Annotated in this window: 179 protein-coding genes, 2 tRNA genes and 1 pseudogene; 106 read left to right on the top strand and 76 right to left on the bottom strand. The window is 69.9% G+C overall.

Going from position 1 to position 171,920, the window contains the following annotated elements; all coding sequences use genetic code 11:
* Positions 1-158: 158 nt before the first annotated feature.
* Positions 159-812: an acyltransferase gene (locus Acor_RS08480; RefSeq protein ID WP_155335996.1), complete on the bottom strand. Its 654-nt coding sequence runs from the start codon at positions 810-812 to the stop codon at positions 159-161.
* Positions 813-970: 158 nt separating this feature from the next.
* Here Acor_RS08480 and Acor_RS08475 point away from each other — a divergent pair, with 158 nt between their 5' ends.
* The 13 genes from Acor_RS08475 (at position 971) to Acor_RS08415 (ending at position 14,785) form a co-directional block, all read left to right on the top strand.
* Positions 971-2,638, top strand: coding sequence for a CTP synthase (locus Acor_RS08475; RefSeq protein ID WP_155335995.1), 1,668 nt, complete (start codon positions 971-973; stop codon positions 2,636-2,638).
* A complete protein-coding gene (locus Acor_RS08470; protein WP_246238497.1) occupies positions 2,635-3,243 on the top strand; it encodes an NUDIX domain-containing protein in 609 nt (202 codons plus the stop codon). The genes Acor_RS08475 and Acor_RS08470 overlap by 4 nt, the downstream gene beginning before the upstream one ends.
* Before the next feature lie 32 nt (positions 3,244-3,275).
* Positions 3,276-4,220 (top strand): site-specific tyrosine recombinase XerD, encoded by a 945-nt coding sequence (locus Acor_RS08465; protein ID WP_155335994.1) that lies wholly within the window; start codon positions 3,276-3,278, stop codon positions 4,218-4,220.
* Positions 4,221-4,381: 161 nt separating this feature from the next.
* Complete coding sequence (locus Acor_RS08460) at positions 4,382-5,224, top strand: ParA family protein (protein ID WP_246238503.1); 843 nt, start codon at positions 4,382-4,384, stop codon at positions 5,222-5,224.
* Positions 5,225-5,258: 34 nt separating this feature from the next.
* Positions 5,259-6,134 carry a segregation and condensation protein A gene (locus Acor_RS08455; protein WP_155335992.1) on the top strand — a complete coding sequence of 292 codons (876 nt, stop codon included), beginning with the start codon at positions 5,259-5,261 and terminating at the stop codon, positions 6,132-6,134.
* Positions 6,127-6,705: an SMC-Scp complex subunit ScpB gene (gene scpB, locus Acor_RS08450; RefSeq protein ID WP_218034186.1), complete on the top strand. Its 579-nt coding sequence runs from the start codon at positions 6,127-6,129 to the stop codon at positions 6,703-6,705. Before Acor_RS08455 ends, scpB begins: the two co-directional genes overlap by 8 nt.
* Complete coding sequence (locus Acor_RS08445; protein ID WP_155335990.1) at positions 6,702-9,014, top strand: pseudouridine synthase; 2,313 nt, start codon at positions 6,702-6,704, stop codon at positions 9,012-9,014. The genes scpB and Acor_RS08445 overlap by 4 nt, the downstream gene beginning before the upstream one ends.
* 34 nt (positions 9,015-9,048) lie before the next feature.
* The gene (aroH, locus tag Acor_RS08440; RefSeq protein WP_155335989.1) at positions 9,049-9,408 is read left to right on the top strand and encodes a chorismate mutase; all 360 of its coding nucleotides are present in this window, start codon (positions 9,049-9,051) and stop codon (positions 9,406-9,408) included.
* A gap of 109 nt (positions 9,409-9,517) precedes the next feature.
* A complete protein-coding gene (locus tag Acor_RS43100; protein WP_155335988.1) occupies positions 9,518-10,624 on the top strand; it encodes a prephenate dehydrogenase in 1,107 nt (368 codons plus the stop codon).
* Positions 10,625-10,704: 80 nt separating this feature from the next.
* Positions 10,705-11,376: a (d)CMP kinase gene (cmk, locus tag Acor_RS43095; RefSeq protein WP_155335987.1), complete on the top strand. Its 672-nt coding sequence runs from the start codon at positions 10,705-10,707 to the stop codon at positions 11,374-11,376.
* A gap of 33 nt (positions 11,377-11,409) precedes the next feature.
* Positions 11,410-12,825, top strand: coding sequence for a ribosome biogenesis GTPase Der (der, locus tag Acor_RS08425; protein WP_155335986.1), 1,416 nt, complete (start codon positions 11,410-11,412; stop codon positions 12,823-12,825).
* Between the two features lie 74 nt (positions 12,826-12,899).
* A complete protein-coding gene (locus tag Acor_RS08420) occupies positions 12,900-14,147 on the top strand; it encodes a sensor histidine kinase (protein ID WP_155335985.1) in 1,248 nt (415 codons plus the stop codon).
* Positions 14,138-14,785 carry a response regulator gene (locus tag Acor_RS08415; RefSeq protein ID WP_155335984.1) on the top strand — a complete coding sequence of 216 codons (648 nt, stop codon included), beginning with the start codon at positions 14,138-14,140 and terminating at the stop codon, positions 14,783-14,785. The genes Acor_RS08420 and Acor_RS08415 overlap by 10 nt, the downstream gene beginning before the upstream one ends.
* Here the strand turns inward: Acor_RS08415 and Acor_RS08410 are convergent.
* From Acor_RS08410 to Acor_RS08390, 5 genes are all read right to left on the bottom strand, one after another.
* The gene (locus Acor_RS08410; protein WP_155335983.1) at positions 14,782-16,644 is read right to left on the bottom strand and encodes a multicopper oxidase family protein; all 1,863 of its coding nucleotides are present in this window, start codon (positions 16,642-16,644) and stop codon (positions 14,782-14,784) included. The two genes, Acor_RS08415 and Acor_RS08410, sit on opposite strands and share 4 nt — an antisense overlap.
* On the bottom strand, positions 16,641-17,093 hold the full coding sequence (locus Acor_RS08405) for a DUF6220 domain-containing protein (protein ID WP_155335982.1): 453 nt from the start codon (positions 17,091-17,093) through the stop codon (positions 16,641-16,643). The genes Acor_RS08410 and Acor_RS08405 overlap by 4 nt, the downstream gene beginning before the upstream one ends.
* A 184-nt stretch (positions 17,094-17,277) precedes the next feature.
* On the bottom strand, positions 17,278-18,759 hold the full coding sequence (locus tag Acor_RS08400; RefSeq protein ID WP_246238495.1) for an MFS transporter: 1,482 nt from the start codon (positions 18,757-18,759) through the stop codon (positions 17,278-17,280).
* Positions 18,756-19,400, bottom strand: a complete 645-nt coding sequence (locus Acor_RS08395) for an LppX_LprAFG lipoprotein (protein ID WP_155335981.1) — start codon at positions 19,398-19,400, stop codon at positions 18,756-18,758. The genes Acor_RS08400 and Acor_RS08395 overlap by 4 nt, the downstream gene beginning before the upstream one ends.
* 56 nt (positions 19,401-19,456) lie before the next feature.
* Positions 19,457-19,912, bottom strand: a complete 456-nt coding sequence (locus tag Acor_RS08390; RefSeq protein WP_155335980.1) for a MarR family winged helix-turn-helix transcriptional regulator — start codon at positions 19,910-19,912, stop codon at positions 19,457-19,459.
* Between the two features lie 76 nt (positions 19,913-19,988).
* Here Acor_RS08390 and Acor_RS08385 point away from each other — a divergent pair, with 76 nt between their 5' ends.
* Positions 19,989-20,909: a cation diffusion facilitator family transporter gene (locus tag Acor_RS08385; RefSeq protein ID WP_155335979.1), complete on the top strand. Its 921-nt coding sequence runs from the start codon at positions 19,989-19,991 to the stop codon at positions 20,907-20,909.
* 64 nt (positions 20,910-20,973) lie between these two features.
* Here the strand turns inward: Acor_RS08385 and Acor_RS08380 are convergent, their stop codons facing one another.
* The 11 genes from Acor_RS08380 to Acor_RS08330 all read right to left on the bottom strand — a co-directional run bounded on the left by Acor_RS08380 (position 20,974) and on the right by Acor_RS08330 (position 31,930).
* Complete coding sequence (locus Acor_RS08380; RefSeq protein WP_155335978.1) at positions 20,974-21,612, bottom strand: 4'-phosphopantetheinyl transferase family protein; 639 nt, start codon at positions 21,610-21,612, stop codon at positions 20,974-20,976.
* 57 nt (positions 21,613-21,669) lie between these two features.
* Positions 21,670-22,515, bottom strand: coding sequence for a hypothetical protein (locus Acor_RS08375; RefSeq protein ID WP_155335977.1), 846 nt, complete (start codon positions 22,513-22,515; stop codon positions 21,670-21,672).
* A complete protein-coding gene (locus tag Acor_RS08370) occupies positions 22,512-23,828 on the bottom strand; it encodes an MlaD family protein (RefSeq protein ID WP_155335976.1) in 1,317 nt (438 codons plus the stop codon). Before Acor_RS08370 ends, Acor_RS08375 begins: the two co-directional genes overlap by 4 nt.
* Positions 23,825-24,832, bottom strand: a complete 1,008-nt coding sequence (locus Acor_RS08365; RefSeq protein WP_155335975.1) for an MCE family protein — start codon at positions 24,830-24,832, stop codon at positions 23,825-23,827. The genes Acor_RS08370 and Acor_RS08365 overlap by 4 nt, the downstream gene beginning before the upstream one ends.
* Positions 24,833-24,899: 67 nt before the next feature.
* Positions 24,900-25,904, bottom strand: a complete 1,005-nt coding sequence (locus tag Acor_RS08360; protein ID WP_155335974.1) for an MCE family protein — start codon at positions 25,902-25,904, stop codon at positions 24,900-24,902.
* Positions 25,901-26,911, bottom strand: coding sequence for an MlaD family protein (locus Acor_RS08355; RefSeq protein ID WP_155335973.1), 1,011 nt, complete (start codon positions 26,909-26,911; stop codon positions 25,901-25,903). The genes Acor_RS08360 and Acor_RS08355 overlap by 4 nt, the downstream gene beginning before the upstream one ends.
* Entirely contained in the window at positions 26,908-27,942 is a 1,035-nt protein-coding gene (locus Acor_RS08350; RefSeq protein WP_155335972.1) for an MCE family protein, read from the bottom strand. The genes Acor_RS08355 and Acor_RS08350 overlap by 4 nt, the downstream gene beginning before the upstream one ends.
* 5 nt (positions 27,943-27,947) lie before the next feature.
* Complete coding sequence (locus tag Acor_RS08345; protein WP_155335971.1) at positions 27,948-28,916, bottom strand: MlaD family protein; 969 nt, start codon at positions 28,914-28,916, stop codon at positions 27,948-27,950.
* A complete protein-coding gene (locus tag Acor_RS08340; RefSeq protein ID WP_155335970.1) occupies positions 28,913-29,701 on the bottom strand; it encodes an ABC transporter permease in 789 nt (262 codons plus the stop codon). Before Acor_RS08340 ends, Acor_RS08345 begins: the two co-directional genes overlap by 4 nt.
* Complete coding sequence (locus Acor_RS08335; protein ID WP_155335969.1) at positions 29,701-30,471, bottom strand: MlaE family ABC transporter permease; 771 nt, start codon at positions 30,469-30,471, stop codon at positions 29,701-29,703. The genes Acor_RS08340 and Acor_RS08335 overlap by 1 nt, the downstream gene beginning before the upstream one ends.
* A gap of 67 nt (positions 30,472-30,538) precedes the next feature.
* A complete protein-coding gene (locus Acor_RS08330) occupies positions 30,539-31,930 on the bottom strand; it encodes an aminopeptidase P family protein (protein ID WP_246238494.1) in 1,392 nt (463 codons plus the stop codon).
* A gap of 210 nt (positions 31,931-32,140) precedes the next feature.
* Here Acor_RS08330 and Acor_RS08325 point away from each other — a divergent pair, with 210 nt between their 5' ends.
* Complete coding sequence (locus Acor_RS08325) at positions 32,141-32,569, top strand: CBS domain-containing protein (protein WP_155335968.1); 429 nt, start codon at positions 32,141-32,143, stop codon at positions 32,567-32,569.
* Positions 32,570-32,632: 63 nt separating this feature from the next.
* Here the strand turns inward: Acor_RS08325 and Acor_RS08320 are convergent, their stop codons facing one another.
* Positions 32,633-35,911 carry a S8 family serine peptidase gene (locus tag Acor_RS08320; RefSeq protein WP_246238493.1) on the bottom strand — a complete coding sequence of 1,093 codons (3,279 nt, stop codon included), beginning with the start codon at positions 35,909-35,911 and terminating at the stop codon, positions 32,633-32,635.
* 288 nt (positions 35,912-36,199) lie between these two features.
* On the opposite strand from Acor_RS08320, the gene Acor_RS08315 reads away from it, so the two are divergent.
* The 6 genes from Acor_RS08315 to Acor_RS08290 all read left to right on the top strand — a co-directional run bounded on the left by Acor_RS08315 (position 36,200) and on the right by Acor_RS08290 (position 41,751).
* Complete coding sequence (locus Acor_RS08315; protein WP_155335967.1) at positions 36,200-36,454, top strand: Smr/MutS family protein; 255 nt, start codon at positions 36,200-36,202, stop codon at positions 36,452-36,454.
* 138 nt (positions 36,455-36,592) lie between these two features.
* Positions 36,593-39,238 (top strand): glycoside hydrolase family 3 protein, encoded by a 2,646-nt coding sequence (locus Acor_RS08310; RefSeq protein WP_155335966.1) that lies wholly within the window; start codon positions 36,593-36,595, stop codon positions 39,236-39,238.
* A 145-nt stretch (positions 39,239-39,383) separates the two neighbouring features.
* Positions 39,384-40,193 (top strand): neutral zinc metallopeptidase, encoded by an 810-nt coding sequence (locus Acor_RS08305; protein ID WP_155335965.1) that lies wholly within the window; start codon positions 39,384-39,386, stop codon positions 40,191-40,193.
* 49 nt (positions 40,194-40,242) lie between these two features.
* Positions 40,243-40,515 (top strand): type II toxin-antitoxin system ParD family antitoxin, encoded by a 273-nt coding sequence (locus Acor_RS08300; protein ID WP_155335964.1) that lies wholly within the window; start codon positions 40,243-40,245, stop codon positions 40,513-40,515.
* Entirely contained in the window at positions 40,508-40,927 is a 420-nt protein-coding gene (locus Acor_RS08295) for a hypothetical protein (protein ID WP_155335963.1), read from the top strand. The genes Acor_RS08300 and Acor_RS08295 overlap by 8 nt, the downstream gene beginning before the upstream one ends.
* 62 nt (positions 40,928-40,989) lie before the next feature.
* Positions 40,990-41,751 (top strand): IclR family transcriptional regulator, encoded by a 762-nt coding sequence (locus tag Acor_RS08290; RefSeq protein WP_155335962.1) that lies wholly within the window; start codon positions 40,990-40,992, stop codon positions 41,749-41,751.
* A gap of 32 nt (positions 41,752-41,783) precedes the next feature.
* On the opposite strand, the gene dhaM is transcribed toward Acor_RS08290, so the two are convergent.
* The 9 genes from dhaM to Acor_RS08245 all read right to left on the bottom strand — a co-directional run bounded on the left by dhaM (position 41,784) and on the right by Acor_RS08245 (position 48,368).
* On the bottom strand, positions 41,784-42,167 hold the full coding sequence (gene dhaM / locus Acor_RS08285; RefSeq protein WP_174876115.1) for a dihydroxyacetone kinase phosphoryl donor subunit DhaM: 384 nt from the start codon (positions 42,165-42,167) through the stop codon (positions 41,784-41,786).
* Positions 42,161-42,793, bottom strand: a complete 633-nt coding sequence (gene dhaL, locus Acor_RS08280; protein ID WP_246238492.1) for a dihydroxyacetone kinase subunit DhaL — start codon at positions 42,791-42,793, stop codon at positions 42,161-42,163. The genes dhaM and dhaL overlap by 7 nt, the downstream gene beginning before the upstream one ends.
* A gap of 90 nt (positions 42,794-42,883) precedes the next feature.
* Entirely contained in the window at positions 42,884-43,876 is a 993-nt protein-coding gene (gene dhaK, locus Acor_RS08275; protein WP_155335960.1) for a dihydroxyacetone kinase subunit DhaK, read from the bottom strand.
* Positions 43,873-44,637: an MIP/aquaporin family protein gene (locus Acor_RS08270; protein WP_155335959.1), complete on the bottom strand. Its 765-nt coding sequence runs from the start codon at positions 44,635-44,637 to the stop codon at positions 43,873-43,875. Before Acor_RS08270 ends, dhaK begins: the two co-directional genes overlap by 4 nt.
* Positions 44,638-44,846: 209 nt before the next feature.
* Positions 44,847-45,443, bottom strand: coding sequence for a class F sortase (locus tag Acor_RS08265; RefSeq protein WP_155335958.1), 597 nt, complete (start codon positions 45,441-45,443; stop codon positions 44,847-44,849).
* 2 nt (positions 45,444-45,445) lie between these two features.
* Entirely contained in the window at positions 45,446-45,964 is a 519-nt protein-coding gene (locus Acor_RS08260) for a hypothetical protein (RefSeq protein ID WP_155335957.1), read from the bottom strand.
* Between the two features lie 113 nt (positions 45,965-46,077).
* Positions 46,078-46,740 carry a response regulator transcription factor gene (locus tag Acor_RS08255; RefSeq protein WP_155335956.1) on the bottom strand — a complete coding sequence of 221 codons (663 nt, stop codon included), beginning with the start codon at positions 46,738-46,740 and terminating at the stop codon, positions 46,078-46,080.
* A complete protein-coding gene (locus Acor_RS08250) occupies positions 46,737-48,104 on the bottom strand; it encodes a sensor histidine kinase (RefSeq protein ID WP_246238491.1) in 1,368 nt (455 codons plus the stop codon). Before Acor_RS08250 ends, Acor_RS08255 begins: the two co-directional genes overlap by 4 nt.
* Positions 48,105-48,116: 12 nt before the next feature.
* Positions 48,117-48,368 carry a hypothetical protein gene (locus tag Acor_RS08245; protein WP_155335955.1) on the bottom strand — a complete coding sequence of 84 codons (252 nt, stop codon included), beginning with the start codon at positions 48,366-48,368 and terminating at the stop codon, positions 48,117-48,119.
* 245 nt (positions 48,369-48,613) lie between these two features.
* On the opposite strand from Acor_RS08245, the gene Acor_RS08240 reads away from it, so the two are divergent.
* The 7 genes from Acor_RS08240 to Acor_RS08210 all read left to right on the top strand — a co-directional run bounded on the left by Acor_RS08240 (position 48,614) and on the right by Acor_RS08210 (position 55,634).
* On the top strand, positions 48,614-49,387 hold the full coding sequence (locus Acor_RS08240; RefSeq protein WP_155335954.1) for a cyclase family protein: 774 nt from the start codon (positions 48,614-48,616) through the stop codon (positions 49,385-49,387).
* Positions 49,384-51,174, top strand: a complete 1,791-nt coding sequence (locus tag Acor_RS08235) for a thiamine pyrophosphate-binding protein (protein ID WP_155335953.1) — start codon at positions 49,384-49,386, stop codon at positions 51,172-51,174. The genes Acor_RS08240 and Acor_RS08235 overlap by 4 nt, the downstream gene beginning before the upstream one ends.
* A 17-nt stretch (positions 51,175-51,191) precedes the next feature.
* A complete protein-coding gene (locus Acor_RS08230; protein ID WP_155335952.1) occupies positions 51,192-51,941 on the top strand; it encodes a lysophospholipid acyltransferase family protein in 750 nt (249 codons plus the stop codon).
* A gap of 410 nt (positions 51,942-52,351) precedes the next feature.
* Positions 52,352-53,644 (top strand): DUF1996 domain-containing protein, encoded by a 1,293-nt coding sequence (locus Acor_RS08225; protein WP_218034185.1) that lies wholly within the window; start codon positions 52,352-52,354, stop codon positions 53,642-53,644.
* 74 nt (positions 53,645-53,718) lie between these two features.
* Entirely contained in the window at positions 53,719-54,387 is a 669-nt protein-coding gene (locus Acor_RS08220) for a DUF305 domain-containing protein (protein ID WP_155335951.1), read from the top strand.
* Between the two features lie 88 nt (positions 54,388-54,475).
* Complete coding sequence (locus Acor_RS08215) at positions 54,476-54,925, top strand: helix-turn-helix transcriptional regulator (protein ID WP_155335950.1); 450 nt, start codon at positions 54,476-54,478, stop codon at positions 54,923-54,925.
* Positions 54,926-54,944: 19 nt separating this feature from the next.
* The gene (locus Acor_RS08210; protein ID WP_308805634.1) at positions 54,945-55,634 is read left to right on the top strand and encodes a PIN domain-containing protein; all 690 of its coding nucleotides are present in this window, start codon (positions 54,945-54,947) and stop codon (positions 55,632-55,634) included.
* Here the strand turns inward: Acor_RS08210 and pruA are convergent.
* Both pruA and Acor_RS08200 read right to left on the bottom strand, forming a co-directional pair.
* The gene (gene pruA, locus Acor_RS08205; protein WP_155336010.1) at positions 55,561-57,219 is read right to left on the bottom strand and encodes an L-glutamate gamma-semialdehyde dehydrogenase; all 1,659 of its coding nucleotides are present in this window, start codon (positions 57,217-57,219) and stop codon (positions 55,561-55,563) included. The two genes, Acor_RS08210 and pruA, sit on opposite strands and share 74 nt — an antisense overlap.
* Positions 57,219-58,118: a proline dehydrogenase family protein gene (locus tag Acor_RS08200; RefSeq protein ID WP_155335949.1), complete on the bottom strand. Its 900-nt coding sequence runs from the start codon at positions 58,116-58,118 to the stop codon at positions 57,219-57,221. Before Acor_RS08200 ends, pruA begins: the two co-directional genes overlap by 1 nt.
* A 75-nt stretch (positions 58,119-58,193) precedes the next feature.
* On the opposite strand from Acor_RS08200, the gene Acor_RS08195 reads away from it, so the two are divergent.
* Positions 58,194-59,213, top strand: coding sequence for a PucR family transcriptional regulator (locus Acor_RS08195; RefSeq protein WP_155335948.1), 1,020 nt, complete (start codon positions 58,194-58,196; stop codon positions 59,211-59,213).
* Here the strand turns inward: Acor_RS08195 and Acor_RS08190 are convergent.
* A complete protein-coding gene (locus tag Acor_RS08190; RefSeq protein WP_155335947.1) occupies positions 59,210-60,253 on the bottom strand; it encodes a glycosyltransferase in 1,044 nt (347 codons plus the stop codon). The genes Acor_RS08195 and Acor_RS08190 overlap by 4 nt on opposite strands.
* Before the next feature lie 117 nt (positions 60,254-60,370).
* A complete protein-coding gene (locus tag Acor_RS45375) occupies positions 60,371-62,152 on the bottom strand; it encodes a SpoIIE family protein phosphatase (RefSeq protein ID WP_155335946.1) in 1,782 nt (593 codons plus the stop codon).
* A gap of 47 nt (positions 62,153-62,199) precedes the next feature.
* On the opposite strand from Acor_RS45375, the gene Acor_RS08180 reads away from it, so the two are divergent.
* On the top strand, positions 62,200-62,916 hold the full coding sequence (locus Acor_RS08180; protein WP_155335945.1) for a GAF and ANTAR domain-containing protein: 717 nt from the start codon (positions 62,200-62,202) through the stop codon (positions 62,914-62,916).
* Positions 62,917-62,919: 3 nt separating this feature from the next.
* Here the strand turns inward: Acor_RS08180 and Acor_RS08175 are convergent, their stop codons facing one another.
* A complete protein-coding gene (locus tag Acor_RS08175) occupies positions 62,920-63,267 on the bottom strand; it encodes an STAS domain-containing protein (protein WP_246238490.1) in 348 nt (115 codons plus the stop codon).
* Positions 63,268-63,437: 170 nt separating this feature from the next.
* Here Acor_RS08175 and Acor_RS08170 point away from each other — a divergent pair, with 170 nt between their 5' ends.
* Both Acor_RS08170 and Acor_RS08165 read left to right on the top strand, forming a co-directional pair.
* Positions 63,438-64,205: a SigB/SigF/SigG family RNA polymerase sigma factor gene (locus Acor_RS08170; protein ID WP_155335944.1), complete on the top strand. Its 768-nt coding sequence runs from the start codon at positions 63,438-63,440 to the stop codon at positions 64,203-64,205.
* Positions 64,206-64,303: 98 nt separating this feature from the next.
* Positions 64,304-64,714, top strand: a complete 411-nt coding sequence (locus tag Acor_RS08165; protein WP_155335943.1) for an ATP-binding protein — start codon at positions 64,304-64,306, stop codon at positions 64,712-64,714.
* A 76-nt stretch (positions 64,715-64,790) separates the two neighbouring features.
* On the opposite strand, the gene Acor_RS08160 is transcribed toward Acor_RS08165, so the two are convergent.
* The 4 genes from Acor_RS08160 to Acor_RS08145 are packed head-to-tail and all read right to left on the bottom strand — an operon-like array spanning position 64,791 to position 66,689.
* Complete coding sequence (locus Acor_RS08160; protein ID WP_246238489.1) at positions 64,791-65,186, bottom strand: CBS domain-containing protein; 396 nt, start codon at positions 65,184-65,186, stop codon at positions 64,791-64,793.
* A 30-nt stretch (positions 65,187-65,216) separates the two neighbouring features.
* Positions 65,217-65,405, bottom strand: a complete 189-nt coding sequence (locus tag Acor_RS08155; RefSeq protein ID WP_155335941.1) for a hypothetical protein — start codon at positions 65,403-65,405, stop codon at positions 65,217-65,219.
* A 4-nt stretch (positions 65,406-65,409) separates the two neighbouring features.
* Positions 65,410-66,150, bottom strand: coding sequence for a hypothetical protein (locus tag Acor_RS08150; RefSeq protein ID WP_155335940.1), 741 nt, complete (start codon positions 66,148-66,150; stop codon positions 65,410-65,412).
* A complete protein-coding gene (locus Acor_RS08145; RefSeq protein ID WP_246238488.1) occupies positions 66,150-66,689 on the bottom strand; it encodes a hypothetical protein in 540 nt (179 codons plus the stop codon). The genes Acor_RS08150 and Acor_RS08145 overlap by 1 nt, the downstream gene beginning before the upstream one ends.
* A 680-nt stretch (positions 66,690-67,369) precedes the next feature.
* On the opposite strand from Acor_RS08145, the gene Acor_RS08140 reads away from it, so the two are divergent.
* Both Acor_RS08140 and Acor_RS08135 read left to right on the top strand, forming a co-directional pair.
* Positions 67,370-67,657: a hypothetical protein gene (locus tag Acor_RS08140; protein ID WP_155335938.1), complete on the top strand. Its 288-nt coding sequence runs from the start codon at positions 67,370-67,372 to the stop codon at positions 67,655-67,657.
* A gap of 145 nt (positions 67,658-67,802) precedes the next feature.
* The gene (locus Acor_RS08135; protein WP_155335937.1) at positions 67,803-69,968 is read left to right on the top strand and encodes a hypothetical protein; all 2,166 of its coding nucleotides are present in this window, start codon (positions 67,803-67,805) and stop codon (positions 69,966-69,968) included.
* Positions 69,969-70,193: 225 nt separating this feature from the next.
* On the opposite strand, the gene Acor_RS08130 is transcribed toward Acor_RS08135, so the two are convergent.
* Positions 70,194-70,880, bottom strand: a complete 687-nt coding sequence (locus tag Acor_RS08130) for an FMN-binding negative transcriptional regulator (RefSeq protein ID WP_246238487.1) — start codon at positions 70,878-70,880, stop codon at positions 70,194-70,196.
* Complete coding sequence (locus Acor_RS08125) at positions 70,877-71,302, bottom strand: hypothetical protein (protein ID WP_155335936.1); 426 nt, start codon at positions 71,300-71,302, stop codon at positions 70,877-70,879. Before Acor_RS08125 ends, Acor_RS08130 begins: the two co-directional genes overlap by 4 nt.
* 89 nt (positions 71,303-71,391) lie before the next feature.
* Between Acor_RS08125 and Acor_RS08120 the strand changes: the two genes are divergently transcribed.
* The 3 genes from Acor_RS08120 to Acor_RS08115 all read left to right on the top strand — a co-directional run bounded on the left by Acor_RS08120 (position 71,392) and on the right by Acor_RS08115 (position 74,302).
* A tRNA-Pro gene (locus Acor_RS08120) sits at positions 71,392-71,468 on the top strand.
* A 675-nt stretch (positions 71,469-72,143) separates the two neighbouring features.
* The gene (locus Acor_RS42090; RefSeq protein WP_170316846.1) at positions 72,144-72,404 is read left to right on the top strand and encodes a hypothetical protein; all 261 of its coding nucleotides are present in this window, start codon (positions 72,144-72,146) and stop codon (positions 72,402-72,404) included.
* Positions 72,405-72,463: 59 nt separating this feature from the next.
* The gene (locus Acor_RS08115) at positions 72,464-74,302 is read left to right on the top strand and encodes a tetratricopeptide repeat protein (RefSeq protein WP_170316845.1); all 1,839 of its coding nucleotides are present in this window, start codon (positions 72,464-72,466) and stop codon (positions 74,300-74,302) included.
* A 155-nt stretch (positions 74,303-74,457) separates the two neighbouring features.
* Here the strand turns inward: Acor_RS08115 and Acor_RS08110 are convergent, their stop codons facing one another.
* Together Acor_RS08110 and Acor_RS08105 are read right to left on the bottom strand one after the other, a co-directional pair.
* Complete coding sequence (locus Acor_RS08110; RefSeq protein ID WP_155335934.1) at positions 74,458-74,931, bottom strand: carboxymuconolactone decarboxylase family protein; 474 nt, start codon at positions 74,929-74,931, stop codon at positions 74,458-74,460.
* Between the two features lie 193 nt (positions 74,932-75,124).
* Positions 75,125-75,796, bottom strand: coding sequence for a TetR/AcrR family transcriptional regulator (locus Acor_RS08105; protein WP_155335933.1), 672 nt, complete (start codon positions 75,794-75,796; stop codon positions 75,125-75,127).
* Positions 75,797-75,985: 189 nt separating this feature from the next.
* Between Acor_RS08105 and Acor_RS08100 the strand changes: the two genes are divergently transcribed.
* The 10 genes from Acor_RS08100 (at position 75,986) to msrA (ending at position 85,709) form a co-directional block, all read left to right on the top strand.
* Positions 75,986-77,530: an ABC transporter substrate-binding protein gene (locus tag Acor_RS08100; RefSeq protein WP_155335932.1), complete on the top strand. Its 1,545-nt coding sequence runs from the start codon at positions 75,986-75,988 to the stop codon at positions 77,528-77,530.
* A gap of 4 nt (positions 77,531-77,534) precedes the next feature.
* Positions 77,535-78,482, top strand: coding sequence for an ABC transporter permease (locus Acor_RS08095; RefSeq protein ID WP_155335931.1), 948 nt, complete (start codon positions 77,535-77,537; stop codon positions 78,480-78,482).
* On the top strand, positions 78,482-79,336 hold the full coding sequence (locus Acor_RS08090; protein ID WP_155335930.1) for an ABC transporter permease: 855 nt from the start codon (positions 78,482-78,484) through the stop codon (positions 79,334-79,336). The genes Acor_RS08095 and Acor_RS08090 overlap by 1 nt, the downstream gene beginning before the upstream one ends.
* On the top strand, positions 79,333-80,358 hold the full coding sequence (locus Acor_RS08085) for an ABC transporter ATP-binding protein (RefSeq protein ID WP_155335929.1): 1,026 nt from the start codon (positions 79,333-79,335) through the stop codon (positions 80,356-80,358). The genes Acor_RS08090 and Acor_RS08085 overlap by 4 nt, the downstream gene beginning before the upstream one ends.
* Positions 80,355-81,173 carry an ABC transporter ATP-binding protein gene (locus tag Acor_RS08080; RefSeq protein ID WP_155335928.1) on the top strand — a complete coding sequence of 273 codons (819 nt, stop codon included), beginning with the start codon at positions 80,355-80,357 and terminating at the stop codon, positions 81,171-81,173. Before Acor_RS08085 ends, Acor_RS08080 begins: the two co-directional genes overlap by 4 nt.
* Positions 81,170-81,535, top strand: coding sequence for a cupin domain-containing protein (locus Acor_RS08075; RefSeq protein ID WP_155335927.1), 366 nt, complete (start codon positions 81,170-81,172; stop codon positions 81,533-81,535). Before Acor_RS08080 ends, Acor_RS08075 begins: the two co-directional genes overlap by 4 nt.
* Positions 81,532-83,136 carry a N,N-dimethylformamidase beta subunit family domain-containing protein gene (locus Acor_RS08070; protein ID WP_155335926.1) on the top strand — a complete coding sequence of 535 codons (1,605 nt, stop codon included), beginning with the start codon at positions 81,532-81,534 and terminating at the stop codon, positions 83,134-83,136. Before Acor_RS08075 ends, Acor_RS08070 begins: the two co-directional genes overlap by 4 nt.
* The gene (speB, locus tag Acor_RS08065; protein WP_246238486.1) at positions 83,133-84,122 is read left to right on the top strand and encodes an agmatinase; all 990 of its coding nucleotides are present in this window, start codon (positions 83,133-83,135) and stop codon (positions 84,120-84,122) included. Before Acor_RS08070 ends, speB begins: the two co-directional genes overlap by 4 nt.
* A gap of 560 nt (positions 84,123-84,682) precedes the next feature.
* Complete coding sequence (locus Acor_RS08060; RefSeq protein ID WP_155335925.1) at positions 84,683-84,997, top strand: hypothetical protein; 315 nt, start codon at positions 84,683-84,685, stop codon at positions 84,995-84,997.
* 190 nt (positions 84,998-85,187) lie between these two features.
* Entirely contained in the window at positions 85,188-85,709 is a 522-nt protein-coding gene (gene msrA, locus Acor_RS08055; RefSeq protein WP_155335924.1) for a peptide-methionine (S)-S-oxide reductase MsrA, read from the top strand.
* 52 nt (positions 85,710-85,761) lie between these two features.
* On the opposite strand, the gene Acor_RS08050 is transcribed toward msrA, so the two are convergent.
* On the bottom strand, positions 85,762-86,286 hold the full coding sequence (locus tag Acor_RS08050; protein WP_155335923.1) for an RICIN domain-containing protein: 525 nt from the start codon (positions 86,284-86,286) through the stop codon (positions 85,762-85,764).
* Between the two features lie 119 nt (positions 86,287-86,405).
* Positions 86,406-87,095 carry a TetR/AcrR family transcriptional regulator gene (locus Acor_RS08045; RefSeq protein ID WP_155335922.1) on the bottom strand — a complete coding sequence of 230 codons (690 nt, stop codon included), beginning with the start codon at positions 87,093-87,095 and terminating at the stop codon, positions 86,406-86,408.
* A gap of 135 nt (positions 87,096-87,230) precedes the next feature.
* On the opposite strand from Acor_RS08045, the gene Acor_RS08040 reads away from it, so the two are divergent.
* Complete coding sequence (locus Acor_RS08040) at positions 87,231-87,965, top strand: SDR family oxidoreductase (protein WP_155335921.1); 735 nt, start codon at positions 87,231-87,233, stop codon at positions 87,963-87,965.
* 162 nt (positions 87,966-88,127) lie between these two features.
* Here the strand turns inward: Acor_RS08040 and Acor_RS08035 are convergent, their stop codons facing one another.
* On the bottom strand, positions 88,128-88,937 hold the full coding sequence (locus Acor_RS08035) for a hypothetical protein (protein ID WP_155335920.1): 810 nt from the start codon (positions 88,935-88,937) through the stop codon (positions 88,128-88,130).
* Positions 88,934-89,389 (bottom strand): hypothetical protein, encoded by a 456-nt coding sequence (locus Acor_RS08030; protein ID WP_155335919.1) that lies wholly within the window; start codon positions 89,387-89,389, stop codon positions 88,934-88,936. The genes Acor_RS08035 and Acor_RS08030 overlap by 4 nt, the downstream gene beginning before the upstream one ends.
* A 238-nt stretch (positions 89,390-89,627) precedes the next feature.
* On the opposite strand from Acor_RS08030, the gene Acor_RS08025 reads away from it, so the two are divergent.
* Complete coding sequence (locus Acor_RS08025) at positions 89,628-90,053, top strand: VOC family protein (protein WP_218034191.1); 426 nt, start codon at positions 89,628-89,630, stop codon at positions 90,051-90,053.
* A 215-nt stretch (positions 90,054-90,268) separates the two neighbouring features.
* On the top strand, positions 90,269-90,565 hold the full coding sequence (locus Acor_RS08020) for a type II toxin-antitoxin system Phd/YefM family antitoxin (RefSeq protein WP_155335917.1): 297 nt from the start codon (positions 90,269-90,271) through the stop codon (positions 90,563-90,565).
* A gap of 1,025 nt (positions 90,566-91,590) precedes the next feature.
* Here Acor_RS08020 and Acor_RS08010 read toward each other — a convergent pair.
* On the bottom strand, positions 91,591-93,228 hold the full coding sequence (locus Acor_RS08010) for an ABC-F family ATP-binding cassette domain-containing protein (protein ID WP_155335915.1): 1,638 nt from the start codon (positions 93,226-93,228) through the stop codon (positions 91,591-91,593).
* A gap of 46 nt (positions 93,229-93,274) precedes the next feature.
* A complete protein-coding gene (gene selD, locus Acor_RS08005; RefSeq protein ID WP_155335914.1) occupies positions 93,275-94,273 on the bottom strand; it encodes a selenide, water dikinase SelD in 999 nt (332 codons plus the stop codon).
* Between the two features lie 36 nt (positions 94,274-94,309).
* Between selD and selA the strand changes: the two genes are divergently transcribed.
* The 11 genes from selA (at position 94,310) to Acor_RS07950 (ending at position 101,956) form a co-directional block, all read left to right on the top strand.
* Positions 94,310-95,596: an L-seryl-tRNA(Sec) selenium transferase gene (selA, locus tag Acor_RS08000; protein WP_155335913.1), complete on the top strand. Its 1,287-nt coding sequence runs from the start codon at positions 94,310-94,312 to the stop codon at positions 95,594-95,596.
* A complete protein-coding gene (locus Acor_RS07995) occupies positions 95,587-97,284 on the top strand; it encodes a SelB domain-containing protein (protein WP_155335912.1) in 1,698 nt (565 codons plus the stop codon). The genes selA and Acor_RS07995 overlap by 10 nt, the downstream gene beginning before the upstream one ends.
* A 62-nt stretch (positions 97,285-97,346) precedes the next feature.
* A tRNA-Sec gene (locus Acor_RS07990) sits at positions 97,347-97,441 on the top strand.
* A 123-nt stretch (positions 97,442-97,564) separates the two neighbouring features.
* Entirely contained in the window at positions 97,565-98,314 is a 750-nt protein-coding gene (locus Acor_RS07985; protein ID WP_155335911.1) for an AfsR/SARP family transcriptional regulator, read from the top strand.
* A gap of 95 nt (positions 98,315-98,409) precedes the next feature.
* Positions 98,410-99,081: a hypothetical protein gene (locus Acor_RS07980; RefSeq protein WP_155335910.1), complete on the top strand. Its 672-nt coding sequence runs from the start codon at positions 98,410-98,412 to the stop codon at positions 99,079-99,081.
* The gene (locus tag Acor_RS07975) at positions 99,066-99,593 is read left to right on the top strand and encodes a hypothetical protein (protein ID WP_155335909.1); all 528 of its coding nucleotides are present in this window, start codon (positions 99,066-99,068) and stop codon (positions 99,591-99,593) included. The genes Acor_RS07980 and Acor_RS07975 overlap by 16 nt, the downstream gene beginning before the upstream one ends.
* Before the next feature lie 5 nt (positions 99,594-99,598).
* Positions 99,599-100,117, top strand: a complete 519-nt coding sequence (locus Acor_RS07970; RefSeq protein WP_155335908.1) for a hypothetical protein — start codon at positions 99,599-99,601, stop codon at positions 100,115-100,117.
* Positions 100,118-100,119: 2 nt separating this feature from the next.
* Complete coding sequence (locus tag Acor_RS07965) at positions 100,120-100,281, top strand: hypothetical protein (RefSeq protein ID WP_155335907.1); 162 nt, start codon at positions 100,120-100,122, stop codon at positions 100,279-100,281.
* 102 nt (positions 100,282-100,383) lie between these two features.
* Positions 100,384-100,845 carry a hypothetical protein gene (locus tag Acor_RS07960; RefSeq protein WP_155335906.1) on the top strand — a complete coding sequence of 154 codons (462 nt, stop codon included), beginning with the start codon at positions 100,384-100,386 and terminating at the stop codon, positions 100,843-100,845.
* Between the two features lie 37 nt (positions 100,846-100,882).
* Positions 100,883-101,398, top strand: coding sequence for a MauE/DoxX family redox-associated membrane protein (locus Acor_RS07955; RefSeq protein ID WP_155335905.1), 516 nt, complete (start codon positions 100,883-100,885; stop codon positions 101,396-101,398).
* Positions 101,399-101,431: 33 nt separating this feature from the next.
* Positions 101,432-101,956 (top strand): hypothetical protein, encoded by a 525-nt coding sequence (locus Acor_RS07950; protein ID WP_155335904.1) that lies wholly within the window; start codon positions 101,432-101,434, stop codon positions 101,954-101,956.
* 99 nt (positions 101,957-102,055) lie between these two features.
* Here Acor_RS07950 and Acor_RS07945 read toward each other — a convergent pair whose 3' ends face one another.
* Positions 102,056-102,898: an LLM class flavin-dependent oxidoreductase gene (locus Acor_RS07945; RefSeq protein WP_155335903.1), complete on the bottom strand. Its 843-nt coding sequence runs from the start codon at positions 102,896-102,898 to the stop codon at positions 102,056-102,058.
* A gap of 320 nt (positions 102,899-103,218) precedes the next feature.
* Here Acor_RS07945 and Acor_RS07940 point away from each other — a divergent pair, with 320 nt between their 5' ends.
* The 3 genes from Acor_RS07940 (at position 103,219) to Acor_RS42080 (ending at position 105,428) form a co-directional block, all read left to right on the top strand.
* Entirely contained in the window at positions 103,219-103,494 is a 276-nt protein-coding gene (locus Acor_RS07940; RefSeq protein WP_218034184.1) for a three-helix bundle dimerization domain-containing protein, read from the top strand.
* 301 nt (positions 103,495-103,795) lie between these two features.
* Entirely contained in the window at positions 103,796-105,235 is a 1,440-nt protein-coding gene (locus Acor_RS42085) for a hypothetical protein (protein WP_170316844.1), read from the top strand.
* Positions 105,171-105,428 (top strand): tetratricopeptide repeat protein, encoded by a 258-nt coding sequence (locus Acor_RS42080; RefSeq protein WP_170316843.1) that lies wholly within the window; start codon positions 105,171-105,173, stop codon positions 105,426-105,428. The genes Acor_RS42085 and Acor_RS42080 overlap by 65 nt, the downstream gene beginning before the upstream one ends.
* Before the next feature lie 274 nt (positions 105,429-105,702).
* On the opposite strand, the gene Acor_RS07925 is transcribed toward Acor_RS42080, so the two are convergent.
* Positions 105,703-106,131, bottom strand: a complete 429-nt coding sequence (locus Acor_RS07925) for a hypothetical protein (RefSeq protein ID WP_155335901.1) — start codon at positions 106,129-106,131, stop codon at positions 105,703-105,705.
* Positions 106,132-106,192: 61 nt separating this feature from the next.
* Complete coding sequence (locus Acor_RS07920; RefSeq protein WP_155335900.1) at positions 106,193-106,705, bottom strand: FGGY-family carbohydrate kinase; 513 nt, start codon at positions 106,703-106,705, stop codon at positions 106,193-106,195.
* Between the two features lie 299 nt (positions 106,706-107,004).
* Between Acor_RS07920 and Acor_RS07915 the strand changes: the two genes are divergently transcribed.
* Positions 107,005-107,514, top strand: a complete 510-nt coding sequence (locus tag Acor_RS07915) for a benzoate/H(+) symporter BenE family transporter (RefSeq protein WP_218034183.1) — start codon at positions 107,005-107,007, stop codon at positions 107,512-107,514.
* On the opposite strand, the gene Acor_RS07910 is transcribed toward Acor_RS07915, so the two are convergent.
* On the bottom strand, positions 107,507-107,728 hold the full coding sequence (locus Acor_RS07910) for a Rieske 2Fe-2S domain-containing protein (protein ID WP_246238484.1): 222 nt from the start codon (positions 107,726-107,728) through the stop codon (positions 107,507-107,509). The genes Acor_RS07915 and Acor_RS07910 overlap by 8 nt on opposite strands.
* A gap of 103 nt (positions 107,729-107,831) precedes the next feature.
* Positions 107,832-108,221 carry a hypothetical protein gene (locus tag Acor_RS07905; RefSeq protein WP_155335897.1) on the bottom strand — a complete coding sequence of 130 codons (390 nt, stop codon included), beginning with the start codon at positions 108,219-108,221 and terminating at the stop codon, positions 107,832-107,834.
* A gap of 344 nt (positions 108,222-108,565) precedes the next feature.
* Between Acor_RS07905 and Acor_RS07900 the strand changes: the two genes are divergently transcribed.
* Positions 108,566-109,234 (top strand): DUF5753 domain-containing protein, encoded by a 669-nt coding sequence (locus Acor_RS07900; RefSeq protein WP_155335896.1) that lies wholly within the window; start codon positions 108,566-108,568, stop codon positions 109,232-109,234.
* 28 nt (positions 109,235-109,262) lie between these two features.
* Here the strand turns inward: Acor_RS07900 and Acor_RS07895 are convergent, their stop codons facing one another.
* From Acor_RS07895 to Acor_RS07880, 4 genes are all read right to left on the bottom strand, one after another.
* A complete protein-coding gene (locus Acor_RS07895; RefSeq protein WP_155335895.1) occupies positions 109,263-109,967 on the bottom strand; it encodes a substrate-binding domain-containing protein in 705 nt (234 codons plus the stop codon).
* A 91-nt stretch (positions 109,968-110,058) separates the two neighbouring features.
* Complete coding sequence (locus Acor_RS07890) at positions 110,059-110,379, bottom strand: hypothetical protein (RefSeq protein WP_155335894.1); 321 nt, start codon at positions 110,377-110,379, stop codon at positions 110,059-110,061.
* Positions 110,380-110,412: 33 nt separating this feature from the next.
* The gene (locus tag Acor_RS07885) at positions 110,413-113,019 is read right to left on the bottom strand and encodes an outer membrane protein assembly factor BamB family protein (RefSeq protein WP_155335893.1); all 2,607 of its coding nucleotides are present in this window, start codon (positions 113,017-113,019) and stop codon (positions 110,413-110,415) included.
* A gap of 36 nt (positions 113,020-113,055) precedes the next feature.
* A complete protein-coding gene (locus Acor_RS07880) occupies positions 113,056-113,802 on the bottom strand; it encodes a FadR/GntR family transcriptional regulator (protein ID WP_155335892.1) in 747 nt (248 codons plus the stop codon).
* Between the two features lie 165 nt (positions 113,803-113,967).
* On the opposite strand from Acor_RS07880, the gene Acor_RS07875 reads away from it, so the two are divergent.
* Positions 113,968-115,143, top strand: a complete 1,176-nt coding sequence (locus Acor_RS07875) for a mandelate racemase/muconate lactonizing enzyme family protein (protein WP_155335891.1) — start codon at positions 113,968-113,970, stop codon at positions 115,141-115,143.
* On the top strand, positions 115,140-116,753 hold the full coding sequence (locus tag Acor_RS07870; RefSeq protein ID WP_155335890.1) for an N-acyl-D-amino-acid deacylase family protein: 1,614 nt from the start codon (positions 115,140-115,142) through the stop codon (positions 116,751-116,753). Before Acor_RS07875 ends, Acor_RS07870 begins: the two co-directional genes overlap by 4 nt.
* Before the next feature lie 39 nt (positions 116,754-116,792).
* Here the strand turns inward: Acor_RS07870 and Acor_RS07865 are convergent, their stop codons facing one another.
* Entirely contained in the window at positions 116,793-117,692 is a 900-nt protein-coding gene (locus Acor_RS07865; protein ID WP_155335889.1) for a dihydrodipicolinate synthase family protein, read from the bottom strand.
* Positions 117,693-117,813: 121 nt separating this feature from the next.
* On the opposite strand from Acor_RS07865, the gene Acor_RS07860 reads away from it, so the two are divergent.
* The 11 genes from Acor_RS07860 to Acor_RS07810 all read left to right on the top strand — a co-directional run bounded on the left by Acor_RS07860 (position 117,814) and on the right by Acor_RS07810 (position 128,343).
* Entirely contained in the window at positions 117,814-119,418 is a 1,605-nt protein-coding gene (locus Acor_RS07860) for an ABC transporter substrate-binding protein (RefSeq protein WP_155335888.1), read from the top strand.
* A gap of 74 nt (positions 119,419-119,492) precedes the next feature.
* Positions 119,493-120,437, top strand: a complete 945-nt coding sequence (locus tag Acor_RS07855) for an ABC transporter permease (RefSeq protein WP_155335887.1) — start codon at positions 119,493-119,495, stop codon at positions 120,435-120,437.
* Complete coding sequence (locus tag Acor_RS07850) at positions 120,434-121,294, top strand: ABC transporter permease (RefSeq protein ID WP_170316842.1); 861 nt, start codon at positions 120,434-120,436, stop codon at positions 121,292-121,294. The genes Acor_RS07855 and Acor_RS07850 overlap by 4 nt, the downstream gene beginning before the upstream one ends.
* The gene (locus Acor_RS07845; protein WP_155335885.1) at positions 121,294-122,319 is read left to right on the top strand and encodes an ABC transporter ATP-binding protein; all 1,026 of its coding nucleotides are present in this window, start codon (positions 121,294-121,296) and stop codon (positions 122,317-122,319) included. The genes Acor_RS07850 and Acor_RS07845 overlap by 1 nt, the downstream gene beginning before the upstream one ends.
* Positions 122,316-123,347, top strand: a complete 1,032-nt coding sequence (locus Acor_RS07840) for an ABC transporter ATP-binding protein (protein WP_155335884.1) — start codon at positions 122,316-122,318, stop codon at positions 123,345-123,347. The genes Acor_RS07845 and Acor_RS07840 overlap by 4 nt, the downstream gene beginning before the upstream one ends.
* Positions 123,344-124,213 carry an NAD(P)-dependent oxidoreductase gene (locus Acor_RS07835; protein ID WP_170316841.1) on the top strand — a complete coding sequence of 290 codons (870 nt, stop codon included), beginning with the start codon at positions 123,344-123,346 and terminating at the stop codon, positions 124,211-124,213. Before Acor_RS07840 ends, Acor_RS07835 begins: the two co-directional genes overlap by 4 nt.
* Positions 124,210-124,941 carry a cysteine hydrolase family protein gene (locus Acor_RS07830; RefSeq protein WP_155335882.1) on the top strand — a complete coding sequence of 244 codons (732 nt, stop codon included), beginning with the start codon at positions 124,210-124,212 and terminating at the stop codon, positions 124,939-124,941. Before Acor_RS07835 ends, Acor_RS07830 begins: the two co-directional genes overlap by 4 nt.
* Positions 124,938-125,699 carry an amidohydrolase family protein gene (locus Acor_RS07825; RefSeq protein ID WP_155335881.1) on the top strand — a complete coding sequence of 254 codons (762 nt, stop codon included), beginning with the start codon at positions 124,938-124,940 and terminating at the stop codon, positions 125,697-125,699. The genes Acor_RS07830 and Acor_RS07825 overlap by 4 nt, the downstream gene beginning before the upstream one ends.
* Complete coding sequence (locus Acor_RS07820; protein ID WP_155335880.1) at positions 125,696-126,640, top strand: Gfo/Idh/MocA family protein; 945 nt, start codon at positions 125,696-125,698, stop codon at positions 126,638-126,640. Before Acor_RS07825 ends, Acor_RS07820 begins: the two co-directional genes overlap by 4 nt.
* Positions 126,641-126,810: 170 nt before the next feature.
* The gene (locus Acor_RS07815) at positions 126,811-127,209 is read left to right on the top strand and encodes a hypothetical protein (protein ID WP_155335879.1); all 399 of its coding nucleotides are present in this window, start codon (positions 126,811-126,813) and stop codon (positions 127,207-127,209) included.
* 294 nt (positions 127,210-127,503) lie between these two features.
* Positions 127,504-128,343 (top strand): hypothetical protein, encoded by an 840-nt coding sequence (locus tag Acor_RS07810; RefSeq protein WP_155335878.1) that lies wholly within the window; start codon positions 127,504-127,506, stop codon positions 128,341-128,343.
* Between the two features lie 306 nt (positions 128,344-128,649).
* Here the strand turns inward: Acor_RS07810 and Acor_RS07805 are convergent, their stop codons facing one another.
* Positions 128,650-129,141, bottom strand: a complete 492-nt coding sequence (locus Acor_RS07805; RefSeq protein WP_155335877.1) for a hypothetical protein — start codon at positions 129,139-129,141, stop codon at positions 128,650-128,652.
* Positions 129,142-129,444: 303 nt separating this feature from the next.
* Here Acor_RS07805 and Acor_RS07800 point away from each other — a divergent pair, with 303 nt between their 5' ends.
* Entirely contained in the window at positions 129,445-132,234 is a 2,790-nt protein-coding gene (locus Acor_RS07800; RefSeq protein ID WP_218034182.1) for a M14 family zinc carboxypeptidase, read from the top strand.
* Positions 132,235-132,258: 24 nt separating this feature from the next.
* Here Acor_RS07800 and Acor_RS46165 read toward each other — a convergent pair whose 3' ends face one another.
* The 3 genes and pseudogenes from Acor_RS46165 to Acor_RS46635 form a co-directional block, all read right to left on the bottom strand.
* Complete coding sequence (locus Acor_RS46165; protein ID WP_422664792.1) at positions 132,259-132,432, bottom strand: hypothetical protein; 174 nt, start codon at positions 132,430-132,432, stop codon at positions 132,259-132,261.
* 4 nt (positions 132,433-132,436) lie between these two features.
* Positions 132,437-132,877: pseudogene (locus tag Acor_RS07790) on the bottom strand (aminotransferase class I/II-fold pyridoxal phosphate-dependent enzyme); the annotation flags it as partial.
* Between the two features lie 70 nt (positions 132,878-132,947).
* Positions 132,948-133,082, bottom strand: coding sequence for an aminotransferase class I/II-fold pyridoxal phosphate-dependent enzyme (locus tag Acor_RS46635; RefSeq protein WP_425542246.1), 135 nt, complete (start codon positions 133,080-133,082; stop codon positions 132,948-132,950).
* On the opposite strand from Acor_RS46635, the gene Acor_RS44110 reads away from it, so the two are divergent.
* The 4 genes from Acor_RS44110 (at position 133,081) to Acor_RS44105 (ending at position 138,123) form a co-directional block, all read left to right on the top strand.
* A complete protein-coding gene (locus Acor_RS44110) occupies positions 133,081-133,611 on the top strand; it encodes a hypothetical protein (RefSeq protein WP_170316826.1) in 531 nt (176 codons plus the stop codon). The genes Acor_RS46635 and Acor_RS44110 overlap by 2 nt on opposite strands.
* 157 nt (positions 133,612-133,768) lie before the next feature.
* Positions 133,769-135,586 (top strand): ABC transporter ATP-binding protein, encoded by a 1,818-nt coding sequence (locus Acor_RS07780; RefSeq protein ID WP_155335875.1) that lies wholly within the window; start codon positions 133,769-133,771, stop codon positions 135,584-135,586.
* Positions 135,586-137,427 (top strand): ABC transporter ATP-binding protein, encoded by a 1,842-nt coding sequence (locus tag Acor_RS07775; protein WP_155335874.1) that lies wholly within the window; start codon positions 135,586-135,588, stop codon positions 137,425-137,427. The genes Acor_RS07780 and Acor_RS07775 overlap by 1 nt, the downstream gene beginning before the upstream one ends.
* A gap of 177 nt (positions 137,428-137,604) precedes the next feature.
* Positions 137,605-138,123: an HAD domain-containing protein gene (locus Acor_RS44105; RefSeq protein WP_155335873.1), complete on the top strand. Its 519-nt coding sequence runs from the start codon at positions 137,605-137,607 to the stop codon at positions 138,121-138,123.
* Positions 138,124-138,153: 30 nt separating this feature from the next.
* Here the strand turns inward: Acor_RS44105 and Acor_RS07765 are convergent, their stop codons facing one another.
* The 4 genes from Acor_RS07765 to Acor_RS07750 all read right to left on the bottom strand — a co-directional run bounded on the left by Acor_RS07765 (position 138,154) and on the right by Acor_RS07750 (position 141,157).
* Complete coding sequence (locus tag Acor_RS07765; RefSeq protein WP_155335872.1) at positions 138,154-138,618, bottom strand: GNAT family N-acetyltransferase; 465 nt, start codon at positions 138,616-138,618, stop codon at positions 138,154-138,156.
* A 136-nt stretch (positions 138,619-138,754) separates the two neighbouring features.
* The gene (locus Acor_RS07760; protein WP_218034180.1) at positions 138,755-139,945 is read right to left on the bottom strand and encodes a cytochrome P450 family protein; all 1,191 of its coding nucleotides are present in this window, start codon (positions 139,943-139,945) and stop codon (positions 138,755-138,757) included.
* Positions 139,946-139,954: 9 nt separating this feature from the next.
* The gene (locus Acor_RS07755; protein ID WP_155335870.1) at positions 139,955-140,125 is read right to left on the bottom strand and encodes a sigma factor-like helix-turn-helix DNA-binding protein; all 171 of its coding nucleotides are present in this window, start codon (positions 140,123-140,125) and stop codon (positions 139,955-139,957) included.
* Positions 140,126-140,275: 150 nt separating this feature from the next.
* A complete protein-coding gene (locus tag Acor_RS07750) occupies positions 140,276-141,157 on the bottom strand; it encodes a DNA-3-methyladenine glycosylase family protein (protein ID WP_155335869.1) in 882 nt (293 codons plus the stop codon).
* A gap of 442 nt (positions 141,158-141,599) precedes the next feature.
* Between Acor_RS07750 and Acor_RS07745 the strand changes: the two genes are divergently transcribed.
* Entirely contained in the window at positions 141,600-141,824 is a 225-nt protein-coding gene (locus Acor_RS07745) for a hypothetical protein (protein WP_155335868.1), read from the top strand.
* 50 nt (positions 141,825-141,874) lie between these two features.
* On the opposite strand, the gene Acor_RS07740 is transcribed toward Acor_RS07745, so the two are convergent.
* The gene (locus Acor_RS07740; protein ID WP_155335867.1) at positions 141,875-142,207 is read right to left on the bottom strand and encodes a helix-turn-helix domain-containing protein; all 333 of its coding nucleotides are present in this window, start codon (positions 142,205-142,207) and stop codon (positions 141,875-141,877) included.
* On the bottom strand, positions 142,204-142,377 hold the full coding sequence (locus Acor_RS45860; protein ID WP_308805633.1) for a type II toxin-antitoxin system RelE/ParE family toxin: 174 nt from the start codon (positions 142,375-142,377) through the stop codon (positions 142,204-142,206). The genes Acor_RS07740 and Acor_RS45860 overlap by 4 nt, the downstream gene beginning before the upstream one ends.
* 49 nt (positions 142,378-142,426) lie before the next feature.
* Between Acor_RS45860 and Acor_RS44100 the strand changes: the two genes are divergently transcribed.
* The 10 genes from Acor_RS44100 (at position 142,427) to Acor_RS46160 (ending at position 148,813) form a co-directional block, all read left to right on the top strand.
* Positions 142,427-142,711: a hypothetical protein gene (locus Acor_RS44100; RefSeq protein WP_246238504.1), complete on the top strand. Its 285-nt coding sequence runs from the start codon at positions 142,427-142,429 to the stop codon at positions 142,709-142,711.
* A gap of 97 nt (positions 142,712-142,808) precedes the next feature.
* Positions 142,809-144,050: a cytochrome P450 family protein gene (locus tag Acor_RS07730; RefSeq protein WP_155335866.1), complete on the top strand. Its 1,242-nt coding sequence runs from the start codon at positions 142,809-142,811 to the stop codon at positions 144,048-144,050.
* A complete protein-coding gene (locus Acor_RS07725; protein ID WP_155335865.1) occupies positions 144,044-144,412 on the top strand; it encodes a hotdog family protein in 369 nt (122 codons plus the stop codon). The genes Acor_RS07730 and Acor_RS07725 overlap by 7 nt, the downstream gene beginning before the upstream one ends.
* 343 nt (positions 144,413-144,755) lie before the next feature.
* A complete protein-coding gene (locus Acor_RS07720) occupies positions 144,756-145,373 on the top strand; it encodes a TetR/AcrR family transcriptional regulator C-terminal domain-containing protein (RefSeq protein WP_218034179.1) in 618 nt (205 codons plus the stop codon).
* Positions 145,374-145,529: 156 nt separating this feature from the next.
* Complete coding sequence (locus tag Acor_RS07715; protein WP_155335863.1) at positions 145,530-146,399, top strand: LLM class F420-dependent oxidoreductase; 870 nt, start codon at positions 145,530-145,532, stop codon at positions 146,397-146,399.
* Between the two features lie 137 nt (positions 146,400-146,536).
* The gene (locus Acor_RS07710) at positions 146,537-147,559 is read left to right on the top strand and encodes an MDR family NADP-dependent oxidoreductase (protein WP_155335862.1); all 1,023 of its coding nucleotides are present in this window, start codon (positions 146,537-146,539) and stop codon (positions 147,557-147,559) included.
* A gap of 14 nt (positions 147,560-147,573) precedes the next feature.
* Positions 147,574-148,014, top strand: coding sequence for a MerR family transcriptional regulator (locus Acor_RS07705; RefSeq protein ID WP_155335861.1), 441 nt, complete (start codon positions 147,574-147,576; stop codon positions 148,012-148,014).
* 140 nt (positions 148,015-148,154) lie between these two features.
* A complete protein-coding gene (locus Acor_RS45370; RefSeq protein WP_281353175.1) occupies positions 148,155-148,286 on the top strand; it encodes a hypothetical protein in 132 nt (43 codons plus the stop codon).
* A 117-nt stretch (positions 148,287-148,403) separates the two neighbouring features.
* The gene (locus Acor_RS44095) at positions 148,404-148,667 is read left to right on the top strand and encodes a nicotinamide mononucleotide transporter family protein (protein ID WP_246238483.1); all 264 of its coding nucleotides are present in this window, start codon (positions 148,404-148,406) and stop codon (positions 148,665-148,667) included.
* A complete protein-coding gene (locus Acor_RS46160; protein ID WP_422664793.1) occupies positions 148,559-148,813 on the top strand; it encodes a nicotinamide mononucleotide transporter in 255 nt (84 codons plus the stop codon). The genes Acor_RS44095 and Acor_RS46160 overlap by 109 nt, the downstream gene beginning before the upstream one ends.
* Here the strand turns inward: Acor_RS46160 and Acor_RS43080 are convergent.
* Positions 148,717-148,950, bottom strand: a complete 234-nt coding sequence (locus Acor_RS43080; protein WP_218034192.1) for a hypothetical protein — start codon at positions 148,948-148,950, stop codon at positions 148,717-148,719. The two genes, Acor_RS46160 and Acor_RS43080, sit on opposite strands and share 97 nt — an antisense overlap.
* Between Acor_RS43080 and Acor_RS07695 the strand changes: the two genes are divergently transcribed.
* Positions 148,940-150,013 (top strand): AAA family ATPase, encoded by a 1,074-nt coding sequence (locus Acor_RS07695; protein WP_246238482.1) that lies wholly within the window; start codon positions 148,940-148,942, stop codon positions 150,011-150,013. The genes Acor_RS43080 and Acor_RS07695 overlap by 11 nt on opposite strands.
* A 57-nt stretch (positions 150,014-150,070) precedes the next feature.
* Positions 150,071-150,652 carry a mismatch-specific DNA-glycosylase gene (locus Acor_RS07690; RefSeq protein WP_155335860.1) on the top strand — a complete coding sequence of 194 codons (582 nt, stop codon included), beginning with the start codon at positions 150,071-150,073 and terminating at the stop codon, positions 150,650-150,652.
* 3 nt (positions 150,653-150,655) lie between these two features.
* Here the strand turns inward: Acor_RS07690 and Acor_RS07685 are convergent, their stop codons facing one another.
* Positions 150,656-151,297, bottom strand: coding sequence for a DUF998 domain-containing protein (locus Acor_RS07685; protein ID WP_155335859.1), 642 nt, complete (start codon positions 151,295-151,297; stop codon positions 150,656-150,658).
* 99 nt (positions 151,298-151,396) lie between these two features.
* On the bottom strand, positions 151,397-151,837 hold the full coding sequence (locus tag Acor_RS07680; protein WP_155335858.1) for a MarR family winged helix-turn-helix transcriptional regulator: 441 nt from the start codon (positions 151,835-151,837) through the stop codon (positions 151,397-151,399).
* Positions 151,838-151,856: 19 nt separating this feature from the next.
* Between Acor_RS07680 and Acor_RS07675 the strand changes: the two genes are divergently transcribed.
* The 4 genes from Acor_RS07675 (at position 151,857) to Acor_RS07660 (ending at position 155,404) form a co-directional block, all read left to right on the top strand.
* Complete coding sequence (locus Acor_RS07675) at positions 151,857-153,002, top strand: glycosyltransferase (protein ID WP_155335857.1); 1,146 nt, start codon at positions 151,857-151,859, stop codon at positions 153,000-153,002.
* Positions 153,003-153,136: 134 nt separating this feature from the next.
* Positions 153,137-153,946, top strand: coding sequence for an ErmE/ErmH/ErmO/ErmR family 23S rRNA (adenine(2058)-N(6))-methyltransferase (erm, locus tag Acor_RS07670; RefSeq protein WP_155335856.1), 810 nt, complete (start codon positions 153,137-153,139; stop codon positions 153,944-153,946).
* 105 nt (positions 153,947-154,051) lie between these two features.
* A complete protein-coding gene (gene ppk2 / locus Acor_RS07665) occupies positions 154,052-154,858 on the top strand; it encodes a polyphosphate kinase 2 (protein ID WP_155335855.1) in 807 nt (268 codons plus the stop codon).
* A gap of 96 nt (positions 154,859-154,954) precedes the next feature.
* Positions 154,955-155,404, top strand: a complete 450-nt coding sequence (locus tag Acor_RS07660; RefSeq protein ID WP_174876113.1) for a hypothetical protein — start codon at positions 154,955-154,957, stop codon at positions 155,402-155,404.
* Between the two features lie 9 nt (positions 155,405-155,413).
* Here the strand turns inward: Acor_RS07660 and Acor_RS07655 are convergent, their stop codons facing one another.
* Entirely contained in the window at positions 155,414-156,364 is a 951-nt protein-coding gene (locus Acor_RS07655) for an alpha/beta hydrolase (protein WP_155335854.1), read from the bottom strand.
* A 73-nt stretch (positions 156,365-156,437) separates the two neighbouring features.
* Positions 156,438-157,271, bottom strand: coding sequence for a helix-turn-helix transcriptional regulator (locus Acor_RS07650; protein ID WP_155335853.1), 834 nt, complete (start codon positions 157,269-157,271; stop codon positions 156,438-156,440).
* A gap of 128 nt (positions 157,272-157,399) precedes the next feature.
* Here Acor_RS07650 and Acor_RS07645 point away from each other — a divergent pair, with 128 nt between their 5' ends.
* Entirely contained in the window at positions 157,400-158,824 is a 1,425-nt protein-coding gene (locus Acor_RS07645) for an aldehyde dehydrogenase family protein (protein WP_155335852.1), read from the top strand.
* 3 nt (positions 158,825-158,827) lie between these two features.
* On the opposite strand, the gene Acor_RS45365 is transcribed toward Acor_RS07645, so the two are convergent.
* On the bottom strand, positions 158,828-158,959 hold the full coding sequence (locus Acor_RS45365; protein WP_281353173.1) for a hypothetical protein: 132 nt from the start codon (positions 158,957-158,959) through the stop codon (positions 158,828-158,830).
* A gap of 186 nt (positions 158,960-159,145) precedes the next feature.
* Here Acor_RS45365 and Acor_RS07635 point away from each other — a divergent pair, with 186 nt between their 5' ends.
* Positions 159,146-159,844 (top strand): exonuclease domain-containing protein, encoded by a 699-nt coding sequence (locus Acor_RS07635; protein ID WP_155335851.1) that lies wholly within the window; start codon positions 159,146-159,148, stop codon positions 159,842-159,844.
* Between the two features lie 51 nt (positions 159,845-159,895).
* On the opposite strand, the gene Acor_RS07630 is transcribed toward Acor_RS07635, so the two are convergent.
* Positions 159,896-160,537 (bottom strand): M15 family metallopeptidase, encoded by a 642-nt coding sequence (locus Acor_RS07630; protein WP_155335850.1) that lies wholly within the window; start codon positions 160,535-160,537, stop codon positions 159,896-159,898.
* Between the two features lie 135 nt (positions 160,538-160,672).
* On the bottom strand, positions 160,673-163,663 hold the full coding sequence (locus tag Acor_RS45360) for an ATP-binding protein (RefSeq protein ID WP_281353172.1): 2,991 nt from the start codon (positions 163,661-163,663) through the stop codon (positions 160,673-160,675).
* Between the two features lie 229 nt (positions 163,664-163,892).
* On the opposite strand from Acor_RS45360, the gene Acor_RS07620 reads away from it, so the two are divergent.
* Positions 163,893-168,086, top strand: coding sequence for an nSTAND1 domain-containing NTPase (locus Acor_RS07620; protein ID WP_170316840.1), 4,194 nt, complete (start codon positions 163,893-163,895; stop codon positions 168,084-168,086).
* A 3-nt stretch (positions 168,087-168,089) separates the two neighbouring features.
* On the opposite strand, the gene Acor_RS07615 is transcribed toward Acor_RS07620, so the two are convergent.
* Positions 168,090-169,961, bottom strand: coding sequence for a hypothetical protein (locus Acor_RS07615; protein ID WP_155335848.1), 1,872 nt, complete (start codon positions 169,959-169,961; stop codon positions 168,090-168,092).
* On the opposite strand from Acor_RS07615, the gene Acor_RS07610 reads away from it, so the two are divergent.
* Both Acor_RS07610 and Acor_RS07605 read left to right on the top strand, forming a co-directional pair.
* Positions 169,960-170,418 (top strand): hypothetical protein, encoded by a 459-nt coding sequence (locus tag Acor_RS07610; RefSeq protein WP_155335847.1) that lies wholly within the window; start codon positions 169,960-169,962, stop codon positions 170,416-170,418. The two genes, Acor_RS07615 and Acor_RS07610, sit on opposite strands and share 2 nt — an antisense overlap.
* 225 nt (positions 170,419-170,643) lie before the next feature.
* Positions 170,644-171,219, top strand: a complete 576-nt coding sequence (locus Acor_RS07605) for an O-methyltransferase (RefSeq protein WP_218034176.1) — start codon at positions 170,644-170,646, stop codon at positions 171,217-171,219.
* A gap of 15 nt (positions 171,220-171,234) precedes the next feature.
* Here Acor_RS07605 and Acor_RS07600 read toward each other — a convergent pair whose 3' ends face one another.
* Positions 171,235-171,720, bottom strand: a complete 486-nt coding sequence (locus Acor_RS07600) for a hypothetical protein (protein ID WP_155335845.1) — start codon at positions 171,718-171,720, stop codon at positions 171,235-171,237.
* Between the last annotated feature and the right edge of the window lie 200 nt (positions 171,721-171,920).

Raw genomic sequence — 171,920 nt, 5'->3', positions numbered from 1 at the left:
ACCCCGAACCCGCCCCCCCCCCGTCACCGCCGCGACCACGTCCCGGCAGTGGCTGAACGCGAACAACGGAAACTCGACGCCCAGCAACTCGGTCACCCGCGTGCGCATGCCGCGAACCTACGCCCAGAACGATGTTCGGTCCAGCGTCCCGGACCCGGTCAGGACGCCGTTTTCGAGATCTGAATCACTCCCGGCGTATGCCAGCCCTCCTCCTCGCTGAACGTCCGGACGATCTTCGCAGGCACCCCCGCGATCACGCAGTGGTCGGGGAACTCCCCCCGGACGACCGCACCCCCCGCCACCACCGACTGCCGCCCGATCCGGGTCCCCGGCAGGATGATCGCCCCGGCGCCCAGCCAGCACCCGTCCCCGATCTCCACCGGATTGTTCCGCGGCCACTGCCGCCCGATCGGCACCTCCGGATCGTCGTACACATGGTTCTGATCGGTGATGTACACGTACGGCCCGGTGAACACATGCGACCCGATCACGATCGACTGATGCCCGACGATGTGCGACCCGCGCCCGATCGAGCAGCTGCCGCCGATCCGCACGATCGGATCCGGCCCCAGATCCACCCCCGGCCCCATCCCGGCCGAAATCGAAACCCGTTCCCCCACCAGCGTGTGGTCGCCGATCTCGATCCACTCCTCGCCGAAGATCGCGCCGACCGGGAACGCCAGCAGGGCCCCTTCGCCCAGGCGCCGGAACCGGTATCCGGCCGGGCTGCGCGGGCTCACCGCGCCCAGCGTCTTGAGCACGCCCCAGCCGCGGTGCACCAGCCGCCCGGCGGCCCGTCTCAGAATCGACATAACCGCACAAGTTACCCTCACGTTAGAACCCGGGCCACAGCGGGTTCGCGCACGTAGTGGCCCGTTCGGGGCCAGGATTTGATATTCTGAGAGCCCGTGGGCATGGCTGCCGTCTGGTTCCAGTCGCGACGCCTCTACTTCAGACCACGGGAGACCCCTTGCGCAACGCCGTACACACCAAGCATCTGTTCGTCACCGGCGGCGTCGCCTCAAGTCTCGGCAAGGGGCTCACGGCCTCTAGCCTGGGGCGGCTCCTCAAACTTCGGGGCCTGAGCGTCACGATGCAGAAGCTCGACCCGTACCTCAACGTCGACCCCGGCACGATGAACCCGTTCCAGCACGGCGAGGTGTTCGTCACCGACGACGGCGCGGAGACGGATCTCGACGTCGGCCACTACGAACGTTTCCTCGACACCGAGCTGCACGGCTCGGCCAACGTCACCACCGGCCAGGTCTACTCCAACGTCATCGCCAAGGAGCGCCGCGGCGAATACCTGGGCGACACCGTGCAGGTCATCCCGCACATCACCAACGAGATCAAGGACCGGATCCGGAGCATGGCCGGGCCCGGCGTGGACGTGGTGATCACCGAGGTGGGCGGCACCGTGGGCGACATCGAGTCGCTGCCGTTCCTGGAGGCCGTCCGCCAGGTCCGGCACGAGGTGGGCCGCGACAACGTGTTCTTCCTGCACGTCTCGCTGCTGCCCTACATCGGGCCGAGCGGGGAGCTGAAGACCAAGCCGACCCAGCACTCGGTGGCCGCGCTGCGCAGCATCGGCATCCAGCCCGACGCGATCGTCTGCCGCTCCGACCGGCCGATCACCAACTCGCTCAAGCGTAAGATCAGCTTGATGTGCGACGTGGACGAGGACGCGGTGGTCTCCGCCATCGACGCACCCTCGATCTACGACATCCCGAAGGTCCTGCACACCGAGGGCCTGGACGCCTATGTGGTACGGCGGCTCGGCCTGCCCTTCCGGGACGTGGACTGGAAGGAGTGGGACCAGCTCCTGCGCCGGGTACACAAACCGGCCAAGGAAGTCACGATCGCCCTGGTCGGCAAGTACATCGACCTGCCCGACGCCTACCTGTCGGTCACCGAGGCGCTGCGCGCCGGCGGCTTCGCCAACGACGCGCGGGTCAACATCCGCTGGGTGACCAGCGACGAGTGCGCCACCCCGGAGGACGCCGCCCGCGAGCTCGACGGCGTGGACGGCGTGCTGGTGCCCGGCGGGTTCGGCGTGCGCGGCATCGAAGGCAAGATCGGCGCCATCCGGCACGCCAGGGAGGCGAAGATCCCGCTGCTCGGCCTCTGCCTCGGCATGCAGGGCATGGTGATCGAGGCCGCCCGCAACCTGGCCGGCCTGGACGGCGCCAACAGCGCCGAGTTCGACCCCGACGCCAAGCACCCGGTCATCTCCACCATGTCAGACCAGGAGGACGTGGTCGCCGGCGACCGCGACATGGGCGGCACCATGCGCCTCGGCCTCTACACCGCCAAACTCACCGAAGGAACCCTCGCCCGCCAGTTGTACGGCAAAGCCAAGGCCGACGAACGCCACCGCCACCGGTACGAGGTGAACAACGCCTACCGCGAGCGGCTGGAGAAGGTCGGCGTCGTCTTCTCCGGCCTGTCGCCCGACGGGCGGCTGGTCGAATACACCGAACTCGCCGTCGAGACCCACCCGTTCTTCATCGGCACCCAGGCCCACCCCGAATTCCGCTCCCGTCCCACCCGCGCGCATCCGCTGTTCAAGGGCCTCGTCAGCGCGGCCCTCGGCTACGCGGAGAGCCGGTCGACCGCCAAGATTGCGAAGGCTAAGTGATCATCGAAGACCGTCACGAGGAATGGCCCGTCACCGCGTCCGACCAGCGGTTCGAGGCCCGGGTCATCTCCGTCGTGACCGACACCGTCCGGATGCCGGACGGTGACCTGGCCGACCGCGACTACGTGGTGCACCCCGGCTCGGTGGCCGTGGTGGCCATCCAGGACGAACGGGTGCTGCTGCTGCGGCAGTACCGGCATCCGGCCCGCAGGCTGCTCTGGGAGCTGCCCGCGGGCCTGCGGGACAAGCCGGACGAGCCGCTGGCCGAGTGCGCGGCCAGGGAACTCGCCGAGGAGGCCGGCTACCGCGCCGACACCTGGCACACGCTGATCGACATGTTCCCCTCGCCGGGCATGAGCGACGAGCGGATCAGGATCTTCCTGGCCAGAGGCCTCACCCCGATCCCGGCGTCGGAGAATTCTTTCGTGCACCGGCACGAGGAGATCGACATGCCGGTGGAGTGGGTACGCCTGGACGAAGCGGTCGGGAAGGCGCTGGGGGGAATGATCCACAATTCCCCGGCCATCGCCGGTATTCTCGCCGCGTACGCCGCATCCGACGGCGGCTACCAGGGCCTGCGGGCCGCCGACGCACCGGAGGCGTGAACACCACCGGGGTCTGACCGTGGGGAGGGACGCTGAACGAGCCCGAGGCCGTGCTGTCCAGCTACCTCGCCCATCTCGCCGTGGAGCGCGGGCTGGCCGCCAACACGCTGGCCTGCTACCGGCGCGACCTCCGCCGCTACGTGGACCATCTGAGCGCGCGCGGGCTCGCCTCCATGGGCCAGGTGGCCGAGTCCGACGTGGTCGCCTTCCTGGCCTCGCTCCGGGAGGGCGACGAGGAGCATCCCGCGCTGGTCGCCAGCTCGGCCGCGCGGGCGGTCTCCGCCGTCCGCGGCCTGCACCGCTTCGCCCTCCGCGAGGGCGCGGCCGGCCACGACCCCGCCCACGAGGTACGGCCCCCGCGCCAGCTCCGCCGCCTCCCCAAAGCGATCACGGTCGAGGAGGTGGAGCGCCTGATCGCCGCCTCCGGCCCCGACGACGCTCCGCTCACTCTCCGTAACCGCGCCCTCCTCGAAGTCCTGTACGGCACCGGCGCCCGCATCTCCGAGGCCGTCGGCCTCTCCGTCGACGACGTCACCCGCGCCGGCCCGTCCGACGACTCCTTCAGCGGCGGCGAGGTCCGCCTGCGCGGCAAGGGCGGCCGGGCCAGGATCGTCCCTCTAGGCCGATTCGCCCGGAGCGCCCTGGATGCCTACCTGGTCCGGGCCCGCCCCTTCATCGCCGCCCACGGCCGCGGCACGCACGCCCTGTTCCTGAACGCCCGCGGCGGCAGGCTGACCCGCCAGGGCGCCTGGGAAGTACTGCAATCCGCCGCGGAACGGGCAGGACTCTCCGGCGTGTCCCCACACATGTTGCGCCATTCGTTCGCAACCCATCTCCTGGATGGCGGTGCGGACGTTAGGGTTGTTCAAGAACTGCTCGGCCATGCCTCGGTGACCACCACCCAGGTGTACACACTGGTCACGGTCGATCGGCTTCGCGAGGTTTACGCCGCCGCACATCCTCGAGCTCAGCGGTGAGATCGAACTGCTTGTCCGTAATCTCCGTCTCCGTGGCGCGTCGCCTTGCCGCATACGTGCCCACCCTCTAGATTCAGTCCGGTTCGGGACCGTCAGGGAGGTTTCATCAATTGACTGCGACCACTGATGCGACGTGGACCGCGGGGACCCCCAGCGTCTCGTTGGGGCCAACCGGCCGGCCGCGCCCCGTCTTCCCCGACCCTGTCGTCCCCGACAGCCACGGGCCGGCCCGGATCGTCGCGATGGTCAACCAGAAGGGTGGCGTCGGCAAGACGACGACCACCATCAACCTGGGCGCCGCGCTCGCCGAGTGCGGCCAGAAGGTCCTGCTGGTCGACTTCGACCCGCAGGGCGCGCTCTCCGTCGGCCTGGGCATCGACCCGCGCCCGCTGGAGTCCACCGTCTACGACCTGCTGATGGAGGAGCCCGACGTCGTCGCCGAGGACGTGCTGCTCGGCACCAGCGTCGAGGGCATGGACCTGCTGCCCAGCAACATCTTCCTGTCCGGCGCGGAGATCCGGCTGGTCAACGAGGTGGCCAGAGAGTTCGCGCTGCAGCGCTCGCTGGAGCCGCTGCTGGCCGACTACGACATCTGCCTGATCGACTGCCAGCCCTCCCTCGGCCTGCTCACCGTCAACGCGCTCACCTGCGCGCACAGCGTCATGATCCCGCTGGAGTGCGAGTTCTTCGCGTTACGCGGCGTCGCGCTGCTGATGGAGTCGATCGGCAAGGTCCAGGAACGGCTCAACAAGAACCTCGAGATCGACGGCCTGCTGGCCACCATGTACGACCCCCGCACCCTGCACGCCCGCGAGGTGCTGCAGACGATCATGCAGGGCTTCGGCGACAAGGTCTTCCACACGGTCATCAACCGGACCGTCCGCTTCCCCGACGCCACCCTCGCCGGCGAGCCCATCACCCAGTTCGACCCCAGCTCGATGGGGGCCGCCGCCTACCGGGAACTGGCCAGGGAGCTCCTCGCCCGCTGGCCCGCACGGATCTGAGCACGCCGTCCGTGGCGTGCGCCACAATGGGGAAGTGAGTGAGCAGGAGACCTCCCCGCCGGTAGAAGTGGGCTTCCACGTGCACCTGGAGGTCTTCCAGGGGCCGTTCGACCTGCTGCTGGGGCTGATCGCCAAGCACAAGCTGGACATCACCGAGGTCTCCCTGCACCAGGTCACCGACGAGTTCATCGCCTACATCCGGTCCAGGGGCCCGGAGTGGGACCTCGACCAGACCAGCCACTTCCTGCTCGTCGCGGCGACCCTGCTGGACCTGAAGGCGGCCAGGCTGCTGCCGACCGGCGAGGTCGAGGACGAGGAGGACCTGGCCCTGCTGGAGGCGCGGGACCTGCTGTTCGCCCGGCTGCTGCAGTACCGGGCGTACAAGGAGGTGGCGAAGGTCTTCTCGGGGCGGATGGCGGAGGAGGCGCTGCGCTACCCGCGGCTGGTGCCGATGGAGGTGGCGTTCGCCAACCTGCTGCCCGAGCTGATCCTCGGAATCGGGCCGGAACAGCTGGCCAGGATCGCGATGCGGGTGTTCACCCCGAAGGCGCCGCCGTCGGTTTCCGTCACGCATATGTATCAACCACTCGCCAGCGTGCGGGAACAGGCCGCTATCCTGGTGGAGCGGCTCCGGCGGGCCGGACGGGCAACCTTCCGGTCGCTGACCGCCGACTGCGCGGGCACCTTCGAGGTGGTGGCGCGATTCCTGGCCGTTCTGGAGCTGTTCCGGGAGGCCGCGGTCTCCTTCGAGCAGCTGGAGCCGCTGGGAGATCTGTACGTGACCTGGACCGGCGCCACCGACGGCGACGTGTCCGTGGGCGACGACTACGACGAGTCGGCCGAACGGCCGGGCACGGCCGGAGCCGACTCGGGAGATGACGCGGGGGATGGAGAACCGTCTGATGGCTGAACTGGGCGAACCGACGTCCGAATCAGGCGACCCTTCGCTGCGGGCCGCCCTGGAGGCGGTCCTGCTCGTCGTCGACGAACCCGTCGCCGAGATCACGCTGGCGCAGGTGCTGGAACGGCCGACCAACGAGATCGCGGTCACGCTGCGTGACCTGGCGAGGGAATACACGGCAGACGGGCGCGGTTTTGACCTGAGAGAGGTGGCCGGGGGCTGGCGTTTCTACACGCGAGCCGAGTGCGCGGCGCTGGTCGAGCGGTTCGTCCGCGACGGTCAGCAGGCGCGGCTCACCCAGGCGGCGCTCGAAACCCTCTCGGTGGTCGCGTACCGGCAGCCGGTCAGCCGGGCCAAGGTGGCCGCCATCCGTGGCGTCAACAGCGACGGCGTGATGCGCACCCTCGCCGCGCGCGGCCTCGTCGAAGAGGCCGGCACCGAGCCGGAGGGCCAGGCCGTGCTCTACCGGACGACAAGCTATTTCCTGGAGCGACTGGGCCTGCGGGACCTCGACGAGCTTCCCGCGCTCGCCCCATTCCTCCCCGATGACGTGGAAAACCTAGAGGAGCAACCGAAGTGAACAAGCGCAGCACCCCGTCCGGTGATGGACGCGGTCGAGGCCGGGACGGCAAACCCAGAAGCGGCGGCCAGCGTCCCGACCGCTCATCCTTCCGCGCCGACCGGGACGGCTCCCGGGGCGGGTACGCCAAGCCGGACTCCCGTGGCGGCTCCGGCTCCACGGACTCCCGTGGCCGCGACGGCGGCTACCGCGCCCCCAGCGACCGCCCCGCCCGTCCCGACTCCCGCGAGGGCCGCCCGCAGGGCGGCGGTTTCGCCGGACGCGACAGCGGCGGCTCCGGCCGCCCGGACTCTCGTGAGGGCCGTCCCCAAAGTGGCGGCTACAGCCGTCCCGATTCCCGTGAGGGTCGTCCGCAGGGTGGTGGCTACGGTCGTCCGGATTCCCGTGAGGGCCGTCCCCAAAGTGGCGGCTACAGCCGTCCGGATTCCCGTGAGGGTCGCCCCCAGAGCGGCGGCTACAGCCGTCCGGATTCCCGTGAGGGCCGTCCCCAAAGTGGCGGCTACAGCCGTCCCGATTCCCGCGAAGGTCGTCCCTCCCAGGGCGGCGGCTTCGCCAGGCGTGAAAGCGGCGGCTACGGCCGTCCCGATTCCCGTGAGGGTCGTCCGCAGGGTGGTGGCTACGGTCGTCCGGATTCGCGTGAGGGTCGTCCGCAGGGTGGTGGCTACGGTCGTCCGGATTCGCGTGAGGGTCGTCCGCAGGGCGGCGGCTACACCCGTCCGGCCTCCCGTGAGGGCCGCCCTCAGGGTGGTGGCTTCGCCGGGCGCGACAGTGGCGGCTACGGCCGTCCCGACTCCCGTGAGGGCGGCTACAGCCGTCCGGCCTCCCGCCCCCAGGGCGGTGGCTTCGCCAGGCGTGACGACGACCGTACCGGCCGTCCCGACTCCCGTGAGGGCCGTCCCCAGAGTGGCGGCTACAGCCGTCCGGAGAACCGTGACCGCCCGTACTCGCGTTCCGGTGACGACCGTGGCGGCGCCCCTCGCGCCGACCGTGGCTCCTCCTACGGCCGTACCGACGACAGAGGCTCCTCCCGCGCCGACGGCAGCGGATCCCGTGCCCGCTACGGCCGCCCGGAAGGCGGCGCGTCGCGCGGGTACGCGCCGCGCGACAACGCACGCGGCTTCGAGCGGCCTCGCGACGATTCCCGCGGTTTCGACCGCCCGGACGACTCGCGTAGTTCCTCCCGCGGCGACGACGCCCGTGACCGTCCGCGCGGTGACGCCGGACGCGGTTTCGAGCAGCGTCCCCGTCGTGACGGCGCTCCCGCGGGTGACGGCGCGGGTGGCACCGGGCGGGACCACCGTCCTTCGGGCACACGCGGATCCAGTCCTTCGGGCACGCGCGGATCAGCCCCCCGGGCCGATCGCGGCGGATCCCGGCGGGACGAAGTCCAGACCCTCGGCGGCGGCACCCGGGGACGATTCGGGCGGGACAGCTCGCGGAGTGAGTTCCGTACCGGACGGAACCAGGCGCAGAGCCGCAAGCCGGTCGCGAACCAGAACCCGTTCAAGACGGCCAAGCAGCCCATGCGCGACCCGGACTTCTTCGATCGCGGCTACGTCGACGAGCGGGACACCACCGAGGTGCCGGGCGGCGAGCGGCTGCAGAAGGTGCTCGCGCAGGCGGGCGTGGCCAGCCGCCGGGCCTGCGAGGAACTGATCGGCGAGGGCCGCGTCACCGTCGACAACCAGGTCGTCCGCCGCTTCGGCGCCCGCGTCGACCCGGCCAAGCAGATCATCCACGTCGACGGCAAGCGCATCCCGACCGCGCCCGACCTGGTCTACTACGCGCTGAACAAGCCGATCGGCGTGGTCAGCACGATGGAGGACCCGGAGGGCCGCCCGTGCCTGCGGGACTACGTCCAGGAGCTGGCCCCGCGCCTGTTCCACGTGGGCCGGCTGGACACCGAGACCGAGGGCCTGCTGCTGCTCACCAACGACGGCGAGCTGGCGCACCGCCTCACCCACCCCAGCTTCGGCGTGCAGAAGAAGTACTGGGCCAAGGTGCCGGGACCGGTTCACCGCGACCTGCACCGGGTGCTGCGCAAGGGCATCGAGCTGGAGGACGGCCTGGCCAAGGTGGACGAGTTCCACGTCGTCCAGGAGCACGCCCAGCAGGCGCTGGTCGAGGTCGTGCTGCACGAGGGCCGCAAGCACATCGTCCGCCGCCTGCTGGAGGAGTCGGGCCACCGGGTGATCGACCTGGCCAGGATCGAGTTCGGCCCGGTCAAGCTGGGCCGCCTCAAGCCGGGTACGGTACGGGCGCTGTCGCTACAGGAAGTAGGCGAACTGTACGCGGCGGTCAAGCTGTAATCTTTCCCGACAAATATTCATTTAAGGGGACATTATGGTTCGGGCGATCCGTGGAGCCATCCAGGTGGACGGCAACGACCGCGACGCGATCATCACCGGCACGACGGAACTGGTCTCCGAGGTGATGGAGCGAAACCGGCTCACCACCGACGACGTCATCAGTGTGATCTTCACGGCGACCCCCGACCTGACCGCGGAGTTCCCCGCGCTGGCCGCGCGCAAGCTCGGCTTCCACGACGTGCCGCTGCTGTGCGCGAGCGAGATCGACGTGCCGGGCGCGCTGCCGCGGGTGGTCCGGCTGATGGCCTACGTGGCCACGGACCGCCCGCGCCAGCAGATCCAGCACGTCTATCTGCGCGGCGCGGTCGCGCTGCGGGTGGACATAGCGCAATAAATCACCAGAAGTCAGTAGTCAGTAAATAGCCACCTGTCCGAAAAAAACCGTGAGCGGCGCATAGTTAGAGCACCAGCGCACGAGCACGGCAAGTAAGGAACCACCCACCATGACCCCCAGCCCGGGCGGCAGTACCAGCGTCATCACCAGCGCCGTCATCGTCGGAACCGGCCTGATCGGCACGTCCGCCGCACTGGCCCTGCGCCAGCGCGGCGTGCGCGTCTTCCTCGCCGACCGCGACCCCCGCGCCGTACGGCTGGCCAGGGAACTCGGCGCCGGGGAGGAATGGGACCAGGGCAGCGGCCACCGGGTGGATCTGGCCATCATCGCGGTGCCCCCGCAGTTCGTCGCCCAGCAGCTGCTCGACCTGCAGAAGACCGACACCGCCCGGTTCTACACCGACGTGGCGAGCGTGAAGGCGCTGCCGCTGGCCCAGGCCGTCCAGCTCGGCTGCGACCTGAGCACGTACGTGGCGGGCCATCCGCTGGCCGGGCGGGAGCGTTCCGGCCCGGGGGCGGCGCGGGCGGACCTGTTCCTCGGGCGGCCGTGGGCGCTCTGCCCGACCGAGGCGACGGCGCCGGAGGCCGTACGGGCGATGCGGGAACTGGTCGCCCTGTGCGGGGCGAACGTGGTTGTGGTGGACGCGCGCGAGCACGACGAGGCGGTCGCGGTGGTCTCGCACGCCCCGCACGTGGCCGCGTCGGCGGTGGCGGCCCGGCTGGCCGAGGCGTCGGAGACGGCGCTGGGCCTGTCGGGGCAGGGGGTCAGGGACGTGACCAGGATCGCGGCCAGCGATCCCGGCCTGTGGACCGGCATCCTGTCGGGCAACGCCGGCCCGGTGGCGGCGATCCTGGAGGCGGTGGCGGACGATCTGGCCGCCGCGGCCAGGGCGCTGCGCGAGTGCGCCGCCGACGGCACCGAGATCGGCTCGGTCACCGAGCTGCTCCGCCGCGGCGTGACCGGGACCGGCCGGATCCCCGGCAAGCACGGCGGCCCGGCCCGCACCTACGCGGTGGTGGGCGTGGTCATCGGCGACCGGCCGGGCGAGCTGGCCCGGCTGTTCCAGGTGGCCGAGCAGGTCGGCGTCAGCATCGAGGACGTGCGCCTGGAGCACGTGCCGGGCCTGCCGCTGGGCGCGGTCGAACTGTCGGTCCAGCCGGAGGCGGCCGGGGTGTTCGCGGCCGCGCTGCGCGAGCACGGCTGGCAGGTTCCCTAGCCCGGCTGGGAAAGCTCGATGCGCGCCCCGGCCGGTACTGCCGGTACCTTGGGGGGCGGACAACTCAAGTAAGGGGAGCGATGGTGTCGGGTCTGATCGTCGCCATGGACGGGCCGTCCGGGTCGGGCAAGTCGAGCGCGTCCCGTGGGGTGGCCCGGGCGCTGGGCCTGCGCTACCTGGACACGGGCGCGATGTATCGCGCGGTCACCTGGTGGATGCTCCAGATGGAGATCGACCTGGACGATCCGGCCGCGATCGCCGCCCGTTCGGGCGAGCCCGCGCTGGAGCTGAACACCGATCCGGACTTTCCCGGCGTCACCCTGGACGGGGTCCGGGTGGACGGCCCGATCCGCTACCCGGAGGTGACCCGGGCGGTCTCCGCGGTGAGCGCGGTGCCGGAGGTCCGCAGCCGCCTGGTGGCCCTGCAGCGGGAGCTGATCGAGGTCGCTCTCAAGGAGGGCGGCATCGTGGTTGAGGGCCGCGACATCGGCACGGTGGTCGCTCCCCAGGCCCCCGTCAAGGTCTATCTGACGGCCAGCGAGGAGGCGCGCGCGATGCGGCGCAGCGCCGAGCTGGCCGGTTCCACGGTGGCCGCGCAGCGGGTCGAGCTGGCCCGCCGCGACACCCTCGATTCGACCAGGAAGACCGATCCGCTGGCGATGGCCGCGGACGCGGTCGAACTGGACACCACGGCGCTCAACCTCGATGAGGTCATCGCCGAGGTGCTGAGACTTGTCAAGGAGCGTGCCTGAATTCCGGGCGCGCGTGAAAGGGAAAACGCGATCATGAGCGCGGGGGAGTACGAGGACGACGGCGGCTGGATCGAGTCCGAGCTGGCCGATCTGACGGCCGACGAGCCCGAGGAGGAGGAGCCGGACGCCGGCCCGCTGCCGATCGTGGCCGTCGTCGGGCGGCCGAACGTGGGCAAGTCCACGCTGGTCAACCGGATCATCGGCCGCCGCGAGGCGGTGGTCGAGGACGTGCCTGGCGTGACCCGCGACCGGGTGACGTATGAGGCGAACTGGCGGGGCCGCCGGTTCACGCTGGTGGACACCGGCGGCTGGGATCCGGAAGCGACCGGGATGGCCCTGAAGATCGCCGAGCAGGCGCAGATCGCGGCCGAGCTGGCCGACGTGATCCTGTTCGTGGTGGACGCCTCGGTCGGCATCACCGACGCGGACGAGGCGGTCGGCGCCGTGCTGCGCCGCTCCGGCAAGCCGGTCGTGCTGACCGCCAACAAGGTCGACAACCAGCTGCAGGAGCTGGAGGCGAACGAGCTGTGGGCGCTGGGCCTCGGCGAGCCGCAGCCGGTCTCGGCGCTGCACGGCCGCTCCAGCGGCGACCTGCTCGACGTGGTGCTGAACGCGCTGCCTGAGACGCCGCCGGTGGTGTTCGGGGCGGCTCGCGGGCCGCGCCGGGTGGCGCTGCTGGGCAAGCCGAACGTGGGCAAGTCCTCGCTGCTGAACAAGGTGGCGGGCGAGGAGCGGGTGCTGGTCGACCCGATGGCCGGGACCACCAGGGACCCGGTGGACGAGCTGATCCAGCTCGGCGGCAAGCCGTGGCGGTTCATCGACACGGCCGGCATCCGGCGGCGGGACCGGGAGCTGAAGGGCGCCGACTTCTACGCGGCCATGCGGACCCGGTCGGCGCTGGAGCGGGCCGAGGTGGCGATCGTGCTCATCGACGCCTCCGACGTGCTGACCGAGCAGGACCTGCGGATCATCTCGCTGGCGATCGAGTCGGGCCGGGCCATGGTGGTGGCCTTCAACAAGTGGGACCTGGTCGACGAGGACCGGCGTTACTACCTGGAGAAGGAGATCGAGCGGCAGCTGGTGCGCACGCCGTGGGCGCTGCGGGTGAACATCTCCGCCCTGACCGGCCGGCACGTGGACAAGCTGGTTCCGGCGCTGGAGCTGGCCATCGACTCGTGGGGCACCCGGGTGCCGACCGCGCGGCTCAACCAGTTCCTCACCGAGCTGGTGCAGGCCACCCCGCCGCCGGTGCGCGGCGGCAAGCAGCCGAAGATCCTGTTCGCCACCCAGGCGTCCACCGAGCCGCCCAAGTTCGTGCTGTTCACCTCCGGCTTCCTGGAGGAGACCTACCGCAGGTTCATCGAGCGGCGGCTGCGCGAGGAGTTCGGCTTCGCCGGTTCGCCGATCGAGGTCACCATGAGGATCCGGGAGAAGCGCAAGAGGAAGTAGTAGGGCCTGCCCTACCGTCAGGACGGCGGTGGACCGGCTCGAAGACCTGGGTGGAGAATCCTAGTTTGAGAGCCATGCGAACACTCATCCCGCGCCTGACGGCCGACACGCGCTACCTGCTACTTGGCTTCCCCTTCGCCACGGCCGCGTTCTGCGTGCTCATCACGGGTTTCGCGGCCGGTTCCGGACTCGTGGTGGTCTGGATAGGCGTGCCGATCCTCGGGCTGACCCTGCTGGTCGCCCGGGGTTTCGGCGACCTGGAGCGGGCCCGGCTCGAATCGGTGCTCGGCCGGGCGCTGCCCCGGCCGCGCTACCCGCGCACCCCGCCGGAGGCGAGCTACCTGCGCCGGGTCGTCAACCCGCTGCTGATCGGCCAGTCCTGGCTGGACCTGCTGTACGGCGTGGTGGTGTTCCCGATCTCGATCCTCACCTTCGTCATCACGGTCACCTGGTGGGCCCTGGTGATCACGGGCCTCACCTGGCCGTTGTACGGCTGGATTCTCAGCAACATCCCGGGCAACACCGAACTCCCCGAACTGCTCGGCCTGGGCTCGGGCTACATCGTCAACTCCCTCTTCTACCTCTCCCTCGGCCTGCTCGCCACGGCCACCCTCTACCCGGTCATCCGCGCCTGCGCCGTGTTCCAGGCCAGCCTGGGCCGGGCCATGCTGACCGGCGTGGCCGAACTGCGCGAGCGGATCGAGGACCTGACCGAGGGCAGGAACGCGGCCGCGCACGCCGAGGCGAACGCGCTGCGGCGGCTGGAGCGGGACATCCACGACGGCCCGCAGCAGCGGCTGGTGCACCTGGCGATGGAGCTGTCCCGGGCCCAGCGGCTGCTGGAGCGGGACTCGGCGGCGGCCAGCGCGACCATCGGCGAGGCCATCACCGCCACCAGGGAGACGCTGGACGAGCTGCGCGCCCTGTCCCGGGGCATCGCCCCGCCCATCCTGGCCGACCGGGGGCTCCCGTCCGCGCTGGCCGCGCTGGCCGGGCGCTGCACGGTCCCGGTGGAGCTGGACGTGCGCACCGTGGAGCGCTTCCCCGCGCTGGTCGAGAACACCGTCTACTTCGTCACCGCCGAGGCGCTCACCAACATCGCCAAGCACAGCCGGGCCACCATGTGCTCGATCGCCCTGGTCCGGGTGGGTGACACGCTGCTGCTCACGATCGGCGATGATGGGGTCGGCGGCGCGCACGTCGCCAAGGGGCACGGCCTGTCCGGCCTGGCCGACCGGCTCCGCGCGGTTGAGGGCGAGCTGGCGGTTCAGTCGCCGGCCGGCGGGCCGACGATGATCGTGGCGGAGGTTCCGTGCGGGTAGTGGTCGCCGACGACGCGGTGCTCATCAGGGAGGGCCTGGTGCGCCTGCTCGAGGAGTTCGGCTGCGAGGTCCTCGCCGCCGTCGGCAACGGCACCGAGCTGGTCAGCGCGGTCGCCGAGCTGCGCCCTGACGTGTCGGTGGTGGACGTGCGGATGCCGCCCACCTTCACCGACGAGGGCCTGCGGGCGGCGGTGGCGGCCCGGCAGAAGGTGCCGGGCGCGCCGATCCTGATCCTCTCCCAGTACGTCGAGGTGTCCTACGCCGACGACCTGCTCGCCGACGCCAGGGGCGGGGTCGGCTACCTGCTCAAGGACCGGGTGGTGGACGTCGAGGAGTTCCTGGACGGGCTGCGCCGGGTCGCCGCGGGCGGCACGGTCTTCGACCCCCAGGTGGTCGCCCAGCTGATGGTCCGCCGCCGCCGCGACGACCCGCTCGGCTCGCTCACCCCGCGCGAGCGTGAGGTGCTGGCGCTGATGGCGGAGGGCCGCTCCAACCCGGCCATCAGCCGCGAGTTGGTGGTCACCGAGGGCGCGGTGGAGAAGCACATCCGCGGCATCTTCGTGAAGCTCAACCTGTACGCGGACGACACCGACCAGCACCGGCGGGTGCTGGCCGTGCTCGCGTACCTGCGCTCCTAGGCCGGATGGTTGCCGGCCTTACCGCCCAGGTCGTACGGGCTGGTGACGCCCTCGTAGGCGAGATGGAACTCCATTCCTTGGACGGCGTGGGCCAGATCGTGGCAGTGCGACATCCACATGCCCGGGTTGTCGGCGGTCAGCGCCACCTCCCACACTTCGCCCGGCCGCACGTCGAAGGTGTCCATCCAGATCCCGTTGGCGGGCACGCCGTTCTTGGACAGGATCTGGACGTGGTGGCCGTGCGGGTGCATCGGGTGGGTGTCCGAGCTGCGGTTGACCACCCGGATCAGGACTTTCTGGCCTTCCTTCACGAGCGGGGCCGGGATGTTGGGGAAGCCCTTGCCGTTGACGGTGTGGGCCAGCCGGGGCAGGCCGCCGACCATCGCGAGCGTGTGGTCGAGCACCCAGGTGATCTCCTGGTCGAACTCCTGGGGGACGGGCGCGCCGGAGCCGTACGCGGTGACGTCGAGCACGGGACCTGACGCGGCCGCGGGCGGGGTGTCGCCGTTGATGAGCAGGCCCGGGTGGCCCTCGACGTCGAGGTAGACCGGGCCGGTGGGCATGGTGAAGGTCAGGTCGTAGCGGCCGCCCGCGGCCAGGCGGAGGCGGTCGCCGTGGAGGCCGGTAGCGCCGGGGACGTCGGTGCCGTCCACGGCCGCCAGCTTGTACGGAACCCCGGTCAGGCCCAGCTCGACCGGGAGGCTGTCGGTGTCGACCACGCGGAGCCGTACCGGGCTGCCGGGCTTGATCGTGGTCTTCACCAGGGCGTCGGAGGGCGGCAGGTCGTCCAGGGCCATGGTCATGCCGCCGTAGGAGTGCAGGGCCAGCGTGTGGTCGCCGGGGTCGGGTTCCACGACGAGCAGGCCGAACAGGCCCTTCGCCACGGCCACGCTGGAGGTCTGGTGGCTGTGGTACCAGTACGTGCCGGGGTCGGCAGCCCGGAAGCGGTAGACGTGCGAGCCGCCGGGCAGGACCGCGTCCTGGGTGACGCCGGGCACGCCGTCCTCGCCGCTGGGCACGTCGTACCCGTGCCAGTGGATGGTGACCGCCTGGCCGGGCAGCTCGTTGCGCAGCGTCAGCTCGACGTGCTCGCCCTGCTTGACGCGGAGCGTCGGGCCGGGCGACTGGCCGTTGAACGACCACGCCTCGAAGGTACGGCCGGACGGCAGCTTCAGGGTGGCGGGCTTGGCGGTCAGGGTGAACTCGCGGGCGCCTGCCACGGTCTCGCCGACGAGCGAGGCGACCGAGACGCCCCCGGCGGCCTCCTGGTGGCCCGCGTGGAACGGCCCGCCGGACCAGCTGCCGGAGATCGCCCAGGCCACCGCGACCGTCAGCACCGCCGTCCCGGCCACCCGCCAGCGGTCGCCGGTCCGCCCGGCGAGGATCCGCCAGGCCAGCGCCGACGCGCCCGCGAAGCCGAGCAGCACGATGACCGCCGCCGGCACCGTGACCGGGTAGGAGATCAGCAGGCCGCACGCGATCCCGGCGACCGCGCCGATGGCGGCGATCACCACCGGCAGCGTCCTGGCCGGGTCCAGCGGGCTCCCGTGCCGCCAGAACCGGATCAGATCGGGCAGCGTGACCGCGCCCGCGACCAGCCCGGGGAGGACCACCAGCGGCATCGCGAGGGTGATCTTCTCGGCCGCGAACCACCAGCCGGCCGTGGCGAGCCCGGCGGTGGTCAGGCCGCGCAGGGCGGTCATGACGATCGCCGCGGCGAGCAGCGCCGCGGCGATCGGGGCCAGATTCCCGGCGGCCCCCCGGAGGGCGGCGACGGCGACCCCCGCCGACGCCGCCCACACTCCGGCGACCAGGATGAGCAGGATCTGATCGATGCCGATCAGCTGGGCGGTGCTCACGCGGGCACGGCCACCGGCTCCGCCACCTGGCTCTTGACCAGGGCACGGGCCTTGCGGACCACGGTCACGGCCACCCAGAGCAGGGCGACGCCGTCCAGCGCGTGGAAGCCGAGCACGAACAGGCCGGCGGTGGTGGTCTTCTCCGGGGCCGCGCCGAGCAGACCGGCCAGCTCGAAGATCACGAACAGCTGCACGGCGACCAGGCCGAACGGCGCGATGGACAGCCAGATGAGCTGGCGGCCGACCTTGGCGACGGCGGCGACGATGGTCAGCAGAATGGACAGCAACGGGATGATCATGGTGCCGTTGATGACATGCGGCGTGATCGCGCTGCCCTCGGCGCCGGGGGCGGGCACCGGGCGCTCGAACGCGCCGAAGGTGGCGAGATAGAACTGGGCCAGCACCGCCACGAGGGTCAGCACCGCGAACCAGAAAAAGACCTTGCGCATGGGGGCTCCTGTGCTACGTATCGACGGCCCCGGATATCGGGCGGGGCGCTACCGGCCTAGCGTGTGCCACCAGGCGTCCCGAGTGCATGGGACGCCTGTCCCGCTCAGACCGGGAATATCCGGCCTGATGGGGGCGCACCCGTCGATCGTGTCCGGCGGGACGGCGTCCCGCTTGAGCACCCCCCTACTCGGTTCGGCCCGGCATCGCCAGCGCGGCGACCGCGCCCGCCGCGCACAGCACGGCGGTGATGAGGAAGATCTCGGTGTACTCGGTGTGCAGGACCGCCTTCAGCGCCGCCTCGTAGCCGGCCAGCCGCCGGGCGAACTCGTCCGCCGCGACGCCGAACGGCAGCGGCGTGTCCAGACCGGCGGTGAGCGAGCGGAACCGGTGGAACCCCCACGCGGACAGGGCGGCCACGCCGACCAGCATGCCCATCATCCGGGCCACCACCACGGCGGCGGAGGAGACCCCGTGGCGTTCGGCGGGCACGGTCCGCAGCACCGCCGACGACACCGGCACGATCACCAGCCCGAGCCCGAGCCCGGCGACGACGAGATCCACGTCCACCCGGGTCAGGTGCGCGCCCAGCTCCACCGGCCACTGCCAGATCCTGATATATCCGGCGACGGCGATGGCCATCCCGGCGACCGACACCACCCGCTCCCCGAACCGGCGCGACAGCCACCCCCCGGCCAGCGCCGCCACCGCCAGCGCCGCCAGGAACCTGCTCAGCACCAGCGCGCCCGCCACCGGCTCCACGTTCAGCAGCGTCTGCGCCAGCAGCTGCACGTTCACCAGCGTCACCAGCAGCGCGGCCCCCGCCAGGAAACTCACCCCGAGCGTCGCCAGCAGCGGCCGCTTCGGCACCCCCGACAGGTCCAGCAGCCGGACCGGCGACCTGACCTCCCACAGCACGAACAGCACCAGGGCCACCGCCCCCGCCAGCACGCACGGCACCCCCCAGGACGGCAGCACGGTCACCTCCGGCGTGGGGTTGTACAGCCCCGCCACCAGCAGCCCCAGCGCCACGGCCAGCAGCGACCCGCCGACCACGTCCACCCGCACCCGCGTCTTGTACTGCTCTCGCCCGCCCGGCACCCCCCACTGGACCGCGATCGCGGCGGCGGCCGCCAGCGGCAGGTTCACCCAGAAGATCGTGCGCCAGCCGAACAGGGGCAGGCTGGCGAGGGCGGCGCCGTACAGAGGGCCGAGCACGCTGCCGATCTCCTGGGCGGCGCCGACCACGCCGAGCGCGATCGAGCGCTCCCTGACGTCCCACAGGTCGCCGATCAGCGCCATCGTGACGGGCAGCAGCGCGCCGCCGGCGACGCCCTGCAGGGTACGGCCGGCCACCAGCAGGGGGAGCGAGTCCGCGAATGCCGTGAGCAGGGATCCGGCCGCGAATCCGGCCAGGCAGGCCTGGATGAGGGGGCGTCTGCCGTACCGGTCGGAGAGCTGGCCGAGCAGCGGCATCGCGGCCACGTAGCCGAGCAGGAACCCGGTCACGATCGGTGTCGCCCGTTCCAGCCGGTTCAGCGGCACGTCCAGGTCCATCGCGATGTCGACCAGGATCGTGACGACCACGTACGCGTCCAGCGCCGCCAGCAGCACGGCCGCGCCGCCGACGCCCAGGGTGACCCTGCGACTCCGGCTGATCGCGGTCACGACAGCGGGGGAGCGGTGACCGTCACCGGCGCGTCGTAGTCGGCCAGGGCCACGCTGATGGTGCCGCCGGTGACCGGCAGGTCGATCCTGGTCAGCCTGCTGGTGGCCTTGTCGATCAGGAGGGTGCCCGTCGCGGTCTGCGCGATCCCCGGCACCACCTTCTTCAGCACCTCCGGCGGCAGCGTCACGGTCACCTTGTACGCGCCGCCCTCCTCGCCCTCCACCTTGGCCCCGGTGGCGCCGGCCAGCAGCTCGGGCACGCCCGCGATCACCGTGCCCGGATCGTAGAAGGCGGCCAGCTGCGCCCGGGTCATCGACTTCTGGAACCCCCCGGTCGGGCCCTTCAGATAGACGTCCTCACCGACCAGCACGAACTCGAACTCCTGCAGGGTGCCGATCAGCTCGATCTGAATCGACCCCTTCGCGTCCCCGGCCCTGGTCAGGCTGCCCTCGGCCTGCCTGACCTGCACGGCGGGCTTGCCCTCCGTGCTCAGCGTGAAGGCGACCGTCTGGACGGCCGCCATCGCGGCGCCCGACTTCGCCAGCAGGCCGGGCCCGTCCGGCAGGTCACCGCCACCGCCGCACGCCGCCCCGAGGAACAGGCTCACGCCGGAAAGTATCGTCCAGAGGATTCTTCGCACAGCCGGATCGTAGCCACTCCCGGGCAAAGCGGGGCGGACCCGATCAACGCCGGTCGCTATTTGCCCTGAAGCTTGGCGATGACGGGCGTGTAGATCCCCTCCAGCTCGGCCACCTGGCCCGGCGTGAGCAGGTCGATGAAGTGGCGGCGCACGCCCGCGACGTGGTCCGGCGCCACCCGCTGGATGGTGTCCCAGCCCTTCCCGGTCAGCACCGCGAACGTCCCCCGCCGGTCGTCCTCGCAGTTCTCCCTGGTCACCAGGCCCGCGTTCTCCATCCGGGAGATCTGGTGGGACAGCCGGCTGCGCGACTGGATGGTGGCGTCGGCCAGATCGCTCATCCGCATCCGCCGCTCCTGGCTCTCCGACAGGTTGACCAGAATCTCGTAGTCGTTGAACGACAGTCCGTATTCCTGCAGCTCGCGGTCGAGCCGATGGGTGAGGAGCCGGTGCGCCGCCAGGTGGGCACGCCAGGCCCGCTGCTCAGCTGGGCTCAGCCAGCGCGGATCTGCCATCCCTCCAGCATAAAGATCGAGTACGCCTGCCGCGTACACCGGCGTGAGCCGCCCGGTTACCGGGCAGTCGCACGGCATGAGCGAAAGCCTCGGGACGGTTCTGGTCGCGGGCGCGGTCAACCTGTCCATCGCGGCGGCCAAACTGGTCGCGGGCGTGCTGAGCGGCTCGGCGTCGATGATCTCAGAATCCGCGCACAGCGCCGCCGACACTGTCACCGAGGTCCTGCTGTACACCGCCATCCGCCGCAGCGAGCGCCCCGCGGATCCCGCCCACCCCCTCGGTTATGGCCAGTCCGCCTACCTGTGGGCGCTGCTGGCCGCCTGCTTCACCCTGGTGGCCGGGGCCGGCTTCTCCGTCACCCACGGCCTGCACACCATCGCGGACGGCGAGGACCTGAGCGATTTCGGCGTCTCCTACCTGGTGCTGGCGATCGCGTTCGCGCTGGAGGGCGTCTCCCTGGCCCAGGGCCTGCGGCAACTCCGCCGGCTGGCCGCCCGCTGGGACACCAGCCCGGCCCGGGTGCTGCACGGCACCTCCGACACCATGCTCAAGGCCGTCGTCTTCGAGGACGTCGCCGCCCTGGTCGGTCTGCTCCTGGCCGCCGCCGGTCTCGGCCTGGCGCAGCTCACCGGGAACGTGCTGTGGGACGGCCTCGGCTCGGTCGCGATCGGCGTCCTGCTCTTGGTCGTCGCCGTGCTGCTGATCAAGAGCAACACCAGCCTGCTGATCGGGCAGGCCGCGCCGGCCGCCGTGGAGGAGGGCATCCGCGCCGAACTCCTCGCCCTGCCCGAGGTCGAACGGGTCGTCGAACTCATCACGATCATGCTCGGCCCCGGCCGCGTCCTGGTCGCCGCCAGAATCGACTTCCTCGACGAAGCCTCCGGCGCCTCCCTCGAACGCGCCTCGGCCGAGGTCGAACGCCGCCTCCGGACCAGATTTCCGGAGATCAGACAGGTTTTCCTGGACCCGACGTCATCCGGAGAAGGCCCGGTCTAGCGGAAACCGTGGCGCGGGTGCGCCGCCCATGACCCGAGGCCCGATGAGACCGTGGCCTGGGCATTCAGCCGCCCATGAGCCGGAGTTCGCCCGGCTCGTTGAGGATCGCGGTGGCCATGACGGTGCCGGACGTCCATTCCAGGAGGTGGCGGCCGTCCCACTCGTGGGTCCGGCCCTCGAAAGGGAGCTTGGACAGGTCCACCTCGCGGAGCCGGTCCAGGGCGAGTTCGCCCCGTTTGACCAGGGCTTCCTTGCGGACCCACTGGCGGATCAGCCGGCGGTTGTCCAGGCCGACCAGTTCGGCCTCGGCCGGGGTGAGCGCGAGGGCGATCAGGTTCTCGTCGGCCTGGCCGGCGGTGGCGTGCTCGGCGTCCACGCCGACCTTGCCGATGCCCGCCGCGGCGGAGACGTAGCCGGAGGTGTGGGCGAGGCTGACCGACAGTTCCGGCGCCTCCGCGATGGACGGGCGGCCGTGGGCCTTGCCGCAGCGTTCGCAGGACTGGACCAGGGTGAGCACGCAGGCGCGGACGCACAGGAGCACGGCCGCGCAGTGCCGTACCAGCAGGTGGGCGGCGACGAAGTCGAGCCGGTCCTGCTTGCGGGTGAATCGCTCGGCTCGGTCCCGCTCGGCTTCGGTGAGCGTCCCGCCGACGGCGTCGAGGACTTCGTCGGTGTAACCGGCGACGACCAGAGGGGCGCGCATCACCCAAGCCTAAATAAGGCTTGTGTCGATCAAGTGAACTACAGGGGGTAGTGGGATTCACCCGCCGGACGCGGACGGTGACGGTTCGGCCCGTGGCCTGCCGTCGGGGTCGGTGAGCGTCTCGTCGGACGCGCCGATCGCGTTCACCTCGTCCACCAGCCAGCGGCCCCCGCTCCAGATCAGTTTCTCCTCCAGATACGTCCCGAGCATCCGGCGCGTGCCCGCCGAACTGGTCACCTGCGCGTCACACACGACGATCACCTTCGCCCGCCCGTCCCCGACCTCGCCCACGTAGGCGTCCCGGCAGGTCGCCACCGCCCTGGCCTTGAGCTGCGTGATCACCCCTTCCAGCCCGCCGGTGAACGCCTCGTCGTAGGTCTTGGCGAAGTCGTCCCCCGCCCGGCTGAGCACCCCGTCCCTGGCCGCCTGCAGATTGGCGTAGTCATAACCGAGCAACGCCTCCCCGAACGAACTGGCCGCCAGCGCGACCGCCTGCCTGGCCGACCGCTCCTCTTCCAGCACGCCGGCCTCCCGCCACAGCATCACGACGGCTGCCCCCGCCCCGGCGAGCGCGGCGGCCACCACCGCCGCGACGATTCGCCGCCGGGTGACCGCGCCCAGTTTGCGCCCACTCCCGGCTCGGGCGGGCTCGCTCGCGCCTTCTGCGCGGGATCCGCTGACGGGTTCGGTCTGGGCTTCTGCGGCTGCCCCGCCAGCGTTCGCGGGCTGGGATTCCGCGGCGGGCTCGCGCACGCCATCGTTCTCGGCCTCTGGGAAGGGCTTGTCGGCGGGTTCAGCTTCGGTGAGGAGTTCCGGCTCGTTCGTGTCTTTGGCGGGGGGCTTGGTGCCGGGCAGGATCTCGGCGTCGGGGCGGGACTTGGGTTGGGTCTGGGAGTTGATCATGGGGTTTGCCTCCTGCGGCCTACGGCGAACCAGCCGATGGTGGCGCCGGTCAGGGTGACGGCCGCGAAGATCGCGATGGTCAGGGGTAGATTGCCCGAGTGGGGTTCGGGGCTGGCGAGGGGTGGCGTGGGGGTTGCCGTGGTGGTCGTGCCGGCTTTCGTTGGTACGGGCTGCGGGGTTGGGCAGTTGGGTTCTTCCGCCAGGAGGCCGTCCGGATTGGCGGGGTCGGCGGCTGCCGGGGGGTTCTCGTAGGGCGGTTTCCAGGTGGACGGAGGTTCGGGGCAGCCGCGTAGTCCGGGAACCGGGGGCGGGTCCTTCGGCACGCGGTATTCCTCGGCGACCCGGGGTCCGCTGGGCACGCTGAAGATGAAGGTGGCGCGGGCGTAGTCGCCTTCGGGGCGGACGACGGTGATGTCGTCGGCCAGAGCCAGAGCGGTCGGCACGATCCCCAGCAGATGACGGATATGTGCCTCATTCCGGGGCGTGAAGACGACGTGGTGGACGGATCCGCCCGCCGTGAGCACGCACGAGAGGCCGGGCCTGGCCGTGTGCAGCAAGTAGTCGATCTGCCGGAACGTCCGCGGGCCCCTGTCCAGGAAGACGTTCAGGTCCTCGCGGGTCCGCCGCAGTGAGGTCGTCACCGCGTGCAGATCCGACAGCCCGGCGGCCAGTTTGTCGCGCCGGCCGGCCAGCGTCCCGGTCAGCCGGGTCAGCTCTGTCGCGAGTTCGTCCAGCGTCGCCGCGTTCCTGGCGACCGTGTCCGTGATGTCGTGCGCGTCGTCGATGATGCTCCGCAGCGACCCGGCCCGGCCGTCCAGCCCGGTGGCCAGTTCGTGCGTGATCGTCCTGGCGTCCTCGGGCGGGACCGCGTTGAGCAGCTTCCCGACGCCGTCGAACAGCTTCCGGTATTCGATCGGCACCGAGGTCCGCCCCAGCGGGATCACATCCCCGGCCGCCAGCACGTCCGGCCCGATGGTCTCGGGCGGCGTCAGCTCGACGTACGGCTCCCCGATGGCCGATTTCCGCCGTACCTCAGCAGTCACCCCCGCCGGAATCCGGAAATTTCGGTCTATGTTTAGGTCCACGATGATCTTGCCTGGTGCCAGGCGGACATCCCCGATCCGGCCCACCCGCACCCCCAGGTACGCCACGTCGAACTTCTCCACCAGCCCCGGCGAGGACGCGAACTCGGCCGTGACGCGATACGGCCGGGTGATCGCGTCCAGCTGGATCACACTCGTGAACGCCCACACCGTCATCACCACACCGAGTACCGCGAAACACACCAGATTGATCACCACCCGCGGCTTCACGGCACCCGCCCCGCACCCGGCAGCGGCGGCGTGAGCAGCAGCGTGAGATCGTTCCGCGCCTCGGGCGCCTCGGCGGCGTCACCTCGGCCGTTGAGCAGCCCCCGCAGCCACACGTAGATCAGCATCTGGTCGTTCGCGGTGATCGGCGGCGTGTCGATCCAGCGCCGCAGTTCGGCGATCATCGCTTGCAGATCGTCCTTACCGCGCAGCAGAGTCCCGGCGATCGCGTCGAGCCGCGTCAGCAGCACCCGCAGCCGCTCCGCGTGCCGGGGATAGAACACCAGATTCCCCGCCTTCGCGAACGCCGTCAGCGAAACGATCGTCTTCTTGATGTGCCGCCGCCCGTGCGCGAGCCGCTCTGTCGCCCGCTCCACCGTGCCCGGCAGCCGATCCAGCTCCGCACTGCCCTTCTCCAGATCCCGCCCCAGCCGGGCCAGCCCGTCGATGGTGGTGGCGATGTCGGCCCGCGCGCCCGCCCAGGTCGCGGTCACCTCGGCGGTCTGCCGGATCAGCCGGTTCACGTCCCCGCCCTTCCCGGCGAACGCGGTCGAGGCGGCCTCCAGCACCGCGTTCACATCCTGCGCCCCGAGCGCGTCGATCAGCGGCCCGGCCGCCTCGGTGACCTGCTCGATGTCCGGCTCCACCGACGTCCGCGTGATGGTCGCGTCCTGGGCCAGGAACGGCCCGGTGACCAGGTCGGCGCCCTCCGGCAGGGCCAGCTCGACGTAGTTCTCGCCGAGAATCGAGGTCTTGGCCACCGCCGCCACGGTCCCGGCCGGAATCCGCCGCCGCAGCGACATGGTCACCCTGGCCCGGTAGCCGTCCAGCCGGATGCCGGTGACCGAGCCGATCCGCACGTCGGCGATCTGCACGCTGTGCCCCGCCACCAGGCTCTGCACGTCGTCGAAGGTGGCGTTGAGCGTGACGTCCCCGGTCGGCGCGCCCACGGTCTGGATCGAGCACGCGGTCGCCAAGGCCACCAGGGCCAGCGCGATCCTCCTCATCGCCGCTCCCACCGGGAGAACAGGTCGCCAATACCAGCCATGGCGTTGAGGGCCAGCGCGATCCTCGTCATCGCCGCTCCCACGGGCAGTTGCTCAGTTTTCCTGGCAGGCACTGCACCTGGCCCAGGCCGAGCGCGTCGAACAGCGGCTGCAGCCAGGCCCGGGTGACCCCGCTCAGCACCAGCCGGATCTTGATCAGGTGGTTCTTCCGGTCCCACGACTCGACCATGACGTCCGAGAACCGGGACGCCCCCGCGAGGGCCTCGGCGACCGATCCGCTGTTGGCCTTCAGGGTCAGCACCAGCTCGCCCAGCGCGGCCACGCCCTTCGGCAGCCGCTCCTGATACGCCTCGATGAGCACGTCCCCGCGCCGGACGAACCCGGCCAGCCCGCGCACGAAGCGCTGGATCCGCAGCCGTTCCTCGGCCAGCGTGGCGCCGGCGTCGGCGAACGCGTCGATGGTGGTCTTGACCTGGGTCTCCCGCCGGTTCAGGCTCGACGCCAGCCGTTTCAGCCCGGCCGCCAGCTCGATCAGCTGCTCGTCCTGGCCGGCCAGCGTCCTGGTCAGGTCGGCGGTGCCGGCGAGCGCGGCGTTGATGTCCTTCCCCCGGCCGTCCAGGCTGGTGGCCAGGTTGCCGGCGACCTTTCCGATCTTGTCGGGGTCGAGGGCCTCGGTGAGCTTGGTGAACGCCGCCAGCGCGTCGTCGATCTCCACCGGCAGATCGGTACGCTCCAGCGGGATGACCGCCCCCGGCCCGAGCTTCGCCATCCCCGGCTTCCACGGGGGATAAAGGACGACGTTCCGCTCACCCAGCGTGTTCTGCGGAGCCACCACGGCCTTCACCTCCGCCGGCAGCGGGATCTGGCCGTCGATGGACAGGTCCACCCGTACCCGCCTGCCGTCCACGGTGATCCGCTCGACCAGCCCCGCGTCCAATCCCATCACCTTCACCTTGGCCTGCTCGTACAGGGCGGGCGCGGCGGCGAAATAAGCGGTCAGCCGGTAGGAGTCCGGCCCGGACGAGCAGCCTCCCAGGGCCGCCAGCAGCACCAGCGTGAGCAGGATTCTCATCGGCGGTCCTTCAGCGTGCCCAGGATCTCCGGGTCGATCGGCCCGAGGCCGGTGGCGATGGCCTCGATCCACGGTCCCTGGCCGCCGATCGTGGACAGGCCGGAGAAGGTCGGGCCGATCCAGGCCAGCGTCGTGTTCAGCTTTCCGTTCTGGCGTTCCAGCCGTTCGCCGATCGCGCTCACGTCGTCGACGAGGGCGATCAGGCTCTTCTCGTGCCGGTCGATCAGCAGGGTCATCGACGTCACCAGGTCGCTGCCGTCGCCGAGCAGGGTGCGCAGCTCGTCCCTGCGGCGTTTGAGTTCGGCCAGCATGATCTGGATGGCGTCGATCAGCCGCCCGAGCTCCTTGTCCTTCTTCTCGACCAGGCCCATGATCCGGGTGCCGTTCTCGATCAGTTTCCGCAGTTCCGGTTCGCTCGCGCTGATCGTGTCGGCCAGTTCGCCGACGTTGGCGAGGAGCCGGGTGATCCGGCCGCGCTCGCTGGGCTCGATCTTCGCGATCTCGCCGAGCAGCCGGTCGACGGCGTCGGTGTCCAGCCGCCGTACGAGCCGGGTGGCGTCGTTGAGCGCGTCGTTGACCAGTAGCGGCGTGCCGGTCCTGGCCAGCGGCACCCGCCGCTGCTCCTCGGGCAGGTCCGCCAGGTACGGCGCACGCACCGGCCCGGTCAGCCGCACATACCGCCCGCCCAGCAGGTTCGACAGGGTGATCTCGGCCCTGGTCTGGCGGCCCAGCCGGATCCCGTCCGCCACCCGCCAGGTCACCACCACGTGCCCCTGGCCGTAGTCGGGCCGCACCTCGGTGACCTCGCCGACCACCACGCCCGCCACCCGGACGTCGTTGCCGGTCTTCAGCCCGCCCGAGTCGGCGAATATCCCGGACATGGTGTAGCCGCCCTCGAACAGGCCGAGCGTGCCGGCCAGGAACGTCCCGGCCAGCACCGCGCCGATGACCGCGAGCGAGACCACGCCGACGGCGACCCGGTTGCGATCCCGGAAGGACTTCATCATTGACCCACCAGCAGGTCGCGCAGGTTGGCGCTGGTCACCTTGGTGTTGCCGCGGGGGAGCGGCGGGGTGCGCATGCCGTACGGGCAGGGGGCCGGGCCGAGGGCGAGGCAGGGGACGGCGGTGGTGAGGAAGCGGCCCCGGCCGGTGGTCTGGTACGCGCGCCGGAACAGCGGCTGCACGGTGGTCATCACGGATTCGATCTCGCCGACGTGGCGGCGCACGCCGGAGGTGAGGCCGGCCAGCCGGTCCACCACCCGGCCCAGCTGCCCGGCGTTGGCGCCGAGGATCCGGTCGGTGGTGGCGACCGTGGCCGAGATCTCGGCCAAAGCGTCGTCGACGAGGGCGCGGTTGTCGGCGAACGCGTCGCTCAGCACCACCAGGTTGTCGACCAGGTCGCCGATCTGCTCGTCCCGGCGGGCGATCACGCCGGTCACGGTGGCGTAGTCGGCCAGCAGCCCTTCGATGATCTTCTTGCGGGCCGCGATGGTCGTGGTGAGCGTGTCCACGTTCCCGACCAGGGCGGGGATGTTGCGCTGGTTGCCGTGCAGGGCCTGCGCGGCGGCGGTGAGCAGCTGGTTGATCTGCTCGGGGTCGAGGCTGCGGGTGAGCGGGCCCAGATCCTGGATGAGCTGGCCGATGTCGACCACCGAGGCCGTCGCGGTGATCTCCGCGCCTTCTGCCAGATACCGGGGGGAGCGGCCGGGCAGCAGGTAGACGACCCGCTGGCCGATCGCGTCGCGCCACCGCACGGCGGCTTCGGTGTCGTCCGGCACCCGCACCTCGGCGGCGAAGGACATGGTGACCTTGGCCCGGCCGTCGACGACCTCGATCGTCTCGACCTGCCCTACCGGCGCGCCAGCGATCTTCACCTCGTCGCCTTCGCGCAGGCCGGACACGTCGTCGAAGGTCGCGCTGATCAGATACCCGGACCCGAATCCGACCCGGGCGATCTGCCCGCCGATCAGGGCCAGCAGGGCGAGCGCGGCCACCGCGAACACGCCGAGCTTGGCCAGGGTCCCGCCTCGTGGCATCGCTCTCACCCGGCCTCGCAGACGCCGGCGAACAGCTGGCAGATGTCGCTGAGCAGGAACGCCTGCACGCCGAGCTGCCGGGTGCCGTCCGGGCCCGGCGCGGCGATCAGGCGGTTCAGGCGGGCGAGGAGTGAGTCCAGGCCGCGTACGCCGTCCCCGGCCACGCCCAGCTGGCGGTAGACGATCGCGGCGGCGCGCTCGCCCGAGTTGACGGTCGCGCCCAGGTTCCCGCCGTGCTGGCGCAGGCCGTGCGCGCCCAGGTCGGCGATCGAGCTGATCTCCTTCAGCAGCACCCGGATCTGGCCGGCCCTGGCCTCCAGATCGGGGAGCACGGCGTTGGTGTCGGCCGCGATGCCGACGATGTCGCCGCCCTTGCCCTCCAGCGCAGTGGACAGCGCGGCGGAATCCCGCAGGAAGACCCGGGCGTCCCGCCGATGCCGGTGGGCGACGTCGATGATCGTGCCGGTGTCGCCGAGGATGTCGCGCAGCTGCTCGCCCTTGCCGTCCAGCCCCCGGCCGAGCGTGTGGACGATCACCGTCAGCTCCCGCGGGTCCACCGCGCGGAGCGCGCCGTAGGCGTCCCCGAGCGAGTCCGACAGGTCCTTCGGGTCACGCGTCCGCGTGATCACCGCCCCGTCCGCCAGGTACGGCCCCGCGCCCTCGTGCGCCCCCGGGACCAGGTTGACGAACTTGGGCCCGAAGACGGAACTCGGCTCGATCACCGCCGTCACGTCGTCGGGCACCCGGACGCCCTCGTCCACCCGCAGCACCACCTCCGCCCGGCCCGCGTCGGTCAGCCGAACCTCGCTGACGCCGCCGACGGTGATGCCGCGGATCTTCACCGGCGACATCGTGTCCAGGCCCTGCCCGGCATGCCCGAACACGGCCGTGTGCCGGGTTCCGCCGGGCTGTGCCGTACCCCAGATCAGGAACACCGCCAGAGCGGCCACGGCGGCGGGGACCAGCGCTCTCATCCGGTCAGCCTCACGCTTCCGCCGTCACCCCAGAACAGGTACGACAGCAGCAGGTTGAGCAGCACCACCGTGATGATCGACTGCCGGATCGCCCGCCCGGCCGCCACCCCGACGCCGGCCGGGCCGCCGGAGGCGTGGAAGCCCTGGTAGCAGTGGATGACCACGACCGCGAACGCGAAGATCGCCACCTTGGTCACGCTGTACACGATGTCGATCACCGGCAGGTTGAGCGTGAAGTAGTGGTCGTAGCCCCCGGGAGCCATCCCGAAGACCTCCACACACATGAACCGCGTCGCGAAGAAGCTCGCGAACAGCGCGATCAGATAGATCGGCAGCAGCCCGATCAGCGTCGCCACCACCCGCGTGCACACCAGGTAGGTGAAGGCGTTGATGCCCATCACCTCCAGCGCGTCGATCTCCTCCGAGATCCGCATCGCCCCGAGCTCGGCCGTGAACGCCGACCCGACCTGCGCGGCCAGCGCGACCGCCGTGATGATCGGCGTGACCTCCCGCACGTTCGCGAAACTGGCCACCAGCCCCATGTACGGATCCGCGCCGATCGCCTGCAGCCCCTGATACCCCTGCAACCCGACGGTCGCCCCGACGAAGAACGCCATGGTGAACACCACCAGGACCATCCCGCCGCCGACCACGGTCGCCCCGACGCCCACCACCACGTCACTGACCTGCCGCAACACCACTTTCAGGTACTTGAGCCTCAGCACGATGTCGCGCAGCGAGTAGAACACCACCCGCACCGCGAACAGCGGCAGGTAGCCGGCCATCAGTACGCCCTCGGCGGGTAGGCGAGGAAGTAGATCGTCGAGATGACGTAGTTGAGCGTGAACACCAGCAGGAACGTCACCACGGTCGCCTTGTTGACCGCCCGCCCCACCCCGGCCGGGCTGGTGTCGCACTTCATCCCCATCGAGCAGGACACCATCGCCGCCACGAACCCGAAGATCCACGCCTTGAACAGGGTGACCAGCAGGTCGCTCAGCGACAGCAGCCGGGTCGCGCCGTCGAAGTAGGCCCCCGGCGTGGTGCCCTGCACGATCACGTTGAAGAAGTAGCCGCCCCCGGCCGCGGCCAGGATGACCAGCGGCACCAGCAGCACCGCCACCGTGCTGGCCGCCCACAGGCGCGGCGTGACCAGCCGGTGGATCGGGTTGACCGCCATCGCCTCCATGGCGGCGAGCTCGTCCCTGATGTGCCGCGCGCCGATGTCGGAGGTCATCGCCGACCCCCCGGCGCCCGCGATCAGCAGCGCGGACGCCATCGGCGCGACCTCCCGGACCGTCCCGGTGAAGACCGCGCTCCCGGTCGCCGACTGCGCCCCCAGCTGCCAGGCGAGATCACCCACCTGTAGGGCGACGGTCGCGCCCAGCGGCAGCGAGACCAGCAGAACCGGCACACTGGTCACCCGGGTCAAGAACCAGCACTGATGGACGAACTCCCAGAACCAGGACCGAACATCCCAAGTCCTGCGAAATCCCTCAAGTGTGATGATGAACAGGTCGCCGACCTGCCCCAGAGTGCCCGTGAGCCGTGCCATGACCACCCCATTCCGGAGGAGTCACCCTACTGACGGGCAGTCCAGTAATTAGCCGCTTTCGCGAAAATCAGGGCAATAGTGTGGCCAGCCACGCCTCGATTCCGGACGCTTCGCGGGGGAGCCCTCCGGACATCAGGCGGGCGCCGTCCGCGGTGATGACGAGGTCGTCCTCGATGCGGACGCCGACGCCCCAAAGCTCCGGCGGCAGGGTCAGGTCGTCGGGCTGGAAGTAGAGGCCGGGTTCGACGGTCAGGACCTGGCCTTCTTCGAGCACCCCGTCCAGGTAGGTCCCGGCGCGGGCCTTCGCGCAGTCGTGCACGTCCAGGCCGAGCATGTGGCCGCTGGAGCAGAGGGTGTAGCGGCGGTACCGTCCGTCGGCGATGTCGGCCGTGGCGAGGAGTCCCCAGTCGTGCAGGCCGGCGGCGATCACGCGCATCGCGGCCAGGTGGAAGTCACGGAACCTGGCGCCGGGCCGGAGGGTGGCGATGGCGGCCGACTGCGCCGCGTACACCAGGTCGTACACCCGGCGCTGGACCGGGCTGAACCGGCCGGAGAGCGGGAAGGTGCGGGTGACGTCGGCCGTGTAGAGCTGGTCGGTCTCCACGCCCGCGTCCAGCAGGAGTAGTTCGTCCGGGTTGAGCCCGCCGTCGTTGCGCATCCAGTGCAGCACGGAGGCGTGCGCGCCCGACGCCGCGATGGTGTCGTAACCGACGCCGTTGCCCTCCAGGCGGGCGCGCAGGCCGAAGATCCCCTCCACGTGCCGTTCGCCGCGCGGGTGCGCGAGGGCCTGCGGCAGCGCCTTCACGACGTCCTCGAAGCCGCGCGCGGTGGCGTCCACGGCGTGCTGCAGTTCGGCCACCTCCCACTCGTCCTTGACCAGCCGCAGCTCGGACAGGAACGTGGCGAACTCGGTGTCCCCGTCCCCTGCGGAGATCAGCGCGTCCACGTTCGCGTCGACGCCGCGCAGCACCCGTGCCTTTCCGGCCGGTACGGCATCCGCCAGCCCGTCGATGTGCGCGCAGTCGACCTGGTAGAGCGCCGCCGCCTCGGCCAGATCCGGGCGGCGTCCCACCCACAGCTCGCCGTAACGGCGATCCCGGTAGAACTCCTGCCCCGCCGACCGCGCCGACCGCGGCCGGACGAGCAGGCGCGCCGACCCACTCGGATCGATCACCAGCACGTCGTCCGGCTCCTGATCGCCGGTCAGGTACACGAACGCGCTGTCCGCACGGAACCGGTAGTCCATGTCGTTGCTGCGCACCTTGAGCCGCCCGGACGGAATGACCAGATACTCCCCGGGAAACCGTTCCGCCAGCCGGGCCCGCCTCTTGGCCGTGTACGCGGAGACCGCCAGCGGCCGCGGATCGGCCCGCCTCGTGTCCGCCCACCCCTCCGTCATGAACGCGGCCAGCTCGGCCCCAATCGGCAGATCATGACTCCCGACGTTGAGCTCCCCCACGAACACCCCTCCAATGCCATTTCACATTTTATCGGCACGTTAAGGGAAATTTCGGGACATGGGAAGGGGAAAGTGGGCATCTGGGAGCCTTGACGCAGGGTCACCGGGGGTTGTCCCCTGTGGGGACAGGATTTGCCTTTTCGGACGCTTAGTCAGGATCCGAAAAGGGGATCCCCACCTGTACCCCCGGCAGGAAGGGTGTGGTGTCGGTTGCTGATCGGTACGATCTTGCAGGGTAAAGGAGCCGGTGTCGTCACCGTGACTCCGCAAGCTACGGTCGCGGAGTTGCTCGGTGTGCTCGCGGAGCGGAACATCGGCGCGGTGGTGGTCTCCGAAGACGGGATGACCATCGCCGGAATCGTCTCAGAGCGTGATGTCGTGCGGCATCTCCACCAGCGTGGCTCGGATGTCCTGGGCGGCCCGGTCTCTTCCATCATGACCTCCGAGGTGCGCAGCTGCGCCCCGGACGCCAACGTGGAGGACCTCCGCCAGACCATGACCAATCATCGGATCCGGCATGTCCCCGTCGTACGGGACGGACGGCTCATCGGCATCGTCAGCATCGGCGACGTCGTGAAAAGCGCCATCGAGGAACTGGAATCCGAACGGGAGCACCTGGTCGGCTACCTGCGCGGCTGAAACCACGTTCGTCAACGGGACAGGCCCGGCGGGATTCCCCCGCCGGGCCTGTCTCATGAGCGACTACTGAACGGTGATCCTGTCCACCTCCACGGTGATGCCCTGCACCTGATCGGTGGAGACCGCGGTGGTGACCGTGCCGGAGCCGGTGGCCACACCCTTGACCTTCATCGTGTATGTCAGCGACTCACCGGGAGCGCCAGGCGTGCTGGTGATCCGGAAGTCCGACCCGACCCCGGTGCCGGCCGGGATCTGGCTGCCGGCGGTTCCGTCGGCGTTCTCGGCGCCCACGGTCAGCCCGTACGCGGCACCCGGGTAGGGCAGCGCGCCCGGATAGGCGTAGGTGATGTCCTCGACGCCGTTGACGCCGATCCACTGCTGGAAGACCCGCTGAGCGGTCGTGCCGAACAGGTTGAGGCGCCATTCCAGCACGATCCAGGTGCCGACGCCGTCCGTGAGCGTGCTGGCGAAGATGCCGGGCGCGCCCGTGCCGTCGAGGTCCGTCCAGAACGGCGCCATCACGCCGTTCGGCCGGGCCGCGTTCGGCAGCGACTGCGGGGTGAACTGGATGTCCGCCGAGCCGTTGGTGCCGCCCGCCACCGCGTACCCGTTGGAGGTGATGCCGATCCGGTTGAACGTCTGCCCGGCGAACCGGAACGTCGGGACGTTGAAGTTCACCGCCTCCTCGTCGCCGACCGGTGTCGGCGCGATGCCGAACGCGTCCAGCGGGATGTAGCCGAACAGCTCACCCGGGGCGATGACCGGCCGGTCGGGCTGCTTGGCGGTGAGCGTCTCCTGGGCGGTCGCGACCTGCGTGCCGGTGGCCGTGGCCCCGGTCACGCTGTTCAGCCGGAGCTTGCTGTCGAGCGTGCTGACCGCGGTGACGTCGGTGTCCTCCAGGGTGTTGTTCTGGACGGTGACCGTACAGGTGGATTCGCCGGTGTTGCGGGCGATGGCGGACGGCGCGCAGGTCTGGTCGACCGGGACCGCGCCCTCCTGGCGGAAGAACGCCACCGGCAGGTGGTGGTCCTTGTTCCCGTCCTCCTGCCGGAGGGCGATCGACCCGAAGTACTGCCCGTCCGGCAGTTCCGGCGCGGTGATCGTGATGGTCAGCTCGACGCTGCCGCCCGCCGGGACGTCGAACTCGGCCGGCGTGACCGCGATGTGCGCGCCGCTGACGGTCCGGCCCCTCGCGGTGTAGGAGACGGTCTCGTCGGTGACGTTGGTCACGGTCCGCTTGGCGGTGATCACGCCCGGCATGGTGGGCGCGTTCACCGACGGCAGGTTGAGGTTGATCCGGGCGAGCGGGTCGGTCGCCGAGGCCGCGAAGTTGGCCGCGGTCTCGTCGAGGGTGAGCACCGCGTCCCACGCCTCGCTCAGGTCGATGCGGCCGCCGCCGGTGTCGAACGGGTCGGCCGGGGTGACCCGGTCGGACTTGGTGACGTTGTCCGTCGCCGTGGTCTCCAGCGCCGACTTGACCTGCCCCGGCGTCCACGACGGGTGCAGCGAGCGCAGCAGCGCCGCCGCGCCCGCCACGTGCGGCGAGGACATCGAGGTGCCCGCGATGACCTGGTACAGGTTGCCGGGCGGACCCTCCAGCGGAGACTCCGGCGTCGGCGTGTGCCCGGCCAGGATGTGCAGGCCCGGCGCGGTCACGTCCGGCTTGAGGAAGTCCCCGCCCGGCCCGCGCGAGGAGAACGTGGTGATCGAGTCGCGCTGCCAGCTGGCCTTCGTGCCCTGGGTGAACGTGGCCGTCTCCCCGGGGGTGGCGGCCAGGTGGGCCAGCAGCACGTCGGTGGCCGGCTTGTCGATGTGCACCGTCGGCAGCCAGTGGTTGTCGGTCATGATGTCCAGCGGCGTGCTGTTGTAGAGAATCATCCCCACGCCGCCGCCCTGCTTGACCTGGAAGCCCTTCAGCACCCGGTTGACGCCGCGCTCACACGCCACGATCTTCCCGGTGAACAGCCCCGCCGGCGGCGTGCTGAGGCACAGCGGGTCGTTGTACGGCGGCGCGGAGGCCAGCACCACCGGCGCGGCCGTACTGACGCCGCCCGTGATCGAGGCGCCCTTGATGGTCGGCCCGCCGGTGAAGGTGATGGTCGACTCGAACGTGCGCTTCTGCGTGGACGCGGCGACCGTGGTCAGCCACGGCCCGCGGTGGTCGGTGGTGCCCGCGCCCGGCCCGGCGTTGCCCGCCGACGCCGCCACGAAGACTCCCGCCGCGTAGGCGTCCAGGAACGCCAGCTCGACCGCGTCGCTGTAGGGGTTCGCTCCACCGGAGATGGAGAAGTTGATCACCTGCACGCCGTCCAGGATGGCTTGCGCGATTGCCTGGACCGTGTCGGAACCGAAACAGCCCTCCGCGCCGCACACCTTGTAGACTGCCACGTGCGAAGCGGGCGAGACGCCCTGGATCTTCCCGCGGGAGATGCCGAGCGGAGTGGCGTCCGCGACCACGCCGCCCGCCGCCGTGGTGGCGGTGTGGGTTCCGTGGCCGTTGGAGTCACGGGCCGAGTTGTAGACCTCGCCACCGATAAGCGCGTTGTAGGTGGCCAGGAACGCCTGCCCGGAGATCAGCTTCCGGTTGCACGCGAACGGATCCGCGGCCGGGGTCAGCGGGTTGTCGCCGAAGTTGCAGACCCGGGGGGTTCCGTCGGCCTTCGCCGGGGGAGCCGGGATGACGGCCGTCTCCGCGAAGGACGGATGCTCAGGCCACGCGCCCGAGTCCAGAATGCCGACGATCACGCCCTTGCCGGAGGACGGCGCCCCGCCGAGGTGGTTGTAGACCGTGGTGGCGCCGATGAGATCGGTGCTGGCGTCGGTCAGCGGCTTCTCCAGCGAGTCCGCCTGCACGGCCGCCACACCCGGCAGCCGCAGCAGCTCCGCCGCCTTGTTGGCCGGCACGGTGAGCGCCACGCCGCCGTAGACGGTCCGCAGCCGCTGCCCGACCTTCGCGCCCGCGACCCGCTCGGGCAGCTCGGCCAGGAACTCCTGCTCGATGCCCTCGATGTGCTTGACGTAGTTCTTCACGGCCGCGCTGTCCGGGTCGAGTTCCTCGCCCGTCACGGCCGGACTGGTGCCCGGCAACCCGGCCAGGCCGCCCTTGTACGCGGCCAGCGAGTCATAGTCCAGCTTGACCACGACGTTCACCGGGGCCGAGGAGCTCGACTTCAGCAGCTCCTCGTCACTCTCGGCCAGCTGCCCGGTCACCGACTTGGCGCCGACCACCCGCTCCGGAGTGCCCAGCGGCGTCGCCGTGAAGCTGGGAGTCGACGACGGAGTGGGGTCCGCCGCCGCGGACCCGGCGGGAACCACCGCCGCGACCAGGCCGAGCACGGCCACGGCACTGGTTAACCGTAAGCGTCTCGAACGTGACTTCCTTGAGGACACGAAACCTCCATGTGGGGGGTGCGGGACTCGTCGCACACCAAGAGGCGTCGCGCCACCCCCGGGAGGCGCCTGTTCGGGCGCACGGAAGAGACTCAACCCTCCCCGGTGGTTGACGACGGCTTGACCACCGCTTGGCGGTGGAACGGGCCTGCCAGGGAGTTTAACCAGCCATGATTTCCGAGACTAGATGGGGATTTGACAGGATCGCTGTTTATTTTGGGCGCGAGTTAGACTCCTGCCATGAAGCTGAAGCTGGATCTCCACGACATCTTCAACAAGGGCGACCAGATCGACCGAGCCCTGAACGGGATCATCCAGGAGGCCCTGGCCAAGAAGGCCACCGAGGTGGAGATCATCCCCGGCAAGGGCTCCGGCCAGCTCAAGAAGAAGGTCCTCCGCTTCCTGGACCAGAAACACATCAAGGCCCTCTACCACCGCATCGACAAGGACGCCAAGAACCACGGCCGCCTCTTCGTCTACTTCAGGCACAAGTAGCCGCGCGGTGCCCCTGCCAGAGGGCACATCCAGGGCATTCTGGTCGTAGGGGAAGAGAGCGTTCTCGAAGTTGAGCCGGGTTGTCGCCGCAAGTCAAGATCGGCGCAAAGCGGCCCAGCGCTCGAGAACGGATCCCTCATGATCAGACCCATCGCCCGATCACAGGCTCGTCGAAGTACCGTCGCGGTGCTGGTCGGCTTCGCGTTATTGGCAGGTGGCGCCACCGGAGTGCCCAGCGCCGGCGCGGAGACCGCGAAAGGCAACCACCAGCCGGTGATCGGAAAACCTGACCTGGATGAGAACGGCTGCGCTCGTATTGAACGGAGCCTGCCCAGGCTCGCCGACTGGCCGAAAGTCAAGAGCCAGGTCGAGCAGGACCGGGCCGACGAGAAGCGGGTGGCGAAGATCCTCGCCGGCATGACACTCGCCGAGAAGGTCGGGCAGATGGCACAGCCCGAGATCGGCGCCATCACGCCGGCGGAGGTCAAGCAGTACGGCATCGGCTCGGTGCTCAACGGCGGCGGATCATGGCCGGGCGGTGACAAGCACGCCTCGGCCAAGGCCTGGCTCGACCTCGCTGACTCTTACTGGACGGCGTCCGTCAGCACCAGGACGAAGATCCCGGTGATCTGGGGCATCGACGCCGTGCACGGCAACAACAACGTCTATGGCGCGACGATCTTCCCGCACAACATCGGCCTGGGAGCCGCGCAGAACCCCTGCCTGATCCGTGACATCGGATCGGCGACCGCCGCGCAGGTCCGCGCGACCGGGCAGGACTGGGCGTTCGCGCCCTCGGTGGCCGTGGTCAGGGACGACAGGTGGGGCCGCACGTACGAGGGCTACTCCGAGGACCCGCGGATCACCCGCGCCTACGCGTACGAGGCGGTCAAGGGTCTGCAGGGCCAACTCGGGAACCGTGGCGGCATCATCGGGACCGCCAAGCACTTCCTCGGTGACGGCGGCACCCTCAAGGGGCAGGACCAGGGAATCAACCCGTCCGCCGAGGCCCAGATGATCAACATCCACGGGCAGGGCTACTACGGCGCGCTGGCGGCCGGCGCCCAGACCGTGATCGTGTCCTTCAACAGCTGGACCAACGCCGACCTCGGCATCAACGAGGGCAAGCTCCACGGCAGCAAGCGCGTCATCACCGACATCCTCAAGCGGAAGATGGGCTTCGACGGCGTCGTGGTCTCCGACTGGAACGCCATCGGCCAGGTCGCCGGATGCACCGCCTCCAGTTGCGCGCGGGCCATCAACGCCGGGATCGACGTCGTGATGGTGCCGTTCGCCTGGAAGGCGCTGATCGCCAACACCATCGCGCAGGTCAGGAGCGGCGAGATCCCGATGTCGCGCATCGACGACGCGGTGACGCGCATCCTGCGGGTGAAACTGCGCGCCGGCGTGTTCGACGCGCAGAAGCCCTCCGCCCGCGCCCTGGCCGGGTCCGCCAGAGCGCTGCAGGCGAAGGAACTCGCCCGCAGGGCCGTCCGGGAGTCGCAGGTTCTGCTCAAGAACAACAACAAGGTACTGCCGCTCGCCCGCGGCTCCAGGGTCCTCGTCGTGGGCAAGAGCGCGGACAGCCTGCAGAACCAGACCGGCGGCTGGACCCTCACCTGGCAGGGCACCGACAACACCAACGCCGACTTCCCGAACGGCACGACGATCCTCGGCGGCCTCAAAGAGGTGCTGGGCGCCGCCAACGTCACCTTCAGCGAGACGGCCGACGGCGTCGACCCGTCGGCGTACGACGCCGTCATCGCGGTGATCGGCGAGACTCCGTACGCGGAGTTCCTCGGTGACCTCGGCCGGCGCTCACTGGAGGCGCACAAGCTCTATCCCGGCGACCTCGCCGTCCTGGACAAGGTCAGCGGCAAGGGGACGCCGGTCGTCACCGTGTACGTCACGGGCCGCCCGCTGTGGGTCAACAAGGAGCTCAACCGTTCCGACGCGTTCGTCGTCGCGTGGCTCCCGGGCACCGAGGGCGGCGGCGTGGCGGACCTGCTCGTGCGCGGCTCGCACAAAAGCGCGGGTTACACCGGCAAGCTGTCGTACTCCTGGCCGAAGACCGCGTGCCAGACCCTGCTCAACCCGGGTGACGCCGGCTACGACCCGCTCTTCCCGCTCGGGTACGGCCTGCGGTACGGGCAGACCGGATGGGTCGGGACGCTCGACGAGACCGCGCCGGCCTGCGGCCCGATAGGTGGCGGCGGCACCGCCACCGAGGATCTCAAGATCTATGACCGGATGGACGTCGCGCCGTACAAGAGCTTCATCAACTCCGCCGACACCGACACCGAGATCGGCGCCGACGGCGAGGCGGCGCACGCGGAGATCAACGTGGTGCCGTCCGACGTGACCGCGCAGCGGGACGGCCTCAAGGTGACCTGGACGGGCAACGGTCAAGGGGTGATCTTCATGCAGGATCCCGCGGGCGGTCGCGACCTGCGAAGCCACCTCAACGCCGACAGCGCCCTGGTCTTCGACACCATCATCCACCAGCCTCCAGTGGCGAGAACCGTGATCGGCGCCCAGTGCCTCTTCCCCTGCTTCGGCGAGCTGACCGCGACCTCGATGTTCCAGAACCTCCCCGTCGGGACCAGGACCACCATCAAGATCCCGATCGCCTGCTTCGCGGCCGCCAGCCTCGACATGGAAAATGTGAACATGCCCTTCTTCATCCTCGCCGAGGGAGCCTTCTCCGCATCCTTCGCGAACATCCGCTGGGTGCCGAAGGCCGCCCAGGACGCTGACGCCCAGACCTGCGCCAGCCTGACCTAACCATAGGGAAACACCCGCCCGCCGTCCGGGCACCCGGCCTGAGGCCGACCCCGAACGGCGGCGGGACCCAGGCCGAGGCCGTGGTGAACGGGATGACGATGACGGATCTTGCGGGCACAGTACGGCTGGGCTATTTTCCCGCCTCATGCGCACCTTTGTTCTCGCCGCGGCCCTGATCGCCGGCCTCCTCCCTGGGTTGGCGGCCGGGGAGGCCACAAGTGCGACCCAGGTCCGCTCGTATGCTCATGCGCCGGCGATGCCCGCGGTGCTGGCCAGGAACCCTCTCTATCGGACGGGGCCGCTTCCCCGGCGGGCCTGCTCTCTCCCAGGAGTCAGGAAGAACGACCCCAAGTCGGCCGCGAAGTACCTGCGCGCCTGGCTCGGCTGCCTGGACAGGTCGTGGCGGCCGCTGCTGAAGGCCGCCCGGCTGCCCTCCACAAAGCCCGAAGTCCGCTTCATCGCCGATCCCGGCACCGAGGCCTGCGGCACTGACTGGCAAGAGGTCGGCGTGGCACAGTACTGCGACGGGACCATCGTCATCTACTTCAAGGACAGCCTCCTCAAGGCCCCGGACGGGCCTGTCCTCCTGGACATCGTCGCCTATCAGTACGGCAATCACCTCCAGGCCCTGTCCGGCATCGGCAAAGCCGCCGACCGCCTGACGGGCAGCGGCGAGTCCGAGCTGGAGTCGGAGCACCTGCGTCGCTACAACCTCCAGGCCCACTGCCTGGCCGGTGCCTTCCTGGGGAGCGTCTGGAAGTCCCTCCACCGCCCCACGCGTGATTGGCGGAAATTTCTCGACACCATACGCGGCACCGGAGACGACATGAGGTCCACGCAGGAGCGATGGCACGGTACGGGCCGCAGCATCGTGTACTGGGCGAACCGGGGATTCGCGAAGCCGTCCCCCGCCCGATGCAACACCTGGACCGCCGCCGGGACGCTTGTCGCCTGAGAAGACTCGTTGATACCGTGCGCGGCCGTGGACATCATATGATTGTCACATGACAACAAAGCCGGTGACCGTCACGATCGACGAGCATTTGCACGCCTACGCTCAGGAAGAGGTGAAGGCGGGGCGGGCCAAGTCGGTGTCGTCGGTGGTCAACGCGGCGCTGGCGGCTCGGGCGGAAGCCGATCATGCCGCTGACGCGGCGGTTCGGAAGGCGGTGGCGGCCGTGCAGGCCGATCCGGAGGTGGCGGCGCGGGTCGAACGTATGACCGCGCATGTTCTCGCTCAGGCCACGTCGGCCGATCGGACGGACCTAGATGTCTGAGACAGGGTTCGTGCTGGATTCGAGTGTGGTGAGTGAGATCGCCCGGGGCGATGCGTCGCTGATCGCCATGCTCTTCGGGCTGGAGTCGAAAGGCTTCTCGCTGGTGGTGCCGGCGCTGGTGGTCGCCTCGGTGACGGCCGAGGTGGTCGAGCCCACGGGGTTCCTGCCGGCGGTGCGCGGCATCGCCCGGTTGGACAACGGCATATATGGGTCGCTGGGGGATTTCGACGACGCGCTCGAATTGGGGAGGGCGGCCGGTCGGCTCGGCGCGGCAGTCTCCTGGCCCGATGCGCACACCGTGATGCTGGCCCGGCTGTGGCGGGCCCAGATTCTCACCCTGGATGTGGCCCGGTGGAGCGATTATGACCTGGACGGCGTCCACGTCACGGAGATCGCCGACCCCGAGGGCTGAACACGAGAGCGGCGTTGACCCTCGATTCTCAGGTTGTGAACCGTGTTCGGCATAATCGAAACGTGATCCAGTCTGTTGAGCGGGCGGCGTTGATACTTCGGGTTCTGGGGGCGGGGGTGCCTCGGTTGGGGGTTACCGAGATCTCGGAGCGGGTGGGGTTGGCGAAGCCGACGGTGCATGGGTTGTTGCGGACGTTGGAGCGGCATGAGCTGGTCGTTCAGGACGCGGAGACGGGGAAGTACGCGTTGGGGCCGGCGGTGTTGCAGTTGGGGAACGCGTACCTGGATGGGTCGGAGTTGCGGGCGCGGAGTCTGTTGTGGGCGGATTCGCTGGCGCAGCGGGCCAATGAGTCGGTGTGGGTGGCGACCTTGTCGGGGTCGCGGGTGATCGTGTTGCATCACGTGTTCCGGCCGGATGACATGGTGCAGATCCTTGAGGTGGGGGCGGCGATTCCGTGGCACGCGTGTGCGCTGGGGCATGCGATCGCGGCGTATCACCCGAGGATTGAGGAACTGTATGAGGAGCCGCTGGTTCAACTGACCGGGCAGACGCGTACGGACCGGGAGCAGTTGGAGGAGGCGCTCACGGCGGTGCGGCGGACGGGGATGGCGGTGGAGGATCAGGAGGCGGCGCTGGGGGACGCGGGGATCGCGGCGCCCGTGTTCACCAGGGGTGGGGTGGTGGCGGGCGCGATCGGGGTGGTGGGGCCCGCGGAGCGGTTGCTGGGGGTCCGGCGGAATGATCTGCTGCTGGCGGTGCGGGAGTCGGGGCGGGCGCTGTCACGGGATCTGGGGGCGCCCAGGAGCACCTCCGCGTATGGCTGAGTGCCCGGGAGCACTTCCGCGTATGGCTGAGGTCAGAGTTTGCCGATGTGGCGGGCTTCTTCTGCGGCGTCGAGGACGGCTTTGACGTCGGCGCCCGCGCCGGAGGTGACCAGGGCGGAGATGGCGCCTTCCACGAAAGGGGCGTCCGCCAGGAACACCCGGGGGTGGGGGGATTCGTCGAGCAGGGTCCTGGCGGTGAGGACGGCGCTGCCGAGGTCCATCAGCAGGACGACGCCGTCGCCCTGGTCGACGGTGGTGATGGCGTCGCTGACCTTGGTGATGCTGGTGCCGAGGCGGCCGTCGTCGGTGCCGCCGGCGGCGGCGATGGGGACGTCCCGGCCGCCGATCTGGGCGGCCAGTTCGGCGACTTCGGCGGCGAGCCTGGCGCTGTGGGAGATGAGCACGATGCCTACCATGTGCGGAATCCCGCCGTCCGGAGCGCGCTGAGGATCAGGGCGGTGGAGGCCGCGCCGGGGTCCTCGTGCCCGGCGCTGCGGGAGCCCAGGTAGCTGGCCCTGCCCTTGCGGGCCTGAAGCGGAATAGTGGCCTTCGCCCCTTCCTGCGCCGCCGCCGCGACCGCGCTCAGCGCGTCCTCGGGCTTCGCCCCTTCCCGTACGGCTTGCGCCAGCGCCCGCACCGCCGGCGCCAGCGCGTCCACCATCGTCTTGTCGCCTTCCACGGCCGCGCCCAGCTTCTGCACCCCGGCGAGGGCGGCGTCCAGCGCGGCCGACAGTTCGGCCAGCGAGATGTCCCGAGTTTCGCCCATCGACTTGCCCATCTGCCGGAACGCCGTCCCGTACAGCGGCCCGGACGCGCCGCCGACCTTGCGGATCAGCGTGGACCCGGCGAGCACCAGCGTCCCCCCGGGCGTCCGCGGCGGCGAGTCGGTCAGCGCCCGCCGCACCTCGCCGAAGCCCCGATCCAGGTTGGAACCATGGTCGGCGTCTCCGATGGCGGCGTCCAGCTGGGTCAGATGATCACGCTGAGCCTGTACGGCTGTCGCGATCTCCTCCATCCAGGCGACGAAGAACGAGGTGTCCAAGAGGCTGCTCCAAATCACTAAATGAGCCGATATTTCAAGTTATGCCCCCACCCGGGACGGTCATGGCCGTCCCGGATGGCGGGCGGAGGCTCAGCGACCCCAGCGCAGGCCCGGCGTCTCGACCGGGGCATCCCAGAGCCGGATGAACTCGTCGGTGAGAGCGCATGTCGTGACCGAGAAGCCCTGCATATCGAGACTGGTCACATAGTTGCCGACCAGGCTGCGCACGGCGGTCGCGCCCTTCTCCCTGAGATAGGCCGCCACCTCCGCGTACGCGATGTAGAGCTCCAGCAGCGGCGTCCCGCCCATGCCGTTGACCAGCACCAGCACCTCCCCGGACAGCGGAAGGTCGTCGTTGATCGCGTCCATCGCCATCCGGACGATCTCCCGCGCCTCCGCGTGCGCGGCCCGCGTCCTGCCGGGCTCGCCGTGGATCCCGATGCCCAGTTCGATCTCGGATTCGGCCAGGTCGAAGGTGGGCTTCCCGGCGGCGGGGACCGTGCAGGAGGTGAGCGCGACGCCGAAGGAGCGGCTGCGGTCGTTGACCTCGCGGCCGACCCTGGCCACCTCGGCGAGCGAGGCGCCGGTCTCCGCCAGGGCTCCGGCGATCTTCTCGACGAACAGCGTCGCGCCGGTGCCGCGGCGGCCCGCCGTGTAGAGCGAGTCCTGCACCGCGACGTCGTCGTTGACGAGCACGCTGGCGACCACCACGCCCTCGTCGCCGCAGAGCTCCCCGGCCATCTGGAAGTTGAAGACGTCGCCGGTGTAGTTCTTGACGATGTGTAATACGCCCGCGCCGCCGTCGACGCCCTTGGTGGCCTCGATCACCTGGTCGGGCACGGGGGAGGTGAACACCTCGCCGGGGCAGGCGGCGTCGAGCATGCCGTACCCGACGAAGCCGCCGTGCAGGGGTTCGTGGCCGGAGCCGCCGCCCGAGACCAGGCCGACCTTGCCGGGGCGCGGTCCCGCGGCCCTGAATATGATCTTGTTTTCGAGGTCCACGCGAAGTTCGGGGTGGGCGGCGGCGAGGCCGGTCAGTGCGTCGGTGACTACGGAGTCGACGCTGTTGATGAGCTTCTTCACGGTGTCGTCCTCACTGGAGTGTTGCTCTCAACCTCTGCCCTGGGGCGGGTGACGGCAAGCGCCAGGTAGGCCAGCGCGCCGAGCAGGCCGCCGGCGAAATCGCCGATCAGGTACGCGGGGAACTGGTCCCAGGCGACCGTGCCGCCGAACAGCGCGGTCACCAGGAACGGGCCGACATAGCGGGCCGGATTGATGGCGGCGCCGGTGGCGGGGCCGACGATGATGATGATCGCGAAGACGATGGAGCCGATCGCCATCGGAGCCCAGCCGGGCACGGCCCGGCGGTCGATCACCCCGAAGATCACGAAGACCAGCATGAAGGTGCCGATCGCCTCGATCAGGGTGCCGCGCAGGAAACCGGTCTCGGCCGCGTACGTGGTGACGCCGCCGCCGGCGGCCTTCGCGGCGTCGGCGCCCAGGGTCACGAAGATGGCCAGCGCGCCGGTGACCGCGCCGGCGACCTGGGCGGCGACGTAGCCGGGGACCTCGCGCCACGGGAAGCGGCCGGTCGCGGCCAGGGCGAGGGTGACGGCCGGGTTGATGTGGCCGCCCGAGATGTGGCCGATGGCGTACACGGTGCCCACGATGACCAGCATGAACGCGAAGCTGATCACCCCGAGCTGGGCCATCGAGAAGGGCACTTTGGTGCCGGCGGCGATGACGCCGGTGGCGGCGGCCGAACCGGCGCCGACGTACACGAGGAAGGCGGTGCCCAGGAGTTCGGCGAGGAGCTTCTGGGGGGTGGTGGGTGAGTCGCTCATGACACCGTCCAGAACTGACGTGAACGTTGTTCGACAATGTCGAACAGGATTTCACTGACGTTAAATCGGGGTGGCGGGGTCGTCAAGAGGACGCGGAAGCCTGTGTCAGTTCGGCCGGTCGACCGGCGCGGGCGCGGGGTGGCGGGGTCGTCGGGAGGACGCGGCAGGATCGCCGGCGCGGGGGTGCGCCGGCGATCCTGGTCGGCTGGTCAGCGGGCGAAGACCACGATGTTGTCGCGGTAGCTGCCGCGGGAGCGGTCGAACGTGCCGCCGCAGGTGATCAGCCGGAGGTGGGTGCCGGATCCGGCGTGGTAGACGACGCTGTCGGGGATGCGGTTCTTCGGGTAGCGGGCGACACGCTGGACGGTGAAGGTGGCTTTCGTGCCGTCCTCGCGGTGGACGTGGATGCGGTCGCCCTTGGTGAGCTGGCGGAGGCGGTAGAAGACGGCGGGGCCGGTCTTGGAGTCGACGTGCCCGGCGATGACGGACACGCCCTTCTCGCCGGGTTCGGGGCCCGCCTTGTTCCAGCCGACGCGGTCGAACTGGCGGGGGGCGACCAGGCGGCCGTTGCGGTCCAGCGGGAGAGCGATCACCTTGGTCGAGACGCCGATGGCCGGGATGCTCAGCCTGACCGGGTCGGCGACGTCCTTCTTGGGGGCGGCCACCGGCTGCACGGTCCCGGCCCGTGGCACACTGGCCGGCACACTGGCCGGGACATCGGCCGCGGAGGCGTCGCCGCCGCAGCCGATCGTGACAAGCGCGGCACCGGCCAGGGTCACGGCCCCTCGCAGGGTACGGGTTCCCATGATCAGCTCTCCGCGCTGAACTTGCGCCGCAGCCAGAACCCGCCACCGGCGATCATGGCCGCCCCCGCCAGCCCCAGCGGAACCAGCGCCGACGTCCCATCCTCGGCCGCACCACCGAGCCCGGTCTCGACACCACCGTTCGGCTGCTCATCGTCATCACTCACCCCGGCAGATCCACCCTTACCGGTGTCGACTCCACCGCTCGGGCGGTCGTCGTCATCGTCGTCGTCGCTGGTGGCGCCCATCCCGGTGTCCACGCCGCCACTCGGGCGGTCGTCGTCATCGTCGTCGCTGGTCGCGCCCAGTCCCGTGTCGACGCCGCCCTGGGGCCGGTCGTCATCGTCGTCACCGTCACCGTCATCGCGGTCGTCGTCATCGCGGTCGTCGTCATCGTCATCGTCGGCGGCGGTGATCGATGAGAGAGGGGCCGCCTGGGCGGGGTAGGTGAGGGCGGCTGTGGTCGTGGTCAGGCCCAGGGCGAGGGCCATGGCGAGGAGGGTGGGGCGCAGGGTTTCGGTCATTGTCGGCTCCTGGAAGGTTGGGCGCTTTTCGCGGCTGATTCCAGGATTCGGGAGTGGGGTGGGGTGACCGTGAGGGCTTGGTGAGAGGGTTCTCACCGGGCTTTTGGCGGGTTTTATTGGGCGCGCAGGCGGTAGCCGGTGCCTCGGACGGTTTCGATGCGGTCGTGGCCTAGTTTGCGGCGCAGGTAGCGGACGTAGACGTCGACGACATTGGAACCGGGGTCGAAGTCGAAGCCCCAGACGTGGCTGAGTAGTTGTTCGCGGGTGAGGACTTGGTCGGGGTGGCGGAAGAAGACTTCGGCTAAGGCGAATTCTCGGGTGGACAGGTCTACTGAGCGGTGGGCGGCGTGGGCGCGGCGGGTGCGTAGGTCGAGGGTCAATTCGCCAGCCTTGAGCACCGTCACCTCGGGGAGGCGGTCGGAGCGCAGGCGGAGCCGTACCCGGGCGAGGAGTTCTTCGAAGGCGAAAGGTTTGGCTATGTAGTCGTCGGCGCCACCTTCTAAGCCGGCGACCGTGTCGACGACGCTGTCCCGGGCGGTGAGGATGATGACGGCGATCCCGATCCGGGATTCGCGCAGGCGTCGTAGCACGGTGAAACCGTCGCTCACTGGTAGACCGATGTCCAGGATGAGCAGGTCAAACTCGCCGGTGCGGGCGTTCTCATAAGCAGCCAGCCCATCACTCACCACCGTTGTCACAAATCCGCTGCCACGGAGGCCTTTCTCCAGGAAGGACGCGATCCGCTCCTCGTCCTCCGCGATCAGAATGCGATTCACCCAACCTCCTTAGCCGGAAATTTCATGACAAAAAGGGCTCCGCCGCCGGGGGATTCCTCCACCCCGACCGTGCCGCCATGCCCTTCCGCGATCGACCGCACAATGGCCAGGCCCAACCCGGCCCCTTCCCCGGTACGGCTCCCGCCCCGCACGAACCGCTCGAAGATCCGCCCCCGATCCTCGGCCCTCACCCCGGGCCCGCTGTCCCGCACCCAGAGCCGTACCAGCCCATCCCGCACGGAAGACCCCACCGCCACCAGATCCCCCACCCCGGTATGCCGCACCGCGTTCGCCGTCAACTGCACCAGCGCCTGCGTCAACCGCTGCCGATCCGCGAGCACCCGCTCCTCGGCCACCTCCTCCACCCGCCACCGCCGATCCCCGAGCGCCCGCGCCTTCGCCACCACGCTCACCGTCAGATCCGCCAGCTCGACCTCCTCCGGCTTCAGGAAGTCCGGCTGCTCGGCCTTGGCCAGCGTGAGCAGGTCCTCGACGATCCGGTTCATCCGGGCCAGCTCGTCCGCGACCAGGGCGAGCGTCTCGGCCCGGTCGTCCTCGCCCATCAGCTCCAGATGCCCGCGAACCACCGTGATCGGCGTGCGCAGCTCGTGCCCGGCGTCGTCGACGAACTCGCGTTGCGCGGCGAACGCCCGTTCCAGCCGGTCCAGCATGTGGTTGAAGGTGGCCGCCAGCGCGGCCACGTCGTCGTTGCCGGTCACCGTGAGGCGGCGGGTCAGGTCGGAGGAGTCGGTGATCTGGGCGGCGGCCTGCCGTACCAGGCGGACGGGGGCCAGGACGCGGCCCGCCACGAACCAGCCGGCCCCGCCCGCCAGGGCGAGCGACGCGAGGGCGGCGGAGGCGAGCACCCTGACCGCCTCGACCACCTCCTCGCGATGCCGGTCGTAGAAGATGGCCACCACGAAATGGCCGGTACGGTCGTCGCCGGTCACCCGCACCGGAATGGTGGCGTACCGCACCGTCCCGGCGGCGGTGTCGACGCGGTCGGCGGTGGCCACGGTGGCTTCGGCCAGGACGCCGACGAACTCCTCGTCCTGGTCCAGCCGGATCGGGGGAGTGATCCCGGTGATCGAGTCGGCGCGCCCGTCGACCAGGGTGAAGAACGTCTCCCACCGGTCGGGCACGTTGACCGCCAGGTAGGAGTCCAGGAGCTCGGACACCGTCCAGCCGGTGCGCTCCACGGTCGCCGCGTACGAGCGGAGTTTGGCGGTCTCGTTGCGGAGTTCGGCGTTGACCCGGTCGTCGAGGCCGGCCAGCAGAATCGTCCAGGTCGCGAACAGGGACACCGACAGGGCGAGCGCCACCAGGAGCAGCATCCAGCCCACGATCCGGGCGCGGGCGCTCACCCGCCGTCCCGATCAGTCGTCGTCATCGCCTTCATCATCGTCATCCCCACCCCGCTGCGGCGGTGGAGGCTTGACCGGATCCGCACGCTCTGTCGATACCGCGTCAAGCTTGTCCGGCTTCCGGGCCGACGGCGAGACCGAAACGACCACGGGACCGCCCAGATCGGGGTCACCGGTCCCGGCCGCCCAGACGATCCCCACGAAGGCGAACGCGACGGCGACCGCCCCGACCAGCAGCACCACAACCGACATCCGGCGACTCATCCGGCCATCCTCGGCCCGGTCCAGGAGAAGACCCTGAGCCCACGATGAGAAGACTCTCATCTGGGCTGTACCGTGACGGACCGGCTGTAGGAAGATCGGGGACACGCACATGGCTTGGCCGCGCCGGTGTCTGGACTGAGGAACGCAGGTCGCGGAGCGGCCGGAGTGACGAGGGAAGACACCGGCTAAGGGGCGGCCAAGCCCGCCGTGCCGAAGGCGCGGCCATGTAAACAGCTGGAGGGGTTATGTCGGTTTTGCGGGATTTGGTGGCGGGTATTCAGGGTGGTTCGATTGAGGTGGTCGACCTCACCGCGCCACTGGCGAGCTCGACGCCGATCCTGATGCTGCCCGAGCCGTTCGGCAACACGATCCCGTTCACGCTTCAGGAGATTAGCCGGTACGACGACCGCGGTCCGGGCTGGTACTGGAACAACATCGCGACCGGCGAGCACACCGGCACCCACTTCGACGCCCCGATTCACTGGATCACCGCCCGCGACGGCGAGGACGTCTCCCAGGTGCCCCCGTCCCGCTTCCTCGCCCCCGCCGTCGTGCTCGACTTCGCCGCCGAATCTGCCGCCAATCCTGACTTCCTGCTGGAGATCGACCACGTCACGGCCTGGGAGAAGGAGCACGGCCCGCTCCCGGAGGGCGGCTGGCTGCTCTACCGAACCGGCTGGGACGTGTACGCCCATGACCAGGCCGAATTCCTGAACGCCAACGAGACGGGCCCGCACACGCCGGGCATCTCCGTCGACTGCGCCCGTTACCTGGCCGAACAGACCGCCATCGCCGGAGTCGGCGTGGAGACTGTCGGCACCGACGCGGGCGCGGCCCACTCCTTCGACCCGGCGTTCCCGTGTCACACCTTCCTGCTCGGCGCGGGCAAGTACGGCCTCACCCAGTTGCGCAACCTCGACCGGCTGCCGGCCACCGGAGCCGTGGTCGTCGCTCCGCCGCTGCCGATCGTCGGCGGCTCCGGCAGTCCGCTGCGCGTGCTGGCCCTGGTCGAGAGGTGAACGTCGCCGAGGCCGTCGGCGCCACGCTGGTCCGCCTCGGGGTGACGACCGCCTTCGGCGTGGTGGGCAGCGGCAACTTCCACGTGACGAACGCCCTGGTGGCGGCGGGCGCGCGGTACGTCGCGGCCCGCCACGAGGGCGGCGCGGCCACGATGGCGGACGCGTACGCGCGAATGAGCGGCGAGGTCGGCGTGGTCACCGTCCACCAGGGCCCCGGGCTGACCAACGCGCTGACCGGGCTCACCGAGGCGGCCAAGAGCCGGACCCCGCTGCTGCTCCTGGCGGGGGAGGTGACGTCGCCGCGGTCGAACTTCTACGTGGATCAGGCGGCGCTGGCGACCGCCGTGGGAGCGCTGCCGATCAGGATCACGGCCGGGAGCGCGGTCGAGGACACGGTCAACGCGCACCGGATCGCGCTGACCGGCCGGACGGTCCTGCTCAACCTGCCCCTCGACGTGCAGGCGGCCCCGGTCGCCGGGGACATCGTCAGCCGCGGCATCGAGGCGCTGGTGACGCTGCCGGAGCTGTCCGCCGGGAGCGGACCCCAGCCTGATGAGATCGACCAGTTCGTGGAGATGCTCCTCGCGGCGCGGCGGCCGGTGTTCGTGGCCGGGCGGGGTGCGCGCCGGGCGCGGACGGAGCTGGTGGCGCTGGCCGAGCGGGTGGGCGCGCTGCTGGCCACCTCCGCCGTCGCGAAGGGCCTGTTCCGGGGGAGCACCTGGGATCTGGACATCAGCGGCGGATTCGGCACGCCGCTGGCCACCGAGCTGATCATGGACGCGGACCTCATCGTCGGCTGGGGCTGCGCGCTCAACATGTGGACGATGCGGCACGGCACCCTGATCGGCCCGGACACCGCCGTCGTCCAGGTCGACCAGGACGCTGCCGCGATCGGCGTCCATCGGCCGCTGACCCTGGGACTGGTCGGAGACGTGGCCGCGGTCGCGCGGCAGACCGCGGACCAGCTGGATCCGCGATCCGTACTGACCTATCGGATGGGCTACCGCTCGCCGAGGCTGGCCGAACGCCTGGCCCGGGAAGGCCGCTGGCGCGACGTCCCTTACGAGGACTGGGGGACCGGTGAGATATGCGACACCGGGAACGGCCGCTCCGGCGATTCGCGAGCTTTCGAAGGCAAGTCCGCTCCCGAAGAGCCGACCGAAGAGCTGGCCGAGGAGCCGATCCGGGAAGAGACCAAGGCACCCGCCGGTTCCGGCCGCATCGACCCCCGGACGCTCTCCATCGGCCTGGACGACCTGCTCCCCGACCAGCGCATCATCGCCACCGATTCCGGAAATTTCATGGGATACCCGGCGATGTTCATGGACGTCCCCGACGAGTGCGGTTTCGTCTTCACCCAGGCCTTCCAGTCCATCGGCCTCGGCCTGGCCACCGCCATCGGCGCGGCCCTGGCCCGCCCCGACCGCCTCCCGGTCGCCGCGCTCGGCGACGGCGGCGCCCTGATGGGCGTCGCAGAACTGGAGACCGTCGTCCGCCTCGGCCTCCCCATGGTGATCGTCGTCTACGACGACGAGGCGTACGGCGCCGAGGTCCACCATTTCGGCCCCGACGGATCGCCCCTCGACACGGTGGTGTTCCCGCCCGCCGACCTGGCCGCCATCGCCCGGGGTTTCGGCTGCGACGCGCTGACCGTACGGCACAAAGAGGATCTCGCCGGGATCGCCGAGTGGCTCAAGGGCCCGCGCGCGCGCCCGCTGCTGGTGGACGCGAAGGTCGCCGCGAACCGGGGTTCCTGGTGGCTGGAGGAGGCGTTCCGTGGGCACTGAACTGTTACGGTTCTGGCATGGCTGAGATCGTGTACCCCCCGGTTATCGGGGTCGCCCGGATGCTGTTCAGGGTGCTCGACATGAAGATCCACATCGAAGGATCCGGGCACGTTCCGACGACCGGCGGAGCCGTGCTCGTCAGCAATCACGTGAGTTATCTGGACTTCATCTTCGCCGGGCTGGGAGCCCGCCCATCGCGGCGGCTGGTGCGTTTCATGGCGAAGAAGGAGGTCTTCGACAACAAGATCTCCGGGCCGCTGATGCGGGGCATGCACCACATCCCGGTGGACCGTACCGAGGGGGCGGGGGCCTACGTCGCGGCGTTGCGCGCCCTTAAGGCGGGCGAGGTCGTCGGGATCTTCCCCGAGGCCACGATCAGCCGCTCGTTCACGGTCAAGGACATCAAGAACGGCGCGGTGCGGATGGCGGCGGCCACCGGCACGCCGATGATCCCGGTCGCGCTGTGGGGGACCCAGCGGCTGTGGACCAAGGACCGCAAGCGCGCGCTCGGCCAGCGGCACATCCCGATCACCATCCTGCTGGGCGAGCCCATGCACCCCAAGCGGGGCGAGGACATGGAGGCTCACACCGTCGAGCTGCGCAGGCGCATGTCCGAACTGGTGGACAAGGCGCAGCGCGGGTACGCCGAGATCCCCGAGGGCGTCTGGTGGCAGCCCGCCCATCTCGGCGGCTCGGCCCCCACCCCCGAGGAGGCCGAGGCACTGGACGCCGCCGACGCCGCCGGCCGGCTGGCCGAACGCGACTGACGCCTTTCGATCATGAAGAAAGCGCTCCCTGAATCAGGGTGACGCCGGGTTACGGCCGTGTCAACAGCACTTCTGCACTGTTCACACCCGCGCAAGATTTCTCCGGACGGGCACAACCGGCGGGCGAGCGCACCCAGCCCTGACGTCATAAGTACACGTCAAAGCCGAAATATCGGTATCTGATCCCGCCCTGGAGAGCGCTCTCCGGCTGGATTTTGGACCGTGGCAAAGGGGTTGTCTGATTACATCAGAGTTAACTTAACTCTTGACAAAAGTTCGGCGCAGAGGGGACATTTTGCGTGCAGGGAGCGCTCCCCGACATTCGCCCTCCCGAGGAATCGGCCTCGGGCTCAGCACGCGGCGGCGACCCGTGTGTCCCCCTGGCTGTTCCGCCCATGCCTGGAGCTCGCATGACCATGTCCTTCCGCGCCCGTGTCCCGGGCAGGACCCGCTTACGTCTGGCCACCACGATCGCAGCGGCCACCACCCTGCTCGTCACCTCTCTGTTCGCCACCGCCCAGCCGGCCGCGGCCGCCGTCCTCTCGCAGGGCCGGCCCACGCTCGCCTCCTCGGTCGAGAACGCGGGAACCCCGGCCGGGGCCGCCGTGGACGGCAACGCCGGCACCCGCTGGTCGAGCGCCTTCTCGGTCCCGCAGTGGATCAGGGTCGACCTCGGCTCGGCCCAGGCGATCAACCAGATCGTGCTCAACTGGGAAGCCGCGTACGCGACGTCCTTCACCATCCAGACCTCGAACGACGGCAACGCGTGGACCACCATCCACAACGTCACCAACGGCACCGGCGGTAACCAGACGTACAACGTCAACGGCAACGGCCGTTACGTCCGCCTGCACGCCACCGCCAAGGCCACCGCGTACGGCGTCTCGCTGTGGGAGTTCCAGGTCAACGGTCCCGGCGGCGGGGGAGGCGGAGGCGGCGGCCCGATCGTCCGGGTGGCCGAATTCCTGGCCGACTGCCCGTTCAGCCACCGGCTGCCCGACGACCCGATCGTGGCCCCCAACCTGCCCGGCGGCTCGCACATGCACAGCTTCTTCGGCAGCACGGTGACCAACGCCTTCACCACCCTGACCGACCTGCAGAACGCGCCCACCAACTGCAACCCGTCGACCGACCTGTCCTCGTACTGGGTGCCCACCCTGTACGTCAACAACGTCCCCGTCGAACCGACCGGCACTACCTTCTACTACCTGGGCGAAGGCGTACGGGACGACGTGATCGCCCGCACCCAGCCGATCCCGCTCGGCCTGCGGATCGTGGCCGGCAACGCCAAGGCCACCGCGCCGGACGCGACCTCCACCGCCCGCTGGTCCTGCCTGCACGCCGGCCAGGTGCCACCGAGCAAGGACTTCGTGACCTGCCCCGCCGGCACCATGATGGAGTCCTATCTGGACTTCCCGCAGTGCTGGAACGGAACGACCCTGGACTCACCCGACCACAAGAGCCACATGGCCTACCCGGTCAACGGTGACTGCCCCGCCTCCCACCCCGTCCCGGTACCCAAACTCCGGCAGGTCCTCCGCTACCCCGTCAACGGCAGCCCAGCGACCTTCCGCCTGGCCTCCGGCCCCGGCTTCACCATGCACGGCGACTTCTTCAACGCCTGGCCGGTCGCCGAGATGGAACGCCGCGTCCGCGACTGCATCCGCCCGATCATCAAGTGCGGCGCCAACGGCACACCCTGACTCCCTTGAGGACCCGCTGAAAGGGGCTCACTAAAAGGGGCTCACTGAAAAGGCGCCACGAGGAAGGACACCCCATGCGACACCTGCTGATCCTGTCCTTCCTCGTGGCCGCCTGCGCCCCGCCACCGGCGGCGGTCACCCCCCAGGTATCCGCCCCGCCGCCGGTGGCGTCCACCCCACTCAACCCCGCCACCCTCAACCCGAACACCGTCAACCCGAACACCGTCAACCCGAGCACCGTCAACGCCGCCACCCTCAACCCCGACCCCCTCAGCACCGGCAGCATCAACGCCACCGACATCGCCTGGGCCCAGCTCATGATCCCCATGCACGAGGGCCTCCTCGAACTCCTCGACCAGGCCCCCGCCCGCCTCACCAACCCCGACCTGGCCCACCTGGCCGCCCAGGTCGCCACCACTCACCGCACCGAACTCCCCGCCCTCCGCCGCATCCTCACCCGGGCCGGCATCACCGGCGCCAACCCGCACGAGGGCCACGACATGCCCGGCATGGTCACCCAAGCCGACCTCACCCTCCTCACCCCCATCACCGGCCCGACCTTCGAACGCCTCTTCATCGCCCACCTCCGCGGCCACCTGGAACAGGTCACCCTGATCTCCCGCGCCGAAGGCCAATCCGGCAAAGACCCCTCGGCCCACACCCTCGCCGCCGCCATGGTCAAGTCCCGAACGGCCCAACTCGCCACCCTCGACCACCTGACCAGCCCAGCCACCACGAACTGAACCAGCAAACGACCCGCGGTCTCATCCCCACATGGCCGAACGCAATGCTGAGTTACACTTATTGCGGATATTGATCCGGGAGATGATCATGTCACGTACTGGTGTGCTCGCGAGCGCGACGCGTGTCGAGGCCGACAGCGGCGAGCGTGAGCTCCTCGCTCACCTGGAGGCCAGTTCCCACAGCGCCACCCAGCTTCTGTTGCGGGGCGAGGACGGCCAGGACACGGTGCTCCCCGAGTCGCTGCTCGCCCTGGTGCTGGCGGCGGTTCATGATCTCGCGAAGGGAAACGCCATCTTGGCGCTCCCGGTTGAGACCCGCCTGACTCCCGGCGAGGTAGCCCAAATGCTCGGCCTTTCCCGTCCTTTCGTGGTTCGATTGCTCGACGAAGGCGAGATCCCCGCCCAGCACCTGCCCGGCAGCCGTCACCGCCTGGTCCGCCTGGCCGACGTCCTGGCCTTCCAAGCCCGCCGCGAGCGCCGCGCCGAGGGCAGCCGGAAAATAATCGAAGCCGCCGAGGACGCGGACCTGCCCTACTGACGCCCCGGAGACCCGCCAGATGTCACGAGTGTGCGTCGACACCAACGTCTTGTTCCCGTTCTCGCTGATGGACTTGATGCTGGCGCTGAGCGAAGACGCGGTTCACACGGTCATCTGGAGCGATCATCTGCTGGATGAGTGGGAGCGTGTCATCGTGCGCGAGCAGCGCCGCTCCGCGCCCTCGGCCACACGTATCTGCGCGGTGATCCGTGAATTCTTCGCGGACTCGCGAGTTTCCGAGGACGCGTACAAGCTCCTGGTGGAACAGATGGAGGGACGAGATCCCGATGATCGCTACCACATGGCCGCGGCGATCGCCGGACGCGCTCAGACCCTCGTGACGTGGAATCGCGCGGATTTTCCGGCGAAGTTCCTGGCTCGCTTCGGCTTGACCGTCACAGATCCCGACACCTACCTGTGCTCATTGCTCAGTCAAAGCCCGCGAGAGGTCGTGGACGTCCTCGGACGCATGTCGGCGGGCAAACGACGTCCTCCCCACGTTCGACGTCCTGAATGCCCTCGATCGGGCAGGGGTTCCCGTCTTCGCCCGTCGAGCACGTCTCCGGTTGCCGGCCGAGCCGCTGGAAAGCTGAGAGAAGTGCAGTTGCTCTTGGCTTTCCAGCGGGCTTCGCGGGTCAGAGTTCGGGCTGGAGCCAGCCGGACTGGGGGATGTCGCCTCGGTAGGGGCCCTGGATCACTGGGGGGTTGAGGGTTTCTTTGATGGTGCGGGCGTTGACCCAGCGGATGAGGTTGAAGAGGGAGCCGGCCTTGTCGTTTGTGCCGGAGGCTCGGGCGCCGCCGAATGGTTGCTGGCCGACTACAGCGCCGGTGGGTTTGTCGTTGATGTAGAAATTGCCAGCCGCGAAGCGGAGGCGTTCTGTGGCGGAGGCGATGAGGCGGCGGTCCTGGGCGATCAGGGAGCCGGTCAGGGCGTAGGGGGAGGCGGATTCCATCTGGTCGAGGACGGGGTCGAAGTCGGCGTCGTCGTAGACGTGGACGGCGAGGATGGGGCCGAAGTACTCGGTGGTGAAGATCTCGTCGGTAGGGTCGTCCGACACCAGGACGGTTGGTTTCACGAAATATCCGGTGGAGTCGTCGTACGAGCCGGTCAGGACTTCGATTGACGAGGTGGCACGGGCGCGGTCGATGGCAGCCTTGTGCTTGGCGAAAGCGCGGGCGTCGATGACAGCCCCGAGGAACGTGGACAAGTCGGCGGTGACGTCGCCAATGGTCAGCGATTCCGCTGTGCCGGCCAGGTCGTCCCGGAGGGTGTTCCAGATCGAGCGCGGGATGTAGGCCCGCGACGCCGCGGAGCACTTCTGGCCCTGGTACTCGAAAGCCCCTCGGATCAACGCCGTCAGCAGGGTGCCGCGATCGGCGGACGGATGCGCGAGCACGAAGTCCTTGCCGCCGGTCTCACCGACCAGCCGCGGATAGCCGTGGTACGCGCCGATGTTGGCGCCCACGCTCGCCCACAGATGCTGGAACGTCGCGGTCGAGCCGGTGAAGTGGATCCCGGCCAGCGCCTGATGCGGCAGCGCGACCTCGGACACGGCCTGCCCGTTGCCGGTGACCATGTTGATCACCCCGGGCGGCAGTCCGGCCGCCTCCAGCAGGCGCATGGTGAAGTGCGCCGCGAACTGCTGCGTCGGTGACGGCTTCCAGACGACCACGTTCCCCATCAGCGCCGCCGACGCGGGCAGGTTCCCGGCGATGGCCGTGAAGTTGAACGGCGTGATGGCCAGGACGAAGCCCTCCAGCGGCCGGTACTCCATCCGGTTCCACACCCCGGGCGAGGACACCGGCTGCTCGGTGTAAAGCTGCCGCGCGTACGCCACGTTGAACCGGAGGAAGTCGATCAGCTCGCAGGCCGCGTCGATCTCGGCCTGGTGCGCCGACTTGGACTGGCCGAGCATGGTCGCGCCGTTGAGCGTGTTCCGCCACGGCCCGGCCAGCAGGTCGGCCGCGCGCAGGAAGACCGCCGCGCGCTCGTCGAAGGGCAGCGCCCGCCAGCCGGGGGCGGCGGCAAGTGCCGCGTCGATCGCGGCCGACACGTCGGCGGCGGTGGCGTCGGCCGTACGGCCCAGGACGGCCCGGTGGTTGTGGGGCTGGACGACCTCGATCGGCGCGCCGCCGCCCATCCGGCGTTCGCCGCCGACGGTCATGGTGAGGTCGAGATCGGCCTTGGCGAGCTCCTTGACGCGGCTCTCCAGGGCGGCCCGCTCGGCACTGCCCGGCGGGTACGCCAGGACCGGCTCGTTGCCGGGGACGGGGACATTTGATACGGAGTCCATCATTTACCCCCAAGGGAACGCAGGAAGAAGGCGACGTTGGCCGGGCGTTCGGCGAGGCGGCGCATGAAGTAGCCGTACCAGTCGTCGCCGTAGGGCACGTAGACGCGGACGTTCGCGCCTGATTCGGCGAGCGCGAGCTGTTTGTCGGTGCGGATGCCGTACAACATCTGGAATTCGTAGTTGTCGCGGCCGTCGGCCAGGCTCTCCGCGACGGCGATCAGCCGGTCGTCGTGGGTGGCGATCATCGGGTAGCCGGCGCCGGACATGAGCACCCGCAGGCAGCGCACGTACGCCAGGTCCACGTCCCTCTTCTTCTGGTACGCCACCGACGCCGGCTCGTCATACGCGCCCTTCACCAGGCGGACCCGGGAGTCGCGCAGGTCGCGGCAGTCGGCCTCGCTGCGGAACAGATACGACTGGATGGCCACTCCCGTGTCGGGAAAATCCGTCCGGAGCGCCTGCAAGATCGCCAGCGTGGAGTCGACCGTGGTGTGGTCCTCCATGTCGAGCGTCACGGTGGACCCGTTCTCCCTGGCCGCCTCGCAGATCTGGCGGGCGTGGTCGAGCGCCATCCCGTCGTCCAGCGCCTGCCCCACGGCCGACAGCTTCACCGACACCTCGGCCCGGTCCCCGAACCCGAGCGGCCGGAGCGCTTCGAGCAGCCGCAGGTACGCCTTCGTGGTCTCGACGGCGGCGCCGGTGTCGCGGACCTCCTCGCCCAGATGGTCGATCGTCGACATCAGCCCCAGATCGGACAGCCGCCGGGCCGCGGTCACCGCGTCGATGGTCTGCTCACCCGCGACGAACCGGTCCACCACTCTGCGGGTCAGCGGGAACCGGGACACGGCCCGCCGGGCCCGCCGGTTCCGGGATGCCGCCAGAAGTACCTCACCAAGCATGAGACCACCCTAAATCCCCACGTCAAAGCCCATCCACGGACATCCGCCCAAGCGTGTTCAGACAAATGCTCAATAATGGGTCAGGTGCAGGAACTCGTCGACGAAATCGCTCGCCTGCTGGACGCGTCGGTGACCTTGGAGGACCGATCGTTCCAGCTAGTCGCGTACGGCGCCCAGAGCGGCGACATCGACGCCGTCCGCGAGGAGGTCATCCTGCGCCGCCGCGCCACCGACGCCACCCGCGCCCACTTCGAGGCCTACGGAATCGCCACCGCGGCAGGCCCGGTCCGGATCCCGGCCATCGGGGGAGTGCTCGGCCGCGTCTGCGTCCCGCTCCGCCACCACGGCGTCACCTACGGCTACCTCTGGCTGCTCGACTCCGGCGGCCTCACCGACGAGCGCCTCCGCGCCATCGAACCCCTGGTCACCCGCGCCGCGGCCACCCTGGCCCGGGAGACCCAGACCCGCCAGGCCCCGCTCGACGACCTGTTCTCCGCCAACCCCGACACCCGCGCGGCCGCCGCCGCCGACCTGGAAGGCCCGCTGGTGGCGATGGCCACCCGCGCCGCCCCCGACCAGGTCGCCGCCCTCTGGACGCTCCCGCACGACGTCCGCATCGACCTCACCCTGACCCGCCCCGCGTTCCTCGTCCCCGCCGCCCAGGCCCGCGACGTCGCCCGCCGCATCCAGGACATGTACGGCACCGCCACCGGCGTCGGCGCCCCCCGCCAGGACGCGGCCGACGCCTGGGAGAGCTGGCGCGAAGCCCTGGCCGCCCTCCGGGTGGCCGAAGCCCGGCACACCCCCATCGCCTGCTGGGACGATCTCGGCGTCTACCGCTACCTGGTCAGACTCCCGCACAGCGACCTGGTCGACCTGGCCGCCGAGGCCGCCCCGCTCGGCGAACTGGCCGCCACCGTCGAGTGTTTCCTCGACCATGGCGGCCACGTCCAGGAGACGGCCGCGGCGCTCGGCGTGCACCGCCAGACGCTCTACTACCGGCTGGGCCGGGCGGCCGAGGCGACCGGCCTCGACCTGGCCGACGGGCAGAATCGCCTGCTCCTCCACCTGGCCCTGAAAGCCGCGCATCTTTAGGCGCAGATGTTCTCGTACACCCGGATGAGCTCCTGGCTGACCCGCTCCAGCGAGTAGCGCGAGCGGGCCCGGTCCACCCCGGCGAACCCGAGCGCCGTGCGCAGCGTCCGGTCGCCCAGCAGCTGCCGCATCCGGACGACCACTTCGGCCGGGCGGCGGACGTGGTAACCGGTGACGCCGTGCACGACCGCGTCCAGGTGCGCGCCGGTGGCCGACACGATCACCGGGATGCCGCAGGCCATCGCCTCCAGCGCGGCCATCCCGGTCGGCGCGGTGGGGGCCAGCGCGAGCGCCACGTCGGCGCTGCGGATCAGCTTCGGCATGTTGGCGTGCGCGACCCGGCCGAGCAGCTCGACCCGGTCCTCGACGCCCTTGTCCCTGGCCAGGATGCCCAGCCGGGCGATCATCGCGTCGTCGCCGCCGGCCACCACCAGCTCCGCGCCCGGCACCGAGGCCAGCGCCTGGATCGCCATGGCGGCGCCGGCGTCCCCGATGTGCAGCATCCGGGCCCGCTCGCCGCGCGGCGCGGCCGGGCCCCGGCGGCGGAACCGTTCGACGTCGACGCCGCTCGGCACGACCGCGATGTTCCGGCGCGGCACGCCCAGCTTGATCAGCTCGGACTCCTCGCCGGCGCAGGCCGCGATCACGGCCCTGGCCCGGCGGCCGATCGCCCGCTCCAGCCGCTGGACCGGCGCGGACGGGGCGTCGCCGTGGTGGAAGGTCTGGGTGACCGGCACCCCGAGCCCGTCGGAGCCGGCGATGGCCGCCAGCCCGCCGGTCCAGGAGTGGGCGTGGATGACGTCCGGCCGGTCCTGCCGCCAGCACTTCTTGAGCCCGTCACTGAAGTCGGAGATGTAGGGCAGCAGGTCGTTGTCGGAGAGTTCCCCGGCCGGCCCGGCGGGCACCTGCTCCACCCGGACGCCCTTGATGTCGGACGCGGAGCGGGTGTAGACGGTCACGCTGTGGCCGCGGCCCAGTTCACGGGCGATGGCGGGGGCGTCGGCGGAAAGGCCGTGCGTGGAGACAATGGCGATATGCATGGCACACCTCATGGCGTTGATTCGCGATGAAAGGATGTGCCTGCGTCTTAGGCACCAGCTCTGTTGCTTTCCTTACCGTACATGGACCGGCTCCAAACGCAAACTTTTCCAGGAATTTCAGCGAGCCCGCCGCAGCGCGAGCACCGTGATCTCGTCGATGATCCGGTCCCCGGAGAAGGCGCGATGGTCCTCCTCGATGGCCTTCACCACCGCCGAGGGCGGCTGGCTCGCGCACCGCGCCAGCACCTCGGTCAGCCGGTCCTCGCCGTAGCCGGCGCCGTCCGCGCTGCGCGATCCGACCAGCCCGTCCGAGTAGAGCACCAGCGTCTCCCCGGCGGCCAGGGTGAGCTCCTCGGTGGCCGGTTCCGCGCCCTCCTCGAAGCCCAGCGGCACGCCGCCGCCGTCGGTGAAACGCACCCCGCCGTCGGGTTGCAGCAGCGCGGCCGGATGGTGTCCGGCGGAGGCCAGCCGGACCTTCCTGCCGCGCACGAAACCGGCCGCGGCCATCACGAACAGGCCGGTGTGCTGGGCCACCAGCGCGTCGTTGACCTTGCGCAGCGCCTCGCCGGGGTCGCGTTCCCAGGCGCTCAGCACCCGGACGCCGTTGCGGACCAGCGAGGTCACCGAGGGCGCCTCGTCGCCGCGCCCGGCCGCGCTGCCGATCACGAAACCCCAGCCGCCCTTCATCGGGAAGACGTCGTAGAACTCGCCGCCGATCGCGCGCAACCCCGACCCCGGATGGTAGATCGCGGCCGTCTCGAAGCCCTGCACGTCGGGCAGCGTCCGGGGGAGCACCCCGCTGCGCAGCGCGTCGGCCGCGTTCGAGCTGCGCTGGAAACTGCGCTGGGCGCGCAGCGCGAGGCCCAGGTGGCCGCCGATCTCCTCCAGCAGGCCCAGGTCGGCGAGGCCGAACGGGGGGCGGTCGCGGAGCCGTACCAGGGTGAGGACGCCGTTGATCTCGTCGTCGGTGCGGATCGGGACCGACAGCAGCGAACCCGCGCGCATCTGCGGCAGCAGGTCGTCGCCAAGCAGGCCCTCGTCGCTGAGCATCTCGTGGATGATGCCGCTCTGGGTGGCCAGCACATGCCCGACCAGCGGCGCGTCCGCCGGCGGGTGCGCCTCGACCGCGCGCTGCAGCCGGGCCACCGGCTCGGTGCTGGGCGCGATCACCGCCGCCCGGTGCGGCACCCCGTCCCGGACCATGTCGGCGATCACCCAGTCCGCGGTCTCGGCCGCCAGCAGCCGGGCCGCCCGGATCAGCGCCACCGGCTCGCGCAGGCTCTCCTCGTCCAGCAGCAGCCTGGTCAGCCGGGACAGCAGCTCGTGCCGCCGCGCCGCGGCCAGGAACAGCGCCTCGTCCGGCGCCTCGGTCCTGTCCTTGTGCTCGGTCAGCTGCACCTCGGTCGGCAGCGCCACCGCGGCCACCATCTCCTGCGGCTCACCCGGCATCCGCAGCCGGCTCAGCACCAGCCGGACCGTGTGGGTGCGCCCCTGATGGTTGAGCCTGGTCTCGAAGGTGATGCTCTCCTCGCTCCGCAGCGCCGTGCTCAGCTGGGTACGGAACGCCGCCCGCCGGGACGACTCGATCAGCAGCGGGAAACCGCGTCCGATCAGGTATCCGGCCGGGCTGCCCAGCAGGCGGCTGGTCTCGTTGTTGATCCGCCGGACCGTACCGCCGGGATCCATCACGATCACCGGCACCGGCAGCGTCCGGAAGATCTGCCGGAGCAGCTTCTGCTCCCGCTGCGGCCCGCCGTCCCGGCGTTTGCGGGTCCGGCCCAGCTCGGCGAGGGCGTCTCGGACCAGCTCCTCGGCCGCCGCCAGCTCCTCGCGGGGCGGCAGCGCGGCGACGCGGTCGGCGAACTCGGCCAGCCGCTGCTCCAGCTCGGTCACGGACATATGCTCCTCTGTACGTCCTGAAAAGGATTAACCATCAAACTAGGGGAATGGTCATCCCTGTGATTCCCATTCTGGCGCGCGATCTCGCCGCCCTCGGACGGGTCACCGAGGGCGCCTCGCTGGAGAGCGTCCTGCGCGGGGTGACCGAGGCCATCGCCCGCGGCGTCCCCGGTTGCGCCGGCGGCACCGCCGAGCTCTGGCAGGACGAACGCGTCCTGCTGGCCGCCTCGCACAGCGAGCTCATCGCCGTCACCGACCGCGAGCGCGACCTGCGCGAAGGCCCGTCCCGCGAGGCCCGCGCCACCGGCCGCCCCGTCGTCGTCGCCGACATCATGCGCGACCCCCGCTGGCCCCGCTACACGGCCGCCGCCGTCCGCCACGGCATCCGATCCGTCCTGGTCCTCCCCGTCCAAGCCGACGGGGCCGACGGCGCGGTCGTCGTCGTCGGCCTGTACGGCGTGCGCCCCGGCGTCTTCGCCGACCACGTGATCCTCACCGACCTGCTGCGCGAACAGGTCACGGTCGCCCTGGCCAACGTCTGGGAGTTCGACGACGTGCTCACCGGCGCCGCCCAGATGCAGGAGGCGATGGCCGGCCGCGCCCTGATCGACCAGGCCAAGGGCATCATCATGCAGGCCAGCGGCTGCTCCGCCGAGGCGGCCTTCGACGAGCTCCGCCGCGTCTCCCAGCACCACCAGGTCAAGGTAGCGGACCTGGCCAAGCTCCTGGTCACCGAGCACCAGCAGAAGAACGCGAAGAAGTAGCCGCTACCGCGCGAAGGCGGCCATCGCCTCCTCCAGCGTCTCGAACATCGGCAGCCGCTGCGACAGCCCCGTCACCCACATCACCTTCGAGTTCGGGTACTGCACGTTGATCAGCGCGAAATGCCCGCCGACCTCGGTCGAGCGCTGCCAGTGATGCACGATCAGCCCGAGCGCGCGCGAGTCCATGAACGAGACCCCGCCCAGGTCGAGGACCATGTCGGGGCCGTGATCCTCGGCCGCGGTGTCGAGATGCTCAGAGAACTGATCCCGCGTCGTCGCGTCGAGGATGCCGTCGATATGGATCACCACGACACCCTCGGCGGCGGTCGAGCGCATGGTGAGATTTGCCACGATGTTCCTCCCTGCCGCAACCCTACTGTTATCCGGGGGGTGGTGAAACTCCGGAATCTGGGGCATTATTACGCCAGAGGTCCAGCAGAGGGCTTCGTCTCGAACATTGAGCGAGGCGCGCCTTCTGCACGGTAAGGCGCAGCCCGCTGTCACATAAGGGGCCTGCCGAGATGCCTGCCGAAACCATCTGCGAACTCACCGCCGAAGACCTGCTCGCCGAACTCGTCGAAGAGAACGTCACCGACGAACGCCGGATCCGCCTCCGCGAACTCATCGTGGAGATGCACCGCCCGATGGCCCGCGACATCGCCCGCCGCTACCTGCACCGCGGCGAACCCATGGAAGACCTGCTCCAGGCCGCGTACGTCGGCCTGATGAAGGCCATCAACGGCTTCGACCCGACCCTCGGCCACAGTTTCCGCGGGTACGCCATGGTGACCATGACCGGCGAGGTCAAGCGGCACTTCCGGGACCGCACCTGGGCCGTCCGGGTGCCCCGCCTCTACCAGGAGCGGCGCGCCGAGCTCAACCGCCTGGTCGCCGACATGACCCAGGAGCTGGGCCGCTCGCCGAAGGTGCCGGAGCTGGCCCTGCGGATGGGCATCTCCGAGGAGGACATGATCCTCACCCTGGACGCCTCCGCGGCCTACAGCACCCTCTCCCTCGACGCGCCGCTCGGCGCCGACGACGACGCCGCCGCGCTCGGCGACGTCATCCCCGACAGCGACGACAGCCTCTCCGTCCTGGTGGACCGGGAGGCCGTGAAACCCCTGATCGACGAGCTGCCGGAGCGGGAGAAGACCATCCTGCTGCTGCGCTTCTATGGCAACATGACGCAGGCGGAGATAGCCGCCGAATTCGATATCTCGCAGATGCACGTTTCGCGCATCTTGCGCAAGGTGCTGGACCAGCTCCGGTCCGAACTAGTGGCCGGATAATGGTCATCTGTGGTCTTCCCTGGGGTATCGACCCACTTCGGGCGATATCCCGGGGTATCTTCTTCGGTGAGTCGTCACGTACTGGGAGGCGTTAGCGGGTGAACGAGGACGGCGCCACGCCCGTACCGGGGGGCGGCAAGGAGATCACATTCTCTCTCGCCGACCTGCCCGACGTACGGGAGTACGCCGCTGCCCTCGCCCGCCGGGGTGGCATGACCGAGGAACGCGTCGGTGACTTCCTGGTCGCCCTGAACGAGGTCACCACGAACGCGGTGACCCACGGGGCGACCAAGGCGCGGCTACGGGTCTGGTACGACACGGGGGATCTGGTGGTGGAGGTCCACGACGAAGGCCGGCACTGGGTGCTGGACGGGGTCCCGGGGCACACGCCGCCGGGCGAGAACGCCACCAGCGGCATGGGCCTCTGGGTGGCCCGCCTGCTCAGCCGCTCCCTGAAAGTCGACACGGGCGACAGTGGAACCACGGTCGTGATGCGCTTCCGGCTCTGATCTCTTGTCAAGGTCCGGGCATGAGTGTGCCGCGTGACCTGGCCTGAGAGGTCACGCGGCACGGTTCTCTGGCGGGCTAGCCGTTCGGCGGGGCCGCGCTGATGTCGGACAGGGCCGAGTCGGGGTCGCGTTCCAGGGCCATGTCGCCCAGGCTGACGATTCCGATCGGGCGGTTGCCCTCGACGACCGGGATCCGGCGGATCGCCTTCTCGCGCATCAGCCGTACCACCTCGTCGGAGCTCTGGTCGGGGCCGACGGACACGACGTCGGAGCTGCACAGGGTGCCCAGGGGCGTCAGGTTGATGTCCCTGCCCTCGGCGACGGCCCGGACCACGATGTCGCGGTCGGTGACCACGCCGCAGAGCAGGCCCTCCTTGGTCACCAGGACGTCGCCGATGCCCTGGTCGCGCATGAGTTTGGCGGCTTTGATGAGGGGCGCGTCCACGGGCAGCGTGGTCGGGTGGGTGGTCATGACATCTCGTACTGTCTGCACCGGAATCATCTACCTTCGGGTTCGGCCTCGGTAGCCACGCCATGAGTTCATGCCCGCCGTACCCACGCCTGCCTGGTGCAGGGCGAGCAGGCAGAGGCCGAGCGCGACCAGCGCGGTGATGCCGATGCCGATGCTGGCGTTGAGCAGGTCGAGCAGGAAGGCGATGCCGAATACGACGGCAGCCGCGATTGCGAGCATGGTCTTATCCCTTCAGCTTGTCGAACAGGGCGCGGTACTCGCGCAGCGCGAGCCGCAGCTGCTCGGTGTCGTGCTGGTCGCCGTTCTTCCAGCCGTCCACCAGCGCCTGCCGGCGTTCGGCCAGAGCGCTGACGGCCTCGTCGATCAGGGCGTCGGCCTTCGCCACGGACTCCCGCGGGTCGTCCACGAAACCGGCCTTGATGTCGTGCCAGCGGGCGTCGAAGTCGATCTCGGCCGGGTAGTCGCCGGGGGTGCGCTGTTCCGGGACGGTGACGGCCTCGGGGGCGAGGACGTCGGCGGGGGTTTCCGAACGGGCGTCGCTCTCCTCGCTCAGCGGTGTGTCGACGGGGGCGCCGTCGGCGTCGACCGGCTGGTGCAGCGGGCCGGGGCCTTCGTGCACGTCGCGGCGCTCGCCGGTCAGCGGGTCGACGTCGTCGGCGACACGCTCCGCGGCGAAGTCGTCTGAACGGTCTTCGCCTTCGAGCGGCTGGTCCGGGTCGAACCGGCCGTCGGCCGGGACGGGGTCATCGTCCAGCCGGTTCTGCTCGTTCAGCCGGTCCTGCTCGTTGAGGCGGTCCCGTTCGTCCTGCGTGCCGTTGCCGACCGTGCCGTTGCCCGCCACCAGCTCGTCCTCGTGCAGCCGCTCCTCGCGGCGCGCCTCGTCCGTGAGCGGTTCCGGCGATTCGGGCACCGGCACCTCGTCCGGCTCGCGGCGGGTGTCGTACGTGTAGGGGTTGCGTTCCATCAGCGATCGGCCTCCTTCTGGCGGGTGGAATCGGTGAGCAGCTCTTCGAACAGCGCGCGATAGTGGACCATCGCCTGGCGGAGCTCCTCGGTGCCGGCCTCCTGCCGGGCCGCCCGTCCGCTGATCTCGTGCGCCTGCCGGTACCGGTCGAGCGTGGCGCCGTACCCGACGGAGAGCACGTTGAGGCGCTCCTCGAACTCGTCGGTGGGGAAGCCGCGGTCGGCCATGACCGAGGTCACCAGCGCGTCCGCCTCCGTCACCGCGAAGCCGGGCGCGTCGACGAAGCGCTCCTGCACTTCCATCCACTTCTTCGCGTACGTCTCACGCGTCTCGTCATCCAGCGGCCGGATGTCGAGTTCCGCGACGCGGGCCTCCCGGGCCAGCAGCTCCTGCTCGGCCAGGCGGCGGTTGTCAGTCTCCTGGATGGTGCGGTCGTACTCGGGACCGAAACGATCCTGAAGATGGCGGCGGCGGTTCTGGGTCGCGACGAAATATCCGACGGCTCCCAGCGCCACCACCACGACTACGACGACAGCCACCCAAACGATGGCATTCATTGTCTGCCTCCGGGGTGTTCTGTTGAGTTGTCAATCCGCTCTGCCCGGGGAAGACGGGGCTAATCCACGTCCTCGCGGGTGGGCGGCGCAGCTCGGCACCCGACCTGTGCGCGCAACCACCGCTGGTGAGGTACTCAGGGGCCACCGTCGCCGACCCGCCGCCGTGGCCTGGTCACAGATCAGGCGCGCCAGGACACGCCGTACCCGACCCGAAGACTTGGCGGCGGGATTTGAACAACTCAAGAAGAAGAAGTCGACGTGAATTAGCCACTATTGTCTGTTCCGTGGCTTGGAGAGCGTTCCATCCCATTGTCCAGGCGATGGGATGGAACCCCTTTTATCACCATAAAAGTAGGTCCGTGGTGATAGTCGGACCGGGAAGATGTGGGGCGAACCGAACGACCTCTGGGGGCATGCATGTCATCGCCGGAACTTTTTCTGGTGCCGAAAAAATCCACGCCGGCACCTTCGAAAGGAAACCAGAGAAAGCTCCCCTCGCGTACGACAAGCCGGAAGCCGGTCACCGGGCAGTCCGCCCATCTTCCGAAACCGGACCCGTTCGCGCTCATCTCGCGCAGTCCGTCGGAGCCCAGGCGATTAGTGCCGCTGAAACCGGCATCGGCCGGACCCTCGAAACCACGGCCACCCGAGAGACTCAGCGTATGGGCGAAACCAGTGACCCCGCCAACGACCGGCAGGGGGCCGACCTCCTCGATCCCGCCGTCCGGCGGCAGGGTGACGGCGCCCCCGCAGTGGCCGACGGTCTCCAAACCATCGACCTCCTCGATCCCGCCGTCCGGCGGCAAGGCCACGGGCCCCCCGCAGTGGCCGACGGTCTCCAAACCATCGACCTCCTCGATCCCGCCGTCCGGCGGCAAAGTCCCGGCACCCAAATCCCAGACCTCCTCGATCCCGCCGCCCAGAGGAGTCTGGGCGCTCGGGCGTACTGAGGACAGGTCCGGCCCTTCGCAGTCGGGCGCGGTCAGGATGACCCGCTTCCCCTCATCCGATCGGTCGTTCCGTCGTCCGGCGCGCTTCGGCCCCGATGACGATCCGATACCCGGCTACATTCCCGACAAGTCGCTCCCTCCTGACTTGATCCGGGAGGACTCCCCCGACCTCATCTCCGGAGGGGGGCGCGCCCGTTCGAAGCCACCGCTTCGGATCTACACGGGCACCCGTTTCACTGCTCCCAAGGTCCCGGCGCCGCGCACCTTCGTCGCGTCCGACGACGATGAACCGCAAGGCTCGGCCTTCTTCCCCGTCAGCACGACCACCACGACCACCACCACGACGACCAGCGGCATCCCCGCCACGATCACCGGGGCCGTCCCGCTCGGCACTGAGGATGGCGACGAAGACGAGGCCGACGGCGTCGCGACCGTGGACGCGCCGGTTTTCACGACGAAATACCGGGCCCTCCAGGACAACAGCCCATTCGACAATCTCGATGACTTCGTGGAGTTCACCGAACGCCACCAGCCGATCACCGGTGACCTGCTGGACGCGCTCGAAAATCCTTCCTCACCTGACTTCCCGATCGCGAACTACTGGCTGGCCCAGACCCGCCGGGTCATGCCCAGCGAGCCGCTCTCGATCGCGCCGTACATCGGCAAGTCCGCGGTCCTGTGGGAGGCGCTGGGCAAGGCGCTGAGAGTGTCGACGGCCAACCGGGGAGAGGCGCTGGCCGAATTCCACTGGACTACGGCCAGCGGCACAGCGGACCCGACGCTCAAGGAATTACAAGCGTGGGCGGACCAGCACACCACCGCACGGCGAAATTTCGACGCCAAACTCAGCGAATTGCGTGGGAGGGAGGCTTTGCCCAGCCCTGCGCGCAACGAGGCGGCGAGCACGTCCAGGCCGAAATCCTTCAAGAGTGTGGAGGACGCCGCCAAGGAAACGATCGGCAGACGTCTCAACACCTTGAGCGGCATCCTGGAGACGCGACACGGGACGGTCAAGACGTGGCTGACCAAGCTGGCGGGCGATCGCGGCACGAAGGCCGACCGCTCGCTCGACCGGGTCGCCGACGTGCTCACCACGCTCAACGGGGACCGCGTGTGCGTCGCGCTGCTGCGCCGCGGGCGGGAGATCGGCGTCTTCGCCAACCTGCCGGACAAGAACATGGGCCCGGACCTGCAAAGACTGCTCCAGGCGTCCCGAGCCGTGGGTAAAGAGGCCACGACCCAGGTGGACGGGCTGATGCGTCTCATCGACGAACGTCTGCGGTCGTCGAAGAAGAAGCCGACCGTCAAGTCGCAGAGGCGTGCCAGGATCCGGATTCGCAAGGCCCTGGCGTACCTGAGGGAGATGGAGAGGACCGAGGGCCGGGTCAAAGTGGTCGCCTACGACGGGCCGAGGAATGCTGGGGGCCAATTGGTGGAAGTGCACGCGGAGATGCAGGCGCTGGCGCTGGTCCGCAAGAAGACTCCGGGCGCCTACCAGCTGGGCATCGGCAGAGTCTGCTGCCTCAAGTGCTACCTGGTTCTGACATCGGCTTATCCCAAGGTCTTCAACCGCCAGCTGGCCACCCACATGAAGGTCTATCCCTGGCCCGCGCCCGCGATGCTCACTGAGCAGGGCGTCCTTGTGGCCACGCTGGGCAAGGGCATGACGGAAAAGGAAAAGCGTGCGTTGCGGCAAGCTGACGGCCGGCGCGCGCTGGCCGCCGGAGTCGCCTACGGCGGGCTCCCTCCCCGGACCGGCGGCAAAGACCCCGAGCACGAATTCGGCGACCAGACCGGATACGCGTCGAGCGAGGGTGAGGGGGAGGGCTTGCCGACGCCGCCCGTCTGGCCTGGCCCGGCCCGGGACCGGAATCGTGAGGGGGATCCTGAGGAGGAAGGTTACGCGGACGACGGCGATGGCCTGATCGGGACCCTCGAAGACGAGAAGCGGAGCTACCAGGACTACGACGAATCCCTGGAACTCGACGACGAACTGACCTACGAGGAGGCCCAGGAGGAGCGCGGCGAGTCGCCTTCCCCCGAGACCACCTCGAGGGTGTCCACGACCTCGGGGGTGTCCACGACCTCGGCGAGGACGCTGACCTGGCCACCACCGTCGAGTCCCCTCGACTCGCCGAGTCCCGTCAGACCACCCGTCCGTACCTCGCGAACGACCACCACCACCACGACCACGACGACACCTGCCAAGCCCGCCACCGGCGGCACGCCTCGCGACGACCGGACGGGCGGACCGGCCGGCGGAAAACCGCTCACGAAGAAGAAGTCCCTGTCATCGAGGCGGAAGACCTAGTAGTAACGGCTTTGTACGGTTTGCCGGTGAGGGCGGCCGGTCGTTGAGCTTTCGATCGCTGGAGTGGAGTCTCCGGGACTCACTCCAGCGGGGGAACGGCGCGGCCGCAATCCCTCGTTCCTGTACCGGGGATCCCGCCTGGAGGACGCGCGAAACACGGCCGTGCACTGGCGCGTCGATCCCGGCCGCCACCGGCCCTTGGTCTATCCGACGCTGCCGATCGCGTTAGCTAGGCGATACCGACGATCTACGTTGAAGGTGGCCGAGCGCGGCCGCGTCGCCAGGACCGTCGCGTTCCGCGAGCCGTTTCGCCACGTATTCCCGATGTTCGGTGTCCGCGTTTCCGCCGTATTTGAACTTGCCCTTGATCTCGCGGATGGTCAGTTCCAGGCCGCGAATCCCGGAGAACAGCCGTACATGTTCGGCCGGGTCGACAAGGCGGTCGTCCAAGTCCGCGATCTGCCGCCGCAGGATCTCGGCCTTCTGCTCCGAATCCATCACAACCGTGGCCTCGCAGACAAGTTGCACGGCCGCGTAGTAGGTGGTCGGAATCCCCGCGCCCGGATCGCCCTCGCCCGGCATGACCTTCCACGCCCCCGGGACGTACGCCCAGTCACCCGCGACGGAGAGCACCACGTTCGGATTCTCCTCAATCGCCCGCCACACCGGATTCGGCCGAGCCAGATGCAACACGACCCGCCGATCGTCCACCAACACAAACTGCGTGGGCACGACAACCGGCACATCCCGCCCACGCCCACCGGCGATCAACTGCCCGAACGCGTTGGCCCGCACGAACGCCAGCGACTCCTCGTCGGATCCCGCGTCCCAAGGATGAATAAGCATGCATCCGACGGTAAGAGAATGAGCACGCTTCCGCAACCAGATATATTCATCGACGCGGCTGATCACTCACCGGCTTCGAGAGCACTCCGCGCCGCCTCCAGAACCCCACCGATATGGGACTCCTCGCCCGCCGCCACCTCGTAGAACCCACTCTCCGGGTCATACGCGATATCCAGCCCCTGCTGAGCCAGCCGCCCCGCCCACCGCAACGCCGTATTGATCTTCTCTCGCGGCACCGTACGCCCCTGCGCCACCGCCGACAGATTCCGCAGGTTCGTCGCCGGCCCCGACTGACTGTGCTCCCGGCTCAACTTCCACGGCAACGCCGCCCGATGATCGGTCATCTGCCGGGACAGCCCCGCGGCCCGCTTGGCCTGCAGAACCCCCGACTCAGTCACCCCAAAATGCTCCGCCAGCTCCGCATTGGACCACCCCCGCGCCACCAGCCGCGCAAGCTCCCCCTGCTCGACCCGAGCCTTCCTTCCCATGATCGCCACCCTAGGCCCGCCACCCCTAACCATGTGCACACGAGCCACGAATCTACGCTAAGGTTGTTCTCGCCTGGCCAGCCAGGCAACGGGACGTAGCGCAGCTTGGTAGCGCACTTGACTGGGGGTCAAGGGGTCGCAGGTTCAAATCCTGTCGTCCCGACCAGGGTTTCCTGGTCACAAGGGGTTTCGGAGTTCATCCGAGGCCCCTTTTCCGATCTTCGGGAGCCAAGTGGGGAGCCAGTGGGTCAGGCGGACGTCGTCCGCTTCTTGAAGATCTTGTCCATGGCTTGGGCACCCTTGGTGAGCGGCCGGCCTGATCTCGTGTCGGCAGACGTCTCGGTCACGTGCTCGAGTCGCGCGGCGGCCGTCTTCAAGTCGCTGCCTGGTCAACGGCATCATGGTGTCGGCGATGTACCCGATCGGCCCCTTATCTGGTGCATCGCCCTGCCCTGCGGTGTCCTTCTGGCGCACTCCGGTCGCCCCCGTGGTATTCCTTCCGAATCCAGGCGAGATCGAGGTGAGCGAGAATATACGTCGGGTTGGCGGTGATGCCAGCCTGGGCCAGGAGTTGGCGGATCTGGCGGCCGCCGCATCCGGTGCATGGGGGATCGTGATCATTCCGCGACCTTGCTGGATGAGGTGGCAGAGTTCGTCGGGTGTGGCAGGGCTGGTTGGACCGCGCCACCGCCGGCATCACGCCGCAGTTCACGACCTGGTCGAGATCACCGCTGGCTGACCACCGGAGAGAAGGCTGGCCTGCCTCTGGCGCGGTGGATGTTCCAGGAGGAACAATTCGCTGTACGGCGGGCAGGCCGGGAGGCATGATGGTCAAACGGGTGTGGCGGCTGGGCTCACGGTTGTGGTGGCGGCGGTGAACGTGACGACGGGGACGCTGACCCAGCACCGGGCATGGGCCTGGTGGGCGGACACGATCGTCCTGGTGGCCCCGGGCGCGGCGACCCAGATGTGGCTGACCCTCGCGGAGCGCGAGGCCGGCGACGAGCGGGACGGTGGCGCACGGGTGAGCGGGAACGTGTCGGGCATCATCTCGACCGGCGAGGGCTCAACCAACACGCGGATCAACCCGCCGGGCGCGTGATGTCCGACAGGATTCGGGTCCGGATCAACAGAGGCATCGTGTCGTCCGGCGTAAATGCCGTGAACATCATCAACAACACCATTCAGGCCGAGTCCCCAGTGCCGGCCGCGGGGGTGGCGAGCCCTCCCGGTGTCGTGCGGCTGCGCTCGACGGCGGCGGCCACCCGCCTGTTCGTGGGGCGGGAGGATGAGCTCGCGGCACTCGCCAAGACCCTCAAACGGCATTCCGGCGTGATCGCCCAGGCTCTGACCGGGCTCGGTGGGGTCGGCAAGTCCACGCTGGCCGAGCAGTACGTGCTGACCCAGCGCCGCAGACACAATCCCATCTGGTGGATCGACGCCGAAGACCCGGTTCAGATCGAGGCGGGGCTGGCGGCTCTGGCCAGGCGCCTGCATCCGGGAAATCCGCCGGATCGGCCGGCCGAGTGGGCCAAAACCTGGTTGGCCAGCCACAAGGGCTGGCTCGTGATCCTCGACAACGTGACGCGGCCATCGGATGTGGCGGAACTGATCGGCTCACTTCCCAGTGGACGGTTCCTGGTGACCAGCCGCCAGACGGTCGGCTGGGAGAGCATCACCGTGCCGATCCGGCTGCCTGTGCTGCCGACGCGCGAAGCCGTGAAGATGCTGCGCCTGCGGGTCGGGGACCGCGACCTCCTCCAGGGCGCTGAGGAGCTGTGCCGGGCGCTCGGTGGACTCCCGCTCGCCATCGGGATGGCCGGCCACTACATCACCCAGAACCACATCACCGCAGATACCTATCGGCAACGCCTGATCCAGGACGACGGCGCGTTGCTGGACTGGGCGCACGCCGGTGGAGACATCGACCGGACCGTGAGGCGGACCTGGCAGATCACCCTGGACCGGATCGCCGCCGAGCACGGGCCGCAGCCGGAGCGGATCCTGCGCATCCTGGCCTGGTACGCACCTGACGACATCCCGATCGCACTGGTGTCCGTCGCCCCGGAAGCGGACGAAGCCATCGGTTCCCTCGCGGCGTATGGCCTGGTCACCCGGGACGGTGACGCGCTCTCGGCCCACCGGATGGTCCAGGCCGTCAGCCGAGTGGCCGAGGACCGGCCTCTCGCGGGCCAGATGCTGCTGACCGCCTGGGAGAACGGCACGGAGCCGAGCGCTCGCCTGTTTCCGCACTTGGCCTCCTTCGCCTCGTGGGGCGGCTTCAACGACCTTGATGAAGACTCCGTGGACCTGGTCGTCGCCTACGCCGTTCACGTGGACAGGACTGGATCGAGGCAGGAGGCCATCGATTTCCTCGAGAAGACGGTCCTCGGCGGCCGGGAGCGGCCGGGATCCGACCATCCGGCGATCCTCCATATCCGGGTGACCCTGGCCAAGTTCCGCGCAACGCTCGGTTCCGCTGACGCCACGATCGACGAGTTCGGTGAACTCCTCGTGGATCAGCAGCGAGTGCTCGGCCCCGGCCATCTCGATACCTTGGAGACCCGGCTCAGCCTCGGTGAACTCTACTCGCGAAGAAACGAATACCTCCGCGCCGTCGCTCACTACCAGCGCCTCGCCGCGGACGCCGAACTGGCTCTGGGCCCTGACCATTCACTCACCCTGCAGACCAAGTGGGATCTGGCCTGGGCCTACCTCGATTCGGGAGAAGGGCCGGGCGCCAAGAACACGCTCCTGGCGCTCTCCCTCTGGCGAGAGGTCCTCGCAGGTCTCCAGCGCACTCTGGGCCCTGGGGACCCGATGACGATCAAGTACGCGATGGAAATCAGGAAACACGTCGACCTGTTCGCTTACACCGACGATCCGCTGATCAGATCGATACTCAACCTGTCACGCGGGGCAGCCGGTGCCCGCCGCCTCGACAATGTGCGCCGCGTACAGGAGATCAGCCGCCGCCTCCGCGGCAAGCGACCTGGCTGAGCCCGGTCGGGAGCACCCTACGAACTGGGACCCGGGCCCATCCATCGTCTTCGCTTTCTCGGCCGGGGCGTGGTTCTCAGAAACGCTTCTGGGCCACGCATCGTGCCAGGAGAAGGTCGGATCCTCTTCGACGAGGCCTTCCCGGGGGGCGCTGGTTATCCGAACTGGCCGGGCTGGTAGTCGCCGGCGGGCTGCTGGACGATGACGTTCATGCGGTTGTAGGTGTTGATGAGGGCGATGAGGGACACCAGGGCGGCGAGTTGGTCCTCGTCGTAGTGCTTGGCGGCGTTCGCCCAGGCCTCGTCGGTGACGCCACCGGCGGCGTCGGCGATGCGGGTGCCCTGTTCGGTCAGCTCCAGGGCGGCGCGCTCGGCGTCGGTGAAGACCTTGGCCTCCCGCCAGGCCGCGACCAGGTTGAGGCGCAGCGTGGTCTCTCCGGCGTGCGCTGCCTCCTTGGTGTGCATGTCGACGCAGAAGCCGCAGCCGTTGATCTGGCTGGCGCGGAGCTTCACCAGCTCCTGCGTTGCGGCAGGCAGCGTCGAGTCCGACACGACCTTGCCCGCCGAGTTGATGTACTTCAGGAACTTGGCCGCGACAGAGTTGCCGTTGTAGTTGAGACGGGCGTCCATGGTGATTCCCCTACCGTGTTCGGCTGTTACACCCCACTGACGGAACAACCAGGCAGGATGTGACGGATAGCCGATGTGATGTGCGTCTCTCCGTCCATGCCCCCGTACACCCGCACGATGACCCGGGCGCTGTCCAATTCGCCATCAACATCCCCTGGACAACGCGCCGATGTTCTGGCCGTGTGCTCAACCGTCAGGCTCCGGCGTGTTCGGGGTGAGGGGCGGCCAGGGCGGTGATGTGGGGGACCAGCGCGCCGGCCCGCGCCCGTACGTCGTTCAGCAGTTTGGCGTCGAGGAGTAGCGCGCGCAGGACGAAGTCGGCCACGTCCAGGGCGCGGGCGGCGGGCGCCGTGGAGGGAGTGGCCCCGCGCTCCCGGACCACCTCGAGCAGGAGTCCGGTGATCGCGTGCTGCACGAAGCTGGTGTCGAAGGGGACCAGCTCGCCGCCGTCGATGCCGGTGTCGATTAACTCGCGGGTCAGGTCGTGGATCTCCGCCCGCCGCCGCGCCTGCTCGGCCAGCTCGGGAGCGCGCAGCACGTCGTCGTTGTACAGCCCGCGTACGTCATAGGGCAGGGACAGGATCGCGGCCACGTCCACCTGGAGGTACGCGTGCAGCCGGGCCGCCACCGGGGCGGGCAGGTCCAGGGCGGCGCGGATGCGCGCCCGTGCGGGGACCAGGTCCGCGTCGAGCAGCTCGGCCAGGATGAGGTGCTTGGTCGCGAAATGACTGTAGATCGAGGGCTGGCGCATCCCGACCTTCTCGGCGATGTCCCGGGTGGACGTCCCGTGGTAGCCGCGCTCCGCGAACAGCCGCGACGCCTCCACGAGGATCCGGTCTCTGGTCGCTCCTCCGACTCGGGTCATGGTTGCATCATGGCGGTCCTCCGGGGCGGGTGGCGCGGCAGGTAGGTACCCCGCGACTTTTGGTAATCCGAAATTAATATTTGGCGAACACCGAAACAGGCTTGCCCTCCTAGCCTATAGGTCGATAGCTTTTCGCCGGGGTGCCCGGGCCTCTCCCGAACGAGGGGGGCGCATGTCTTGGAGGCAGCGATGAACAATTGGACCAAGCTGGCCGCCGCCATAGCCGCCGTCGCGCTGGTCGCCGGCTGCGGCTCTGGTGGCGGCGCCGGCGACTCCGGAACCGGAGCCGTCAAGGCGAGTAACGACCTCGTCATCGGGCGGACCGTCGCCGTGGACGGCATGTCGGGGGACTCCTGCTACGGCGCGGGGTCGATCTCGACGATGCCGATGATCTACGGCAACCTGCTCACCAACAAGCCGGACGGCTCGGGCGTGCAGGCCGGGATCGCCGCGTCGTACGACTATGACGCCTCAGCCCGCACCTACACCTTCCACCTGCGCGAGGACGCGGGCTTCAGCAACGGCTCCCCGGTGACCGCCGCCGACGTCGCCTTCTCCTTCGAGCAGTGGCGCGACGGCAAGACCAGCGGCGCCTACTACGACATGATCAAGAGCGCCGAGGCCACCGACGGGCACACCGTGGTGGTGCGCCTCACCCGGCCGGACACGTTCCTGCCCGCGCTGCTGACCTGGTGCACCTCGACGGTCTACCCCGACCGCTACGCCGGGAAGACACCCGAGGAATTCTTCGCCGAGCCGATCGGCGCCGGCCCGTTCGCGTTCGTCTCCTGGCAGAACCCCGGCCCATCCGAGACGATCACGCTGAAGAAGAACCCGCATTACTACGGCGCCCCCAACGGGGAGCCGCACGTCGACACGGTGATCACCAAGACCTCGGCCGACGCGGCCCAGCAGATGCTGGCCTTCCAGGGCGGCCAGCTCGACCTGATCGAGCAGCTCACCGCGGACGAGGGCAACCAGCTCGCCCCCGAGCAGGTGCGGATCCCGCAGCCGAGCCAGGCCAGGGACCTCATGCTCAACAGCAAGCGGCCGGCCCTGGCCGACCTCGCCCTGCGCAAGGCCATCTCCGCCGCGATCGACCGTCAGGCGCTGGCCAGCGTGCAGCAGGGCTACGCGGTGCCGGCCGAGGGCATCCTGCCGACCAACGTGCCCAACTCGGTGCCGCCCACCAAGCCGTACACCTACGACCTGGCGGCCGCCAAGGCGCTCATGGCGGAGCGGGCCGACACCAAGCCGGTCACGCTCGCCATCGGCTTCGACGGCAGCAGCTCGACTGTCTCGACCATGGTCCAGCTGCTCAGGGACCAGCTCGCCAAGATCGGTGTCGAGGTGACGCTCAAGCCCACCGACAGTGCCACGGTCTACTCCATGGGCAGCAGCGGCGACTTCGACATGCTCATCAGCGACCCCTCGGCGATCTCGCCCACGGTGTTCGACCCGATCAGCTTCGTCCTGACCGCCTGGTACCCCTGGACCGGCGCCGACACCAAGCTGATGAAGGAGAAGTTCACCACCGGCACCTCCACCACCGAGGACGCCGTCAAGGACGCGGCCGTGCGGGCCATCCAGGACGACGCACAGGAGCAGTCCACGGTGATCGGCCTGGTCAACATGTCGACGGCGTTCGCGGTGGCGGGCTACGTCGAGGGCTTCACCGCCACGCCGTTCCTGTCCTACGACGCCGCCGCGATCCGGATCAGGACCGGGCGGTGATCCGGTGATCCACAGCGGCCGGTTCGGGTTCGTCGGCAGACGGCTGCTGCAGGCGATCCCGCTCACCCTGGTGCTGCTCCTCCTCGTCTTCGCCATGCTCAAGGTGGTCCCCGGCGACCCGGCCATGCAGGTGGCCGGGCCCCGGGCGAGCGCCGCGACGCTGCAGGCGATCCGGGTCCAGCTGGGCCTCGACCAGCCGGTGTGGGAGCAGTTCCTGCACTACCTCGGCCGAATCGCGACCGGTGACTTCGGCACCACCGCGACGGGTTCGACGAAGGTCGGCACGCTGATCGCGTCGGGCGCGCCGGTGACGCTGGTGCTGCTCGCCGTCAGCACGGTCTTCACCGTGCTCATCGCCGGCGCGACGGCCCTGCTCGCCGCCCGCCGCCCCGACGGCCTGGTGGACCGGATGATCAACGTGATGGCCGCCTTCGGTGTCGGCGTCCCGACCTTCTGGCTGGGGATCGTGCTGCTGGCCGGGGTGGCGCTGCCGACCGGCGCGTTCCCCATCGGCGGCTGGGGTGACACCCCCGCCACGGTGCTGCGCGCCGCGGTGCTGCCGGCCCTCGCCCTCAGCGTCTCCGTCGCGCCGGTCCTGATGGCCAGCCTGCGCAGCGGCATCGTGGAGGCGCGGCGCTCGGAGTACCACGCCGCCGCCCAGGCCGCCGGGGTCCGGGGCTGGAAGCTGACCCGCGGGTTCGTGCTGCGCAACGCCGCCGTGCCGCCGGTGTCGCTGCTGGCCGCCCTGACGACCTTGCTGCTGTCCGGCGCCGTCGTGGTGGAGTCCACCTTCGGGCTGCCGGGGCTCGGGCTGAGCCTGACCCAGGCCGCGCAGAACCGCGACTTCAACGTCATCCAGGGCCTGACCCTCGTCTTCTCCCTGGCCGTCGTGGTGGTCAACCTGGTCGGCGACGTCCTGGTCGCCTTCCTCGACCCGCGGGTGATGGTGTGATGGCCCTCGCCCCCGCCCAGGTCCTGGGACGCCGCCGGGTACGGCGCGACCCCGGCGCCACCGGCACCGCCGCGCTGGTGACCGGTGCTGTGCTGCTGGCCCTCCTGCTGGCCGCGAGCTTCGTGTCCGGCGCGCTGACCGGCCACGATCCGGCGCTCACCGACCTGACCGCCCGGTTCCGCCCGCCCTCCCCGCAGCACTGGTTCGGCACCGACCAGCTCGGCCGGGACGTCTTCGCCCGGGTCCTCGTCGCGGCCGGGACCGACCTGCCGCTGGCTCTGCTCGGCGCCGCCGTACCGGCCGTGATCGGGATCGTGCTCGGCGCGCTCGCCGGGTACGCCCGCGGCTGGATCGGCACCGCGGTGATGCGGCTGGCCGACCTGATTCAGGCGTTCCCGTCCTACATCCTGCTGATCGTCCTGGTCTTCCTGCTCGGGCCGGGCGCCGGCTCGTTCCTGGTCGGGGCCGCGGTCGGCGCCTGGGTCACCTACGCCCGCCTCGTCCGCGGGGTGGTGCTGCGGCTGCGGGAACTCGACTACGTGCGCGCGGCCCAGGCCGCCGGGCTCGGGCACACCCGGGTCCTGCTGCGGCACGTCCTGCCCAACGCCCTGCCGCAGGCCGTGGTCTACGCGGCCTCCGACATCGTGCTCGCGCTGAGCTATCTCGCGGCGCTGTCCTACCTCGGCCTGGGCATCCAGGCGCCGGGGATCGAGTGGGGGCAGATGATCGCCGACGGGCAGCCCTTCCTGCGCAACCAGTGGTGGGTGTCGGTGATGCCCGGACTGGCGATCATCCTCGTCGGCGTCGCCGTACGGCTCATTGCCGGCGGCCTGGAGCGGAGGCTGCAACGATGAGTCCCCTGCTGAGGATCACCGACCTCGTCCTGGAGACCGGGCCCGCCGCGGCTCCGGTGCGCCCGGTGTCGCACGTCGGCTTCGAGGTGGCCCACGGCGAGGCGTTCGGGCTGGTCGGCGAGTCGGGTTCGGGCAAGAGCCTGACCCTGCGTGCCGTCATCGGCCTGCTGCCCGAGGGCGTGCGCCAGGCCGGCGGCACCCTCGAGCTGGAGCGCGACGGCGCCATGCGGCCGTACCGGTTCGCCGAGGTGCGCGGCCGGGGCATCGGCATGGTCTTCCAGGAGCCGATGACCGCGCTCAACCCCACCATGCGGGTCGGCGACCTGGTCACCGCCGGGCCCCGCGCCAGGTACGGCTGGAGCCGGCGCGCCGCCAGGAGCCGGGCGGTGGACCTGCTCGCCGAAGTCGGCATGCCGGACCCGAAGGCGCAGGCCCGGATGTGGCCGCACCAGCTCTCCGGCGGACTGCGGCAACGCGTCATGATCGCTATGGCGCTGGCCACCGAGCCCTCCGTGCTGCTGTGCGACGAGCCGACCACCGCGCTGGACGTCGCCGTGCAGGACCAGATCCTGCGGTTGCTGCATCGCATCCGTACCGAACGCGGGCTTTCGATTGTGTTCGTCACCCACGACCTCGGGGTCGTGCGGCGGCTCTGCGACCGGGTCGCGGTGATGTACGCCGGCCAGGTGGTCGAGACGGGCCGGGTCGAGGAGGTCTTCACCAGGCCGACCCACCCCTACAGCGCGGGCCTGCTGCGCTCCATGCCGACGCAGGACACCCCCAGAGACCGCCCGCTCGCGGCCATCCCCGGCGGCCAGCCCGGTGCGGGGGACCGGCCGGAGGGCTGCAGGTTCGCCCCCCGGTGCGGGCACGCCCTGCCTGCCTGCGCCGGCCTGGCGCACGTCCTGGCCGCGGTGCCCGGGTCGCCGTCGAGGAGCGCGTGCATCCGGGTGGCGGACCTCGGCGGGCCGCCGCTGGACCGCGAGGCCCTGCTCAGCCCGCTGCCGGGAGGGACGGCATGAGCGCAGGTACGCCCCTGCTCCAGGTGGACGACATCGTGGTGGACTACCGGCCCCGGCGCGGCCGGACCGGCGGACCGCCCGCCGTGGACCACGTCAGCCTGGACATCCCGCGCGGCCGCACCCTTGGCCTGGTCGGCCAGTCGGGATGCGGCAAGTCCAGCCTGGCCCGGGTCATCGCCGGGCTCGCCGCGCCCACCGGGGGCACCATCCGCCTCGGCGGAGCCGAGCTGCCCGCGCCGCGCGGCCGGACCGACGCCACCCGGATCCAGATGGTCTTCCAGGACCCCGGCTCGGCGCTGAACCCGATGCACACCGTCCGGCGGACCCTGACCGAGCTGCTGCTGGTGCACCGCAGAGCCGCCGGCCGGAGCGCCGCCACGGACCGCGCCGTCGAACTGCTTGAGCTGGTCGGCCTGGGCGCGGCCGTCCTGGACGCCCGTCCGCGCGGGCTCTCCGGCGGGCAGCGGCAGCGCGTGGGCATCGCCCGCGCGCTCGCCGTCGAACCCGAGGTGCTCATCGCCGACGAGGCCGTCTCCGCCCTGGACGTCTCCGTCCAGGCGGCCGTGCTCAACACGCTGCGCGACCTCGGCGCCCGGCTCGACCTGACCATGCTGTTCATCTCGCACGACCTGGCGGTGACGCGCTACGTCGCCGACGAGGTCGCGGTCATGCACCGCGGCCGGATCGTCGAGCGCGGCCTGCCCGACGACGTGCTGCGAAACCCGCGGCACGAGTACACCCGATCGCTGGTCGCGGCCACGCCGCGCATGGACGGCCCGGCACTGTCCGCGCCCGAGGAGGCACGTCCCGTATGACGATTTCCGACGTCCAGGTGCTCGCCAAGGGAGAAGGCGTGGCCGTGATCCCGCCCCCGACCGACTACGCGGAGGTCTCCCCGGGCTGGCGGGAGGTCGAGCACCGGGCCCGGCTGGAGGTTCCGGGCGCGCTCGCCGCCGCCTGGGAGGGCGTCCCCGGGTCCGTGCGCATCCCGCGCTGGCCGTACCACGAGGTCTGTGTCCTGCTGCGCGGGCGGGTGGCGATCGAGGACGCAGAGGGCGGCAGGCGCGAGTTCGGGGCCGGTGAGTCCTTCCTGGTCCCGGCCGGGTTCGACGGCTGGTGGCACACTCTCGAAGCCACTGAGAAGATCTTCGTCGCGATCCCGGGAGGCGCCGCGTGAGCGGGACCTATCCGACCCCGCGCTCGGCCTGGTCGCCGCCGAACTGGCCATCCCCGCGACCGACCGGGGAGGGACTGGAGGCCTGGTGTTACACCGACCGCTTCTCCTACCGGCCGGGCGACACCGTGGAGGTCTCGGCGTACACCACGGCCGGCCACTACTCCCTCACCGTGGTCCGCGACGGCGCGCGCCCCGAGGTCGTGCACCAGCAGACGGACCTGCCGGGCACGATGCCGGACACGCCGGCCGACGCCTACGCCGAGGGGTGCGGGTGGCCGGTCACCGCCCGCGTCACGATCCCCGCCGACTGGCCGTCGGCGATGTATCTGCTCATCATCCGGGCCGAGGTGGACGGCCACGCCGTGGAGAACGAGCACTTCTTCGTGGTCCGCTCCGCCGAGCCCGGCCGGCGCACCCCGTACGCGCTGGTCCTGACCACCAGCACGCTGATCTCCTACAACGACTGGGGCGGGGCCAACGCCTACCGCGGCATCGGCGACGACCCCGCCGTGGACATCGCCTCGCCCCGGCTGTCCATGCTCCGCCCGCTGTCGCGCGGGTTCCTGCGCAAACCGCCGGGGGCCCCGCGCAACCGGTACGAGGAGCCGGTGCCGCCGTTCTGGGAACCGCGCTACCCGGTGTACGAGTGGGCGCGGCTGCGCGACTACGGGCGCCACCACGCCGACGCGTTCTGGGCCACCTACGACCGGCCCTTCGCCATCTGGGCGGAGCAGCAGGGCTACGTTCTGGACTACCTCACCCAGGACGACCTGGATCGCGACCCGTCCGCCCTGGACGGGTACCAGTGCGCGATCCTGGTCGGCCACGACGAGTACTGGTCCTGGCGGATGCGCGACGCGATCGACGCGCTGGTGGACCGGGGCGGCAACGTCGCCCGCTTCGGCGCCAACTTCGCCTGGCAGGTGCGCATCGAGGGGACCACGCAGATCTGCCACAAGTACGTACCTGAGGAGGACCCGGTCTTCGGCACCGCGGAGCAGCACCTGGTCAGCCTGAACTGGGACCACCCCCTCATCGGCCGCCCCGCCACCGCCACCCTGGGCCTGACCGGATTCGCCGGGGTGTACGCCGGCTACGGCGCCTCGGCGCCGCGCGGGCACGGCGGCCTGCAGGTCTACCGGCCCGAACACTGGACGCTGGCCGGCACCGACCTCTACTACGGCGACGTCCTCGGCGGGCACCCCTCGCGGATCGCCACCTTCGAGGTCGACGGCTGCGCCCACGTCGTGCAGGAGGGCCTCCCCTTCGCCACCGGAACGGACGGCGCCCCCGCCAACTTGGAGATCATCGCCATGGGGCCCGCGGTCCGCTACGAGGAAGACCACTTCGCGGGCACGGTGCCGCTTGGCGACCCGGGGGTGGCGGCGGTCGAGGAGTACCGCGGCACTCAGTGGGTCGAACGGGAGGACGGCAGCAGGCGGCCGGCGTACGGCTCGGCCATGATGGCCACCTTCACCCGGGGCGAGGGGACCGTCTTCAACTCCGGCACCTCCGAGTGGGTGGCGGGCCTGATCCACCGCGACTGGTTCGTCGAGCACGTCACCCGTACGGTCCTGGACCGGCTGGGAGGGGCCGCGTGAGCGCCGTCCCCGAGACCCCGGACACGTCGGCGCTGGCCCAGCCCCGCTCCGCGCCGGGCGGCCCGGTCGACGCCACCGTCGTCCCGCGCTACGCGGGCGAGAACACCTTCGCCCGGCTGCCGCGGCTGCAGGACCAGCCCGGCGCCGACACGGTCGTGTGGGGCGTGCCCTTCGACACCGGGGTCAGCTACCGGCCCGGGGCCCGGTTCGGCCCCGGGCACATCCGGCAGTCGTCCCGGCTGCTGCGCCCGTACAATCCCGCGCTCGACACCGCGCCGTTCGCCAGCCGGCTGGTCGCGGACGCCGGGGACGTCGGGGTCAACCCCTTCGACATCGGCAGCGCGCTGGAGACGATCCAGCGGGCCGCGACCGAACTCGCCGGCACCGGCCGCAAGCTGATCACCCTCGGCGGGGACCACACGATCGCCCTGCCGCTGCTGCGCGTCCACCACGCCCGGTACGGCCCGCTCGCCGTACTGCACTTCGACGCCCACCTCGACACCTGGGACACCTACTTCGGCTCGCCGTACACCCACGGCACCCCCTTCCGGCGGGCGTCGGAGGAAGGGCTGATCGACCACGCGCACTCGATGCACGTGGGCCTGCGCGGCCCGCTGTACTCGCGCCTGGACCTGGCCGAGAGCAAGCGGCTGGGCTTCGCCGCGGTGCACGCCCGCGACTTCGCCCGGCGGTCCCTGGACGAGATCATCGAGCGCGTCCGGATCCGGCTGGCGGACCGCCCGGTCTACGTCTCGCTTGACATCGACGTCCTGGATCCCGCGTTCGCGCCGGGCACCGGGACGCCGGAGGCCGGCGGCATGAGCAGCCGCGAGCTGCTGGAGGTCCTGCGCGGGCTCGACGGCCTCCACGTGGTGGGGGCCGACCTGGTCGAGGTCAGCCCCGCCTACGACCACGCCGAACTCACCGGCATCGCCGCCGCGCACGCCCTGTACGAACTGATCAGCGTGCTGCCGACGGAGAGGTGACCGCGGCTTCGCGACTTCGCCGATACTTACATAGTGCGCAGAACGGCCGCCCAGATTAATAGGAGTCCCTTAATCTTTGTATTCATTTAATTACATATGCCGTTGCTTCCGCGCTCAGGGGGCGATTCGGGGGCGCGCGGTGCCGATGTGACTGTCCGTGATTGGAGCGGTCGAGGTCGCCGGCACCACGGGGAGGGTGCGGCATGCGTGCAAGGCGTCCAACCGGGGTTGGGGTGCTAGCTGCTAGCCCCCAGGTAGATCGGCAGATGTGGTGCTAGCGCTAGCAGGGCAGGGTGCTGGACCTGGCACGTCACAAGCCGTGCGAGTCGCTACGATCCGTAGGCGTCGGCTTGGAATCTGCTTGTGAGAGCACGATGGCCGGCGGTGCCTGACCCTCGCGGTAGATGTCTCCATCACTTGACAGCGTCCCAAGTCGCGGCACATTGAGGGCACGGACGTTACGACGCTCTTAGCAGTGATTGGCTCAGTAACCGGAATTGTCAACAGATAGAGCGGCGAATTCGTCAACCCTTCGAAGTACGCTTCCGAAAGGATTCTAGATGTTTCGAATCGCCCGCAGAGCCTCCGTACTTGTCCTCGCCGGCGTGGCCGCGAGTCTGTTCGCTGCCGCCCCGGCGCAGGCTTCGATCGGGACGTGCACGGTCACCCCGATCGGCTCGGTGACCGTCTCGGCCTACTGCAGTGGGTTCGCCCCGTCGTCCTTCCGGGCCAAGATCAATTGCTTCACGGCCGACGGCTACCGGACCGAGTGGCGCTACGGCCCCTGGCGCACCGCCGGCGGCGGGACGTCCTCAGTGGTCGGCTGCCAGAACGGCTGGACCCGCGTCGGCCAGGGCTACGACGCCATTCCCTGATCAAGTGGCCGGCAGCCGCTGATTCCTTCCCGTCCACCCGCCGGCCCGGTTCGGCCGGCGGGTGGCCGCGCATAGCCCGGATGAGTTGATCCGCCCCGCCGCCGATCGGGAATCAACTCGGCCGTTATCCGCTTTGTACGCCTTGAGGGGCGACAGCTGTTCGAATCCTCAGACGAAGGAGCGGAAAGCGATGACTGGGAAGACGGAGACGGCGATCCTCGCCGGTGGATGTTTCTGGGGGATGCAGGATCTCATCCGCAAACGCCCGGGGGTGGTCTCCACGCGGGTCGGATACACCGGTGGGGACGTGCCGAACGCGACCTACCGCAACCATGGCACCCACGCCGAGGCGATCGAGATCGTGTATGACCCGGAGCGGACCTCGTACCGGGACATGCTGGAGTTCTTCTTCCAGATCCACGACCCGTCCACGAAGAACCGCCAGGGCAACGACATGGGCACCAGTTACCGGTCGGCCATCTTCTACACCGACGACGAGCAGAAGCGTGTCGCGTACGACACGATCGCCGACGTCGACGCCTCCGGCCTCTGGCCGGGCAAGGTGGTCACCGAGGTCACTCCGGCCGGGCCGTTCTGGGAGGCGGAACCGGAACACCAGGACTACCTGGAGCACTACCCGAACGGCTACACCTGCCACTTCGTCCGGCCCGGCTGGAAGCTTCCGCGCCGCGACGAGAAGGTCGGCCACTAAACTCGCGCAGCTTCGGGGGGATCGTCGCCGACGATCCCCCCGAAGGCCGTCGTCAGTTCGTGTGGACGATGTGCCAGACGCGTGAGGGGTGGTTGTCGCAGGTGTACTGCAGGGCCTCGACGTTGTTGGCGGTGCTGACGCCGCCGGCGATGGTCACGCACTTGCCGGTCTGCAGGTTCTTGATCCAGTAGTTGCCGGTGACGCCGTCCTCGATCAAGGTCCAGGACCGCGACCGGTGGCTGTCGCAGGTGTACTGCAGGGCCTTGACGTTGTTCGCCTTGCTGACTCCACCCGCGATCGTCAGGCATTTGGCGGTGTTGGCGTTCCTGATTTTGGTGCCGTTCCTGACGCCCGGCTCCAGCAGCCAGCGGCGGGAGAGGTGGGTGTCGCAGGTGTACTGCAGAGCGGTGACGTTGTTCGCCTTGCTGACCCCGCCCGCGATGGTGAGGCACTTGCCGGTCTGGACGTTGACGAGCATGACCTGGTTGCCGGCGGCGTGGGCTGGGGAGGCGATACCGGCGAGGCCGATGGTGAGGGCGGCGGCTAGGGCGAACTTGAGGGGGATGGAACGATCCATGTCGGGCTCCTGAGCGTGGCGATTTCCTCAAGCATCCAGGGGGGCCGCTCATAGTGCCTGAGTAGAGTTCTACTCAACTCCGCTTCTAATGAATCTACTTTGTAAAGAAGCCTGCGCTGTCAGGTCGTGAGGTTGACCATCGCCTGGTACAGCTGTGCTTCGGTGAGTGGTGGCTCGGGTAGCGGGTGGTGCTGGGCGGCCCGGAAGCCGTCGATCATGATGTGCAGGTTGCGCCGCCACGCGTTGGGTGCGGCGCCTCTGGTCGCGTCGATGATGCGGCTGTTGGCCCAGACGAGGCTGATGATGTCGGCGTCGGTGATGTCTGGGCGTACGGCTCCGGCGGCCTGACCGCGTTCGATGACCTCACTGGCCAGGTGGCACAGGCGGTCGTGCATCGCCTCGGTGGCCTGGCTGTTGGGAAACCTCATCGAGATGAAGTCGTTGAAGCCGCGGTCTCCGGCCTGCGTGGCGCACAGGGCTTCCAGGAACGTGCAGAACCCTTCCCATGGGTCCTCCATCAGGAGCGTCGTTTCGGCGGCCGTCATGAATTCCGACAGCCTCGGCTCGAAAGCGGCGAGCAGGAGATCGACCCGGGTCGGGAAGTGCCGGTAGAGGGTTCCGATCGCCAGGCCCGCTTTCCGTGCGATCTGCTCCAGGGACGCATCGACGCCGTGATCGGCGAACGCCTCCTGCGCGAGGCCGATGAGCAGCTCGCGGTTGCGCCGCGCGTCCCGCCGGCGCGGTACGGCCGCCCTGCCGGACGAGTCGACTCGTGCTTGGTCGAGATAATCATCGTCCCTGTGCTCCATACCAGCGATGTTACCAAGATGAGCACCCCCTCATCATTATGCTGAGGCACCCCTCACTATGGTGATACCGTCAGTCGAAGTCGAGGTACCCCTCACTATCGGCGTTGTCACATCCCCAATCTGAAAGGCGCAATCGTGCCCAAGCTCGAAGGAAAGGTCGCTGTCATCACCGGCGCGACTTCCGGTATGGCACTGGCCACCGCCAGGGCGTTCGTCGCCGAAGGCGCCCACGTCTTCATCACCGGACGACGCAAGGACAAGCTGGAAGCTGCTGTGGCGCAACTCGGTCCCAATGTCACCGGTGTGCAGGCCGACTCAGGCGACCTCGCCGATCTCGACCGCCTCGTGGAGACCATCCGCGAAGAGAAGGGCCGGGTCGACATTCTGTTCGCCAGCGCAGGCAACGGCCTGCTGAACGAACCGCTGGCCGCGGTCACCGAGGAGTCGTTCGACCACGTCTTCGACATCAACGTGCGCGGCACCTTGTTCACCGTGCAGAAATTGCTGCCACTGTTGTCCGACGGCGCGTCGATCGTGCTCAACAGCAGCGCGGGCGCCAGCAAGGGCGTCGCGGGCAGCACGGTCTACTTGGCGAGTAAGGCTGCGCTGCGGTCGTTCGCGCGCACGTGGACTATGGAACTGAAGGATCGTGACATCCGCGTGAACGTGATCAGCCCCGGGCCGATCGACACCCCGGGGGTCGAGGGCCTCCCCGAGGCGACTAAGGAGCTCATCGCCTCGATGGTGCCGCTGGGGCGCTACGGCATTCCAGAGGAGATCGCTCGGGCCGTGCTGTTCCTCGCCTCGTCGGACGCCAGCTTCGTCGCCGGCGCTGAACTGTTCGTCGACGGAGGAGTAGCGCAGGTCTGACCTGCAACGCGACCCACGGCCGCTCGATCGGGACGACCGAGCCCACCCGTGTCGGTCACGGCCAGCGCGGTGTCGGCGACCGGCACCATCCCGGCCCAGGAGTTCAAGTCGTTCACCCGTTCAGCGTGCACCGTGACCTAAGGTCAAGGTCAACGCTTGGGTTCAGTCTGAAGGGACCAGGTGTTCTGTTGAGCTTCGGTCATCACCGGGGCCGGCCACCACGAACAGTCCCGGGCTGATTTCGCGTGAATGCTCGCGGAGTTGCGTCTCCAGATGAGACGGCCACATGGTCTCCTCCGACCACTTGGCTCCGGTAAGCGCGGGGAGAGACAGATGCGCGCCGCGCAGATCCACGCCCGAAAGATCGATTCCGTCGAGAAACAATGTGCGGAAATCGTCTTTGGCAACGGTCATCAGCAGATCGATGCCGCGCTTGTTGAGGAGGGCGAGGGCGGATTCGAGACCAAGGGCGAGGCTGTGGACGCGGGATTGGACACGAGTAAGGTCGCGGGCGCGGGTGAGGTCGAGAGCGTGGGTGCGGGCGTCGTCGAGGTCGACGGCGAAGTTGATATCGAGGACGCGAGCAAGGTCGCGGGCGAGGGCGAGTTCGCGGGCCAGGCTGCGGGTCAACTCTCGGGCGAGATTGTGGACACGGGTGAGGTCGAAGTCGATCTCAAGGGTGCGGGCGAGGTCGTGAGCGAAAGTACGGCTGCGGGCCAGGCTGCGAGCGAGGGCGAGGCCAGCGAGGGGGTCGGGCGTGCCGAGGTCTGCCTCGGTCGATTCTCTGGCCGGCGCAGGGTCTGGTTCGGGTGCCCTGCCATCTCCCTGAAGTCGTACTCCCAGAAGCGTGGTCCAGTAGCGCCGCCACAAACTGTTGCTCGCGCGGCCATTTTTCCGCGGATTGTGCTTCGCGCGAGGCACGTCGACCAGTGAATTCCAGTAGCGGCGCGATAGCGGCGGCCGAGGCATCATTCCACCACCTCCTCAACGGTTCGCCGCCGGGCCGTGGGCCTGGGCCGTGACGGTGGGGCGGCCTGGCCGAGCTCCGCCAAGGATTCCATCGGCAGAACATCGAATTGCCCATTCGCGGCGGCCTGCTGAACCACGCGCGTCGTCCCCAGCTGTCGTAGGAATGCCGGCCCCGCCGCACCCACCGCGATCGCTGCCAGGGCACCAGTGATCTGATCCTTCAACAGGAATCCGGCCAAGGCGCCGATGCCGAGCCTCGTGAGGGCGACCAGGAGGTCGGCGGCAGGATCGACATAGTCCGACAGGGGAGGCAGCCGGCGGTTCTTTCTCGCCGGGGTTTCCGCACGTACGCGACGGCGATCTTGCTGCCATGCCGTCAGATAGCCCCACAGGGAGACGACCTCGACGATCGCCCCTCCCGCAGCCCCAAGAAGACAGGCTTCGAGCCATCCCACAGCCATTCACTCCCGGTACGGCGCCCGATGTATCCATTGCACCCTGTCATCCCGGGAAGGAAAAGTGTCACGCCGTGACGGATATGAGATCACACTCCGAAGCGGTACGACCGGCCCGTGACGGGCACTGCCACGTCAAGAGGTGATGTCGAGAACGGCCTGGCGGCTCCGTCCTAGGGACGGACGCGGCCACCGTGGCCGTACCACCACAAGGAGATCCAGCATGACGATCCAGCGGATGGACAACGTCCTCATCGTTGTCGACGACATTGACGCTGTTATTTCGTTCTTCGTCGAACTCGGCATGGAGCTGGAGGGCAAGGGGCCAATCGAGGGACGTTGGGTGGAGCGTGTCATCGGGATCGACGACGTCCGGCAGGACATCGCCATGCTGCGAACCCCGGACGGCCACAGCCGAATCGAGCTGGCGATGTTCCACACGCCGAAGGCGATCAGCGCCGAGCCGAAAGACGCACCGGCGAACACGCTGGGCATCCGTCGCATCATGTTCGCCGTCGACGACATCGAGGACGTCGTCGCCCGCCTGCGCACCCACGGCGCCGAACTCGTCGGCGAACTGGCGCAGTACGAGAACAGCTACCGGCTCTGCTACGTCCGCGGCCCCGAGGGCATCATCGTCGGACTGGCCGAACAACTCAGCTGAAGACTGCCGAAGGGCCCGTGCACCAAAGAACCATCCGGGCACCCGCGCCCGGGAGGTGCGCCGGACCGCCGGTCGCATACACGTCGGGTTCCCAAACCCCTTCCGGAACTACACCCTTCCTGAAGGGTTGGCGGAACCCTCCCCACCTCGGAGAGCCCCAGACTCGTCTCGGCTGAGTGGGTGTGCACAATGGACACTTAGGCTAATGTGTACACATGGAGATTGAGCAGATCGGGATTGTCGAAGCCCGCAAGCGGTTGGGCACGCTGGTCTCCCGGGCCGTGCACGCCCACGTGCCAGTGAAGATCAGCCGCTCGGCTGACGAACACGCGGTCCTGATCAGCGAGGACGACTACACCGACTTCCGGCGTCTCCGTGAGCAGGAAGAGATCGCCCAGTTCAAAGAGGAGATCGCGAAGGCTGAGCGCGGTGAAACCCCCGCGCTCGCCTTCACCGACGCCGACGACATGTACCGCCACTTCGGCGTCACCCGCGACGGTGACGAACTTTGAAACGAACGCTTCACCTAGGCGCCGTCATCGGTGACGTCGCCGCTCTTCCGCCGCAACTCCGTGCGCGCCTCCTGCGGACCATCGAAGATCTCGTCGACACCCCTGAGCCGCTTGGCGCGCGTCCATACGGGGGTATCCCTGACGCGTTCGAGTTCGTGACTGACCTCTTCACGCTTCGGTACACCTACGGCGAGGACCACGTGTCTATCTGGGTAGTCCGCGCCAATACGTAGCTGGCGGCTCCGTCTCACAGCCATCTTGCTCTTGGGCGCGGCCGAGTCCGAACGCTGGAATGAGAACACGCCCCCAGCCGAATAGACGTCCTCGACGGCCGGACCAGGTCCTTGACCCGGGTCTCCAGTCCTGCTGGGCGAATGCAGTATTTGTACGCACAGCGTGGGAATTGAGGATTCCTACACAGAACCCTGTGTTGATTCTCCGTAAGGTTCGCCAGGTTCGGTCGTCATTCATATTTCACGCTCGGGCAACGGGGGGAGCGGAGTCACCGGCACTCCGGTCGGCGAACTGGCCTATATCGCGGTGCCCGCGCGTAACGGCGACGGTGCCGGAATAACGGTGTCAATGATCAAGGACGGCGATCCCTGGCGAATGCTGGAGATCTCCTCCGACACCCGGGAGGAGCGAATGGCCGCGCACTGGCCACCGGCACCTCTCTCCTGCACGAGCCCCAGACCGACGAATGGTATGAGGTCTCAGCCGGCCAGATTCGCCTGCTGACCACCTCGGCCACCGCTGAAACCGCTGAAACCGCTGGAACTATCTACAGCGTCGCCGACTACCAGACCCTTGTCGTATCCCGTTACGCCGACAAACAAGCCGGCTCGGACTACGACCTCCAGGGCCTGGCCGGAGGCTACGGCCAAGACCCGGTACGCCAGACGAACAACGGCACCCAATACCTGATCCAGATCGGGTTCTTGGTCCTGGTGTTGTCCGGAGCCACCGTCATAGGAATCCGCCGCCTACACAAGCTGGCGGCACGCGGGTGACGGCTCTGGCCGTACTCAGATCTCGGTGACCAGCCCCGCGCTGACCCGCAGGCGGCGGCCCACCTGGACCGCCTCAAGCATGCGCCGGTCATGCGTGACCAGCAGCAGCGTGCCCGGATAGTTCGCGAGCGCCGACTCCAACTGCTCGATCGCGGGCAGGTCGAGATGGTTGGTCGGCTCGTCGAGCACGAGCAGGTTGACCCCCCTGGCCTGCAGCAACGCCAGGGCCGCCCGGGTACGCTCGCCGGGCGACAGGGTCGCCGCGGGGCGCATCACGTGGCCGGCCTTCAGGCCGAACTTGGCCAGCAGCGTGCGCGCCTCGGCGGGCGGCATCGGTGCGACCAGCGCCCCGAAGGCGTCCAGCAGCGGCTCGCCGCCCAGGAAGAATCCTCGGGCCTGGTCCACCTCGCCGACCACCACGCCGGGGCCGAGGGAGGCGTGCCCTTCCTCCAGCGGGAGCCGGCCGAGCAGCGCGGCCAGCAGCGTGGACTTGCCGGTGCCGTTGGCGCCGGTGATGGCCACCCGTTCGGCCCAGCCGATCTCCAGGTCGACGGGACCGAGTGTGAAGGAGCCGCGGCGGGCGACCGCCCCGCGCAGGGTGGCGACGACCGCTCCGGCGCGGGGCGCGGCGGCGATCTCCATCCGCAGCTCCCACTCCTTGCGCGGCTCCTCCACCACGTCGAGTCGTTCGATCATCTTTTCGGTCTGGCGCGCCTTGGCGGCCTGCTTCTCGGTCGCCTCGGTCCGGGCGTTCCGCCCGATCTTGTCGTTGTCGCTCATCTTGCGGCGCGTGTTCTTGACGCCCTTTTCCATCCAGGCGCGCTGGGTGTGGGCGCGGGCCTCGAGCTGGGCGCGGGTGTCGGCGTACTGGTCGTACTGCTGTCTGGCGTGGGTGCGCGCGACCTCGCGTTCGTCCAGGTAGGCCTGGTAGCCGCCGCCGTACAGGCGGACCCGCTGCTGGGCCAGGTCGAGTTCGAGCACGCTGGTGACGGTCCTGGCGAGGAACTCGCGGTCGTGGCTGACCAGCACCGTGCCCGAGCGCAGGCCGGTCACGAACTTCTCCAGCCGGTCGAGCCCGTCGAGGTCGAGGTCGTTGGTCGGCTCGTCCAGCAGGAAGAGGTCGTAGCGGCTCAAAAGTAGCGAGGCGAGCCCCGCGCGGGCCGCCTGGCCGCCGGACAGCGAGGTCATCGGCTGGTCGAGGCCGATCGTGAGGCCCAGGTCGGCGGCCACCTCGGCGGCGCGTTCGTCCAGGTCCGCGCCGCCCAGCGAGAGCCAGCGCTCCAGGCCCGTGCTGTACGCGTCGTCGGCGCCGGGCAGACCTTCCACCAGTGCCTGCGTGGCGGTGTCGAGGTCGTGCTGTGCCTGGGCGACGCCGGTACGGCGGGCCAGGAACAGGCGGACGGTCTCGCCCGGCCTGCGCTCCGGCTCCTGGGGCAGGTGGCCGACGACCGCCGTGGCCGGGGAGAGGCTGATGCCGCCCTGCTCCGGCGCGTCGAGGCCGGCGAGCAGGCGCAGCAGCGTCGACTTGCCCGCGCCGTTGACCCCGACGAGCCCGATGACGTCCCCGGGGGCGACCACGAGGTCGAGCCCCGAGAACAGGACCCGCTCCCCGTGCCCGGCCGCGAGACCCTTGACAACTATCGCAGCGCTCATATCCCGAACGATGCTAGCCACCATCTCGCGCGCGGCCTAACAGCTGTCACCTCACCACGATCTCGTGCTCGCCCCGGCGGACGAGTTCGCCGATCACCGGCGCGCCCGGCACCTCTCCGGCGATCAGCAGCCCGCCCGAGGTCTGGGCGTCGGCGAGCAGGAGCAGGGTCTCCTCGTCGACGGTGCTGGTGAGGCGCCCGGCCACCCAGCCGAGGTTGCGGCGCGACCCGCCGGGCACGAACCCGTCCCGGACGGCCTCCCGAGCGCCCGCCAGCAGAGGGACCGCCGCCGCGTCCAGCACGGCCGTCACGCCCGAGGCCCTGGCCAGCTTGAACAGATGGCCGAGCAGGCCGAACCCGGTCACGTCGGTCGCGCAGCGGACACCCGCCCGCACGGCCGCCCGGCTCGCGTCCGCGTTGAGTTCGGTCATGGTCGCGACCGCCTGCGGGAAGACCTCGCCGGTCCTCTTGTGACGGTTGTTGAGCACGCCCAGGCCGAGCGGCTTGGTCAGCGACAGCGGCAGTCCCGGGCGGCCGGCGTCGTTGCGCATCAGCTGGTCGGGGTCGGCGAGGCCGGTGACCGCCATGCCGTACATGGGTTCGGGGGCGGTGACGCTGTGGCCGCCCGCGACGTGGCAGCCCGCCCGCGCGGCGACTTCCGCGCCGCCGCGCAGCACCTCCTTCGCGAGCTCGTACGGCAGCGCGTCCCGGGGCCAGCACAGCAGGTTGAGCGCCATGAGGGGGCTGCCGCCCATGGCGTACACGTCGGAGAGCGCGTTGGCGGCGGCGATGCGGCCCCAGTCGAACGGGTCGTCCACGACGGGGGTGAAGAAGTCGGCGGTGCTCACCACCGCGGTGCCGTTCGCGAGCCGGACGACGGCGGCGTCGTCTCCGGTCTCGACGCCGACCAGCAGCTCGCCGAGCGGGTCCTGCGGAGCGGGGACGCCCAGGCCCGCGAGGATGTCCTCGAGTTCACCGGGCGGGATCTTGCACGCGCAGCCGCCGCCTTGGGCGTATTGCGTCAATCGCAGCATGATCAGAATCATTGCGCGGCCAGCCGTATTGCGATATCCCGATTAGTTGTGACTGATCCGCGTCGTCGTATTCCCCGGACGGACACTGTCCTGGCCGATCCCCGTTTCGCGGTATTCGTGGCGCGGATGGGCCGGGATCGGGTGAAGGCGGTCATCAACGCCGTGCAACAACGGGCGAGAAACGGCGAGATAAGCCCGTCGGAGGTCGGCGACGAGGCGTTGCGGGCGCTTCCGGCCGGCGGGCCGCGTGTGGTGATCAACGCCACGGGGGTGCTGCTGCACACCAATCTCGGCCGGGCGCCGCTGTCACCGGCCGCTCTGGACGCGATCCGGGCCGCCGCAGGCAGCACCGACGTCGAGTTCGAGCTCGCCACCGGGCGCCGGGCCCGCCGGGGCCGGGCCGCGCTGGCCGCGCTCGGGCAGGCCGTGCCGGACGCCGAGGCGGTGCATGTGGTCAACAACAACGCCGCGGCGCTGGTCCTGATCGCGACCGCGCTGGGGCAGGGCCGGGAGATCGTCATCAGCCGGGGGGAGCTGGTCGAGATCGGCGACGGGTTCCGCCTGCCCGAGCTGCTGGAGTCCACCGGCGCGCGGCTCCGCGAGGTCGGCACCACCAACCGTACGTCGGTGGCCGACTACACGGCCGCCATCGGCCCGCACACCGGCTTCGTGCTGAAGGTCCATCCGTCGAACTACCGGATCGAGGGCTTCGCCGCCACCCCGTCCGTCCGTGACCTGGCGGGCCTGGGCGTCCCGCTGGTCGCCGACATCGGCTCCGGGCTGCTGACGCCGGAACCGCTGCTGCCCGCGGAACCGGACGCCGCGACCTGGCTGCGCGAGGGCGCCGGCCTGGTCACCGCCAGCGGCGACAAGCTGCTCGGCGGTCCCCAGTGCGGCCTGCTGCTCGGCCGGGCCGACCTGGTGGATCGCGTCCGCGGGCACCCGCTGGCCCGCGCGCTCCGGGTGGACAAACTGACCCTGGCCGCCCTGGAGGCGACGCTCCTCCACACCGCCAACCCCACCCGGGACGGCCTGCGCGCCGACATTACGGATCTGCGCCGCCGCGCGGGCGCGCTGGCCCTGCGGCTGGCCGGGGCCGGGGTGAAGGCCGAGGCCGTGGACACGGTTGCCGCGGTCGGCGGCGGGGGCGCGCCCGGGGTGGAGCTGCCCAGCGCGGCGGTCGCCGTGGCCGCCGCCCTGGCCGGGCCCCTGCGCCTGGGCGCCCCGGCGGTGGTCGGCCGGGTGGAGGGCGGGCGCTGCCTGCTCGACCTGCGGGCCGTCCCGCCCGGCCAGGACCGTGACCTGCTCGCCGCGGTGGTGGCCGCATGCTCGTGATCGCGACCGCGGGCCACGTCGACCACGGAAAGTCGGCGCTGCTCCGGGCCCTGACCGGGATGGAGCCGGACCGGTGGGAGGAGGAGCGGCGGCGCGGGCTGACCATCGACCTCGGGTTCGTGTGGAGCGGCCCGCTCGCCTTTGTCGACGTGCCCGGCCACGAGCGTTTCGTCGGCAACATGCTGGCCGGGGTCGGCCCGGCCCCGGCGGTACTCTTCGTGGTCGCCGCCGACGCCGGGTGGGCGGTGCAGTCCCAGGAGCACCTGGAGATCGTCGACGCACTCGGCATCACCTGCGGCGTGCTCGCTGTCACCCGCGCCGACCTCGCCGACCCGGCGCCGGTCCTGGCGGACTGCCGCGACCGGCTCACCGGCACCAGCCTGGCGGGCGTCCCGATGGCCGCCGTCAGCGCGCTCACCGGGCACGGCCTGGCCGAGCTGCGCGGGCTGCTGGCCGGCCTCACGCCACCCGCGGCCGCGCCGGACGCCGACGTCCGCCTCTGGATCGACCGGGTCTTCACCGTCGAGGGCCGGGGGACCGTGGTCACCGGAACGCTCGGCGCGGGCACGATCCGGGTCGGTGACCGGCTCAGGTCCGGCGCCGACGAGGTGCACGTCAGAGGTCTGCACAGCCTCCAGACGGCGCGGGCCGAGGTCGGCGGCCCGGCCAGGGTGGCGGTGAACCTGCGCGGCGGCGGCCGTCCCCGGCGCGGTGACGCGCTGGTGACGCCGGGCGGCTGGCTCGACGTGCGGGTGGCCGACCTGCGGTTCGCCGGCGAGGGCCACCCGCCCGAGCAGGTGATCTGGCACATCGGCACCGCTGCCGAACCCGTCCGGGTGCGTCCCCTGGGCGCCGACACGGTACGGGTGACCCTCGCCCGCGCCCTTCCGCTGCGGATCGGCGACCGCGCGCTGCTTCGCGATCCGGGCAGCCGCCGCGTGTGGGGCGCGATCGTGCTCGACGTGCGTCCCCCGGAGTTCCGCCGCAGGGGAGCGGCCAGGGCGCGGGCGGCCGCGCTCGCGGACGTGGACGGTTCTCCCGACGGCATGGCCGAGTTGCGGCGGCGCGGCCTGGCCAGGCGCGGCGACCTGGCCGCCATGGGGGCACCGGTGACCGTCGATCCCGTCGCGGGGGACTGGGTGGCCGACCAGGCGTACTGGGAGACGCTCCGGGCGCGGCTGGTGGAGATCGTCACCGCGCGGGCCGGCCACGACCCCCAGGACCCGGGGATGCCGGCCGAGGAGGCCCGGCAGGCGCTCGGCCTGCCCGAGCGCTCGCTGGTGCACGCGCTGGCCGAGCACACCCCGTTGCGGCGGGTACGCGGACGGCTGACGGCGGCGGCCCCCGCGCTCGCCCCCGGGATCGCGGAACTGCGGCGGGACTGGGCGGCCGGCCCGTTCGCGGCGCCGGACACCGCCCGGCTGGCCGAACTCGGCCTTGACGCCCGTTCCCTGGCGGCGGCCGAGGCGGCCGGGGCGCTGCTGCGCCTGGCGCCGGGCATCGTCCTGCCGCCCGGGGCGGCGCAGACCGCGGCCGGACTGCTGGCCGGGCTGCCCCAGCCGTTCACGGCGGCCGACGCGCGCGCCGCCCTGGGCACGTCCCGCCGGGTCGTCATCCCCCTGCTCGAACACCTCGACCGGATGGGTCTCACCCGCCGAATGGACAACGTGTTCCGGCAAATCATTTGATCTGAACATTTACTCCGGAATCGCTGGATGTAAGAAGATCGAGTTCTTGATAGCGTTACCACGGAGGCGTGCAGGTGCCTGGTGGCCCTCCCGGTCTTCAACACCGGTGGTGCCGAGGATCTCGGCGCGGCGGGTTCGATTCCCGTCCGTCTCCGCATCTCCTCAGGGGGTTTCGTGGGCATCGACGAGTTCCGTGACGCGAGCATCCCCGGTCCCCGGTCCCGGCCGGGGCGCCGATTCGATCGGGTGATCAATCAACTAATGGTCGGCTGGAGTTTCCATGAGATTCCTCCTGCTCGGGCACTTCGAGATCCACCATCCGGACGGCGGGCTCCTCGCCGTCACCCGGATCAAACACCGTCAGCTCCTTGCCCTCCTCCTGCTCGACTCGCCCCACGCGGTCTCGACCGACCGCTGCATGACCACCCTCTGGGGTGAGCACGCCCCGCCCTCGGCCCGGCGGAACCTTCAGACGTACGTCGCCGAACTCCGCAAGGGCCTGGCCAGTTCCGGGGTGTCCATCGAGACGGTGCCGGGCGGATACCGGGTGACCGACGTGGCCGACCACCTCGACCTGTCGGCGTTCGAGTCGATGCGGTCCAGGGCGGCGATGGCGCTGAGCGCGCGGGACGACGCGGTCGGCGTCCACCTGCTGAGGAACGCGCTGGACCTGTGGCGCGGGTCGGCCCTCCAGGACCTGGTGGACAGCTCCGAGGCGCTCAGGAACGCCGCGACCCAGCTCAACGAACGCCGGATGGCCGCCGTGGGCGACTTCGCGAGCGGCTGCATCCGGCTCGGCGCGTACGAGGACGCCGTCGACCAGCTTCAGATCGCGGTCGCCTGGGCACCGCTGCGGGAGGACCTGAGGGCCCGGCTCATGCTCGCCCTGCACAAGAGCGGACGCCGGGCGGAGGCGCTGCTCGCCTACCACGACTGCCGGGCCGCCCTCGTCGAGCGGATCGGCGTCGGGCCCTCCCAGGCGCTGACCAGCCTGCACAACCGCGTCCTGATGGAGGACCCGAGTTTGTGAACCGCCCGTGTGGCGGGCGTGTGGCGACTGTGGGGCGATCGTGGAGGCCGATCGATGACGCTGGGCGGGGAACCCGGATCATGAGGAGTGGTGCCATGCCAGCACGAACCCCCGACGGCCGGACACTCACCGTCGAAGGCAGCCCGCAGCCGTTCACCATGGGCTGGAGCTACATGGTGTGGGCCCGCGGCGACGGCGGCTCCCTCCGCTTCCACACCGCGGCGGCGGGAGCGCGGGAGCTGATCTCCCGTCATCTCGGGGAGTACGGCCGCTTCACCGTCCGGGAGGTCTCCTGGAACGGCGCCCGGCTGGTCTCCCACGAGGACCCCGAGAACGGCGGCACCACGATGCTGTGGATCGGCCCCCACCACGAGGTCTACACCTTCATCCCGGGCGTCAACGTGCCCTTCGAGGCTTTCATGGGCCACCTCGCCGGCTTCGACATCCAGGACGCCCCGGACGGCGTCGTCCTGGCGCCCCGGCTCGGCGCGCGGGTGCGGCTCGGCAACATGCTCGCCGTCAACACCCTCGACGGGGTGTGCTCGGTCCAGGTGAACCCGGTGGGCGACCTGCCCAGGCCGGGCGGCACGGGCAAACGGGTTCGGGGCGGCGCGTTGTGGAAGCTCGACGAGAGACGCGCCGACGGGCGGGTGCTGCGCTCGGCCATCGTGGTCAACGAGACGACGACCACGACGCTCATCGCCAGGGAGGCCGACGACCCGCGTTTCGCCGCGGTCGCCGACTCCATCACGTGCGGGCTGAACTGACGCCGATGCAGAACGTCATCAACTCGCTGGCCGTGTTCGCCTTCCTCGGCGTGGTCGTCGCGCTGTTCGCGATCTCCGCCCTGCTCAGGACCGTACGTGAGCTCCAGCAGGCGGCGCTCGCCGTCCCCGTGCCCGGCGCGTCCGCCGTCCGCCGCGTCACCCGGTTCGCCTCCGGGGACGAGCGGCCCACGTTCGTGCTCGTGGTCACCGACCAGTGCCCGAGCTGCGAGCAGCGGGCCGCGCGCCTGGCCGCGATCGCGCCCGGCCTGCCCGCGGGCCACCTGTCGATGCTGAGCGCGGGCCCGGATCCGCTGCGGTGGATCGAGGGCGCCGGCCACATCCAGGCAGTCGTCGACGCCGAGCTTCTCGGCTCGGTCGCGGTCGGCGCGACCCCGTCGCTCGTGAAGTACGCCCCGGACGGAACCGAGGAGTGGCGCCGCGTGGTCGGATCCGACCAGGACCTCGACCGGCTCCTCGGCGCGGACGTGCCCGAATCTTCGAACGCGAGGTGACCAGCATGACCGTCAACGCCAGCGACTACTGGGCCGACGTCCCGTCGGCGGACCAGGACGCCGAGCCGTCCTCCCAGCGCCGCCGCCGACCGGCGTGGCCGGGGGTGTCCCGGCGCGCGATGTTCAAGTCGGTCGGCGTGCTCGGCGGCGCGCTCGCCCTGAACGTGGTGGGCGCCCTGCCGCCCGCGCGGATCAGGAGCGCCTCCGCGACCGTCGGGACCGAGTGGTCCAACTGCACCAACTCCGGCTACGACGGCTGGACCGGGTATGCGAACGGCACCACCCAGACGGCTTGCGTGGGAGCCTCGTACTCCAGCGGTTACTGCGGGAGTGACGGCTGGTTCCGGACGGATGGCAACTCCTACTCGTACTACACGCCGGTCGTCGCCTGCGGCAACAACGTCACCAAGAAGAACGCCTGGCGGTGGACCTTCGGCAGCACGCCGTACCGGTGCGCCGACGGCAACTTCACCGTCTACGGGGCGGGAACCTCGTTCTACATCTGCTCCCGGGCGAATCCCTGACCATGGGCGTACGCGTGATCACCGCCCCCCGTACGGCCGGAGTCCTGCTCGCCGTGGCCGCCGCCCTGGCCGCGGCGAGTCAGGTTTGGCCGGGCCGGGTCGATCTGCTCGCCTGGATTCTGATGGGCGTTATCGCCGGTTTCTCGCTATCGGGATCCGTTTGAAGCCTCAACTCGGCGGATCTGCTCACCTCGCCGGTCTGGCGGGGACAGTTGACGGCGTTCTCATCGGGTCTCGTCCTGGGTGGGCTTGTCTCGGGGACGGTCGTGGGGGCCCTGGCGGGCCTCGTCTCTGTGGTGCCTGAGGCCGGGAGGCTCTGGTCTCTCATCCCGATGGTCGCGGTGCTGCTGATGTTCGAACTCGCGGGACGGCCGCTCCGGCTGGTCCAGAACCGCAGGCTCGTCCCCCAGGAGGTCATTCCGCGCAGCCGGTTCGAGGGGCCGTTCCAGTTCGGCTTCGAGATGGGCACGGGGGTACGCACCTTCACCCCGACCGCGCTCCCGCACGCGCTCGTCCTCACGATCATCCTCATGGGCGGCATCGGCCCGGGGGTGCTGGCCGGACTCGGGTTCGGACTGGGCCGCGTGCTGATGCCGCTCACCCGATCGCTCAGCGGGGACCCCCAGGGGTGGGACCACCACCTGCTCCGATGGCTCGCCTGGGTGGGCCGCCTGTGCGCGGCCGGATTCCTGCTCGCGCTGCTGGTCCTGCTGGACGGGTGGACATGATCCTGATCGCGCTGCTGGTCCCGCTGGACAGGTGGACATGATCCTGATCGCGGACGTGGCCCTGGCCGGTGCCGTGCTCCTGGTGGTGGCGGGCGCGCGCCACCTCGCTCGGGCCGGCGCGGTCACCCGCGTCATCCGTGAGCACGGCCTGCTGCCGGGGTGGGTGGTCCGCTGCGCCGTGCCGGTGGGGCCGCTTCTCGGCCTCGCGGTGCTCGCCGGCTGGGCCGTGGGGGCCGACTTCCGGTACGTCTGGGCCGCGGCGGCGGCGTGGCAGGCGGCTCTGGCGGGTTACCTGGCGATCCTGCTGCGGGTGCGAGGGCGGGTGCCGTGCGGCTGCCTGGACGCGGAGACCCGCGTGTCGCCGCTGAAGATCGCCGTCGGCGTGTTGTGGTCGGTGGCGAGCGCCGCGATGGCCGGGGGCGCCCTCACGCCGCCCCCGGATGTGCTCGCCCGCCTGCTCCACCTGCCCCTCGCCGGGTTCGTGGCGCTGCTGGCGGTCGTCGCGGAGAAGGCTGCCGATCTCGTGGGAACCTCACGGGACCGGGGCCGGTAGTCAGAGTGTGGATCCCCTCCGAAGGAGTACCGAATGACTCGCCGGGCGCTGATCGCCGTCGCCGCCATGATCGTCCTGTCCGCCTGCGGCGGCGGGACCTCCACACAGATTGCCCCCACCGGAGCGGCCCCCACTCCGCGGGTGCTGCTGGAGGCGGCGCAGCTCCCCGGCGGCCCGTGGACGGTCACCAAGGACGGCGCCGCCCCGTGGGCCGGCCTGGAGGCGGCATTGGTGCCGTGCGGCCAGCGCGTCATCGCCCCGGATGAATCCCCGGCGCGGTTCCGGGTCTTCGAGTCGGCCGCCGGCGTCTCGATCACCGAGGTCGTGGTCTCCGGCGTCGACGGAATGCAGGCGTTCAAGCGCTTCTACGCCGAATGCGGCACCGTCGGCAAGGTCGAGGGCGCACCGGGCCCGACCAACATCGTCACCAGCGACGACAAGACCGAGATCGCCGGATTCACCGACGACCACCTGATTGTGGTCAGTGGTCCTCCCGGGAGCGAGGGCCTCGGCCAGATCGCCGCCACGGCAAGGGAACAGGTGATCAAGGCAGGCTGAGCCACCGGTTTCGCAGACTCGCACGAGCCTCAACGCGGGTCCGAACACATCGCGATCCGGCTGATCAGATGGGCCTTGCACAGGGCCCGCCGGGAGCGGTCAGGTGAGGAGGTCGGCCAGGCGATCTACTTGGTCGGGGTCGTGGGCCCAGCAGTAGAGCATCACCTCGTCGGCGCCGAGATCGGCGAACTCGGTGAGGGTGTCGCGGATCTGGCCGGCGGTCGTCGCCATGCGGATGTCGTAGGTGCCGGCCAGTGAGGCGTAGTAGGAGCCGATCGCCTGCTTGGCGTCCTGGACCACGTTGTCAGGGCCCACAGCTACGTTGAGCTGGCCGACCAGGCGCGGACTGCCCATACGTCCCGCTGTGACCCATTCCTTCTCGACCGTGCGGAACAGCGGGCCGGTGTGTTCGACGGGTGCGGCGCTGAGGTAGCCGTCGCCCCAGCGGGCCACGCGTCGCAGGGCTGCCGGGGCGAAGCCGCCGAACAGGAGTTCCGGGCCGGTCGCACGGGTGGGGGCGGGGCCGATGGGACCTACCCGATCATTGTGGGGTTGCCCCGACCAGATCCGCCGCAGGACCGGCGCCACTAAATCGACGCGGCGGCCTCGCGTCGAATAGTCCGCTCCTACAGCCAGGTAGTCTTCGGGCCGCATTCCGATCCCGATGCCGAGGGTGAGGCGTCCGCCGGAGATCCGGTCCAGGGTCGCGCACCGTTTGGCCAGCAGCACCGGCTCACGCAGCGGCGCGAGCAGCACCTCGGTCTGCACGCGGATCCTGGTGGTGGCCGCGGCGATGGCGGCCAGGGTGATCAGCGGCTCCGGATTGTCGTACACGATGCGATCGAGCAGCCCCATCGTGGTGAACGGCCCGGTATCGGCGCGCCGCGCCCAGGTCAGCAGCGAGGCAGGGTCGCTGATGGGCAGGCCAAGACCGACCTTCATGTTCTCTCCACTTCCGCGACGGGCGCCTCACGCGGGATCTACCCGGCACGAACAATAGGTAGTCGAATGGCTTCATAAAGTGAATCTTGTGTTGCTGTCCCGCCCGGTTGCCGTGGCGGAGGTGGCTCCCTCCGGCAGGTACGCCGCCACAGGTCCATGCTGCTCCCCGTTCCCCGATCCGACGCCCTGCCGTTGCCCAGGCGTCGCGCACCGTTACATCGCCATGGTTCTCCTGTGATGCGTCGTGAACGCAGGCAGCGGCAGGTACGTAGATTGGCCATGCCATTGCGGGTCGATCTTTAGGTCTGGCGAGGAGGACCATGGCCGGTGACGGCGAGGCTCAAGAGCAGGTCGCGGAGGATCAAGAGCAGGTAGGGGAAGAGCGGGAGCAGGCGGCGATACAGGAGGCGATCACGCGATTGGCCGCGCAGTTCGCCGATGTCCTGACGCTCGAGCAGGTAGAAGCTGTGGTGCGCGAGGCCCATGAGGGTTTCCAGGACAGCACGGTGAGGGACTTCGTTCCAGTACTGGTCCAGCACGAGGCGCTGACCAGGCTGCGGGAGATGGCCGCCCAGAGCACGGAGGCCAGCGCGTAGGCGGATAGATCGGGTTCAGGTAACGCCGACTACGACGGGGGCGATGGGTTCGATACGCAGAGTCCGATGCGTTGTGTGATCTTGCTGTGGGGGTGAGGATGGCCACTGTGCGCAGGAGTGTGCGGATTGGGGTCATCTCCACTGGTGACGACGTGCCCCACACCCCGCTGCGATGAGCCCTAAATGGTGGCGAAGACCACAACCGGCTGATCCATCCGAGCATGCTCCTGCCCCGCCCGGACTCCCCGCCACAACTGCGGTCTCGCCGGCCCTTCGTCCCGGGGCTGATGGCCCCCGGACGGTGGGCATCCACGGCGATAATCAAGGCATCGTCGCCACCGGCGACCACACCACTAACACGCAGATCACGATCCCGGTGGAGGCGTTGCGGCCGGTCGGCGAGGTGGCCGCGCCGCCGGGAACGATCAACGTGCCAGGGGCCGGGCATATGTTCGTCGGCCGGGCCGAGGATTTGGCCGCTCTGGACGCGGCTCTGCGTCCAGATTCGGGGGAGGGCTCGGGGCGGGTAGCGGTGGCCGCGGTACACGGGCTGGGCGGGGTCGGCAAGTCGGCCCTGGCCGCCCGCTACGCCACCACCCGCGCCACGAGCATCACGGCGAACACCGCGAATGCGGTAGGTGCCGGCGTGGACGGCAGTCCCGGTGCCGGTGGGGTCAATCCGGTGTGGTGGATCGTGGCCGACTCCGCTGGCGCGGTCCAGACGGGACTGGCCGATCTGGCGGTGGCGTTGCAGCCGGAGCTGAAGCAGGCGCTGCCGTTGGAGGCGCTGCCCCAGCGGGCGCTGGCCTGGCTGGCCGCCCATCAGGACTGGCTGCTGGTCGCCGACAACGTCACCGACCCGGCCGATGTGGCCGTCCTGCTGGATCGGACCTTGGCCGGTCGCGGGACGATGGTGGTGACCAGCAGGCTGGGGGAGGGCTGGCACCGGCTGGGCGCGCGGGTGCTGCGCCTGGACGTACTGGCCGAGAGCGAAGCGATCGAGTTGCTCACCCGGATCGCCGCCCCCGACCGGCCGGTCGGGGATGGGGCGGCTGAGTTGGTGCGGGAGTTGGGCTGCCTGCCGCTGGCGGTGGAGCAGGCGGCCGCCTATCTGCACCAGGCCCGCATCTCCCCGCGCGCCTATCTGGAGCGGCTGGCCGAGCAGCCGGCGGTGATGTACGAGCGGTCCGCTCGCGGCGCCGACGCCGAACGCAGCATCGCCCGCATCTGGCGCCTCACCCTCGACCAACTGGCCACCACCCCGCTGGCCGGGCAGCTCCTGCGCGTCCTGGCCTGGTACGGAGCCGAGGAGATCCCCCGCACCCTGCTGGAGGACCTGGCCCCGGACATCGAGGTGGAGCAGGCGCTGGGAGAACTGGCCGCCTACAACATGATCACCCTGACCGAGACCGGCATCACCGTCCACCGCCTGGTCCAAGCCGTCGCCCGCACCCCCGACCCCGCCGATCCCCACCGCCGATCCGAGGACATCGAAGCCGCCCGCAGGCGGGCCACCGTGCTGCTGGCCGAGGCGCTCCCCGGCCATTTCGAAGATCCGAACCGGGTGGCCGCGTCGGCGGAGCCTGCTGAGCCACATCACCGCCCTGACCGGCCACGCGCCCCCCGACACCGACACCGAAACCACCGCCCGCCTCCTCAACCAGACCGGCCTCTTCTTGAGCAATCAAGGCGCCATCGCCGTCGCGGCCGGGATGCTCCAGCGCGCCTACGCCGCATATGAGCGGCTCTTGGGCGGAGACCACCCACGTACTCTGGGCTCCCGCAACAACCTGGCCCACGTCTACCGGTCGGCGGGGGATCTGGGCCGGGCCATCCCTCTGCTGGAGCAGACCCTGGCCGACAGTGAGCGGGTACTGGGTGGCGAACACCCGATCACCAAGGCCGTACAGGACAATCTGTCGGCGCTGCGGTAGCAGCCCGCTCATTGAGATTTCAGCGGCCGGTCCACAGGGGCGACCCGGGGGGATGGCCCCAGCTGGGATCGCGGGTCGGCCGGACAGGCCGTATCCCGGAATGGACGGGATCACCAGATCGAACGCGGCACCGAGCGAGCGCGGGTCGCTCAGTGGGCCGATGACGTCGAGGAACTCGACGACGGAGCCCGGCCAGCGCGTGGCGTCGGGCCGGGCGGCCAGGTCGTCCAGCGCCGTCTGGGGATGTCGAGTTCGTATGGGCGGATGGCCTCGCTCATGCTCGGTTCTCGTCAAGTTCGCCCGCGAGTGTGCGCGCGGCCGCGACGTCGTGTTCGTCCCAGCCCCAGTGGCCCGGGCCCTCCGGCTTGGCCTGCTCGTCGATCCACCGGTTGTGGGCTTCCCAGGCCGCCTGCTTGCTGGTCCCCAGCGCGGCGCCGATCTGGGACCACGAGGCGCCCGCCCGGCGCGCGGAGCGCACGGACAGCTGGCGGCCGTAGGCGGCCTTGCGCGCGATCACCTCACTGAGCGCGAGCACCTCCAAAGCCTCACTCCGGGTCAGCGGGGCCGCGTCCGGATCGGGCGCCGCATCCGCGTCGTCCTCATCGGGCGGCGACGCGAGGGCCTCGCGCGTTCGCAACGCGTCATAGCGCGCAGCGGCGGTCAGCAGCGTGAACCGACGTTCAAGGTCATCAGGTGTCGACATGCCCAGAGTATTTCGTCAAGTCGCCTTGACGTCAAGTCGCCTTGACGGAATATTGGCTTCGTTAGAGAAGAGGCGAGGGATTCCAGCAGTTTCTGGGTGCAGTGGCGGCAGATTGAGAGGGCGCGGTCGATGTCGCCGCCCCGAACGCAGCGGAGAAGGCCGCGTCCACGGTGACGATCGGCCGCTCGGTGATATCGGCCATGACTGCGGCCACAGGGCGAGCCGTACCCCCGCCGCACACCGGCAGCGGGCATTCCGCGACGGGGAGCGCGTCCAGGAGGGTGCCCAACACCTGGGCCACGCCTTCGAGCATGGCCCGGTACATCTGCGCGGGCGCCGTCGCTGGGGACAGCCAGACGAGGACGCCGCGGGCATCCGGGTCGCGGACCGGGTAGCGTTCACCGGCCAGCGAGGGAAGCGCGCGATCGGCGAACAGGCCACGCCGGGGGTACGCCCGGCCGAGATACATGTTCTCCCCCGCGTTGAGATCGTCGACCAGGCCCAGATTCTGGTGGACGGCGACCACTCCCGCCGCCTGCGCTTCCGCGACGCCCGCGAGGTCGCGGCCGTACACCTCGACGCGGGAGCAGCGCGCCGCTGACTATCTTGATGAGGGGTGGATTTGCCGGCGCCCTTCTCGCCGAGCAGCGCGTGCGCCTCACCGGCGGGGATTTACAGGTCGATGCCGTCGAGTACGGTGTGGCGGCCATAGGCGTGGCTTAAGTCTGTCTCCCGGAGCGCGGGCGATCCGCTGGGCTCATCGGTCACGCGCGCAACCTCACAACTCTCACAGTTCTGCCAGAGCGGTGCATTGTGCTGCCAAGCCCATACGGTGAACGCAGGCGCCGATCATGTCAAGCATGCGCGCGGCTGGTGGCCGTCACCGGTCTCTGGCCGCGCCTGGGCGCCCTGGTGGCGTCGATCCCGGCGTCGATCCCGGCGTCGATCGCGCAGGCGATGCTCGCCGGTGTGCTCGTCGCCCTCTGCCTGATGCCCGTCAAAGGGCTGGCCTCCCATCCGTGGCAGGTCGCCCCGATCCTCCTGACCTGGCTCGTCGTGATCGTGGCCGCGCCGCGGTGGGCGATCCCGGCCGCCTTCGGCGCGACCGTGGTCGTCGTCTGCTTCCTCGCCGTACGCGGTGACGGCCTGCACGGGCCGTGTCTGCTGTACCTCACCCTGACCGCACCCCAGCTGAGCTGGGCCGCGATCGCCGGGATCGCACTCCCGCTGTACGTCGTCACGATGGCCGCGCAGAACGTGCCCGGTGTCGCGATCATGAGTTCGTTCGGCTACCACGTTCCGTGGCGGGCCACCATGGGCGTCACCGGTCTCGGCAGCATCCTCGCCGCGCCGCTCGGCGGGCATGCCGTCAACCTCACCTGACCCCCGGAGGCAGGTTCGGGGCCTGCTCCGACAGCGTCACCCAGACCTCACCGCCGACGACCTCGGCCAGGTGCACCCGCACGGGCAGCTCAGCCGGCGGCGCGTCCACCGCTCCCGTGCGCAGATCGAAGCGCGACATGTGCAGCGGGCACTCCACGACGCAGTCGTCGACCCATCCGTCCGACAACGCGGCGTTCTGATGGGTGCAGATCACCGCGCTCCCGCCCGCCGGCACGGTCGGTCGAGGTCCTGCCTAGGTCTGGGTGTGCCATGGGGGGCTGCTCTGGTTACTCAGGTGGGAGACCATCCTCGCGCTGTCAGCTGAGTGCGTGCCGACGCTTCGATTGCGCGTTCCTTTTCGCCACCCGGCCGCTTTCGGCATCGTCGGCTCTGTCCGCGACGGCTGCCCAGCGGGCCAACGCAGATAGGACAAGCTCGCATTGGGCCCCGCTCAGAGTAATCGTCCTGCACTCATCGGATGCGGCCCAGAGCGATAGAAGCCGGTAGTCGCCCGGCCAGTCCGGGAACTGTTCCCAGCCGGCCTTGCGGATGCTGCGCCCCAGATCGACGATGTCTCTCTGGCCGCCAGCCGAGACAGCCGCACTCATCTCGTTGTCGATGATCGCATCGATGAGCACCCACTGACGAATCTCCAACTGAAGCCGATAGATGGCCTCTTCGAGGACCTGACTCTCAATGTCGATCATTGAGCCATTTAATCCTGAGTAGCGGTCTGCTTTGAAGGCCTCCAGAACGAGGATCGCTGCCCGATCGCGCGGGGCAGCAGCTGAACTTGGCCCGAACTCCCCAGGTATTCAGGGTCGAGATGGCGCGCTCGCCCAAGGCCCGATTTCGGGCGTGGAAGCGATCAACGGCATTCTGCCCGGAAGGCAGGCGCGTCCGGTGGCGACGGAGGCATCGAGGTCCAGGGGCGCCCGGGTGGTCGACACTCTCCCGCACGTAGCGCCAGGCGGTGGTGGTGCCGACGGCCGCCGCCGACCCGGTGGGCGCGGCGCGTTAGTCGCCGAGGATCTTTCTCACGCTGTACGGAGTGACCGACGAAGCGGAGCGCGAGACCTTGCTGGCAAAGGCCCGGCAGGCGAACGCCCCGGGATGGTGGCAGCGTTATTCCGACGTCATACCGCCCTGGCTCCATACCTATGTGGGCCTGGAGGAAGCCGTCTCGCTCGTGTGCGAATTCGCGGCCGGCCACATTCCGGACCTACTGCAGACCAGAGAGTACGCCAGTGCCGTCGGAATTCTCGACCAGGAGGACGGTGCCCAGGGCGACCCGGCACTTCAGGTTGATTTCAAGATGAGACGCCAGCAGTTGCTCAGGGCGCCTGACCCGCCGACTCGGTGGTTTCTGGTAGACGAAGCCGTCTTGCGACGCCCGCAGGCCAGCAAAGAGATCATGCGTGCTCAGCTGGAACATCTCATCGAACTGGGTCATCTCCCGAATGTCAGTATTCAGATCCTCCCGTTCGGCGTTCCCCGTAGAGCGGACGGCTCGTTTTCCATTCTCCGGTTCGCGGAGTCGTCTCTGCCTGACGTGGTATACATCGAACTTCTCAATCAAGCCCTGTATCTTGATAGGAGCGCGGACGTAGAGATTTACTGGAACGAGTTCAACAGACTCACCGCCGTGGCCGCAAATCCCAACGAGACCCGGCACATCATCCTCGAGGTGATCTCCGAGCTCTCCAGGACCCCCCGCTGAACGGCTCCGGCTATACGTTCACTCGGCGCTAGCCGCGGGGCCCGTGGGCGGCCGAGGATGCGTGGCCGATCGGATGGATGGTGGTGGGGATTATCGTCACCGTCTCGACGCGGCCTCCGGCGCGTAGCTTGAGGAGGGTGCTTACCGCGACCTCGGCTACCTGCCGGGATGCCTGGACGACCGTGGCGCGGAAGGCGGTGCCGCCGGAGTCGATGGTGGCGACGGCTTCCCTGGTCGCGTCTACGCCGACCACGATGAGATCTTGGGGGCTGTTGCCCGCGGCGGCTCGTCTTTGGATGGTGTCGACGGCGCCGAGTGCCATCTCGTCGTTGGTGCAGAATATGGCGTGGATGGTGCCGACCCGGTCCAGGTGCTGGTCGACGATCTCGCTTGATCGTTTGCGGTCGTACATGGCCTGGTCGTTGACGGTGATCTGGGCGGAGGGGAGAGCCGCCTGGAGGCGGGCCACGAAGGTGTTCTGGCGGTCCGGATGTTCGGTGCTGGCGATGACGAGGACATCTGGCGAGTCGATTCCGCGGTCGTTGACGGTCTTGGCCAGCCAGTCGGCCGCCTTGCCGCCGATCTCGGCTGAACTGCAGCCCACGAACGCCACGTTCGGCGGATACTCGCGGGGCTGCTCGAAGGGTGAGGAGTCGATGAAGACGATCGGGATTCTCACGTCCCGGCAGAAGCTCTCGAAGTCCGCGCGAGTGGCGGTACGGTCGGCGGCCATGATGAAACCGCCGACAAAGGATGAGAGCCTCTCCTGATCTCGGTGAGCTGCTGAACCTGCCCATGCCCGGAGCACTCGTACGGGGGGATCTTCAGGACCAGATCGATACCGTTGCGTTCGAGGGATCTGATGAGGTTCTCGAGTAGTTCGGCCACCCAGTGTTTCTGCGCGAAGGCTGACACGAGAATGAATGCCTGACGCCGTCTGCGGCGGCGGTGCGGGAGAAGGCGAATACCGTTCCGGCGACGGTCGCCGTGGAGGAGAGGACGATCCAGAGGGGGACCGACGCGGTAATCGAGGGCATCGCGACGGTTGCGTAAATTCCGCCGCCAACGGCGAGGATCAGGCCGCTGACCAGCGATATCGAAAGGTCTCTCAGGAGTCTCGCCCGGCCGCTCGTGATGGTGCCCACTTTGCCACCTCCAGAAGCGTCCATATTGAGGCCTCACACTCTAATAGGCCGCTGAGTGGCTAGGAGTCGGAGTTTTCCGTCTGCGGTGGACACCAGTAGTTCGGCGTGGTCGTCGCCGTTCACGTCGGCCAGTACGGGGTTGGTGACTGCGGCGGGAAGCTGGTATTCCCAGATGATTTCGCCGTCGCGTAGGCACAGCAGTCGGCCGGAACGGGTGCCGACGAGGAACTCGTCGCGGCCGTCGCCGTCCAGGTCGCCGGCGGTGACGGCGCGTTCGGGGATGGTGGGGCCGGTGTCGAGGTGCCAGCGGGTCTCTCCGGTGTGTGCGTCGAGTGCCGTGAACTGGCCGTCGCGTGACACCGCTCCGAGTAGCCACCGGCCAGGTTCCGGGGCGCGGGCCAGTGCGGAGCGGCCCGGGAAGTAGCGCCAGAGTTCGGTGTTGACCCGCCATACCGTGTCGCCGTTGAGGCCGATCAGTCCCAGGCCGTGGATTCCGTCGGCGCGCAGTAGCGCGGCGGTGCCGCCGTCGGCGGCCGGTATCGCGATCGGTGTGGTGTAGGCGGCGGTCCAGTCGTTCTCGGCGCGGATCTTGCCGGTTTCGTCGTAGAGGCGCAGCCGGCCGTGGTCGTCGGCTGCGATCAGCCAGGTGTCCCCGCCCAGCGGCAGCACGCCGGGCCGGGCCGGATGGCCGCCGTGCGCGGGATCGGCCCAGAGCAGGGTGCCGCGCTCGTCGTACAGGGCCAGGGCCGCGGTGTGCACGCCGGTGTGGAGGTTGGCGAGCAGCCGGAAGGTCAGGCCGAACGGGACGAGCGCCAGAGCCGGCGGCGCGGTCAGTGTGAGAGTGATCGCCGTGGTGTCCGGGCGGCCCGGTTCACGGTGTACCACCGCCGCAGGACGGTCGCCGTCGGCGGTGGACACGACGAGCCGGTGGACGCCTTCGGTGTCGCGGTGCAGCGCCGGCGTCGCGCCCGGCACCCGCCATACGCGGTCCAGTCCTTCCTGGCCGGGTGTCCCGCCGATGACCTGGCCGCCGGCCAGGTCGATGACGATCTCGGGGCCGTGGTCCCGCGTCCACACCAGTGGCTGGCAGAACCGGCCCGAGGCCGATACGGGCTCGCCGACGGGGGACAGGTCGGGACCGCACCGGCTGATCCGGCCGTCCGCGGTGGAAAGGATGAGCTCCCCGCCGTACCAGTCGGCTCGGGTGTATTCCGGCCCGGCCAGCCGGCGCGACGTCAGCCCGTTCCAGACGTGGACGCCGTCGTCGCGGAGCACCAGCAGTCCGGGCGAACCGGAGCCGTCCCGCACCTCGACCGCGCTCCGCCGCTCGGCGTGGAAGTTGACGTGTTCGGGAAGCGCCGAGTCGCCGGAGGTGAGCAGCGTGGCGTCGGCCAGTGTGGAGAGCGTTTCCAGGGTCGTGCCGTCCACGATCTCCAGCACGGTACGGCCGGCCGGCTGGCGCGCGGACTCGCGGCTCACCACGAGTTCGGGACGTCCATCGCCGTCGAGGTCATGGCATCCCCAGAAGTACCGTCCCGGCAACGCGGCCGACGCCCCGGCCACCAGGTCACCGCCTGACGGCCCGGAGAGAAGATCGAGGATTAGCGTGGCCCACCGGCCGTCCTGCCAGAGGCCGACGACGAGATCGGGGCGTCCCGAACCGCGAACGTCCGCGACCGAGGTGATCTGCGGGCGCAGCTCGCGATGGTCCTCGGGCCAGTCCTTCTCCACGAAGCGGCCCCAGGCGCGATGCAGTCCAGCGCCGGAGTGCCCGGTCACCGCCAGGTACTCCTCGACCTGGCAGCTCACCAGTACCGCGCCGAGGCGTGGGCCGCCGTCAGGCGACACGGCTTGCAGCAGCCCGTAGGGGCGGGCGCACGGATAGTCGCCGGGATCGGGCCGGTAGCTGGTGACCAGCCGCACGGCACCGGTTCCGGCGTCGATCACCGCCTGGTAGAGCCGGCCGTTCTCGCGCCCGAGCACCAGGGCCTCGGTGTCGTCACTGGCGTAGCCCGTACCGCACCGGCTGGACAGCAGCACCTCGGCCCGGCCGCCCCCGGTCACGTCCGCGACCACCACGGTGGGCCCGAACCCGGCGTCGTACGCGTCCCCGTGGTCCACGTCCCACACCACGACCGGCCGGCCAGGATCGGAGAAGTCGACGCACCTGCCCCGGGTCGAGTACGTCGGGAAGCACACCCAGCGCAGCGCGCCGGGGGAGCCGAACACCTTGGACGAGCCGGGACCGGCGAGGTTGGCCCGCGCCTCCGCGCTCCAGGTCCACATCGGCGTGCCGGTATCCAGGTCGATCAGGGTCACGGTGCGTTCGTCGGTCGTGACCAGCGCCTGCCACGAGTCGGGAGCGCCGAACCGCCCGGCGTGCAGCACCCGGGTGACGCCGAGCGTGTCCGCGCGCCAGATCGGCCGACTGTCCCAGCCGGTCGCGGCGAGCGTGCTCCCCGCCTGCACCAGCAAGGCTTCGACACCCCGGACCCGCACAGTACGGGTGAACCGGACGTCCCCGCCGGTACCGAGACTCCAGACCTCCACCGGCGACCGCTGATACCCACCCGGAAGATCGGTACGCCCGAGGTTGCGTCCATCGCCGCGCGCGGTCCACCACTCGCCCGAACCTGACACGCCAACCCCCCAAGTCTGTCCTATGACAGATCGAGGCTAAGCACCCGGCGCTGAGCTGTCCAGGTCCCGGAAGTAGTGCCGGGCGCGCTCCAGTATCGCCCGCATGCACTGCTCGGCCAGCTGCGCGTCCCGTGCCTCCAGGGCCAGCAGCAGCGCCTGGTGCTGGGTGTTGGTCTCGGCGTGGGTCAGCCCGGCCGCCTCGGTGAGCTGACCGCCGCGGTGCCGCTCGGCGGCGAGGGCCTCGGCGAGCGCGTCCAGGATCGACTGGAAGAACCTGTTGCGCGAGGCGCGGGCGATCGCGCCGTGGAAGGCCATGTCCAGCTCGACCCGCCGGGTCAGATCGTCTTCGGCGTCGCTGAGCTGGGCCATGACCGTGCGGAGCTCGGCGATCTCAGCGGCCGTGGCCCGGGTGGCGGCCAGCCCCGCGGCCTTGGTCTCGATGGCCAGCCGCAGTTCGAGCAGCTCGTCGATGGCTTCCTCGTTGGCGTCCACGGCCAGCCGGAAGTAGTCCTCCACGGCGATCGGCCGCAGGCCGCTGACCGTGGCCCGCTTGCCCTGGCGGGTCTCGACGACGCCCTGGTTGGTCAGGGTGCGCAGGGCGTCCCTGACCACCCGCTGGCTCACCCCGTAACGGCTGGCCAGGTCGGACTCGGAGGGGAGGGGGTCGCCGTCGGTCAGCCCCTCGGCCTTGATGAGCTCCCGGATCTGGTCGGCGATCTGCTTCCCGAGCGGAACCCGGGTGTGCCGCCACTGCCCCTCTGGTGCTGACTCACCGATGGTCACGCCGGTCACCCTCCAGAATCGGGTCGCTGCCGAACTGGCCGACCGGCCAGGCCGGGCACCTGAGGGGACAGCGTAGCGCTTTCCGTGCCACCCAGGACACAGGAGGTATGACCTAGGGCCTAACCTGAGTTACATTGTCGCAGTGAGCCGTTCCGTGGAGGTGCCATGCGAGTCACCGGGGTCCGTCAGTGGATCGCCGATTTCGGGTTCTACAACGCCATCTACATCCGGATCGAGACCGATGAAGGGGTGGTGGGGGAGGCCGAGGTGGCCATGCGCCGGCGCACGAGATCGGTCTCCGCCCTGATCGAGGAGCTGTCCGAGTACCTGATCGGGCGTGATCCGACCAGGATCGAGCAGCATGCCGAGCGCATGTACCGGGACTCCTTCCTCGGCGGCACCCTGCTCACCATCGGGATCAGCGCGATCGACCAGGCGCTCTGGGACCTCAACGGCCGGGCGCTGGGAGTGCCGGTGCACCGGCTGCTGGGCGGGAAGTTCCGCGATCGGGTGCCGGTCTACACGCACGCGAAGGCCGGGGGCTCGCCGGAGGAGATGGCGGCCGAGATCCGGGACCGGGTGGACCGGGGCTTCACGGCCGTGAAGACCACGCTGCCCGGCTTCTACGAGAAGGTCACCAGTGTCAGGCACGATCGGCCCGCGCTGATCCCGGCCCGGCAGACCGAGACCGAGTTACTGCCCACCTGGACGTTCAAGGTGATCGCGGAGTATTTCGCGGCGGCCAGGGAGGCGGTCGGCCCGGACATCCATCTGATGCTCGACTGCCACGGCCGGTTGAACGTGGCCAACGCGATCCGGCTCTGCGAGGCGCTCGCGCCCTACGACCTGACCTTCATCGAGGAGCCGGTCCCGGCGGACCGGGTGGACTGGATGCTCGAAGTGAGCCGCCGTTCCACCACCCCGATCGCGGCCGGCGAGCGGTGGGGCAACCACTTCGCCTCGGCACCGTTCATCGGCGCGCACGCGGTGGCGGTGGTGCAGCCGGACGTCGGCATCTGCGGCGGCATCACGGCGGCCCGCAAGATCGCCACCTGCGCGGAGGCGCACGGGCTGTCGATCGCCTTCCACAACCCGTTCGGGCCGTTGCAGAGCGCGGCGACCTGGCAGCTCGCGGCCACCCTGCCGAATCTGATGATCTCCGAGTCGATGATCACCCCGGCCCAGACGCAGTACTGGGAGCGGTACACCGAGGATCCGCCGCGGGTCGAGAACGGCGAGTGGGTGGTCACGGACACGCCCGGGCTCGGGCCCCGGCTGCGGGTCGAGGAGATCGTCAAGCATCCGTTCAAACCCGAGCTCGACCGTGGGGGCACCCGATGAGCGGGCCGTACCGGCTGATCATCCACTCCGGACTGGTCGTCGACGGATCCGGGAACCCCGGGTTCCACGCCGCCGTCGGGGTCCGCGGCGACCGGGCCTACGTGCTGCGCGGCGAGGTGTCGCAGCTGCCGGCCGACCGCCGGATCGACGCCCGCGGCCTCGTCGTCGCGCCGGGCTTCATCGACGCGCACTCGCACTCTGACCTGGTGCTGATGGTCGATCCGGCGCTGGAGATGAAGGTACGGCAGGGCGTGACCACCGAGATCCTCGGCGTGGACGGCCTGTCCTACGCGCCGTTCGACGACCCGGCCGACCTGCTGCGGTTCGTCCGGATGAACGCCGGCATCGCCGGCCACCCGGAGCTCGACTACTCCTGGCGGTCCGTGGCCGACCTGCTGGCCCGCTACGACGGCGCCGCCTCGGTCAACGTCGGGGTCTTCGTCGGCAACACCGCGCCCAGAATCAGCGCGCTCGGCTGGTCGGACGCGCCGGCCGGCGGCGTCGCGCTGGACCGGATGCGCGGGATCGTCAGGGACGCGATGCGCGACGGCGCGCTGGGCCTGTCCACCGGCCTGGACTATCCGCCGGGAAGCCACGCGGACACCGACGAACTGGTCGCCCTGGCGAAGGAAGCGGCCCGGTTCGGCGGGATCTACCACACCCATGTCCGGTACGCGCTGGGCGACACCTACCTCGACCCGTTCCTGGAGGCGCTGGAGATCGGCCGGCGGGCCGACATCCCGGTGCAGCTGACCCATTTCTCCCGCTCGGCTCGGGCCACCTACACCGGCGGCGCCCAGCGGATGCTCGACCTGGTGGCGGACGCGCGCACGGACGGGCTCGACGTCACCTTCGACACCTATCCGTACGAGTGGGGCGGCACCCGGCTGGTCCGGCTGCTGCCCGGCTGGCTGCAGGCGGACGGGCCGGACCTGCTCCAGGAACGGCTCACCGATCCGGCCCTGCGCGACCGGCTGCGCGCCGAACTGCGGGACAGCGCGGCGGTCCGGCAGTACGTGGTGAGCAGGCCCTTCGCCGACGTGCGCCTCGGGAACCTGAGCGATCCGGCCCACGCGCGGTTCGAGGGCTGGAACCTCTCCGACGTGGTCACCGAGTGGGGAGAGGACCTCACCGAGACGCTGTGCGCGCTGGCCGCGGCCAACCCGGGCGCCACCTTCACCAGGCCCAGCCCGCACGCGATGACGCTGTGGAAGTTCGTCTGCCATCCGCTCGGGATGATCGCCAGCGACGCGGTGCTGATCGGCGCGTACCCGAGTCCCCGGGCGTACGGCTGTTTCGCGCGGGTGCTGGGCGACTTCGTCCGGGAGGAGCGGCTGCTCTCGCTGCCCGAGGCCATCCGCAAGATGACCTCGTTCCCGGCGCAGCGGCTCGGCCTCACCGATCGCGGGCTGCTGCGCGACGGCATGAAGGCGGACCTGGTGGTCTTCGACCCGGCCACGGTGAGCGCGCCCGCCAGTTTCGAACGGCCCCGGGAACTCGCGCTGGGTATGTCCTATGTGGCGGTGAACGGCCGGCTGGTGCTCGACGACGGCGTACTCACGGGGGCGACTCCTGGCCGGGCCCTGCGCGGGCCGGGCGCCACCTCCTGACCGAGGGCTGCCCCGCGTGCGGGGCAGCCCGGTTCCGGGTCAGCTCCCGGCGAGCAGGCGGGCCAGGGTCTCGCGCTGGGCCGGGGTCAGCGGGAGCAGCGGCGTGCGGCTGTGCCCGCCCGGCAGGCCCCGCATCGTCAGCATCTCCCGGTAGATCGCCAGGTCGCTGACCGGCCCGAGTGGCTGCTGCGTGTAGAGGTACTTGATCGGCAGGATGCGCGCCCAGGCGGACCGGGCGGCGGGCAGGTCACCGCGCCGCACGGCGTCCCAGAGCGCGACCGCGTCCGGGGTCACCACGTTGAGGATCCCGCTCACCCAGCCGTGCGCGCCACCGGCCATGCCTTCGAGCGGGGCCATGAAGCTGCCGTAGAAGACGCGGAATCCCTCGTCGGTGGCCGCTCGCGCCTCGTGCACCTGGTGCACGGTCGGGAACGTGCTCTTCACCGCCTGCGCGGCGCCCTCCCGGTACAGGGTGGCCAGGTAGGCGGCGGTCAGCGGCTCGGTCCCCGAGTTGGCCGGATTGTTGTAGACCATGATCGGGATCTCGGCGGCCCGCCCGACCGCCCGGAAGTGCGCCAGCACCTCCTCGCGGTGCGGGCGCTGGTAGTACGGCAGGATCACGATCGCGCCGGCGGCGCCCGCCTCGGCGGCGCCGCGGGTCAGCTCGACCGTCTCCGCGGTGCCGAACGCCCCGGTGCCGGCGATGACCGGGACCCGGCCGGCGGCGGCCTTCACGGTGACCTCGAAGAGCCGGCGCCGTTCCGCGCCGGACAGGGAGATGAACTCGCCGCTGGTGCCGGCCACGACCACGCCGTGCGCGCCCTGCCCGATCAGCCAGTCCACGTGGGCGGCGGAGGCGTCCTCGTCGAGCCGGCCGCGTGCGTCGAACATTGTCAGGGCGGCGGGGAAGATTCCGCCCCAGATGGTGGTGGCTTGCATGACCGTCCTCTCGTGCGTGTGAGGTCAATGTAACACTTATGACCTAAGTCAGGGGTCTTGACCAGAGCTCGGATCGCGCCCTAATCTCTGCGCTAGTTACGTGGAACCCTAAGGAGGCGGGATGCGACGAACGACGGCGCTTGTCGGGGCTTACGTGCTGGTCGGCGTATCTGCGCTGGCCGGCTGTGGCGGCTCGGAGCCCGGCGCCCCGAGTGCCGCGATCACCGAGATCACCGAGATCACCATGCTGGAACCCGAGCCGAGCCAAGGGCTCGACCCCAATATCGCGGCGGCCGATGCCTCGCGGATCCCGATGGCGATGATGTACGAAACCCTCACCGAGCGGGACGCCGGCGGCGAACTCGTGGGCGCGCTGGCGGAGAAGTGGGAGTCCTCACCGGACAACACGATCTACACGTTCACCCTCAAAAGCGGCGTCGGCTTCAGCGACGGGACGCCCGTGACCGCGGCCGACGTCAAGTTCTCCTTCGAGCGGATGAAGACCGGCGAGGTGATGAAGGGCCTGCTCTCGACGCTGACCAGCGTCGAGGCGGTAGATGAGAAGACGGTGCGTTTCACTCTCTCCGCGCCGTCGTGGATCTTCCCGGAGACGGCCAGCCGGCCGGGCAGCGCGGCCATCCTGTCGAAGAAGGCGGTGGAGGCGAAGCCGGACTACTTCACCCAGCCGACCGCCACCTCCGGGCCGTGGCAGCTCACGTCCTATGTCCCGAAGGGCAGCGCGATCTTCGACGTCAATCCGCACTACCCGACGCCGCCGAAGATCAGCAAGATCCGGTACACGTTCTCGGAGGACCCGTCCGGGCACGCCGCCGCCATCGAGAGCGGTTCCGGCGACATCGCCAACATCGGTTACACCGACGCCGAGCGCCTCAAGAGCGCCGGCGGGTCGGTGCAGGTGCTCCAGTCCGACGCGCTCGCCCCCCTGTTCTGGGGCTGGGACCGGACCAAGGCCCCGTTCTCCGACAAGAAGGTCCGCCAGGCGGTGGCCTTCGCGGTGGACCGCGAGGGCCGGCAGACCGCCTGCTGGTCGGGCACCGGCGGGGTCACCTACGGCAACATCCTGCGGCCGTGGGATCCGAACTACACCGAGATCTCCACCTACCGGACGTCGGGCCGGGCGGATTCGATCAGCAAGGCCAAGGCGCTGCTCGACACGGCCGGCTGGGTGGAGGGCGCCGGGGGAACCCGGACCGCCAAGGGTGTGGCCGGCGTGGCCGACGGCACCCCGTTCAAGCTCTCCGTCCCCTACGAGTCCAACTGGCCGGCCGCCGGCTGTCATGTCCAGGTGCTGCAGCAGAACCTGAAGGACGTCGGCATCCAGGTGACCCCGGAGAAGTACGATCCGGCGGCGTACTGGGGTGACGTGGCCAAGGGCAAGTTCGCCATGTACCACGGCGGCGCCGGCGCCAGCGGAGCCGCGGACCTCTACCAGAACTGGTTCCGGACCGGTGGTTCGCTCACCGAGCTGACCACCCACCTGGCCGACGAGTCGCTGGACGCCAAGATCGACAAGGCGCTCGGCGCGGGCAGCCCGGCGGATGCCACCGCCATCTTCAAGGAGCTGGAGCAGTGGCAGGCCGATGAACTGCCGATGCTGGTGGTCGGCTATCAATGGCCTCAGGTCGCGGCCAGCAGGCGGGTGACGAACTTCACCGCGCCGCTGGACGACGACTCCTACAGCCTGGTGCGGGCCAGCGTCGGCTGAGCCGGCGGTTGACTGATCGGTGGTGACCGGCGGATGCGCCGGTCACCACCGATCCTGGGAAAGGAAGGTGGGCGATGCTCAGGTACGCACTGGGGAGAGTCCTGCTCGCGGTGCCACTGCTCTTCGGGCTGTCCGTGCTCTCGTTCGTCTACGTCCGGCTGATTCCCGGCGACCCGGTCACCGCGATGCTCGGCGTGAACAGCAATCCCACCGTCGTGGCCCAGCTGCGCGAGCAGTTCGGCCTGGACCGCCCCCTGCCCGGCCAGTACGGCGACTGGCTCGCCGGGGTGCTGCGGGGCGACTTCGGGGTCTCCTTCCGTTCCCAGATGCCGATCAGCACGATCATCGTCGACCGGATCCCGGCCACCCTCCAGCTGGCGGGCGCGGGACTGGTGGTGTCCCTGCTGATCGCGATCCCGGCGGGAGTGGCCGCCGGGATGCGGCCGGGTTCCCGGCTGGACTCGCTGATCACGTCGGCGACCCTGTTCGGGCTCGCGGTGCCGGCGTTCTTCCTGGGCACGCTGCTGATGCTGCTCTTCGCCCTGACGCTGCACCTGGTGCCCTCCCAGGGCTACGTGCCGTTCGCCGACGATCCGGCGCAGAGTCTCCGGCTGACGTTGCTGCCGGCGTTGACGCTCGGGCTGGCGATCAGCCCGTACCTGGCCCGGCTGACGCGATCGGCGGTGGTTGAGGTGGCGCAGGAGCCGTTCGTCCCGTTCGCCCGCGCGAAGGGCCTGGCGCCGCGGAAGATCTCCGTCGGGTATGTGCTGCGCAACGCCCTGCCCTCGCTCGTCGCGGCGCTGGGGCTGACGGTCGCGTCGCTGATGGCCGGTTCGATCGTGGTGGAGGCGCTGTTCAACTGGCCCGGCACCGGCCGCCTGGTCACCGGTGCGGTGACCGAGCGGGACTACGCGATGGTGGAGGCGCTGCTGCTCATCTACGGCGGCCTGTTCATCGTGGTCAACCTGGTCTGCGAGCTGGCCCAGAGCCTCCTCGACCCGAGAGTCAGGCTGACGTGAAGACACAGGTAGCGGTCCTCGTCACCGAGCCCCGGCCGGCGGCACGGCGGCGGGTGCCGCTGCTCACCACGGTCGGCGCCAGCCTCGGCCTGCTGGTGCTGCTCACCATCGTGATCGGCCCGTGGCTGATCGGCCAGGACCCGTACGCCATCGACATCGGCAACCGGTTCGCCGGGCCGGGCGGGGCGCACTGGCTGGGCACCGACGAGCTCGGGCGGGACGTGGCGAGCCGGATCGCGTACGGCGCGCGGGCGACCGCGCTGATCGCGGTCGGCGCGGTGGCCATCGCCACGGCCATCGCCATTCCGCTGGGCGTGCTGACCGGGTTCCTGGGCGGCTGGGTGGATCTGGTGGTGACCCGGGTGGTCGACCTGTTCTTCGCGATCCCGTCGCTGCTGGTGGCGATCGGCGTGATCGGGCTGTTCGGCGCCTCGGTGACCACGACCGTGCTGGCGCTCGGGCTGTCGTACTGGCCGTTCTACACCCGGCTGATCAGATCCGCGGTGGTCGGCCTGCGGTCCAGGCCCAACGTCGACGCGGCCCGGGTGCTCGGCGCCTCCCGGCTGCGGGTGATCCGGACCGAGATCCTGACCGGGCTGGTGCCGCTGGTGCTGGTGCAGACGACGGTGCTGCTCGGCTTCGCCATCCTCGACGAGGCCGCGCTGGGCTTCCTCGGGCTGGGCGTGCAGCCGCCGCAGGCCTCGTGGGGTTCGCGCCTGGCGGAGAGCAGGGAGTTCATCCTGGTGCATCCGGAGCTGGCGCTGGTCGCGGGCGTGCCGATCGTGCTGGCGGTCTTCGCCATGAACCTGCTCTCCGATTCGCTGCGCGATCGGCTCGACGCGAAGAGGACCGGCTGATGAATGATGTGAAGACTGCCGAGACCGTGCTGCGGGTGCGGGATCTCGCGGTGGAGTTCTCGCTGCGCGGAAGTGTGGCGCGGGCCGTCGACGGGGTCGGCTTCGAGGTGCGCGCCGGCGAGATCGTCGGCATGGTCGGCGAATCCGGTAGCGGCAAGAGCGTGACCATGCTGGCGCTGCTCGGGCTGGTGCCCCGGCCCGGCCGGGTCGTGGCCGGGTCGGTGCGGCTGCGTGACATCGAACTGGGGGCGCTCAGCCTGCGGGAGCTGGCCCGGTTGCGGGGGCGGCAGATGGCTCTCATCCCATCTGACGCGGGCGCCGCGCTGAATCCGGTGACCCGGATCGGCTCCCAGGTCGGCGAGGGGCTCGCCGCTCATCTGCCCGAGCTGCCGCGTGCCGAGCGGCCTGCCCGGATCCTGGACATTCTCAAACGGGTCGGGTTGCCGCGCCCGGAACAGCAGGTCCGGCGGTATCCGCACGAACTGTCGGGCGGGATGCAGCAGCGGGTGGCCGTGGCGATGGGGGTGCAGCTCGGGCCGGATCTGCTGATCGCCGACGAGCCGACCACGGCGCTCGACGTCACCATTCAGGCGCAGATTCTCCAGTTGCTGCTCGACGTGCGAGAGCAGTCGGGCACCAGCATCCTGTTCATCACGCATGACATGACCACGGTGGCGGAGATCTGTGACCGGGTGCTGGTGATGTACGCGGGGCAGATCGTGGAGTCGGGTCCGGTGGTCGATGTGTGCACCGCTCCGGCTCACCCGTACACGCGGGCGCTGCTCGACGCCATTCCGCCGCTGGGCGGTGATCCGCCCGAGCGGCTGACCACGATTCCGGGAGCGCCGCCCGATCCGCGGGCCTGGCCGGCCGGTTGCCGTTTCGCTGAGCGGTGCCGGCTGCGCGAGCAGCTGGGCAACCCGGATAAGTGCACGTCGCTGGCTCCGGAGCTCGCGTCCGACGGCGCCGGGCGGCGCAGCCGGTGCCATTTCACGGGTTCCGCCGCTGAGGCGGTGGTCCGGTGAGCGGGGAGTCGCTGCTGTCGGTGCGCGGTCTGGTGAAGGACTTCAGGGAGCGCGGGTTCGGGCCGGGACGTACGGCGGTGCGGGCGGTCGACGACGTGTCCTTCGACGTGTATCCCGGCGAGACGCTGGGCCTGGTGGGGGAGAGCGGTTCGGGCAAGACGACGATCGGGCGGCTGATCGTGCGGCTGGAGGAGCCGACCGCCGGGCGGATCGAGTTGCGCGGGCAGGATCTGCGGGGGCTGTCCGGGCGGCGGTCGCTGGAGTTCCGGCGGGACGTTCAGATGATTTTCCAGAACACGCAGAATGCCTTCAATCCGCGGCGCACGGTTCGTTCGGTGTTGTCCGATCCGTACCAGATTCACCGGCTGGCGTCCGGGGCGGAGCTGGAGGAGCGGATCGGCGGGCTGCTGCGGCGGGTCGGGCTCACAACGCCGATGCTGGACCGGTATCCGCAGCAGTTCAGCGGCGGGCAGCGGCAGCGTCTGGGCATCGCCAGGGCGCTCGCCGTCCAGCCGGCTCTGGTGGTGGCCGACGAACCGGTGTCCGGGCTGGACGTCTCGGTGCAGGCGCAGGTGCTCAACCTGTTCGCCGAACTGCGCAGGGAGCTCGGGCTGGCCATGCTGTTCATCAGCCACGATCTGCGGGCTGTTTACTTCCTCTGCGAGCGGATCGCGGTGTTGTATCTCGGCCGGCTGGTGGAGATCGGTCCGCGGCGGACTCTGCTTGAGGATCCGGTGCATCCGTACACGCGGGCGCTGATCGGGTCGATACCGGCGTTCCGGCCGGGTGGCGGCTTCACCCGTACGGTGATCAAGGGCGAGATCTCGGACTCCGAGCCGGTCAAGGCGGGCTGCCACTTCGCGCCCAGATGTGCCCGATGGCGCGAGCTGGGCCAGCCGGCGCGCTGCCGCGAGGAGCGCCCGCTGCTGCGCCCGGCGGCCGGTGGCGGGCTGGCCGCCTGCCATTTCGCCGAATCCTCGCCCCGGCCCCTGGACGGTGTGGCGGAGCTGGCTGGAGGGATCGGATGAGGATCGGCTGGATCGGCACGGGCCTGATGGGCGCGCCGATGGTGGCGCGGCTGGTCGCGGCCGGGCACCGGCTGACCGTGCACAACCGGACCAGGGACAGGGCGGAACCGTCGCTGGCACTGGGCGCGGACTGGGCCGGCTCGATCGCGGCGGCGGCCCGGGATCGTGACCTGGTCATCACCATGCTGCCGTTTCCCTCCGACGTGGAGGCGGCCTACCTGGGCCCGGACGGCATCCTGGCGAACGCCTCGCCCGGCGCCGTCGCGGTGGACATGTCGACGTCGTCGCCCGCGCTGGCCCGGCGGCTGGCCACCGGCTACCCGGTGCTGGACGCTCCGGTGAGCGGCGGGCCCGCCGGAGCGCGGAGCGGCACGCTCTCCATCTTCGTGGGCGGTGACGCCGGAGCGTTCGAGCGGGTCCGGCCGGTCTTCGAGGTGCTCGGCTCGACCGTCGTGCACCACGGGCCCGCCGGCGCCGGGCAGGCGGCGAAGCTGGTCAACCAGGCGCTCGTGGCGAACGTGACGCTCGGCATCTGCGAGGCGTACGCGCTCGCCGAGGCGGCCGGCCTCGACCCGGCCCGGGTGCACGAGTCGATACGCGTCGGGGTCGCGGGTTCGCCGCTGCTCGACTTCGCCTGGCCCCGGCTGACCGAAGGCGACCTGGAGCCCGGATTCAAGGTGGCCCACCTGGCCAAGGACCTCGGGCTGGCCCTCGACGAGGCCGGCGACACGCGCCGGCTGCCCGGCACCAGCCTGGTACGCGACCTGTGCCGGGCGGTGGCCCGCGCACTCGGCGGAGACCGGGGCACCCAAGCCCTCATCACCCAGACCCAGCCCAGCACTCAGTCCAGCGAAGGACCACGATGACGCTGACCCTGCCCGGCCGGTACTACCGGATGTACCCGTCGTTCGACAATCCGCTCGGTCACGCGGAGGAGCAGCTGGAACTCGATCCGGCGCGAACCGGATTCCTCATCGTGGACGCCTACGGCGCGGGCTTCGACGACGAGGAGGAGCATCCCGGCCTGGCCGGCATCTACGCCCCCGACCCCGTCGTGAAGGAGATCGTCCGGGAGCACATCGTGCCGGCCCGGGATGCGGCGCGGCAGGCCGGCCTGCCGGTCATCCACGTCACCAACCATCTCTCGCCGGGTCTGGAGGAGCGCACCGAGTGGCGCAACCTCTCCATGCGCACCTGCGACGTGGACGTGCTGGAGGCGTGGCGGGAACCCAACGACATCCTGGCCTACTCCAGGGTGATCGCGCCCGCCGACGGGGAACCGCTGATCCGCAAGCAGATGTACAGCGGCTTCTACGAGACCACGCTGGACTCCACGCTGCGGGCGCGCGACATCCGTGACCTGGTCGTGGTCGGCTTCGACAGCAGGATCTGCCTCGGCAACACGGTCACCGAGGCGATGTACCGGGGATACCGGGTGGTGGTCCTGCGCGACTGCGTGCGCACCTTCGAATATCCGGAGACGCGTGACGGCGAACTGGCCAACCTGCTGGCGATCCGGTACATCGAGTCCAACGTGGGATACACCGCCACGTCGGCGGAGTTCGCGGCGGCCTGCCGGGGGCTGACCGCGTGATCGTCGACTGTCACGTCCACGTGGGCCTCACCAAGTACCGGCCGGTGGACGACTACCTCGACGCCATGAAGACCCACGGGATCGGCCGCGCCGTCCTCGTCCAGCATCTGGGGAACTCCGACAACGAGTACCTTGAGCGCTGCGTGCGGGAACGGCCGGATCTGTTCGCCGGAGTCGCTCTGGTGGATCCCCGGGATTCGGGCGCGCCGCGCCTCGTTCACGAGATCGGCGAGCGCGGCGTGCTGCGGGGGGTACGGCTGCCGGCCGGCGGCACGCCCTCCGGTGTGTGGCGGGCGATGGACACGCACCGGCTGGTCGCCAGTGTCACCGGGCCGTTCGACGACGTCGCCGGTGACGCGTTTCTGGACGTCGTCGACCGGAATCCGGGTGTGCATTTCAGGCTCGAACATCTCGGCTGGCTGAAGCTGGCCGACGATCCTCCGCCGTATCGCGGGTTCCGGCGGTTCCTCCGGCTGGCCGAGCGCCGGAACACCTCCACGTCGTGGTCGGGCTTCTTCGTCAACGCCGGCACGCCGTACCCGTATCCGGACGCGGAGCCGTACCTGCGGATGTCGCTGGCGGCTTTCGGGGCGGACCGGATCATGTGGAGCGGGGACTGGAACCGGGCCGGCGGCACCGACGCCGACTACAGCGCGGCCGTCGCACACGTCACCGGCCACATGCCGTTCCTCAGCGCAGAGGACCGGGACCGGGTGCTCGGCCGCAGCGCCGGCACGATCTTCGGAGGGAATCCATGAAGGCCACCGGCATCGGCATTCTCGGGCCCGGCGCGATCGGCGCCTGCCACGCCCGGGCGATCCGCGCGGCCGGCGGCCGGATCGTCGCGGTGGCCGGGCCCAAGCCCGAGGAGAACGCCGAATTCGCCGCCGAGCATGACATTCCACGTTCGTACACGGACACCTCGGCGCTGCTCGCCGACGACGACGTGAACGCGGTCGTGGTCGCCGCGCCCAGCCCCGTCCACGCCGAACTCACCGTCGCCGCGCTGCGGGCCGGGCGCGACGTGCTGTGCGAGATCCCCGCCGGGGTGTCGCTGGCCGAAGCCGAACTGGTGGCGCGCACCGCCGAAGAGACCGGGCGCTTCGCCGCGATGGGCCACACGCTGCGGTTCTGGGCGCCGCATCTGGAAGTACGGGCCAGGGTCGAGCGCGGCGAGCTGCGGCTACGCCACATCGTGGCACGGTCGCTGCAACTCAGGCAGAGCAACATGGGCTGGACCGGCAGAGCCAGGGACTGGACCGACAGCGTGCTCTGGCATCACGGCGCGCATCTTGTCGACGCGGCCCTGTGGCTGCTCGACGCCCCCGAAGTGAGCGTGCACGGCCGGTGCGGGCCGCCCTGGCCGGGCAGCGGCAGCCCGATGGACGTCGCCGCGGTCCTGATCACCCCGGCCGGCGACCTGGCCACGCTCTCCCTCTCCTACCACTCCCGCGAACCGGTCAGCGACTACATCCTGATCGCCGAAGACCAGACCCTGCACATCAGAGACGGCCGCCTGTACGGGCCCGACGGCGTGATCGTCGACTCGCCCGGCGTCGCGGCCACCCAGGACGCGGCGATCGAGGCGCAGGACGCTGACTTCCTCGCCGCCGTTGCCGAGGGCCGCACCCCACGTTGCACGGTGGCAGACGTGCTGCCCGCCATGCGGGTGCTGGACGCCTTGGAGACCGCTTCATAATCGAACACAGAAGGAGTCCTGCCGAACCGACTCACCACGTGCGGCACCACGCCGGTCGTCTCCACGACGCTGCACTTCTACCGTGGGCGGACCGGTGCTCAGCAGACGCCGCTGTCCCCGCTGACGGACATCTGCTGGACTCCCATGCGGCCAACGGGCTCATCGTCAACGTGCCGGGCCAGCAACGGCTGGTGTCATGGACCTCGGGCCGGGTCACGCAGTACGCGGTCGGCCCGTTGGGAGCGAGCCAACTCGTGGCCGACCGGCCCTATCTGACCGGTGGGCGTACCGACATCGGCGGGCGCAACTACGGTGTCGTCGCGGTCGATCCCGGCAATGCCGGCAAGGTGGTGCTGGTCGCCGGTACCAGCAACCACTCGCTCTATCTGGACAGGCTCTCCGGCACCATGACGTCCAGCGACGGGTATCTGACGCTGGCGCAGACGTACATGGACGGTAGTCAGCTGAAGCTCATGATGATCAACAGCGCCGGTACCGGTCTCAGCCCGCTGAACCGGCGTGTGCTCGATATTCGATGCCACGTCCCGGCACAGGCCGCCTGCGCTTAAGTCACGACCTTCATCCGGATAAATCCCGACATAAGGTGACTTCGTAAAAACTTGTGTGGCTTGTCCGAGTTGCTGTGGTAGAAAAGCACGTCGGGGGTCCCAGGTTTCCGGCCGGCTTCGCTCTCGCCGTTGAATTTGCTCGCTTCGGCGTGAAGCACGCCCGTCCGATTCACCGTACGGCTTCGTGTGGTCACGCGACCGACGCCGTTCATCTCCCGGAAAGTTCGGTCGCGGCCATTGTTATCGGCATGTGATCCGGGGGCCTCAAATTTCCGTCCAAGTGAAGGGATTCGTGTGAAGCGTTTAGTCGTCGCGGCCATTGTGGGCGCGGCCGTTCTGCTGGTGCCCGCCGCGCCCGCCGTCGCGAAAGCCGATCCGGTCAAGGCGCTGAAGGCGCGGTTCGCGACCGGCAAGGGCGTCAAGGTCAGCAACCTGCTGAAGATTTCCGCCGGTGGGCAGGCGCTGGCCACCATGCGCGAGGTCGGCCTCGTCGGTTTCGGGCGGAGCGGGGTCGCCGCCACCGACATCAGGGACAAGGCGCAGTACAGCAAGGTGTTCCTGGACGCGCTGCCGGAGGCCGACCGGGAGAAGCTGCGGAAGGCCGCGGGGGTGACGCGGATGATTTCGACGTTGCAGTACTCGTACATTTCGGGGGCGCGGGTCAGGGAATACCTGCCGCCAGGGAAGACGTGGGTCCGGAAGTTCTCCGCCGGCGCCTTCCCCGGTTCGCTGCTGGTCAATCCGTTCGAGCCGCGTACGCTGGACGAGATCATCGACAGGGCCAGTTCGCGGCAGGGCAGCGTCATCAAGGGCAGGATCTCCAGCGTGAAGCTGGCCAGGGTCTCGCCGTCGTTCCGCTCCATCTTCGGGGAGGGCGGCAAGACCCGCGAGGGTGCCACGGCCAAGGTGAACTACACCGTGTGGCTGGACGCACGCGGGCAGGTCAAGCGCGTGTACGCCACGATGACGGTGAGCGTGGCGGACACCTCTCTCACGTACGCGTCGGACGGTCGCGTGAGCGGATGGGGCGGGAAGGTAGTGATCTCCGAGCCGCCGGCGAGCTCGTCCGTCGACGAGGGACAGCTGGGGGACGGCGCTCTCGACGACCCCGGTCCCGTTCAGATCCCCGGCTGATCGGTCCCCGAATATTCGGATGCCAGCTCCATCCGGGTGACGAAGGAAAACTGCGGGTTCCTTCGATTTGAAATAGCCGATTATCGCGCTTAGCGGATGGCCGACGTTCTGGCAATACCCCAGATGTGGGTGGCCAGGTCATCACGTTCGGGGGAATCGCGGGCGGCGGGCGACGCGCCACCGTGAATGCGTGATTACTTCCAGAAGAACGAAGTCCGCGCTCGTCGTGGCCGCCGCGCTGACCGGACTGGCCGGTTGCGGAACCGAGGAGCCCGCCACCGGCGGCGAGACGACGGTGGCGGGGCTCTACCAGCGGCTTTCCGGATGCATCCGCGACCACGGAGTGGTGGGATTCCCGGACATGGTGCAGGACGCCGACGGCCGGTGGAAGCTGCCGGAAGGCGCCTCGCCGCCGTGCCGCCCGGGAACCCGGGCGGCGTCGCCCGCGCCGACGACCGGGGGGACCGAGGGCAGCGCCAGACGGCCGTCCGGCGTCACCACCGCCCGGATCATCGTGATCTCGTCGAGGCCCTGGACCTGACCCGCCCACCGCTCGGCCACCCTGAGCAGCAGGTCACGGTCGGAGAGATCGCGGTCCCGGCCGGCCAGGTCGGCCGCGGCCAGGCCGAGCCCCATGGCGTCGCCCGCCGCGATGATCTCGGCCTGGTCCTGCGCCGGGCGGTCCGAGTCCTTGGCGTACTCCACGTTGACCCACGGCGACATCGCGCGCGGGATGACGAACCAGCCGATCACCGCCGCGAGCAGCGCCGCCACCGCCGAAATCAGTACATACGACACGGCCATTCGAAACCTGAGGCCGGTACGCTGCCGGCACGTCGCGGTGATCCCCGGCTACGTCGAGCCCGCCCGGTGTGTACGAACCCGACGCCTAGTTGTTATCGGACGTTATAAAGCGTCGATTTGGTCGAGACAAACCATTCTGGCCTGGGAAAACACCCCAATCACACCGGTTGGCACGAGACAGTTGGATTTCCTTCCATCTTGTCCGTTTTATTGCGTTCCAATACCGTCCGTAGTGGTTTTGTGTTCCCCGGACGGGCTCTCTCCCGAGTTCCCCCGTCCCTCCGCCCTGGAGGCGAGATGCGGTTTCGCGCAACGATGCGCAGTAGATCCACCTATGGCAAGACGTTAGGTGTCGCAGTCCTGGTGTCGGCCGCGTTCATCGTGGCGCCGGCGACGTCGGCGCAGGCTGTGCCTGCCGACTGCACCACCGACACCAACGCCCATGTGACCACTGTGCCGAGTCCTGAGCAGTTCTTCGGTTTCCCCCTGGGCACGGGACAGCCCAGGATTCTCACCACGCCAGAGATCACGAGCTATGTCCAGGCCGTGGGCGGCGCCTCCAACCGTGTCCGTACGGGCACGATGGCGCACAGCGTCTCCGGCCAGGCTTTGCCCTACGCCATCGTGTCCGACTCGGACCGCGTCTCCGACGCGCGGCTGAAGAAGATCGCCGATGACATCACGGCGCTGCGTGATCCGCGTACCCTGACGGACAGCAAGGCGGCGCGCATCGCCGACGACTCCCCGGCCATCGTCTGGATCGCCGGCAACGTGCACGGCGGCGAGAAGAGCGGCGCGGACGCCGCGCTCAAGACCCTGTACGAGCTGGCCAGCGGCCTGTCCTGCGACGTGGCCGAGCGCAACGACAACCTGATCACGATCATCGTGCCGACCCAGAACCCGGACGGCCGCGACGCCAACCGGCGGCAGAACGACTACGGCTTCGACCTGAACCGGGACTGGTTCGCCCGCTCCCAGCCGGAGACCGACGGCAAGATCGAACTGCTCCGGCAGTACCCGCCGCAGGTCTTCATCGACGCGCACGAGATGGGCGGCCGGCAGTACTTCTTCCCGCCGAACGCCGACCCGATCCACCACGAGCTCGCCGACCAGCCGGTCGACTGGATCAACCGCATCGGTGCGGCCAACGCCGCGGGCTTCGGCTTCAACGGCGCCTGTGGTGGCGCCGTCACCACCGAGTGCTACTTCAACTACGCCACCTATGACCTGTTCTACATGGGGTACGGCGACACCGTGCCGGCCACCGGGTTCGGCGCCGCCGGTATGACGTACGAGAAGGGCAGCACCTCGGCCGTCCAGGACCGGGTGCAGCAGCAGTTCAACACCCAGTGGGCGACGGTCGGCTGGGCCTCGGACAACAAGCACGAGGTCCTCAGCAGCTACTACTCGATCTGGAAGACCGCGCTCGCCGAGGGCGCCGCGGGCACTCTCCAGCCCAACGAGGTCGTGCAGCCGACCAACACCGTGCAGTTCCCGGTGCCCGACATCAAGATCCGTTCGTACTTCCTGCTGCCCGACCGCCAGATCGGCGACGTGCGCAAGCTGGTCGAGCGGCTGCGCGGCATGGACGTCGAGGTCTACCGGCTGACGAAGTCCGTCACCGTGCCCAGCGCCCGGATCTTCGGTGGCCGGAGCGCCGGCAACCTGGAGGTGCCCGCGGGCGCGTACTGGATCCCGATGAACCAGCCGCAGAAGCACTGGATCCAGGCGACCATCGGCGAGGACCCGTACACGCCGTTCCCGTACTTCTACGACGTCTCCTCCTGGAGCAACCCGCTCCTGGCGGGCGTGGACACGGTCTACACCGGTGACGAGCTGTCGCCCAAGGCTGAGCTGGTCAGGAAGATGGAGGGTGGCGTCGCCACCGGGGCCTCGAAGAAGGGCTCCTACTCCTACCCGCTGGACTCGGCGGCGGCCTCCGAGCTCACCTTCAAGCTGCTCGCCCAGGGCGTGCCGCTCTCGCGTGACCTGTCGACCGGCGTCGTCAGCCTGCCGACCCCCTCGGTCGACCGGCACGAGCTGGACGAACTGGCCACCTCGCTCGGCGTGACCGTCACGGGCAGCGGCGCGGCGCCCTCGGGCACCCTGCTGCGCACCCCTGACCTGGGCCTGTTCAACGGCACCGGCATCACCACCACCTCCGGCTCGTACGGCGAGGCGCGCTACGTGCTCGGCGCCCGCTGGGGCCTGAACCTCAAGCCGGTCACCACGGCCGACATCAACGGCAACACCGCCGCCTTCACCGAGCGGACCGCCCTGGTCGTCCCCGACGGCAGCAGCTCCACCGGCGGCCTCACCGCGCAGGGCCTGGCCAACCTCAGGCAGTGGGTCGCCTTGGGCGGCACCTACCTGGGGCTCCGCAACGAGGGCACCCGGGTGGCCCGCGCCGCCGGCCTGACCTCCACCACCGAGAAGGCCAAGCCGACCGGCTACCAGGTCATCGGCTCCCACTTCCGGGTGGACACGGCCACCGCCGACCCGGTCGCCCTCGGCCGCCCGGCGGAGGACTTCCAGTTCAACAACGGCGACCCGATCCTCAACCCGAGCACCACCGGGGTCAACGTCCTCACCTACCCCGCCGACGCCACGTTCTGGTCCAACGGCTACACGGTGGGTTCGGACACCCTCAAGGGCACGGCGGCTCTGGTCAACGAGCCGACCGGCGCCGGCCACGCCGTCCTGTTCGCCTACAACCCGCTGTTCCGGGCCTACAACGAGAACGGCATCCACCTGGTGGCCAACGCGCTGCTCCAGCCGGCGGGCACCCCCGCCGTGCAGCGCAGGTCCGCCCAGGCCCTGCCGCCGATCGCCGAGCCGGAGGAGCTGCCCAACCTGGGCGGCGAATGGCGCCCGATCGTGATCCAGGTGGCCGACGCCGACCTCGCCCGCACCCAGGCGGTCGTTGAGCGCTACACCGACACGGCGCAGATCGCGAACGCCGACGGCTCGTCCTACCTCACGATCCCCAACCCCGAAGGACTCCCGTCCGACGAACACCCCTACGTCCGTGACCTGATCCGCGACCTCGGCACGGCGGGCATCCCCCTCCGCTCCGTCGTCGCCTAACCAAAACCTCGGGCCCGGCCGGTTTCACCCGGCCGGGCCTTTGTCTTGCCATCCCGGGCGGGCGTGGTCCGCTGAGGTGCGCAGGCCGGTGAGTACGCGGCGGATCAGGGAGGGGGTCAGGTACAGCGCGGCGGCGGCCGTCACCGTGCCGTGGTCCGCCACGGCCCGCAGGGTGCGCAGTCTGCGGGAATCGATCATCCAGTCAGTCCTCCAGCGCGTCCCTGGCGGCGGCGAAGGCCGCCACGGCGCGCTCGACGTCGTCGGTGCTGTGGCCCGCGGACAGCTGCACGCGGATGCGCGCCAGGTCGCGCGGGACGACCGGGTAGGAGAAGCCGATCGCGTACACACCGTACTCCAGCAGCAGGTCAGCGACGCGTCCGGCCCGGTCGGCGTCGCCGATCATGACGGGGACGATGGGGTGCTCGCCGGGGAGCAGGTCGAAGTCTTCCGCGGTCATCCGGGTGCGGAACAGCGCGGTGCTGGCGCGCAGCCGGTCGCGCAGCGCCTCGCCAAGGCCGGTGGTCTCGTCGGTCAGCAGGTCCAGGACCTTCAGTGAGCCGGCGGCGATGACGGGGGCCAGCGAGTTGCTGAACAGGTAGGGCCGCGAGCGCTGCCGGAGCAGCGCGACGATCTCGGCGCGGGCGGCGACGTAGCCGCCGGACGCGCCGCCGAGCGCCTTGCCGAGCGTGCCGTGAGGATGTCGACCCGGTCCGTCACGCCGTGCAGTTCGTGCCCCGGCCGCGCGGGCCGACGAAGCCGACCGCGTGCGAGTCGTCCACCATGACCATGGCGTCGTGGCGTTCGGCCAGGTCGCAGATCTGGTCGAGCGGGGCGAGGTAGCCGTCCATGGAGAAGACACCGTCGGTGACGATCAGCCGGCGGACCTGGCGCCGGTTCGACAATGTGGTGCGCATCCATCCGCACCACGAGGAGGGGTACCGCCAGATGTTGCAGGCGCTCTGTGCCAAGTGGATGGGCGGCGACGAGGAGATGTTCACCTTCGCCCGGGAGGCGGTGGCGCAGGCCCCCGCGGGCAGCCCGCTCGGAATGCTGATCCCCACCGCCCATCTGGAGCACGTCATGAGGCACGAGGGGGACTCCGACGGCTACCTCGCCCGTCCCGACGTGCTGGCCGAACTGCACGCCGCCGCCGATCGGTCGGTCCGCCACCCGGCCTTCGCCCGCCGCCCCGGCTGGCCGCTGGCGCCGAACATGTTCGCGTTCGTCTTCGCCATGGCCGACCAGCACGCGGCGGCGGCCGACCAGTTCCAGATGATCGGCGACATCGTGACCGACTGGCCGTGGACGCTGTTCGACGAACCCGGCCAGACCTTCCGCGACTTCCGCGCCGCGGCGTACCGGAGATCAGGCCGCTGACCGGTCCGGAGGGGCGCCTGTAGCTTGTAGACGGTCACGTTCGGCGACGGGTGGTCAACCGGCCGAGAGAAATACCTGTTGCGAAACTGTCGGACCCCAGTGGTAGAAAACAAGTTCGATGCAGGCGTTGACTTCGGCCGGGGGCCATGTCGTGACCATGAACAATTCGGAGTTCCACGTATCCGGGCCGCGCTACGACCGGCGCGGCCCGGTTCGCTGGCTCTGGTCCCATCTGCGCCGTCATCCGACGCAGCTGGCCGGGTTTCTCGGCGGGTCGCTGGTCATGGTGGTGCTCAACGCCGTGGTTCCCCAGCTGACCGGCGTGGCCTTCGACGCCGTGCTGGACGGGCGCGGCGACTCCTCGTCCGTGCTGGGCGTGATCGCGCTGGCGCTGCTGGCGATCGTGCTGGGGCGCGGGCTGTTCGACCTGGTCGCGCGGCTGTCGAGCGAGGTCCTGGCCAAGCGGCTGGAGCGCGACGCCCGCGACGAGCTCTACGTGAGCCTGCTCGGCAAGAGCCAGACCTTCCACAACCGGCAGCGGATCGGCGACCTCATGGCCCGGGCGGCCAACGACATCCGGCAACTCTCCATCATGGTCACGCCGGGCGCCGACCTGATCGTCGACTCCAGTCTGAACGGCCTGGTGCCCTTCTTCTTCATCGCCGCGATAGACCCGCGCCTGCTGCTGGTGCCCGGCATCTTCGCGATCACCTTCGCCGTCGCGCTCCGGCACTACATGCGGCAGCTCAACCCGGTGGCGACCCGCATGCGCGAGCAGTTCGGCGACCTCAACGCGGGGCTGAGCCAGGCCGTGCGCGGCATCGAGGTCATCAAGGTGACCGCGCAGGAGGGGCAGGAACGGCGGCGGTTCCGCGCCCAGGCGCGCCTCTACCGCGACTCCTTCGTGCGCAACGGCTTGGTTCAGGCCCGCTACCTGCCCACGCTCCTGTTCGCGCTGGCGATGGCGGGGGCGCTGTGGCACGCGCTCCACCTGCACGGCACGGGAGCGATCACCATCGGCGAGTTGGTCGCCTTCATGGGGCTCATGGGCATGCTGGCCTTCCCGACGCAGATTTCGATCTTCACTTTCTCGCTGCTCCAGATCGGCATCGTGTCCAGCCGCCGGATCCTGAGCATCATCAACTCCGAGATGGAGCTGGAGCAGCGGGCCGACGGCCACGCCGCCCCCATCAGGGGGGAGATCGTCTTCGACGACGTGACGTTCGGCCATGACGAAGGGGAGCCGGTGCTGCGTGGGGTGACGTTCACCGTGCGGCCGGGGGAGACGGTGGCGATCGTCGGTGAGACCGGGTCCGGCAAGAGCACGCTGACGAAGCTGGTTCCCCGGATCTATGACGTCACCTCGGGCCGGATCCTCGTGGACGGCGTCGACGTACGCGACTGGGACCTCGACTCGCTGCGTTCCCAGCTGTCCACCATCGAGCAGGACATCATGCTCTTCTCCCGGACGGTGGCCGAGAACATCGCCTTCAGCCAGGGCCAGCGGGCCGACCGCGAGTCCGTGGTCAGGGCGGCGGAGGACGCCCAGGCCGCCGAGTTCGTGGCCGAGCTCGACGACGGCTACGACACGGTCATCGGCGAGCGTGGCGTCACCCTTTCCGGAGGCCAGCGCCAGCGCCTGGCCATCGCGCGGGCGCTGCTGACCGATCCCGCGATCCTCGTCCTCGACGACTCGACCAGCGCCATCGACTCCGCCACCGAAGACAAGATCCAGCAGGCGATCGGCCGCGTCCTCGACGGCCGCACCACGCTCATGATCACCCACCGGCTCTCCCAGATCCGGTGGGCGGACAAGGTCCTGCTGCTCAGGCGCGGCGAACTGGTCGACTACGGCACCCACGACGAGCTGCTGTCGCGCAGCCGTCTCTACCGGCGGATCTTCGCCCACTACGACGAGATCACCGACCCGGCCGGGGCTCCGGTCCTGGCGAGCGAGCAGGAGGTGGCGTTCTGATGGGCTTCATCATGGACGGCCTCGACGCCGAAGACTACGACCGCGGCTACCGCGACCGTGACCTGCTCCGCCGGATCGCGTCCTACTTCCGGCCCAGACTGGGCGCGATGTTCCTGGTCGCGGCCATGATCGTGCTGTCCTCGCTGAGCCAGGCGGCCATGCCGCTGGTGGCCAGCTGGGGCGTGGACGCGATCGAGGACGGCACGATCGCCGCGGTGGGCTGGCAGCTCATCGCCGCTCTCCTGTTCGCGGGGGTGCTCGGCTGGCTGTTCAACTTCGTGCGGCAGGCGTACAGCGCGAAGGTCACCGGCGACGTCGTGCTGCGGCTGCGCGAGGACGCGTTCGACGCCGTGCTGGAACGCGACCTCTCGTTCTACGACGAGACGCCGTCAGGCAGGATTGTCAGCCGGGTGACCTCCGACACCGACGACTTCGCCACGGTGTCCACGCTGACGATGGACCTGATCAGCCAGGTGCTGATGGTGGGGTTCGTCACGGTCATGCTGTTCCTGCGCAGCATCGAACTGGCTCTGGTGACGATGCTGATCGTGCCGATCGTGGTGGGTCTGGCGCTGCTCTTCCGGCGCATGGCCAGGGCCGGCACCCGCAGGGCGCAACGTTCGCTGAGCCGGGTCAACGCCAACCTGCAGGAGACCATGGGCGGCATCGCCGTGGCCAAGAACTTCCGCCAGGAGCGGCAGGTCTACGACGAGTTCCAGCCCATCAACCGGCAGAGCTACCAGGTGACGCTCAGGCAGGGCTACGTCTTCTCGGCCATCTTCCCGGTGCTCTTCCTGGTGGCCGGGGTGGCGACGGTCGCGCTCGTGCAACTGGGCGGCACGGCCGTGCTCACGGGCGGCCTGTCCGCCGGCGACTGGTACCTCTTCCTGCAGGGAGTATCGCTCTTCTGGTTCCCGCTGACGTCCATCGCCGCCTTCTGGTCCCAGTTCCAGCAGGGCCTGTCCGCCTCCGAGCGGGTCTTCGCGTTGATCGACGCCACGCCTCGGGTGGTGCAGACCGCCGCCGAGCCCGCCGGTGAACTGGCCGGCCGCATCGAGTTCCGGGACGTCACCTTCGGCTACGACCCGGCCCATGCCGTGCTACGGAACTTCAACCTCGTCATCGAGGCCGGTGAGACCGTGGCGCTCGTCGGCCACACCGGCGCGGGCAAGTCGACGCTCAGCAAGCTGATCACCAGGTTCTACGAGTTCCAGGAAGGCCGCCTGCTGATCGACGACCGCGACATCCGGACCCTGGATCTGGCCGGTTACCGCAGGCAGATCGGCGCGGTGCCGCAGGTCCCCTTCCTGTTCAGCGGCACGGTGGCCGACAACATCCGCTACCCGAGACCGGAGGCGAGCGAAGAAGAGGTGCTCGCCGCCGCGGCGGCGGTCGGCGGCGGCGACTGGCTCGACGCCCTGCCTCACGGCCTGCGAACCGACGTCGGCGAAGACGGCCGCGCCCTGTCCATGGGCCAGCGTCAGCTCGTCGCCCTGGCCCGGCTGCTCATCCAGAATCCGGCTATCGTGGTTCTGGACGAGGCCACGGCCAGCGTCGACCCGCTGACCGAGGCCCAGATCCAGGAGGGACTCGACGTGGTACTGGCCGGCCGCACCTCGATCGTCATCGCGCACCGCCTGTCCACGATCGAGCACGTCGACCGCATCATCGTGCTGGACCACGGCCAGATCGTCGAAGAAGGCGACCACATGACGCTCCTGGCCCGCGGGGGCCGCTACTGCCAGGTCTACAACACCTACTTCCGGCACCAGTCACCCAACTATCGAGTCGGCACCGGCTTCGTCCCTGTCGGCGGCGATCCGATGCCGCTCCAGCCTTGAGCGGAAGCGGTCACCGGCTGCTCCCGCTTGGCGCGACACACGCGTCCACCACCAGGCTCGGATTTACCATCGGTCGCCATTCGACTGGTTTGTGCCACAGCGCCAGCGCACTGCTGGCCGTTGGACGAGCGTTCTCGTCGAGTCGGACCTGTCGGATTGAACGGCTATGGTGCAGCCGTGACCGATTCCATCCGGCGTCCGCTGCTCTTCCTAGACGTCGACGGACCCCTCATTCCATTCGGGGCGGCACTATGGCAGTACCCGACTTATCGGACCGACGAAGAGCCAGAGAGTTCCGGCTCGAATCCACTTCTGGGCAGGATCAATCCCGCGCACGGGCCTCGGCTGGCGGCACTACCGTGCGATCTGATCTGGGCCACGACGTGGCTGGACGACGCGAACGAGTGCATCGCACCGCGGATCGGCCTTCCGCGGTTGCCGGTGGTCACCTGGCCGGAACCATCCGATGCCGATGAACAGGACGCACGGAACGGGGTGCACTGGAAGACCCGCGCCCTTGTCGACTGGGCGGCAGGGCGCGCGTTCGCGTGGGTGGACGATGAGATCACTGATACAGATCGAGCCTGGGTATCCGCACACCATCGAGGAGCTGCCCTGCTCCATCGTGTCGACCCCAGTCAGGGACTCGGCGACGCCGACTATGTCGCACTGGACGAGTGGTTGCGGACTTGCTGAAGGGTGTGCCGGGTCGGGCGCGGTTTCGGGTCATTGTGCTGGAGGCTGGTCGCGCCAGGAGTAGGTCACGTCCGGTTCGCCTGGTTCGTCGTCGAGTTCGGACACGGTGAAGCCGTGTCGTTCGTAGAAGCGGCACGCGCCCGCGTTGCGCTGGAAGGTGTGCAGGCGCAGCCCTTCGGGTCTGGCGCGTTGGGCATGGACGATCAGGTCGGTGCCGATGCCCTGACGTTGGAAGCCGGGTGTCACGAAGAGGTGGCCGAGCTGGTCGATGCTGAGTGTGGCGAAGGCGACGATCTGGCCGCGCAGTTCGGTGACCCATAGTTCGTGGCTGTAACCGCATGCCAGGAAGCCGCTGATCCATTCAGGGGTTCCGGCGTCTGGTTCGGTGTCCCGCAGGTATGGCATGTCGGCCGTGGCGGCTAAGAAGACTCCGCGGACTGCGGCGGCGTCGTCGAGCCACCCACGCCGGATCTGCGGCGAGACGAGGTCGTTCACCTTCACCACCTCCGCTGCACCGCCATCACTGGCTGCGGTTCCGTACACAACCGAGGGCCGACGCAATCGGCCCTCGGGCGGCCGGCATTCTCGAAGGTACCGGCGTGCGGGGTTCCACGCCGATGTGGCCGAGGCGCTAAATGCGTACCGGCAGGGTTTCCAGGCCGTGTAGCAGCATGGCGCCGCGCCAGCGCAGTTGAGCCGGGTCGCCGACAACGGTGAGATCGGGGAATCGGGCGAGCAGGGCGCCGATGGCGATCTCTGCCTCCAGCCGGGCCAGGGGAGCGCCCACGCAGTGGTGGGCGCCGTGGCCGAAGGCGAGGTGGCCGGTGGCGTCCTGGTCGACCCGCAGGTCCTCCGCGTGGGGGAAACGGTCTTCGTCCCGGTTCGCTCCGGCCAGGGAGACCAGCACGAAGTCGCCTTCCGGGATGGGCACCCCGCCGACCTCGGTGCCGCGCAGGGCGAACCGGACGGTCGCGAGGGTGATGGGGCCGTCGTACCGGAGGAACTCCTCGACGGCGCCCGGCAGCAGGTCCGGGCGGGCCCGCAGCAGGTCCCGTTGCTCCGGATTGCGGTGCAGGGCCAGTACGGCGTTGCCGATGAGGTTGACCGTCGTCTCATGCCCGGCGACCAGCAGCAGGAACGCCATGGCCAGCATCTCGCGATCGTTCAGTGGGTTGTCGCCGGCAGTGACGAGGTCGCTGAGCAGGTCGTCGCCGGGGGCCGCGCGTTTGGCGGCCACGAGCTGGCCGAGGTAACCGGCCAACGCCATGGCCGCCGCCCCGGCCTGTTCGGAGTCGAGCCGGGCCATCGAGGTCGACCAGGACCGGAAGTCGTCCTGGTCTTCCTTGGGTACGCCGAGGAGATCGCAGATGATGGTGATGGGCAGCGGGAACGCGTACACGGAGAGCAGGTCGGCCTCGCCGAGGGCGGCTAAGTCGTCGAGCAGGGTGGCGGCGACCTGTTCGATCCGGGGGCGCAGTTCCCGGACGCGGCGGCTGGTGAAGGCGCGGCCGATGTGGCGGCGCAGCCGGGTGTGCTCGGGCGGGTCGCTGTTGAGCAGGTGCTCCGACAACGCGCCGCCGATGTCGAGCCCGGCCAGGGCCAGCGTGTACGGGTCGAACCGGGCGCGGGCGGTGTGGATGTCCTTGCTGAGGGCCGGGTCGGTGAGGGCCTCGCGGGCCTCCTGATATCGGGTCACCATCCACATGCGCTGGCCTTGGGGGGTGAGGATCTCCCGCACCGGGCCGGTTTCGCGCAGCAGCGCGAAGGTCCCGTGCTGGTCCTGTAAGAAGTCGGGTCCGAGGTCATGGGGGGTCGTGGTCAACTGGAGCACCTACCCGTTCACGTGGTGGAGATGCCACTGGGCACGGTGGGTGCGGCTCTGCACCGTGCCGACCGGAACGCCCAGCAGCTCGGCGATCTCAGTTTCGGCGAGTTCCCCGAAGCACGCCAGCCGCATCTGCCGCTCCATCCGGCCGAGTGCGATTTCACCTGGGCGCGCCACAGCTGCGCTCGTTACGGGGAACCGCTGGAGCACCGTTCCCCCTTGGGCGCGCGGGCGCTGCTGCCGGCCCGGCACTGGCCCCTTGCGACGGGTGGGCGTCCGTCGGCGTTTCGGGGGTGTGCCGTGGGCTCCGCGCCTTCTCCTGGGATCTCAGTCGTCCAGGACGCCGTAGCCGGATGCCCGGAACAGGAAGGAGGCCCAGGACCGGTAGGGCCGCCACGCCTCGGCCAGCTTCCGGTACGCGGTCGGCGGCGCGTCCTCCGGCAGGCCGTAGAGTTCGCGCAGGATCGCGAACAGGCGCGGCTCGTCGCCCGGGAACGCGTCCGGCGCGCCCGCGCCGCGGATCAGGATCAGGCCGGCGGAGAACGGCCCCACGCCCGCCAGTGTCCGCAGTTCGGCCAGGGCTTCCGCCGGATCGACCGAGCGCAGATGCTCGGCGGTGAGCACCCCGTCCAGCGCCGCGCGGGCCAGCCCGCGCAGCCATTCCTCCTTCTGTACGGGCAGGCCGAGACCGCCGGCCTCCAGCAGCGTCACCGGCGGCGGGAAAACAGGGTACGCATGCCCGTCCACGGTGACCTCCGCGCCGTACCGCTCCGCGATGCGCTGCTTGATCCGGGCGGCGATCAGCATCGACGAGCGCTGCACGATCACCGCCCAGCACGCCGCCTCCCACGGGCTCCAGAAGCACACCGGCCGCAGGCCGGGACTGCGGCGCTGCAGGTCACCGAGCACCGGATCGGCTTCACCGACTTCGCCGAAGCCCGTACCGTCCACGTCAAGGGAGAGGATTCGCGCCACCTCGCCCCGGATCCCAGGCCCGGCGGCCCGCGTCGTGGCGACGGCCACCCCGCCCGGCGCGGACGTCACGGTCACGCCGATCGGCAGCCAGTCGGACTCCGCGCAATAGGCGAAACGCAGCGCCCGCCCATGGGAAGGCAGCGCGCTGGTGGCCGGCCAATCCTCCACGAAGCGTAACGACGCACCGAATTCGAACGGGCCTTTGGCGGTGAGCGTGAATCCGTGCGCGGTCATGCGCGTATGTTAGGGCCGCCCGGCTCGGCTAACGCCAGCGCGGCAAAGGTGACCTGGTAGTGGCCGTAGCAGGGCTTTCGCAATGCATATGGGCCTCTCAGCCCACTGCGCCCGTCATACGTTGCCCCGCAGTGAAGGTTCCTGAGGACGAGTGCCTCCGGTCCGTTTCTGGTTGTCCCCACCGCTGCAATCCCACAACATGATTCTGCTGCCTGGCTTGTCAATCGTGCCGAGGTCAGCGTCGAGACACCGGCCACGCGCCTGGTTGTACATGCGCGGATCGCCGGTCAGGTCGGCGTGAGCCGGCGTTCCAGTCAGCAGGACGGGACTGGCTACAACGAACAGCACGACCGACATCATCGCGCTTCGAACCCACAGTCTTCTGCCTTGCATTCTCACCATTGGATTGCTCCTGTCGTCGGCCGCCCTTACGGCTGCTTCCTTGCTGTCGTCGGAGCGCCAGCCAACGGTTCACGGCTTGAGGCAGAGAGCGAGTCTGCGGTTCGTCCTTCGTGGCCGCGACGCGAAGTTCACCGCAGCGTTCGATGCGGTGTTCATCTCGCTCGGCGCCCGCGTCATCAAGACGCCGTACGCGCGCCTGGAGCGAACGCGATCGCTGAACGCTGGATCGGTACCGTCCGACGCGAACGCACCGACCGGATACTGATCAACGGTGCCGGGCACGACAGTCAGACGATTAACCAGGATTCACGCTGCTCAGGCGACTTTCACGGAGTGGTCGCCGAAGTCGGCCACCACGTCCAGGGTTCCGCCCAGGGCGGTGACGTAGGCGCGCAGGATGTCCAGACCGCCGATCTGGCCGTGCTCGATCTGGGATACGCGCGCCTGGGAGATGCCCATCCGTTCGGCGAGGAGCTTCTGGGAGACGCCCAGACGTTTGCGCATCTCGGCGAGTTGGGTGCCGCGCAGTTCTGCCCGTAGTTGCTCGCGGCTGGCCTCCCGGGCGGTGATCCGCTCAGGGGAGTCCCAGTCGGGGTCGCTCTCACGGATCTTGGCCTTGGTGTCGGACCACTTCACGAACTCGCTCATCGCTGTTCCTCCTTCTCCTTCTCGGCTCGGTATGCCGCGTAACGTTCCTCCGCAAGGGGGATGGCGGCGCGGTACCACCGTCTCCATTCCCCGGACTGGTCGCCGGCGACCAGAACGATCGCCTCCCGCGTGGGATCGAAGACGAACAGCAGCCGGATTCTCCGCCTCACCAGGGACACGCGGCCGCAGCTCTTTGAGGTTGTGCAGGACGCGTGAGTGGTGGATCCGGTCGACCAGCGGGCGGCCGAGCTTCGGGCCCTGCAGCGCGAGTTCGTCCAGCGCTTCTTCGATCTTCTCGGCGGTGGCGGGGTCGTTCTTGCAGATGTCGAGAAACCAGGCGTTCACCTCGGTGTGCAGCGTGATCTCCTATGCCATGCTGCCAATATAACGGATCCTTATATCGTGGAGGCACTCGCGCGGCCTCCAGTTGGTTTCTGCTCCGAGTGCTGTGCGAGCTCTCCTGCCTCGGCATCCGCTGACATGATCGGCTCGGCGTGCTCCTGAAGGAGTGGCACGCAACTTGATCTGGTCGGACGATTGACGCGGCGGTTCTCGCCGCCCTTCCTCACTTGATGTTACTTAGTGTTATCTAGTAGATACTATGAGTAATCGGCGTGGACTGTCCGTATGCCCTCCGGAGGAGCTGGTCGCTGCCAGGCACCGTGATCCGTATCCGTACTTCGCCTGGTTGCGTGCGCACGCTCCGGCCTATCGTGAGGTCAGCCCGAGTGGGCTGCCGGTCTGGCAGATCACCAGGTACGACGACGTGCGTGATCTGCTGGCCGATCCCCGCCTGAGCAAGCGGCCCGCCACGACCGGGCGCGCCTGTCCCACCGGCCCGGCGGGCTTGCAGGACAATCTGGTCAACGCGGACCCGCCAGAGCACACTCGGCTGCGGAAGCTGGTCAACAAGGCGTTCGTGCCCGCTCAGGTCAAAGCGCTCGAACCGCTCATCCAGGCCACCGCGGAAGACCTCCTCGACCGGATGCCGCCGGGGACGGCCGACCTGATCGACGACTTCGCGGCTCCGCTGGCGTTCTCGATGATCCGTACCATCCTGGGCGTGCCCGACGACCTGGACACCCCCGAGTTGCGCGGCATGCTGCTGGACACGCTCACCTACGACGCGGCGGGCAGCGATGGCAAAGCCGACCTGGACCGGCGTCTGCACGCCTACCTGGCCGAGCTGATCGCGCGCAAACGCCGCGAAGGCGGCCACGGCAGCGGCGACCTGCTGATGCATCTCATCGCCGCCTGCGACGAGGCCGGGAACCTGACCGAGCGGGAACTGATCGGCACCGCCTACATTCTGCTCCTGGTCGGCCAGGACACCACCGTCAACCTCATCGGCAACGGCACGCTGGCCCTGCTCCGCCACCGCGACCAGCTCGACCTGCTGCGCGAGCGGCCCTACCTGATCGACAGCGCCATCGAGGAACTGCTGCGCTATGACGCCCCGGTCCGCAAAGCCACCTTCCGCGCCGCCGCCGAACCGCTCCCACTGCACGGCACGACCATCCCCGCCGGGGACGTCGTCAGCCTGGTCATCGCCTCCGCCAACCGCGACCCCGACCGCTTCGAGCGCGCCGACGAACTCGACCTGACCCGCACGCCCAACGACCACCTGTCCCTGGGCCGAGGTCCGCACTTCTGCGTGGGCGCCGCACTGGCCCGCCTCGAAGGCCGCATCGCCTTCCCCCTGCTCCTACGCCGGCTGGGCCACATCGAACTGGCCGTCCCACCCGAATCGCTGACCTGGCGCCCTTCCCGCGTCATGCGCGGCCTGACCCACCTGCCCATCTCCTGGACTTCCCCAGCGGTACGGCGTGGCCGCCCATGCTGACCCCGTCACCCCAGCAGCTCCGCGTCACCGACTTCGACCACCTGGGCCACATATCGGCCCCTCGCCTGCTCGAACTCGTGATCAACGCCGGCTACGACGTCCTCCCCCCGGCCGCCTGGGTGATCAGCCATCAGGAGATCACCTATCGGCAGCCGCTCACCCGGGAAGCCGCCGCCCGCCGATCGATCGAGGTGCACAGCGAGATCAGGAGAACCGGCCGCACCAGCCTCACCCTCGCCAAACGACAGGACCGGGACCGTCGCCCGGGGCGAGCTCAGGAACTTCAAAGGCGGGGCACTGAGGTCAAGCCCGCCAGATCGGCGCTCACCTGCCAGAGCCGTGCGGCGGCGGCCTGGTCGTAGCTGCGGGTAGCGGAGCTCTTGGGTTTGCCGTTGGCGAAGTAGCGGCCCGTCACCTGCTGGAGATCGGGAGCGGCCGCCACGTGGATCGACGTGGCGGCGCCCTGGGCCGGGGTCTTCATGAAAGGCCGCATGAACGGGACGAGCAGGCGCTGTACGCGGCCGGGATCCTCGGCTCCGAAGGAGGTGCTCACCACGCCGGGGTGTAGCGCGTTCGCGGTGACAGAGGTGGCCCGCAGTCTCCTGGCCAGCTCGTAGGTGAACAGCAGATTGGCGAGTTTGGACTGGTTGTAGGCCAGCGCGCGACCCGGGCGCTGAGCGCCGAAACCGGCTGAACCGCGAGCAGGTGCTGAGGGCCGCGGTAGCCCTGGCCGACACGGACGGGATCGAGTCGCTCACCATGCGCAAGCTCGGCGAGAAACTCGGGATCGAGGCGATGTCGCTGTACAACCACGTGGCCAACAAGGGCGACCTGGTCGACGGCATGATCGACGCTGTCTTCGGCGAGATCGAGCTGCCAGCCGGTGAAGCCGGCTGGAGGACGGCCATGCGCCGCCGGGCGATCTCGATCCGCGCGGCCCTGTCGCGTCACCCCTGGGCGGTCGGGCGAATGGAGTCGCGGGCCACGCCCGGGCCCGCGACGTTACGACACCACGACGCTGTGCTCGGAACCCTGCGGGGCGCCGGCTTCTCGATCGCCATGGCGGCTCACGCCTATTCCGTCCTGGACAGCTACATCTACGGATTCGCCATGCAGCAGCCGAACCTGCCGTTCGACACTCCGGCGGAGACGGCGAAGGTCGCGCAAGCGATCATGGCGCGCTTCGCCTCCGGCGAATATCCCCACCTCACCGAACTCACCGTCGAGCATGTCCTCCAGCCCGGGTACGACTACGGCGACGAGTTCGAGTTCGGCCTCGACCTGATCCTGGACGGCCTCGACCGGGCCCGCCGCCTGACCTGACCGCCAGCCGTCGATCACGCCCAGGCATGAGTTCGGCCGGAAGGCGGGGCATCGCGGCCGGGGACGCCATCCCCGGCCGCGCGGAGCGTCGGGGCGGGTTGATCGGCGGTGGGTACGGAATGATGTTCAGTGAGTTGCCTTCGGGAGGAGCCTGGTATGCGGGTCGGCGTCGTTTTTCCCCAGACGGAGATCGGGGGAGACGTGGGAGCGGTGCGCGCCTACGGGCAGCGGGTGGAGGAGCTCGGGTTCGGGCATGTGATGGCTTACGATCACGTGATCGGCGCCGATCCGGAGGTTCACCAGGGGTGGCGGGGGCCGTATGACGTGGACACCAGCTTTCACGAGCCGATGGTGCTGTTCGGCTATCTCGCCGCGCTGACCTCGCTGGAGATGGTGACCGGGATCATCATCCTGCCGCAGCGGCAGACGGTGCTGGTGGCCAAGCAGGCGGCTGAGGTCGATCTGCTCACCGGCGGGCGGTTCCGGCTGGGGGTGGGGCTGGGGTGGAACCGGGTGGAGTACGAGGCGCTCGGCCAGGACTTCTCGACGCGGGGGAGGCGGATCGAGGAGCAGGTCATGCTGATGCGCCGGCTCTGGACCGAGCGGTCGTTCAGCTTCGAGGGCGAGTTCGACCGGGTGACCGGGGCCGGGCTGGCCCCGCTGCCGGTGCAGCGGCCGATTCCGGTCTGGTTCGGGGCCCAGTCGCCGCCGGCGTACCGGCGGGCCGGGCGGCTCGCCGACGGGTGGTTCCCGCAGATGGCCCCCGGTCCCGAACTGGCCGAGGCCAAGGCGGTCGTCGACCAGGCCGCCACCCTGGCGGGCCGCGACCCCGTCGCGCTCGGCATGGACGGCCGCCTCCAGTGGCGCGGCGATCCGGACGGGCTCGCCGACTTGGCCAGTCGGTGGCGCGAGTACGGTGCGACTCACATCAGCATCAACACGATGAACGCCGGCCTCAGCACCGTCGACGACCACTTGGCCGCCCTGGAACACGCCGCCGCCGCCCTCGGCCTGGGCGACGTGTAAGCGTTCTCGATACCGGCATTGGGGCCGGCACCGCCCCCAGGTGGTGGCTCGGGAATCCGGGTCGGTGGCTTGCCTTTGACGTATGGGTCAGGGGTTAACCTCGCGCAGTCGTAATCGAGCCTCGCGAGGAGAGCTTTGTGCCCGGTCTGCCTGATGTGTCCCGTGAAGTGCGCCTTGTTGCCGTGCCCGCCGGGTTGCCGACGCCGGCGGACTTCGCCGTCGTCGAGACGCCGGTGCCGGTGCCGGGGGAGGGCGAGTTGCTGGTCAGGAACCGTTTCTTTCACGTGTTCGCGGCGTTGCGGACGCTGATCGGTGGAAGCGTCGCGGGGGCGCCGTTTCCTGGGCTGCAGCCCGGCGACACCCTGTTCGGAGCGGCGATCGGCGAGGTCGTCGCCGCTGCCGGGGACGGCGGGCCTCGTCCGGGCGAGCTGGTCTCGCACTGGCTGGGCTGGCGCGAGTACGCGGTCGTGCCCGCCGCGGCGTGTTCCCTGCTGGGCGACGCACTCCCCGACCCCGTCGCGCACCTGGCGCAGGGGCGGACCGCTTACGGCGCGCTGACCCGTGGCGCGCGAGTCCGTCCGGGGGACACGGTGTACGTCTCGGGCGGGGCGGGTTCGGTGGGATCGATGGCGGGGCAGATCGCCCGGCTGCTCGGCGCGGGGAGGGTGATCGGCAGTACCGGCTCGCCGGAGAAAGCCGACCGGATGGTCTCGGAACTCGGCTACGACGCGGTCCTGATCCGCGGCGAGGATCCTGTCGCGGAGCAGCTGGCCAAGGCCGCACCGGACGGCATCGACGTGTTCTTCGACAACGTGGGTGGCGAAGAGCTGCGGGCGGCCGTCGCGGCGGCCCGGCGGGATGCGCGTTTCGTCCTGGTCGGAGCGCTGTCGGGGCAGCTTTCCGAGGGCGGCACCGGCACGACGGCCCCGGTCGAGTTCGACTCCTTCCAGTTCCTCATCAAGCAGGTCACGATGCGCGGCTACAGCGCGCAGGGCGACCTCGGGGTCCAGGCGGAATGGCTCGACCGGTTCGCCGGCTGGCTGCGGACGGGCGACGTCACCTTCCCGTACGTCCGCGTCGACGGCATCGAAAACGCGCCCCGGGCGTTGCACGAAACGCTGAGCGGACGGCATATCGGGACCGTCGTGGTGGCACCGTAGACCCAGGAGGACCGATGCGGATCGGCGACGCGGCGGCAGCGGCCGGGACCACACCCCGCGCCCTGCGCTTCTACGAGCAGAACGGCCTGCTGCCCCCGCCGCGCCGATCCGTCACCGGCCAGCGCCAGTACGGCCCACGGGACGTCGCCCGCGTCCGCGTCATCCGGGAGCTGCTCTCGCTCGGGCTCACCGTGGCGGACTTGCGTGACTGCGCGGACCGCCTGGACCTGCTGGAAGAGGACACACTCCCGCCGTACGGAGCGCCGGGCCCGTGCGCGAAACCCACCGGGGTCGCGCAGCGCCGGATCGCCGCCCTGAACGAGGAGATCGCCCGCCTGGCCCGGCTCCGCGATCAACTGGCAGCCCGGGTGGGCCCAGGCGAAGCCTCGTCTCCCGAGACAGTGGGCTCGATCGTTGCCCGTACTCATGCTGGGGATTTGCCTTCTCGCGGGTGACCTTCCGCTGATTTCGTGCTTAGCCTGGAATTTGAATCATGCGCCGTGCTGGCCAATCCCGGGAAATCCATTGCGACGCTCCGTGGTCCCAGGGCTGGTGGCCTCAGGGCCCGGACGAGTCCGGTTATGGAGTGATTCTCATGCACAGACGACTCATCGGTACCGGCGTCCTGCTGGCGCTGGCCGTGCTGGCCGTGTCGCCGACCCTGCACATGGACTGGGACGACGACTGGGACGACGACTGGGACGATGACTGGGACGACGACTGGTAGAGATCACGCCACGTCCCAGTCCTGTTCGCCCCGCGGGGAAGCCTCTCGCGGGGCGACGCCGTCCCCGGGCGAGATAGGTCGACATTTCCACTGATCGCCACCGGCTGTTATCGTCATTTGGACGATTATGGAGGTCATGGTGGCGCTGTCCGATGTGCTGGGTCCCTGCTGGAGCCCGCGATCACCCTCGGTGGCGTCTCGACCAGCTGGGCCGAGTTACTCGGGTTCGCGACAGGGGCGCTCACCGTCTGGCTGGTGGTCCGCCAGCACGTCTGGAACTGGCCGATCGGGGTGGCGAACGTCATCCTGCTCGGGCTCGTGTTCCTGACCGTCGGCCTGTACGCGGACGCCGCACTGCAGATCGTCTCGCCGCCGACCTGATCTACATCCCGCTTTACGCGTACAAGGAGCTCTATCTCACCAGCGCCCTTTACGTGCTCTTCCTGGCGTTGTGCGTCGCCGGGCTGCGCGCCTGGCGCCACGACCTGGCCGCCCGGCCCGCTCCCGCCGCGGTGCCCGCCACATGACCGGTACGCACGCGCGCGGTCTCATAGTCGGCAAGTTCTATCCACCGCACGCCGGTCACCACCACCTCATCGACACCCGCCGCCACCCGCTGCGCCCTCGTCACCGTGATCGTGGCGGCGTCGAGCGTGGAGAGCATCCCCCTGGCCTGCCGGACGGCCTGGCTACGGGAAGCGCACCCGCAGCCGAACGTGGTCGTGGCGCCCGTTGTCGACGACATCGAGATCGACTACGACGACCCGGAGATCTGGGCCGCGCACGTCGAGGTGTTCCGGCACGCGCTGGCGCTGGCCCACGGCGCGCGAGGCCCCGAGGTCGACGCCGTGTTCTCCTCCGAGGCGTACGGCCCCGAACTGGCCCGCAGGTTCGCGGCCGAGCACGTCGCGGTCGACCCCGGGCGGGAACGTCACCCGGTGAGCGGCGCTCTGGTCCGGGCGGACCCCGTGGCCGGCTGGCCCTGGCTGACCCCGGCCGTGCGAGCCCATCTCGCCTGGCGCGTGGTGGTCGCAGGCGCCGAGTCGACCGGCACGACCACCCTCGCCCGCGCGCTCGCGGAGCACTACTCGGCTCGCGGCGGCGTCTGGGCCACGACCCGCTGGGTGCCCGAATACGGCAGGACGTACTGCGAGGAAAAACTGGCCGTGGCCCGCCGGACCGCCAAGGCGGCGGGAGAGCCGGAACCCTGGCTGGACGACCTCCGGTGGGATCCGGCGGAGTTCACGCTGATCGCGGAGAGGCAGCTCGCGTGGGAGGAGGCGGCCGCGCGGGTGGGATCCCCGCTGCTGTTCTGCGACACAGACGCCCTCAGCACGGCCCTCCGGCACGAACGCTACCTCGGCACGGTGAGCCAGGAGGTCCTCCGCGTCGACGAGCGGGCCCGGCACGACCTGTGGATCCACACGAGCGTGGACGGCATGCCGTTCGAGCAGGACGGCTGGCGCGACGGCGAGCACATCCGCCATGCGATGGACCTGCGCTTCCGCCACGAACTCGCCGGACTGCCGCACGTCGTCGTGAGCGGAACGCACGAGAAGCGCCTGGCCACCGCGGTCCGGGCCGTGGACGCCCTCGTCGCCGCCGGCCGCCCCTTCGCGCGGCCGCTCCAGCCTGAGCCGCCGCTCCAGCCTGAGCCGCCGCTCCAGCCTGAGCCGCCGCTCCCGGCCGCGTCGGAGCTGCCGGCCGATGATCAGCGACGCCCCTGACCGTTCGGGACCGCACGCTGTGCGCGTACCGGATCGGGAGGCTGGCATTCTGGATCGGTGGGATTCACTCGCGAGGAGCTTGACGCGTTTCGCGGCGGCACGCTGCCCGACCTGCTGGGGCCCGACGTCCGGCTGCTGTTCGTCGGCATCAACCCCGGCCTGTGGACGACCGCCGTGCAGGCGCATTTCGCCCGGCGGGGCAATCGTTTCTACCCCGCGCTGCTCCGCGCGGGCATCGTCGACCGGCTGATCGACGCGTCCGCGGGATACACCCCCGGCGACCTCGCGCACCTGCGGGCGAGAGGCATCGGCATCACCAACATCGCCGCAAGGACGACCGCGCGCGCCGACGAGCTGAGCACCGAGGAACTGATCGCCGGCGGCCGGTCGCTGGCCGAGCGGGTCCGGCAGATCGGCCCGAACGTGGTGGCGATCCTCGGCATCACGGCCTACCGCACGGCTTTCGCCCGCCCGAGAGCGGTCACCGGCCCCCAAGAGGAAGATCTCGGGGGCGCGCGGCTCTGGGTCGTGCCGAACCCCAGCGGGCTCAATGCCCACAGCACGGTCGCCAGCCTGGGCGACGCCTACCGCGAGGCCGCGCTGGCGGCGGGAATCGAAATACACGAGGCCGCCGGCTGAGTCTCAGAGGCGGCGGTACAGGTGCGCCGAGACGGCCGACAGCCACCCCCAGATGATCAGGATCCCGGCCAGGAAGGCCACGTTCGCCCAGGCCGCGCCGCCGCCGGCCGCGACGGACCCGAAGGCCAGCAGGAACACGATCCCGGTGGTCGCGGAATAGGCCGCCCAGCCGGTACTGCCTTCGGCCGCGAACCGCCGCGCGAGGATCACACAGGCCGCGATCATGGCCAGGAAGCCGACCGCCCCGCAGACGAAGTGCATGGTCCCGTGCCAGGTCACGACCCCGGGCCCGTCGGGCGTCCCCACCGGGAACCCCAGCGCCGGATCCGCCCTGAAGATCGCGGCGCCGACCAGGCTCACGCCGTACACGCCGATCAGCCAGGAGGCCCAGCCGCCGACGGCACGGCCGAAGCCGACGGCGGCGGCGACGCAGGCCAGCCCCGCGACGACGAAGTTGACGATCTGGATCCAGCCGAGGTCGCCGTTGGCCAGGAAACTCCACGGGTGCCGGGCCAGGTCGAAGCCCTCCCGGGTGAGCGCCTGGGCCAGGCCGACCGTCACGTACACGGGTCCGGCGATCACGCCGTAGCCCAGAAGCGACTTGGTGAGGCTGGTCCGAGGGTCGCAGGTGACCTGCTGAGTCATGTCCTTCTCCTTGCGAGTCCGGGGCGTTCTCGCCCCGCTGACCACGCTTCGAAGGAGATGACGGCGTTTCGACAGCTTCGGAGAGAATTCTTCGAAGAATCACTTCAGATCGGTGAGGACGCGGTCGAGGAGCCCGCACAGCGTCTCCAGTTCGCCGGGGCTGAGCCCGGAGAACCAGGTGGCGACCGTCGCGTGGTCGCCGATGTTCCGCTCGCGCCAGTACTCCGCGTTGGCCGAGGTCGTCACCAGCCTGCGCCTGCGCCGGTCGGCCGGGTCGGCGGCGATCTGGAGCATCCCCTTGCGCTCCAGGGACGCGACGAGCTGGGCGACATTCTGGTGCGTGCTGCCGAGCCCGGCCGCCGCCTCCTTGAGCGACGGTTCGCCGAGCGCCTCCACCACGGTCAGCAGCGCGGCCTGCTGCGTGGTGAGCCCGTCCCCGCGCAGCCGGTCGTCCATCAGGTAGCGCAGCCGCTGGGCGAGGGCGAGAACCGCCCGGAACGCGTGCACGTGCGGCTCGGGGGCCTTGTACGGCTCAGACATAGGCAATATATTACCTAATATGATCGCCCTTGTCCCCCATTGCGGATACCTGTCGGAGACCTCGCGGATGCTGGACCTCTACCGCGCGCTCCGCCGCCGTGGCGCCCAGGTCAGGATCGCCACCCACGGCGGCACGCACGAGAACCAGCTCCGGGTGCCCTGCGACATCATCGAGCCGCGTATGGACCACGAACGCTGCGCCAGCTTCGTCCGGAACGGCATCGGGCTCGGCCCGCCGGACCAGAGCATGTACGGCGACGACGAGCTGCGCGAGCACGCGCTGGCCGAGGCCGCGTACTTCCGGGAGCACGGCGTCACGGTCGCGGTCAGCGGGTTCGCGCTGAGCACGCTGCTGTCCACCCGGCTGGCCGGGATCAAGCTGGTGGCCGAGCACGCGGGCAGCTGGGTGCCCCCCGTGCTCGAACCGAGGGTCATGGAGGTCACCGGATACTGCGCCGGCTTCAACCGGGTGGCCGCCGAACTCGGCGTGCCCGGGATCCGCAGCCTGCCCGAACTGCTGTGCGGCGACCTGACGCTCGTCACCGAGGTGCCGCAGGTGCTCGGCCTCCCCGCCGATGAGCTGGGGGACGGGTTCCGCTACACCGGCCCGCTGTTCGCCCACCTCGACCTGCCGGTTCCTGAGCGGGTGTCCGCGTTCCTGGACCTGCCCGGACCGGTCGTCTACGTCGCGCTCACGTCCGCGCCGCCCGACCTGATCAGGCGCATCGTCGGGCAGTTGCGCACCCGGGTGCTGGTCGCGGCGACCGTACACGACCTGTCCGATCTGGCCGGAGACGACGTGCTGGTGGAGGGCGTGCTGCCGAGCCACCTGATCATGCCGAGGGTCGACCTCGCGATCACCACGGGCGGGCAGGGCAGCGTCCAGACCGCGATGGCGTCCGGGACGCCGCTCATCGCGGTGCCCCTCCAGCCTGAGCAGCAGCACAATGTCGGCCTGCTCCAGCGGCTCGGGGCGGCGGAGCTGATCGACCTCGACCAGGTCGGCCCGCAGGCCGACAAGCTGCTTGCCAGCGAGTCCCATCGCGCCGCCGCGCGGCTGATCAAATCCTGGTACGACCAGGTCGACGGCCCGGACCTGGCCGCGGAGGCGATCATGGAGTTCGCCGGCGAAAAATATGTCGCGCCTCCGGCGGATCCTTCGTAGCCTCATCCGCATGTACTGCATCTGCATGATTCGTATGCGCAGCAGCCGGGCTCTGGCTCGCTAGCTTCGCAGGACGCGAGCCCAGGGCCCATCGAGATCCCATTCATCTCGAGGACCCGAGAGGGCTTTTTGCTGTGGCGCAGAATTTCGCGCACGGAAACTATTCACACACCCAGAAGAAGGTCAGGAACGGCGGCGGCCGCACGCCCAGAGATCGGGCGCGGCGTGAACTGTCGCAGAACTTCCTGGTCGATCGCCATGCCGTGGAAATGGTGGTCAAGGCGGCCCGGCCGAGCGGCCTCATTCTCGAACCGGGCGCCGGTAGGGGAGTACTCACGACAGCCCTGGCCGGAACGGGCGCCGAGGTCGTGGGCTACGAGATCGACCCGCTGCTGGTGGCCGAACTCAGGGCCAGGACCAAACTGAAGATCGTCAAGGCCGACTTCACCACGATCCGGCCGCCGCGGGAACCGTTCGCGGTGGTGGGGAACATCCCGTACTCGATCACCTCCGAGATCGTGGACTGGTGCCTCCGGGCGCCGGAGCTGACCTCCGCCACCCTGCTCACCCAGCTGGAGTACGCCCGCAAGCGGAGCGGCGACTTCGGCAGGTGGAGCCTGGTGACGGTGGAGAGCTGGCCGTGGTTCTCGTGGGAGCTGCTCGGCCGGATCGGCAGGGACAGCTTCCGGCCCGTCCCGTCCGTCGACTCGGCGATCCTGCGGATCGAGCGGCGGCCCGAACCGCTGGTCCACGACGGCGCAGCCTGGCAGGAGCTGGTGGAGCTGGGCTTCTCCGGCGTCGGCGGATCGCTGTACGCCTCGCTCCACCGGCACTACGGCGATGCCGGCCCGGCCTTCGACCTGGCCGGCATCGCCCGGGACACGGTGGTGGCGTTCGTCCATCCCGACCAGTGGGTGACGCTGTTCGCCTCCCTGCGGCACTGAGAGGGGTCACCGGCTGACTCACTGCGGTGGTCAGCCGGTGATGGGGCCGTCACCGAATCTTGTTCCAGCGGTCCGCCTATGATCCCTGGGAACGAGAGGTGGGGCATGGGTGCAGGCAAGGTGCGGCGGCGGCCGTACGAGAAGGAGCTCTTCCGGTTGCAGGGGGAGCTGGTCAAGCTGCAGGAGTGGGTGCGGGCGGAGGGCGTGCGCCTCGTCGTGGTCTTCGAAGGGCGGGACGCGGCCGGCAAGGGCAGCACGATCAAGCGGGTCGTCGAGTACCTGAATCCGCGGGTGACCAGGATCGCGGCGCTGCCGGTGCCGACCGAGCGGCAGCGGAGCCAGTGGTACTTCCAGCGATATGTCGAGCACCTCCCGGCCGCGGGGGAGATCGTGCTGTTCGACCGCAGCTGGTACAACCGGGCGGGCGTGGAGCGGGTGATGGAGTTCTGCACCCAGGACGAGTACGCCAGATTCCTGCACCAGTGCCCCATCTTCGAGCGGCTGCTCGTGGAGGACGGCGTGCTGCTGCGCAAGTACTGGTTCTCGGTCAGCGACGCCGAGCAGGAGAAGCGGTTCCGGGCCCGGCTGGAGGACCCGATGCGGAGCTGGAAGCTGTCGCCGATGGATTTGGAGTCGATCACCAGGTGGGAGGACTACTCGCGGGCCAAGGACCAGATGCTCGTGCACACCGACATCCCCGAGGCGCCCTGGTTCGAGGTGGAGAGCGAGGACAAGCGGGCCGCGCGAATCAACATGATCTCCCACCTGCTCTCCTCGATCCCGTACCGCGAGGTGCGGCGCGCCCGGCTGGAGATCCCCGAACGGCCCGCCGCCACCGGCTACCGCCGCCCGCCCCGCAGCCCCGAGAGCTACGTTCCCGACGTCGCCGCCGGACTGAGGGACGAGGACTGACGGCTGATCGGGCACATCGACATGCTTAGTAAAACTGATTGCTCTACTATGCGTGCTTTGTCATCTGCCCGAACTAAGGAAGTCAGCCTCGGCATCATGGTCGCCATCGCGGTCGGGCTGGGCGTGCTGGCCTTCCTGGTGCCGTTCCGGCTGCTGCGCCGCAAGCACGCCGGCCGCGCCGGGATGAAGGTGCTGGTGGCCGCCATGATCGGCCTCGGTCTCGGGTTCGTGCTGATCCTGAGCATGGTCGAGAGCGCCGTACAGGTCCGCGACACCGGCCAGGCCAACGAACTCCTCGGGTACGTCGGCTTCCAGGACCAGTGGGCGATCCTGCGCGGCGCCGAGGACGACAAGCCGCTCTACGACGGGCGCTGGATGATGCTGCTCGGCGAGAGCGAGGGCACCTACGTGCTCTACGACTGCGACAAGCAGGAGACCTTCCGCCGCCCGATCGAGACCACCAACCTCGGCGGCCTCCAGCTCGACCCGGAACGCGAGCCCGGCTTCCGCTGCGGCACCCTGACCGAAGAGGGGCCGCCCTCCTAGCCGACGCCGTCATTCGCCGGTCAGGGCCGCCATCAGCATCGGCAGCGAGTTCTTCAGCGCGCGGCTCCAGTACGGCCAGGTGTGCGTGCCCGGCCCGTAGAAGTCGGTGGTGACGTCGAGGCCGCTCTTCTCGGCCCGTTCGACGAACGTCTTGGCCTCGCTGAGGAGGAATCGTTCGCTGCCGTCCTCGCTCGCGCTCGCCGGGTCCAGTGGGCCCGGCGAGCCGTCCCCGCAGGAGACGTAGAGCCGTACCCCCTTCAGGCGGTCGGTGAGCTCGGCCGGGTTGTGGTCGCGCCAGGCGGCGGAGTAGGGGTCGGGGCCCCAGAGTTTGGCGGCGTCTTCGCCCCAGTTCCTGGTGATGTCCACGATCGCGTCCGCCTGGGCCTGGCTGTCCAGGACGCCGGAGTAGGACGCGGCGACGAGGAACATGCCGGGGTTGCGCGCGGCGTAGCCCATCGCGCCGAGCCCGCCCATGGACAGTCCCGCGATCGCCCTCCGGTCGCCCGCGCCGAAGTCGCGTTCGAGGATCTCGCGCACTTCCTTGAGGTGGAAGGTCTCCCACTTCGGGCCCTCCAGCCAGTTGGAATACCAGCTGGTCGGGCCGCCTTCGGGGATCACGATCAGGGCCGGCGCGGCACTGGTGGCATGGGCCGTGCTGTCGTCCTCCAGCCATCCCCCCGACGTGGACGACTCGCAGCATCCGTGCAGCAGGTACAGCACCGGCCACGGCCCCGACCCGGGCGTCCAGCCCGGCGGGAGCAGCAGGGTGACCTTGGCCGGCCTGCCCAGCGCGGCCGACTTCACGGTGAGGACGCGGGTCCGCTGATCCGGCGAGGCGACCTGCACGGCCGCACCATCGGACGGCTGGACGGGTTCGGCGGGGGAGGGCCACCACATGATGGCCGCCACGACGGCGGCCACGGCCACCAGCGCGAGCACCCAGCGCCACTTCCGGATCATGAGAGCATCCTGACCCGTACCGGCACCGCTAGACCAGCATAATCACGTCACAAGTGGACATTCGCCGCATATGTCAGAGGCCCTGCCCGGCGACGACCGAGAGCAGCTGGAGTTTCTCGTAGCTCTCGCTGCCCGGTGTCGCCGTGTAGACCAGCAACGACTGGGACTGGTCGGGATCGAGCAGTATCTGGCAGTGCAGCTCGACCAGCCCGAGCCCCGGATGCTGAATACGTTTCGGCCCGCAGTACGGACCCGTGACGGGATGTTCACCCCAGATCTCCGCGAACTCCGGGCTGGCGGCGAGGAGCGCGTCGACGATGTCGGCCGCGCGTGAACCCCTGCCGTCCCTGGTGTACGCGCGATGCAGATCGGAGGCGATGAGGCGGCTGTGCCCGGCGCGGTCGCCCTCGGGATGGATCAGCCGGGAGCTGGGGTCGGTGAACCACCGGTAGTGCAGGCTCCGGGCCAGCCCGGTGTGCGCGCTGTCGTCGCCCAGCAGCGCGACCGCCAGCCGGGTCTGGATCAGCGTCTCGCCGAGATGGCTCACCACCAGGGCGGCCGCGTCCTCAAGGCCGTCGAAGATCCGCATCATGCCGGGGTTGATGTGGTCGGCGCGCAGCACCCGGCGCGGCGTGGCATAGCCGCCGAGCTGGAACAGATGGTCCCGCTCGTCCAGGGAGAGCCGCAGCCCGCGGGCGATCGCGGCGAGCATCTGCTCGGACGGGTTCGGGCCGCGCCGCTGCTCGATCCGGCTGTAGTAGTCGACCGACATGTCGCACAGCGCGGCGACCTCCTCGCGGCGCAGCCCGCCGGTGCGCCGCCGCCGCCCGCGCGGCAGCCCGACGTCCTCGGGTTGCAGCGCCTCACGCCGGGTCCTGAGGAACTCGGCGAGTCGAGCCCGATCCATGATCCGATGTCCTTTCCGTCGCCGTCAGTGCTAACAACTCCCAGCTCAACGGTGTTTCCTCCAGGTCAGGCGCAACCACGGATCAGGTGTGCCTGGATGCGCGGTTCCGCCGCCGCCAGAGTCGGGCCATGACCACATCAGCGTTCAGCACACCCGGCCACTGGATCGGCGGCGAGGCCGTCACCGGATCCACCGGCACCATCACCGTGTCCAACCCGGCGACCGGCGAGGCCATCGCCGAGATCCCGGCCGGCACCGCCGCCGCCGTCGACCGGGCCGTCGCCGCCGCGCGGGCCGCCTTCCCGGCGTGGGCCGCGACCGCCCCGGCCGAACGCGCCGCCGTCGTGCGCCGGATCGCCGAGGGCCTGGGGGCCCGCGCGGAGGAGATCGCCACCGCGATCACCGCCGAGATGGGTTCGCCGATCAGCCTGTCCCGGACCGCCCAGGTGCACTTCCCGATCGCGGTCGCGCAGGCTTTCACGGCGCTCGCCGCGGACTTCGACTGGACCGAGGAACTCGGGAACTCGCTGCTGGTCCGCGAGCCCATCGGCGTCGTCGCGGCGATCACGCCGTGGAACTTCCCGCTGCAGCAGATCGTCTCGAAGCTGGCGCCCGCCCTGATCGCGGGCGACACCATGGTGTTCAAACCATCCGAGATCGCGCCGCTGACCGCGCGCATCCTCGCCGAGGTCACCGCCGAGGCCGGCCTGCCCGCCGGCGTCTTCAACGTCGTGTACGGCACCGGCGCCGTCGTCGGCGAGGCGATCTCGGCGCACCCGGACATCGACATGGTGTCCTTCACCGGCTCCACCCGGGCCGGCCGGCGGGTCTCCGCGGTCGCGTCGGAGACGGTCAAGCGCGTCGCCCTCGAACTGGGCGGCAAGGGGGCCAACGTCGTGCTCGACGACGCCGACCTGGAGCAGGCGGTCACCATCGGGGTGGCGATGGCGTTCACCAACGGCGGCCAGGTCTGCGGCGCGTGGCCGCGGCTGCTGGTCCCCGCGTGGCGGCAGGACGAGGTCGTGGCACTGGCGGTCGCCGCCGCCGGGCAGTACACCGTGGGCGAGCCGACGGACGAAGCCACCCGGATCGGCCCGATGGCCTCAGAGGAGCACCGCCGGAAGGTGCACGGCTACATCGAGCGCGGCATCGCCGACGGCGCGAAGCTCGTCTTCGGCGGCCCCGGCCGTCCGGAGGGGCTGGAGCGGGGCGCCTACGTGCGGCCGACGATCCTGGCCGACGTCGACCCGGCCTCGGAAGCCGCCCAGGAGGAGATCTTCGGCCCGGTCCTGACGATCATTCCGTACGCGGACGAGGACGAAGCCGTCGAGATCGCCAACAGCACGATCTACGGCCTCACCAGCGGCGTCTTCGGCGCGCCGGAACACGCCCTCGCCATCGCCAGGCGGCTCCGCTCCGGCCAGGTCGACATCAACGGCGCTCAGTGGAACCCGCTCGCCCCCTTCGGCGGCTACCGCCAGTCCGGCAACGGCCGCGAGTTCGGCCGCCTCGGCCTGGAGGAGTTCCTGGAGACCAAGTCCATCCAGCGCTGACGGTCACTCACCGGCGAGCCCGCGCACGACGTCGGCGAATCCGCGCACCAGCGGGTTCTCCGAACCGTCGTGCCAGGCGAGCGCGACCCGGAGCGGCTCGACGTCGGTGAGGGGCGCCCAGCGGACAGTCGACACCGGCTCTCCAGCTCTTATCCGGTTGGGGCCTGGTGACCACGTGCACGCCCAAAGCTCGTGAAGCCGCACACCGAGCACGGCCGGGACGCGCTATTCGCCGGGTGAAAAGTGGTGAATCGCGGATGGCGGTCGGCGCTCTTTTGTAAGAATGCCGATCATGAGTGCATGCCGCGAAGTGGTGCTGTTATGAGCTGGGCCGATGGACGCCTCTGTGGCTTCGACGTCGAGACGACCGGGGCCGGCCAGGAGGCCGCCAGGATCGTCGCCGTGACCATCGTCTTCGTCGGTGACGGGCAACCGGCCGACGTGACCGCCGCCCTCGTCGACCCCGGCATGGAGATCCCGGCCGAAGCCACGGCGGTGCACGGAATCACCACCGAGCGGGCCCGATCCGAAGGGCTCAAGCCGGTCGAGGCCGTGCGGATGATCGTCGACCGTCTGGAGCGCGCCTGGGGCGCCGGCAGGCCGGTGATCGGCTTCAACATCGCCTACGACCTGACCGTGCTCGACCGTGAGCTGCGCAGGCATCTCGGCAGCGGGCTCAACGTGACCGGGCCCGTCGTCGACCCGCATGTGATCGACCGGGCGCTGGATCGGCGCAAGGGCAAGCGGACCCTGGAGGAGACCTGCCGCCACTACAAGGTCCGGCACGAGACGGCCCATGACGCCACTCAGGACGCGCTCGCCGCGGCCCGGCTGGCCTGGCGGCTGGCCAGGAGTTATCCGGCCGAGGTCGGGGATCTGACGCTGGCGGAGTTGCACAGGCGGGAGATGGACTGGTCGCGGGAATGGGCGACCCGGCTGAATGAGTATTGGCGTTCGCAGGGCAAGGACAACTCGATCGACGGCTCATGGCCGGTGCGGCCGTACCGTGCGGAGAATTGAGCCTTTCGTAGCCGATGGCGTCCCTGAGGGGACGCCATCGGCAGTGGTTCGTCAGGAGCCTGGCAGTGCCGCCGGTCCGTAGCGGGCGGCGGACGCGCCGGTGACGCAGGCCCAGTAGCGGTCGCCGTAGGACCAGTGCCACCACTCGGTGGGGTAGTTGATCAAGTCGACCGCGGTCAGCGACGCGCCGAGGATGCGGCGGTGTTCGGCGGCCTCGGCGGAGATCGCGTCGCTGGCGGTGTGGCAGGACTCGGTGTCGGTGTCGTTGACCTCGGTGCCCAGCCAGAGCTCGGTTCCGTCCGTGTCGCACAGGGTCAGGTCGACGGCGGCGCCGGCGACGTGCGGGGCGACCTCGGGCGGGGAGATGTAGTGGCTGGCCCTGCGCCGGTACCAGTCCTGGTCGTGGCCCGGGTCGGTGCTGCTGAGCTGGTCGACGTGGGCGTCGAAGTAGCGGGCTTGCAGGTCGATCGGCCGGAAGCCTTCGACGATCAGGAAGTGCAGGCCGGGGGGCAGCAGGGTCTGGGCGGTCACGAGGCGGTCGACGAGGCTGAGGCGGAGGTGGGAGTAGCCGCGTCCGGTGCCGGCCATGCGCGGGTCGAGGCGGAGGGCCTGGACGGTGTGGAGGTCGATCAGTACTTCGCCGGACTCCTCGACCGGCATTCGGCTGATCGCGGGATCGGAGAGCAGAATCATTTCTCGTCCTTCGGTGCTCGGAGCAGACCGCCCGGCCGTAGTCTCATGGACTTCGTTCGGTGGGAGTGCCTGTTGCTGATACCGGAAGGTTCGGACGAGGTGCTGAAACTTCGCTGAAATCCGCAGGGAGCGGTCTCAGCGGGTGAGCTCGCCGTACTCGCGGGCGCCGTGGTCGTGGAAGACCTTGGTCGCGCGTTCCCGCAGCGCCGCCGCGATGTCGGCCTCGCCCCTGGCCTCGTGCAGCAGCGCGAGGTCGCGTTCGGTGCGGGCGCGCCAGAGCGGGGCGTCCATGCCCTCCCACACCTCCATCGCCGCGGTCAGGCAGGCGGCGGCGTCCCGCAGCTGGCCGCCGGCCAGATGGAGTTCGCCGAGGGTGCGCAGGGTGACGCCCAGCCCCCAGCGGTCGCCCATCGCCTGGCAGACCGACAGCACCCCCTCCAGCGGGGCCAGGGCCTGCTCGGTGTTGCCCTGGCGCAGCTGGGCCTTGGCCCACGCGCGGACCGAGTAGGCCTCCATCAGCTTGTCGCCGAGCCGGCCGAAGATGACCCTGGCGGCTTCCGCGGTCTCGATCGCCGGGCCGTACTGGCCGGTCGCCCGGTGCCACAGGCTCATGGTGCGCAGGGTCACCCCCTCGCCGCGGCGGCTGCCGGCGCGGCGGTAGGCGGCCAGCGACTCCTCCAGACCGGACCAGGCGGCCGGAAAGTCGCCGCGCTCCAGCCGCACCGACGCGGCCAGCCGCCGGGGATAGGCGGTCCCGGCGTCCCCGCCGAGCTCGTTGAGCCGGGCGGCCTCGTCCAGGAAGTGCAGCGCCTCGACCAGGCGGCCGGCCTCCCGGCAGATCACGCCCAGCCCGGACAGCGCCACCGCCTGGCCCCGCGCGTCGCCGAGTTCGCGGAAGGCGCCGAGCGCCTCGTCCAGGACGCGGTGCGCCTCAGGGAAACGATCCTGGTCGTAGCGGAGGAGGCCCAGTTCGGCCAGCATGGTCGCCGCGCCGTGCCGGTCGCCCGCGTGCCGGGCGGCGGCCAGCGCGGCCCGGTTGATCCGCTCGCGGGACTCGAACCGGTTGACGCCCAGGAACGACGGGCCCAGCCGGGCCGAGGCGAACTGGCAGACCAGCTCGTGCAGGCCCAGCGCGGCGGCCCGCTCCAGACCGGCGACCAGGGCGGGCCGCTCGACCTCGAACCAGTCGTGCGGGGCCGCCAGCACCCGGGCGACCAGCTCGGGCGGGACCGCGGACGGCGGCATGGCGGGACGCGGCCAGCCGATCTCGTCGGATGGCGCGTCGGCGGCCACCTGGTCGGCCAGGGTGAGCCAGCCGCCGAGCACCCGGCCCACGGCCGCCGCCAGCTCCTCGGCCGGTTCCTCCGCTTCGGCCCGTTCCCGCCCGTAGATCCGGACCAGGTCGTGCACGCGGTACCGGGGCGTGCCCAGGTCGTCGACCCGGCTGAAGTCGACCACCTGCGCGTCGACCAGCCGCTCCACCGTGTCCTCGGCTTCGGCCTCGGGGGCGCCGGTGAGCCAGGCGACGATCCACGGGGCGAACTCCGGCACCCCCAGATGGCCCAGCCGCCGCAGCGCCAGGCGCGCGCCGGCGTCCAGCCCTCGGTAGCTGAGTTCGAAGCCGGCCCGCACCTCCAGGTCCGCGATCGAGAGCTCGTCCAGCCGCCGCCGTTCGTCGGTCAGCCGGTCGGCCAGCAGCCGCAGCGGCCAGCGACGGCGGGTGGCCAGCCGGGCCCCGGCGATCCTGATCGCCAGCGGCAGCCGTCCGCACAGCTCGGCGATCTCCCGCGCCACCGGCTCCTCGGCGGACACCCGGTCCGCTCCGACGATCCGCACCAGCAGATCGACCGCCTCGGCGGGATCGAGCACATCCAGGTCGGTACGGCTCACGCCGGCCAGCCCGCCCAGCCGGTTACGCGAAGTGATCAGCACCGCGCAGCCGCTCCCGCCGACGAGCAGCGGGCGCACCTGCCGCTCCCCGGCGGCGTCGTCCAGCAGCACCAGCACCCGCCGCCCGGCCAGCAGGCCCCGATAGAGCTCGGCGCGTTCCTCGATCCCGGCCGGGACGGCCGCCGGAGCCACGCCGAGCGCCGTGAGGAAGCGACCCAGCACCTCACCCGCCTCGGCGGGAGTCTCGCTCAGCCCGCGCAGTTCGGCGTACAGCTGCCCGTCCGGGAACTCCGCCGCGACCAGATGGGCGACCTGGGCGGCGAGAGCCGACTTGCCGCTGCCGCCGCGCCCGGCGATGACCTGGATGCCCGGCTCCGCCGTCAGCGCCGCCACCAGCTCGGAGGTCTGGAGCACCCGGCCGGTGAAGTCCGCGGGGGCGAGCGGCAGCTGGGCCGGTACGGCGACCCGCGTCTCCTGGCCGGACGGCGGCGCCAGCAGCCCGGGATCACCGCGCAGGATCGCGTGATACAGGGCGGCCAGCTCCGGCCCCGGGTCCACCCCGAGCTCCTCGACCAGCACCCGGCGGCCGTCCCGGAAGCTGGCCAGGGCGTCGGACTGGCGGCCGAGCCGGTACAGCGCGGTCATGTACTGGCCGCGCAGCCGCTCGTTGACCGGATGGCGGCCGACCAGCGCGGCCAGTTCGGCCACCAGCCGGCCGTGGCGGCCCAGCGCCAGTTCGGCGGCCATGCGCTCCTCGGTGGCGTCAGCCGCAGCTGCTCCAGCCGGGCCACCTCCCCGGCCAGCAGCGAACTGCGCAGCCCGGCCAGGGCGGGCCCGCGCCACAGGGCCAGCGCCGCGCCGAGCAGGTCGGAGGTCTCCTCCCGCGTCGGCGCCTGCCGCGACTCGGTCAGCAGCTGGGCGAAGCGGTCCACGTCCAGCGATCCGGCGGGGATCTGGGCCAGGTAGCCGGGCGCGCGGGTGACGATCACGTCGGCGGCGCCGTACCGGGCCAGGGACTGGCGTAACGACTTGACGTAGGTCTGGATGGCCGCCTTGGCGGTTCCCGGCGGGTCGTCCGGCCAGATGATGTCGATCAGGCGCGGCATCGGCACGATGTGCCCGTGCTCCAGCAGCAGCGCCGCCAGCAGCGTCTGGGGTTTGGCGCCGCCGAGCGGGACCGGCACTCCGGTGGCCGTCACCTCGATCGGCCCGAGCAGGCGGAACTCCACCAGCCACTCCCTGTGCGGTCGGCTTGCGGCGGGCGGCCCGTACCAGCCCCCGCCGGGTGTGGGTGCGGGCCGCCCGTCCAGATGACCCGGCTCAGGGCGATCATCGTATCCGCCGGTATAGGCGCGGTATAGACGCAGGAAGGACGGGCATCCAGTCGGTCCTGACCAGAGATTTGACAGATCATGTGGCAATCCAGGATTCTTCATGTCCGAAGTCCGATGGGGGCGGAGTCTGGGTGGAATTTCACGTTCTCGGGCCACTCAGCGTCGCCCGCGATGGCCGGCTGGTTCCCGTCGATGGCGCACCCAAATTCCAGCTGACGCTCGCCGCGCTGCTGTCCAAGGCCGGTCAGCCGGTGTCGGCCGACTGGCTGATCGCCGCCGTCTGGGGCGACCAGCCGCCCGCGTCCGCGCGGCGCAACATCCACCTCTACGTCCACCAGCTGCGGCGGGCGTTCGGCGCGCACGTCCTGCCGGGCCGGCAGGGCGGGTACGCGATCATCCCCGACGGGCTCGACGCCGCGCGTTTCCGCGGCCTGGCCGCACAGGGGAGCGCGGCCCTGGACCGCGGCGAGCTCGAACCGGCCAGGGACCGGCTGCGCGCCGCGCTGAACCTGTGGCGGGGGGCGGCGTTCGCGCAGTTCGGAGACTGCGCGCCCATCGCCGAAGAGGCCCGGCGGCTGGAGGAGGCGCGGCTGACCGCCTACGAGCGGCTGGCCGAAGCCGAGCTCGGGCTGGGACGCCACGCCGAGCTGGCCGCAGAGCTGGCCGACCTCGCCCGGGAGCACCCCTACCGGGAGAGCCTGCGCGGTCACCTCATGCTCGCCCTCTACCGGTCCGGCCGCCAGGCCGAGGCGCTGGAGTCGTTCCGCCACACCCGGGAGCTGCTGCACACGCAGCTCGGCATCGAACCAGGTCCGGTGCTCCAGCGGCTGCACGAGGCGATGCTCCGCGGCGACGAGGAGCTCCTCCCCGACCCGGGCCGGTCGCCGCAGACCTCCGACGAATCCCCGTACCGGGGTCTGATGGCGTTCCAGCCGGAGGACGAAGGGCGGTTCTTCGGCCGGGCCAGGCTGATCGACCGGCTCCGCGAGCTGACCGGCCGCCTCCCGGTGGTCGGCGTGTTCGGCGCGTCGGGAAGCGGGAAGTCGTCCCTGCTCCGGGCCGGGCTGCTCGGGAAACTCTCCAGCGAGCGTGGCCTGATCATGACACCGGGCGAGCACCCGCTGGACACGCTCACCGACCTGGTGGCGAAGGCGTCCGGCGGCGACCCCAGGACGCTCCGCGACGGCGTCGCCGCCGACCCCGGCGTCCTGGCCGCCGCCCTGCGCGGCCTGCCGGAATCCCGCCTGCTGCTGGTGGTGGACCAGTTCGAGGAGACCTTCACCCTGTGCGCGGACGACGGCGAACGACGCCGCTTCGTCGAGGCCCTGCTGGGCCTGGCGCTCGGCGACGGCCGCCGCACCGGGCTGGTCCTCGGCGTACGGGCCGACTTCCTCGCCCACCTGACCCAGTACCCGGACCTGGTCGAGGCGCTCGGCGGCGAAGCCCAGCTCCTGGTCGGCCCGGTGGCACCGGCCGACCTGCGGGAGATCGTGGTACGGCCCGCCGCCCAGGCCGGGCTCACCGTCGAACCCGACCTGCTGGCCACCGTGCTGGCCGACGCCGACGCCGAACCCGGCAGCCTGCCGCTGGTCTCGCACGCGCTGCTGGAGACCTGGCGCAACCGCGCCGGCCCGAGCCTGACGCTGACCGACTACCAGGCGGCCGGCGGCGTACGTGGAGCCATCGCGCAGAGCGCGGAACGCGTCTACGACGAGCTCGCCCCCGCCGAACAGCGGGCCGCCCGCAGGATCTTCGTCCGGCTGACCGCGCTGGGCGACGGCACCGAGGACACCAGGCGGCCGATCTCCCGGGCGGAGCTCGTCGGCCTGGCCGACGCCGAGGTCACCGCCGGCGTGCTGGACCGGCTCGCGGCCGCGCGGCTGGTCGTGCTCGCGGCCGAGACCGTGGACGTGGCGCACGAGGCGCTGATCCGGGCCTGGCCCCGGCTCCACAGGTGGCTCACCGACGACCGCGAGAACCTGTTCGCGCACCGGCGGCTCACCGACGCCGCGCAGACGTGGCAGGAACTGGAGCGCGACCCGGGGGCCCTGTACCGGGGCGCCCGGCTGCTCGCCGCCAGGACCTGGGCGGAGGATCATCCGCAGGAGCTGAACGAGGTCGAGAACGCCTTCCTGCGGGCCAGCCGCACCCTGGAGGAGGGGGAGCGGACCGCGACGAGACGCCGCACCCGGCTGCTGCAACGCCTGCTCGCCGGGATGGCGGCGCTGTTCCTGCTCGCCCTGCTCGGCGGGGGAGTGGCCGTGCGGGAAGGCCAGGAGGCCGGCCGCCAGCAGCTGGTGGCCGTCTCCCGGCAGCTGTCCTTACAGGCCAGGTCGCTGCTCGGCACCGATCCCGACCTGGCGGGGATGCTGGCGGTGGCCGCGTACCGGCTCAATCCGGAGGCCGAGACGCGGGGCGCGCTGCTGAGCGTCTCGGCCGCGGCGCGGCGGCGGATCGAGCTCAACGCAGAAGGGGCCTCGATCTTCGGGGTGGCGATCAGCCCGGACGGTTCGCGGCTGGCCTCGGCGGGGACCGACGGGACGGTCGGGCTGTGGGATCCGCGGAGCCGTACCAGGCTCGCGAGCTTCGCCGAGCACGCGGAACTCACGGGGGAGGTGCACGCGCGGGCGGTGGCGTTCAGCCGCGACGGCCGGCTGCTCGCCGCCACCGCCAGGGTGGCCGCGATCACGGCCAGCGAAGGCACGGTCGCCGTGTGGGACCTGGAGTCCCGGCGGCCGGTGTTCCGGCGATTACGGGAGAAGATCACCGACGCGATGGCGCTGAGCCCCGACCAGACGAAGATCGCCATCGGGGTGGGCGGCGGCGCGATCGAGATGTGGGACCTGCGCGACGGGAGCCACCGCACCCTGACCGGGCACCGCGAGGAGGTCGCGGTGCTGGCGTTCAGCCCCGACCAGCGGTTCCTGGTGTCGGCCACCGGCGGGAACGAGAAACCCTTCGTCTGGGACGTCGCCACCGGGACCAAGGCCGGCACGGTTCCCGCCGAACACGTGCACCGGCTGGGCTTCGACTCCGCCGACGGCACCCTCGCCACCGGATCCGCCTATTTCGGGGTACGGTTCTGGCGCGTCACGCCCGGCGGGGTGACCTCCCTGTCCGCGCTGCCGGAACGGTCGCCCTACACCTGGGACATGTCCGCCCCCGCCGCCGGACGGATCGCCGTCGCCGACGAGGACGGCCTGATCACCGTCTGGGACGTCGCGCGGCGGCAGCCCGTGGCGACGTACCAGGACAGAAGCCGCACCGAGGCGCTGTCTCTCGCTCTCAGCGCCGACGGGTCGATGCTCGCCTCCGGCGGGTTCGGCCGGACCATCGTGGTCCGCGAACCGGCCGTACCGCCGTTCAGCGGGCACAGCCTGGCCGTGAACGACCTTGAGATCAGCCCCGACGGGCGGCTCGTCGCGTCCGCGAGCAGCGACACCACCGTCCGGCTGTGGGACCCGGGCGGGAACCCGGTCGCCACCCTCGGCGATCACCCCGATCACGTCCGCGCCGTCGCCTTCAGCTCCGACGGCAAGCTGCTCGCCACCGTGACCCGCAGTCACACGCTCACCATCTGGGACGTGGATCGCCGGCTCAGGCTCGCCACCGCCACCTACCAGGGGCTCGGCGCTTCCACCGATGTCGCCTTCGAGCCGGGCGGGCGTTTCCTCGCCGCGACCGCGCTCGGCCGGTTCCGCTGGGACGTGCGCGACCCGGAGCACCCGATCGAGTCGCCGTTCCCCGGCCCCGGGTATCTCCCCTCGGCGCTGGCGTTCAGCCCCCGCGACCCCCTGCTCGCCATCACCAGCCCCACCGGCGACCTAGTCCTCTGGGACCTGCTCGGAAACCGCGAGGTCAACGCGCTCCGGACCAGGCAGGGCTCGATCCTCGACGTCGCCTTCAGCCCCGACGGCAAGCTGCTCGCCACCGCGGGCGCCGACCGGACCGTCAAACTCTGGGACAGCAGGACCGGAGCCCTGTCCGGCACCCTGACCGGGCACACCGCCCCCGTCCAGGCCCTCGCCTTCAGCCGGGACGGCCGCGCTCTCGCCTCCGCGGGCGACGACCACACGATCACCGTGTGGGACCTCGCGTCCGGGAGGCCCAGCGTCACCCTCACCGGCCACACGGCCCCGATCAGAGGCCTGGCCTTCACCACCGACGGAGACCTGATCTCCGGTGGCGAGGACGGCAGGATCATCCGGTGGCCCCTCCGGCCCGAGCCCGTGGCCGGGCAGCTCTGCCGGGAGATCGGGCGCGGCCTCACCCGCGAGGAGTGGGCCGCCTATCTCCCCTCGGTGGCGTACCGGTCCACCTGCTGAGCGCTACCCGGATTCGGAGTCCGAGTCCTTGTTTTTGCTCGGTTTCACCGCGCTTCTCTTCTCGGCCGCGGCGCTTCGCGTCCGGGGGCGCTTCTTGACGCTCGTCTCGGCGAACGAGACCTTGCGTTTGACCACGCTGGATCTCGCGGTCTGCTTCTTCACGGGCTGCTTCTCCTTGATCGGGAAGCCGAAGTCGTCCACCTTGTCGTCCGAGTCCTCCCCATCGTCCTCGAAGTCGGAGTCGCTGTCCTGGTCCTTCTTGATCCGCGGAGTGGTCGTGCGCCGCACCAGACCCTGCCCGGCGCCCTCGTCCTTGGCGAGGGTGAGGGCGAGTTCGTCGTCGGCCTCGTCCTCGCTGGAGATGTAGTCGGTGGTGTTGTCGCCGCCGCCGAGGTCCTTGGACTCCTTGATGCCGATGATGACCGCCCGGCGGCCCTCCTCCGTGGCCAGCGCCGCCCTGAGAGTCTTGGCGTACGGGCTCTTGGACGTCTCGTCCAAGCCCAGGAACGCCTCAAGCACCTCCGGAGTGGAGAGTACGTCGGCGACCGGCCAGTTGTAGGTGTTGAAGTGCGTGCCGGCGATGGCCAGGTCGATGCCGGCGACCTTGCCGAGCGCCCGGATCAGCAGCAGGCAGTGGAAGCAGCACAGCTTGGAGATGCCGATCATCACTTCGAGATCTTCGATGCGGCGGGTTATGCCCTCCTGGTTCAGCAGCATCTCCTGGAACTCCAGGTCTGGCATGTTCTGGATGGCCTTCGACTGCTGGAAGGCGAGGTCGGCCGCGCCCGCCTCGGCGTGCACCATGGCGTCCCGGCCCTGGCCGTACCTCCCGGTGTGGCCCTCGACCTTGAGCTGCGTCCACTTCGCTTTCAGCTCACCCAGATAGGTGATCGTTTTGCGGAGGCGGCGCTCGGCCTTGATGAGCGTCTGGTCCGTGATCCGGCCGCGGGCGCCCATGCCGCTGGCCAGGAGCCGCTGGTAGAACTCCTTGGTGGCCTGCTGCGCCTCGGGCAGGTCCGTGTCGGCCACCTCGGCCAGGTTGAGCAGGTCGGTGTCCATGTTCTGATCGGGGATGTTGGCGAAGATGTGCAGTTCCTGCAGCTTGGAGGTGGCGATGGCCACGCATTCACGGCTGCGTTCGAGATTGCACAGCACCCAGGCGAGCCGGTCCAGCGAGCGCTGTTCCTTGAGGTTCTCGGGTTTGGTCCTGGCTGTGCGCAGCGGCGCCTCCATCACCTTGCGCATCTCGCGCAGGAGGTGTTTCATGTGCCCCTTGACCGCGTCGACGATCTCCCCGCTGACGTCCTGGTCGTCGGCCGAGGCCAGGATGCGTGGCCCGGTGCCGGTGCCGAAGACGCTGCGGCGGGCGAATTCGGAAAGAAACTCCTGTTTGTCCTCTCCGACCAGTTCGAGGAAGGCCAGGATCTCGTCGAGCTCGTCCGGGTCGGACCGGCCGGGCCGGGTGACCAGGGCGTGCGCGAGCACCTTGCCCCAGGTGGGGTCGTCGATCTCCATCTGCAGGCCGAGCGCGGTCAGCGCCGCGTCGTAGGCGCGGACGTCGATGCCGTCGAGCGCGGCCATGATTTCCGGAAGGGAGCTGACCTTGCTGATGCCCTTCACGACGGAGAGCCAGAAGCGCATGCCCCGGACCGTCAGCAGGCTGGTCACCCGCAGCTGGTCCAAGGCCCGGTTCGCCTCGGACTCGTCGTCGTCGCGATCCCCCTCCAGGTAGAGGGCGAGGCCCTCCCAGCCGAGGTGCTCGAAGGTGCTGACGGCCTCGCCGTCGGCTTCGGCGTCCGCCAGGTCCGCGCCGCTGTCGAACAGCCAGCGCTGATCGGGCGTGGTGTCCTGGCGGTCGCCCGACTTCTCCGACATGTCGCCCGAATCCTCGGACCTGTCGTTCGTGGTCACCGTCGTTCTGGACGTCGTGTTCGACGTCGCTTTCGGCGTGTTGTTGTTCGATTTCGTGGTCGTGCTGGGCGTCCTGCTGCTCGACTTCGGGGTCGTGGTCGTGTTCGAGGGAGTCCACGTCTGCGCGGAGCGCTTGGTTTTGGAGAACGAGGTGCTGGGGCTGCCGTCGTCGTCATCATTGATCTCGACGCCGCCCTTGTGCTCCTTCGGTTCGGCCCCCGAATCGGAGTCACTGTGGGCGGCGGGCTTCTTGCGCTTGGCCTTGTTCCTGGTCTTGGACTTGAAGCTCATGAGTGCTCCTGTCGGCGCGGTGAGTGTGGATGAGACCCGTCCAACAGCAGGCGGCCGACGGGACAACCGTGCCGGCGACGTCGCCGTTCCGGAGCTCCAGGTCGCCGAAGAGAAGCCGGTATCGGAGTAACGGAGATAACAGCGAACCTCCCCGATCTTCAGCGTCGCCCGATTTCGTCTCACGCGCCGAAGCGCACAATTGAGTTACGCTCAGATTCGGCCGCTCCACAACAGGTGAACAGTAGTCAGATTAATCACCGCGCCGACCCCGTCAAGACGGATGTTCGCCCGACATCCCATCCCGGATTCGGCCGGCCCAGCCGGCCCGAGCCGACGGCCCATGACATGGGGAGACATGCTCGACGAGCCCACCCACATCCCCGCCCGGGTCCGCGCCGCGCAGCAAGCCGGCTTCCCGTTCTCCTGCGACAACCGGACCGGTTCCCTGCTGCGGACTCTCGTCGCGTCCAAGCCGGGCGGCCGGGTACTGGAACTGGGAACCGGCATCGGCGTCGGAACGGCCTGGCTCCTGGACGGAATGGACCCGACGTCCCGCCTGACCACCATCGAAGCGGACCCGGCCACCGCCGCCCGCGCCCGCACCGTGATCGACGAAGACGACCGCGCCGAACTGGTCGTGGCCGACGCCGCCGAATGGCTGCGAAACCACACCGGCCCACCATTCGACTTCGCCTTCGTGGACTGCCTGATCGGCAAGTTCACCTCGCGCCACCTCGTTCTCGCCAACCTGTCCCCGGGCGCCTTCTACATCGGTGACGACCTACTCCCAGTGCCCACCTGGCCCGATGAACACGAGTCCCGCGTAACCGACTTCCTCGACGCCATCACCGGGGAACCGCACGTACTGGCAACTCTCATGCGCTGGTCCACCGGGCTCGTGGTAGCGGTTTACCGGCCAGCGGCGATGTGAGCGGAAGTTCGCGGGTCATTTGTGCTGGTCGATCCAGTTTTCCAGGTCGTCGAGGCAGCGGGTGTTGTGTTCCTCGATCCAGGCCGGGACCCTTCTGAGCCGGAGGACGGAGAAGGCGGCGATGCGGGTTCGGTGGGGCCAGCCGCGTTCGTCGTCCCAGCAGAGGTCGGCTCTTCCCAGGGTGCCGCGGCGGATGCCTGTGACGTTGCTGGTTTTGATGCTGCGGGTTCGGTAGAAGCCGTGGGTTTTGATGGTTTTGGCGGTGCAGGTTATTCCTACTATCGGCGCGCGCACCAGGAGTGGGCCGCCCAAGGCCAGTAGTGGCAGGGCCAGGAAGGCGGCGGATATCAGGTTTTCGGGTGGGGTTTGGAGGGCCTCCGCCAAGTGGAAAGGAGGATTGAGGGCGAGAGTGATGCGTACCCATTCGAGGGCCAGGATGATTAGTCCGAGGCCCAGAACGGCATGGGTGAGCCGGAAAATCCGCTCCCCGCGCAGTTTCACGATCTCATTGAAACTGGTGGGCGTGAGATGGGCAACGGTGCAGTGGCTATCGTGCGTCGAGGATTAGTGGTAGCAGGAGGAGTAGCCAGAAGATCGCCATGCCTGCTGACCTGCCTATGACGTGAAGGACGCGTGTGGCGGGGCGTTTCCGGTGTTCTGGTGCGTTCACTGGGTTTCGGGGGTTTCGGGGGTTTCGGGGG

The sequence above is a fragment of the Acrocarpospora corrugata genome (genome assembly GCF_009687845.1).
Lineage (GTDB): Bacteria > Actinomycetota > Actinomycetes > Streptosporangiales > Streptosporangiaceae > Acrocarpospora > Acrocarpospora corrugata.
Note: the sequence above shows the minus strand (reverse complement) of the source record. Positions and strands in the feature narration are given on the sequence as shown.

What these genes read in the sequence shown, in the direction of transcription:
- Acor_RS08365 (WP_155335975.1), bottom strand. Translation starts at nt 24,832, where the DNA reads ATGAGGAGGATCGCGCTGGCCCTGGTGGCCTTGGCGACCGCGTGCTCG.
- Acor_RS08075 (WP_155335927.1), top strand. Translation starts at nt 81,170, where the DNA reads ATGACGATTTCCGACGTCCAGGTGCTCGCCAAGGGAGAAGGCGTGGCC.
- Acor_RS07705 (WP_155335861.1), top strand. Translation starts at nt 147,574, where the DNA reads ATGCGGATCGGCGACGCGGCGGCAGCGGCCGGGACCACACCCCGCGCC.
- Acor_RS08220 (WP_155335951.1), top strand. Translation starts at nt 53,719, where the DNA reads ATGCGACACCTGCTGATCCTGTCCTTCCTCGTGGCCGCCTGCGCCCCG.
- Acor_RS07675 (WP_155335857.1), top strand. Translation starts at nt 151,857, where the DNA reads ATGATCGCCCTTGTCCCCCATTGCGGATACCTGTCGGAGACCTCGCGG.
- Acor_RS07995 (WP_155335912.1), top strand. Translation starts at nt 95,587, where the DNA reads ATGCTCGTGATCGCGACCGCGGGCCACGTCGACCACGGAAAGTCGGCG.
- Acor_RS08200 (WP_155335949.1), bottom strand. Translation starts at nt 58,118, where the DNA reads ATGCTTGGTGAGGTACTTCTGGCGGCATCCCGGAACCGGCGGGCCCGG.
- Acor_RS44110 (WP_170316826.1), top strand. Translation starts at nt 133,081, where the DNA reads ATGGAGAAGACACCGTCGGTGACGATCAGCCGGCGGACCTGGCGCCGG.
- Acor_RS46165 (WP_422664792.1), bottom strand. Translation starts at nt 132,432, where the DNA reads ATGATCGATTCCCGCAGACTGCGCACCCTGCGGGCCGTGGCGGACCAC.
- Acor_RS08160 (WP_246238489.1), bottom strand. Translation starts at nt 65,186, where the DNA reads ATGACCACCCACCCGACCACGCTGCCCGTGGACGCGCCCCTCATCAAA.
- Acor_RS08050 (WP_155335923.1), bottom strand. Translation starts at nt 86,286, where the DNA reads ATGGATCGTTCCATCCCCCTCAAGTTCGCCCTAGCCGCCGCCCTCACC.
- Acor_RS46635 (WP_425542246.1), bottom strand. Translation starts at nt 133,082, where the DNA reads ATGGACGGCTACCTCGCCCCGCTCGACCAGATCTGCGACCTGGCCGAA.
- Acor_RS08420 (WP_155335985.1), top strand. Translation starts at nt 12,900, where the DNA reads ATGCGAACACTCATCCCGCGCCTGACGGCCGACACGCGCTACCTGCTA.
- Acor_RS08210 (WP_308805634.1), top strand. Translation starts at nt 54,945, where the DNA reads ATGTCACGAGTGTGCGTCGACACCAACGTCTTGTTCCCGTTCTCGCTG.
- Acor_RS07860 (WP_155335888.1), top strand. Translation starts at nt 117,814, where the DNA reads ATGCGACGAACGACGGCGCTTGTCGGGGCTTACGTGCTGGTCGGCGTA.
- Acor_RS43100 (WP_155335988.1), top strand. Translation starts at nt 9,518, where the DNA reads ATGACCCCCAGCCCGGGCGGCAGTACCAGCGTCATCACCAGCGCCGTC.
- Acor_RS08310 (WP_155335966.1), top strand. Translation starts at nt 36,593, where the DNA reads ATGATCAGACCCATCGCCCGATCACAGGCTCGTCGAAGTACCGTCGCG.
- Acor_RS08085 (WP_155335929.1), top strand. Translation starts at nt 79,333, where the DNA reads ATGAGTCCCCTGCTGAGGATCACCGACCTCGTCCTGGAGACCGGGCCC.
- Acor_RS08350 (WP_155335972.1), bottom strand. Translation starts at nt 27,942, where the DNA reads ATGCCACGAGGCGGGACCCTGGCCAAGCTCGGCGTGTTCGCGGTGGCC.
- Acor_RS07800 (WP_218034182.1), top strand. Translation starts at nt 129,445, where the DNA reads ATGCGGTTTCGCGCAACGATGCGCAGTAGATCCACCTATGGCAAGACG.
- Acor_RS08380 (WP_155335978.1), bottom strand. Translation starts at nt 21,612, where the DNA reads ATGCGCGCCCCTCTGGTCGTCGCCGGTTACACCGACGAAGTCCTCGAC.
- Acor_RS08080 (WP_155335928.1), top strand. Translation starts at nt 80,355, where the DNA reads ATGAGCGCAGGTACGCCCCTGCTCCAGGTGGACGACATCGTGGTGGAC.
- Acor_RS08315 (WP_155335967.1), top strand. Translation starts at nt 36,200, where the DNA reads ATGAAGCTGAAGCTGGATCTCCACGACATCTTCAACAAGGGCGACCAG.
- Acor_RS45370 (WP_281353175.1), top strand. Translation starts at nt 148,155, where the DNA reads ATGCACAGACGACTCATCGGTACCGGCGTCCTGCTGGCGCTGGCCGTG.
- Acor_RS08110 (WP_155335934.1), bottom strand. Translation starts at nt 74,931, where the DNA reads ATGGACGCCCGTCTCAACTACAACGGCAACTCTGTCGCGGCCAAGTTC.
- Acor_RS07740 (WP_155335867.1), bottom strand. Translation starts at nt 142,207, where the DNA reads ATGAGCGAGTTCGTGAAGTGGTCCGACACCAAGGCCAAGATCCGTGAG.
- Acor_RS07655 (WP_155335854.1), bottom strand. Translation starts at nt 156,364, where the DNA reads ATGATCCGGAAGTGGCGCTGGGTGCTCGCGCTGGTGGCCGTGGCCGCC.
- pruA (WP_155336010.1), bottom strand. Translation starts at nt 57,219, where the DNA reads ATGGACTCCGTATCAAATGTCCCCGTCCCCGGCAACGAGCCGGTCCTG.
- Acor_RS08180 (WP_155335945.1), top strand. Translation starts at nt 62,200, where the DNA reads ATGGTCATCCCTGTGATTCCCATTCTGGCGCGCGATCTCGCCGCCCTC.
- Acor_RS08060 (WP_155335925.1), top strand. Translation starts at nt 84,683, where the DNA reads ATGTTTCGAATCGCCCGCAGAGCCTCCGTACTTGTCCTCGCCGGCGTG.
- Acor_RS08480 (WP_155335996.1), bottom strand. Translation starts at nt 812, where the DNA reads ATGTCGATTCTGAGACGGGCCGCCGGGCGGCTGGTGCACCGCGGCTGG.
- Acor_RS07835 (WP_170316841.1), top strand. Translation starts at nt 123,344, where the DNA reads ATGAGGATCGGCTGGATCGGCACGGGCCTGATGGGCGCGCCGATGGTG.
- Acor_RS08090 (WP_155335930.1), top strand. Translation starts at nt 78,482, where the DNA reads ATGGCCCTCGCCCCCGCCCAGGTCCTGGGACGCCGCCGGGTACGGCGC.
- Acor_RS08305 (WP_155335965.1), top strand. Translation starts at nt 39,384, where the DNA reads ATGCGCACCTTTGTTCTCGCCGCGGCCCTGATCGCCGGCCTCCTCCCT.
- Acor_RS08125 (WP_155335936.1), bottom strand. Translation starts at nt 71,302, where the DNA reads ATGGGAAGGAAGGCTCGGGTCGAGCAGGGGGAGCTTGCGCGGCTGGTG.
- Acor_RS07605 (WP_218034176.1), top strand. Translation starts at nt 170,644, where the DNA reads ATGCTCGACGAGCCCACCCACATCCCCGCCCGGGTCCGCGCCGCGCAG.
- Acor_RS08035 (WP_155335920.1), bottom strand. Translation starts at nt 88,937, where the DNA reads ATGATGCCTCGGCCGCCGCTATCGCGCCGCTACTGGAATTCACTGGTC.
- Acor_RS08385 (WP_155335979.1), top strand. Translation starts at nt 19,989, where the DNA reads ATGAGCGAAAGCCTCGGGACGGTTCTGGTCGCGGGCGCGGTCAACCTG.
- Acor_RS07980 (WP_155335910.1), top strand. Translation starts at nt 98,410, where the DNA reads ATGCCAGCACGAACCCCCGACGGCCGGACACTCACCGTCGAAGGCAGC.
- Acor_RS08100 (WP_155335932.1), top strand. Translation starts at nt 75,986, where the DNA reads ATGAACAATTGGACCAAGCTGGCCGCCGCCATAGCCGCCGTCGCGCTG.
- Acor_RS08105 (WP_155335933.1), bottom strand. Translation starts at nt 75,796, where the DNA reads ATGACCCGAGTCGGAGGAGCGACCAGAGACCGGATCCTCGTGGAGGCG.
- Acor_RS07875 (WP_155335891.1), top strand. Translation starts at nt 113,968, where the DNA reads ATGCGAGTCACCGGGGTCCGTCAGTGGATCGCCGATTTCGGGTTCTAC.
- Acor_RS07955 (WP_155335905.1), top strand. Translation starts at nt 100,883, where the DNA reads ATGATCCTGATCGCGGACGTGGCCCTGGCCGGTGCCGTGCTCCTGGTG.
- Acor_RS07820 (WP_155335880.1), top strand. Translation starts at nt 125,696, where the DNA reads ATGAAGGCCACCGGCATCGGCATTCTCGGGCCCGGCGCGATCGGCGCC.
- Acor_RS07775 (WP_155335874.1), top strand. Translation starts at nt 135,586, where the DNA reads ATGGGCTTCATCATGGACGGCCTCGACGCCGAAGACTACGACCGCGGC.
- Acor_RS08260 (WP_155335957.1), bottom strand. Translation starts at nt 45,964, where the DNA reads ATGACCGAAACCCTGCGCCCCACCCTCCTCGCCATGGCCCTCGCCCTG.
- Acor_RS08190 (WP_155335947.1), bottom strand. Translation starts at nt 60,253, where the DNA reads ATGCATATCGCCATTGTCTCCACGCACGGCCTTTCCGCCGACGCCCCC.
- Acor_RS07680 (WP_155335858.1), bottom strand. Translation starts at nt 151,837, where the DNA reads ATGTCTGAGCCGTACAAGGCCCCCGAGCCGCACGTGCACGCGTTCCGG.
- Acor_RS08225 (WP_218034185.1), top strand. Translation starts at nt 52,352, where the DNA reads ATGACCATGTCCTTCCGCGCCCGTGTCCCGGGCAGGACCCGCTTACGT.
- Acor_RS08025 (WP_218034191.1), top strand. Translation starts at nt 89,628, where the DNA reads ATGGACAACGTCCTCATCGTTGTCGACGACATTGACGCTGTTATTTCG.
- Acor_RS07945 (WP_155335903.1), bottom strand. Translation starts at nt 102,898, where the DNA reads ATGAAGGTCGGTCTTGGCCTGCCCATCAGCGACCCTGCCTCGCTGCTG.
- Acor_RS08020 (WP_155335917.1), top strand. Translation starts at nt 90,269, where the DNA reads ATGGAGATTGAGCAGATCGGGATTGTCGAAGCCCGCAAGCGGTTGGGC.
- Acor_RS07610 (WP_155335847.1), top strand. Translation starts at nt 169,960, where the DNA reads ATGTCGCCCGAATCCTCGGACCTGTCGTTCGTGGTCACCGTCGTTCTG.
- Acor_RS08170 (WP_155335944.1), top strand. Translation starts at nt 63,438, where the DNA reads ATGCCTGCCGAAACCATCTGCGAACTCACCGCCGAAGACCTGCTCGCC.
- Acor_RS08390 (WP_155335980.1), bottom strand. Translation starts at nt 19,912, where the DNA reads ATGGCAGATCCGCGCTGGCTGAGCCCAGCTGAGCAGCGGGCCTGGCGT.
- Acor_RS07965 (WP_155335907.1), top strand. Translation starts at nt 100,120, where the DNA reads ATGGGCGTACGCGTGATCACCGCCCCCCGTACGGCCGGAGTCCTGCTC.
- Acor_RS07730 (WP_155335866.1), top strand. Translation starts at nt 142,809, where the DNA reads ATGAGTAATCGGCGTGGACTGTCCGTATGCCCTCCGGAGGAGCTGGTC.
- selD (WP_155335914.1), bottom strand. Translation starts at nt 94,273, where the DNA reads ATGATTCTGATCATGCTGCGATTGACGCAATACGCCCAAGGCGGCGGC.
- Acor_RS07950 (WP_155335904.1), top strand. Translation starts at nt 101,432, where the DNA reads ATGACTCGCCGGGCGCTGATCGCCGTCGCCGCCATGATCGTCCTGTCC.
- Acor_RS07715 (WP_155335863.1), top strand. Translation starts at nt 145,530, where the DNA reads ATGCGGGTCGGCGTCGTTTTTCCCCAGACGGAGATCGGGGGAGACGTG.
- Acor_RS08195 (WP_155335948.1), top strand. Translation starts at nt 58,194, where the DNA reads ATGGGTCAGGTGCAGGAACTCGTCGACGAAATCGCTCGCCTGCTGGAC.
- Acor_RS45375 (WP_155335946.1), bottom strand. Translation starts at nt 62,152, where the DNA reads ATGTCCGTGACCGAGCTGGAGCAGCGGCTGGCCGAGTTCGCCGACCGC.
- scpB (WP_218034186.1), top strand. Translation starts at nt 6,127, where the DNA reads ATGGCTGAACTGGGCGAACCGACGTCCGAATCAGGCGACCCTTCGCTG.
- Acor_RS07830 (WP_155335882.1), top strand. Translation starts at nt 124,210, where the DNA reads ATGACGCTGACCCTGCCCGGCCGGTACTACCGGATGTACCCGTCGTTC.
- Acor_RS08140 (WP_155335938.1), top strand. Translation starts at nt 67,370, where the DNA reads ATGGGCGAAACCAGTGACCCCGCCAACGACCGGCAGGGGGCCGACCTC.
- Acor_RS08405 (WP_155335982.1), bottom strand. Translation starts at nt 17,093, where the DNA reads ATGCGCAAGGTCTTTTTCTGGTTCGCGGTGCTGACCCTCGTGGCGGTG.
- Acor_RS07985 (WP_155335911.1), top strand. Translation starts at nt 97,565, where the DNA reads ATGAGATTCCTCCTGCTCGGGCACTTCGAGATCCACCATCCGGACGGC.
- Acor_RS08150 (WP_155335940.1), bottom strand. Translation starts at nt 66,150, where the DNA reads ATGGAACGCAACCCCTACACGTACGACACCCGCCGCGAGCCGGACGAG.
- Acor_RS08345 (WP_155335971.1), bottom strand. Translation starts at nt 28,916, where the DNA reads ATGAGAGCGCTGGTCCCCGCCGCCGTGGCCGCTCTGGCGGTGTTCCTG.
- Acor_RS08300 (WP_155335964.1), top strand. Translation starts at nt 40,243, where the DNA reads ATGACAACAAAGCCGGTGACCGTCACGATCGACGAGCATTTGCACGCC.
- Acor_RS08010 (WP_155335915.1), bottom strand. Translation starts at nt 93,228, where the DNA reads ATGAGCGCTGCGATAGTTGTCAAGGGTCTCGCGGCCGGGCACGGGGAG.
- Acor_RS08360 (WP_155335974.1), bottom strand. Translation starts at nt 25,904, where the DNA reads ATGAGAATCCTGCTCACGCTGGTGCTGCTGGCGGCCCTGGGAGGCTGC.
- Acor_RS08045 (WP_155335922.1), bottom strand. Translation starts at nt 87,095, where the DNA reads ATGGAGCACAGGGACGATGATTATCTCGACCAAGCACGAGTCGACTCG.
- Acor_RS08375 (WP_155335977.1), bottom strand. Translation starts at nt 22,515, where the DNA reads ATGATCAACTCCCAGACCCAACCCAAGTCCCGCCCCGACGCCGAGATC.
- Acor_RS08245 (WP_155335955.1), bottom strand. Translation starts at nt 48,368, where the DNA reads ATGAGTCGCCGGATGTCGGTTGTGGTGCTGCTGGTCGGGGCGGTCGCC.
- Acor_RS07615 (WP_155335848.1), bottom strand. Translation starts at nt 169,961, where the DNA reads ATGTCGGAGAAGTCGGGCGACCGCCAGGACACCACGCCCGATCAGCGC.
- Acor_RS07660 (WP_174876113.1), top strand. Translation starts at nt 154,955, where the DNA reads ATGGTCGCCATCGCGGTCGGGCTGGGCGTGCTGGCCTTCCTGGTGCCG.
- Acor_RS07650 (WP_155335853.1), bottom strand. Translation starts at nt 157,271, where the DNA reads ATGGATCGGGCTCGACTCGCCGAGTTCCTCAGGACCCGGCGTGAGGCG.
- Acor_RS08230 (WP_155335952.1), top strand. Translation starts at nt 51,192, where the DNA reads ATGGCTGAGATCGTGTACCCCCCGGTTATCGGGGTCGCCCGGATGCTG.
- Acor_RS08355 (WP_155335973.1), bottom strand. Translation starts at nt 26,911, where the DNA reads ATGATGAAGTCCTTCCGGGATCGCAACCGGGTCGCCGTCGGCGTGGTC.
- Acor_RS07925 (WP_155335901.1), bottom strand. Translation starts at nt 106,131, where the DNA reads ATGTCGACACCTGATGACCTTGAACGTCGGTTCACGCTGCTGACCGCC.
- der (WP_155335986.1), top strand. Translation starts at nt 11,410, where the DNA reads ATGAGCGCGGGGGAGTACGAGGACGACGGCGGCTGGATCGAGTCCGAG.
- Acor_RS07970 (WP_155335908.1), top strand. Translation starts at nt 99,599, where the DNA reads ATGACCGTCAACGCCAGCGACTACTGGGCCGACGTCCCGTCGGCGGAC.
- Acor_RS07855 (WP_155335887.1), top strand. Translation starts at nt 119,493, where the DNA reads ATGCTCAGGTACGCACTGGGGAGAGTCCTGCTCGCGGTGCCACTGCTC.
- Acor_RS07635 (WP_155335851.1), top strand. Translation starts at nt 159,146, where the DNA reads ATGAGCTGGGCCGATGGACGCCTCTGTGGCTTCGACGTCGAGACGACC.
- Acor_RS08240 (WP_155335954.1), top strand. Translation starts at nt 48,614, where the DNA reads ATGTCGGTTTTGCGGGATTTGGTGGCGGGTATTCAGGGTGGTTCGATT.
- Acor_RS08270 (WP_155335959.1), bottom strand. Translation starts at nt 44,637, where the DNA reads ATGAGCGACTCACCCACCACCCCCCAGAAGCTCCTCGCCGAACTCCTG.
- Acor_RS08295 (WP_155335963.1), top strand. Translation starts at nt 40,508, where the DNA reads ATGTCTGAGACAGGGTTCGTGCTGGATTCGAGTGTGGTGAGTGAGATC.
- Acor_RS08155 (WP_155335941.1), bottom strand. Translation starts at nt 65,405, where the DNA reads ATGCTCGCAATCGCGGCTGCCGTCGTATTCGGCATCGCCTTCCTGCTC.
- Acor_RS08215 (WP_155335950.1), top strand. Translation starts at nt 54,476, where the DNA reads ATGTCACGTACTGGTGTGCTCGCGAGCGCGACGCGTGTCGAGGCCGAC.
- ppk2 (WP_155335855.1), top strand. Translation starts at nt 154,052, where the DNA reads ATGGGTGCAGGCAAGGTGCGGCGGCGGCCGTACGAGAAGGAGCTCTTC.
- dhaM (WP_174876115.1), bottom strand. Translation starts at nt 42,167, where the DNA reads ATGGTAGGCATCGTGCTCATCTCCCACAGCGCCAGGCTCGCCGCCGAA.
- Acor_RS07630 (WP_155335850.1), bottom strand. Translation starts at nt 160,537, where the DNA reads ATGATTCTGCTCTCCGATCCCGCGATCAGCCGAATGCCGGTCGAGGAG.
- Acor_RS07750 (WP_155335869.1), bottom strand. Translation starts at nt 141,157, where the DNA reads ATGACCGCGCACGGATTCACGCTCACCGCCAAAGGCCCGTTCGAATTC.
- Acor_RS07645 (WP_155335852.1), top strand. Translation starts at nt 157,400, where the DNA reads ATGACCACATCAGCGTTCAGCACACCCGGCCACTGGATCGGCGGCGAG.
- Acor_RS07870 (WP_155335890.1), top strand. Translation starts at nt 115,140, where the DNA reads ATGAGCGGGCCGTACCGGCTGATCATCCACTCCGGACTGGTCGTCGAC.
- Acor_RS07940 (WP_218034184.1), top strand. Translation starts at nt 103,219, where the DNA reads ATGGCCGGTGACGGCGAGGCTCAAGAGCAGGTCGCGGAGGATCAAGAG.
- Acor_RS07685 (WP_155335859.1), bottom strand. Translation starts at nt 151,297, where the DNA reads ATGACTCAGCAGGTCACCTGCGACCCTCGGACCAGCCTCACCAAGTCG.
- Acor_RS07845 (WP_155335885.1), top strand. Translation starts at nt 121,294, where the DNA reads ATGAATGATGTGAAGACTGCCGAGACCGTGCTGCGGGTGCGGGATCTC.
- msrA (WP_155335924.1), top strand. Translation starts at nt 85,188, where the DNA reads ATGACTGGGAAGACGGAGACGGCGATCCTCGCCGGTGGATGTTTCTGG.
- Acor_RS43080 (WP_218034192.1), bottom strand. Translation starts at nt 148,950, where the DNA reads ATGCTCTCCACGCTCGACGCCGCCACGATCACGGTGACGAGGGCGCAG.
- Acor_RS07905 (WP_155335897.1), bottom strand. Translation starts at nt 108,221, where the DNA reads ATGATCGACATTGAGAGTCAGGTCCTCGAAGAGGCCATCTATCGGCTT.
- Acor_RS07895 (WP_155335895.1), bottom strand. Translation starts at nt 109,967, where the DNA reads ATGGCCGCCGACCGTACCGCCACTCGCGCGGACTTCGAGAGCTTCTGC.
- Acor_RS07780 (WP_155335875.1), top strand. Translation starts at nt 133,769, where the DNA reads ATGAACAATTCGGAGTTCCACGTATCCGGGCCGCGCTACGACCGGCGC.
- Acor_RS07865 (WP_155335889.1), bottom strand. Translation starts at nt 117,692, where the DNA reads ATGCAAGCCACCACCATCTGGGGCGGAATCTTCCCCGCCGCCCTGACA.
- cmk (WP_155335987.1), top strand. Translation starts at nt 10,705, where the DNA reads ATGGTGTCGGGTCTGATCGTCGCCATGGACGGGCCGTCCGGGTCGGGC.
- Acor_RS07725 (WP_155335865.1), top strand. Translation starts at nt 144,044, where the DNA reads ATGCTGACCCCGTCACCCCAGCAGCTCCGCGTCACCGACTTCGACCAC.
- aroH (WP_155335989.1), top strand. Translation starts at nt 9,049, where the DNA reads ATGGTTCGGGCGATCCGTGGAGCCATCCAGGTGGACGGCAACGACCGC.
- Acor_RS08340 (WP_155335970.1), bottom strand. Translation starts at nt 29,701, where the DNA reads ATGGCCGGCTACCTGCCGCTGTTCGCGGTGCGGGTGGTGTTCTACTCG.
- Acor_RS08265 (WP_155335958.1), bottom strand. Translation starts at nt 45,443, where the DNA reads ATGGGAACCCGTACCCTGCGAGGGGCCGTGACCCTGGCCGGTGCCGCG.
- Acor_RS08335 (WP_155335969.1), bottom strand. Translation starts at nt 30,471, where the DNA reads ATGGCACGGCTCACGGGCACTCTGGGGCAGGTCGGCGACCTGTTCATC.